The 230,686-nt window shown below is 59.7% G+C and carries 206 protein-coding genes, 1 other RNA gene, 2 CRISPR repeat arrays and 1 riboswitch (2 of these 210 only partly in view); of the genes, 93 read left to right on the top strand and 114 right to left on the bottom strand.

The window, feature by feature from the left end:
- From ACYVRZ_RS01285 to ACYVRZ_RS01245, 9 genes are all read left to right on the top strand, one after another.
- A protein-coding gene (locus ACYVRZ_RS01285; RefSeq protein WP_461224114.1) for an acyltransferase family protein crosses the window boundary here: on the top strand, positions 1-501 show its 3' portion. 1,497 nt of this gene lie to the left of the window's left edge; the window shows 501 of its 1,998 coding nt (coding positions 1,498-1,998); its start codon lies off the left edge, out of view; it ends in the stop codon at positions 499-501.
- 119 nt (positions 502-620) lie between these two features.
- Positions 621-1,556 carry a ribonuclease Z gene (gene rnz, locus ACYVRZ_RS01280; protein ID WP_461224112.1) on the top strand — a complete coding sequence of 312 codons (936 nt, stop codon included), beginning with the start codon at positions 621-623 and terminating at the stop codon, positions 1,554-1,556.
- 1 nt (position 1,557) lies between these two features.
- Positions 1,558-2,346 (top strand): SDR family NAD(P)-dependent oxidoreductase, encoded by a 789-nt coding sequence (locus ACYVRZ_RS01275; protein ID WP_461224110.1) that lies wholly within the window; start codon positions 1,558-1,560, stop codon positions 2,344-2,346.
- Positions 2,347-2,355: 9 nt separating this feature from the next.
- Positions 2,356-2,733: a LapA family protein gene (locus ACYVRZ_RS01270; protein ID WP_461224108.1), complete on the top strand. Its 378-nt coding sequence runs from the start codon at positions 2,356-2,358 to the stop codon at positions 2,731-2,733.
- 342 nt (positions 2,734-3,075) lie between these two features.
- Positions 3,076-5,673, top strand: coding sequence for an ATP-dependent chaperone ClpB (clpB, locus tag ACYVRZ_RS01265; RefSeq protein WP_461224106.1), 2,598 nt, complete (start codon positions 3,076-3,078; stop codon positions 5,671-5,673).
- A 218-nt stretch (positions 5,674-5,891) separates the two neighbouring features.
- Positions 5,892-6,080: a 50S ribosomal protein L32 gene (gene rpmF, locus ACYVRZ_RS01260; RefSeq protein WP_225047309.1), complete on the top strand. Its 189-nt coding sequence runs from the start codon at positions 5,892-5,894 to the stop codon at positions 6,078-6,080.
- A gap of 115 nt (positions 6,081-6,195) precedes the next feature.
- A complete protein-coding gene (locus ACYVRZ_RS01255) occupies positions 6,196-6,747 on the top strand; it encodes a DUF1836 domain-containing protein (RefSeq protein ID WP_262314555.1) in 552 nt (183 codons plus the stop codon).
- Position 6,748: 1 nt separating this feature from the next.
- Positions 6,749-8,296 carry a bifunctional metallophosphatase/5'-nucleotidase gene (locus ACYVRZ_RS01250; RefSeq protein WP_461224104.1) on the top strand — a complete coding sequence of 516 codons (1,548 nt, stop codon included), beginning with the start codon at positions 6,749-6,751 and terminating at the stop codon, positions 8,294-8,296.
- 84 nt (positions 8,297-8,380) lie between these two features.
- The gene (locus tag ACYVRZ_RS01245; protein ID WP_461224102.1) at positions 8,381-9,235 is read left to right on the top strand and encodes a hypothetical protein; all 855 of its coding nucleotides are present in this window, start codon (positions 8,381-8,383) and stop codon (positions 9,233-9,235) included.
- 78 nt (positions 9,236-9,313) lie between these two features.
- Here ACYVRZ_RS01245 and ACYVRZ_RS01240 read toward each other — a convergent pair whose 3' ends face one another.
- Entirely contained in the window at positions 9,314-9,511 is a 198-nt protein-coding gene (locus ACYVRZ_RS01240; RefSeq protein ID WP_262314558.1) for a YjzD family protein, read from the bottom strand.
- Between the two features lie 120 nt (positions 9,512-9,631).
- Here ACYVRZ_RS01240 and ACYVRZ_RS01235 point away from each other — a divergent pair, with 120 nt between their 5' ends.
- From ACYVRZ_RS01235 to ACYVRZ_RS01175, 13 genes are all read left to right on the top strand, one after another.
- A complete protein-coding gene (locus tag ACYVRZ_RS01235) occupies positions 9,632-12,928 on the top strand; it encodes a DNA polymerase III subunit alpha (RefSeq protein ID WP_461224100.1) in 3,297 nt (1,098 codons plus the stop codon).
- 114 nt (positions 12,929-13,042) lie between these two features.
- On the top strand, positions 13,043-14,002 hold the full coding sequence (gene pfkA / locus ACYVRZ_RS01230) for a 6-phosphofructokinase (protein WP_461224534.1): 960 nt from the start codon (positions 13,043-13,045) through the stop codon (positions 14,000-14,002).
- Between the two features lie 59 nt (positions 14,003-14,061).
- Entirely contained in the window at positions 14,062-15,828 is a 1,767-nt protein-coding gene (gene pyk, locus ACYVRZ_RS01225; protein ID WP_461224098.1) for a pyruvate kinase, read from the top strand.
- 119 nt (positions 15,829-15,947) lie between these two features.
- Positions 15,948-16,109, top strand: a complete 162-nt coding sequence (locus ACYVRZ_RS01220; protein ID WP_461224096.1) for a hypothetical protein — start codon at positions 15,948-15,950, stop codon at positions 16,107-16,109.
- Positions 16,110-16,312: 203 nt separating this feature from the next.
- The gene (locus ACYVRZ_RS01215; protein ID WP_461224094.1) at positions 16,313-18,124 is read left to right on the top strand and encodes an EAL domain-containing protein; all 1,812 of its coding nucleotides are present in this window, start codon (positions 16,313-16,315) and stop codon (positions 18,122-18,124) included.
- Positions 18,125-18,238: 114 nt separating this feature from the next.
- Positions 18,239-18,700 carry a DUF441 domain-containing protein gene (locus tag ACYVRZ_RS01210; RefSeq protein ID WP_262314564.1) on the top strand — a complete coding sequence of 154 codons (462 nt, stop codon included), beginning with the start codon at positions 18,239-18,241 and terminating at the stop codon, positions 18,698-18,700.
- A 45-nt stretch (positions 18,701-18,745) separates the two neighbouring features.
- Entirely contained in the window at positions 18,746-19,597 is an 852-nt protein-coding gene (locus tag ACYVRZ_RS01205; RefSeq protein WP_461224092.1) for a CvfB family protein, read from the top strand.
- A gap of 9 nt (positions 19,598-19,606) precedes the next feature.
- Positions 19,607-20,491, top strand: a complete 885-nt coding sequence (xerD, locus tag ACYVRZ_RS01200) for a site-specific tyrosine recombinase XerD (RefSeq protein WP_461224090.1) — start codon at positions 19,607-19,609, stop codon at positions 20,489-20,491.
- A 114-nt stretch (positions 20,492-20,605) separates the two neighbouring features.
- Positions 20,606-20,998 (top strand): N-acetyltransferase, encoded by a 393-nt coding sequence (locus tag ACYVRZ_RS01195; RefSeq protein WP_461224088.1) that lies wholly within the window; start codon positions 20,606-20,608, stop codon positions 20,996-20,998.
- Positions 20,973-21,698: a segregation and condensation protein A gene (locus ACYVRZ_RS01190; RefSeq protein WP_461224086.1), complete on the top strand. Its 726-nt coding sequence runs from the start codon at positions 20,973-20,975 to the stop codon at positions 21,696-21,698. Before ACYVRZ_RS01195 ends, ACYVRZ_RS01190 begins: the two co-directional genes overlap by 26 nt.
- Positions 21,698-22,279 (top strand): SMC-Scp complex subunit ScpB, encoded by a 582-nt coding sequence (gene scpB, locus ACYVRZ_RS01185; protein WP_461224084.1) that lies wholly within the window; start codon positions 21,698-21,700, stop codon positions 22,277-22,279. Before ACYVRZ_RS01190 ends, scpB begins: the two co-directional genes overlap by 1 nt.
- On the top strand, positions 22,272-23,099 hold the full coding sequence (locus ACYVRZ_RS01180) for a pseudouridine synthase (protein ID WP_461224082.1): 828 nt from the start codon (positions 22,272-22,274) through the stop codon (positions 23,097-23,099). Before scpB ends, ACYVRZ_RS01180 begins: the two co-directional genes overlap by 8 nt.
- A gap of 50 nt (positions 23,100-23,149) precedes the next feature.
- Positions 23,150-23,270, top strand: a riboswitch (FMN riboswitch).
- A gap of 94 nt (positions 23,271-23,364) precedes the next feature.
- Entirely contained in the window at positions 23,365-23,955 is a 591-nt protein-coding gene (locus tag ACYVRZ_RS01175) for an ECF transporter S component (protein WP_461224080.1), read from the top strand.
- Between the two features lie 65 nt (positions 23,956-24,020).
- Here the strand turns inward: ACYVRZ_RS01175 and ACYVRZ_RS01170 are convergent, their stop codons facing one another.
- A complete protein-coding gene (locus tag ACYVRZ_RS01170) occupies positions 24,021-24,257 on the bottom strand; it encodes a ferredoxin (protein ID WP_461224078.1) in 237 nt (78 codons plus the stop codon).
- A gap of 30 nt (positions 24,258-24,287) precedes the next feature.
- Between ACYVRZ_RS01170 and ACYVRZ_RS01165 the strand changes: the two genes are divergently transcribed.
- From ACYVRZ_RS01165 to ACYVRZ_RS01130, 8 genes are all read left to right on the top strand, one after another.
- Positions 24,288-25,271: a YpbB family protein gene (locus tag ACYVRZ_RS01165; protein WP_461224076.1), complete on the top strand. Its 984-nt coding sequence runs from the start codon at positions 24,288-24,290 to the stop codon at positions 25,269-25,271.
- On the top strand, positions 25,264-26,679 hold the full coding sequence (locus ACYVRZ_RS01160) for a RecQ family ATP-dependent DNA helicase (RefSeq protein WP_461224074.1): 1,416 nt from the start codon (positions 25,264-25,266) through the stop codon (positions 26,677-26,679). The genes ACYVRZ_RS01165 and ACYVRZ_RS01160 overlap by 8 nt, the downstream gene beginning before the upstream one ends.
- A gap of 52 nt (positions 26,680-26,731) precedes the next feature.
- Positions 26,732-27,346: a LysM peptidoglycan-binding domain-containing protein gene (locus ACYVRZ_RS01155; RefSeq protein ID WP_461224072.1), complete on the top strand. Its 615-nt coding sequence runs from the start codon at positions 26,732-26,734 to the stop codon at positions 27,344-27,346.
- 61 nt (positions 27,347-27,407) lie between these two features.
- Positions 27,408-28,082: a (d)CMP kinase gene (gene cmk, locus ACYVRZ_RS01150; RefSeq protein WP_461224070.1), complete on the top strand. Its 675-nt coding sequence runs from the start codon at positions 27,408-27,410 to the stop codon at positions 28,080-28,082.
- A gap of 70 nt (positions 28,083-28,152) precedes the next feature.
- A complete protein-coding gene (gene rpsA, locus ACYVRZ_RS01145) occupies positions 28,153-29,430 on the top strand; it encodes a 30S ribosomal protein S1 (RefSeq protein WP_461224068.1) in 1,278 nt (425 codons plus the stop codon).
- Positions 29,431-29,583: 153 nt separating this feature from the next.
- The gene (gene der, locus ACYVRZ_RS01140) at positions 29,584-30,894 is read left to right on the top strand and encodes a ribosome biogenesis GTPase Der (protein WP_262314577.1); all 1,311 of its coding nucleotides are present in this window, start codon (positions 29,584-29,586) and stop codon (positions 30,892-30,894) included.
- 224 nt (positions 30,895-31,118) lie between these two features.
- A complete protein-coding gene (locus tag ACYVRZ_RS01135) occupies positions 31,119-31,394 on the top strand; it encodes an HU family DNA-binding protein (protein WP_225047286.1) in 276 nt (91 codons plus the stop codon).
- 87 nt (positions 31,395-31,481) lie between these two features.
- Positions 31,482-32,747 (top strand): tetratricopeptide repeat protein, encoded by a 1,266-nt coding sequence (locus ACYVRZ_RS01130; protein WP_461224066.1) that lies wholly within the window; start codon positions 31,482-31,484, stop codon positions 32,745-32,747.
- Between the two features lie 134 nt (positions 32,748-32,881).
- Here the strand turns inward: ACYVRZ_RS01130 and ACYVRZ_RS01125 are convergent, their stop codons facing one another.
- Positions 32,882-34,060 (bottom strand): CCA tRNA nucleotidyltransferase, encoded by a 1,179-nt coding sequence (locus ACYVRZ_RS01125; RefSeq protein WP_461224064.1) that lies wholly within the window; start codon positions 34,058-34,060, stop codon positions 32,882-32,884.
- Positions 34,061-34,143: 83 nt separating this feature from the next.
- On the opposite strand from ACYVRZ_RS01125, the gene ACYVRZ_RS01120 reads away from it, so the two are divergent.
- From ACYVRZ_RS01120 to ACYVRZ_RS01100, 5 genes are all read left to right on the top strand, one after another.
- A complete protein-coding gene (locus tag ACYVRZ_RS01120) occupies positions 34,144-35,022 on the top strand; it encodes a YitT family protein (protein ID WP_461224062.1) in 879 nt (292 codons plus the stop codon).
- 91 nt (positions 35,023-35,113) lie between these two features.
- Positions 35,114-37,006 carry an ABC-F family ATP-binding cassette domain-containing protein gene (locus tag ACYVRZ_RS01115; protein WP_461224060.1) on the top strand — a complete coding sequence of 631 codons (1,893 nt, stop codon included), beginning with the start codon at positions 35,114-35,116 and terminating at the stop codon, positions 37,004-37,006.
- Between the two features lie 5 nt (positions 37,007-37,011).
- Positions 37,012-37,962 (top strand): thymidylate synthase, encoded by a 951-nt coding sequence (locus ACYVRZ_RS01110; RefSeq protein ID WP_461224058.1) that lies wholly within the window; start codon positions 37,012-37,014, stop codon positions 37,960-37,962.
- A 16-nt stretch (positions 37,963-37,978) separates the two neighbouring features.
- The gene (locus ACYVRZ_RS01105; RefSeq protein ID WP_461224056.1) at positions 37,979-38,473 is read left to right on the top strand and encodes a dihydrofolate reductase; all 495 of its coding nucleotides are present in this window, start codon (positions 37,979-37,981) and stop codon (positions 38,471-38,473) included.
- Positions 38,474-38,605: 132 nt separating this feature from the next.
- Positions 38,606-39,367 (top strand): nucleoside phosphorylase, encoded by a 762-nt coding sequence (locus ACYVRZ_RS01100; protein WP_461224054.1) that lies wholly within the window; start codon positions 38,606-38,608, stop codon positions 39,365-39,367.
- A gap of 82 nt (positions 39,368-39,449) precedes the next feature.
- On the opposite strand, the gene trhA is transcribed toward ACYVRZ_RS01100, so the two are convergent.
- Positions 39,450-40,091 (bottom strand): PAQR family membrane homeostasis protein TrhA, encoded by a 642-nt coding sequence (gene trhA, locus ACYVRZ_RS01095; RefSeq protein ID WP_461224052.1) that lies wholly within the window; start codon positions 40,089-40,091, stop codon positions 39,450-39,452.
- Positions 40,092-40,251: 160 nt separating this feature from the next.
- Between trhA and ACYVRZ_RS01090 the strand changes: the two genes are divergently transcribed.
- The 6 genes from ACYVRZ_RS01090 (at position 40,252) to ACYVRZ_RS01065 (ending at position 45,091) form a co-directional block, all read left to right on the top strand.
- Positions 40,252-41,094, top strand: coding sequence for a DegV family protein (locus ACYVRZ_RS01090; RefSeq protein ID WP_461224050.1), 843 nt, complete (start codon positions 40,252-40,254; stop codon positions 41,092-41,094).
- 94 nt (positions 41,095-41,188) lie between these two features.
- Complete coding sequence (locus ACYVRZ_RS01085; protein ID WP_461224048.1) at positions 41,189-42,031, top strand: SGNH/GDSL hydrolase family protein; 843 nt, start codon at positions 41,189-41,191, stop codon at positions 42,029-42,031.
- A complete protein-coding gene (locus ACYVRZ_RS01080) occupies positions 42,031-42,693 on the top strand; it encodes a YpmS family protein (RefSeq protein WP_461224046.1) in 663 nt (220 codons plus the stop codon). The genes ACYVRZ_RS01085 and ACYVRZ_RS01080 overlap by 1 nt, the downstream gene beginning before the upstream one ends.
- 217 nt (positions 42,694-42,910) lie before the next feature.
- Positions 42,911-43,429, top strand: coding sequence for a peptide-methionine (S)-S-oxide reductase MsrA (gene msrA, locus ACYVRZ_RS01075; protein ID WP_461224044.1), 519 nt, complete (start codon positions 42,911-42,913; stop codon positions 43,427-43,429).
- Between the two features lie 8 nt (positions 43,430-43,437).
- The gene (locus tag ACYVRZ_RS01070) at positions 43,438-43,683 is read left to right on the top strand and encodes a YozE family protein (protein WP_461224042.1); all 246 of its coding nucleotides are present in this window, start codon (positions 43,438-43,440) and stop codon (positions 43,681-43,683) included.
- Positions 43,670-45,091, top strand: a complete 1,422-nt coding sequence (locus tag ACYVRZ_RS01065) for a S41 family peptidase (protein WP_461224040.1) — start codon at positions 43,670-43,672, stop codon at positions 45,089-45,091. Before ACYVRZ_RS01070 ends, ACYVRZ_RS01065 begins: the two co-directional genes overlap by 14 nt.
- A gap of 93 nt (positions 45,092-45,184) precedes the next feature.
- Here the strand turns inward: ACYVRZ_RS01065 and ACYVRZ_RS01060 are convergent, their stop codons facing one another.
- The gene (locus ACYVRZ_RS01060; protein ID WP_461224038.1) at positions 45,185-46,831 is read right to left on the bottom strand and encodes a hypothetical protein; all 1,647 of its coding nucleotides are present in this window, start codon (positions 46,829-46,831) and stop codon (positions 45,185-45,187) included.
- A 730-nt stretch (positions 46,832-47,561) separates the two neighbouring features.
- Here ACYVRZ_RS01060 and ACYVRZ_RS01055 point away from each other — a divergent pair.
- The 12 genes from ACYVRZ_RS01055 to ACYVRZ_RS01000 all read left to right on the top strand — a co-directional run bounded on the left by ACYVRZ_RS01055 (position 47,562) and on the right by ACYVRZ_RS01000 (position 70,529).
- Positions 47,562-47,924 carry a PadR family transcriptional regulator gene (locus ACYVRZ_RS01055; protein ID WP_262314592.1) on the top strand — a complete coding sequence of 121 codons (363 nt, stop codon included), beginning with the start codon at positions 47,562-47,564 and terminating at the stop codon, positions 47,922-47,924.
- A complete protein-coding gene (locus tag ACYVRZ_RS01050) occupies positions 47,902-48,687 on the top strand; it encodes a hypothetical protein (RefSeq protein ID WP_461224036.1) in 786 nt (261 codons plus the stop codon). The genes ACYVRZ_RS01055 and ACYVRZ_RS01050 overlap by 23 nt, the downstream gene beginning before the upstream one ends.
- Before the next feature lie 84 nt (positions 48,688-48,771).
- A complete protein-coding gene (locus ACYVRZ_RS01045) occupies positions 48,772-51,948 on the top strand; it encodes a DEAD/DEAH box helicase (RefSeq protein WP_461224034.1) in 3,177 nt (1,058 codons plus the stop codon).
- Between the two features lie 173 nt (positions 51,949-52,121).
- Positions 52,122-56,482: direct repeats of the CRISPR family, unit length 28 nt; unit sequence GTGCTCCCCGCATACGCGGGGGTGATCC.
- Positions 56,483-56,967: 485 nt separating this feature from the next.
- A complete protein-coding gene (cas3, locus tag ACYVRZ_RS01040; protein WP_461224032.1) occupies positions 56,968-59,727 on the top strand; it encodes a CRISPR-associated helicase Cas3' in 2,760 nt (919 codons plus the stop codon).
- Between the two features lie 4 nt (positions 59,728-59,731).
- Positions 59,732-61,435: a type I-E CRISPR-associated protein Cse1/CasA gene (locus ACYVRZ_RS01035; RefSeq protein WP_461224030.1), complete on the top strand. Its 1,704-nt coding sequence runs from the start codon at positions 59,732-59,734 to the stop codon at positions 61,433-61,435.
- A complete protein-coding gene (gene casB / locus ACYVRZ_RS01030; RefSeq protein WP_461224028.1) occupies positions 61,428-62,039 on the top strand; it encodes a type I-E CRISPR-associated protein Cse2/CasB in 612 nt (203 codons plus the stop codon). Before ACYVRZ_RS01035 ends, casB begins: the two co-directional genes overlap by 8 nt.
- A gap of 2 nt (positions 62,040-62,041) precedes the next feature.
- Positions 62,042-63,118, top strand: coding sequence for a type I-E CRISPR-associated protein Cas7/Cse4/CasC (gene cas7e / locus ACYVRZ_RS01025; protein WP_461224026.1), 1,077 nt, complete (start codon positions 62,042-62,044; stop codon positions 63,116-63,118).
- Positions 63,099-63,806 carry a type I-E CRISPR-associated protein Cas5/CasD gene (gene cas5e, locus ACYVRZ_RS01020; RefSeq protein ID WP_461224024.1) on the top strand — a complete coding sequence of 236 codons (708 nt, stop codon included), beginning with the start codon at positions 63,099-63,101 and terminating at the stop codon, positions 63,804-63,806. Before cas7e ends, cas5e begins: the two co-directional genes overlap by 20 nt.
- Position 63,807: 1 nt before the next feature.
- Positions 63,808-64,467 (top strand): type I-E CRISPR-associated protein Cas6/Cse3/CasE, encoded by a 660-nt coding sequence (gene cas6e, locus ACYVRZ_RS01015; protein ID WP_461224022.1) that lies wholly within the window; start codon positions 63,808-63,810, stop codon positions 64,465-64,467.
- A complete protein-coding gene (gene cas1e / locus ACYVRZ_RS01010) occupies positions 64,464-65,426 on the top strand; it encodes a type I-E CRISPR-associated endonuclease Cas1e (RefSeq protein ID WP_461224020.1) in 963 nt (320 codons plus the stop codon). Before cas6e ends, cas1e begins: the two co-directional genes overlap by 4 nt.
- The gene (gene cas2e, locus ACYVRZ_RS01005; protein ID WP_461224018.1) at positions 65,423-66,319 is read left to right on the top strand and encodes a type I-E CRISPR-associated endoribonuclease Cas2e; all 897 of its coding nucleotides are present in this window, start codon (positions 65,423-65,425) and stop codon (positions 66,317-66,319) included. Before cas1e ends, cas2e begins: the two co-directional genes overlap by 4 nt.
- A gap of 468 nt (positions 66,320-66,787) precedes the next feature.
- A CRISPR array of direct repeats spans positions 66,788-67,731; the repeat unit is 28 nt; unit sequence GTGGTCCCCGCGCATGCGGGGGTGATTC.
- A 734-nt stretch (positions 67,732-68,465) separates the two neighbouring features.
- Positions 68,466-70,529 carry a hypothetical protein gene (locus tag ACYVRZ_RS01000; RefSeq protein ID WP_461224016.1) on the top strand — a complete coding sequence of 688 codons (2,064 nt, stop codon included), beginning with the start codon at positions 68,466-68,468 and terminating at the stop codon, positions 70,527-70,529.
- Positions 70,530-70,811: 282 nt separating this feature from the next.
- On the opposite strand, the gene ACYVRZ_RS00995 is transcribed toward ACYVRZ_RS01000, so the two are convergent.
- From ACYVRZ_RS00995 to ACYVRZ_RS00980, 4 genes are all read right to left on the bottom strand, one after another.
- Positions 70,812-71,531, bottom strand: a complete 720-nt coding sequence (locus ACYVRZ_RS00995; RefSeq protein WP_461224014.1) for a class I SAM-dependent methyltransferase — start codon at positions 71,529-71,531, stop codon at positions 70,812-70,814.
- Between the two features lie 224 nt (positions 71,532-71,755).
- Positions 71,756-72,169, bottom strand: coding sequence for a pyridoxamine 5'-phosphate oxidase family protein (locus tag ACYVRZ_RS00990; protein WP_461224012.1), 414 nt, complete (start codon positions 72,167-72,169; stop codon positions 71,756-71,758).
- A 456-nt stretch (positions 72,170-72,625) separates the two neighbouring features.
- A complete protein-coding gene (locus tag ACYVRZ_RS00985; RefSeq protein ID WP_461224010.1) occupies positions 72,626-73,300 on the bottom strand; it encodes a hypothetical protein in 675 nt (224 codons plus the stop codon).
- 29 nt (positions 73,301-73,329) lie between these two features.
- Positions 73,330-73,848 carry a hypothetical protein gene (locus ACYVRZ_RS00980; protein ID WP_461224532.1) on the bottom strand — a complete coding sequence of 173 codons (519 nt, stop codon included), beginning with the start codon at positions 73,846-73,848 and terminating at the stop codon, positions 73,330-73,332.
- Positions 73,849-73,859: 11 nt separating this feature from the next.
- On the opposite strand from ACYVRZ_RS00980, the gene ACYVRZ_RS00975 reads away from it, so the two are divergent.
- Positions 73,860-74,021, top strand: coding sequence for a hypothetical protein (locus tag ACYVRZ_RS00975; protein WP_461224008.1), 162 nt, complete (start codon positions 73,860-73,862; stop codon positions 74,019-74,021).
- A 27-nt stretch (positions 74,022-74,048) separates the two neighbouring features.
- Here ACYVRZ_RS00975 and ACYVRZ_RS00970 read toward each other — a convergent pair whose 3' ends face one another.
- Together ACYVRZ_RS00970 and ACYVRZ_RS00965 are read right to left on the bottom strand one after the other, a co-directional pair.
- Positions 74,049-75,062: a hypothetical protein gene (locus ACYVRZ_RS00970; protein ID WP_461224006.1), complete on the bottom strand. Its 1,014-nt coding sequence runs from the start codon at positions 75,060-75,062 to the stop codon at positions 74,049-74,051.
- A 126-nt stretch (positions 75,063-75,188) separates the two neighbouring features.
- Positions 75,189-75,743: a hypothetical protein gene (locus ACYVRZ_RS00965; protein ID WP_262314610.1), complete on the bottom strand. Its 555-nt coding sequence runs from the start codon at positions 75,741-75,743 to the stop codon at positions 75,189-75,191.
- A gap of 1,294 nt (positions 75,744-77,037) precedes the next feature.
- On the opposite strand from ACYVRZ_RS00965, the gene ACYVRZ_RS00960 reads away from it, so the two are divergent.
- The 4 genes from ACYVRZ_RS00960 (at position 77,038) to ACYVRZ_RS00945 (ending at position 83,343) form a co-directional block, all read left to right on the top strand.
- A complete protein-coding gene (locus ACYVRZ_RS00960) occupies positions 77,038-77,970 on the top strand; it encodes a restriction endonuclease (protein WP_075760672.1) in 933 nt (310 codons plus the stop codon).
- A gap of 2 nt (positions 77,971-77,972) precedes the next feature.
- A complete protein-coding gene (locus tag ACYVRZ_RS00955; RefSeq protein ID WP_461224004.1) occupies positions 77,973-81,233 on the top strand; it encodes a DEAD/DEAH box helicase family protein in 3,261 nt (1,086 codons plus the stop codon).
- Complete coding sequence (locus tag ACYVRZ_RS00950; protein WP_075760674.1) at positions 81,230-82,246, top strand: Eco57I restriction-modification methylase domain-containing protein; 1,017 nt, start codon at positions 81,230-81,232, stop codon at positions 82,244-82,246. The genes ACYVRZ_RS00955 and ACYVRZ_RS00950 overlap by 4 nt, the downstream gene beginning before the upstream one ends.
- A gap of 221 nt (positions 82,247-82,467) precedes the next feature.
- Positions 82,468-83,343: an abortive infection family protein gene (locus tag ACYVRZ_RS00945; protein ID WP_100908485.1), complete on the top strand. Its 876-nt coding sequence runs from the start codon at positions 82,468-82,470 to the stop codon at positions 83,341-83,343.
- An 8-nt stretch (positions 83,344-83,351) separates the two neighbouring features.
- On the opposite strand, the gene ACYVRZ_RS00940 is transcribed toward ACYVRZ_RS00945, so the two are convergent.
- The gene (locus ACYVRZ_RS00940) at positions 83,352-83,870 is read right to left on the bottom strand and encodes a helix-turn-helix domain-containing protein (RefSeq protein WP_075760676.1); all 519 of its coding nucleotides are present in this window, start codon (positions 83,868-83,870) and stop codon (positions 83,352-83,354) included.
- Between the two features lie 390 nt (positions 83,871-84,260).
- Between ACYVRZ_RS00940 and ACYVRZ_RS00935 the strand changes: the two genes are divergently transcribed.
- The 12 genes from ACYVRZ_RS00935 (at position 84,261) to ACYVRZ_RS00880 (ending at position 97,412) form a co-directional block, all read left to right on the top strand.
- Positions 84,261-85,505: a replication initiation factor domain-containing protein gene (locus ACYVRZ_RS00935; protein ID WP_100908486.1), complete on the top strand. Its 1,245-nt coding sequence runs from the start codon at positions 84,261-84,263 to the stop codon at positions 85,503-85,505.
- Positions 85,506-85,586: 81 nt separating this feature from the next.
- On the top strand, positions 85,587-85,835 hold the full coding sequence (locus ACYVRZ_RS00930; RefSeq protein WP_075760678.1) for a DNA-binding protein: 249 nt from the start codon (positions 85,587-85,589) through the stop codon (positions 85,833-85,835).
- Positions 85,836-85,911: 76 nt separating this feature from the next.
- Positions 85,912-87,150 carry a tyrosine-type recombinase/integrase gene (locus ACYVRZ_RS00925; RefSeq protein ID WP_100908487.1) on the top strand — a complete coding sequence of 413 codons (1,239 nt, stop codon included), beginning with the start codon at positions 85,912-85,914 and terminating at the stop codon, positions 87,148-87,150.
- A gap of 113 nt (positions 87,151-87,263) precedes the next feature.
- Positions 87,264-88,121, top strand: a complete 858-nt coding sequence (gene ylqF / locus ACYVRZ_RS00920) for a ribosome biogenesis GTPase YlqF (protein ID WP_461224001.1) — start codon at positions 87,264-87,266, stop codon at positions 88,119-88,121.
- Positions 88,099-88,869, top strand: a complete 771-nt coding sequence (locus ACYVRZ_RS00915) for a ribonuclease HII (protein WP_461223999.1) — start codon at positions 88,099-88,101, stop codon at positions 88,867-88,869. The genes ylqF and ACYVRZ_RS00915 overlap by 23 nt, the downstream gene beginning before the upstream one ends.
- A gap of 88 nt (positions 88,870-88,957) precedes the next feature.
- Positions 88,958-89,812 (top strand): DNA-processing protein DprA, encoded by an 855-nt coding sequence (gene dprA, locus ACYVRZ_RS00910; protein ID WP_461223997.1) that lies wholly within the window; start codon positions 88,958-88,960, stop codon positions 89,810-89,812.
- A gap of 168 nt (positions 89,813-89,980) precedes the next feature.
- Positions 89,981-92,062, top strand: coding sequence for a type I DNA topoisomerase (topA, locus tag ACYVRZ_RS00905; protein ID WP_461223995.1), 2,082 nt, complete (start codon positions 89,981-89,983; stop codon positions 92,060-92,062).
- A gap of 51 nt (positions 92,063-92,113) precedes the next feature.
- Positions 92,114-93,409, top strand: a complete 1,296-nt coding sequence (gene trmFO, locus ACYVRZ_RS00900) for a methylenetetrahydrofolate--tRNA-(uracil(54)-C(5))-methyltransferase (FADH(2)-oxidizing) TrmFO (RefSeq protein ID WP_461223994.1) — start codon at positions 92,114-92,116, stop codon at positions 93,407-93,409.
- Between the two features lie 64 nt (positions 93,410-93,473).
- Positions 93,474-94,370 carry a tyrosine recombinase XerC gene (gene xerC, locus ACYVRZ_RS00895; protein ID WP_461223992.1) on the top strand — a complete coding sequence of 299 codons (897 nt, stop codon included), beginning with the start codon at positions 93,474-93,476 and terminating at the stop codon, positions 94,368-94,370.
- A 77-nt stretch (positions 94,371-94,447) separates the two neighbouring features.
- The gene (gene hslV / locus ACYVRZ_RS00890; RefSeq protein ID WP_262314617.1) at positions 94,448-94,969 is read left to right on the top strand and encodes an ATP-dependent protease subunit HslV; all 522 of its coding nucleotides are present in this window, start codon (positions 94,448-94,450) and stop codon (positions 94,967-94,969) included.
- A 9-nt stretch (positions 94,970-94,978) separates the two neighbouring features.
- Positions 94,979-96,379, top strand: coding sequence for an ATP-dependent protease ATPase subunit HslU (hslU, locus tag ACYVRZ_RS00885; protein WP_461223990.1), 1,401 nt, complete (start codon positions 94,979-94,981; stop codon positions 96,377-96,379).
- 157 nt (positions 96,380-96,536) lie between these two features.
- On the top strand, positions 96,537-97,412 hold the full coding sequence (locus ACYVRZ_RS00880) for an aldose 1-epimerase family protein (RefSeq protein ID WP_461223988.1): 876 nt from the start codon (positions 96,537-96,539) through the stop codon (positions 97,410-97,412).
- Between the two features lie 41 nt (positions 97,413-97,453).
- Here the strand turns inward: ACYVRZ_RS00880 and plsY are convergent, their stop codons facing one another.
- Positions 97,454-98,077, bottom strand: a complete 624-nt coding sequence (gene plsY, locus ACYVRZ_RS00875; RefSeq protein ID WP_461223986.1) for a glycerol-3-phosphate 1-O-acyltransferase PlsY — start codon at positions 98,075-98,077, stop codon at positions 97,454-97,456.
- Positions 98,078-98,091: 14 nt separating this feature from the next.
- The gene (locus ACYVRZ_RS00870; RefSeq protein WP_461223984.1) at positions 98,092-98,664 is read right to left on the bottom strand and encodes a GNAT family N-acetyltransferase; all 573 of its coding nucleotides are present in this window, start codon (positions 98,662-98,664) and stop codon (positions 98,092-98,094) included.
- Between the two features lie 188 nt (positions 98,665-98,852).
- On the opposite strand from ACYVRZ_RS00870, the gene parE reads away from it, so the two are divergent.
- The 7 genes from parE (at position 98,853) to ACYVRZ_RS00835 (ending at position 110,024) form a co-directional block, all read left to right on the top strand.
- Complete coding sequence (gene parE, locus ACYVRZ_RS00865) at positions 98,853-100,865, top strand: DNA topoisomerase IV subunit B (RefSeq protein ID WP_461223982.1); 2,013 nt, start codon at positions 98,853-98,855, stop codon at positions 100,863-100,865.
- Positions 100,866-100,867: 2 nt separating this feature from the next.
- Positions 100,868-103,315: a DNA topoisomerase IV subunit A gene (gene parC / locus ACYVRZ_RS00860; RefSeq protein WP_461223980.1), complete on the top strand. Its 2,448-nt coding sequence runs from the start codon at positions 100,868-100,870 to the stop codon at positions 103,313-103,315.
- A gap of 285 nt (positions 103,316-103,600) precedes the next feature.
- Positions 103,601-105,862 (top strand): formate C-acetyltransferase, encoded by a 2,262-nt coding sequence (gene pflB, locus ACYVRZ_RS00855; protein WP_262314624.1) that lies wholly within the window; start codon positions 103,601-103,603, stop codon positions 105,860-105,862.
- 129 nt (positions 105,863-105,991) lie between these two features.
- Entirely contained in the window at positions 105,992-106,822 is an 831-nt protein-coding gene (gene pflA / locus ACYVRZ_RS00850; RefSeq protein ID WP_461223978.1) for a pyruvate formate-lyase-activating protein, read from the top strand.
- A gap of 130 nt (positions 106,823-106,952) precedes the next feature.
- Positions 106,953-107,921, top strand: coding sequence for a LysR family transcriptional regulator (locus ACYVRZ_RS00845; RefSeq protein WP_461224530.1), 969 nt, complete (start codon positions 106,953-106,955; stop codon positions 107,919-107,921).
- A 29-nt stretch (positions 107,922-107,950) separates the two neighbouring features.
- Positions 107,951-108,883: a manganese-dependent inorganic pyrophosphatase gene (locus tag ACYVRZ_RS00840; protein ID WP_461223976.1), complete on the top strand. Its 933-nt coding sequence runs from the start codon at positions 107,951-107,953 to the stop codon at positions 108,881-108,883.
- Positions 108,884-108,938: 55 nt separating this feature from the next.
- Positions 108,939-110,024, top strand: coding sequence for a M42 family metallopeptidase (locus ACYVRZ_RS00835; protein WP_461223974.1), 1,086 nt, complete (start codon positions 108,939-108,941; stop codon positions 110,022-110,024).
- Positions 110,025-110,752: 728 nt separating this feature from the next.
- Here ACYVRZ_RS00835 and ACYVRZ_RS00830 read toward each other — a convergent pair.
- Both ACYVRZ_RS00830 and ACYVRZ_RS00825 read right to left on the bottom strand, forming a co-directional pair.
- Positions 110,753-111,238, bottom strand: a complete 486-nt coding sequence (locus tag ACYVRZ_RS00830; RefSeq protein ID WP_461223972.1) for a GNAT family N-acetyltransferase — start codon at positions 111,236-111,238, stop codon at positions 110,753-110,755.
- Complete coding sequence (locus tag ACYVRZ_RS00825; protein WP_461223970.1) at positions 111,235-111,813, bottom strand: DUF2785 domain-containing protein; 579 nt, start codon at positions 111,811-111,813, stop codon at positions 111,235-111,237. Before ACYVRZ_RS00825 ends, ACYVRZ_RS00830 begins: the two co-directional genes overlap by 4 nt.
- 417 nt (positions 111,814-112,230) lie before the next feature.
- Here ACYVRZ_RS00825 and ACYVRZ_RS00820 point away from each other — a divergent pair, with 417 nt between their 5' ends.
- Positions 112,231-112,761: a GNAT family N-acetyltransferase gene (locus ACYVRZ_RS00820; protein ID WP_461223968.1), complete on the top strand. Its 531-nt coding sequence runs from the start codon at positions 112,231-112,233 to the stop codon at positions 112,759-112,761.
- Here ACYVRZ_RS00820 and ACYVRZ_RS00815 read toward each other — a convergent pair.
- The 5 genes from ACYVRZ_RS00815 to ACYVRZ_RS00795 all read right to left on the bottom strand — a co-directional run bounded on the left by ACYVRZ_RS00815 (position 112,753) and on the right by ACYVRZ_RS00795 (position 116,571).
- Entirely contained in the window at positions 112,753-113,601 is an 849-nt protein-coding gene (locus ACYVRZ_RS00815; RefSeq protein ID WP_461223966.1) for a hypothetical protein, read from the bottom strand. The two genes, ACYVRZ_RS00820 and ACYVRZ_RS00815, sit on opposite strands and share 9 nt — an antisense overlap.
- Positions 113,602-113,610: 9 nt before the next feature.
- Positions 113,611-114,132, bottom strand: coding sequence for a YcxB family protein (locus ACYVRZ_RS00810; protein ID WP_461223964.1), 522 nt, complete (start codon positions 114,130-114,132; stop codon positions 113,611-113,613).
- Between the two features lie 9 nt (positions 114,133-114,141).
- On the bottom strand, positions 114,142-114,945 hold the full coding sequence (locus ACYVRZ_RS00805; protein WP_461223962.1) for a Cof-type HAD-IIB family hydrolase: 804 nt from the start codon (positions 114,943-114,945) through the stop codon (positions 114,142-114,144).
- 13 nt (positions 114,946-114,958) lie between these two features.
- Positions 114,959-115,519 (bottom strand): NUDIX hydrolase, encoded by a 561-nt coding sequence (locus tag ACYVRZ_RS00800; RefSeq protein WP_461223960.1) that lies wholly within the window; start codon positions 115,517-115,519, stop codon positions 114,959-114,961.
- 182 nt (positions 115,520-115,701) lie between these two features.
- The gene (locus ACYVRZ_RS00795) at positions 115,702-116,571 is read right to left on the bottom strand and encodes a DegV family protein (RefSeq protein ID WP_461223958.1); all 870 of its coding nucleotides are present in this window, start codon (positions 116,569-116,571) and stop codon (positions 115,702-115,704) included.
- A 179-nt stretch (positions 116,572-116,750) separates the two neighbouring features.
- Between ACYVRZ_RS00795 and ACYVRZ_RS00790 the strand changes: the two genes are divergently transcribed.
- Positions 116,751-118,460 carry an NFACT RNA binding domain-containing protein gene (locus ACYVRZ_RS00790; protein WP_461223956.1) on the top strand — a complete coding sequence of 570 codons (1,710 nt, stop codon included), beginning with the start codon at positions 116,751-116,753 and terminating at the stop codon, positions 118,458-118,460.
- Positions 118,461-118,518: 58 nt separating this feature from the next.
- On the opposite strand, the gene pyrE is transcribed toward ACYVRZ_RS00790, so the two are convergent.
- The 13 genes from pyrE to ACYVRZ_RS00725 all read right to left on the bottom strand — a co-directional run bounded on the left by pyrE (position 118,519) and on the right by ACYVRZ_RS00725 (position 132,405).
- Positions 118,519-119,154, bottom strand: coding sequence for an orotate phosphoribosyltransferase (pyrE, locus tag ACYVRZ_RS00785; protein ID WP_461224528.1), 636 nt, complete (start codon positions 119,152-119,154; stop codon positions 118,519-118,521).
- Entirely contained in the window at positions 119,151-119,864 is a 714-nt protein-coding gene (gene pyrF, locus ACYVRZ_RS00780; protein ID WP_461223954.1) for an orotidine-5'-phosphate decarboxylase, read from the bottom strand. The genes pyrE and pyrF overlap by 4 nt, the downstream gene beginning before the upstream one ends.
- A gap of 29 nt (positions 119,865-119,893) precedes the next feature.
- Positions 119,894-123,073: a carbamoyl-phosphate synthase large subunit gene (carB, locus tag ACYVRZ_RS00775; RefSeq protein ID WP_461223952.1), complete on the bottom strand. Its 3,180-nt coding sequence runs from the start codon at positions 123,071-123,073 to the stop codon at positions 119,894-119,896.
- Positions 123,066-124,151, bottom strand: coding sequence for a carbamoyl phosphate synthase small subunit (locus ACYVRZ_RS00770; RefSeq protein ID WP_461223950.1), 1,086 nt, complete (start codon positions 124,149-124,151; stop codon positions 123,066-123,068). Before ACYVRZ_RS00770 ends, carB begins: the two co-directional genes overlap by 8 nt.
- Positions 124,148-125,428: a dihydroorotase gene (locus tag ACYVRZ_RS00765; RefSeq protein ID WP_461223948.1), complete on the bottom strand. Its 1,281-nt coding sequence runs from the start codon at positions 125,426-125,428 to the stop codon at positions 124,148-124,150. The genes ACYVRZ_RS00770 and ACYVRZ_RS00765 overlap by 4 nt, the downstream gene beginning before the upstream one ends.
- A gap of 25 nt (positions 125,429-125,453) precedes the next feature.
- Positions 125,454-126,359, bottom strand: a complete 906-nt coding sequence (locus ACYVRZ_RS00760; RefSeq protein WP_461223946.1) for an aspartate carbamoyltransferase catalytic subunit — start codon at positions 126,357-126,359, stop codon at positions 125,454-125,456.
- A gap of 1 nt (position 126,360) precedes the next feature.
- Positions 126,361-127,647, bottom strand: coding sequence for a uracil-xanthine permease family protein (locus ACYVRZ_RS00755; RefSeq protein WP_461223944.1), 1,287 nt, complete (start codon positions 127,645-127,647; stop codon positions 126,361-126,363).
- Positions 127,648-127,649: 2 nt separating this feature from the next.
- Positions 127,650-128,192 carry a bifunctional pyr operon transcriptional regulator/uracil phosphoribosyltransferase PyrR gene (gene pyrR, locus ACYVRZ_RS00750; protein ID WP_461223942.1) on the bottom strand — a complete coding sequence of 181 codons (543 nt, stop codon included), beginning with the start codon at positions 128,190-128,192 and terminating at the stop codon, positions 127,650-127,652.
- A 169-nt stretch (positions 128,193-128,361) separates the two neighbouring features.
- A complete protein-coding gene (locus ACYVRZ_RS00745; RefSeq protein ID WP_461223940.1) occupies positions 128,362-129,279 on the bottom strand; it encodes an RluA family pseudouridine synthase in 918 nt (305 codons plus the stop codon).
- Entirely contained in the window at positions 129,276-129,728 is a 453-nt protein-coding gene (gene lspA, locus ACYVRZ_RS00740; RefSeq protein ID WP_461224526.1) for a signal peptidase II, read from the bottom strand. The genes ACYVRZ_RS00745 and lspA overlap by 4 nt, the downstream gene beginning before the upstream one ends.
- Positions 129,728-130,339 carry a uracil-DNA glycosylase gene (locus ACYVRZ_RS00735; protein WP_461223938.1) on the bottom strand — a complete coding sequence of 204 codons (612 nt, stop codon included), beginning with the start codon at positions 130,337-130,339 and terminating at the stop codon, positions 129,728-129,730. Before ACYVRZ_RS00735 ends, lspA begins: the two co-directional genes overlap by 1 nt.
- Positions 130,311-131,984 carry a formate--tetrahydrofolate ligase gene (locus ACYVRZ_RS00730; protein WP_461223936.1) on the bottom strand — a complete coding sequence of 558 codons (1,674 nt, stop codon included), beginning with the start codon at positions 131,982-131,984 and terminating at the stop codon, positions 130,311-130,313. Before ACYVRZ_RS00730 ends, ACYVRZ_RS00735 begins: the two co-directional genes overlap by 29 nt.
- Positions 131,977-132,405, bottom strand: coding sequence for an EbsA family protein (locus ACYVRZ_RS00725; RefSeq protein ID WP_461223934.1), 429 nt, complete (start codon positions 132,403-132,405; stop codon positions 131,977-131,979). Before ACYVRZ_RS00725 ends, ACYVRZ_RS00730 begins: the two co-directional genes overlap by 8 nt.
- 150 nt (positions 132,406-132,555) lie before the next feature.
- Here ACYVRZ_RS00725 and ACYVRZ_RS00720 point away from each other — a divergent pair, with 150 nt between their 5' ends.
- Positions 132,556-132,948: a ribonuclease HI family protein gene (locus ACYVRZ_RS00720; protein ID WP_461223932.1), complete on the top strand. Its 393-nt coding sequence runs from the start codon at positions 132,556-132,558 to the stop codon at positions 132,946-132,948.
- 40 nt (positions 132,949-132,988) lie between these two features.
- Here the strand turns inward: ACYVRZ_RS00720 and ACYVRZ_RS00715 are convergent, their stop codons facing one another.
- Complete coding sequence (locus ACYVRZ_RS00715; protein WP_461223930.1) at positions 132,989-133,591, bottom strand: nitroreductase family protein; 603 nt, start codon at positions 133,589-133,591, stop codon at positions 132,989-132,991.
- Positions 133,592-133,679: 88 nt separating this feature from the next.
- Here ACYVRZ_RS00715 and cls point away from each other — a divergent pair, with 88 nt between their 5' ends.
- The gene (gene cls / locus ACYVRZ_RS00710; protein WP_461223928.1) at positions 133,680-135,137 is read left to right on the top strand and encodes a cardiolipin synthase; all 1,458 of its coding nucleotides are present in this window, start codon (positions 133,680-133,682) and stop codon (positions 135,135-135,137) included.
- Here the strand turns inward: cls and ACYVRZ_RS00705 are convergent.
- Complete coding sequence (locus ACYVRZ_RS00705; protein ID WP_461223926.1) at positions 135,134-135,460, bottom strand: hypothetical protein; 327 nt, start codon at positions 135,458-135,460, stop codon at positions 135,134-135,136. The two genes, cls and ACYVRZ_RS00705, sit on opposite strands and share 4 nt — an antisense overlap.
- Before the next feature lie 179 nt (positions 135,461-135,639).
- On the opposite strand from ACYVRZ_RS00705, the gene nrdH reads away from it, so the two are divergent.
- The gene (gene nrdH, locus ACYVRZ_RS00700) at positions 135,640-135,870 is read left to right on the top strand and encodes a glutaredoxin-like protein NrdH (protein ID WP_262314652.1); all 231 of its coding nucleotides are present in this window, start codon (positions 135,640-135,642) and stop codon (positions 135,868-135,870) included.
- Between the two features lie 90 nt (positions 135,871-135,960).
- Here the strand turns inward: nrdH and ACYVRZ_RS00695 are convergent, their stop codons facing one another.
- The 6 genes from ACYVRZ_RS00695 to ACYVRZ_RS00670 form a co-directional block, all read right to left on the bottom strand.
- On the bottom strand, positions 135,961-137,862 hold the full coding sequence (locus ACYVRZ_RS00695) for a M13 family metallopeptidase (RefSeq protein WP_461223924.1): 1,902 nt from the start codon (positions 137,860-137,862) through the stop codon (positions 135,961-135,963).
- 123 nt (positions 137,863-137,985) lie between these two features.
- The gene (locus tag ACYVRZ_RS00690; RefSeq protein WP_262314654.1) at positions 137,986-138,213 is read right to left on the bottom strand and encodes a hypothetical protein; all 228 of its coding nucleotides are present in this window, start codon (positions 138,211-138,213) and stop codon (positions 137,986-137,988) included.
- Positions 138,214-138,810: 597 nt separating this feature from the next.
- Complete coding sequence (locus tag ACYVRZ_RS00685; protein ID WP_461223922.1) at positions 138,811-139,944, bottom strand: THUMP domain-containing class I SAM-dependent RNA methyltransferase; 1,134 nt, start codon at positions 139,942-139,944, stop codon at positions 138,811-138,813.
- Between the two features lie 109 nt (positions 139,945-140,053).
- An RNA gene (gene rnpB / locus ACYVRZ_RS00680) (RNase P RNA component class B) lies at positions 140,054-140,414 on the bottom strand.
- A 19-nt stretch (positions 140,415-140,433) separates the two neighbouring features.
- The gene (gene gpsB, locus ACYVRZ_RS00675; RefSeq protein WP_262314656.1) at positions 140,434-140,823 is read right to left on the bottom strand and encodes a cell division regulator GpsB; all 390 of its coding nucleotides are present in this window, start codon (positions 140,821-140,823) and stop codon (positions 140,434-140,436) included.
- 106 nt (positions 140,824-140,929) lie between these two features.
- Positions 140,930-141,508 (bottom strand): SLOG family protein, encoded by a 579-nt coding sequence (locus ACYVRZ_RS00670; RefSeq protein WP_461223920.1) that lies wholly within the window; start codon positions 141,506-141,508, stop codon positions 140,930-140,932.
- Positions 141,509-141,574: 66 nt separating this feature from the next.
- On the opposite strand from ACYVRZ_RS00670, the gene recU reads away from it, so the two are divergent.
- On the top strand, positions 141,575-142,192 hold the full coding sequence (gene recU / locus ACYVRZ_RS00665; RefSeq protein ID WP_461223918.1) for a Holliday junction resolvase RecU: 618 nt from the start codon (positions 141,575-141,577) through the stop codon (positions 142,190-142,192).
- Entirely contained in the window at positions 142,185-144,467 is a 2,283-nt protein-coding gene (locus ACYVRZ_RS00660) for a transglycosylase domain-containing protein (protein WP_461223916.1), read from the top strand. The genes recU and ACYVRZ_RS00660 overlap by 8 nt, the downstream gene beginning before the upstream one ends.
- A 67-nt stretch (positions 144,468-144,534) precedes the next feature.
- Here the strand turns inward: ACYVRZ_RS00660 and ACYVRZ_RS00655 are convergent, their stop codons facing one another.
- Genes ACYVRZ_RS00655 through ACYVRZ_RS00615 form a run of 9 tightly spaced genes read right to left on the bottom strand, consistent with a single transcriptional unit; the run spans position 144,535 to position 159,345 of the window.
- Positions 144,535-145,002 (bottom strand): deoxycytidylate deaminase, encoded by a 468-nt coding sequence (locus ACYVRZ_RS00655; RefSeq protein ID WP_262314660.1) that lies wholly within the window; start codon positions 145,000-145,002, stop codon positions 144,535-144,537.
- Positions 144,983-145,663: an endonuclease III domain-containing protein gene (locus ACYVRZ_RS00650; RefSeq protein WP_461223914.1), complete on the bottom strand. Its 681-nt coding sequence runs from the start codon at positions 145,661-145,663 to the stop codon at positions 144,983-144,985. Before ACYVRZ_RS00650 ends, ACYVRZ_RS00655 begins: the two co-directional genes overlap by 20 nt.
- Before the next feature lie 10 nt (positions 145,664-145,673).
- Complete coding sequence (locus tag ACYVRZ_RS00645) at positions 145,674-146,285, bottom strand: DnaD domain-containing protein (RefSeq protein ID WP_461223912.1); 612 nt, start codon at positions 146,283-146,285, stop codon at positions 145,674-145,676.
- Positions 146,286-146,338: 53 nt separating this feature from the next.
- Complete coding sequence (gene asnS / locus ACYVRZ_RS00640) at positions 146,339-147,637, bottom strand: asparagine--tRNA ligase (protein WP_461223910.1); 1,299 nt, start codon at positions 147,635-147,637, stop codon at positions 146,339-146,341.
- A 37-nt stretch (positions 147,638-147,674) separates the two neighbouring features.
- Complete coding sequence (locus tag ACYVRZ_RS00635) at positions 147,675-148,853, bottom strand: pyridoxal phosphate-dependent aminotransferase (RefSeq protein ID WP_461223908.1); 1,179 nt, start codon at positions 148,851-148,853, stop codon at positions 147,675-147,677.
- 26 nt (positions 148,854-148,879) lie between these two features.
- Positions 148,880-149,371, bottom strand: a complete 492-nt coding sequence (locus tag ACYVRZ_RS00630; RefSeq protein ID WP_461223906.1) for a cell wall elongation regulator TseB-like domain-containing protein — start codon at positions 149,369-149,371, stop codon at positions 148,880-148,882.
- Entirely contained in the window at positions 149,358-152,165 is a 2,808-nt protein-coding gene (locus tag ACYVRZ_RS00625) for a helicase C-terminal domain-containing protein (protein ID WP_461223904.1), read from the bottom strand. Before ACYVRZ_RS00625 ends, ACYVRZ_RS00630 begins: the two co-directional genes overlap by 14 nt.
- Positions 152,166-152,198: 33 nt before the next feature.
- Entirely contained in the window at positions 152,199-155,855 is a 3,657-nt protein-coding gene (gene addA / locus ACYVRZ_RS00620; RefSeq protein WP_461223902.1) for a helicase-exonuclease AddAB subunit AddA, read from the bottom strand.
- On the bottom strand, positions 155,839-159,345 hold the full coding sequence (locus tag ACYVRZ_RS00615) for a PD-(D/E)XK nuclease family protein (protein ID WP_461223900.1): 3,507 nt from the start codon (positions 159,343-159,345) through the stop codon (positions 155,839-155,841). The genes addA and ACYVRZ_RS00615 overlap by 17 nt, the downstream gene beginning before the upstream one ends.
- Positions 159,346-159,479: 134 nt before the next feature.
- Between ACYVRZ_RS00615 and mvk the strand changes: the two genes are divergently transcribed.
- The 3 genes from mvk to fni are packed head-to-tail and all read left to right on the top strand — an operon-like array spanning position 159,480 to position 162,416.
- Positions 159,480-160,430, top strand: coding sequence for a mevalonate kinase (gene mvk / locus ACYVRZ_RS00610; protein ID WP_461223898.1), 951 nt, complete (start codon positions 159,480-159,482; stop codon positions 160,428-160,430).
- Positions 160,427-161,383 carry a diphosphomevalonate decarboxylase gene (mvaD, locus tag ACYVRZ_RS00605; RefSeq protein WP_461223896.1) on the top strand — a complete coding sequence of 319 codons (957 nt, stop codon included), beginning with the start codon at positions 160,427-160,429 and terminating at the stop codon, positions 161,381-161,383. The genes mvk and mvaD overlap by 4 nt, the downstream gene beginning before the upstream one ends.
- Position 161,384: 1 nt before the next feature.
- Entirely contained in the window at positions 161,385-162,416 is a 1,032-nt protein-coding gene (gene fni, locus ACYVRZ_RS00600) for a type 2 isopentenyl-diphosphate Delta-isomerase (RefSeq protein ID WP_461223894.1), read from the top strand.
- Positions 162,417-162,465: 49 nt separating this feature from the next.
- Here the strand turns inward: fni and ACYVRZ_RS00595 are convergent, their stop codons facing one another.
- The 6 genes from ACYVRZ_RS00595 to ACYVRZ_RS00570 all read right to left on the bottom strand — a co-directional run bounded on the left by ACYVRZ_RS00595 (position 162,466) and on the right by ACYVRZ_RS00570 (position 167,597).
- Positions 162,466-163,803 carry an RsmF rRNA methyltransferase first C-terminal domain-containing protein gene (locus ACYVRZ_RS00595; RefSeq protein ID WP_461223892.1) on the bottom strand — a complete coding sequence of 446 codons (1,338 nt, stop codon included), beginning with the start codon at positions 163,801-163,803 and terminating at the stop codon, positions 162,466-162,468.
- Positions 163,790-164,752 carry an ABC transporter permease gene (locus ACYVRZ_RS00590; protein ID WP_461223890.1) on the bottom strand — a complete coding sequence of 321 codons (963 nt, stop codon included), beginning with the start codon at positions 164,750-164,752 and terminating at the stop codon, positions 163,790-163,792. The genes ACYVRZ_RS00595 and ACYVRZ_RS00590 overlap by 14 nt, the downstream gene beginning before the upstream one ends.
- A 15-nt stretch (positions 164,753-164,767) precedes the next feature.
- Positions 164,768-165,499 (bottom strand): SAM-dependent methyltransferase, encoded by a 732-nt coding sequence (locus ACYVRZ_RS00585; protein WP_461223888.1) that lies wholly within the window; start codon positions 165,497-165,499, stop codon positions 164,768-164,770.
- Between the two features lie 49 nt (positions 165,500-165,548).
- On the bottom strand, positions 165,549-165,893 hold the full coding sequence (locus tag ACYVRZ_RS00580) for a metal-sulfur cluster assembly factor (RefSeq protein ID WP_461223886.1): 345 nt from the start codon (positions 165,891-165,893) through the stop codon (positions 165,549-165,551).
- 9 nt (positions 165,894-165,902) lie between these two features.
- Positions 165,903-166,112 (bottom strand): 2-hydroxymuconate tautomerase, encoded by a 210-nt coding sequence (locus tag ACYVRZ_RS00575; RefSeq protein ID WP_262314676.1) that lies wholly within the window; start codon positions 166,110-166,112, stop codon positions 165,903-165,905.
- A 582-nt stretch (positions 166,113-166,694) separates the two neighbouring features.
- Positions 166,695-167,597 carry a YitT family protein gene (locus tag ACYVRZ_RS00570; RefSeq protein ID WP_461223884.1) on the bottom strand — a complete coding sequence of 301 codons (903 nt, stop codon included), beginning with the start codon at positions 167,595-167,597 and terminating at the stop codon, positions 166,695-166,697.
- 212 nt (positions 167,598-167,809) lie between these two features.
- Here ACYVRZ_RS00570 and ACYVRZ_RS00565 point away from each other — a divergent pair, with 212 nt between their 5' ends.
- Positions 167,810-169,219, top strand: a complete 1,410-nt coding sequence (locus ACYVRZ_RS00565; RefSeq protein ID WP_461223882.1) for a C69 family dipeptidase — start codon at positions 167,810-167,812, stop codon at positions 169,217-169,219.
- A 45-nt stretch (positions 169,220-169,264) separates the two neighbouring features.
- On the opposite strand, the gene ACYVRZ_RS00560 is transcribed toward ACYVRZ_RS00565, so the two are convergent.
- The 8 genes from ACYVRZ_RS00560 to ACYVRZ_RS00525 all read right to left on the bottom strand — a co-directional run bounded on the left by ACYVRZ_RS00560 (position 169,265) and on the right by ACYVRZ_RS00525 (position 178,896).
- Positions 169,265-170,059, bottom strand: a complete 795-nt coding sequence (locus ACYVRZ_RS00560; protein WP_461223880.1) for a Nif3-like dinuclear metal center hexameric protein — start codon at positions 170,057-170,059, stop codon at positions 169,265-169,267.
- A gap of 9 nt (positions 170,060-170,068) precedes the next feature.
- Positions 170,069-170,761, bottom strand: coding sequence for a tRNA (adenine(22)-N(1))-methyltransferase (locus ACYVRZ_RS00555; RefSeq protein WP_461223878.1), 693 nt, complete (start codon positions 170,759-170,761; stop codon positions 170,069-170,071).
- Between the two features lie 92 nt (positions 170,762-170,853).
- On the bottom strand, positions 170,854-171,960 hold the full coding sequence (gene rpoD, locus ACYVRZ_RS00550; RefSeq protein ID WP_262314681.1) for an RNA polymerase sigma factor RpoD: 1,107 nt from the start codon (positions 171,958-171,960) through the stop codon (positions 170,854-170,856).
- Between the two features lie 51 nt (positions 171,961-172,011).
- Positions 172,012-173,814 (bottom strand): DNA primase, encoded by a 1,803-nt coding sequence (dnaG, locus tag ACYVRZ_RS00545; RefSeq protein WP_461224524.1) that lies wholly within the window; start codon positions 173,812-173,814, stop codon positions 172,012-172,014.
- 154 nt (positions 173,815-173,968) lie between these two features.
- Positions 173,969-176,038: a glycine--tRNA ligase subunit beta gene (gene glyS, locus ACYVRZ_RS00540; protein WP_461223876.1), complete on the bottom strand. Its 2,070-nt coding sequence runs from the start codon at positions 176,036-176,038 to the stop codon at positions 173,969-173,971.
- Positions 176,038-176,934 (bottom strand): glycine--tRNA ligase subunit alpha, encoded by an 897-nt coding sequence (glyQ, locus tag ACYVRZ_RS00535; protein ID WP_461223874.1) that lies wholly within the window; start codon positions 176,932-176,934, stop codon positions 176,038-176,040. The genes glyS and glyQ overlap by 1 nt, the downstream gene beginning before the upstream one ends.
- 369 nt (positions 176,935-177,303) lie before the next feature.
- Complete coding sequence (locus ACYVRZ_RS00530) at positions 177,304-178,527, bottom strand: tyrosine-type recombinase/integrase (RefSeq protein WP_461223872.1); 1,224 nt, start codon at positions 178,525-178,527, stop codon at positions 177,304-177,306.
- Positions 178,528-178,575: 48 nt separating this feature from the next.
- Positions 178,576-178,896, bottom strand: a complete 321-nt coding sequence (locus ACYVRZ_RS00525; RefSeq protein ID WP_461223870.1) for a helix-turn-helix domain-containing protein — start codon at positions 178,894-178,896, stop codon at positions 178,576-178,578.
- 130 nt (positions 178,897-179,026) lie between these two features.
- Here ACYVRZ_RS00525 and ACYVRZ_RS00520 point away from each other — a divergent pair, with 130 nt between their 5' ends.
- Together ACYVRZ_RS00520 and ACYVRZ_RS00515 are read left to right on the top strand one after the other, a co-directional pair.
- The gene (locus ACYVRZ_RS00520; RefSeq protein WP_461223868.1) at positions 179,027-179,317 is read left to right on the top strand and encodes a hypothetical protein; all 291 of its coding nucleotides are present in this window, start codon (positions 179,027-179,029) and stop codon (positions 179,315-179,317) included.
- Positions 179,310-179,456: a hypothetical protein gene (locus tag ACYVRZ_RS00515; protein WP_461223866.1), complete on the top strand. Its 147-nt coding sequence runs from the start codon at positions 179,310-179,312 to the stop codon at positions 179,454-179,456. The genes ACYVRZ_RS00520 and ACYVRZ_RS00515 overlap by 8 nt, the downstream gene beginning before the upstream one ends.
- 777 nt (positions 179,457-180,233) lie before the next feature.
- Here the strand turns inward: ACYVRZ_RS00515 and ACYVRZ_RS00510 are convergent.
- The 36 genes from ACYVRZ_RS00510 to ACYVRZ_RS00335 all read right to left on the bottom strand — a co-directional run bounded on the left by ACYVRZ_RS00510 (position 180,234) and on the right by ACYVRZ_RS00335 (position 215,446).
- Complete coding sequence (locus ACYVRZ_RS00510) at positions 180,234-180,317, bottom strand: putative holin-like toxin (RefSeq protein WP_461224522.1); 84 nt, start codon at positions 180,315-180,317, stop codon at positions 180,234-180,236.
- A gap of 198 nt (positions 180,318-180,515) precedes the next feature.
- On the bottom strand, positions 180,516-181,442 hold the full coding sequence (locus ACYVRZ_RS00505; RefSeq protein WP_461223864.1) for an N-acetylmuramoyl-L-alanine amidase: 927 nt from the start codon (positions 181,440-181,442) through the stop codon (positions 180,516-180,518).
- Positions 181,417-181,770 (bottom strand): phage holin, encoded by a 354-nt coding sequence (locus tag ACYVRZ_RS00500; protein ID WP_461223862.1) that lies wholly within the window; start codon positions 181,768-181,770, stop codon positions 181,417-181,419. The genes ACYVRZ_RS00505 and ACYVRZ_RS00500 overlap by 26 nt, the downstream gene beginning before the upstream one ends.
- Positions 181,763-182,038: a hypothetical protein gene (locus ACYVRZ_RS00495; protein WP_461223860.1), complete on the bottom strand. Its 276-nt coding sequence runs from the start codon at positions 182,036-182,038 to the stop codon at positions 181,763-181,765. The genes ACYVRZ_RS00500 and ACYVRZ_RS00495 overlap by 8 nt, the downstream gene beginning before the upstream one ends.
- On the bottom strand, positions 182,038-182,724 hold the full coding sequence (locus ACYVRZ_RS00490) for a hypothetical protein (RefSeq protein WP_461223858.1): 687 nt from the start codon (positions 182,722-182,724) through the stop codon (positions 182,038-182,040). The genes ACYVRZ_RS00495 and ACYVRZ_RS00490 overlap by 1 nt, the downstream gene beginning before the upstream one ends.
- Positions 182,725-182,738: 14 nt before the next feature.
- Positions 182,739-185,720, bottom strand: coding sequence for a pyocin knob domain-containing protein (locus ACYVRZ_RS00485; RefSeq protein WP_461223856.1), 2,982 nt, complete (start codon positions 185,718-185,720; stop codon positions 182,739-182,741).
- A 16-nt stretch (positions 185,721-185,736) separates the two neighbouring features.
- The gene (locus tag ACYVRZ_RS00480) at positions 185,737-187,605 is read right to left on the bottom strand and encodes a DUF859 family phage minor structural protein (protein WP_461223854.1); all 1,869 of its coding nucleotides are present in this window, start codon (positions 187,603-187,605) and stop codon (positions 185,737-185,739) included.
- Positions 187,606-187,619: 14 nt separating this feature from the next.
- Positions 187,620-190,724 carry a phage tail spike protein gene (locus tag ACYVRZ_RS00475; RefSeq protein WP_461223852.1) on the bottom strand — a complete coding sequence of 1,035 codons (3,105 nt, stop codon included), beginning with the start codon at positions 190,722-190,724 and terminating at the stop codon, positions 187,620-187,622.
- A gap of 15 nt (positions 190,725-190,739) precedes the next feature.
- Positions 190,740-192,257 (bottom strand): distal tail protein Dit, encoded by a 1,518-nt coding sequence (locus ACYVRZ_RS00470; RefSeq protein WP_461223850.1) that lies wholly within the window; start codon positions 192,255-192,257, stop codon positions 190,740-190,742.
- Positions 192,254-194,344, bottom strand: coding sequence for a phage tail protein (locus ACYVRZ_RS00465; RefSeq protein WP_461223848.1), 2,091 nt, complete (start codon positions 194,342-194,344; stop codon positions 192,254-192,256). Before ACYVRZ_RS00465 ends, ACYVRZ_RS00470 begins: the two co-directional genes overlap by 4 nt.
- A complete protein-coding gene (locus ACYVRZ_RS00460) occupies positions 194,334-194,717 on the bottom strand; it encodes a DUF5361 domain-containing protein (RefSeq protein WP_461223846.1) in 384 nt (127 codons plus the stop codon). Before ACYVRZ_RS00460 ends, ACYVRZ_RS00465 begins: the two co-directional genes overlap by 11 nt.
- 14 nt (positions 194,718-194,731) lie before the next feature.
- Positions 194,732-194,995 carry a hypothetical protein gene (locus tag ACYVRZ_RS00455; RefSeq protein ID WP_461223844.1) on the bottom strand — a complete coding sequence of 88 codons (264 nt, stop codon included), beginning with the start codon at positions 194,993-194,995 and terminating at the stop codon, positions 194,732-194,734.
- On the bottom strand, positions 194,995-195,579 hold the full coding sequence (locus tag ACYVRZ_RS00450) for a phage tail tube protein (protein ID WP_461223842.1): 585 nt from the start codon (positions 195,577-195,579) through the stop codon (positions 194,995-194,997). The genes ACYVRZ_RS00455 and ACYVRZ_RS00450 overlap by 1 nt, the downstream gene beginning before the upstream one ends.
- Before the next feature lie 14 nt (positions 195,580-195,593).
- A complete protein-coding gene (locus ACYVRZ_RS00445; protein ID WP_461223840.1) occupies positions 195,594-195,929 on the bottom strand; it encodes a hypothetical protein in 336 nt (111 codons plus the stop codon).
- Positions 195,930-196,163, bottom strand: a complete 234-nt coding sequence (locus ACYVRZ_RS00440; RefSeq protein ID WP_461223838.1) for a hypothetical protein — start codon at positions 196,161-196,163, stop codon at positions 195,930-195,932.
- Complete coding sequence (locus ACYVRZ_RS00435) at positions 196,156-196,494, bottom strand: hypothetical protein (protein ID WP_461223836.1); 339 nt, start codon at positions 196,492-196,494, stop codon at positions 196,156-196,158. The genes ACYVRZ_RS00440 and ACYVRZ_RS00435 overlap by 8 nt, the downstream gene beginning before the upstream one ends.
- Positions 196,481-196,879, bottom strand: coding sequence for a phage Gp19/Gp15/Gp42 family protein (locus tag ACYVRZ_RS00430; RefSeq protein WP_461223834.1), 399 nt, complete (start codon positions 196,877-196,879; stop codon positions 196,481-196,483). Before ACYVRZ_RS00430 ends, ACYVRZ_RS00435 begins: the two co-directional genes overlap by 14 nt.
- A gap of 4 nt (positions 196,880-196,883) precedes the next feature.
- A complete protein-coding gene (locus ACYVRZ_RS00425; protein ID WP_461223832.1) occupies positions 196,884-197,159 on the bottom strand; it encodes a hypothetical protein in 276 nt (91 codons plus the stop codon).
- Positions 197,159-198,088 carry a phage major capsid family protein gene (locus ACYVRZ_RS00420; protein ID WP_461223830.1) on the bottom strand — a complete coding sequence of 310 codons (930 nt, stop codon included), beginning with the start codon at positions 198,086-198,088 and terminating at the stop codon, positions 197,159-197,161. The genes ACYVRZ_RS00425 and ACYVRZ_RS00420 overlap by 1 nt, the downstream gene beginning before the upstream one ends.
- A gap of 8 nt (positions 198,089-198,096) precedes the next feature.
- The gene (locus ACYVRZ_RS00415; protein ID WP_461223828.1) at positions 198,097-198,573 is read right to left on the bottom strand and encodes a capsid assembly scaffolding protein Gp46 family protein; all 477 of its coding nucleotides are present in this window, start codon (positions 198,571-198,573) and stop codon (positions 198,097-198,099) included.
- A 70-nt stretch (positions 198,574-198,643) separates the two neighbouring features.
- Positions 198,644-200,041 (bottom strand): terminase, encoded by a 1,398-nt coding sequence (locus tag ACYVRZ_RS00410; protein WP_461223826.1) that lies wholly within the window; start codon positions 200,039-200,041, stop codon positions 198,644-198,646.
- 84 nt (positions 200,042-200,125) lie between these two features.
- Positions 200,126-200,368 carry a hypothetical protein gene (locus ACYVRZ_RS00405; protein WP_461223824.1) on the bottom strand — a complete coding sequence of 81 codons (243 nt, stop codon included), beginning with the start codon at positions 200,366-200,368 and terminating at the stop codon, positions 200,126-200,128.
- Positions 200,365-201,429: a hypothetical protein gene (locus tag ACYVRZ_RS00400; protein ID WP_461223822.1), complete on the bottom strand. Its 1,065-nt coding sequence runs from the start codon at positions 201,427-201,429 to the stop codon at positions 200,365-200,367. Before ACYVRZ_RS00400 ends, ACYVRZ_RS00405 begins: the two co-directional genes overlap by 4 nt.
- Positions 201,377-202,660 (bottom strand): hypothetical protein, encoded by a 1,284-nt coding sequence (locus tag ACYVRZ_RS00395; RefSeq protein WP_461223820.1) that lies wholly within the window; start codon positions 202,658-202,660, stop codon positions 201,377-201,379. Before ACYVRZ_RS00395 ends, ACYVRZ_RS00400 begins: the two co-directional genes overlap by 53 nt.
- Before the next feature lie 159 nt (positions 202,661-202,819).
- A complete protein-coding gene (locus tag ACYVRZ_RS00390; RefSeq protein ID WP_461223818.1) occupies positions 202,820-203,155 on the bottom strand; it encodes an HNH endonuclease signature motif containing protein in 336 nt (111 codons plus the stop codon).
- 187 nt (positions 203,156-203,342) lie between these two features.
- On the bottom strand, positions 203,343-204,176 hold the full coding sequence (locus ACYVRZ_RS00385) for a hypothetical protein (RefSeq protein ID WP_461223816.1): 834 nt from the start codon (positions 204,174-204,176) through the stop codon (positions 203,343-203,345).
- 167 nt (positions 204,177-204,343) lie between these two features.
- Positions 204,344-204,919 (bottom strand): hypothetical protein, encoded by a 576-nt coding sequence (locus tag ACYVRZ_RS00380; protein WP_461223814.1) that lies wholly within the window; start codon positions 204,917-204,919, stop codon positions 204,344-204,346.
- A gap of 27 nt (positions 204,920-204,946) precedes the next feature.
- Complete coding sequence (locus ACYVRZ_RS00375) at positions 204,947-205,288, bottom strand: zinc-ribbon domain-containing protein (RefSeq protein WP_262316794.1); 342 nt, start codon at positions 205,286-205,288, stop codon at positions 204,947-204,949.
- A 34-nt stretch (positions 205,289-205,322) separates the two neighbouring features.
- Positions 205,323-206,108 (bottom strand): hypothetical protein, encoded by a 786-nt coding sequence (locus ACYVRZ_RS00370; protein WP_461223812.1) that lies wholly within the window; start codon positions 206,106-206,108, stop codon positions 205,323-205,325.
- Positions 206,101-206,319 (bottom strand): hypothetical protein, encoded by a 219-nt coding sequence (locus tag ACYVRZ_RS00365; protein WP_461223810.1) that lies wholly within the window; start codon positions 206,317-206,319, stop codon positions 206,101-206,103. The genes ACYVRZ_RS00370 and ACYVRZ_RS00365 overlap by 8 nt, the downstream gene beginning before the upstream one ends.
- A 29-nt stretch (positions 206,320-206,348) precedes the next feature.
- Positions 206,349-207,014, bottom strand: a complete 666-nt coding sequence (locus tag ACYVRZ_RS00360) for an HNH endonuclease signature motif containing protein (RefSeq protein ID WP_461223808.1) — start codon at positions 207,012-207,014, stop codon at positions 206,349-206,351.
- A 109-nt stretch (positions 207,015-207,123) separates the two neighbouring features.
- Positions 207,124-208,368, bottom strand: coding sequence for a hypothetical protein (locus ACYVRZ_RS00355; protein WP_461223806.1), 1,245 nt, complete (start codon positions 208,366-208,368; stop codon positions 207,124-207,126).
- A 1,948-nt stretch (positions 208,369-210,316) separates the two neighbouring features.
- Entirely contained in the window at positions 210,317-210,529 is a 213-nt protein-coding gene (locus ACYVRZ_RS00350; protein ID WP_461223804.1) for a hypothetical protein, read from the bottom strand.
- Between the two features lie 8 nt (positions 210,530-210,537).
- On the bottom strand, positions 210,538-210,771 hold the full coding sequence (locus tag ACYVRZ_RS00345) for a hypothetical protein (RefSeq protein ID WP_461223802.1): 234 nt from the start codon (positions 210,769-210,771) through the stop codon (positions 210,538-210,540).
- Between the two features lie 520 nt (positions 210,772-211,291).
- Entirely contained in the window at positions 211,292-211,858 is a 567-nt protein-coding gene (locus ACYVRZ_RS00340; protein ID WP_461223800.1) for an LOG family protein, read from the bottom strand.
- Positions 211,859-211,924: 66 nt separating this feature from the next.
- A complete protein-coding gene (locus ACYVRZ_RS00335; RefSeq protein WP_461223798.1) occupies positions 211,925-215,446 on the bottom strand; it encodes an MMPL family transporter in 3,522 nt (1,173 codons plus the stop codon).
- Positions 215,447-215,610: 164 nt separating this feature from the next.
- On the opposite strand from ACYVRZ_RS00335, the gene ACYVRZ_RS00330 reads away from it, so the two are divergent.
- Positions 215,611-216,204, top strand: coding sequence for a TetR/AcrR family transcriptional regulator (locus tag ACYVRZ_RS00330; protein WP_461223796.1), 594 nt, complete (start codon positions 215,611-215,613; stop codon positions 216,202-216,204).
- A gap of 56 nt (positions 216,205-216,260) precedes the next feature.
- Here the strand turns inward: ACYVRZ_RS00330 and ACYVRZ_RS00325 are convergent, their stop codons facing one another.
- Together ACYVRZ_RS00325 and ACYVRZ_RS00320 are read right to left on the bottom strand one after the other, a co-directional pair.
- On the bottom strand, positions 216,261-217,076 hold the full coding sequence (locus tag ACYVRZ_RS00325; RefSeq protein WP_461223794.1) for an HAD family hydrolase: 816 nt from the start codon (positions 217,074-217,076) through the stop codon (positions 216,261-216,263).
- 2 nt (positions 217,077-217,078) lie between these two features.
- Entirely contained in the window at positions 217,079-217,636 is a 558-nt protein-coding gene (locus ACYVRZ_RS00320) for a TetR/AcrR family transcriptional regulator (protein WP_461223792.1), read from the bottom strand.
- Positions 217,637-217,912: 276 nt separating this feature from the next.
- On the opposite strand from ACYVRZ_RS00320, the gene ACYVRZ_RS00315 reads away from it, so the two are divergent.
- On the top strand, positions 217,913-219,658 hold the full coding sequence (locus tag ACYVRZ_RS00315; RefSeq protein ID WP_461223790.1) for a glycoside hydrolase family 2 protein: 1,746 nt from the start codon (positions 217,913-217,915) through the stop codon (positions 219,656-219,658).
- 47 nt (positions 219,659-219,705) lie between these two features.
- Here ACYVRZ_RS00315 and ACYVRZ_RS00310 read toward each other — a convergent pair whose 3' ends face one another.
- Together ACYVRZ_RS00310 and ACYVRZ_RS00305 are read right to left on the bottom strand one after the other, a co-directional pair.
- On the bottom strand, positions 219,706-220,740 hold the full coding sequence (locus ACYVRZ_RS00310; protein WP_461223788.1) for a hypothetical protein: 1,035 nt from the start codon (positions 220,738-220,740) through the stop codon (positions 219,706-219,708).
- Positions 220,741-221,025: 285 nt separating this feature from the next.
- Positions 221,026-221,769 carry an amino acid ABC transporter ATP-binding protein gene (locus ACYVRZ_RS00305; protein ID WP_262314692.1) on the bottom strand — a complete coding sequence of 248 codons (744 nt, stop codon included), beginning with the start codon at positions 221,767-221,769 and terminating at the stop codon, positions 221,026-221,028.
- A 213-nt stretch (positions 221,770-221,982) separates the two neighbouring features.
- Here ACYVRZ_RS00305 and ACYVRZ_RS00300 point away from each other — a divergent pair, with 213 nt between their 5' ends.
- Positions 221,983-222,120, top strand: coding sequence for an SPJ_0845 family protein (locus ACYVRZ_RS00300; protein ID WP_262314693.1), 138 nt, complete (start codon positions 221,983-221,985; stop codon positions 222,118-222,120).
- A 47-nt stretch (positions 222,121-222,167) separates the two neighbouring features.
- Here ACYVRZ_RS00300 and ACYVRZ_RS00295 read toward each other — a convergent pair whose 3' ends face one another.
- From ACYVRZ_RS00295 to trpD, 9 genes are all read right to left on the bottom strand, one after another.
- Positions 222,168-222,458: a nucleoside triphosphate pyrophosphohydrolase family protein gene (locus ACYVRZ_RS00295; RefSeq protein WP_262314694.1), complete on the bottom strand. Its 291-nt coding sequence runs from the start codon at positions 222,456-222,458 to the stop codon at positions 222,168-222,170.
- Positions 222,459-222,470: 12 nt separating this feature from the next.
- On the bottom strand, positions 222,471-223,070 hold the full coding sequence (yihA, locus tag ACYVRZ_RS00290; RefSeq protein ID WP_461223785.1) for a ribosome biogenesis GTP-binding protein YihA/YsxC: 600 nt from the start codon (positions 223,068-223,070) through the stop codon (positions 222,471-222,473).
- A gap of 117 nt (positions 223,071-223,187) precedes the next feature.
- Positions 223,188-224,444 carry an ATP-dependent Clp protease ATP-binding subunit ClpX gene (gene clpX / locus ACYVRZ_RS00285; RefSeq protein WP_461223783.1) on the bottom strand — a complete coding sequence of 419 codons (1,257 nt, stop codon included), beginning with the start codon at positions 224,442-224,444 and terminating at the stop codon, positions 223,188-223,190.
- Between the two features lie 958 nt (positions 224,445-225,402).
- A complete protein-coding gene (gene tig, locus ACYVRZ_RS00280) occupies positions 225,403-226,722 on the bottom strand; it encodes a trigger factor (protein ID WP_461223781.1) in 1,320 nt (439 codons plus the stop codon).
- Positions 226,723-226,851: 129 nt separating this feature from the next.
- A complete protein-coding gene (gene trpA, locus ACYVRZ_RS00275; protein WP_461223779.1) occupies positions 226,852-227,640 on the bottom strand; it encodes a tryptophan synthase subunit alpha in 789 nt (262 codons plus the stop codon).
- Positions 227,633-228,826, bottom strand: a complete 1,194-nt coding sequence (gene trpB / locus ACYVRZ_RS00270; protein ID WP_461223777.1) for a tryptophan synthase subunit beta — start codon at positions 228,824-228,826, stop codon at positions 227,633-227,635. Before trpB ends, trpA begins: the two co-directional genes overlap by 8 nt.
- Before the next feature lie 13 nt (positions 228,827-228,839).
- Complete coding sequence (locus ACYVRZ_RS00265) at positions 228,840-229,412, bottom strand: phosphoribosylanthranilate isomerase (RefSeq protein ID WP_461223775.1); 573 nt, start codon at positions 229,410-229,412, stop codon at positions 228,840-228,842.
- The gene (gene trpC / locus ACYVRZ_RS00260; RefSeq protein ID WP_461223773.1) at positions 229,412-230,194 is read right to left on the bottom strand and encodes an indole-3-glycerol phosphate synthase TrpC; all 783 of its coding nucleotides are present in this window, start codon (positions 230,192-230,194) and stop codon (positions 229,412-229,414) included. Before trpC ends, ACYVRZ_RS00265 begins: the two co-directional genes overlap by 1 nt.
- Positions 230,191-230,686, bottom strand: the end of a protein-coding gene (gene trpD, locus ACYVRZ_RS00255) for an anthranilate phosphoribosyltransferase (protein ID WP_461223771.1). 527 nt of this gene lie beyond the right edge of the window; 496 of the gene's 1,023 nt are visible here — the last part of the coding sequence; its start codon lies off the right edge, out of view; it ends in the stop codon at positions 230,191-230,193. The genes trpC and trpD overlap by 4 nt, the downstream gene beginning before the upstream one ends.

Below are 230,686 nucleotides of genomic sequence, written 5' to 3'. Positions count from 1 at the left end.
TTGACCAAGGCGCAGAGCGTCACGCTGACGGCGGTCGGGGACTCGGTGATGCTTGACGCCAAGCCGACGCTGCAAAAGCTGATGCCTAAGTCCTTCATCGACGCCAGCGTGTCCCGCCAGCTGTACAAGAGCGTGGACATCGTCAAGCAATACGCCCAAAGCGGTGCGTTGGCCAACACGGTGGTGATCGGGCTTGGCACCAACGGCCCGTTCACCACCGCCCAGATGGGGGAGATGATGGCGGCCATCGGCAGCCAGCGCCAGGTGTTTTGGATCAACGTTCACGTGCCGACCAGGCCGTGGCAAAACACGGTCAACGCGACCCTGCAGGCCGCGACCAAGCGCTACGCGAACCTGACCGTCATCGACTGGCAGCGCTACTGCAAAGACCACCGCAGCTGGTTTTACAACGACCTGGTTCACCCGAACCCCGAAGGCGCCAAGTACTACGTCGCCTTTGTGACCAAGGAAATCATGGCGCATCTGAAAACAACCGACTGAGGCTCGGAAGCGAGGCGCGACAGCGCCTCGCTTCTTTGCGCAGGGCTGCGCAATCCCGCGGTTGTTTGTGGTAAACTAATGAGTAGTTCGCACCGCGGTGCATAGATAGGAAGAAGTCAATGGAACTATTATTCTTAGGAACCGGGGCAGGTTCGCCCTCCAAGACCCGCAACGTGTCGAGTCTGGCCCTCAAGCTTTTGGACGAGCGCAACGAGGTCTGGCTGTTTGACTGCGGGGAGGGAACCCAGCACCAGATTCTGAAAACCAACATTCGGCCGCGCAAGGTGACCAAGATCTTCATCACCCACCTGCACGGCGACCACATTTTCGGCCTGCCAGGCTTTTTGGCCAGCCGGGCCAACCAAGGCGGTGAGGAACCGCTGACCATTTACGGCCCCGCCGGCATCGAGCGGTTCGTTCGCACCAGCCTCCAGGTCACCCAGACCAGGCTGCCGTACAAGTTGAACTTCGTGCTGCTGGAAACGCCGGGACCGATTCTCGAGGACGCGACCTTCCGGGTCAGCTTCGCCGCCCTCAGCCACCGGGTGGCGAGCTTCGGCTTTCGGGTCGAGGAGTTGCCGCATCCCGGCGAGCTGCTGATCGACAAGGTGCGAGCGGCCGGCATTCCCAACGGCCCGCTTTACGGCAAGCTCAAGGCGGGACAAACCGTCACGTTGCCGGACGGCCGCACCTTTGCCGGCACCGACTTCATCGGCCCCGCCCAGCCTGGCCGCACCGTCGCGATTTTCGGTGACACGCGCATGACCCAGGCGACGGTGGCACTGGCCAAGGGTGCCACCGTGATGGTCCACGAGGCGACCTTTGGCCCGGATGAGAGCCAGCTGGCGCGGCAGTACTACCACACCACCAACCTGCAGGCCGCCAAAATGGCCAAGGCCGCCGGCGTCGGGCGCCTGCTTTTGAACCACATTTCCGCTAGGTACGTCGGCCAGGCCGCCCAGCAGCTTCAAAAAACCGCGCAGCGCGTCTTTTTGCAGACCCATGTCGTTCGCGACCTGGAGACCATTGACATCCCCTTTGAAAAGGAGTCTTGACATGTTCAGCTTGTTGAATCAGATCGTCGTCGTCACCGGCGGCTCCAGCGGCCTGGGTCGCGCCATCGGGCTCGCCGCCGCTAAGCGCGGCGCCACCGTGGTGTTCCTCGCCCGGCGGCGCGACCGGCTGGTGGCGGCCCAGGCCCAGGCCACCGCGCTGTCCGGCCAGCCGGCCTACGCCTACGTCTGCGACGTGGCCGACCCGGTCAGCATCGAGGCCGTGGTCAACCGCATCGCCCGGGAGGTGGGGCCGGTTGACGTGCTGGTGAACGCCGCGGGGTTCGGGCACTTCGAGGACGCCTTGGCGACGGACATGGGGTTGGTCGAGCACATGATGCGCGTCAACGTGCTGGGCACGATGTACATGACGCAGCTGATCGGGCGGGGGATGATCGAACGCCGCCGCGGCCACATCGTCAACATCGCCAGCATGGCCGGCAAAATGGCGACGCCGAAGTCCGCGGTGTACTCCGCCACGAAGTTTGCGGTGGTCGGCTACTCCAACGGGCTGCGCCTGGAGCTGCGGCCGTTCGGCGTTCGGGTGACCACCGTCTGCCCGGGGCCGATCGACACCGCGTTCTTCGACGTCGCCCAGGCCAACGCCTACCTAGCGAAGGTCAACTGGATCGTGCTGGATCCCGACCGGCTGGCCGCGCGAATCGTTCGGGCCTTCAACCATCCGGTTCGCGAGATTAACGCGCCGGCGGTGATGAGCCTGGCCGCCAACTTCTACACGCTTGCCCCGCACGTCGGCGATTGGCTGGCCGGCGGTTTATTCAACCGAAAGTAGGCGAATTGAATGAAAAATCAACAACGCTTAATCGTCGGACTGGTGATTGCCCTGATCGTGATCATCTTTGCCCTGCTGAACGGCCAGCCGGTGGCCGTCAACTTTTTCGGTGCCGCTTTCAAGTGGCCGCTGATCGTCGTGATCGTCGTGTCGCTTCTGCTCGGCGCCTTGGTCACGCTTCTGGTGTCGACCGCAAGCCTTGCCAAGACCAAAAAGGAAATGGCGGCGCTGACCAAAACCAACCAGGCGCTTGAGGCCGACGTGAAGGCCCAGGTGGCCGCAGCCACTAAGGACAAGGACGCGGAGATCGAGGACCTGCGGCGCCAGCTGGCCGCAGGCGTGGTTGCGTCAGACAGTGCCAATCGGCCGGCCCCAGGCACCAAGTAACGAAGGCCTGGATTGCTGTGAGAAAGCCCCGCATCGGCGGGGCTTTTTTGGCAGCGCGACCGCGGTGGTGGATCCAAAGCGGCGCGGTCCCACACGGACGGATGGAGCAGGCGGGGCTGACGCGTTGGCGGCCGCTTCGCGCCGGTGCCGCGCGTCAAGGCGACTGGCGGCTCCGCCCTGCGACCGATTTTTGCCGTCGAACTTGTTTTGACCTTTACTGACCAATGCCTTCTTGGTAAGATGTCCCTGTAGCGGCGACGCCCTTCAACCGCGTATCATGAAGGGGTAGCCCAGACAATCGGCGGCCACTGGCCGCGGTTGCGATGCCAAAGGAGGATGAACATGAATCCAGATAACTTAACCCAGGCCGTCAGTGAGGCGCTGGCCTCAGCCCAGCAGATTGCGGCGGTGCGGCACCACCAGGAAATCGATGTGGCCCACCTGATGAAGGCGCTGGTGCAGCCCAACGCGTTTGCCAGCACCTTGTTCAAAGACGCCGGGGTCAACCTCGACGGGCTGAACGCAGCGATCGACAAGGCCCTAGACGACCTGCCAGTGGTGGAAGGGGCGACCAGCTACGGTCAATCGCTCAGCTCGACCTTGTACCAGCTGCTGCAAGACGCCGGTAAGGTCCAAGAGAAGCTAGGCGACACCTACATCGCCACCGAGGCCGTGTTACTCGCGCTTTTTGACCAGCAGTACCTGCCGATCACCCAGTACCTGACGGAATCCGGGCTGACCGCCAAGAAGCTGACCGCCGCGGTGAACAAGGTTCGCGGCGGCGCGAAGGTCACCAGCAAAACCGCGGAGAACAATTACCAAAGCCTCAAAAAGTACGGCTCCGACCTGGTCAAAGAGGCGCGAACCGGCAAGATGGATCCGATCATCGGCCGCGACGAGGAGATTCGCAACGTCATTCGCATCCTGTCGCGCAAGACCAAGAACAACCCGGTGTTGATCGGTGAGCCCGGTGTCGGCAAAACGGCGATCGTCGAGGGGCTGGCCCAGCGCATCGTGCGTCAGGACGTGCCGGACAACCTGAAGAATAAGACCATCATCAGCCTGGACATGGGCAGCCTCTTGGCCGGTGCCAAGTACCGCGGTGAGTTCGAGGAGCGGCTCAAGGCCGTGCTCAAGGAGGTCAAAGCGTCTGAGGGGCAGATCATCTTGTTCATCGACGAGATTCACACCATCGTCGGCGCCGGCAAGGCCGAAGGCGCGATGGACGCCGGCAACCTGCTCAAGCCGATGCTGGCGCGAGGCGAGCTGCACTTGATCGGCGCGACCACGCTGGACGAGTACCGCGAAAACATCGAGAAAGACAAGGCGCTGGAGCGGCGCTTCCAGCGGGTACTGGTCCAGGAGCCGACGGTGGAAGACACCATTTCGATCCTGCGCGGTTTGAAGGAACGCTTCGAGATTTTCCACGGCGTCCGGATTCACGACTCGGCCTTGGTCGCCGCGGCAACCTTGTCCAACCGCTACATCACCGACCGGTTCCTGCCGGACAAGGCGATCGACCTGGTCGATGAGGCCAGTGCCAACATCAACGTGGAGATGAACTCCCGCCCGACGGAACTGGACGTGGCCGAAAGGCGCCAGATGCAGCTTGAAATCGAGGCTCAGGCCCTGAGCAAGGAAAGCGACGCGGCGTCTCAAAAGCGCCTGACCCAGCTGCAGGCGGAGCTGGCCGATCTCAAGGAGGAGACCAACAGGCTCAAGGCGCAATGGGCGGCGGAAAAGGCCGACATCACCGCCGTCAATGACAAGAAGGCGGAGATTGACAAGGCCAAGCACGAGCTGGAAGACGCCCAGGCCAAATACGACCTGGAGGCGGCCGCTCGGCTTCAGCATGGCACCATTCCGGCGCTTGAAAAGGAGCTCAAGGACATGGAGCAGGCCGACCGCCCCGACGAGTGGTTGGTTCAAGAATCCGTGACCGAGAACGAAATCGCCGCGGTGATCTCGCGGCAAACCGGTATTCCGGTGGCCAAGTTGGTCGAAGGCGACCGCGAGAAGCTGCTGCACCTGGCCGAGCACCTGCACCAGCGCGTGATCGGCCAAGACACCGCGGTCGCTGCGGTCGCCGACGCGGTGCTGCGCTCTCGGGCCGGGCTGCAGGACCCCAGCCGACCGCTGGGTAGCTTCATGTTCCTCGGCCCAACCGGGGTGGGGAAGACCGAGCTGGCCAAGGCACTGGCCGACGCCTTGTTCGACTCGGAAAAGCACATGGTTCGCATCGACATGTCCGAGTACATGGACAAGATCTCGGTGTCGCGCCTGGTCGGTGCGGCGCCGGGCTACGTCGGCTACGAGGAAGGCGGTCAGCTGACCGAGGCGGTGCGGCGTAACCCCTACACCATCGTGCTGCTGGATGAAATCGAAAAGGCCCACCCGGATGTCTTCAACATCCTGTTGCAGGTGCTGGACGACGGCCGGCTGACCGACAGCCAGGGCCGCACGGTGGACTTCAAAAACACCATCATCATCATGACCTCCAACCTCGGCTCCGAGCTGATGCTCGACGGTGCGGCCGATGCTGGCCACATCGAATCCGGGGTTCGCGACCAGGTGATGCAGCTGATTCGCGGCCACTTCAAGCCGGAATTCCTCAACCGCGTCGACGACATCGTGATGTTCGACCCGCTGACTTTGGCCGACGTCGAAAAAATTGCGGTCAAGGACCTCGCCCAGCTGGGCAGCCGCCTGGCGGCTCAAGACATCACGCTGGCTGTCACGCCGGCGGCCCAGGAGTGGCTGGCACATAAGGGCTACCAGCCAGCTTACGGGGCCCGGCCGCTGCAGCGGCTGATCACCACGGCCGTGGAAACGCCGCTGGCCCGGGAGCTGATTGCCGGCAAGGTGCTGCCGCAAAGCACGGTGACCGTCGGCGTCAAAGACGGGGCCCTGACCTTCACAAGTGACAAGGCTAGCGAGTAGGTGCCGGATTGGCCGGTGGTGATACCGGCAAAATCCCGTCAAACCGCGCCACGGCGAAAATTTGCTGTTAAGGTCTTGCCTTGACGGCCACTTTCTAGTAAGATAGGTGGTGCTGTGGTAGTCCGCTACCCAAGGCATCGGACAGGGATTTTGCCTTGCAATTTCTCAGATGTCCGGTATAGTAGAAAAGAAATCTAATACAAAGGGGTTTTCCGCTCATGGCAGTTCCAGCACGCAGAACTTCAAAAACCAAGAAGCGTATGCGCCGCGGTCACATCAAGTTGAATGTGCCTAACCTGCAATTCGACGCAACGACCGGCGAATACCGCGTTTCTCACCATGTTTCTCCAAAGGGCTTCTACAAAGGCGCCCAAGTGGTCAACAAGAAGTCAGACGCTAACGCGTAACCCAGATGGCTCTGTGCATGCACAGGGCTATTTGTTTGCGCCGAACACGTGGCACATCGTTTTCACAACCAGCTCTCGTGGTATACTGAGAGTATCAGGGCTCAAGGAGGTCACTATGCCAGAAGAGAAAAATTTTGCCGCGTACCTGAACCGGCTGCGCCAAGCCAGCCTGCCGCGCTGGGCCGACCTGCCGCAGTTCGACCTGTACATGGACCAAGTGGTGCAGTACGTCAACGACATCGTCACGCCGCTGGGGCTGGACGAGCTGACCGCGACGATGGTGAACAACTACGTCAAAAAAGGGGTGATCACCAGCCCCTTGAAGAAGAAGTACCACCGCGGCCAGCTGGCCAACATCCTGGTGATTGCGATGCTCAAGCCGGTGTTTGCGCTGGACACCATCGCCGCCGGCATCGACTACCAGCTGCAGGGGCGCGAGAAACAGCAGGCCTTTGACGCCTTCATCCTCGCGTTCATCGGCGCCGTGCAGCAGGTGAACTCCGATTTCACCGGCGAGGTCTTGATCAACAAGGTCAACCGCCAAGACACCACCAACGTCCAAAGCGCGATGGTCTACCTGGCCATCAACGCCGTGCTGCAAAAAATGCTGGTCGAGGCGATGACCGCGATGGTGACCCCGGCCCAACCCACAAAAAAGAAGGACTAACATGCAACTGACCATACTTTCAACCAGCGACACCCACGGCTTCATCACCCCGAGCAACTACGTGCAGCGCAACCTCGACCTGCCGTTCTCACTGAGCAAGGCCAAAACCGTGATCGACCGGCTCAAGGCCCAGGCCCAAGGCCACGTGTTGACCATCGAAAACGGCGACTTCGTGCAGGGATCACCCTTGGCCTACTACGCCGCGCGGGTGAAGGCCCAACCGGCGCTTGAAACGGCGGCTTACAACACGGTCGGCTACGACGCCGGGGTACTGGGCAACCACGAGTTCAACTACGGCCGCGACTACCTGGCCCAAGCGGTGGCGACACTTGACTACCCGATTCTTTGCGCCAACATTTTGGATCACGGCGAGCCGGCGTTCGGGCAGCCTTACCGGCTGTTCGAAAAGGCCGGTGTCAAGATCGCGGTGCTGGGGCTAACCACCAGCTACATTCCGCACTGGGAAGGGGCCGCCAACATTCACGACCTGACCTTCCACGACGCGGTGAGCGTGGCCAAGGCCTGGGTACCAAAACTGCGGGCGCTGGCGGACGTCGTGGTGATTGCCTACCACGGCGGGTTCGAGCGCGATCTTGAAACCGGCGAGCCGACCGAGCCCTTGACCGGCGAGAACGTCGGTTACGCGCTGACCCAGGTGCCCGGCGTCGACGCCTTGGTCACCGGTCACCAGCACCGCGAGCTGGCCGGAGTGGTCAACGGGGTGGCGACGACACAGCCCGGCTACCGCGGGGCGGATGTCGGCGTGATTACGCTGACGCTGGTTGCCAAGCCCGACGGCGGCTGGACGGTCACCGGTGGCCAAGCGAGTCTGGCGGCGACGGCTTCGGCCGCGGCCGACCCGGCGGTGTTGCACAGCGTCGCTTCCACCAGCGCGGCGGTTGAGGACTGGCTGGACGCGCCGCTTGGGCAAGTCCGCGGCGATATGACCATCACCGATCCCTTCGCGGCGCGGGTCCACGAGCATCCTTACATTGAGCTGATCAACCGGGTGCAGATGGCCGCCACCGGCACCGACATCGCCGGGACCGCCTTGTTCAACAACGAGGGCCGCGGTTTTGGCAGCCAAATCACCATGCGCGACGTGGTCACCAACTACATCTACCCGAACACCTTGGCGGTCGTCGCGCTGAGCGGCGCCGACCTCAAGGCGGCGCTTGAGCAAGACGCCGAGTACTTCAGCCTGGTCGATGGCAAGCTGGCGGTCACCGAGCGCTTCGCCTCGCCCAAGCCTCAGCACTACAACTACGACATGTACCACGGCGTCGACTACACGCTAGACATCACCAAGCCCGTCGGCAGTCGGGTCACCGAGCTGGCCTACCACGGCCAGCCGGTCACGCCAAGCCAGGTGCTTGAGGTGACGGTCAACCAGTACCGCGCGGCCGGCGGCGGGGACTTTGCGATGTTTGACGCCAGCAAGGTCGTGCGGGAGAACCAAAAGGACATGACTGAGCTAATCGCCGACTACCTGCGCGACCACCCGGTGATTGACGCGGTGGCCGATGGGAATTTCCGCGTGATCGGCTGATGTGACAGCCAGTCACTTTGCGGTTGTGTTTTGGGCCGCGACTTGTTACGGTAAGGACAACTCAATACCAAAGGATGGATCTCGATGACACATTTTTCCAAACTCGCAGTGCTCGGGGCCGCGGCGATGGCAACACTTGTGCTGGCCGGCTGCGGCAAAACGCTGACCACCACCAAAACCAGCTACAAGCAAAGCGGCATGGTGGCGGTGATCAAAGGGGAGGCCAAGGGGGCCAACACCGTGCGTTACAGCGGTTCGGTCAAGCCCGGCTCGGCCAAGGTTAACAGCGACGCCTTCGTGATTACCGTGCCGATGACGGCAAGTGAGCAAACCGTGACGCTGAAGGCCGGCGACCTGACCCACAAGGTGACGATTCACGCCGCCAAGGTGCTGGGTGACTACCAGAAGATTCAAAAGGCCTACAACCAGGCGGTGATCGCCACCGCCCTGCCCAAAGACATTCAAAAGCAGCTGAAGGCCGCCACCGACGCCAAGAAGACCGATGTGACCAAGCTCACGCCGACCCAGCAGGCGGCGGTGGAGACCCAGCGCCAAAACGTCGCGGCCGCGATGGCGCGAGCCAAGGTCGCGACCAAAGACGAGCAGCTACCGGCAAGCGTTGAGGGCCTCAAGCAGGTCCTCAAGGGCAACGGCGGTACGGTTCGCATGAACGTTCAAGACGGCCAGGTGCTGGGTATCACCGACATCGTGCCGCTCAAGGCGCTGAAGGACAAGGCGGCCCAAACCGCGTTTGGCACCCAGTTTGCGCTTTTGGCCAGCGCGACCGGGGCCGAGGCCAAGACGGTGTTGAGCAAGTTCAACCAGGCGACCAAGGACGCCGATGGCAGCGCGACGACCATCGCGACGATCACTTCCAACGGCGTCAAGTTCAACGTCGGTTTTTCGACCAGTGACCTGTACGTCTACATCACCAAGTAACGCAAAGACGGCGGTTGCCCGATGGGGGTAGCCGCCGTCTTTAGTCTGTCGACGCATGAAAAAGGCGCAACCGCTGGATTACGCCTTTTTGCTTTTGCTGGTTTCCGGATCGAAGTACGCCATGGTCGGTGGTAGCAGGAACAACAGGACTGCAAAAACCAAACCGACGATCAGGCTTGTCTTGGGATCAAAGGTGTTGCCGGCCAGCGCACTGACCAGGAAGCCGACGACCTCGCCGAGCAGGGCACCCCAGACGATGGTAACAAAATAGCGCATAGTCATCCCTCTTTTCTAAGTTATCTTAACACGTCGCCGCCAAAAAGCAACCGTCGCCCGGCACAAACCCCTGTTCGCGTTGCGCGGGTCGTTCGGGTATAATGGGCTTGAGGTGGCGAAATGATGTTCACGCACATACAAGTCCAAAGCAGCTTCACGCTGCTCAACGGGCCGCTCACGGTCAAGGAAATCGTGGCGACGGCCCAAGAACGCGGCTTCTCCGCCGTTGCGCTGACCGATGTCAACGTGATGTACGGGGTGGTCGATTTTTACCGTCAGGCCCAGGCGGCCAAGCTCAAGCCGCTGTTGGGGATGCGGCTTGAGCTGCCCGATGCTCAGGCGGTGCTGATTGCCGAGACGACGGCGGGGTACCACCAGCTGCTGCGGCTGTCCAGCGCTATCAAGCTGGCGCAGACGCCGCCGAACCTGGCCGCACTGCCTGACCTGACCGGCATCGCCGCCATCGTGTCCGGTGTCTACCTGCAAAGTGAGGCCTTCCAGGCGCTGAATCAGCCGGCCGCCGCGCTGTTTGCCGCGCTGGCGGCCAAGCGACCGGCCAGCCTGTACCTGGGGCTTGAGGCCGCCCAGCTTGACTCCGAACTGCCGGCCTTTGCCAAGGCCCATGACCTGCCGCTGCTGGCGCTGAGCCACGTCTGCTACAAGGACCCGGCCGACGCCTTCACGCAAAAGGTGATGCAGGCGATCGCCGCCGGCACCCAGCTGAACTTTCGTGACCCGACGCTGCAAGACGCCGGTGGCGACTGGCTGATGCCGCCGGCCATGGCGGCGGCGCCGTTCGAGGCGGCCGGGCAACAGCAGGCGCTGGCCAACCTGGCGGCCTTGGTGACCAGGGCCGAGGCGACCATTGCCTTTCGCGAGCCGCAGCTGCCGCACTACCCGGTGCCCAACGGCGAACCCGCGTCGACCTACCTCAGGCGGCTGGCCACCGCGGGGCTGGTCCGGCGCTTCCCCCAAGCCGCGGTCCCTGCCGCCTACCGCAAGCGGCTGGACTACGAGCTGGGCGTCATCTCCGAGATGGGCTTTGACGACTACTTCCTAGTGGTCTGGGACGTGATGAACCACGCGCATGAGGTTGGCATCATGACCGGCCCCGGGCGAGGGTCCGCGGCCGGGGCCCTGGTGGCTTACGCCTTGGCAATCACCGAGGTTGATCCCATCGAGTACAACCTGCTGTTCGAGCGCTTCTTGAACCCGGCTCGGGCCAACATGCCAGACATCGACCTGGACATTCCGGACAACCGGCGCGGCGAGCTGATTCGCTACGTACATGATCGCTACGGACAAGACCACATGGCGCAGATCATCACCTTCGGTACGTTTGGGGCCAAGCAGGCGCTGCGCGACGTCGCCCGGGTCTTTGGGCTCAGCCAGTTTGACGCCAACAAGTGGAGTGCGGCGATTCCCAACCAGTTTCACATCGACCTGAAGGCGGCCTACCAGCAGTCGCTGCCGCTGCGCAACCTGGTGGCCGATGCCGAACAAAACCGGCTGCTTTTCACCACCGCGCTGGCGCTTGAGGGGCTGCCGCGCCACGACTCGACCCACGCCGCCGGCATCGTGCTGGCCGAGGAGCCTTTGACCGACACCGTTGCCCTGCAAGACGGCGGCGACGGCATCGCCCAGACCCAGGTGCCGATGGGGGACGTCGAGGCCCTGGGGCTGCTCAAAATGGATTTTTTGGGGCTGCGCAACCTGACGCTTTTGGCCAACGCGGCGCGAACCATTCAAAAGCTCACCGGCAAGCCCTTCGACCCCAAGGCAATTCCGTTGGACGACCAAGAGACGCTGCACCTCTTCGCGCGTGGGGACACCTCCGGGGTGTTTCAGTTCGAGTCCAACGGCATTCGCGCGGTGCTGCGGCGGATGCGGCCCAGCCGCTTTGAGGACGTGATTGCGACCAACGCCTTGTACCGGCCGGGGCCGATGGAGCAGATCGACACCTACATCGCCAGGAAAAACGGGCAGCAGCCGATTACCTACCCGGCGGCCGCCTTGGCACCGATCCTAGAACCCACTTACGGCGTCTTGGTCTACCAGGAGCAGGTGATGCAGGTGGCCAGCGTCATGGGCGGCCTGTCGCTTGGCGAAGCCGACCTGCTGCGCCGGGCGATGTCCAAGAAGAAACAGGCGGTGATTGAGGCCGAACGGGTGAAGTTCATGGCCGGCGCCAAGGTAAAGGGCTACGAGGAAGACGTCGCCCGAACGGTTTACGCCTACATCGAGCGGTTCGCCCAGTACGGGTTCAATCGCTCGCACTCGGTCGCCTATTCCAAAATCGCCTTTTGGCTGGCCTACATCAAGGTGCATTACCCGACGGCCTTTTACGCCGCCTTGATGAACGCCAACCTCGCCAACACCGGCAAGCTGCGCCAGTACGTGCAGGAACTCAAGTCGCGCAAGGTCCCCGTCCTGGGCCCGGACATCAACCGCTCGGGCCGGGTGTTTCGGCTGGAAGGCGCCGGCTTGCGCTTTGGGCTGCTGTCGCTTCAAGGGGTGCGGCGCGACTTGGTCGATGCGATTCTTGACGCCCGTGGCGCCAAGCCCTTTGCCGACCTGCGCGACCTGATGCAGCGGCTGGACCCCAAGTGGCTGCGGCCGGAGACCTTCACGCCGTTCGTTGAGGCCGGGGCCTTCGATCGCTTCGATGACAACCGCGCCCAGGTTCAGGCCAATCTGGGGGAGCTGATCGACTCGGTTCGCCTGGCCGGCAACGACGTCGGCCTGTTCGCGGCGCTTGCGCCCAAGCTCGTGCAAGTACCGGAAATGCCGGCCACTGAGCGGCTGGACCAAGAGGCCGCCGTGCTCGGCGTTTACCTGTCCGGCCACCCGGTGGATCGCTACGTCAAGGCGCTTGCGCCCTTCGTGACGCTGAGCCAGGCGGCGACGCTTGAGGCAAACCAAAACGTTGCGGTGGTGCTGGTGGTGCGACGCATCAAGCGCATTCGCACCAAGAAGGGACAGGAAATGGCCTTCATCGATGGGCAAGACGGCAGTGGGACGCTGTCCGTGACCGTTTTTCCCAAGCTGTATCCGACCATCGCGACGCTTGAGGCCAATGCGGTGGTGTTGGTGAAGGGGCGAACCGAGTCGCGCGACGGCATCGCGCTTTTGGCCAGCGCCATTGAACCGGCCGCGGCCGCGGTGGCGGCCACGCCGAGCCAGCGGCTGTTTTTGAGACTCGCGCCGACGCTTGACCAAGCGGCGAAACGCGCTTTGCTGAAAATGCTTTCATCCAGTCGCAGCCAGGTGCCGGTGATCACGGTGGCGGCGGCGACGCGCGACAGCGTGATGCTCGATCGGCGCTACTGGGTCACGCCGGATGCCGACCTGCTGGCCGGGCTTGAGCGGCTCATCGGTTCCGGCAACGCGGTGCTGCAAGACGTTAAACGTCACTAGGAAAAAACGGAAATTCTAGGGGCGAAGGCGGGACTTTCTTTCTGAAAAGTGATATGCTTAACGAGTATTTGGGGGCCGTTATGGTCCTTAAAAGAAAACGCATGAGGTGAAATGATGAAACGCATTGGGATTATGACCAGTGGCGGCGACGCACCAGGCATGAACGCCGCAGTTCGTGCCGTTGCACGCAAGGCAATTACTGAAGGCCTCGAAGTCTACGGGATCAATTACGGTTTCGCAGGGCTGGTTGCCGGCGACATCTTCAAGATGGAAGCCGCAACGGTCAGCGACATGATTTCCCGTGGTGGCACGATGCTTTTCTCCGCGCGTTACCCTGAATTCGCGCAGGAAGAGACCCAGCTCAAAGGCATCGAACAGCTGAACAAGTTCGGCATCGATGCGCTGGTTGTCATCGGTGGCGACGGCTCCTACCATGGGGCACTGCGCCTGACCGAGCATGGTTACAATGCGATCGGCCTGCCTGGCACGATCGACAACGACATTCCTTACACCGACTTCACGATTGGCTTCGACACCGCGGTCAACACTGCGCTTGACGCCATCGACAAGCTGTCCGACACCGCCGCCTCCCACGAGCGCACCTTCGTGGTTGAGGTCATGGGTCGCGGCGCTGGTGACATTGCGCTGTGGGCCGGCGTTGCCGGTGGTGCCGCCGATGTCATCATTCCGGAACACGACTTCGACATCGAGGCCGTGGCCGCCAAGCTGAAGTCCAGCCGCGAACGCGGCCAAAAGCACGCGATCATCGTGCTGGCCGAAGGCGTGATGCACGCCGACGAATTCGCCGCCAAGCTCAACCAATACGGCGATTTTCAAACCCGGGCCACGGTGCTGGGCCACGTCCAGCGCGGCGGTAGCCCGACGGCCAAGGACCGCGTCTTGGCTTCCAAGATGGGGGCCTACGCCGTTGAACTGCTGATGCAGGGCAAGGGTGGTCTGGCCATCGGCATCCAAAACAACCAGTTGGTCAACCACGCGATGACCGACCTGTTCAACTCGAAGCACGAGACAGAGGTTTCCCTCTACAAGTTAGCGGAAGACCTGTCCTACTAATCTGTTAATTCTGACGTTAAAGTCGGTTTTAAAAAATTGTCAAAGGAGCGATTTCATACATGAAAAAGACCAAGATCGTTAGCACGCTTGGACCTGCAAGTAACACCACGGACATTATCGTAAAGCTGATCGAAGCGGGGGCTAACGTTTTCCGGTTCAACTTCTCCCACGGTGACCACGCCGAGCACCTTGAGCGCATGGGCATGGTTCACGAGGCCGAAAAGATCACCGGCAAGACAGTTGGTATCATGCTTGACACCAAGGGTGCGGAAATCCGCACCACGGTTCAGGCAACGCCTAACGGCAAGTTCGAAATGCACACCGGTGACGTGGTTCGTATCTCCATGGACGCCAGCCTTGAAGGCACGCCCGAGAAGATTGCGGTGACCTACCCGGGTCTGTACGACGACACGCATGTCGGCGGTCACGTTCTGTTTGACGACGGTCTGATCGATGTTTTGATCACCGAAAAGGATGAAGCACACCGCGAACTGGTCACCACCGTTCAAAACGATGGCGTTCTGGGCTCCCGCAAAGGGGTCAACGCACCAGGCGTTGCCATCAACCTGCCAGGGATCACCGAAAAGGATGCCGATGACATTCGCTTCGGCCTGGACAACGGCATCAACTTCATCGCCGCTTCCTTCGTTCGTAAGCCGCAAGACGTCTTGGATATTCGTGAACTGCTCGAAGAAAAGGATGCCCTGAACGTCCAAATCTTCCCGAAGATCGAATCCCAGGAAGGTATCGATAACTTCGACGACATCATCAAGGTCTCCGATGGCCTGATGGTGGCCCGTGGCGACATGGGTGTCGAGATTCCGTTCGAACACGTGCCGCTGGTGCAAAAAGCGCTGATCAAGAAGTGCAACGCGCTGGGCAAGCCGGTTATCACGGCCACTCAGATGCTGGACTCCATGCAGGAGAACCCACGCCCGACCCGTGCCGAAGTGAACGACGTGGCCAACGCCGTCTTCGATGGCACCGACGCGACGATGCTGTCCGGCGAATCCGCTAACGGCGAGTACCCAGTTGAATCCGTCGCTGCAATGGCGCGGATCGACGAGTACACCGAAAAGGCGATGCAGGATCAGGATGCCTTCGCGCTGAAGGCATACTCCAACGCCAACATCACCGAATCCGTCGGTCAGGCTGTTGCGCATACGGCCCGCAACCTGGGCGTCAAGACCATCGTGGCTGCGACCAAGTCCGGCTTCACGGCTCGCATGATTTCCAAGTACCGGCCAAAGGCTGACATCTTGGCGATCACCTTCGACGAAAAGACCCAGCGCGGTCTGATGATTAACTGGGGCGTTTACCCAATCATCGCCGAAGCACCGCAATCTACCGATGACATGTTCGACCTTGCGACCAAGAAGGCGCAGGAGTTGGGCTTCGCCGAAGAAGGCGACCTGATTCTGATCACCGCCGGCGTCCCGGTCGGTGAAACCGGCACGACCAACGTCATGAAGGTGCAATTGATCGGCTCCAAGCTGGTCGAAGGCTCCGGTGTCGGTGACGACTCCACCGTCGGTAAGGCGGTTATCGCCACCAACGCGCAGGAAGCCATCGCCAAGACCCAAAAGGGTGACATCCTGGTTGTGAAGACCACCGACAAGGACTACCTGCCGGCCATTGAAAAGGCCGCAGCGCTGGTCGTTGAAAACGGTGGCTTGACCAGCCACGCCGCGGTTGTCGGCATCGCCATGGGGATTCCTGTGGTGGTCGGTGCCAAGGGTGCCCTGGATGCCATCACCGATGGCCAGGTTATCACCGTGGACTCCCGTCGTGGGATCATCTACAAGGGTGCGACCAACGCGCTTTAAGCTTGATTGCATCACCCGCTTTGCTTCGGCAGAGCGGGTGTTTTTTTTTGCTTTGCCGGCGTCGTTGACCCCGCGGCCTTGGAGCTGATATGATTGAGCTAATGAGTGGGAGGTCGAACATGAAAAACTTACTGGCAGGGGGATTTCTTTTTGTCGGCGGTGCCATCATCATGACCACGACCCAGTTCGGACGGGTGGTGCCGATGATTGGGGCAGGCTGCGCTGTGCTCGGCGTGGGCATGCTGATCTATTTTCTCTTCAGCGATGACGGCAAGTACTGATGCCCTGAGAATCCGCGGTTGCTAAGGCGTGACCTTGGCAACCGCGTTTTTGGCATCGCTGGTTGAGGGGTCAATGCGAATTGGTCAGGCCAATCGAGGAAAATCCCGTTGCGCAGCGGTGCGGCTCTGCTATAATAATTGGGTTAAGGTGGCGAAGCAATGAGCCATTTCTCACTTTAATCCAATTCGCGGAGGTCGGATTCGTGTCAGGCACCATGATCGCATTGTCTTTTGGCATCACTTTCTTGTTAAGCGTTTTTCTCGCCGTCGGCATCACGTCTTTGATATACTGGGTCAACGACCGTGCGATTTCACCGTTCATCGTGTCGCACCGGCGCGGGTTGGTTCGCGCGATCAGCCTGAGCTTCCTGGCCGTGCTTTACGTGATTCAGGGGCTGCAGTTTCAGATCGATCCGGCGATGTCGGTGTTCGGCTACCACTGGGCCTTTTTGAACCTGATGTTGGTTTGCCTGTATGTGATCGTGGTGCAGGTTGGCGACCTTGTGACGTTTGGGGTGCAGGTCGTCGCCGCGGGTATGTATGTCTGGCGCTTTGCCACACCGCTGTCCGGCTGGGTGATCGGGGCTTATTTGGTTTGGCTGGCACTTTTGGTCGGGTGCTACTGGCAGCGCCAGCGGCTCCACGACTCGCGGCTTTTGGATCACCTGGCAATTCTCGCGGTTGGTGTCTGGGGCATCGGCACGATTTACCTGACCCAACCGCGCAGCTGGGACGGCTGGTGGTGGGGGCGCGAGCTGCTGGCCTATGCGCTGTTGTCTTTGGTCATCTGTGAGGCCAACCGGCTGATGCTGGCCACCGACGCCCGCACCGCCGACCTGCAGCGGGTCGCGGCCTACGAGCGGCTGACCGGCGACGCCGCGTTCTCCCGCGATCAAGCCAGCCTGGCGCGGCTGTTGGTTCGCGCCCAGGCGCAGGCGGTGAGCCTGACCGTGGTGGCGCTTGACGTTGACCGGTTCGGGGATTACAGCCGCAGTGTCGGCTTTTTGAGCGGCAACGTCGCCTTGGTTAAGTTCGCCGATGTGCTGAACGGGCTGATGGCCACCACCCCCAAGGGGTACTTCTTCCGCTCCGGCGGCGATGAGTTCACGCTGGCCCTTTTGGACGCCACCCCGCAAGAGACCGTGGCGTTAGTCGGACGCTGTCTGACCGCTGTGCGGGAGCTGCCGCTTGCGCTGGTTGCCTCGCCGGCCCCGCTGACGTTGTCGGCCGGGGTGGCGGTGGCAGACAGCCACGACGACAGCATCAATGCAGTCCTCAAGCGAGCGGATGACTTCCTGCGGCTGAGCAAAAATCACGGCCGCGACCGGATGTTCGGCGACGGGGTGGCGACGCCCGGCCAGGCGCCGCGGCTCGCCTTTTTCGCCCAGGGCATTCAGGCCGCGGCGACCGCGGAGGCCACGGCATGGGGGGCGGAGCTCCTGCTGCGGGAGTACGACCAGACGGCGGCGCGGTGGCAGCTGCCCAAGCGTTTCGACATCAGCGTCGAACAGCAGATTGCCTTGATTGCGACAGCCTTGAGGCACACCGCTGTGCCGCGGGTCACCCTCAACCTGACGTTGGGTCAGTTCTCGGACCCCGCGACGGCCGACGCCTTGGCTGGGTTCGCCACTGCGCCGTACGGCCCGGGTGAGCTGATTGTTGAGATCACCACGGTGCCGGATCTCAACACCATCCGGCGCGTGACGGCGCGTTACCGCAACGCTGGCATCCGGGTGTTCATCGACGATGTCGGTTCCGATAACAGCTATGAGCTGGTGCAGCGCATTCTGCCGTACATCGACGGGGTGAAGTTCGCGATGCAAAACCTCAGGCGGCAGGAGTCGCTGCCGCGCATCCGCGAACGGGTTGCGTTTTGGGCCGCGGTGGCGCAAAAGGCCGCAATCACCTTCGTGCTGGAAGGGGTCGAAACCGCCGCGGATGTTCAGTACGGCCAGCAGCTCGGCGTCGCGTACTTTCAGGGATACTTCTTTGGCAAGCCGGCGTTGCCGGTGTGAGCTAGGCGCAGCGGTCACCAGAAGGTGGCCGCTTTTGTGGTGTCGTGCGACCGGCGGTTGCTTTTTTATGTTAACTCCGCTACACTGTTACAAGACTAAACACGGAGGTCGAACATGGAGAGTTGGTTGTTTCTACTGGCGGTGCTCGCCATCGCGGCGCTGGCGAAGAATCAGGCCCTTTTGATCGGGGTTGGCTTTGTACTGGTGCTGAAGCTGGTCCCGGCCTTTCATCCGTTCTTGAAGCTGCTGCAGGCTCAAGGCATCAACTGGGGGGTCACGGTGATTTCCGCGGCCATCATGGTGCCGATCGCCACCGGTGACATCGGGGTCAAGGAGCTGATGCGGGTAATGAAAAGCCCGGCCGGCTGGATCGCCATCGCGATGGGGGTGCTGGTCGCGGTGCTGTCGGCCAAGGGGGTCGGCCTGCTGGCGCAAAGCCCGGAGATGACCGTCGCCCTGGTGTTCGGCACGATTCTGGGCGTGGTGCTGTTGCGCGGCATCGCGGCGGGGCCGGTGATTGCCAGCGGCATGACCTACGTGATTTTGACGGTGTTCAACCTGATTCCGGGCAAGTGACACATCATATATAGAAGCAATGTGCATGGCACAAAAGGAGCAAACATGAACTTTAACGGGCAAATCGTCACCGCCACGGTGACGGACAGCAATGACACACAGGTCTTCGCCCAGTACGACGGGGTGACCATGGCAATCGATCGCACCGAGTTCGAGGAACTGCCGGCAGTCGGTACCACGGTGTCCGGTTTTGCCTACGAGAACACGCACGGCGCCGCCCGACTGACCACCAAGCTGCCCAAGGTCGGGCACGACCACTACGCCTTCGGCACGGTGGTTGAGGTGCGGCGCGACCTCGGCGTCTTCGTCAACATCGGGCTGCCGGACAAGGACATTGTCGTGTCCCTGGACCAGCTGCCGGAGTTGACTCGGCTGTGGCCCAACCGTGGTGACCGCCTGATGGTGCAGCTGATGATCGACAAGAAGCACCGGTTGTGGGGGAGCCTGGCGGATGAGTCGATCATCCGCGCGGTGGCCAACCGCGCCAAGCCGGAGCTGATGAACCAAGATGTCACCGCCACGGTGTACCGCCTCAAGATGGCCGGTACCCATGTGCTGACCGATGATTTTTACTTGGGCTTCATTCACCCGGCGGAACGCGACGTGGAGCCGCGGCTGGGCGAGGTCGTGCATGCCCGGGTGATCGGCGTGAAGGACGGCGAGCTGAACCTGTCGCTCAAGCCTCGCGCCTTTGAGGCGATCGACGACGATGCCGGCATGGTGCTGGCGGTCTTAGAGCACAGCCAGGACCACCGGATGCCGTTCACGGACAAAAGCGATCCCGAGGCGATCAAGCAGGAGTTCGGCATCAGCAAGGCCGCGTTCAAACGCGCGTTGGGCCACCTGATGAAGGCCAAGAAAATTCGCCAGCACGACGGTGTCACCGAACTGTTGTAGGAGGTTACCTTGGACGAGCTGATTGCGGATTTCATTCATTACCTCGACGTCGAGCGCGGCCTGGCCAAGACGACGCAGGTCAGCTACCGCCAGGACCTGCGGGAGTTTCAGGCGTGGCTTGAGCAAAGCGCCCAGCTGGACGCGTTTCCCAGCGAGCTGACGGTGATTCAGGCCTTCTTAGGGGACCAAAACGCGCAAAAGGCGCCGAGCTCGTTGAGTCGCATGATTTCGGCCATGCGGCGCTTTTACCGCTATCTGCTCAAGGAAGCGGTGGTGGCGGCCGACCCGATGGTTTTGATCGACTCGCCCAAGCCGGCCCAGCACCTGCCGGCGACGCTGTCGAACACCGAAATCGACCGGCTGATGGCCGCCCCCGACCTGGGCAAGCCTTTGGGGCTGCGTGACCGCGCGATTTTTGAGCTGATGTACGCCACCGGGCTGCGGGTGTCCGAGGTGGTCAACCTGCGGCTGGACCAGCTGCACCTGAGCATGAATCTGATTCAGGTGACCGGGAAGGGCGACAAGGAGCGCATTGTGCCGATCAGCACCCAGGCCGCCGGCTGGGTACAGCGTTACCTGCAAGACGCCAGGCCGAACCTGACGGCCAAGACCCGGCCGGCAACGGTGTTCGTGAACTTCCACGGCCGGCCGCTGACGCGCCAAGGTATCTGGAAGAACCTCAAGGCCTACATCGCGGCGCTTGGCATCAAGAAGAACGTGACGCCACACACGCTGCGCCACAGCTTTGCCACGCACCTGCTGGAGAACGGCGCGGATCTGCGCGTGGTCCAGGAGCTTTTGGGCCACAGTGACATCAGCACCACGCAGATTTACACCCACCTCAGCAACCACAAAATCGTCGCGGTGTACCACGAGACTCACCCGCGGGGTTGATGTGGCGTGGTTTAATCGGGACAGCGAATTTGCCCGGGGCCGGCGCCTGTGGTATCTTATCCAAGAAAGACGCTTGGTTCAATGGGCGACGGTAGACATCGTGTGGAGGGTACAATGCTGACGAAATACAAGAATGATTATTCCAAAATTGCGATGGGCTTCCTGTCCTTTGAGCCGGATCTGAAGGACATGGGTCACCTCAAGACGGAGCTTAAGCTTTACACCGAGGACAACGCGCATGTACTGTACCTCTACCGCGAGGCGGCCGGAGCGGACTTTGAAGGCGTGGTCGGGGTCGAGCTCGGTGACGACTTCGCCTTGGTCCGCCACCTGTCGCTGTCACCGGCCGTGCGGGATACGGCGACGCAGTACGCGGTGCTGGGCGACCTGGCCGCCTTGTACCCGGAGCGCCGGCTGATGGGGACGCTTGAAAACGCGCCTTTGGTCGCCGGGTTCAATCAGCAGAGAAAAGAGGCCGGCCATGCCGCTGACACTGGTCTTAGATGATTTTTCCGGGCCACTGGATCTTTTGTGGCACCTGATTCGCACCAACGAGGTCGACATTTACGATATTCCAATCGCCGCCATCACCAGCCAGTACCTGGACTACCTGCGCCACATGCAGGAGCTCAGGCTTGATGTGGCCGGCGATTATTTCGTGATGGCCGCAAGCCTGATGGCGCTCAAAAGCCAGATGCTGCTGCCGCAACCGGAGGCGCAAGACGAGCTGGCCGATGATTACGTCGACCCCCGCGCGGATCTGGTGTCGCAGCTGTTGACCTACCAGGTTTACCAAGAGGCCGCCGCCGGCTTCAAGGCGCTGGAACGCGCCCGGGCGAAGTCTTACGCCAAGGCCGAAACGCTGCCTGACGCCGATTTTCAGGTGCCGATGGCCCCCGGGGCGGTCAAGCTGCGCGATCTCACCCAGGCGATGGCCGCGGTGGTGGCCCGGCAGCTGGCGACGGCTCAGACCATCGCCCACATCGAGGCCGAACCGGTGTCCGTCACCGCGCGGCTCGGCGAGGTGATGCAAGACCTCGCCAAGTGGCACACCTGCCGCTTTGAGCGGCTGCTGCAAAAGCGGACGGTCGAAGGGGTGGTGACGACCTTCATGGCCATTTTGGAACTGATGAAAAACGCGCAGATTGTCTGCGAGCAGGCCGAGCCGTTCGCTCCAATCATTGTCACCCTGAAGGAGGCCGCCTGATGCAACCGGCGCTTGAAGCCATTTTGTACACCGCCGGTTCGGCCGGCGTCGCCTTGGACCAGTTCGCCCAGCTGTTGAACATCAGCCCGGCCGCGGCCCGGCAGCAGCTTGCCAACCTGTCCCAAAGCCTAGAGGACGACCCTAACCGCGGCTTGATGCTGCAGCAGGCCGACGACCGCTTCTTCCTGCTGACTAAGCCGGCGTTCGGCGACCTGCTGCACGCCTACTTCGCCGGACCGCCGGCGCAGGGGCTGTCGCAGGCGGCGCTTGAGGTGCTGGCGATTATCGCCTACCAGCAGCCGATTACCCGCATCGACATCGATGAGGTCCGCGGGGTCCAAAGCAGCGGGGCGCTGACCACGCTGGCGGCGCGGCGGCTGATTCAGGAGGCGGGGCGCAAGGAGGCGCCGGGGCGGCCGATTCTTTACGCCACCACGCCTTTTTTCCTCGATTACTTCGGGCTGACCACGCTTGACGACCTGCCGGCGCTTGAGGCGGCCCAGGCGCCGCAGGAGGTGGACCTGTTCGCCGATTTTGACGCGGTGCTGCCGGCAACTGACAAAGGAGAAACGGATGACTGAACTGAATGCTGAACGACTGCAAAAAGTGATTGCCAACGCCGGGGTGGCATCCCGGCGCCACGCCGAGGAACTGATCGCCACGGGTCACGTGATGGTCAACGGTGAGGTGGTCACCACCATGGGCGTGAAGGTCACGGCCAAAGACGAGATTCAAGTCGACGGGGTGCCGCTGAACAAGGAGAAGAAGCGCTACTTCCTGTTCTACAAGCCCCGCGGCGTGATCACCGCCGTGACTGACGACAAAAAACGCGCGGTGGTCACCGACTACTTCGCCGATGTGCGTGAGCACGTCTACCCGGTGGGGCGGTTGGACTACGATACCTCGGGCCTGCTCATCATGACCAACGACGGCGAGTTCGCCAACATGCTGATGCACCCGAGCTTCAAGGTCGACAAGAAGTACGTCGCCAAGGTCCAAGGCATTCCCACCCGGGCCCAGCTGATGCCGCTGCGCGACGGGCTGGTGGTCGAACACAAGAAGCTGGCCCCGGCTCGCTTCAACATCATGTCAAGCGACAAGGACAAGCAGACCGCGATTGTGTCCCTGACCATCCACCAAGGCATCAACCACCAGGTCAAGAAGATGTTTCAGACGCTGGGCTTTCCGGTGATGAAGCTGTCCCGCACCGAGTACGGCCCCTTGAACCTCGAAGGGCTGGTCTCCGGTGAGCACCGGCCGCTGCGCCAGGCGGAGCTGACGGCGTTGCGCGACATGGCCGCTGCCGCAAGTCCCGAGGCGCCGGCCCGGCGCAAGAAACCGGTGAGCCGCGAGGGCTGGGCCCAGGCGAAGCGCAAGCGTGAAACCGCTCGCAGAAAGTAGTTGACACGGCCGAACGGTTTGGTTACAATTAGTACGTAATTAAATAACTGGTTCGTCTTCAGGGGCAGGGTGCAATTCCCGACCGGTGGTGAAAGTCCACGACCCGCGGCAACGCGGCCGATCCGGTGTGATTCCGGAACCGATAGTATAGTCTAGATAAAGAAGATGGGGCTTATTTTGAATGCTGAAATTCAAGAGAAGACTCATTATCCCCGGGGGTAGTGGGTCTTTTTGCTCCTCTGAAGCAACCATTGGAGGAATTCTCATGTCCAGTTCCAAGTTGCACCGGTTAGTTGGCGTTGCGTTGTTGGCCGCGGTTGGGTTTGTGCTTCAGATGTTTCTGGAGTTCCCGATTCTGCCGGCCTTTCCATTCCTCAAGCTCGACTTGTCGGATCTGACCGTGCTGCTGGGTGGCCTGCTCTACGGGCCGGTCGGCGGCGTGATGACCGCCTTTGTTCGCAGCCTGCTGCACTATGTTCTGACCGGTGGCGGGGTGATCAACTTGGTCGGCGATGGCGCTTCCTTCATTGCCAGCGTCGGCTTCATGTGGCCGGTGGTCGCGATGATGAAAAACAAGAACTCGCTCGGCCGTCAGATCGGGGGCCTGGTTGCCGGCACCTTGAGCCTGACTCTGATCATGAGCGTCCTGAACTGGCTGGTGATTATGCCGATGTACCTGGCGGTGATGAACTTCAGCCTGGGGATGTCGACGCTCAAGTACGTGCTGATCGGCGTGGTGCCGTTCAACCTGATCAAGGGCGTGGTGGTCTCGGCCGTCTTCTTCGCCTTGGCCAAGGCGCTGATGCCATGGCTTGAAAAGCAACGCCGCGCCAGTCAGACGCCGCACCTGTCCTAAACCGCAGACATGAATAACGCCGCGCAAGACTTGCGCGGCGTTTTTGCGTCATTTGGGCGAAATGTTCAGTCGTGCGGCCAAGGCGTGTTGGCTCGCTTGATGGCGCCGGTCGGGCAGCCGCGGTAGGCTAGCTTGAAGGCGATTTGCTCACTGGCGTTCAGCGCGTGGGTGCCGGCGTTGTGGTCCGGAATCAGGCTGGCGATGCCTTCCGCGTCGTAGCTAAACAGGCGTGGGGCCAGCAGCTGGCAGCGGCCGCAGGCGATGCATGCGCTTTGATCCACTTTTCCGTAGTATAATGTCATCTTGAAGTCTCACTTTCTCGGGAGGTCGCCATGCTAGACGCGCTCATCATTCAGTTCTTTTCGGCCACGCCGCGGCGGCCGACCGCGGTTTACCTGCTGCTAATTGGGAAGAAAACCATCTCGGTGCTGTTTGCGGCGCTGCAGCACGACCAGCTGCAGTGGCTTCAGCTCTACCCTACGCTGGCCCGGACCGATTTTCAAGCCGCGGTCGCGCGGCTGGTGGCCCAAGGCGCCTTGCAAAAGACCGATTCGGGGCTGGTGCTGGCGCAACCGGCAGTGCAGCAGGCGGCCCAGCGTGAGTTGCCGCTGCCGGCGCATTACCGCGCCGACTGGGACCTTGAAGGCTTCGGACGGCGGCTGGTGCTGGCGGTGCAGGCGGTGTCTGAGGCCCGTTTTGGCAATCGGCGCTACCGCCCGGCGGCCGATGACTGGGCAACACAGCAGGCGGTGCGGCGCTGGTTTCAGGACAGACACGGCGACTGGTCCGGCGTGATTGGCGAGCTGACCGCGGCCTTCGCCGCGCTGCCTCAGGCGACCGCCGACCGGCTGGCCAGCCACCTGATCGGCCACGGATTCGTCGGCGGTGCCACCGCGGTCGGGCTTCAGGCGAGCCTCGAGTGGTGCGAGGCCCTCGGCCAGCTGGCGGCTGCGATTGCGGCTCACGCCGAGTGGCCGGCGCTTCAGGCGCTTTGGGGCGGGTCGCACAGCCTGCTGAGCGCCAGCAACCAGGCGGCCTGCGACCTGGCCGCCGCCGGGGTGGCACGGCCCGAGATCCAGGCGCGGCTGCGGCTGCGCGAAAGCACGGTCAACGAGCACCTGCTGGGCGCGACCATTCTGGGCTGGCGGCCGCCGTCAAGCCTCTTTGAACCGGCGCTTGCCGCGGCCTTTGACGCCTTGGCCCAGCCGCACGAGCAAGATTACCGCCGGCTTTTGGCGGCGGTGGCCGGGGCCGACTTCTTCCACGTTCGCATGTTTCAGATTCTGCAACTCCAAGGGAGGTGGCCGCATGCCTGAGTTGCGAGACGTCCTTCAACAGAACTTCGGCTATTCGGACTTTCGCCCCGGCCAACAGGCGGTGGTTGAGGCGGCCCTGGCGCATCGCGACGTGCTGGGGGTGCTCCCGACCGGCAGCGGTAAGACGCTGTGCTACCAGCTACCCAGCCGGCTGAACCCGGGGCTGGTCGTGGTGGTGTCGCCGCTGTTGGCCCTGATGGCCGATCAGGTGGCGCGGCTGCAGGCCGCCGGTGACAAGCGCGTGGTCGCGCTGTCCAGTCGGTTGAGCCCTCAAGACCACGCCTGGGTGTTGGCTCACTTGGAGGCGTACCACGTGGTGTTCATGGCGCCGGAGACGCTGTTGAAGCCGGCGGTGCTGACGAAGGTGGCGGCGCTTGGCGTTGCGCTGTTCGTGGTCGATGAGGCCCACTGCATCTCGGCGTGGGGGCCGGATTTTCGCCCGGCCTATCTTAAGCTCGGTGGGGCAATCGCGCGGATTCGCCCGGCCAGCACCATGGCGCTGACCGCAACGGCGCCGCGGCGCGTTCAGCAAGACATCGTGCAGGGGCTTGGGCTGCGCGACCCAGTCTTGGCTGTCGCGTCAGTCGATCGGCCTAACGTTTTTTTGGGTGTCGAGCAGGTGGCCAACTCCGATGCCAAGCGCCGGCGGCTGCTGGCGCTGGTGGCGGCCGTTGCCGGGCCGACCATTGTGTATTTTGACAGCAAGGCCCAGGCTGAGGCGACAAGCGCCGCCTTGGTGGCGGCCGGGGTGAAGGCTGCTTACTACCACGCGGGGCTTAACCCGGAGCAGCGGGACTTGATTCAACACCAATTCATGGGCGATCGCCTGCGCGTAATCTGCGCCACCAGCGCCTTTGGCATGGGTATCGATAAGAATGACGTGCGGCTGGTGGTGTACACGCATGTGCCGGAGTCGCTTGAGGCATACTCGCAAGGCATCGGTCGCGCCGGCCGCGACGGGGGCCTGGCGGTCAGCGTCGTGCTGGTGGCGCCGGGGGATCTGGCCCGGGCCGCCCAGTTCGCCGGCAGTCTGCCGGAAGCTGGGGTGATTCACACTGTCTTCAAGCACCCGGACGCCTATCAGGACTTCGACGATCCGCAGGTCAGCCTGATTCTGGCCTACATCAAGGCCGGCTTCAGCGAGGCGGCGGTGACGCAGCGCTTGGCGGCGCGGCTGACCGAGCGGGGTGAGGCGAGTGCGGCGATGGCCGCGTTTTTGACCACCACCGACTGTCACCGTGCGGCGCTGGTCGCGCATTTTGACGCCCCGGCCGTGGCCCATCACGCCCTGTGCTGCGGCCCCGTGACGCCAGCGGTGTTGCAGCAGGTGGCGCCGAGCGCTTCGCCGCGACCCCAACCGAGTGCTTGGCGGGAAATATTTGCCAATATCTTTAGAATCAAGCCTTAGTCACCGGGGCCTTCTATGTTACAATGGTGAAAGCTGAGTAAGGAGGATCGTTATGCCCAAAAAACAAGAAGACCCACAATCTAACGACCCAACCAAACCGTGGGCTAAGAAGTTCGAAGACGACCGCGACGACGACGGCAACCTGTCGCGTGTCGCCACGCGCCAAAAGCACCACGGCACCACGGTATTGACCTACGTGGTTTGGATCTTGATCGCCGCCTTCGTGATCGTGCCGATCACGATTTCCGCGATTTCACAGAATTCATCGGGCTCGGGCAACGACTCGATGCACATCACCGTGGAAAGCACGTCAAAGGCGACCACGTCAAGCAAGCAGAAGACCAAGAAAAAGGCCAGCTCGAGCAAAAGCGAAAGCAGCAAGCCGGCAAGTTCCAGCAGCAGCGAGCCGGCCAGTTCGAGCAGCAGCGTTGCCGCAAGCTCAAGCCAAAGCGCCAGCAGCGTCGCCACAAGCTCCAGCTCGGCGGCCAGCACCAGTTCTAGCAGTGCGGCCAGCTCGAGTTCAACCACCGCTTCCGGGAGCTACACGGTGCAGGCGGGGGACAACCCTTACCGGATTGCCAAGAACCACGGCATGACGCTGGCCGAGTTCTACGCCCTCAACGGCCAGGGAACGCTGGTCCCAGGTCAATCGGTCAAAGTTAAGTGAGCAAACGTTGAGCCGGGAACGGCTCAATTTTTGTGCCAAGCACGAAAGGGAGAATTGTGAGATGCAAATTGCAATCGACGGGCCTGCGGGTTCCGGGAAAAGCACCATCGCCAAGCTGGTCGCCTCAAAGCTGGGCTTCATCTACTGCGACACCGGCGCGATGTACCGCACGGCCACGGTGATGGCCACGCGCCTGGGGCTTGATTACGGCGACGAGGCCGCGATCATGGCCCACCTCAAGGATCTGACCATCACCTTCAAGCCGACGCCGGACGGTCAGCTGGTTTTCATGGACGGTGAGGACGTGACGCTGGCGATTCGCGAGCCGATCACGACCAACAATGTCAGCCAGGTGTCGGCGCTGCCGCAGGTTCGCACCGAAATGGTGGCGCGGCAGCGTGCCATTGCCGAGTCCGAAGACATCGTGATGGATGGCCGCGACATCGGGACCACGGTGCTACCACGCGCCGAGCTCAAGATTTTCATGGTAGCCAGCGTGGCGGAACGCGCCAAGCGCCGCCACAAGGAAAACGTTGAAAAAGGCATCGACACGCCGCTTGACGTGCTGGAACACGAGATTCAAGAGCGCGACCGCAAGGACTCCACTCGGGCCATCAGTCCGTTGCGCGAGGCCGAAGACGCGGTGCGAATCGACTCCAGCGCGATGACCATCGACGAAGAGGTGGCGGAGATTCTGAAACTCGCCGCAGAAAAACGTCGCGAGCAACGCAAATAAAGTTGGTAATTTCCGGCTGTGTTAGGTACAATAGACTTTGTATGACAGTCGTATAGGAGGATTTTTTGGCATGAGTGAAAACACTGCAGCAAACGAGAACGCCCAAACGATGGCGGACGCCTTGAAAGAGGTCGAAACCGTCCACATTGGGGACACCGTAAAAGGTGAAGTATTAGCCGTTGAGGACAAGCAACTGATCGTTGGGATCGAGGGCACCGGGGTTGAAGGTGTCGTTCCTCTGAAAGAATTATCTGCTCAGCCAGTCGATGACATTCGGGCAGTTGCTAAAGTCGGCGACGAGATTGACCTGGTCGTGATTTCCACGATCGGCAAGGACAAGGAGAACGGGCAGTACCTGCTTTCCAAGAAGCGCCTTGAAGCACAGAAGATCTGGAAGGACATCCAGGCCAAGCAGGAAGCCGGCGAGACCATCACCGCGCCAGTTTCCTCCGTCGTTAAGGGCGGCCTTGTTGTCAGCGCCGGGGTGCGTGGCTTCGTGCCAGCCTCCATGGTGGCCGACCACTTCGTCGAAGACCTGTCCCAGTACAAGGGCCAGACGCTGGAATTCAAGATTGTTGAAGTTGAGCCTAACGACAACCGTCTGATTCTTTCCCACCGTGCCATTGTTGAAGCCAACAAGAAGGAAGCTCGTCAGGAAATCTTCGCGAAGATTCAGCCTGGTGATGTGGTCGAGGGCAAGGTTGCCCGTCTGACCAACTTCGGTGCCTTCGTTGACCTTGGCGGCGTTGACGGTCTGGTTCACGTGTCCGAAATCGCCTTTGACCACGTTGACAAGCCAAGCGACGTGCTCAAGGTCGGCCAAGACGTCAAGGTCAAAGTCCTTGCCGTTGACCCGGATCGCGATCGCATCTCCCTGTCCATCAAGGCAACCCTGCCACAGCCTTGGGATGACATCGAAGACCGTGCCCCAGAAGGCGCCGTTCTCACCGGGACCGTGCGTCGTCTGACGTCCTTCGGTGCGTTCGTTGAAGTGTTCCCTGGCGTTGAAGGCCTGGTTCACATCTCCCAGATTTCCCACGAACACATCGGTACGCCGAACGAAGTGCTCAAGGAAGGCCAATCTGTTGACGTCAAGGTCCTGTCCGTCGACCCAGAGCAGCACCGTCTGGCTCTGTCGATCAAGGCCCTGCAGGAGCGTCCGGAAGGCATGAGCGAAGAGCGTCCTAGCCGTGGTAACAACAACCGCGGCAATGGCGATCGTCCTCGTCGCAACAACCGTCGTGAAGAACACACCGCAATCCCGGCTGAATACCAGCAGGATGATTCCGGCTTCTCCATGAGCGACTTGCTTGGTGACGCCCTCAAGGACTTCAACAACAAAGACTAAGCTTTGACCTCTGGCGGGGGCGTGACGGCGGTCACGCCCTCGTTGTTGTGTCTTGGCGTTTTTTCAAAACGCGTTCCCGATCGCTGCGTGCAGTGGGAGACGCAAGCCTTGGCTCGCTCAACGGGCCCTGCACGCATGAAAGGAAGTGACGCAATGGTACTGCCAACATTAGCCATCGTCGGCCGGCCGAACGTCGGCAAGTCGACCATCTTCAACCGGATTCTCGGCGAACGGGTGTCGATTGTCGAAGACACCCCCGGGGTCACCCGTGACCGCATCTACGGTAAGGCGGAGTGGCTGGGCAAGGAGTTCGCCCTGATCGATACCGGTGGGATCGACATGGGCGATCAGCCGTTTTTGACCCAGATTACCCAGCAGGCCGAGGTCGCCATCGATGAGGCCGACGTGATCCTGTTTTTGACCAGCGTCGAGGCCGGGGTCACCGAGGCCGACGAGAAGGTCGCCCAGATCCTGTACCGCGCGGATAAGCCGGTGGTGCTGGCCGTCAACAAGGTCGACAACCCGGAACGCCGCAACGACATCTACGACTTCTACTCGCTGGGGTTCGGCGAGCCGTACCCGCTGTCTGGGACCCATGGCATCGGCCTGGGTGATGCGCTGGACGCGGTGTTCGCCGCGTTCCCAGACGAAGGGACGGACGTCGAGGACGACAGCATCAAGTTCTCGTTCATCGGCCGGCCCAACGTCGGCAAGTCTAGCTTGGTCAACGCGATCCTCGGCACCGAGCGGGTGATCGTGTCCGACATCGAAGGCACCACGCGCGATGCGATCGACACCAAGTTCGAACACGGCGGCCAGGAGTTCACGATGATCGACACCGCCGGCATCCGCAAGCGCGGCAAGGTCTACGAAAGCACGGAGAAGTACGCCGTGATGCGGGCCCTTCGCGCGATCGACCGCTCGGATGTCGTCTTGGTCGTGCTGAACGCCGAGGAAGGCATTCGCGAGCAGGACAAAAAGGTCGCAGGCTACGCCCATGAGGCCGGCCGCGGCGTGATCATCGTGGTCAACAAGTGGGACACGCTCAAGGAGAAGGATAACCACACCCTGCAGGAGTTCGAGGCCCACATTCGCGCCGAATTCCAGTACCTGGACTACGCGCCGATCGTGTTCGTCTCGGCCAAGACCAAGCAGCGCCTCCGCAACCTGCCGGCGATGATCGAGACGGTTTCTGAAAACCAGAACCGGCGCATCCAAAGCGCGGTGCTCAACGACGTGCTGATGGACGCCTTGGCGGTCACGCCGACGCCGACGATAAATGGCAAGCGCTTGAGAATCTACTACATGACTCAAGTGGCGGTAAAACCGCCTACCTTCGTGGTTTTCGTGAACGATCCGGACCTGTTGCACTTCTCTTATGAGCGTTTTCTCATCAATCAGCTACGCAAGACCTTCGACTTCGAGGGGACGCCGATTCACCTGCTGGCCCGCAGTCGCAAATAGGCGTCGCGCCGGGGTTTGGCCGCGGTCGCAACTTTTCAATCGAATTTTTCAATGGGTTGCGATTCAACGCTAAATTTTAGCCAAAAAGGTTGATACGGCGGGGTTTGTGTGATAAATTTAGGATTGAAATAGTGATACGGGTTTATCATTGTTTCCTCATTCTTGGGGAATCCCCGAATGGGTCGTTTGGGCTTCGGCCTAAATAAATACGGAGGTGAAAGATCATGGCAAACAAAGCAGAATTGATCGAAAGCGTTTCTGGTACGACTGGCTTGACCAAGAAGGATGCAACTGCCGCTGTTGATGCAGTGTTCAGTTCCATTCAAGACGCTCTGGCAAAGGGCGACAAGGTTCAACTGATCGGCTTTGGTAACTTCGAAGTTCGCGAACGCGCTGCTCGCAAGGGCCGCAACCCGCAAACCGGTGCAGAAATCGAGATCCCAGCATCGAAAGTTCCTGCATTCAAGCCAGGTAAGGCACTCAAGGACGCTGTCAAGTAGTCTCTTGAACCTACTGGGGCATAAGGGGCCGAGTTTTTACTCGGCCTTTTTTTGTTGCCGGGCTCACACGCTCTCATGGAGGATTCGATGACATATTCGCAACAAATGCTAGACGCGCTGGAGGCCGGCGACATCGCAAAGAGTCGCGAGCTGTTCCAGCAGGTGCTCAAACACGACGACGACGAGCAAAAATACAACCTGGCCGGCGAGCTTTACGCCCTGGGCTTCACGGGCCAGGCCCAGCGGCTGTACGAGGAGCTGATGGGCAAGTACCCGGACCTCGGCGACGTTAAAACGGCTTTGGCCGACATCGCTGTAGCCAACGGCGAACCGGACCGCGCGATTAGCTTGCTCAGCCAGATCGACCCGGCCAGCGACGACTACCCGCAGGCGCTTTTGGCCTTGGCCGATGTGTACCAGACCCAGGGCCTGTACGAGGTCAGCGAGCAAAAGCTTTTGGCCGCCACCCGGTTGGTGCCGGATGAACCGGTGGTGACCTTCGCCTTGGGGGAGCTGTACTTCGCCTGGGGCAAGGACGCGATGGCCAGCGCCGCTTACGCGCAGCTGTTGAGCCAAGGCGTGGATGAGTTGGCCGGTGTCAGCATCCAGACCCGCTACGCCGCCACCTTGGCCAACCTCGGTCAGTACGAGGAGGCGGTCGCGGCCTTTGAGGAGGTCGAGGCCAGCGCCTTGGACCCCAACAGCGCCTTTCAGCTCGGGACCTTGTACCTGGAGCTCAAGGAGCCTCAACGTGCCATCGACACACTGTCGCGGGTGATCGACGCCGATGCCAGCTTCGCCAACGCCTACTTACCGCTGGCCCAGGCCCAGACGCAGGCCAACCAGCTGGATGCGGCGCTGGATACGGTCCAACGCGGCCTGTTGGTCGATGACACCAACCCCGAGCTGTACCTGGCCGGGGCCCGGCTCGCGCTGCGTGAGTCGGCGCTGGATCTGGCCGAGCAGTACCTGACCCGGGCCCGAGCGCTTGATCCGGAGAACCAGACGGTGATGCTCGAGTGGAGCAACCTGCTGCTGGCCAAAGGGGACGATCAGGCCAACATCGACTTTTTGGAGGCCATCGACGCCACCGACGAGGTCGACCCGCAGATCTACTGGAACCTGGCGAAGAGCTACGACCGGCTCGACAACGTCGCCAAGGCCCGGGAGAACTTCCTGTTGGCCTTCCGCAACTTCCAGGACTCGCCCGACTTTTTGCGCGAGCTGATCGACTTCTTCCAGTCGACCGGCGCCTTGCAGGAGCTCAAGGCTGCCTTGACGCGCTACCTGGCCCTAGTGCCGGACGACGACGCGATGCAGGCGCGACTCGACGAGCTGGCCGACCGCGACTAAGCACTCCAAGCGCCGCGGCGGCCGGCAGGCGCCGGCGACTCAAACAGCCCTTCACGCAACCGACAGGGTCGCGTGAAGGGCTGTTTGTATGCATCCGTGCATTGTAATACTTTTGTTCATAAAAATCCAAACGGCTACTTTTGTGCGGCCGTCATCAACGCCTCTGCGGTGTTGGCGAGCTCGCCGGCCACCACGGCCTGCTCCAGCGCGTGAAGTACCTGGCCCAGGCGGGGTCCCGGGGTAAAGCCGGCGGCCATCAGGTCGGCGCCGGTGACGGCCAGCTCGTCCTTAGCGTGAATCGGCAAGGCGGCGTAGGCCTGCGTCAGCGCGTCGGCCGCCTCGTCGGGGTCGAGCAGGGCCGCGGCGGCAGCGGCCACCGGTACGGCGTCGGCCCCGGCGGCGTACAGCTGCCAAGGCGTCGGGTTCGGCAGCACTGCCAGCAGGGCGGCCGCCCGGGCTACCTGGTCGGTCAGCGCGTTGGCCTGCTTCCAGGCTTTCAACAGGCGCCGCACTGGCAGCTGCAGCAGGTGGGCGATCAGCGTCCAGGCCACCGCCGGGTCGGTCAGCGGCGTGGCGGGCAAGGCGGCGAGTTGTTCGAGGCCGGCGCGATGGTCGGCCAAAAGCGGCGTGTGGGCGAAGAGGCCGGTGTTGATGAAGTTGATCAGGCCGGCCCGGCGATCCAGGCCCAGCATCAGACGGGTGAACTCGCTTGCGATGCGCTCGACGGAGACATGGGCCAAGAGCGGTGCGTTCTCGGTGATCGCGGTCAGCGTCGCCGGTTCAATGGCAAACCCCAGCTGGCTTTGAAACCGCACGGCCCGCATCATGCGCAACGCGTCTTCGTGGAAGCGTTCGTGGGGATCACCGACGGCTCGCAGCACGTGGTCGTTCAGATCGGCCAGCCCAGCGAACAGGTCGACCACCGTGCCGTCGTGGCGAACCGCCAGCGCGTTGACCGTGAAATCGCGCCGGCGCAGGTCCTCTTCAAGCGACCGCACGAAGGTGACGTGATCCGGCCGGCGGAAGTCCTGGTAGCCAGACTCGGTGCGAAAGGTTGTGACCTCGTAGCCCTTGCCGTGCGACAGCACCATCACCGTACCGTGCTGAATGCCGGTATCCACCGTTTTGGGGAAAATATGCTTGATCTCCGCGGGGTAGGCGGAGCTTGCGATGTCCACGTCGTGTGGGGGCAGCCCGAGCATCGCGTCGCGAACCGCGCCGCCGACGAAGTAGGCCTCAAATCCCGCGGCCTCGATGCGCTGCATCAAGGGAATCGCGGCCTGAAACTCGGGGTGGGTCAAATCGATCTGCATGCAATCACCTTTTCCATTAGTCTGACATTATTCTACCACAGTCTGAAAATCTGGTAAGATAGGGGGAGACTCGGAGGTGCGAGATGACTAAAACAACGCGACGGATACTGTTGGATCTGGTTTTGATCGGCCTGGGCTGCGCCTTGTACGCGTTCGGCCTGGTGACGGTGAACATCGAAAATCACCTGGCGGAGGGCGGCATCACCGGCATCACGCTGTTGATTCGCTACTGGTGGCACCTGGATCCGGCGTATTCCACCATCATCTTGAACATTCCACTGATTTTCATCGGCTACAAGTACCTGGGCAAACGCGCCTTGGCCTACACGATTTACGGCACCGGGATGCTGTCGGGGTGGCTGTGGCTTTGGCAGCGGCTGCCGGTCGGCCTGAACATTCACCACGACCTGTTCATCGCCGGGGTCTTGGCCGGGCTGTTCGGCGGCATCGGCTCCGGGTTGATCTACCGCGTCGGTGGCACCACCGGCGGCTCGGATGTGATCGCCCGGATTCTGGAGAAGCAAACCGGCATTCCGATGGGCAAAACACTGTTGGCCTTCGACGTGCTGGTGCTCAGCCTCTCGTTGACCTACTTGAACCTGGAGCTGATGATGTACACGCTGCTCGCCAGCTACGTCTTCTCGCGCATCGTCGACTTCACGCTAGAAGGCGCGTATGCGGCCAAGGGGGTCTTGGTCGTGTCGGACCAGGCCGAGCCGATCGCCGCGGCGATCATGGACCAGCTGGAACGCGGCGTCACCTACCTGAACGCGGAGGGCGGCTTTGCCAGAGACCCCAAGCGCGTGGTCTACGCGGTGGTGGCCCCGACGGAAATTGCCGCGGTCAAGCGCATCATCGAGGGGCTTGACGCCAAGGCCTTCGTCACGATTTTGGACGTTCACGAGGCGCTGGGTGAGGGTTTCACCTACAAAAAGAAGCCGCGGCGGCTGTTTTTGAGCTGAGCGAGCAGGCGGTGAGGCGACTCGCCGCCTGTTTTTCGCCGCGGCGGGGATTCCATGTTATGATGGAAGCAATAAGAAGATTGGGGATACTATGCAAACTCTGACTGCAGACGCCATCAGCAAGGCGTACGGCGACAAGCAATTGTTTCGCAACTTGGATTTTTTGATTAATGAAGGCGACCGCATCGGCCTAATCGGGGTCAACGGCACCGGCAAGACCACGCTGCTCAACGGCCTGGCCGGCGTCGACCCGTTCGACGCGGGTGACGTGGTGACGCCTAAGACCTACCACATCAGCTACCTGGCCCAAGTGCCGGCGCTGGACCGCACCAAAAAAATCATGGACGCGGTCTACGGCGGCAGCTCGCCGGTTTTTGACGCCTTGCGTCAGTACAACCGGGCCTTGGCCGCGTACACCGCCGACCCCATGGACGAGGCGACCCAGGCGGCCTACACGAAGGCCGATGCCCGGATGACCCAGCTGGACGCCTGGAACGCCGACACCGACATCAAGACCATTTTGACCCAGCTGCACGTCACGGACCTCGACCAGGTGATCGGCAGCCTCTCCGGCGGCCAGCAAAAGCGCGTCGGCCTGGCCCAGGTACTGATCGAATCGCCGGACCTCTTGATTCTCGACGAGCCGACCAACCACCTGGACTTTGACTCCATCGACTGGCTGGAGTCTTACCTCAGCCGCTACAAGGGCGCCTTGCTGGTGGTGACCCACGATCGCTACTTCCTAGACCGCGTCGCCAACAGCATCTGGGAGCTCGACTCAGGCCAGCTTTACAAGTACACCGGCAACTACGAGGCTTACGTCCAGCAAAAGGCCGAGCAAACCGTCAAGGACACCGCCGCGGCCCACAAGCAACAGCAGCTGTACCGCCAAGAGCTGGCCTGGATGCACGCCGGCGCCCAGGCGCGGTCGACCAAGCAGCAGGCACGAATCAACCGCTTCAACGACCTCAAAGACGACATGCAGGGCCGCCCGGCGAGTGTGGGCACCGTCGCGATGAAGGTCGCAAGCACCAGGCTCGGTAAAAAGGTGATCGAGATGCACGACGCCAGCCTGACTTTGGGCGATCACCGGATTCTCTCACACTTCGACTGGCTGGTGCAGCCGGGCCAGCGCATCGGCATCACCGGGCTCAACGGCGCCGGCAAGTCTAGCCTGCTGAACGTGATCGCCGGCAAACTCCCGCTGGATTCGGGCGTCTGCGAGCTGGGCGAAACCGTCCGACTGGGCTACTACACCCAGCTGAGTGTCGAACTCGACGGCACCAAGCGGGTGCTCGAGTACCTGCAGGAGGCCGGTGAGGAGCTGGTGACCGACAGCGGCGAGCGCATCGCCGTCGCCCAGCTGCTCGAGCAGTTCCTGTTTCCCCGCAGCATGCACGGCAACCTGATCTCGCGCCTGTCCGGCGGGGAGAAGCGGCGCCTGTACCTGCTCAAAATCCTGATGCAACAGCCCAACGTGCTGCTCTTGGACGAGCCGACCAACGACTTGGACGTCGCGACCTTGACGGTGCTTGAGGACTACCTCGACCAGTTCCCCGGCACCGTCATCACGGTATCGCACGACCGCTACTTCCTGGACAAGGTGGCCGATCACCTCTTGATTTTCCAGGGGCAGGGCCAGATCGACCGCCACGTCGGGCTGTTCACCGACTACCTGAAGACCGCCGGCAAGCCGGCGGCCGCGCCAACCGCCAAGAAGGCCGCGTCGACCCCCGTTGAACCCGCGGCGCCGAAGGTCAAGACCAAGCTGACTTACGCCGAGCAGATCGAACACAAGCAGCTGCAGGCCAAGATGGACGCGACCGACGACCAGATCTCCGCCTTGAAGGCCGAGATGGCCCAGGTCTCCGGGGATGACTACCTGAAGCTGGGCGACTTGCAGCAGCAAATCGACGACCTGAACGCACAACTGGACACCATGTTTGACCGCTTCGCGGAACTTGACGACTACGTGGAGGATTGATCGCCATGCTCGAAACGCCGTACCTCAACTTGCTTGACCATGTTTTGACCCACGGCCACTACAAGGAAGACCGCACCGGCACCGGGACCTACAGCGTCTTTGGCGCCCAGCTGCGGTTCGACCTCAGTGCGGGCTTTCCGCTGGTGACCACCAAGCGCGTCCCGTTCGGCCTAATCAAAAGCGAGCTGCTGTGGTTCTTGCACGGCGACACCAACATCGCCTACCTGCTGGCCCACCACAACCACATCTGGGACGAGTGGGCCTTCGCCCGCTTCGTGCGAAGCCCCGACTACCACGGCCCGGACATGACCGACTTCGGCCGGCGGCGGCTGGTGGATGCCGACTTTGCCGCGCAGTACCAGGCGCAGATAGCGGCCTTCACCGCGCGGATTTTGGCGGATGCCGATTTTGGCGTCAAGTACGGCGAGCTCGGCCCGGTGTATGGGCGGCAGTGGCGAGCCTGGCAGACCAGCACCGGCGAGACCTTGGATCAGCTGGCCCAGGTGGTGCAGGCGATTCGCACCACGCCGGACTCAAGGCGGCTGATTGTCTCGGCCTGGAACCCGGAGGACGTGCCGCACATGGCCCTGCCGCCGTGCCACACGCTGTACCAGTTCTACGTCAACGACGGGCGGCTATCGCTTCAGCTGTACCAGCGGTCCGGTGACCTGTTTCTCGGGGTGCCGTTCAACATCGCCAGCTACGCGCTGCTTTTGGCGATGGTCGCTGAGGTGACGGGCCTGGTTCCCGGCGAGTTCGTCCACACGTTCGGCGACGCGCATATCTACGCGAATCACGTCGAACAGGTTCGCACCCAGCTGGCCCGGACCCCGCACCCGGCGCCGACGCTGACTTTGACCGGTCACCGCACGGCACTTGAGGACTTCGAGCTCAGCGACATTCACCTTGACGGCTACGATCCGCACCCGGCGATCAAGGCGCCGGTGGCGGTGTGAAAAAGGAGGAAACCACATGATTGCCTTTCTTTGGGCCCAGGCGGCCAACGGCGTGATTGGCCGAGACGGGCGGCTGCCGTGGCACCTGCCGGACGACCTAGCCTTTTTCAAGGCCCAGACGCTGGGGCAGCTGACCGTGATGGGGCGCAGCACCTGGGAGGCGCTGCCCAAGCGGCCGCTGCCCGGCCGCACCAACGTGGTGATGACCCGCCAAAAGGACTTCCAGGCAGCTGGCGCCGTGGTCTGCCAAGACGTTGCCGCCGTACTGGCGCTGGCCAAGGCCAACCCAGGGCAAAACCTGGTGGTGACCGGTGGTGCCCAGGTGTTCGCCGCCTTCGCTGGGGTGGTCGACACGCTCTGGGTGACGCGGCTTGCCGGCGACTTCCTGGGCGACGTGGTGATGCCGCCGCTGGACTTGGACGCCTTCACCCGCGTCGCCGCCCGGACGGTGGTGGACTCAGACCCCGCGATGACCCACACCTTTGAAACCTGGGTGCGACAGGCAAGGTGAACGCGCTCACTCAAAGAGGGCACGCCGCGTGACTGATGCGGGTGTCCTTTTTGGCCTTGTCCGGTGCAACCGCGCGTGCTATCATAGCTGAAACTCGCCGCCGCTTACCGGCGCCACCCAGGAGGAGCTGCCATGCTGTTAGACGAATTCGACTCAGACCGCACCGCCATCATCGGACCCGAACACGTCGGCCAGCGCATCCCAGAAGCGTGGACCTGCGATACCGCCATTCTGTTCTTCTCGCGGCGGCTGTTGGCCGCGCTGCTTGCCCAAGGTCGGTTGCGTATTGTGGGGGAGCTGAGTCACGAGCCGGTGTACCGTTTTGACTTGGCTGATGGGCGCGCGGTGCTACTGCGGCTGGCCCACGTCGGTGCACCAGCCTGCGTGAGCGACATTGAAGAGCTCGGGGCCCAGGGGGTGCGCCACTTCGTTGTGATGGGCTCCTGTGGCGTCTTGGCGCCGACGCAGGCCGCGGACGAAATCGTGCTGCCGGTGCGAGCGCTGCGCGACGAGGGCACCAGCTACCACTATTCGCCAAGCGGCGATGCGATGATCGCCAACCCGGAAGACGTTGCGGTGATGACCGCTGCGCTTGAGGCGGCGGGGTTCAGCTACACCGCGACGACGACCTGGACCACCGACGCGTTTTTTCGCGAGACCCGCGCGAAGCTTGCGCGCCGCACCTCCCAGGGTGCGACGGTGGTGGACATGGAGTCATCGGCGCTGATGGCGGTGTGCCAATGGCGAGGCTATCACCTGTACCAGTTCTTTTACACGGCCGACGCGTTGCACCCCGACGGCTGGGCCGCGCGCAAGGACCAGCGGCTGCGTGGGCTAGACGACTTCTTCGCGCTTGCAACCCAGATTGCCCAGCGCGTGACCGGGCTTGGCTGATGAACAGGCAGATTCGCGGCGAGCACAAACAAAGGGCCGTCCTCGTGGTTGACGAGGACGGCCCATTTTGATTGGCTAGGCTTCAGACGAACAGGTAAATCGAGGCATACATCAAGGCGCTGCCGAGGATCACGAACAGGTGCCAGATGACGTGGATGTAGGGAATCTGCTTTTGCGAGTAGAGCACCGCGCCGAACGTGTAGGCGACGCCGCCGGCCACTAGCAGCCAAAAGCCGATCGGGCCGAGGTGCCGCCATAGCGGCGCCATGCCGATCAGGCACAGCCAGCCGAGCACCACATAGATGGCGGTTTCGGCCCAGCGCAGCTTGCCTAGCCAAAATACCTTGTACAGGATGCCGCCGAGACACAGCGCCCAGATGGCAATCAACAGGCCGACGCCCAGGCCACCGCCGATCGCCACCAGGCAATAGGGCAGGTACGACCCGGCAATCAGGATGAAGACGCCGGAGTGGTCGATCACCTGCAAGACCTTGCGTGCCTTGGTGAAGTACAGGCCGTGAAACATCGTCGAGGCCGTGTACAGCACGATCAATGCGAGGCCGAAGCCCAAAAACGTGGCGAGGCGCAGCGGCGTTGTGGCGCGAAAGGCCAGGGCGACGGTGCCGACCACCGACAGGCCCAGCGCGAAGGCGTGGGTGACGGCACTCATCATCTCATTGTTGAATGTATAGTAGTGCGAGCGGGGCTTGGCGTTGAGTTGCATCTGACAGACTTCCTTCCTTAACAAGTTCATGATACCACGCGGAACAATTATGCACAACGACATCTAGTCTTTAAAACCACGTTAACTGTTACTGACAAGCAAGCCTGGTTTTGTTATACTGGTGGAGTCAAGAACCCTATTAAGAAAGCGTGGCAAAGACATGTCCAAAATCAAACTGGTTACCGATTCCTCGATTCAACTGACGCCCGAAGAAGTCAAGCAGTACGACATCACCGTCATCCCCTTGACCATCATGATTGACTCGACCGTCTACATCGATGGCGAGACCATCACCCGGGCTGAATTCATGGATAAGATGGCGGCGGCACAGGCGTTGCCCAAGACCTCGCAGCCGGCGATTGGCACGTTTTTGGACGTCTTCGACAAGCTGACCGCGGATGGTTCCGAGGTGTTGGCGGTTCACATGCTCGAGGCGATTTCCGGCACGGTCAACTCCGCGCGGCAGGCCGCCGAGCTCTGCCACGGCAAGGTGACGGTGGTGGATTGTGACTTCACCGACCGTGCGATGGCCTTCCAGGTGATTGCCGCGGCCAAGCTGATTGAGGCCGGCAAGTCGGTTGCTGACATCGTGACGCGCATGGCCGAGGTTCGCGACCACACCAAGCTGATGATGGGCGTGTCCAACCTCGACAACCTGGTCAAGGGCGGCCGGCTCAGCCGGGTGTCGGGGATGCTGTCGACGCTGTTGAACATCAAGGTGATCCTTGAGGTGACCGGCGGCGAGCTGGTCGCGCGGCAAAAAGGCCGGGGAATGAAGACCATCCACCGCTTCGTCGACGACTTCGTGGCCAAGCTTGCGCTGATCCCGAACGTCAAGGAGGTCGGCATCTCCTACGCCGGCGGCCTGGAGCTGGCCCAAGACATCGCGGCCAAGATCGAGGCCGCACTGCCCAATGTGCCGCTGCTTTTGCGGCCGACCGACCCGGTGATCGCCACCCACACCGGGGCCGGCGCCTTTGCCATCATGTACTACGTCGACTGAGCGGCTGGGCAAAACCGGTTTCGTGGATTAGAATAGAAGCATTGGGGCAGGGGTGACCCTGCCTTTTACTATTGACACAGAAAGGACGATCGCCGTGAATTGGAAGAACCTCGGCAAAAATCTGCTGTTCGTCGCCGCCGTCGCGGTGCTGGCCTTCGGCGGCTGGCAGCTGTTCGGGCCGCGGCCGCACAAGGTGATGCTGGCCGGCCAAACCACCGCCGTCAGGAAGCTTGCGCTGACGGCGGTCGGCGACTCGCTGACCCACGGGGTCGGCGACGAAACCGACGCGGGGGGCTACGTCGCGCTGATCAAAACCGACCTGCAGGCGACCGGCGATTACGCCGTCACCACCCAAAACTACGGCGTGACCGGCGACACATCCAGCCAGATTCAGACGCGCATCGACAAGCAGCCCAAGCTGCAGCAGGCGATCAAGGCCGCCGATGTGCTGACGGTCACCGTCGGCGGCAACGACCTGATGCACGTGCTGCAGGCGCATTTTCTGGACATGAGCGCCAAAGACGTCGCCAAGGGCAACGCGGCCTTTCAAAAGCGCCTGAAGAAGCTGGTCACCACGATGCGCGGCCTGAACGACACGGCGCCGATTTACGTCTTTGGCATCTACAACCCGTTTTACGTCTACTTCCCCAAGCTAACGGCGATGACCGATTCCGTCACGACCTGGAACAAGGCGACCCAAAAGACGTTGGCGGCGCTTGACGGCGCGTATTACGTCGACATCGACAGCGTCTTGAGCAAGGGCGGCACCACGGCGACTAAGGCGGCCAAGAGCAGCCTGAAGCAGGCCCTGAGCGGCAGCGCCAACCCGCTGATTTTCACCCAGGACCACTTCCACCCCAACAACGCGGGTTACGCGAAGATGACGTCGCAGCTGTGGGCGAAGATGCAGGCAACCAAGAAATGGTGGGCAAAGTAATGGAAACAAAAACACGCAGTCAACGCAGCCAAAAGCCGTCGCAGCCGAAGATCAAGGCGCCACGGCCACCCAAGGCTCCGCGCGGCAAGTTCAACTGGTGGCAGCTGGTCGCCTTGACCTTGATCGGCCTGATCGTCGGCTCCGGCATCTGGTTTGCCGTCAAGGTCGCGACGCCTTACGAGACGCCGGCCAGCAAGGTGACCCCGCTCAAGGCGACGGACCCGGCGCTGACGGTCAGCCTGACCAAGCGTCAGGTCAACAAGATTGTCAGCTACTACCTGAATGATTTTCAAAAAGACAGCCCGGTCAAGTACAGCCTGACCGTCGCCGACCAGGCGGTGCTGTCCGGCACGTTCAAGTTCTTCGGCGAAAAAATCAAGTTCTCACTGCTGTTCGACCCGCTGGTGCAGGCCAACGGCAACGTCGAGCTCAAGGCCAGAAGCCTGAACGTCGGCAGTCTGCCGGTGCCGATTAGCTACGTGATGGGCTACGCCGGCCGCGCGTTCAAGCTCCCCAAGTGGGTCAGCCTGAATAGCAAGAAGGAGACCATTGTGTTAGAATTGAACAAATTCATCATGGAAAACGGAATGCAGATTCGCGCGACCAAGCTGGATCTGCCCAACGACGAGCTGGACCTGGCGGTGTACCTGCCGACCAAGTGAGGCCGGGGGCGGCCGCGCAACGGGTGACATGCGGCTAGGCTAGGTGTCCCGCTACGTTCGCGCGATTCCACCCTTTAAACGGGTTACGCGCGGCAACGCGGGAGCAGCTAGCTATGCCGCGTCGCTCGGGGCCAAGTGCAGGCCCCAAGCGCCACGGCTAGGCTACCCGTCCCGCTAAACCCGCCGCGTTCCACCCTCTCAGAAAGGACCTGATTTTATGTCTCTTGAAACTGCAATTTTTGCCGGTGGCTGTTTTTGGTGCATGGTGCAACCCTTCGAGGCGCAGCCGGGCATCGCAAACGTGGTCTCCGGCTACACCGGCGGCACTGTCGCTAACCCGACCTACGAGCAGGTGAAAAGCCACCAAACCGGCCACACCGAGGCGGTCCAAATCACATTCGATCCAAGCGTGATTAGCTACGCCCAGCTGGTCGATATCTACTGGCAGCAAACCGACCCGACCGACGCGATGGGGCAGTTCCAAGACCGCGGCGACAACTACCGGCCGGTGATTTACGTCGCCAACGCCGAGCAACGCGCCATCGCCACGGCGTCCAAGGCGGCGCTTGAGGCCAGCGGCCGATTCAGCGACCCCATCGTCACGACGATTGAAGACGCCGGGCCGTTTTACGCCGCGGAGCCGGAACACCAGCAGTTCTACGCGCGAAACCCGCGGCGCTACGCTGCCGAACACGCCCAACGCGCGGCCTTCACCAAGGCCCACTGGCAGGAATAGGAGAGCGCATGCGACAATCTTTTTACCAGTACCTGATGACGCTGAGAAATCCCAACGACCACGGCGAAATCGCCAACTTCGCGCAAAGTGCGTTTCTCGACCAGGCCTTTCCCAAACAGGAGGACGACTTCGAGGCGTTGTCCAACTACCTGGAGCTCAACGGCAACTACCTGCCGGCGATGAGCGTCTTCGACGACGCTTACGCGATGTACCAGACGCACGAACACGTGGGAGGCAAGCATGGCAAAAATTAAAGTGCCGGTATGGCTGATGGCGGTGGGGATGAGCGTGACCCTGGTCGGCGGCGCCACCGTGGGTTACGCGACCCGCGGCACCGTCGACTCGGCCAACCCGACTCAGGCGACGCTGCCGGCCGGCTTCAACAAGGTGCTCGCGACCTACGCGACGGTTCAAAACAACTACTACCAAGACGTCAGCGCGACCAAGCTGGCCAACGGGGCGATCAACGGGATGCTTTCAAGCCTCGACGACCCGTACTCGGTTTACCTGCAAAACAGCGACAAAACCGACCTCGACAGCACGATTTCCGCCAGCTTCGGCGGCATCGGCGCGACCGTCCAGCAAGGCGACAACAAGCTGACCATCGAAAGCATTTTGCCCGACACCCCGGCCAAAAAGGCGGGGCTGAAGGTCGGCGACCAGCTGATCTCGGTCAACGGCAAGTCGGTCGAAAAGCTCGACGTCACCCAGGCCGTCGCCAAGATTCGCGGCAAGATCGGCACTAAGGTCGAGGTCGTAATCCGGCGCGACGGCAAGGAGCTGAGCTTCACGATGACCCGCGCGAAGATCACCACCGACACGGTGACATACGCTTTGGCCAAGACCGACAAGACCGTCGGCGTGATCACGATGGCGACCTTCTCGGAGCCGACCGCCGCCCAGTTCAAAAAGGCGGTGAAGGCGCTGCGCAAGGAAGGCGCGACCCGCTTTGTCTTGGACCTGCGCGAGAATCCGGGGGGCATGCTGGACGCGGCGCTTCAGATCGCCTCCATGTGCCTGAAGGACGGCCAGACCATCGTTCAGGTCAAGCCTCGCACCGGCAAAACCGAAGTCTACAAGGCCAACAAGGCTTACGACAAGGGCTTTAAGGTGACCGAGCCGCTGGCCGTCGTGATCGACGGTAACTCCGCCTCCGCCAGTGAAATTCTGGCCGCGGCCCTGAACCAAAACAACCGCGGTCCCTTGGTCGGCGTCAAGAGCTTCGGCAAGGGGACGGTCCAAAACGTCGCGCAGATGAGCAGCAGTTCCGAGCTCAAGCTGACCATCGCCAAGTGGCTGACCCCCAACGGCAGCTGGATTCACCACAAGGGCCTGAAGCCGACGATCAAGGTCGACTACCCTGACTACGCCAAGATCAGCATGATTTCGGCCACCAAGCTGCAGGTCGGCGACCAAAAGGGTGACGTCAAGTCCTTGCAGCAGATCTTGAAGACCCTGGGTTTTGACCCCAAGAGCCAAAACGGCTACTACGGCCCGACCACGGCGACCGCCGTCAAGGCCTTCCAGACGGCCAACAAGCTGACCGCCACCGGCACCGCCGACACTAAGACGATTTCGGCCATGATGACCAAGCTCGCCACCAAGTACCAAGGCGAAGACCCGATGATGGACACGGCGATCAAGGCTGCCGGCAAGGAGTAACACGCAAAGAAGGTTCGCGGCCAGCGCTGCGAACCTTTTTGGTGTCCGGCGAGTCGCCTTGGGCCGGGGCCGCGCCACGGTGGGGCACCGGTCTTAGGCGTGGGGCCGTCGCCGTGGGCTCAGCCGTCGCGCCTCCGCCTGCCACTGCCGGAATAAGTCGGCGCGGTACTTGGAATCCGCGAGGCGGGTGTGGTCGACGGGGCGGCTGGGGACCATGAACACGCTGTCGCTGACCGCGGCTTCGGTCAGGTCACGCAAGACGAATACCCGGCTGGTCGCCGCCAGCCGCGCGGCCTGCCAGTCGTGCCAAAGTCGCCGCTCGGTCGCCTCACTGGCGGCAAACCCGGCGGCCTCGCGCGGCGCAATCAGCCGGGCCTGCTGGCGAAAGAAGGCGGCGGCGGTGAGCCGCCCGGCTTGCAACCGGGTGATCAAGGCGGCAAAATGCGCCCAATCCCCACGGCGGGTCGTATCGTGCCAGGCCTTCAGCGTGGCGAGCAGCGCCGCATAGAGGCGCTTGCGCCGCCGTTCAAGCGCCGAGGCCGCGGCGGCATCCAGGGTTTTTGCCTGCTCAAGTGAGCCGGTGACGGTCACGGTGTCTCGGTAGTGGGCGGTCAGGCCGGCGAAAGCGGCATCAAACCGCAGGGCAACCGTCGCACCGCGGCTGAGAAAGGTGACGGTGGCGCCGCCGTCAGCTTCTGCGGCGTCTTCGATCACCGAAGCGACTTGCGCCATCACCACCGGGGTGAGCCGCACCGCCCCGTCGGCCGCCAAAAGCGGCAGCTGCCGCGGCGACCCCAGCGTCAGCACCAGCGTGGGGTGCAGCACCGCCGCTTCGGGGTTGGTGGGCGCGAGGGGGACCGCCTGGGCGGGAAGCGGCGCCTGGGTGGCGGTCGCCGGGTTGCCACTGGTCGCCGTGGGGTCAAGCCCAAGGCGCCGGCCAAGCGGTTCGCGGTGGCCGGCACCGTCAGCCGGCAGCGGCGAGCACCTGGTCACTGGCAGCTGCGGCTTCGGCAGCCGCTTGGCATCTTGAAGCGCCGTGGCCGCGGTCAAAAATTCGGCAAACAGCCGGTGCCGCACCGCCGGGTCGGTCGAGGTCTTTGGGTCAAGCACCCGACCGAAGGCGACCGGCCTGTCGTGCAGGATGTCCACGCGGGTCGCGCGGGTTAGCTGCGGCATCACGAGGCATGGTGTCAAAAGGCGGTCGGCGGCGCTGGCCGCGTCGCGCAGGATTTTGGTTGTTTGAGCCACCAGCCGACTCAAGGCCAGGTCGTGCCCCCGCGTTGCGGCGGCGAGCTTGACCGGCAGCTGCGCCAGGGGCAGCGTGTCGTTTTGCAGGCCGGCCCGCAACTTGCTCAGGGCCGGCCTGAGCGGCGAGCGCGGCGCGAGGTGGCGGATGGTCGAGTCGATTCGTTGGGCCACCAGGCGAGCGGCCTTGTCGTTGAGCCGGACCACCTGGGGCAAGGCGGCCGGCGTCGGCAGCGACCACCGGGCGATGCGCCCGGTGATGGTCACGCGATCACCCGCCCCCCACATCAGCCGGGCCGGCGCCTTTTCCAGGCTGAACGCGACGTATAGCGGTTCCGGGGGAAAGGTCACGCGGGTCTGGTCGCTAAGCGTCAGCGTGTCGATGTTCAGCAGCAGCCAGTCGCCCAGACGCGGCGTCAGGTCCGGCTGCATGAGTGGTCCTTGGTAGCCGTGGATCAGCTGTCCTTCAAGTGTTAGCAAGGGTGTTTCGGTCATGTTGGTTACCTCCTGAGTCTCAGTTTACAAGCTGTTGGCGCATCTGTAACGAAATCTGCTCGCGGCCGAGCTTCAAAATTGACGCCTAGATTGGCAGCTGTTACGATAGCTTCAGATGGACATCTAGGTCTACGGTTCGGCAAACGCGTTGTCGATGCAATCCGCGGACTTCGGCAGACGATCCGGTGGCAAGCGCCACGTCGCCTCACCCAGACCAGGCTTCACCAGCGCTTCCATTGATGGAATTAGCGGAACCCGCTGAATCGCCGACGGGAATCATTAAGGGTAGCGGATTCTCCACCCGGTCGCCGCACGCCTTGCGTCCTACTCCTCGGAGCCAGCTGCGGACGCAAGAGACGGCCGGCACGCGCACCGGCCAGCACGCTCACACCGCAAGTCGCCCGGCGGTTCCGGGTGGTGTGTGCTGGCAACAGGCCGCGTCCTTGTACCACCGGCAGTATTCGGTCAGTTGTGGTTGGCCGACCGTCACGCGCCACTGGCCTGGCATCCCGCCCACCGTGGGCCCGCCGTCAAGCCTGCGAGGGACGTCGCGGTCCGGCCACCGATTGGCTGGCGGCACCACCCAACGCACCAGGTCCGGCTCGGGGAACCCCCGCGCCGGATTTGGTGCGTTTTTTTGGGGCGCAATCGCCCATTTGGTCGCATACTTTGCTTTACAAAGTACCAGGCCGCGGGTATACTTTGCCTTGCAAGGTAAAGGGGGATCGCCATGGTTAAGATTTCAAGCCAGCTGCTCAAGGGGACGCTGGAAAACGCGATCCTGATGATCATCGCGCAGGGCGAGACATACGGCTACGCGCTGCTCGAGCAGCTGACGGACGCGGGGTTCGGCAAAATTCCGGAGGGCACCGTTTACCCGCTGCTCCTGAAGCTGCAGCGCAACGGTCTGATTCACGCGGTGCGGCACGCCTCGACGACGGGGCCGGACCGCAAGTACTATCAGCTGACGCCGCACGGGGCAGCCCAGCTGCGCGCCTTTTTGCCGCAGTGGCGCCAGCTGAAAACGGCGATGGGCAAGTTGGTGGCGACGCATGACAAGGAGGGGCATGATGACACAATTTCGGGCCAATGATCAGCGGTTGCAGCAGCTGCACGGACTCAACCGCATGTACGCGCAGACGCTGTTGAACTACCTGCGCAATCGCTGGACCAAAGACGGCGCGGCAATCGAGGACACCGCGGCCGACCTGCTGGCAGACATGCAGGAGGCGGAGGCGGCCGGCATCAGCGCCAAGGACCACTTCGGTGCCGATCCGCAGGCCGCAGCCGACGCGATTTTGGCCGAGTTGCCGGCGGCGCCGCCGGTGCAATGGCTGCTGCGGCTGTGGCCGCTGGTCAACGCGTTGGGTCTTTTGGTGATGGCCTCGGCGCTGCTGGGTCGCGCGTTGGGGTCGCGCCTTGACCTGCGGGGTACGGTTCAGCTGCTGGTCCTGCCGGTGGTGTTCATCACGGTGGCCGGGCTGTTTCGCGGCCTGGGCTTCAACCACCTGTGCCGCGCGACCCAGTGGCGCGTGTGCGGCGGGGTGCTGCTGTACCTAGGCGCCGTCGCAGCCTTGGCGCTGGTGCCGCTGCCAAGCGTCGGCTTTGCCAGCGTGCGGTGGGCGGTGCTCGGTTACACGCTGGTGATGCTCTTGGCCAACGTCGTGATCGCCAGGTTTTGGCCAGGGCTTGGCGGCTCGTGGCTTGGCCTCTGGCTGGTCGCCGGCCCTGCGACCTGGTGGCTTTTGGGCCAGGCGCTGCCTTGGTGGGGGGCGATGGTCGCGCTGGTGGTTCTGGGCGGCTTGGGCGTAGCGATGATTATCGCCCAGCAGGGGCAGGTTTTCACGCGGCGGTGAGCGGCGCGACGCCTTGGCGTCGCGCTTTTTTCGTGGCGGGCAAAATGTGCTACACTGAGGCCAGACTGAACTGAGGAGTAAACTATGGAGAATCGCTATATGCCAAGCGGGATGTGGGCGGCCGGGCGCAAGCTGGCGGCCGACCACCGCGTCGCGCTGAACGGGGTGGTCGGTGAAGGCGCCCAAGACGAAGGACTGGTCATGGCTACCGTGGACGATGGCCAAGTTCACGAGGTCAGCGTCGGCGTCGACCCTTACTTCGACGACTGCGACTGCGCCGATTTTGAGGCGCATGGCCACTGCGCCCATATCGCCGCGGTCGTGCAGGTGCTCAAAAACGCTGGCCTGAGCGTCGTGGCGGCCGTGGCCGATGGCCTCGCCGACCTGATGCCGCGACCGGTCGGGGAAACGCCGACGCCGGGCTGGCGCAGCAAGCGCTCAAGCGGCGGCGCCTTCTTGGCCGCGCTGGGCGTGACGCCGCACCGCTACTTCAAGGGGTTGCGTGACCCGGACGCGGCCGGCGTCGACCAGCTGGCACTTGAGGTCACGGTGGCGCTGATGAACCGCCGGACTCGTGATTGGACCCGTGAACCGCGCATTTTCGTGCGGCTGCGGATTCAAGACGTCGCGGTCGGCCGCTTCAACCTGGTGCCCAACCTGCAGGACTTCTTGGCCACCTATAACCGCCAAGGCACTTACTACATCAACACCAACGCCTTTGCACTGAGCCCGGCGGCGTTCAGCGCCGACGAACAGGCGCTGTTGGCGGAGCTGGCCGCCGCCACGCCGGTCGACCGCGACATGCTGGAGTACAACGACAACTACCACCGCTACGTGATGCTGGCGCCCGGCGCCTTTGCGCGGCTGCAGCCGTTGTTGAGCCGCATCGGCTATGACTACCGGCCCAACACCGGCGACGCGGCCAGTTACCCCGGCGCCGATTTGCAACCGCTGACGCCTGCGGCCGGGGTGCTTTTGGCGACGGTGACGAAGACCAAGGCCGGCTTTGAGCTGCTGCTGACGCTGGATTACCAGGCGATGCTGGCCGCCGATCACCTGCTGGTGCGAGGACAGCACCTGTACCAGATGACCGCGGCGCAGCTGGCGCCTTTCAACCGCCTGGTGACCCAGGTGTTGCAAAACGATCCGCAGGCCGACAGCTGCACCCTGGAGTTTGGCCGCAGCGAGGTGGCCGAACTGCGCGATTTTTTGGCGATGCTCGCGCCGCTTGCGACCATTTCTGCGCCAAGTGAGCTGATGGCCGCGGCCCCGACGCCGGCCTTCGCGCTGGATTACGCCAAGGGGACCGTGCTGTTGACCCTGACGCTGCCCGATGCGGCGGCCGAGGTCGAGCGTCAGGCCCATGACTACCTGCGCGAGCTCGGCTTCAGCTTCCGCCAGGGCCTGTGGCGCAAGCGCTTCGCCGACGCTGAGGCGACCTACCGCTTCTTTGTGGCGGAGCTGCCTAACCTCAGGGACAACGGCACGGTGACCACCACGCCGGCGGTCGACGCGCTGCTGCAAGACGGCGCCGCGCTGGCACCGAGCGTGGCGGTCGAATCGCGCGACGGACTCTTGTCGATCAACTTCTCGCTGAAGGGCGTCAGCCCCCAGGCGGTGGATGCGATGTTGGCCCAGCTTGACGTCTCCCGGCCGTACCTGACGCGGCCGGACGGGGGGCTGGTGCTGGTCGACGGGCCGCTCAAGGCGACCGTCGCCGCCTTGGCCAAGGTTCGCCAGGCCGCCAAGTGGCAGGACGGCAAGCTCGCGGTGCCGGCGTCTCAGGCGCTGGCCGTGCAGGCGGCCTTGGGGGACAAGGCCGCCTTTGACGCCAAGTTTGCCACGCTGGTTCAAGACCTCACCCACCCGGAGGCTTTCGCGCCAGCCGCGCCGACCCGACCGGTCCAAGCGACGCTGCGGCCGTATCAGGTGACCGGGGTCAAGTGGCTTGAGATGCTTTATCACCACGGCTTCGGCGGCATTTTGGCCGACGAGATGGGCCTGGGCAAAACGCTTCAGATGATCAGCCTGGTCAACGCGCATGGCGCGGCCGGCCGGCCGTCTTTGGTGGTTGCCCCGGCGTCGCTTTTGTACAACTGGGAGGCGGAGTTCGCCAAGTTCGCCCCGTGGCTGAAGGTCGCCGTGGTCGACGGCACCAAGGCTCAGCGCAAGGCGACCGTGACCGCCGGCACCGCCGACGTCTTGATCGCCAGCTATAACAGCGTGCGGCTGGACATCGCCGAGTACCAGAGCCTGCGACTGCAGCTTTTGGTGCTCGACGAGGCGCAGTTCGTCAAGAACGCCAGCGCCAAAACCAGCCAGGCCCTGCGCCGGCTCCACCCGCAAAACACGTTCGGTCTGTCCGGCACCCCGATTGAAAACCGCCCCGAGGAGCTGTGGGCGCTGTTCACGCTGATCTTGCCCGGCCTGTTGCCGAGCCTGCAGGCGTTCAAGAAGCTGACGCCAGAGGAGGTCGCCATCCGCGTCAAGCCATTCATCCTGCGCCGCGAGAAGGCGACGGTGCTCAAGGACCTGCCACCGCTGAGCGAAACCAACCTGACCAACGAAATGACCGGACCGCAAAAGACGGTGTACCTGGCCCAGCTGCAGCAGATGCAGGTCCAGGTGAAAGGCCTGGGCAACCAGGCGCTGGTTCACAACAAGCTGGCGATTCTGGCGGGGCTGACCCGGCTGCGGCAGCTGTGCAACACCCCGGCCTTGTTCGTGCCGGGCTACACCGGTGGCTCCGGCAAGCTCGAGCAGCTGGCGGAGCTGGTCAAGGAGGCGGCCGACAGCGGCCGGCACGTGCTGATTTTCTCCCAGTTCACCCAGATGCTGGCGCAGGTTCAGGGCATCCTGGACGCCGCGCATCTGCCGACCTTTGTGCTGACCGGCGACACGCCGGCCGCCAAGCGGCTGATGATGGTCGACGACTTCAACGCCGGCAAGCGCAACTTCTTCCTGGTGTCGCTGAAGGCCGGCGGCACCGGCCTCAACCTGACCGGCGCCGACATGGTCATCTTAATCGACCTCTGGTGGAACCCGGCGGTCGAGGACCAGGCGATTGCCCGGGCCCATCGCATCGGCCAGACCCGCTCCGTCGACGTCTACCGCCTGATCACCAAGGGCACCATCGAGGAGCAGATCGTCAAGCTCCAGGCCAAAAAGCGCGACCTGGTCGACCAGATTCTCAGCGGCACGGAGAACAAGGCCAGCCTGACGCCGGAGGAGATCCGGCTGATTCTTGGGGTGGCGCCGTAACTCAGATTTCAGTTGCCCAAGCATGATATGTTTTGTTACTGGTCCGGTTGCCGAAAAGGGTGGCCGGACCTTTGCTGTTCGAAGGTCACCGTAATCGAAATACTAATTGACAAGTTGATGTAAAATGATACGCTACGAATATGGGATTGCCGGTCTGATGGGATTTGTTTAGTGTGCTCCCCGCATACGCGGGGGTGATCCTACATGCCGGAGCAAACTGCAACTGCACAACGCGTGCTCCCCGCATACGCGGGGGTGATCCTATTAATTTCAGCGACAAGGTTCGTATCATTAAGTGCTCCCCGCATACGCGGGGGTGATCCTAGAAACAGTGTTCTTGTGTCGCTCATTTTCAGGTGCTCCCCGCATACGCGGGGGTGATCCCCGATGTAACCGGATTGGCACTATACGGCGTTGGTGCTCCCCGCATACGCGGGGGTGATCCCGAAGACCGGCAGTGTACCGGCCTGAATTGCCGGTGCTCCCCGCATACGCGGGGGTGATCCCATGCGAGCCGCTCATCGTGGCAGACAGCTTTAGTGCTCCCCGCATACGCGGGGGTGATCCTAAGACCGGGGAACTAGCTGATTGGGACTTCGAGTGCTCCCCGCATACGCGGGGGTGATCCCCGTGCCAGACCAGTACCGGCGCTGTGTTCCGGGTGCTCCCCGCATACGCGGGGGTGATCCCGCAGTAACACTTCTATACCTATATTTTTTAAGGTGCTCCCCGCATACGCGGGGGTGATCCTCGTATATAACAACCTTCTCAAGACAGAGGGCAGTGCTCCCCGCATACGCGGGGGTGATCCCGTGCAATAAAAAAGCCCCGACATGATCGTCGAGTGCTCCCCGCATACGCGGGGGTGATCCCGCCGTAGATCGCCGGTGTGTGTTCTGGCGTGTGTGCTCCCCGCATACGCGGGGGTGATCCCGCCGACAGGGTGAACCAGTTGAGCGTGGCGAAGTGCTCCCCGCATACGCGGGGGTGATCCCCGATATTGTCCCGTTCGGTAGCGCGTAGGCCGGTGCTCCCCGCATACGCGGGGGTGATCCTGTTCTTGTGTCGCTCATGTTTAGCCCTCCGTGGTGCTCCCCGCATACGCGGGGGTGATCCCAGTCTTACTTGCAATCGAATCGTTTACCATTCGTGCTCCCCGCATACGCGGGGGTGATCCCGTGTCGACCAGGGCGTCGAGTTCAGCCATCGAGTGCTCCCCGCATACGCGGGGGTGATCCCCGCTTGACGGCGTACTCACCATCGCAATCGAAGTGCTCCCCGCATACGCGGGGGTGATCCTGTCTCGGCTACCACTTCCAGCCGTTCCTGGGCGTGCTCCCCGCATACGCGGGGGTGATCCTCACCACGTACCCGTCGATGTAGGCGTACGCATGTGCTCCCCGCATACGCGGGGGTGATCCCGCTGGCATTAATATCGTCGGCAAACGGGTCAAGTGCTCCCCGCATACGCGGGGGTGATCCTTGGCAGGTGGCACCGTAGAGGGAATCACCGTGGTGCTCCCCGCATACGCGGGGGTGATCCTGCCTGTCATGGTCTCACCTCCCTTCGATGACCGTGCTCCCCGCATACGCGGGGGTGATCCCTTGACGGGCTTCTTACCAGTCTCGGCGGGATAGTGCTCCCCGCATACGCGGGGGTGATCCCAGACGCATCCGCGGCGTATGTCCCAAGGTTTTGTGCTCCCCGCATACGCGGGGGTGATCCTCGCCAGGTTCAGGCGGTCACTATCGAGTTGGAGTGCTCCCCGCATACGCGGGGGTGATCCTGTCAGCAATGTCATCCTCATCTTCAGTTCTAAGTGCTCCCCGCATACGCGGGGGTGATCCTAATAGTACATGTAGATGAGGGACATCTACAAAGTGCTCCCCGCATACGCGGGGGTGATCCTGACCAACTTTGTCGGCGGCATCGCATCATGGAGTGCTCCCCGCATACGCGGGGGTGATCCCGGCTGAATTCGATACCGATCGACCATCTCCTCGTGCTCCCCGCATACGCGGGGGTGATCCTTTTCTTAAATAATTTGAATATTGATGAGAATTGTGCTCCCCGCATACGCGGGGGTGATCCTCGGCACCCTATTTCACGAGGCGGGCTTGACCCGTGCTCCCCGCATACGCGGGGGTGATCCTTTACTTGTCCTCCTTCTTGATACTATCCACATGTGCTCCCCGCATACGCGGGGGTGATCCCTCTCCTTCTGTCAATCCTCTTAATTGCGATTTGTGCTCCCCGCATACGCGGGGGTGATCCTTTGAATCTCCGTGCTAGTGAATTTTCGATATTGTGCTCCCCGCATACGCGGGGGTGATCCCCCCGGCCTTGTGCTCCACCATCCAGTCCAGAAGTGCTCCCCGCATACGCGGGGGTGATCCTGACTGTGAGTCCGCCGGTGCCAAGCACGAGTGGTGCTCCCCGCATACGCGGGGGTGATCCCTCCACGTTGGTCATGACTGTGATGTCGCCATTGTGCTCCCCGCATACGCGGGGGTGATCCCCCCCCACCCACGAGAGGTAGGACAGCTGAGCGGTGCTCCCCGCATACGCGGGGGTGATCCTGTATTCCTTCTGGTGCTTGACGGAAGCAGAGAGTGCTCCCCGCATACGCGGGGGTGATCCCCGATTATCCCCATCTCAGAACTTTTGAGTGCCGGTGCTCCCCGCATACGCGGGGGTGATCCTGGCGCCAAGGGGACCGCTGGCCCGCCTGGCGTGTGCTCCCCGCATACGCGGGGGTGATCCCCTCGAGGCCGGCGCCTCCGTTACGGTCACAGAGTGCTCCCCGCATACGCGGGGGTGATCCCCGTAGCGCGATTTTGCGTAGTGGATGCCGGCGGTGCTCCCCGCATACGCGGGGGTGATCCCCCTAACCGTGCGCGAGTGGCCGTTTTTGGCGAGTGCTCCCCGCATACGCGGGGGTGATCCTATGACGGCACGGGTTGGAACAGCTGGCGGAAGGTGCTCCCCGCATACGCGGGGGTGATCCCCATCTAGCATAAAATCAAATGAACCAGTAGTAGTGCTCCCCGCATACGCGGGGGTGATCCCGTGCGGGTGTAGGTCTTTGGGTTAATTTCGTCTGTGCTCCCCGCATACGCGGGGGTGATCCTTGGGTGCGCGAGCCAGTCAGTCACGGCTTCGAGTGCTCCCCGCATACGCGGGGGTGATCCCACGGTCGAGTTCACCAAGGCACCAACCGTGGCGTGCTCCCCGCATACGCGGGGGTGATCCCAAGCTCAACGTCTCAGTTGAGCTGCTCAACCAGTGCTCCCCGCATACGCGGGGGTGATCCTGCCGTCGGCGGCTGGGTTAATGCACAGCAATCGTGCTCCCCGCATACGCGGGGGTGATCCCACTGGGCTGGTGGTGTCGGTCTCAAAGGTATCGTGCTCCCCGCATACGCGGGGGTGATCCCGTCGCCGGGTATCGCCAGCCACAAATCAGCTGGTGCTCCCCGCATACGCGGGGGTGATCCCTAGGCGCTTGTCCAAGTATGCGTTGAAGTGCGGTGCTCCCCGCATACGCGGGGGTGATCCTCGTTCGAGCAATACTGCGAATAGCGGTATGGAGTGCTCCCCGCATACGCGGGGGTGATCCTGACACTACCGGCAATTAATAAGAGTCTCGCAAGTGCTCCCCGCATACGCGGGGGTGATCCCGACAAAAGCGCGCAGCTCTGCGCCGGCTTCATGTGCTCCCCGCATACGCGGGGGTGATCCCGAGGCCGACCTCACCGCTCTGGACACGAGGCTGTGCTCCCCGCATACGCGGGGGTGATCCCACCGTCGGCGTGTTGCTCATGGTCAGCCAGCCGTGCTCCCCGCATACGCGGGGGTGATCCCGAAGGACTGATTTTCTAGCTCCGCCACACGGCGTGCTCCCCGCATACGCGGGGGTGATCCCCGACACGATCACACGCGACGACCTTGAAAACTGTGCTCCCCGCATACGCGGGGGTGATCCCGGTCGTCATAGCAACCCCATCCTTTTCAATTTGTGCTCCCCGCATACGCGGGGGTGATCCTTGTCAAGAACTGGGGCACAATCGTCGAATGGCGTGCTCCCCGCATACGCGGGGGTGATCCCGCCTCGCTGCTCGCCAGTCGCATCAGCAGCGAGTGCTCCCCGCATACGCGGGGGTGATCCTCCAGCTGGCGTCCGCAAACCACCTGGCAAACGTTGCTCCCCGCATACGCGGGGGTGATCCCATTATCGGCGAACAGCTGTGCCAAATCGTGCAGTGCTCCCCGCATACGCGGGGGTGATCCTCAAGCCACGGGTCGGTGATGGCTACAAACAGGGTGCTCCCCGCATACGCGGGGGTGATCCTTGTGTAGGTGACACTGCGCCCGTAAAGCTGCGGTGCTCCCCGCATACGCGGGGGTGATCCCGCCAGCTATCAGCGCAAGTACAACCAGGTCCAGTGCTCCCCACATACGCGGGGGTGATCCTCCAAGGTGCCTAGAGGACTGTGTCCGTGAGCAGTGCTCCCCGCATACGCGGGGGTGATCCTGATGGAGATTAGCTTCGGGATGTCAAAAGAAAGTGCTCCCCGCACAAGACTGGAGCAAAATGAATAAGGACAGTGCTCCCCGCATACGCGGGGGTGATCCTCACACACGGCGCGATAGCTGACTTGGTCCTTTGTGCTCCCCGCATACGCGGGGGTGATCCTTGCGTAGCCGTCAAGCATGGTGGAGGCAATCAGTGCTCCCCGCATACGCGGGGGTGATCCCTGGAGGCAGAGTGACGGCTGGGGGGCCTAGAGGTGCTCCCCGTATACGCGGGGGTGATCCCAAGACCAAGTACAGAAGGCTTGTCGCATTACGGTGCTCCCTGCATACGCGGAGGACATCGAGATTGATTTGTCATCGCCGTATGTGTTCACCTAATTCTTAAAAATAATTGTCACCGCTTGCATTAAAAACTTGTCTCCTCTGATTTATCGAAGTATGATAAGAACATATGATAATCGTACAAGCAAGGGGGCACTTGTCATGATTTCACATCCGCTGTCATACACACCACAGGAAAAAGCGCTTTGGGCCAAGAAGCGAACCGAAGATGGGCGACAGACTTGGCTCCCGCTTCTGGCCCACCTTGAAGACACCGAGCGCGTGATCAACTGGCTTTATCAGCACTGGTTATCGGACGCTCAGCGGGCGTTCGTCGAAGCGGATCTCGGCGAGGACGGCGGCCCCCAGCTTGCCAAATTTTTGGGCTTCACCCATGACCTCGGCAAGGCGACCCCGGTGTTTCAGACTAAGCGTTCTTACGATTTCAATCAGGCGCTGGACGGCGAGCTCATCGAGCGCCTGCTGCGGGTTGGGTTCCACGACCTGGAGGGGCTCGAGCACGAGTTGACCGCCGCGAGTGCCTCACCGCATGCCTTGGCCGGTGAGGCGCTGCTTGAACGCGCCGGCGTTCCCGATGCCATCGCAGCGATTGTCGGCGGCCACCATGGTCGCCCGGCCAACCGGGCGCCTTGGGACCAGATTCGCCAGTATACCAAGAATTACTGGCAAGCCGATCGAGACGTTGCCACCCAGCGGACCTGGCAGAGCATCCAAGAACATCTCATCGCCTGTGCCTTGCAGCGAGCCGGATACGCCAGCGTGACGGCCTTGCCGCAGGTGGCGCAGCCCCAGGCCGTCCTGCTGGAGGGCCTTTTAATCATGGCTGACTGGCTGGCGTCCAGTGAAACGCTGGGGGATGCCGACCAGACGCCGCTGTTTCCGCTAATCGACCTTGACCAAGGCTTCGATGATTTGGACATGCAAGGGCGCTTCGAGGCGGCGATGACGCACTGGTACCTGGGTGAGGACTTCACACCGGAGCCCGTGACGCTGGCCGAAGACCCGTACCGGAAGCGGTGGGGCTTCACCCCGCGGCCGGTTCAACGTGCTGTGACCCAGGCGATTGCCGCGGCTACGGCGCCTGGCCTGGTGATTCTCGAGGCGCCGATGGGCGTTGGTAAAACTGAAACGGCCCTGCTGGCGGCCGAACAGCTGGCGTATCAGTGCGGTCAAACCGGACTGTTTTTTGGCTTGCCCACGCAGGCGACGGCCAACGCGATGTTCGACCGCGTGGCCGACTGGCTGGGACAGCTGCCCGGCGGCGCCGAAGCGGTGCGATCACTGGAGCTGATGCACGGCAAGGCCGCGTTCAACCCGCATTTTCGCGCTTTACCCGCCGCGGCCAACGTGGAAGGCACCGGTGCGGTGAGCGTCAACGAGTGGTTTTCCGGCAAGAAGCGCATCCTTGATGCCTACACCGTCGGCACCATCGATAACCTGTTGGTGATGGCGCTGAAGCAAAAGCACCTGGCCCTCAAGCACCTCGGGCTGAGCAAGAAGGTTGTAATCCTCGATGAGGTACACGCCTACGACGCTTACATGGGCCAGTACCTCTACCGGGCGGTCGAATGGCTGGGGACTTACCGGGTGCCGGTGGTGATTCTCTCTGCCACGCTGCCCAAGGCACGGCGCAACGCGCTTTTGGCCGCCTACTACCGCGGCCGCTTCGGCAAGCGGCTGGCGCGTCACGCCGACCTCAGTGAGCTCCCGGCGGATTGGCAAAACACCGCCGCCTATCCGCTGCTGACGCTGCTCGACGGGCGCAAGGTGCGACAGGTCACTGACTTTGGCGGGACCTCGGATCAGACTGCGTTGACCGTGTCCGTGCGGCGGCTGGCCGAGCCGGCCGATGAGCCGGCGGTGATGCAAGACGTCGCGGCGGCTATCGCAGGCGGCGGGGTGGCCGGCGTCATCGTCAACACCGTGCGTCGCGCTCAGGCGCTGGCCGCGGCCGCGCCGAGCGACGTGCCGGTGGTGGTGTTGCACTCGGCCTTCTTGGCCCCCGACCGGGCACGGCTTGAGGCCAAGCTGCAGCAACTGATCGGCAAAAACGCCGTGCGGCCGCCCCGGCTGATTGTGATCGGGACCCAGGTGCTGGAGCAGTCGCTGGACATCGACTTTGATATTTTGTACACCGACATCGCGCCGATGGACCTGCTGCTGCAGCGCATCGGCCGGTTGCACCGCCACGCCATCGCGCGACCACAGCAGCTTGCCCAACCGCGGGTGGTGGTGATGGGCATCCGGGAGATGGGCGACTACGGTGACGCCAACGCGGCCATTTACAGCCAGTACCTGCTGATGCGAACCGACGCAGCGCTCGACGCGACGATTCAGCTGCCGAGCCAGATTTCGCCGCTGGTTCAGGTGGTGTACGATCCGCTGCGCGATCCGGCCATTGACGGGTTGGCGGCGGCTCGAGCCGAGTTTGAGACCAAGCGCGAGCGGGCAGAAGCCAAGGCGCAGGTCTTTCGGCTCGAGCCGGCTGACCCAACCGCGACGCTGCACGGCTGGCTGGCCGATTCGCAGCAAAACATCGACCGTGATGTGCGTCAGGCGGAGGCCGCGGTTCGCGACATTCAAGAGACGCTCGAGGTGATTTTGCTGCGCCGCGGCGACGCCGGGCTTCAGCTGTTGGACGGGCGGCCGCTTGCTGACTGCCCGTCGGCGACCATCGCGACGCAGGTGATTCGCTTGCCGCACGCCGTGACCCCGGACATTGGCACGGCCATCACCGCGCTGGAGCAGACCACGCGCGAAGCCTTGCCCGACTGGCAAGCCGACAAGTGGCTGCGCGGCGCGTTGGCGCTGGTGCTCGACGCGCAAGGAACCGCGACGCTTGGCAACTGGCGACTGCAGTACGATGCGGCACTGGGCTTGAGTTATCAGAAAAAGGAGTGAGTCAATGGCACATCTTGCCTTTAATTTGCGGCGTGATCCTTGGATTCAGGTGCTGACGAAGGCGACCGGCACGGTGCAGACGGTCAGCCTGGCGACGCTGTTGGACCGACCGCAGGATTACGCCCGGCTGGCCGGCGACACGGCGGCGCAAGACCTCGCCGTCTTGCGGCTGCTTTTGGCGGTTCTGCACACGGTTTACACACGGGTGGATGCCACCGGGCAGCCGTACGACTGGCTGGACCTAGGCCCGACAACCGGCGCGGTTGTCGACGTTGATCCAGACGACTCCGGTTGGGCGGCCGACTTACTGGCGACCTGGCAGACCCTGCGTCAAACCGGCCACTTCGGCGCGGCGCTGGATTACCTGACGCAGCACGAGGCCCAGTTCGACTTCTTCGGTGACACCCCGTTTTACCAGGTGACCGCCGCCCAGTACGACGCCTTGGTCCCGGCCAAAAAGCAGATTCGCACCGGCACCGGGACGGTGGCCCTGAAGCAGATCAATCGGCTGGTGTCCGAAAGCGCGAACTCACCGGCCCTTTTTGCGCCCAAAAGTGGGGCGGGGAAGGATTCACTGACCTTGCCCGAGCTGGTTCGCTGGGTGATCACCTACCAGAACTTCACCGGCGTGACCGACAAATCCAAGATCGAGACACCGGAGAAGTTCTCCGCCCCGGCCGGCTGGCTGTACCGGCTGAACCCGGTGTTTGCCAAGGGGCAGGACTTGGTCGAAACGCTGCTGTTGAACCTGGTGTTGACCGATGGGAAGGCCTATCACATCGAGCACCCGGTGTGGGAACAGCCCGTTAACGCTTACGTGGCACAACGCATTAAGCAAATCTTGCCGGATAACATCGCGGCGCTTTACACCGCCTGGAGCCGGCTTTTGCACCTCGAGTGGGACGCGCAAGGGCGGCCGACGATTTTTTCGGCCGGGCTGCCGATGTACGCCAGCGACAACGCGTTCATCGAGCCAATGACCACCTGGCGTCGCGACGACAAGGCGGCAGTCGAGACTTACCGCCCGGCCATGCGCGGTCAGCGCAACATGGCGTATGCGATGTGGCGCAACTTCGGTCAGTACGTGCGGACCAGCTCGGCGGTGGCGATGCACGAACCAGGCGTGGTGCAGTGGCTGGGGCGGCTTCAAGACAAGCAGCTTTTGGCACGGGAGCGCCACCTGACGTTGGCCTCGGTGGCCTTGATCAGCGACGGCAACGCGACCTCGCAGGCGCCGGTGGCCGAGATTGCAGACGACATGACGCTTGATGCGGCCGTGTTGTTCGATCGCACGGATGGCGATTTTTGGCCGGGCCGAATCGAGGACACCATCGCCGCCACTCAGCAGATTGGCCGTGATTACTGGGCCTTTCTCAGCAACGTCGCGACGATCCGCAACCTGGACCGCACGGCCTTTGGCACCAAGTACTCGGCGGCGTTTTACGCCAGGCTCAACGGACCGTTCAAGGACTGGCTGGCCAGCCTGACCAATCAAGACGACCGGGATGCACGGATCCGGGAGTGGTACCAGACCCTGCAGCGGTTAGTGCTGGCCACCGCCGATGGATTCGTGCAACAGGCGACCCCGCGTGATCTGAGCGGTGTCGAAACCGAGCGCGGCGTGATGAACATATTCGTTGCCCGCAACATTTTGGCCGCGACCGTGCGGCGCGACCTGAACATAGAAAAGAGGAACGCGAATGGGTGATTCGACACAAAAAGCGGCCACGGCCATCTTGTTGCAGTTGGCGGCCGGCGGTTCCAGCAGCAGGGCCATCTTGGCTAGCCTACGCGGGGCGAGTTCGCTGGCCAGCCCCCGGGCCCAGGCGGTGTGGCCGCTGATGCTGAGTGCGATGCCGGCGGCGCTGTTGAGCCGGACCGGCGAGCCGACCAGAAGCGAAACCGCAATTTTCACCGCGCTGCGCCTGTTTGCCTTGGTGCAGCAGGGCCGCGTGACCGGCGGCTTCGCGCCGGTTGGCCGCGGCGCCACAACCGCGGCGGCTGACGAGCCGACCGGCGTGTCGCTGTTTGCGGCGCTTGGCGCCGCTCGAATCACGGTCGGCTCCCCGGAAGCGCTGGACCGGCGCGTTCGGGCGGTGCTTGGGGCCAGCAACTTCGCCAGCGTGGTGGATGGCTTGACCCACCTGGTGGCGATTCTCAAGGGCACCAAGGTCATTCCAGCCATCGACTACGCTCAGCTGGCCGGCGACCTCGCAAGCTACCAGATCAGCTTCGAGCAGGCCAGCCGGGTCAAGCTGCGCTGGGGTCAGGCCTACTATCACACGGCAGAACAAGTCAAAGGAGCGAATTAATCATGACGCAAGCGAACCTGTACCTCGATATTCACGTAATCCAAACCGTGCCGTCTTCGAACCTGAACCGCGACGACACCGGTACACCCAAAAATGCGCAGTACGGCGGCGTCACTCGGGCTCGCGTGTCCTCGCAGGCGTGGAAGCACGCGATGCGCGAGGATTTCAAGGCGCTGCCGGCCGCCCTTCAGGGGACGCGCACCAAGGAGGCAGCGCGGCTTTTGGCCGAAGCCATCCAGGCGCAGGCAGAGACGTTCGGTGAAGACGAGGCCAAGGACCTGGCGGCGGCCGTGTTCACGGCCGCTGGGGTGAAGCTGGACAAGAATTTTCAAACTGGGGCGCTGCTTTTGATCAGCCGCGGCCAGCTCGCCAAGCTTGCGACCTACGCCTTGACCCACGACACGCTGGACAAAAAGGAACTCAAGGCGGTGCTCACGGGCGACCAGTCGCTGGACCTCGCGCTGTTCGGCCGCATGGTGGCGGATAATCCCGAGCTCAACGTCGAAGGCTCGGCCCAGGTCGCGCATGCCCTGTCGACGCACGAAATCATCCCCGAGTTCGACTACTTCACCGCCATGGACGACGAGCAGCCCGAAGACAACGCCGGCGCTGCGATGCTTGGAACGATTGAGTTCAATTCGGCCACGCTGTACCGCTACGCCAACCTGAACTACCGCGAGCTGGTCGCTAACCTCGGTGCGGCGACCGCTACGAAGGGTGCTTTGGCCTTCATCAAGGCCTTCCTGCTGTCCATGCCAAGCGGCAAGCAAAACACCTTCGCCAACAAAACCCTCCCGAGCTATGTGATGGTGACGCTGCGCCAAGACACGCCGGTCAACCTGGTGGCGGCCTTCGAGCAGCCGATCACCACCCGTGACGGGTACGTCGAAAAATCCGTGGTGGCGCTTGAAAAGGACTACCAAGACGCACAGCAGTTCGTTGAAGCCCCGCTTGCGACCTTCGTGCTCGCCACCACTGACACGACCGTCGGCACCCGCGTGGCCAACCTCGACGCACTGCTGACCCAAGTGTCGGAAGAATTGTCACAGGTGACTGCCGATGAAGACCCTAACGCTTGAGCTGACCGCGCCGCTGCAGTCGTACGGCAATGAAGCCGCGTTCTCGCGCCGCACGACCTTCGATCACCCGACCAAAAGCGCGGTGGTCGGGCTACTGGCCGCGGCGCTGGGCTACAACCGCAGCGACCCACGCTTGATTGACCTGAACCAGCTGCTGTTGGCGGTGCGCGTCGATCAGCCCGGCGTTCTCACCACTGATTACCAAACCGTGGAATGGAAAGCGGACACGCGTAAGGTGACCTACCGCGATTACCTGCAAGACGCCGTGTTTGTGGTGGCGGTGGGGAGTGAGGACGACGCATTGATTGACGCACTTCAACTGGCGCTGTTGCGGCCCCGGTTTCAGCTTTACCTCGGGCGCCGTGCGGATCCGCCGGCGGGGCCGCTGCGGGTCGCAACCCATGCTGACGCGGATCCGGTGGCGGTTTTGCAACGGCTGCCTTGGCAGGCGGCGCCGTGGTTTCGGCGGCGGCACCGCCAGGGCATCGAGGCCGAGCTGTTCGCGGATGCCACGCTGGTACCGGCCGGCCGGGCGCGGCTGGTGAAGGACGTCTTGACCTCTGCCGCTCAGGCCGATCGGCGCTTCACCTTCCGCGAAGAGGTGACGTTGCGGGTGCCATTGCGCGATCCGCTTGCGCCCGGGAACGAGACGGCGCATGACGCCTTTTCCGCACTGAAGGAGGAGTGACATGTTCTTATCACGCGTAGAAGTTGACTGGCAAGACCGCCAGCGATTACAGACGCTGACGCACCTCGGCGCTTTTCACGATTGGGTTGAACAAAGCTTCCCGGCGGCGGTGGCGGCGGGACAGCGCCCGCGCCACTTGTGGCGCTTGGACGAGCTGGCGGGGCGCGAGTACCTCCTTGTGTTGAGCGCCGAGCGGCCCGACCCGGTCGGCCTGGCCCGCTACGGCGTTGCCGGCAGCGTTCAGGTGAAAAACTACGCCCCGTTCTTGGCGCGACTGCACCAGGGGCAGCAGCTGCGCTTTCGCCTGACCGCCAATCCATCGCATGCAGTCAAAGACGACACCGCTCCCCAGGCACGTGGCAAAGTGTACCCGCACGTCACCGTCGCGCAGCAGCGGCAGTGGCTGATGGACCGGGCCGCAGCGGCCGGCTTTGCCCTTTTGGCGGGGACTACTGGGCCCCAATTTGACATCGTCGGTCGTGACCACCCCGTCATGCGCCACAAGCGCAGTCACGCGGTGCGAATCAGCCGGGTGACATTCGAAGGCCGGCTTGAGGTCACCGATCTCGAGCAGTTCAAAACGACTCTGACAACCGGCCTGGGCCGCGAGAAAGCCTACGGAATGGGCCTGATGACGGTGATCCCGGAGGTCACCGAATGAGCCACCAAATCGCTGGTGCAAAGAATGCGGACTTGACTGAGCTCGGGCGGGTACGCGATCGCATCAGCTTTTTGTACCTCGAACACGCTGCGCTCAACCGCCAAGACAGCGCCATCACCGTGACGGACAGGCGCGGTGTGGTGGCTGTTCCCGCCGCGATGCTGGCTGTCTTGCTCCTCGGTCCCGGCGTTGACGTCACGCACCGCGCGATGGAACTACTCGGGGACTCCGGCGCCAGTGTTGTCTGGGTCGGCGAACGCGGAGTCAGACAATACGCACATGGTCGGGCGTTGAACCACAGCGCCACTTTGTTGGCGGCACAGGCGCGACTGGTTTCCAATCAGCGCTCGCGCTTGGCCGTGGCGCGGCGGATGTACCAGATGCGCTTTCCCGACACCGATGTCAGCAAGCTCAGCATGGTGGCGTTGCGTGGCAAGGAAGGGGCCCGTGTCCGGCAGGTGTATCGCGACGCGTCGGCCAAGACCGGCGTGGCGTGGTCTGGTCGCGCCTACGATCCGGATGATTTTGAGGCGGGGACGCCGATCAATCAGGCCCTGACTGCTGCCCATGCCGCGCTTTATGGCCTGGCCTACAGCGTCATCGTGGCCCTGGGCGCCTCACCCGGGCTCGGCTTCGTTCACACCGGGCACGACCTTTCTTTTGTGTACGACTTTGCCGACCTCTACAAGGCCGAAGTGACCATTCCCATTGCCTTCTCGGTGGTGGCGACGCTTGTACCGGGGGATGATATCGGCCGTAAAACGCGCCTGGCCGTCCGGGACGCCTTTGTCGACGGTAAGTTGATGCTGCGCATGGTGGCCGACCTCAAGACCTTGCTGGGCCAAAAAGACGCGGTTGACGAAGGCGACATTGTCAACTTGTGGGATGACAAGCTGGGCTTGCAGAAGTTTGGGGTCTCGTACCGCGAGTTCGAAGACGCAAGGGGGAATCGCCAATGATTGTGGTGACCCTTTCCAAGGTGCCGCCTTCACTGCGTGGTGTGTTGACCCGCTGGTATCAGGAGATTCAAACCGGTGTGTACGTCGGCAGCGTCAGCGCTCGCGTTCGCGATCAGCTGTGGACCCGGATCACGCGCGATATCGGCAGCGGCGAAGCAACGATGGTGTACAGCACCCGCAACGAGCTGGGCTATCAGTTCGTGACCACCCGCCACGACCATCAGGTGGTTGATTACGACGGCGTCCCCTTGATGATGCGGTTGGTGGCTCCGGAACCAGCCGTCGTCAAGCCCGGCTTTAGCGACGCGGCGCATTTTCATCAGGGCAAAATGCGTGTGGCACGAAACCGGCGCGGCCCTGCCAGCGCAGCGAAGGCGGGAGCCTTCGTGACGCTGGACCTTGAAACCTCCGGCCTGGTGCCGGGGGAAGACCAAATCATTGCAATTGGTGCGGTTCGCCTGGGTGCTGATGGCACAACGACCGCTTTTTCTCGGTTGATTGCAACGGATATTCCGCTGTCGCCACCGATCCGCCAGCTCACCGGGCTGACGGAGCCTAGGCTGAAAGCAGAGGGGGTCGCGCTCGGCGCTGCCTTAGCAGACCTGCGTGATTTCGTTGGCGACGGCCCCATTGTGGGGTACAACCTGCCATTCGACGACAAGTTCCTCGCGGCCGCATGCAGAATGCTTGATATGCCGCCGTTTGACGGCCGGCGCGTTGATTTGACCCCGGTGATTAAACGCCACGATAAATTTCTTGATAACTACAAGCTGGGTACGGTGCTTGCCAAGTATGGCATTGAGAACGCACATCCCCACGATGCCCTAGCGGATGCTGAGGCCACCATGTCATTAGCCAAAAAATTAATTGAGACAGGGCGTTTAAAATTGTAAAAACGGAGAAAGTTTGAGATAGTTAATCCTAAAGTTAGCTGCCTGCTCCCCGCGCATGCGGGGGTGATCCGGTTTTTATTTTCGCGTGTTTTTATTCCCCGCATACGCGGGGGTGACGCCAGGGCGCAGTCAGGTCGCAATACCCGGTTGAAAAATGCACCGGGGATGGGGCGGGCCGATTGCTATTTGGTGGCAGGACCACGATCTTTCGTTTGGGCCAGCGCGTGTGATACTTGCTTGTTCATCTTCACATGGAGTCGTTCGATCACCAACGAACGGCTTTTTTTCGGTGGCATGATACAATTAGTCTAGTGGGGTTGATTGATTTCACTCAGGCGAAGCGGGTGTTGAGGGGGGCCACGAATAGTATGGGCGAACGAATTCTTCGGAAGTTGGCTTGTCGCTGAAGTTGACGAAATTATTCAAGTGAAAGAGTTGGCAAAACCGATTTGGGGGGATTTGTTTAGTGTGGTCCCCGCGCATGCGGGGGTGATTCTATAGCGGCTCATAGGCTTTCGGCACGATGCTGGTGGTCCCCGCGCATGCGGGGGTGATTCCGAAGACCGGCAGTGTACCGGCCTGAATTGCCGGTGGTCCCCGCGCATGCGGGGGTGATTCTTGACTAATCAGCGGCCCGAAGTCCATTTTGCCGTGGTCCCCGCGCATGCGGGGGTGATTCCGGCGACTCTCTTGTGTGCTATGGCCTTGGTCGGTGGTCCCCGCGCATGCGGGGGTGATTCTGCTAGTTGTGTGTTAACGTTGACCTGGTCGCCGTGGTCCCCGCGCATGCGGGGGTGATTCCCGTCCCGGTGCTGTTTGTGGCCCATGCAAAGTGGTGGTCCCCGCGCATGCGGGGGTGATTCTATTCTAATACTTCGAGCGCAAATATAGAATAAGTGGTCCCCGCGCATGCGGGGGTGATTCCCAGCAACTGGCAGAGATGAAGGGTCATGGCGAGTGGTCCCCGCGCATGCGGGGGTGATTCCAGCGTCCCGAACACGGTCAGGCCGTACAAGACGTGGTCCCCGCGCATGCGGGGGTGATTCCGTCGGAGAGGTCGCCCACCTGCGCCACAGTGAGTGGTCCCCGCGCATGCGGGGGTGATTCCAGGAAGAGGCAGCCAAGGTTGCTGACGACACCGTGGTCCCCGCGCATGCGGGGGTGATCCTCTGCTCGTCCGTCAGTCCTAGTGCTTTCAGCTGTGGCCCCCGCGCGTGCGGGGGTGATCCCTGGGCGCGATATAGCAGGATGGTGACCCCGCTGTGGTCCCCGCGCGTGCGGGGGTGATCCTGAGTGTAGCGATGATGAAGCCAATCATTGACCGTGGTCCCCGCGCATGCGGGGGTGATCCTGACGGCAAAGGGCTAGCAGGTCGCCAAGGGGCGTGGTCCCCGCGCATGCGGGGGTGATCCTCAGCACGCACCTGCGCGACGAAATCACGGCGCGTGGTCCCCGCGCATCGGGGGGTTCCGCATTACTTTTGCCTTTGGGGGATTGCACGGGTAGCCTCGGTGCATGCAGTGGTAATCATTTCACCTGAGTAATGGCAGAATAGAAGACCTCGCATAGTTCCTGTACCGGCTTTATTTACCCCGTACACAATCAACTGTGGTTTCTGGGCAGGAAGCGTTGATTCTTCACGACATGGTATTGTCACTCAAAATATTGCGTTGAAGTATCCGTTATGTCGGTATCTGATGAATAGCCGGCCTAATCCGACTAGGCGAAATTTAACAAGGGACTGCACCGTCTTGATAAGGCATTAGTATTTTCTTTTTCGAATATAAAATTTTTTTTGACGTTTCTGAGCGTTAGCCATATAATCCTTGTTAGACGTGATGGTTTGCTTCGCTGACCATCTTAACGCAACGCGACTCAGGAGGATTCATTTATCAGCATAACTCGTGCGTCGAAGCGTCGATGACCAGTGATACAGGCAACCTTTTGGGGGGGATTGACTGCATCCGGTTGTCGCAGGCATATGCCAAGTGGCGCGTTCGACCACCCAGATCGATACTCTGACCATACCCTCAGCAACGCCTTTTTCACACAGCGTTCTTGAGACCGATTTTTCCAGACAGCTGCCTGACCAAATCTGATCGATTTGCTTGGGCTTTTTATTTTCCTCACGAAAGGGAGTATTTGAATGAAAATGCACAATGGCGCCAAAAAGTTATACAAGGCTCACAAAATGTGGTTGGCAGCCGGCTTGGCTGCGGCCACGCTGTTCGGGGTTCAGGCGCTGGGTCAAGGCACCGCGGTACAGGCGGCTGCTGTGACCACGACTGCTGCGGTTGATCCGACGGCAGATCTTCAGGCGGGTTTGGACGCCGGGAAAGCAGATGCTGAAGCTGGCTTACCTGAGAAAGACTTGTCCAACGATAAGACCGTGAGTGCATCGTATGTACGTGGCTATATGCTTGGATACGAGACAACTGCCGGAAGCTCATCGGCAGATCAACCTGCAGAAACGGATCCGACGTCTGCGGATACCACGCCTACAGATACGACGCCTGCCGAGACGACCACGCCTAGCGCCACAGATACCACATCGCTGGAAGCCGGAGCAGCGGCAGGTGAGGCAGATGCCAAGGCAGGGAAGCCGGCTTTGACCTTCACCACCAGCGACGCGTATGGACAGGACTTTGAAAATGGCTACAAGACCGCTTACGAAATGATTAGTAGCAACGTAAACGGCAGTGCCGAAACCACCGACCCGGCGACGACAACCACGCCGACTGAGACAACCGACCCCGCCGAGACCGCAACGCCAACCACCACAACCGATCCGGCCGAGACCACGTCGCCGGTGGACACCACCACGCCGACTGACACGCCGACCCCAACCACGACCGATAAGACATCCGCTGAGGCTGGGCAAGCTGATGGAATTGCAGATAAGAACGCGGGTAAGGCCGAGAAGACCTTCACCGATGGTGACGGCTACAGCGTCGCCTACAAGCAGGCTTACATGTTCGGCTACGAGTTCACCAAGGGCCCCGAGTCGACCGAGACCGAGACCGGCACGGATACTGACACCGATACCACAACCGACACTACGCCGACGGACGCCGACACGACTTCCGAAGAGGCCGGTATCGCGGCCGGCCAGGCGGATGCCGCGGCAGGTAAGGATGCAAAAACCTTTACTACCTCCGACGAATACAGCGCGGTTTACGAGGCCGGCTACAAGTTTGGCTTCACGTTTGCAGGCGGTCATGAGGCGGCCGATGCCGACGCCGGGAACACGGACGATGGATCTGCCACCGGCGCAATGACTGGTAGCGACACGACTGAGCCGACGACGGTTGCTAGCGATGAGCCCGCTGTTCCGGCCTACACCGGCGATCCTGCCACCAAGATTAAGGGCCACACCTTTGCAGAATGGGCAGCGCAACTGCTGAGTTTCGAAAAAGATATCGCGACGATGCACAACACGATGTCTATCGACTTGACACAGTCACAAATTGATTCGATTGCCGCAATTTTGAACCAGTTTGTCAGCGGCGCCACCACTTCGACTGGTACGACCACCACGACGAAGCCGACCACTGATACCAGCAAACCGACGACCGGAAACACGACGACCAAGCCTGCTGCAGTGGCAGATGCCACTATTCAGGCGTTGGTTGATACCTACAACCGCTACAAGGACGACACGTTCGGACCTCAGGCGGCGCAATCTCGTGAGGCTGCTGCAAAGCTGAAGGAGCTGGGCTACAACGTCGATGGCACCAAACTTGACGGGACCACGTCAGCGGCCACAGGGACGACAACCACAACAACGAAGCCAAGTGACAATGCGACGAAGCCTACAACTACCACCACGACCAAGCCGACCGCGGTCTCCGACGCGACGATTCAAGGGTTGGTTGATACCTACAACCGTTACAAGAACGACACGTTCGGGCCACAAGCCGCCCAGTCTCGCGCGGCGGCCGCCAAGCTGAAAGAACTGGGTTACAACGTCGATGGGAGCAAGATTGATGGCACCACGACGACCACAACGACCACAACGACCAAGCCAGCGACTGACACCAGCGCGACCAAGCCTGCAACCACGACTGCTGCGGATCCGGCCTACGTCCAGAAGTTGGTTGCCAGCTACAAGCAGTTCAAAGGCACGATGTTCGGCGATGCTATGGCGGCCGAATACGCTGCCAAGCTGGCAGCGCTCGGTCTTGATGTCGATGGGACCCCGCTCGACTAGTTAATTTTTCCAACATCAATGAGCCCCTCGATTTACTTCGGGGGGCTTTTTGATACAGGCGCCTGTTTTTAATTGGTCTAGTCTAAAAGGATGGTACGTTCTTGTTGACGTAATCGCGGCCAACGTCGCCGCGGAATTGAAGGCAACGGGTTACGTGCTTGCCTTGATTCTAGCTCACTGAATCATGAGATCGCTACTGCGAGGTCAGAGCACGCAATAGTCTAGAACATCACGGCATACAAAAGCGCCGAGAGCAACACGCTCCCGGCGCTTTCACGTAGTTCAGTGCTTATCGCCTCGGACAATCAGCATCATCGGGGCCCGGGTCCAAGGTGCGTGTTCGCGCCGATCGGCCGCGCTGCCCTGCGGTTCCACTAAGCCACTCAGCGTCAGACCTGCGGCCAGGACGCTGCCGATGATGGTCTGAAGCGTGTGGTGGTACTTGGGCACCGGCTGTCCCAGGAACGTGGTGGTGCGAAGCCCCTCGTCGAAGTAGTGGTCGACTGGCCAAACCGCGTCGCCGGCCGTGGTCTGAACCCATTGCTCGTGGCCCTCGGCGGTGAACAGGGGATGTTCGATGGTGAACAACACGGTGCCGCCAGGGGCAAGCATCGTCGCAATCCGCGCCATCAGCCCGGTCAGGTCAGCGACGTAATGCAGCGCAAGCGAGCTGATCACAAGATCGAAGCTGGCCGCCGGGTGAACAAAGGATGCGAGGTCGGCCTGCAGATAGGTGATGTGTGCGTTGTCAGTTTGGCTTCGGGCCTTGGCCAGCATGCGTTCGGAACTGTCGACGCCAATCACGCTTGCGGCGCCGTGTTCCGCGGCGTAGCGGCAGTGCCAGCCGTAGCCGCAGCCCAGGTCCAAGACGCGCTTGCCGGCGAGTGGTGGTAGCAGGCGCTTGAAATCGGGCCACTCACCGGCGCCCTTCAGGCCGTCCTGGCTGCGGCTCATTTTGGCGTATTCGTCAAAAAACGTTGGGTCGTCATAGGAATTGCTCATGGTTACCTCCTTGTGTGATGTTGACACACTTAGACAGCATAGCATCCGCTCCGCTGAATTGGAAGCGCTTGTGACTGGGACGGATTCCGTTCACAGGCAGGGCGTTTTGAATGGGCTTCCGCCTGGTTAGATCAGTGGTCGCATGTCTTACGCGTCGCGGCGGCGCAGTCGAGCCTAAGCAAAAAGCCGATGCAGCTTGTTTTGCATCGGCTTTTGTCAGTGTATCAGAACGTCAGGGTTGTGTTGCCGCGGAAGAACACGTCGGCCTCGGGGTAAGTCAGGGCGTATGCAAACATGTTGTCGCGAGCGGCCTGATCGAACATCTTGAAGCTGGCGTACTTCTTGTCCATCGCGGCCAAAAGCGCCGGCTTGCGGTCGTTGACCAGGGTCGCCGTTGCAGTTTTGACCCGCACCGTGCCGGCCGCAGTCGGGGTGGTGGTGAAGGCGACGGTCGGATGCGTTGCGAGCTCCTGTACCTTCTGCGCGTGACGATCGGTGCAGACATACACGGTATTGCTTGACTGGTCGAAGAGGAAGTTGACCATGCGGACGGAAGGATTGCCGTCTGCGGTTTGGGTCGCCAGCGCCAACTGTTCGGCCTGCTGGAGAATCTGGTGGTACGTGTCTTGAGTGGTCATGTGAAGGCTCCTTTCTTAGTCGCCTTCATTGTACGCCTTTTGCCGGGACAATTGCACCGATGCGGTTTGGCCGGCAGTCATCGTCGCGACGCTCACGCTAAACCCGTCCGAGGCCGCGCGATGGCTACCGCGGTTTGGGTGATTTGACGAAATGGCCGTGAGCGAGAACCTGTTGCAGGGCCACGCGCGTCTTGGCGGTGGCCCGCCGCTGTTCTTGCTTCTTGCGGTTCGCGTTGGATTGATGCTTGCTTTTCTTGACCAGGCCGGCCACCTCCCTTCGCGACCAATCATACCATACGCAGGGCGCAAGCGGCGAGACGTCGACCGGGATGCTGAGCAACAGCAAAGACCTCACCACCGATTTGATGAGGTCCTTGCAAATTAGGATTCAATATTGAGCGGTCGGGTCAAGCTGATCGTTGCACGATTCGGCCGGACGCTGCAGGCAACTGGAGACTAATCGCGAATGAAGCCTTGATCTTGCAGCGTGATGCCTTCGTCGGTTTTGAACGTGAAGCGCTCAAGATAGTGCCGGTTCTCGATTGCCTCGTAGAAGTGGAAGGCGAGTGGCTTGGAAAGGTCCTGGATGACGTGGCCGAGCCCCTTGCCAGCCACATACACTAGCACCTGCGCTTGGGGCATCACAACGACGCTGTTGCAAAATTCGGTCTGGAAGCTGCCGATGGGGTACTTGCCTTTAGGCTCCGGCGCTTGGTCAGACCCATCGGCCTCAAAGTCGGTGCGATAATTGATGACCACGCCATCTGCAGGGGCCTGACTGCCCCGCGGCAAGTCGAGGATATGAAGCGTGCTCAACCGCTTGCTGAGTCCTGCCGATGCCTTCGATGTGAAGGGGAGGCTCAAAACGGCCGGGGCTTTGCCGTGGTTGACGGCGACGATGCGGTAACCGTCCTTTTTCCCGTTATCACCGAGGTTGGCAGTGACGATGAATTTAAGTAGCGGTTTATTCTCGGCCTCGGCCAAAGACTTGGTGATCTCGCCCTGATCGGCGGCGATGTTGGTCTGACGTTCCGCTGACTTGTTGGCCTGGGCCGCGAAAATGAAGGCGCCGATGGCCGCACCGGTAGTGGCCGCAACGTTCAGCCAGTCGGCGATAGAACCCATTTCCATGATGCAAAACTCCTTTTAATGTTGACGAGTTACGAAATAATCTGATTTTTGATGCACGCGTTGATGGCCGTCAGCCGTTGGTCTTGCATCACGCCTTCGGGCAGGTGGGCATAAAACGCAGCGAATGCGTCAACGCTGGTGAAACCCTCTGGTTCCACGGTATTCTGGTTGTCGCCGTCCAGGCGGTGGTTTAAGTCGATGATGGCGTTGGTTGCGCCACGTGGATAAGCGTAAACAACGAATCCATGTACGAATGGCGGCACTTTGAGATGCTGACCGAGCACGTCTTGCAGCTGCGTTTTGGCCGTGCGAACCTGCTCTGCCGGGTTGCCGAATCCGTAACAGGCGGCGAGCGGCCGGTTCGGCTGGGCGACTATTGTGTACGGGGTGGTGCCTGACAGAACGCGAATTTCCGGTGGCAGCCCATCTTTGATTAGCGGCCAAAACTTCTCGCATTCAACCTGGAGCTGCTGATTGCAGACTTGATGATAGATCGTGCCTGCCCAGTACTTGGTTTCGAGGATGAACACCCCATGGTGACTGGTGATGAGGTGATGAGGTGATCGACCTGGCGGACAGTTGCTTGGCCGACTGGATTGAAGAAAAGATTGGCAAAAATGGTGAGCTTGTCTTCGGGATGAGCGAGCGAAAGATGCTTGAAGCGCTGATAGGTGAGGTATTCACCGCGGTTCGTGTAGGGACGTTCCGCCATCAAACTTGACCTCCTTTCGCGGTAGCACCGCTGGCCCTATTCAGCCTTCAGCTTGGCAGGCCCCTGACCATCGCCGTACCAGGTGACGCTGGCCGTGTCTGGTGTCAGATCAGCCAACTTTTGGGCAAGCGAGTCGAAGTCGACAGTGACCGTATCGCCTGCGCGGAAATCCAGCTTCTCGCGCTTGACGTCCCACAGCGCGTCTACGTCACCCGGCCTGACGGTTGTGCCAATCAGGTCGGAAATCTTTGCCGAGGTTTCTTGATCGATGTAGACGCCCTTAATCGTGTCTTGCGTGTTCTCCCAGCCGGTCATGTGTACGTAGAGATGGTCCTTGAGCAGCGACTTGACGTTAATTTCTTGTGCCTTGGGCATGCTGTCGAAGCTCTTTTCAAGTTTGACGCCGAAACCGGTTTCGTCGGTAACCGTTAAGTCGACTTGGTACCCGTCCTCGCTATACCCGAGGTCTTGTTTGCTAGCCGCCAATGAGTCTACGGTTAGATTATCCAGGTCGTTGGCGACCTGGTCTAAGGCACCTTTTTGTTCGCCGCTCAGAGAGACGCCTGAGTCATAGTACTTAGCAAACATATCCGGAAAGTGCAGCGCTCTGAAAGAGGGCTCCATCTCCGTCATTTTTTCGTTAGGAATTTCCTGTGCCGTCGCTTTCACATTAATGATCTTAAGAACCGTCGCAGGGTCAGCGCCGTACTGAGTTGAAAGGTAGTTCGCGATGTTAGTGAGAAGCTGCTGTTTGTCCCAGTCTGCCATGGGGCGGCTCTCTGTTCCTGTGATCGAAAGGGTAATGCCTTTGAAGATGGCATCTGTTTTCTTCTTTTTTGCCTCTTCCTCAGCGGTTAGCCTTTTGGGTTTTTCACTCGCCATTTTGGCTTTCTTTGAATGTGATTTTGCCTTGACGCTACTTGCCTTAGTGCTACTGCTTGATTTTGACGCAGTGCTGGTCTTGTCCTTGCTTGCACAACTGCTCATTAGCAAGGCGACGCCGAGGCACGCCATCGCGCCGATGATTCGGCGCCAATTGTTGCGTTTCATAGAGTTTCTCGCTTTCTCAGACGTGATGGGATCAGGTGATTGATGCGGGGACTTGGCCAGTCCAACGAACAACACGTGCCGCCGAGCCAATCTGAACATCGGTACGCTGCCGTCTGGCCTGACCGCCTACTGCACGTCGCTCATGTCCTCGTCGTTGAGCCGCTTCATGTACAGGCTGTTGTCGGTCTTGTCCGCATTGGCCTCAAGCGCCTGCTCGATGACCTGTTGAACCGCGATGATATCGGCCTTGTTGAAGAACGGAACGCTCAAGGCGTAGGCTGTGCCGCTTTTTTCGATGAACAGCTTGGTCAAAATGCCATTGGCAAACATGACCGCACCGACAACGGCGAGAATGATGCCGAGCAGTGGCGAGGACGGGAGCGTGAACAGGCCGACCAGCGCGATGATGAAGCCCCAAAAGAAGCGGCTTGCCTTGTAGGCGGTGGAGATTGAGGCGCCTGAGATATTGTTCAGCGGAATGGTCTGCTTGTTTTGCCCGGCGGGGATGACCCCGAGCATGGTATTTTGCTCCGTGATGTGAACGCCGCGGTAGTCCACGGAAATGTGGCCCTTGATGAAGAACAGGAACACGCTGGCGGCAAAATCTTTATCGATCCATGAGCCTTTGCGACTCTTCTTGACGTTAACGACGGTTTCGCCGTTCTGGTTGATTTCTGGCATAATTGCTTCCTCCAAGTAGGTGTGAGTGATGAAAATTAGGCAACAAAAAACCGGCCGATTAACAAGATTCCTAGAGGTCGAACAGGCGTCCGTTACGAATATGCAACTCCTGTTTGAATCTATTTGTCTTAGTAGCCGGCCGGCTATCATTTTAAAAAAGGCATATAAACCTATTGATATATCGTGCTAATCTTACTACATAACGGCGGCTAGCGGAAGCCCTTGGTAGAAGACTTTTTTCAATAATTTGAGGCCGGGGTTGTTGGCGCCGGATTCCGACTGTGGTGGGGGTAGGACGTGGTAAGACGGCGGTGCGAGGCCGCCGAGTCGCGAATACCCGCCCCGACCCGGCGTGGCGGCCTGTCGAAACATCAGGCCCCAGTCGTTGCGTGGCCATGATTTTGGTCGCGTGTCAGGCGGAACAATGTCTACGCCCCAAGCGAGTCAAACCGCCGCGTTGACCGGTTACGCGGCAATCATCGCCAACTGCCAAGACTGCAGCCGAAGTTCGCGCCTAGCTCGCCTCAGGCCACACTATTGCGTCACCGCATCGCGACCCGACAGATCGTTGCGGCAATCGATGCAGAATCCGGATAGTCGAGTTGGGAATGAAGAGACGAGACGGCAGCGGTTCAGGCCGAAGCGGGGCGAGCGTTCGAGGACGGGCGATGGGCAAGCCTTGAGTCCTCGGCAGCATTGGCATCTAGGCAGCGTCTACGTTATAATGGGATTATGCACAGCGCCGCGAGTCGGCGCTGTTTTCATGAGCGTTGCCAGGCGCAATCGGTGCCGTGGCAAGTAACTGGCCGCATTAGGAACACGTTGCGGCCGCTTTATCTGAACGACTCAGCGAAAGGAACACATTATGTCAACTATTAACTGGTTGAACCAAGGCTGATTGGCAATGCGACTCATGGTGGGTATGGAAGTTCTGACAAAGCTGAATAGCAATTAGCCGAAAAGCCCGTTAATCCGGGCTTTTTGAGTACAATCAAGGCGGCTTGTCAGATTCCCAACGCACTAAGACTCCAGGGCAAAATCTGTTGGTTTTGAGCAATACTTGGCAAAGAAACGCGATTTTTGCCCACGAATTTGCCCACGTTTTCTCCGAAAATTGATTGGATAGGGAGTCGGTACATTCAGATAGTCACCCGGGGCATATGCACACTGTCTTGCTGAACAATATCTTTAGCAGGTCCAGCCGTTACGCCGCTAGTACGAGAGAGTTGACGAGTTCAGAGTGCTATAATTGTAAAGAAAATATCGCGTCGGTTAGCTAAAGGAGACTCCCCATATGATGGCACCAAAGTTGAATCCGGCCGGCTCCAAGGAAGACTATGAGCCGACTGACGTTTCGGAGAACATGATCCGCGAACAGATGCCAGATATTCTAGATATCTTGTTGATTGATCGCACGATGTCAACACCCAAGCACCCGAAGAATATTATCTGGGCCAACGATAGCTACTTACAATATGGTGTGCGACCCTATGCGGCTAGAGCTCAGATTTTGCCTGGTCTAGTGACTGGGACAATGAGCCAAATCATCAAGCCTCGTGCCCTCAAGTCGCAAGAACTGAAAAAGGAACGGACGAAATCGAAAGCAGAAGTCTTCACCCCCACATGGGTAGTCAAGAAACAAAACGATGCCGTTGACCAAAATTTTACCAACGACAATCTGGAAACATACACGCAGCGAACGTGGCTTGAAATCACTTGTGGTGAAGCACCCTACATGGCAACGCGTTACGACATGGAAACTGGTAGCAGTGTCGCGATTGCAGACCGCGTGGGCTTTGTTGATCGAAAACTGCGGCGAATCAGTGCTGAGGTAGACGATGCAGCCGAATGGCAGCGACTTGTCGAACTAGCTTATCAAACTAGCTATGGTTTCGAATGGAGCGGGGACTCGTTGTTGCTCGCTCGGGAGAACCTCCTGTACACGTATCGTGATTATTTTGTCGCCAAGTGGCATAAGGAACCCAGCCAAGGGTTGTTCAAGCAGATTGCCGAGATCATCAGTTACAACATCTTCCAGATGGATGGCTTGAAATACATCATTCCACTAAGCGAAACAAAAGAAAAAGTCGTTCATGAGGAAATCTCTTTGTTCGACGAAGACGACGATGCAGAGGCCATCACCTGGATCACCAAACCCGGTAAACGGGTCAAGGTGATGAACTGGTCCAAGAATAAGATGGAATTTTTTGATAAGGAGCTTGCGTAGGTATGGTAGAAACGGCGAAAATCAAAACCACTAAAGTGATCTATCCTCAGATTTATGCGTACACATTGCCAAAGGTCGAAGATGACCAGGGCTGGATCAAGATTGGCTATACCGAGCGTCAGGATGTCGACGTCCGTATCAAAGAGCAAACCAAGACGGCCGCCATTAACCTGGAATTTGATAAGCTGTGGTCCGCACCAGCGAAGTTTAGCCGAGGCGCCGAGTGGTTTACTGATACCCAGCTTCATGCCTACTTGCGTAAGTATAAGAATAAGGAGCAACGCAAGGGGACTGAATGGTTCTACTTTGATGGCCATCCAGAGGAAGCCTACGCTGACTATGAGGCCTTCCGTGATGGCGACCGTAAGCAGTCTAACGAAGCACTTTCGTATACACTCCGCCCGGAGCAAGAGGCTGCGGTCAGTCAGACGTTGGATTATGCCAAGGGTCATCCACATGGCGAGTTTCTTTGGAATGCCAAGCCTCGTTTTGGTAAAACGCTGGCGACGTACGATCTTGCCCGGCGGCTCGATGCAGAGAAAGTGCTTGTTGTTACCAACCGACCAGCCATTGCCAACTCTTGGTTCGAAGATTACCAGAAGTTCATCGCTTGGCAAACGGATTTTGCTTTCGTTTCAACCACCGACTCGCTCAGTGATAAGCCCTCCATGTCGCGGGATGAGTTTCAGGCTCAACTCGACGGCGGCAAAGACCGCATGATTGCTTTCATCTCGCTCCAGGATCTAAAAGGGGCAATTCCTTTCGGTGGCGCAATCAACAAATTAAAATGGGTCAAAGACCTGGATTGGGATTTGCTGGTCATAGACGAGGCCCATGAAGGCGCAGATACATTTAAGGCTGATGTGGCATTTGACAAAATTAAACGGGCATTCACTTTGAACCTGTCTGGTACCCCGTTTAAGGCGATGGCATCCGGCAAGTTCTCTGATGACCAGATTTATAACTGGACCTACGGTGATGAACAAGAGGCGAAAGCAAACTGGCCCGTTAGCAGTGAAGAAAACAACCCTTATGAGAAGTTGCCCAAGCTGAACCTGTTCTCGTATCAGATGAGCTCAATGATTACTGATGAGGTCAAGACGGGGGCGAAGATTGATGAGGACTCGGTCGACTACGCGTTTGACCTGAACGAGTTCTTCCTCACAAATGATTCGGGTAAATTCGTTCATGAAGCGGATGTTCTGAAATGGCTATCAACCCTCACTCATAACGAGAAGTATCCATTCTCAACCCCAGAATTACGGGCTGAACTAAAGCACACTTTCTGGTTACTGAATCGCGTCGATAGCGCGAAAGCCCTCAAACGCCTGTTGGATCATGATCCGGTGTTTGAAAACTATCACGTTGAACTTGCTGCGGGTGATGGTAAGACGGACGACGATCAGATTATCAATGAAAAGGCACTTGACCGGGTGCGAAAGGCCATTAAGGATTACGACAAGACAATCACTTTATCTGTCGGCCAGTTGACGACCGGGGTGACTATTCCCGAATGGACGGGTGTGTTGATGCTGTCCAACATGAAGTCACCAAGTCTCTACATGCAGGCCGCGTTCCGATCTCAGAACCCGTGGACGTATTCGGAAAATGGTGAACCCAAGCAAAAAGAGAACGCGTACGTGTTCGATTTCGCACCGGAACGGACGTTGACGCTCTATGACGACTTTGCCAATAATTTATCCAGTCAGACGACTAACGGGGGTGGGACGGCTGAAAATCGCAAGGACCATATCAAGCGGCTCCTGAACTTTTTCCCAGTGATTGCTGAGGATAGCGAAGGCAAGATGGTCGAACTGGATGCCAGGCAAGTGCTGACGATTCCAAAGACCATCAAGGCACAGGAGGTCGTGAAGCGCGGATTCATGTCCAATTTGTTGTTCCAAAATATTGGCGGCATCTTTGCGTCAACTGAAGCCCGCGAAATTCTCAATCAGCTGAACCCAGTCGACGAAGGCAAGTCTACCCCGCGGCAGACAAGTGATCCAATTGATACGAACGACGTTAAAGTCGATCAGAATGGTTCAGCCGTTGTCCCCGAGGAGACGGTTTCCATTGTCACTAACGCGCACTTCGGCGAAAAGATTTATGAAGACATTCAAAATACTGCCGATGACGCCGTGCAAAGTTCAGATTCATCCCTTTCTGAGACGATTGCTAAGAGTTTTACTGACAACACGCTCGATGCGGTCAAGGACATCGCGAAGGAGAATGGTGTTACTGCCAAGACCGCTGAAAAGGTTGTAAAGCAAAGCGCAGACGTGATTGCGCGTACAGTCGAAGTGCTGACGACTAACTCCGGTATCGAGGTCAACGAAGCAAAGGCGGACTACGACAAAGGCATCGCAGAAGCCGAGCATGATTCAGCCAAAGAGGCCGAGATTAAGGCTGCATTTGATGCGCGACAGAAGGAAATCCAGGATAATCTGCAACAGCAGATTTCCGAACAAGTCACAGCAGCTGTCCATGAGCAGACTCAGAAAGCTGCGGAAAACGTATTGCAGCAGGCGGAAGAGAAAAAGAAGAGTACTGTCGAAGATGATGTTCGGGCAAGGCTTCGCGGCTTTGCTCGGACAATTCCGTCCTTCTTGATGGCTTATGGGACCACTGAGACGACGCTCGCCGATTTTGATACAACAATCAGTGATTCAGTGTTCAGAGAAGTCACCGGCATCACCCTTGACCAGTTCCGTACATTACGGGATCAGTATCATTTCTTTGATCAAGTTGTCTTCGATGAGTCTTGCCAGGAGTTCTTGAGGAAGCGAGCCGACTTGGCTGATTACTTTGATGAAAGTCATGACGAAGACATATTCGACTATATTCCGCCACAGAAGACGAATCAGATCTTCACGCCCAAGAAAGTCGTCAAGATGATGATTGATAAGCTGGAAGAGGAGAACCCAGAAATCTTTAGTGATCCGGATAAGACCTTTGCGGACTTGTATGTTAAGTCTGGATTGTACTTGACTGAAATCGTCAAGCGACTGTATGTCGGACTTGCTGATCAGATACCAGATGCACATGAACGGCTAAAGCATATTCTTGAACACCAGGTATACGGCTTTGCGCCCAGTGAGATTATCTACCACATTGCCCGCAACTTTGTTTTTGGCTTTGATGACGCCGTTAAGGACATTGACGACTTGCATATCGTATTTCTTGATACAACGCCATATGCGCGCGGTGAGGGCGACTTTGAAGCCAAATGTGATGAACTGTTCAGAAAGGGGGACTTGAAATGAAATTTGACGTGGTGGTGGGGAACCCGCCTTACCAAGAACCTGGCGAGGCGAGAGATGAACCAATTTTCCAGTATTTCTATGACCTGGCTGATAAAATGTCTTCTCAATATTGCTTAATTTCGCCAGGTAGATTTCTCTTCAATGCTGGACAAACACCGGAGTCCTGGAATAAGAAGATGTTGGCAGATGATCATTTAAAGGTGCTCTTTTACGAACAGAACTCTTCAAAGGTATTCGCCGGGACGGATATAAAAGGCGGCTTGGCGGTTATTTATAAAGATGCTTCGTCAACTGTCAGACCAATTGGTATTTTTAGTCAGTATTCAGAGTTGAACTCAATTTCTCACAAAGTTGCAGGTACCAACCCTCATTCGTTTGCAAATTTGGTGCAACCACAAGGAATTTATAAGTTCTCAGATTTGTTCTTCAACGATTTCCCTGACGCGGAAAAGATGCAGGGAAAGGGGACCAGGAACAAGATAGTCTCGAGGTCATTTTCTGGGATGCCATTTGCATTTAAGGATGGGCCAGCTCCGGATCAGTCCTCAATTCAAATGCTGGGTCTAGTCAGCGGTAAAAGAGAATATAAATGGATTGAGAAGAAGTATTTGGAACTACCACCTTCCTTTGACAAGTGGAAAGTTCTCGTGCCTGAGGCTAATGGATCCGGTGCAATTGGCGAAGTGCTTAGTACGCCCTTAATCGGGCAGCCCTTAATCGGGCATACTGATACTTTTTTAACAATTGGAGAGTTTAATGAGGAGTCTGAGGCCCGCAACGTTTTGGCATACATCAAAACAAAATTTGCCAGAACGATGTTAGGCGTATTAAAGATTACGCAGCATAATTCTCGCAAGACTTGGACGCAAGTCCCGTTACAGAATTTCACTTCTGAGTCTGACATTGATTGGACGGTAACCATTCCTGAAATCGACCAGCAACTGTATAATAAATACGGATTTGACAAGGGAGAGATTGATTTTATTGAGTCAAAAGTGAAACCAATGGGTTAACAACATTTGAGCAGATATTACCATCATTGTAAGTTCTTGGGCTTTACCTTCAAGTGCTTGTCTTGCTGGCCAGGATGTTTCCTGATTGCATATTCTCTTGATGGGGGCGGGATTGAGAAACTATGGGCATCTGGTGAAAATATCAAATAACGATTGCACTATTCGAGATTAATTTCTAGAAGTGAAAGACTGAGTGGTCTTAAGAATGGAGAAAAATAGGAATGAATTTTTCAGACTTAGATGATTTCAGAATTCGCGCCGATGTCTTTAGCGTCGGTGCAGTCGAAGAAAAGTTTCGCGATATGACCGTAAAGTTTAATCGCAAGGAATATGGGGAGGCTGTGGCGATGGCAAAGACTCTCATCGAGTCTACATGTGCCTATGTGTATCACGCTGTCACGTCGACAGAAATTGCTGAAGAAAAGGGGAGGCAGGACCGGAATACTGGCATCTATACAATCGGAATGTTTCAAGAGGTTCAGGAAACACTAAATCTGTTTGAGCCCCAACTTCCAAATCTGCCACAAACCGCAGAGGTTGCAAAGAATATTTGCGAGCTGGTTCAAAGTATTGCAAACTTGAGAAATTCCTCAGCTGCCGCCCATGGTGCGCGTCTTAGAAGTGTTCCACCATCAAATGCGGAAGCCCTATTGGCTATGGAAGTTGCTGAAGATTTGTCCGGTGTGCTTTTGACGCTCTTGCATACCTTTCGGTATCCTGATGATTCAAATGTCATTGGATCGTTTATCAGTGTGGAGTCAGATATGGTTCCGTTCCCAGACAAAGATGAACCTGATCGATATGTGCAAGATGACCAACAGGTTCGTGTCACATATGAAGTTATTCAGTCTGTGATTCAATCAATAGACATCGAGTTTAAAACTATTCCTCTGAATCCGGACGTCGATAATGAGTTCGTGTTCGACACGATTAAAGACTACCTACCTCGAGACGCCAAGTTTACAGAGAAAGAGGCGGCGCTTATCTTTAAATTTTATTCTAATGTTCACGATAAAAATTATCGTGCTTTGCTTTCACAACTCGGGAAAGGTTCTGAAATTATCATTAGTGCGTTGGAGCAGCAGGAACCGATCTAGGAAGAATATTACTTGTTGCGGAAATTCTCAATTGTTTGAATTTTTTCGTATAGCTGTTTTATGTCCTCCACTGGCAATTCACGGTAACGAGATTGCCGAATGACTCGACGTCCGTTTTTATCCGTCTCCGGATTTCCATCTTCATCAACAGGCGTGTACGGCTGGAAGAAGGCGAAGATTTCCTTTAACTGGTCGGCTAGTTGGTCTATCTGCCTAGGGGAGAAGTCTAGCATTTGCCTTCTTAGACGGATGAGGCGTTCGATTTTCTCTTGATATTCATCTATACGATCCAGAATTGCTGCCGTTTCATGAAGTTGTTTTTCCTCAGGTGAACCTAGTAGGTCGACCGGTGCAACATTGAAGAACCGGGCAATTCGATCCAAGGTTTCAAAACTAGTGCCACGTTTTCCATTCTCAATCTTTGAGATGGAGTCGACCGTTACTTCGATGGCGTCTGCCAAGTCAACCTGACTAAGGTGATGTTCTTTTCGCAATTGCTTCACGTTTGGCCCGATGTTTTCAATCATTCAATTCACCTCCAAGCCCATCATATGATGGACTTTTTTTGTAGGCAAGTTTTCAGTCCAGGTTCGGCGGGAAAAGTCTGACAAAATCAATGGCTATCCGCCTATAGCGGCTGCTGTTATGCTGTTTACACAGGGCAAGAGTCGATTTCACAAGTGGTGTAAGGGTGCTCGAACCTGCGCCGCCACGCGCGGCGTGCAGCGCGAAAGCCGCAAGCGTGAGCGGCGGCGGTCGGCGTAGCCGGCCGCCTAGACCCCCATGTACTAACAGGGGGGTCGTAAATGACACCTATCTACCTGATTTCCCGGTAGAAACGTTGATACAGCACAGAAATTGCCAACTGGACAATTCAAGCTGATGTCCGGTGGCAACAAGATTAGGAGGTAGACAATTTGGGTTACTGGAGTGATTCAGTACGGAGGCGCCGTAAAGAATTGAACCTGACGCAGGTACAGTTGTGTCACCGGATTGGTATCACACAACGCCACCTTAGTCGCATCGAAAATGGCGAAGCGTGTAGTAGCGGCCTACAAATGTACATTGATAAGACGCTCAATAATTGGTCAGATGAGCCAGAACTGCAACTGCTGATTGACTATGTCCGGATTCGGTTTCCAACACAGGATATAGACAAAATCGTCGATGCTCTCTTACGCTTGCAAACGGATTGCATTCTGTCAGAAGATCGTGCGGCGTTCGGTTATCAATTTACCCGCTCACTAGGCCAGATTAAAGTTTACGGCTCTGATCCGGGACACAAGGAGCTGGGGACGCTGGTAGAACTACGCGGGCAAGGTTGTCGCCAAATGGAAAGTATTCTGCTAGGGCGTGGCGAAACTTGGTATGACTTTCTTGACCAGTGTCTGGACATGAAAGGCGTGATGAAACGACTGGACTTAGCCGTCAACGATATGGTCAATATGCTGGATATTCCAAACCTGATTCAAAAGATTCAGGCCAACGAGTGCATCACCGTCATGCGTGAGTACCAAGGCACGGTATCCGGCCACATCTATCATGAAGACGATGAAGAATTTGATGATGAGACTGGCACGACATTATACATTGGTTCAACCAAAAGCGAACTTTACTTTTGCCTCTACGAGAAAGGCGCCGAGCAGCACAAGAAAGGCTTAACCACCAACATCTATAACCGCTTTGAAATTCGCTTGAAGAACACCCGGGCGGAAAAGGCTGTTGATGATTTGCTTTGTTACCGCGATGAGGAACGCACGATATTTGGCATTATCAAACGGTACCTGCGTTTTGTCGATGCTCAAAAAGGTAAGCCGCGGTTGGATTGGCCGCTCAACAAGAATTGGCAACGATTTGTTGGTCATGATCGCCAGCCACTGCGCTTGACCACCGCCCCAGAACCGCTCGATCTCAATCGAACACGGGCGTGGATTGATAAGCAAGTTGCACCGATGGAGCGAGTGCTCCACGAGATTGACGCGTACTGGGGTAACCAGAAAACGATGCAATCGATCCGCGGGGCAATCTTGACAAACAAACATCGACAAATCATTGAGCAGTACACAGTTGGCGCAGATCAACTTGAAAATGGTTTGTTTGAAGCAATGACACCTGAAAGTGAGCAATCAAAAAAGGATGACCACGCCGACCAAAGCAAGTAGTCACCCTTCACAGATAAGATATGGGTCCTATCTGTGCTGATTATCTCACACAGATGCTAGACACAACAAGTGAGGTAATGAATGAAAATCAGATACAGTCCAGTGTCGGATAGTGACGCTGAATGGGGCAACAAGGAAGCTATTTTAAGCCGATACGACGGCTTAAACAAATACACGCTCAATCGTTGGCTATGTGAGATGCGTGACAACAAGCGATGGCGTGACGGGGTCTTGAACCCAACGCACAAGCTCGTCTTCATCAATTTTGAGGTGTTCGCCGACTTTCTATACTGGAAGACACATGGCTATTCAAAATTACGCAGAAAATAAGGGGTTTGGATGTTAAAATAGAATCTGCTAATAGAGATTCAGTTTTGCCCTTTTCCTTACCCGGAAAGGATAAAACATGTATTTTGAAGAAAGAAAACGCAAGAGCGGTAAGTCAACGTATTATGCAGTGGATCGCTATGTTGATCCACTGACTGGCAAAGCCAAACGGGAAGTCGTCAAGTTCTCCACGAACACGGCGCGTGCCCGCAAGCAGGCCGAACGCGACTTAGCGGCAAAGATTGAGGAGCAGATTGCGGTGAAACAAGGTGCTTTCAACGGCGCCGCGATGGTGACATTCGGTGAGCTGAAAGCAAAATGGTTGGAAACTTGGCAGACTACGGTCAAGCCGCCAACCGTCACGCGTGAGAAAATGGTGCTGAAACGCATAGCGGAGCTAATGGCAGATGACGTCTTACTAGAAGTGATTACACCATTGCTAATTCAAAACCTGTTGAACGACTACAAGAAGAAGTATCACTCGACCCACTCGACGATGCAGCATATCAAGTGCTCGCTCAACAAAATCTTCGACTATGGCGTTCTGCACAACGCGATTCCGTTCTCACCAACGCGTGTGATCAAACTCTCCGCGAGTTCAAAAGAGAAGCGCGAGAAGCGTCTGCGCCGAGAAGCCAAGTTTCTTGACGAGCACGAGGTTCACGCCTTGTTGGCAGAGCTGCGCAAGCGGCGGCATCAGTCGTACTACGATTTGGCGCTATTCATGATTGGGACGGGCTGTCGGATCGGTGAAGCGGCCGCATTGACGGAAGCTGACATTGATTTCGAGAACCTGCTGGTGACCATCGACAAGTCCTTGCAATATCATGACCTGCGCGTTGATGAGTATTACGAGGATACCACCAAGACCGAAGCTGGTGAACGGGTGGAAGAACTGCCAGAGTTTGCCATTGATGCGTTAAAGCGCGTCATTGCCCGTAACAAGGCATTCGACGAACACATGGCTGACTTTCCGGCGGACGCCTTTCATGCTTCTAAGTCGCTGTTTAGGACGGAGTATGGCTCACCGATCACCTCGCACAGCTTCCGTGAGATTCTGACGCGAATCAATAAGTCGCTGACGAAGCATTGCCAAGAATGGTATGGTTTTGAATGGACGAAGAACGCGATTCCTCACGGCTTCCGCCACATTCACATTTCGGTGCTTCGCGATGACCCGTCGATTTCGCTCAAGGAAGTGCAGAAGCGAGTTGGGCATGTTCGGGCCGAAACTACGGATGGCTACACGCATACCCTTGATGAAAATCAAGACAAGTCGGTTGAAGCCATCACGCGGTTCATTGAAAAAATCGGGTGAAGTTGCACGGTAGCGTTTGGTAATTTCGCCACGTTGCCCACGTTTTGCCCACGTTTACGAAAAAATGACAACCCAAGGGCCTCAACCCCTTGGTACTAAAGGAGTGACACAATATGGCACAAATTCACTGGTTTCCCGGCCACATGGCAAAGGCCCGCAACCAAGTCCAGGAAAAGCTCAAGCAGGTCGACCTCGTGCTTGAAATCGTCGACGCCCGAATCCCAGAGGCCAGCCGCAACCCGATGATGAATCAGATTATCGGCCAAAAGCCGCGCATCATGGTTCTCAACAAGCAGGACCTGGCCGATCCCCAAGCGACCGCGCGGTGGCTGCGTTACTACCAAGACCTCGGCTTTGCCGCGTTGGCAATCGACGCGCAACACGCCAAGCGGCTGACTCAGATATCGGCCCTGGCGCGGCAGCTGATGGCGGCCAAACTGGCCAAGCAAAAGGCGCGGGGCATCCGCAACCCAAGCCTTCGCGCGATGTGCATCGGTATCCCCAACGTCGGCAAGTCCACGGTCCTCAACCGCCTGGTCAAAAAAAACATCGCGGTGGTCGGCAATCGCCCTGGGGTCACGAAGAATCAGCAGTGGCTCAAGGTCGACGACAGCTTGGCGCTGCTGGACACGCCCGGCATCTTGTGGCCGAAATTCGATGACCAGCTGATTGGCCAAAAGCTCGCGCTGACCGGCGCCATCGCCGACTCGGTTTTCCAAGAAGACACGGTGGGACTGTACGGCCTTGAGTTTTTCCAGTCGCATTATCCGGCCCAGCTGCGTCGCGCCTACCAGCTGACGGCAGACGACATGGCGCTGGCGGCGCCTGATCTGATGGTGCTTTTGGCCAAGAAGCTGGGCTTTGGCGATAACTACAACCGCGCGGCCGAACGCGTGATTTTCGATGCACGGCAGGGCAAGTTCGGTCCGTTCACGCTGGAGGTGCCCGATGACAACGCTGAAGGCCTATAAGGACCTGCTGGCGACAACGCCGGTTGACGACGCGGTGCTGGCGGCGCTTGCCGAGGATCCGCGAGCCGGCGCCCAGCAGCTGTTGGCCCAATACCACAGGCGTCAGGCCAAGGCGACGCAACAGGCGCAGGCCTTGTACAATCGCAGTCGCTTTGAGCGCGAACTTTGGCCGCGCTACCCGCACATCGCCGGTATCGACGAGGTCGGCCGAGGCCCCTTGGCCGGGCCGGTGGTCACCGCCGCGGTGATTCTGCCGCACGACTTTGCGCTGCCGGTCAACGACTCCAAGCAACTGACCGCGCATGAACGCGCCGCGCTTTTTCCGCAAATCGTCTCGCAGGCGGTGGCCGTGAGCCTCGGCGTGGCGGATGCCCCGCGCATTGACCGTGAAAACATTTATCACGCCACTGAGCTCATCATGGGCGAGGCGGCGGCCAGCCTGCGGGTGCGACCGGATTACCTGTTGGTCGACGCGATGACCGTGCCGGGCGGCTGGCGTCAGCGCAAGCTGATTAAGGGGGATGCCAATTCCATCAGCATTGCCGCCGCCAGTATCGTCGCCAAGGTGGTGCGAGACCGCCTGATGCACATGTACGACGCCATCTATCCCGGTTACGACCTGATTCACAACGACGGCTACGGCACCGCCAAGCACCTCGCCGCGCTGGCGACGCTTGGCGTGACGCCGATTCACCGGCGCAGCTTCGCCCCGGTTCGCGACCAAGCCCAACGCCTTGGACTGCTGTAGCCGAATAGCCGCCAGCCTCACTTGAACCGCCGCTTGCCGGCGGTTTTTTTGAGTTCCGGCGTAATCTCCCAGTAAAGGGGGAAGGACGATGAACATTCGAGAACTGCTGGTTCATTGGCACCTGGCGATGCACACCAAGGCATGGGCCAGCGAGCAGGTGCTGTGGGAGGCCATTGCGGCCAGGGGCCTGACCGCGCTTGACGACGCGCGACAGCTGGCGGATGTGGCGGCGCTGGCGCCGCTGCAGCAGGCCTGGGCGGATCACGCGTGGCGTAATCAGGTCGCCACGCTCTACCGAACCCAACCGCTGGTCACGCGCCTGGACGCGGCCTACCCGCCGCGACTGGCCGAAAGCAATCAGCCGCCTGCGGTTTTGTTTTACCAAGGCGACTGGGCGGTGCTGGCGCGGCTGAGCCTGGCGGTGGTCGGCTCCCGCCAGGCCGGCCGCTACACCCGCCAGGCCCTGGTTGAGCTGGGCCGGGAGCTGCCGGCGGTGACCGTTATCTCAGGTCTGGCCGCCGGTGCCGACAGCTTCGCTCACGAGTATGCCTTGAGCCGGGGCTGGCCGACGGTGGCGGTGGTGGCCAACGGGCTGGATCAGGTTTACCCAGCGGCCAATCGCAGCCTGCAGGCCGCGATTGCCCAGGCGGGGCTTTTGGTCTCCGAGTACCCGCTTGGCGTGTTACCGGCGCCGTTTCGCTTCGTCGCACGGAATCGCATCATCGCCGGGCTGGCTCACGGGGTGCTGGTCACCGAGGCAGCCGTCCATTCCGGTAGCCTGATTACCGCCAATTACGCGCTGCAGAACAATCGCGAGGTCTTTGCGTTGCCCAACCGCGTCGGCGAGGCGCAGGGCGTGGGTACCAATGCCTTGATTCAGGCCGGGGCGAAGCTGGTTCAAACCGGCGCCGATTTGCTCGAGGAGTTGCAATTTTACCCTTAACATAGGTAGAAAAGCGGCCAATTGATTTGACAAAGTCCGAACGGATAGAATATGATAGCCTGTGTTTTTGAGCGGTCGAAAGCCGCGGGTGTTCAAACACGCCGGGTGCGAAAGCGCCGAAGCCTTGAGCAGTTTGCGAGCAGCTCGCTCACTGAAAGGAGGGCACACATGGCCACCAAGAATTTGGTCATTGTGGAATCGCCAGCAAAAGCTAAGACGATCGAGAAGTACCTCGGTCGCAATTACAAGGTCGTCGCCTCACTTGGGCACATTCGGGACCTGCCGAAGAGCCAGATGGGCATCGATTTTGATCATGACTACGAACCCAAATACATCTCCATTCGCGGCAAGGGCGATGTGATTAAGAACCTCAAGAAAGCCGCTAAGGGCGCCGACCACGTCTACCTCGCGGCCGATCCGGACCGCGAAGGTGAGGCCATCGCCTGGCACGTCAGCCACATTCTGGGGCTGGATCCGGCCGGCAACAACCGCGTGGTGTTCAACGAGATCACTAAGGACGCGGTCAAAAACGCGTTCAAAACGCCGCGGGCCATCGACATGAACCTGGTCGACGCCCAGCAGGCGCGGCGCGTCTTGGACCGGTTGGTCGGTTACTCGATCAGCCCGCTTCTGTGGAAGAAGGTCAAGAAGGGCCTGAGTGCCGGGCGGGTGCAATCCGTCGCGCTGAAGCTGATCATCGATCGCGAAAACGAAATTCGCGCTTTCACCCCGGAGGAGTACTGGAGCCTTGACGCCGAGTTCAAGAAGGGGGCCAGCAAGAAATTCGCCGCCAGCTTTTACGGCCTGAACGGCAAGAAGACGGCGCTGCCGAACAATGCCGCGGTGCAAGACGTGCTGCGGCAGATCGACAAGGCCAAGCCTTTTGCGATCACCAACGTGGTTAAGAAGGAACGCAAGCGCTTCCCGGCGCCGCCGTTCACCACCAGCTCGCTGCAGCAAGAGGCCAACCGCAAGCTGGGCTTCCCAGCGCGTAAGACCATGATGCTGGCTCAGCAGCTGTACGAAGGGATTAACCTCGGCGGCAAGCTCGGCACGGTCGGACTCATCACCTACATGCGTACCGACTCGACGCGGGTCTCAAGCGTCGCCAAGACCGAGACGTCGCACTTCATCCATGAGCAGTACGGTGAGGCTTACGCGGCGGTCAAAATCCGCCAGGGTAAGCTGCAAGAAGGGGCCCAAGACGCCCATGAGGCGATTCGCCCGACCAGCACCAACCGGACGCCCAAGAGCCTCGAGGCGGTGCTCGACAAGGACCAGATGCGGCTTTACAGCCTGATTTGGAGCCGTTTTGTCGCAAGCGAAATGACCCCGGCGGTGATTGACACCGTTCAGGTCACGCTGCAGCAAGGCGTCGCCACCTTCCGCGCCAACGGCAGCCAGACCAAGTTCGAGGGCTTCACCAAGCTGTACGTCTCAAGCCGCGACGCCGACACCAAGGACAACCTGCTGCCGGAGCTTGAGGTGGGAGATGCGGCGACGCTGGTCAAAACCGACCCGGCGCAGCACTTCACCCAGCCGCCGGCGCGGTTCTCCGAGGCCAACCTGGTCAAGGCGCTTGAAGAAAACGGCGTTGGGCGGCCGAGCACCTACGCCCCAACCATCGAAACCATCAAGAAGCGCTATTACGTCAAGATCACGGCCAAGCGCTTCGAGCCGACCGAGCTTGGCGAAATCGTCAACGACTTGATCACTAAGTTCTTCCCGGACATCGTCGACATCAAGTTCACCGCCAAGGTCGAAGGCGAGCTCGACAGCATCGAAACCGGCAAGGTCGCCTGGGTGCCGGTCATCGACCAGTTCTACAAGCCGTTCGCCAAGGAAGTCGCCCATGCCGAGGAAGGCATCAAGAAGATTCAGATCAAGGACGAACCCGCCGGTTTTGACTGCGACATCTGCGGGGCCCCGATGGTGATCAAGCTCGGACGTTTCGGTAAGTTCTACGCCTGCTCCCGCTTCCCGGATTGCCGCAACACCAAGGCCATCGTCAAGGAAATCGGCGTCGTCTGCCCGAAGTGCGGCAAGGGCCAGATCGTTGAGCGCAAGTCCAAGCGCAACCGCGTCTTTTACGGCTGCGACCGCTACCCGGACTGCGACTTCGTGTCATGGGACAAGCCGGCTGGGCGCGACTGCCCGGTTTGCGGCCACTACCTGGTCGAAAAGAAGTTGCGCGGCGGCCGGCAGATCGTCTGCCCGAACAACGACTACAAAGAGGCCGTTCAAAAGTAGGCCGCACTGGCCATCACAGCGACTCGCCTGACGAGTCGATCGGAGGAAATCATGCCAAAAGTCAACGTCATCGGCGCCGGGCTTGCCGGCAGTGAGGCCGCGTGGCAAATTGCCAACGCCGGCGTCGACGTCATGCTTTACGAGATGCGCCCGGTCAAGTCAACGCCAGCGCATCACACCGCGAACTTCGCGGAGCTGGTTTGCACCAACTCGCTACGCGCTAACGGCCTTGAAAACGCCGTCGGGCTGCTTAAAGAGGAGATGCGGCGCCTGAATTCCGTCATTATGCAGGCCGCCGACGCGACCGCGGTGCCGGCCGGCGGCGCCCTGGCCGTCGATCGCGAGCCGTTTTCCGAGCTGGTGACGGCCAGGCTGCGGCAGCATCCGCGCATCACCGTCGTACCCGAAGAGCTCACCGATTTTCCGGCCGGCATCACGGTGGTGGCGACCGGGCCGCTGACGGCCGACGCCTTAGCCGAGCGCATTCAGGCGCTGAACGGGGCGGAAGGTCTGCACTTCTTCGACGCCGCGGCGCCGATTCTTGACGCCAACTCGATTGACATGACCAAGGTCTATAAGAAGTCGCGCTACGACCGCGGCGAGGCGGCCTACCTGAATTGCCCGATGACGCGCGACGAATTCTACGCCTTCCAGGAAGCCCTAGTCACCGCCGAGGCCGCCACCGGCCACGGCTTCGAGGACCTCACCGTGTTTGAGGGGTGCATGCCCATCGAGGTGATGGCCCAGCGCGGTCCTCGGACCATGCTTTTCGGGCCGCTCAAGCCGGTGGGGCTTGCCGATCCCAAGACCGGGCGCGATCCCTATGCGGTGGTGCAGCTGCGCCAGGACAACGCGGCGGCCAGTCTGTTCAATATCGTGGGCTTTCAGACGCACCTCAAGTGGGGCGAGCAAAAGCGCGTGTTTCGCATGATCCCGGGCCTTGAAAACGCCGAAATCGTGCGGTACGGCGTCATGCACCGTAACACGTACATGAACTCGCCTGAGGTGCTACGCGCGACTTACGAAAGCACCAGGCAGGCCGGATTGTTCTTTGCCGGTCAGATGACCGGGGTCGAAGGCTACGTCGAATCCGCCGCAAGCGGGCTTTTGGCCGGCCAAAACGCGGCAAGGCTGGCGCTTGGCCTGACTCCGCGGGTGTTCCCGGAAACCACGGCGATCGGTTCGATGGCCCATTACATCACCCACACAAGCGCTGCCCACTTCCAGCCGATGAACGCGAACTTCGGCATCATGCCGCCGCTTGACACGCGCATCAAAGACAAGCGCGAGCGCAACCGGACGCTGGCCAACCGCGCGTTAGCCGACTTGGTCGCGTTCACGGAATAACGGACTGACGGGGCCAAGCGGTTGCTTGGCCCCGTCGTTGCGTTGACCTGAAAGGAGGGGTTAGATGGATCAGATCAAGCAATTCATGCAGTACCTGTTGGTTGAGCGGCAGTACTCCGCGGAGACCAAGAAGGCCTACGCGGAAGACATCACTGATTTTCAAGCCTTTCTGCAAGCCAACGGCGGCTTCACCAACTTCAACGCCGTCGACGAACTGGACGTGCAGACTTACCTCGGCAGCCTCGCCGAGCGCGACTTGGCCCGGGCCAGTGTGGCCCGGAAGCTGTCATCCCTACGCAGTTTTTACCGTTACTTGATTCGGGTGGGTGAGGCCAAGGTCGACCCCTTCGAGGCGGTGGAGACGCGCAAGAGCCACCACCACCTGCCCGATTTTTTCTACGAGGCGGAGATTCAAGAATTGTTCGCCGCGGTGGCCGGCCCGACCCCGCTGGACCAACGCAATCAGGCGCTGCTCGAGGTGCTGTACGGCACCGGAATCCGGGTCAGCGAATGCGCCAACCTCACGCTGGATCAGCTGGACTTTGACCTTGAGCTGATGCTGGTTCACGGCAAGGGGAACAAGGACCGCTACGTACCCTTCGGCAGCTACTGCAAAAAGGCCTTGCTACGCTACCTGGACGACGGGCGGCCGACGCTCATGGCCAAGCTCGACCGGGTTCACGACCGCGTGTTCGTCAGCCAGCACGGCCGCCCGATCACGTCTCGGGGCATCGAGTACGTGCTAGATCAGGTAGTCCAAAAAACCAGCCTGACCGGCGGCATTCACCCGCACATGCTGCGGCACAGTTTTGCCACCCATATGCTCGATCACGGGGCCGACCTGCGAACCGTCCAGGAGCTTTTGGGCCACGCCAGCCTCTCGACCACGCAGATTTACACGCACATGACCACCGCTCACCTCAAGGCGGATTACCTGAAGCACTTTACCGAACATAATTAGGGCCAGGGGCTGAGGTACAACCCGTGCCGGCCTGCTAAACTAGGCATTAGTCAAATTTGGTCAAAAGGAGTCTAAACATGACAACAATCGCAGCAGTACGTAAGAACGGTCACACCGCCATCGCCGGTGATGGTCAGGTCACCCTCGGTGAGAAGGTGATCATGAAGGGCAACGCGCAGAAGGTTCGGCGCATTTACGATGGCAAAGTTGTGATTGGGTTTGCCGGCGGCGTCGCCGACGCCTTCACCCTGCAGGAGTGGTTCGAAAAAAAGCTAGAGAATCATGCCGGCAACCTGCGTCGCGCGGCAGTCGCCTTGGCCCAGGACTGGCGCAAGGACCCAACGCTTCAAAAACTTGAGGCGATGATGATCGTCATGGACGAGTCCGACCTGCTTTTGGTCTCCGGCTCCGGCGAGGTAATCGATCCCGATGATGACGTCGTCGCCATCGGCTCCGGCGGCAACTACGCCCAGGCCGCGGCAATGGCCATGATTCAGCACACCGACATGGCCGCCGCCGACATCGCCAAGGCCGCCATCGACATCGCGGGGTCGATTGACATTTTCACCAACCACAACATCCGCGTCGAATCCTTCTAGGAGGCCCTTATGACTAAAACACCCAAGCAGATTGTCGAAGCCCTCGATCAGTACGTCATCGGGCAAAGCGAGGCCAAGCGGGCCGTTGCCGTGGCGCTGTACAACCGTTACCGGCGCATGCAGTTGCCGGCCCAGATGCAACAAGACATCACCCCTAAGAACCTGCTGATGATCGGCCCCACTGGTGTCGGTAAAACCGAAATTGCCCGGCGGTTGGCCAAAATCGTCAACGCGCCGTTCGTGAAGGTCGAGGCCACCAAGTTCACCGAGGTCGGCTACGTCGGCCGCGACGTGGAGTCAATGGTGCGCGACCTCGCCGACGTTGCGGTGGCGATGCAGGAGCAGGCTGCCTTCAGCAAGGTTCGCGGCCGCGCCGAGCGCGAGGCCAACAAGCGGCTGGTGCGGCTGTTGGTGCCGGCCATCAAGAAGGAAAAGAAGTCGACCAACCCGATGGCCGACATGATGAGCATGCTCCAAAACCTTCAAAGTGGGGCGGATCCGCAGCCTCAGGCGCCGCAAGAGGAGCTGACTGACGAGATTCGCAACCAGCGCCTGACCGTCGCTGAGCAGCTCGACCGGGGGCTGCTTGAAGACCGCGAGCTGACCGTCGCCGTCGCCGATGAGAAAAAGCCCAACGGCGGCAACGACATGTACGGTCAAATGGGCATCGACCTCAGCGAGACGCTGGGCGCGATGATGCCCAAAAAGCGCGTCGAACGCACGATGACCGTCAAGGAAGCGCGTGAGGTCTTCATCCGCGAGGAAAGCGATAAGCTGGTTAACCACGCGGACATTTACCACGACGCGATTGAGGCGGCGGAGAACAACGGCATCATCTTTATCGACGAGATTGATAAGATTGCCGCCGGAGACAAGCACAACGCCGGTGAGGTCTCGCGCGAAGGCGTTCAGCGCGACATTTTGCCGATTGTCGAAGGCTCTCAGGTGTCGACCAAGTACGGCCCGCTGAACACGGATCACGTGCTATTCATCGGCTCTGGGGCCTTTGCCACCGCCAAGCCTTCCGACCTGATTGCCGAGTTGCAGGGCCGCTTCCCAATTCGCGTCGAGCTCAAGGACCTGACGCAAGACGACTTTGTTCGCATTCTCACCGAGCCGGACAACGCCTTGGTCAAGCAGTACATCGCCTTGATTCGCACCGATGGGGTGAAGCTGACCTTCACCAAGGAGGCGATTGAGCGCATCGCCGCCATCGCGATTCGTGTGAACCATGACACAGACAACATCGGGGCACGGCGGCTGGCCACCATCCTTGAGAAGCTGTTGGAGGATGTGCTGTACGAGGGCCCGGACATGCAGATGGGGGACATCACCGTGACGGAGAAGTACGTCAATGACAAGGTCGGCAACATCGCGGCCGACAAGGACATGACCCGCTTCATCCTGTAAGCCATCACCGTCGCCTTCGGGTGGCGGTTTTTTGGTACCCGGGCGGGTCCTATCAGGCCGCCCAGTTGAATGAAAAGCGCTGTCATGGTATAAAAGAGAAGCACAGCCGCCCGGTTCGCCTGGAGGCTTAGACCTACACACAAAGGAAGATATCATCATGGTAACCTTAACGAACGATTTTTTGACCGCCACGCTTGATCCGCACGGGGCGGAGTTGGTGAGCCTGGTCGATAACCACGCCAAGCACGAATACATCTGGCAGGCCGACCCGGCCGTCTGGCAGCGCCACGCCCCGGTGCTGTTTCCCATTGTTGGGGCTTTGAAGGACAAGACCTACCGCTACGCCGGCCAAGAATACCACATGGGGCAGCACGGTTTTGCGCGTGATCTGACCTTCGCCGTCGTGGCCCAGACCGCCACCCGGGTCACCTTTGAGCTGACCGACACGGCAGCGACGCGTGCCATCTACCCGTTTGCCTTCAAGTTCCAGATCACCTTCACGCTTGAAAACAATACGCTGAGCGTGGCCTATCACGTCCAAAACCCGGCCCAAGACGCCCCGCTGTACTTCTCCGTCGGCGGTCACCCGGGGTTTGTGGTGCCGATGACCGAAGACACGGCCTTCACCGACTACTACTTGTCCTTTGCCCCACGCAAGTCGCGGGTGCAGATTCCGCTGGCCGGCGGCGCCATCGATTACGCACACCGGACGCTGGCCGCCACGGACACCAACCTGCAGCTGGACCGCGAGTTCTTCAAGAACGACGCGGCAATCTACCAGCTGACCGGCAAGAACACCTTCTCGATTCGCTCGGAGAAAACCACGCGCGGCGTCGACCTGACCGTCACCGATGCCCAGTTCATGGGGGTGTGGAGTCCATACACCGACGCGGCAACCTTTGTGTGTCTTGAGCCTTGGTGGGGTATTGCCGACACCACCGACACGAACCAGGAGCTGACCGACAAGCTGGGCATCAACCGCCTGGCACCGGGCGAGACCTTCGATCACGGCTACGACATCACGATTCACTGAACTAAAAAATCACCCCGCGGGGTGATTTTTTGGTGGCCGGGTTATCTGGCCTGGCGCCGGCGTCGCAGAAACTGACCGAGGCCGAAGGGTACCATGTTCTCCTTACCGGCCTTGATTCGCGCGAAGTTGTCCTTGTGACGAATCATGAACAGCACCCAGATGCCAAAGCAAACCACCGTCAGCGGCCAATCGTGCATGAACAAGGAGCCGATGGTGACGATTGCCATGCCGAGCGTCGAGGCGATGCTGACCATCGAGGTGAGCAGCACCAGCGAGATGAACACGACGCAGGCAAAGGCGAAAAACAGCGGGGAGTAGGCCAGACAGATGCCGGCCGAGGTGGCCACGGCCTTGCCGCCCTTGAAGCCGATGAAAATCGAAAATGCGTGGCCGAACACCGCGGCCAGCCCGACGAGCAGCACCCACCAGTGCGGCGTGATGCCAAACATCTCCGGCAGGCTGGCCCCAAGCGTCCCCTTCAGGATGTCCATCGCCAGGACCACCGTGCCCCCGATTGGGCCAAGCACTCGGTAGGCGTTGGTCGTGCCGATGTTGTGCGACCCGCTGGCGCGAATATCCTTGTGGAAGAAGCCGCGCCCAATCCACACGCCGCTTGGAATCGAGCCAATCAGGTAGGCGAGGGCAAAACAGATTGCAAGTTTCATGATTCAGGTCCTTTCTAGTGGAACGCTGCCGCGTCAAGCCGCATTGTGATGCTGGCTCGGGGTTGGCCATCGAGCATCAGGTCGCCTTCGATGCGCCCAGTGTCGACAAAGCCTAGCTTGTGGTAGACGTGCTGGGCTCGGAGGTTGAAGTCAAAGGCGTCGAGTGTCAGGGCGGCTAACCCAAGCGGTCCCAAGGCGTAAGCACAGGCCAGGTGAAGCGCCTCAAAGCCGCTGCCGTGCCCGGTGGCGTCATCGGCAATCAGCACACGCAGGTTGCAGGTGTTGGCCGCCGCGTCGTACTGGTTAAGGACCACCTCACCGATGACTTGCGCGTCAAGGACAATTGCCCAGTCGAGGCGACCGTCGGCCTGGCCGCGGGTGGCGTACCAGTCGGTGATGCGCTGGCGTTCCTCGGCACTCGCTGCGAAGCGTTCGGCAGCTTTGGGCCAGTGGCTCAAGGCACCGGTGTAAAGGTTGACCATGGGCTGGCTTAGAATCTCAAGCATTCGCGGCACATCCGCCGCGGTGAAGGCCCGAAGCGAGAGCCGCGGTCCCACAAGTGTCGGTTTGATGAGGAAATTAGCCATCGGGGTACTCCTTTCGTCTCAGTTCCTCCAGTTTACCATTTTTTGACGGATGGCGAAATGACGCGTAGAATAGATGCCTTGAACAGGCGTTCGGGTTGCGACCACCGGCCACCGGCGGCAAAAAAGCTTTCATTCCGGCGGTTGGCTGGTGTATTGTAGTGAGAGTTAGATTCAAAAAGGAGCACATCATGGCGAAAGCAAGTGACACTTACACAGATTCATCGATCCAGGTGCTGCACGGCCTGGAAGCCGTGCGTAAGCGACCGGGGATGTACATCGGGTCGACCGACGCACGCGGCCTTCACCACCTGGTTTACGAAATCGTTGACAACGCCGTCGACGAGGCACTGGCAGGCTTTGGAGACATCATCAAAGTCACCATCCACCAGGACAACTCGATCACCGTCGTCGACCACGGGCGGGGGATGCCGACGGGGATGCACGCGTCCGGCAAGCCGACCATTGAGGTCATCTTGACGGTGCTGCACGCCGGCGGGAAGTTCGATCAAAACTCCTACAAGACCTCCGGTGGCCTGCACGGGGTCGGCTCAAGCGTGGTCAACGCGCTGAGTGAGCGGCTGACCGTGCGGGTGGTCCGAGACAAGCAGGCTTTTGTCGAGCACTTCATCAACGGCGGTCATCCGGACGGTGGGTTGGAGAAGCTGGGGAATGTCAACGAGCCCAACGGCACGACCGTCACCTTCAAGCCCGACCCGACCATTTTCACCACCACGACCTACTCGTTCGACACGCTGGCAGAGCGGCTGCGCGAGTCGGCCTTTTTGCTCAAAAACATCGCGATCACGCTGGCCGATGAACGCACCGGTCGCGTCGAGACCTATCACTATCCAGACGGGCTAGTCAGCTTCGTCAAGTACCTCAACGAGGACCGCGACACCGTTTCGCCGGTGTTCAACTTTGAGGGCGAAAAAGACGGTGTGGTGGTCGACTTTGCCGGTCAGTACAACGACGGCTACTCGGAAAACACCATCAGCTTCGTCAACAACGTGCGAACCGGCGACGGCGGCACCCACGAGGCGGGGATGCGCAGCGCCTTGACCAAAGCATTCAATGACTTCGCCCGGAAGGTGAACCTCCTCAAGGACAAGGACAAAAACCTTGAAGGCTCCGACGTGCGAGAGGGGTTGGCCGCGGTGCTGGCGGTTCGGATTCCGGAAGAGATTCTGCAGTTCGAGGGTCAAACCAAGGGCAAGCTCGGGACCCCGCAGGCTCGCGCGGTGGTCGACGCCGTGATCTACGAAAAAATGAGCTTCTGGCTGATGGAAGGCGGCGAGGCCGCCCAGGAGCTGGTGCGCAAGGCAATCAAGGCCAGAGAAGCCAGGGAGGCGGCGCGTAAGGCCCGAGACGATTCCCGTACCGGCAAGCGCAAGAAGAAGGACCAGGGGCTTTTGTCCGGCAAGTTGACCCCGGCGCAAAGCAAGAACGCCAAGAAAAACGAGCTGTACCTGGTCGAAGGGGACTCCGCCGGCGGTTCCGCCAAGCAGGGCCGCGATCGCAAGTTCCAGGCGATTTTGCCGCTTCGCGGGAAGGTGCTGAACACCCAAAAGGCCAAGCTGGCCGACATCGTGAAGAACGAAGAAATCAACACGATGATCTACACCATCGGCGCCGGTGTCGGCGCGGAGTTCGACCTGGCCGCCGCCAATTACGACAAGGTCATCATCATGACCGATGCCGATACCGACGGGGCCCACATCCAGATTCTGCTGTTGACCTTCTTTTACCGCTACATGCGCCCCTTGATGGACGCCGGCAAGGTCTACATCGCCTTGCCACCCTTGTACCGGCTGCAAAAGGGCAAGGGCGCAGGCGTCAAAATTGCCTACGCCTGGACCGACGAAGAGCTGGAAAAAGAAACGAAGAAGATGGGCAAGGGTTACACCCTGACCCGCTTCAAGGGGCTGGGTGAGATGAACGCCGATCAGCTGTGGGAAACCACGATGAACCCGGAGACGCGAACCCTGATTCGGGTCCGGGTCGAAGACGGTGCCTTGGCCGAGCGGCGCGTCACCACCCTGATGGGTGATCGCGTCGAGCCGCGGCGCGACTGGATTGAGGCCAACGTCGATTTTGACATGGACGACGACGGGTCAATCATGGAGACTAAGACCGCCGATCACACCGACATGCAGTTCGGCGTCAAGCAGATTAAATCGCAGCTGTCGAAGAAAGGAAAGTGAGCATGGCTAACCAGATTCAAGACATGACGCTTGAAGACGTCATGGGCGAACGCTTTGGCCGCTATTCGAAATACATCATCCAAGAACGTGCCTTGCCCGATGTGCGAGACGGGCTCAAACCCGTGCAGCGGCGCATTCTTTACGCGATGAACCAGGATGGCAATACCTTTGACAAGGGGTTTCGCAAGTCGGCCAAGTCCGTCGGCAACGTCATGGGTAACTTTCACCCGCACGGCGACTCGTCGATTTACGAGGCGATGGTGCGGCTGTCTCAGGACTGGAAGCTGCGCGAGCCTTTGATTGAGATGCACGGCAACAACGGCTCGATGGATGGTGATCCGCCGGCCGCCATGCGTTACACCGAAGCCCGGCTGTCCAAAATCGCCGGTGAGCTGCTCAAAGATATCGACAAGGCTACCGTCGACATGGTGCTGAACTTCGATGACACAACCGAGGAGCCGACGGTGCTACCGGCGGCCTTTCCCAACCTGTTGGTCAACGGCGCGACCGGAATTTCGGCCGGCTACGCGACGGAAATCCCGCCGCACAACCTGCGCGAGGTGATCAACGCCTTGCTGTACCTGATGAAGCACCCAGACGCTGACTTGGCAGCCCTGATGAAATTCGTTCAGGGCCCGGATTTTCCGACCGGTGGCATCATTCAGGGCGTGGCCGGCATTCGCCAGGCCTACGAAACCGGCCGCGGCAAGATTGTGGTTCGGGCCAGGTCGCACATCGAGGACCTGCGCGGCGGCAAGCAGCAGATTGTCATCACGGAGCTGCCTTACGAGGTCAACAAGGCGCTGTTGGTCAAGAAAATCGACGAGCTGCGCCTCAACAAGAAGGTCGACGGCATCGCCGAGGTCCGAGACGAATCCGACCGCTTCGGGCTTTCCGTTGTGATTGAGCTGAAGAAGGAGGCCAATGCCGACGGGATTTTGACCTACCTGTTCAAAAACACCGATTTGCAGATCAACTACTCCTTCAACATGGTCGCCATCGCCGACATGAAGCCCCGCCAGCTGGGGCTGGCCCCGATGCTTGAGGCCTACCTCAAGCACCGCCGCGAAGTGATCACCCGGCGCACCCAGTTCGACCTCCAAAAGGCCCAGGCCAGGCAGCACATCGTGGCGGGCCTGATCAAGATGCTCTCGATTCTGGATCAGGTCATCCACACCATTCGCCACAGTGCCGACAAGGCTGACGCCAAAAAGAACCTGGTCGCCCAGTATGACTTCTCGGTGGCCCAGGCTGAGGCCATCGTGTCCTTGCAGCTCTACCGCTTGACCAACACAGATATCACGGCGCTTGAGGCTGAGGCTGCGGCCCTGGCGAAGTCAATCGCCGAGTACCAGGAAATCCTGGCCAACCCGGTCGCCCGAGACGCCGTTATTGAACAGGAACTCGCCGCCATCGCCAAGACCTACGGCAACGACCGCAGCTCGAGTATCGAATCGGAAATCGAAACCCTTGAGGTCGACACCACCGTGGTGGTCGCCGACGAGCGCGTGATGGTGCTGGTGTCGCGCGACGGCTACTTGAAGCGCAGCTCGCTGCGCAGCTTCCAGGCGGTGGCCGCGGCTGACAACGGGCTCAAGGCCAACGACTTTTCGCTGTTCGAACAGGAAATGAGCACGTTGGATCACCTGTACATTTTCACCAGCGCCGGCAACGTCGTCTACCGACCGGTTCACGAAATCGCCGACCAGCGCTGGAAGGACGCCGGCGAGCACCTGAGTCAAACCGTCGGCATTGACCCCAGTGAGCACGTGGTGGCTGCCTTTGGCCTTCAGAGCCTGGAGACCCCGGGCAACTTCGTCCTCGGCTCAACCGACGGCTACATCAAGCAAGTGGCCTTGGCTGACCTGCAGCCGCAGCGCAACTACAAGAGCCGGCCGATGGTGGCGATGAAGCTCAAGGCTGCGACTGCGACGGTGACGGATGTTTACTTCGTAACGCCGGACAGCCAACAGACCGTCTTTGTGGCGACTAATCGCGCCTACGGTCAGCAGTTCCCGCTGGCCGAGGTCAGCCTGATTGGGGCCCGGGCGACTGGCGTCAAGAGCATGGACCTCAAGGACGGCGACCAAGTGGTCAACTACATTTTGGCCGCCGACTCCGAGCAAACCGAAGTCGGCATCGTCACCCAGCGCGGTGCCTTCAAGAAAATGAAGCTCAAGGAGATGGGGTTGGGGACCCGGGCAAGGCGCGGCCTGATGATTTTGCGCGAGCTCAAGCGCGATCCACACCGCATCGTCGCCATGCGTGAGGTGAAGCCAGACACGCTGCTACAGGTCCTGACCGCAACCGACCAAGTCTGTGAAATTCGGCCAGCCGATTATCCGGCAGGGGACCGTTACTCCAACGGCTCCTTTGTCATCGACACGGACGTTGATGGCAAGCCGGTCTATGTCCATCAAACCCAGGTACCGACACCGTCAACAGACTGAGCGACGCCGCCGGTCTTTGTGAAAAACGCTTTCTGTTATATAACGAAATCGTCAAATCTGTACTATTACACGATGTGTCCTCAACCGCTTACACAAGCGGCGGAGGGCACATCTTTTTTCGCGAAATTTGTGAACTATTTAGCGAACTATCGGGTCAACGCCTTGTGGCGAAAGCGATTCACGCCCCAAAATGGCGGCAAAGAAAGTGCTTGCATAAGACCTGTGACGTGTTATACTAAGAATGTAAAATCTGTGATATGAAATCAACATTAGGAGGCTACACAGATGAAGCAGTTAGACAAGACTGACATCAAGACCTACTGGGAAGGCTTTAACGGTGGGGACTGGCAGGACGAGATCAACGTTCGCGATTTCATCCAGCACAACCTGACCCAATACAACGGCGACGAATCATTCCTCGCCGGCCCAACCGAGGCAACGACCACCCTCAACAACCAGGTGCTGAACCTGAAGAAGAAGGAACGCGAAGTTGGCGGCGTGCTTGATGCCGACACCAACGTGGTTGCCACGATTACCAGCCACGGCCCTGGCTACCTGAACAAGGACCTCGAAACCATCGTGGGTCTGCAAACCGACAAGCCGCTCAAGCGTGCTTTCATGCCATTCGGTGGGATCCGCATGGCCGAGGACGCCCTTGAAGCTTACGGCTACAAGCCAGATCCTGAGATGCACAAGATCTTCACCGCCTACCACAAGACGCACAACCAAGGGGTCTTTGATGTTTACACCCCTGATATGCGTAAGGCGCGTCACTACAAGATCGTCACCGGTCTGCCGGATGCTTACGCGCGTGGCCGCATCGTTGCTGACTTCCCACGGATTGCCATCTACGGGATTGACAAGCTGATGGCCGAGAAGTTCAAGGACTTCAACAACACCGGCGACGGTGAAATGACCGATGATATCATCCGCCTGCGCGAACAGATCAACGATCAGTACAAGGCGCTGAACGACATCAAGAAGATGGCTGCAAGCTACGGGTACGATATCTCCAAGCCTGCGACCAACGCGCAGGAAGCCATCCAGTGGATCTACTTTGGCTACCTGGCCGCCGTTAAGACCCAAAACGGTGCTGCGATGTCCGTCGGCCGCATCGATACCACCATCGATGCCTTCATCGAACGCGACATGAAGCGCGGTCTGCTGACCGAAGAGAAGGCGCAAGAATTCATCGACCACTTGGTCATGAAGCTGCGCATGGTTCGCTTCATCCGCACCGAAGAGTACAACTCCCTGTTCTCCGGTGACCCAATCTGGGCAACGTTGTCCTTGGGCGGTGTTGGCTTTGACGGTCGCCACCACATCACCAAGACCGCGTTCCGCTTCCTGAAGACGCTTGACAACATGGGCGCCGCTCCGGAACCGAACATCACGCTGCTCTGGTCTGATCTGCTGCCGGCCGGCTTCAAGCGCTACGCGACCGAAGTTTCGATCACGAGCTCCACGATTCAGTACGAAAACGATGACCTGATGCGCAACGAATGGGGGACGGACTACTACGGCATCGCTTGCTGTGTCTCCGCTCAGCCTATCGCCGGCGGCGTTCAGTTCTTCGGTGCCCGTGCTAACCTGGCGAAGGCCATCCTTTACGCCATTAACGGTGGGATGGACGAAATCGGCGAGACCCAAGTTGGTCCTGAAACCGAGCCAATCAGTTCCGACGTAATTGATTACGACGAATTCATGAAGAAGTTCGACATTCAGGCTGGCTGGCTGGCTGATGTTTATGTCAACGCCCTGAACGCGATTCAGTACATGCACGACAAGTACTACTACGAATCCGCTCAGCTCGCCTTGAAGAACACGCGCCTCGACTACACGTTCGCCACCGGGATCTCCGGCTTCTCCCACGCCGTTGACTCCATCTCCGCGATCAAGTACGGTAAGGTTCACCCAATCCGTGACGAAAAGGGCGTTGCCGTCGACTTCGAAGTTGAAAACGACGACTACCCACGCTACGGTAACAACGATGACCGTGCCGACAACATCGCCAAGTGGCTGATCAAGTACTTCTACAACAAGATGAACACGCACCACCTGTACCATGGTGCCAAGCTGTCCACCTCTGTTTTGACCATTACTTCCAACGTGGTTTACGGCAAGAACACCGGGACGACCCCTAACGGCCGCAAGCGCGGCCTGCCGTTCTCGCCTGGTGCCAACCCGGCTTACGGTGCTGAAAAGAACGGTGCCCTGGCTTCCCTGATGTCCACCGCGAAGATTCCGTACCACTACGCAACCGATGGGATTTCCAACACGTTCGGTGTGACCCCGAACACGCTGGGCCACGACGACGAGACGCGTAAGACCAACCTGGTCAACATGATCGACGGCTACATGGCCAACAACGGCATGCACCTGAACATCAACGTCTTCAACAAAGAAACCCTCATTGACGCCCAGAAGCACCCAGAAGAATACCCAACCTTGACCGTTCGGGTGTCCGGCTACTGCGTCTACTTCGCAGACCTGACCAAGGAACAGCAAGACGACGTTATCTCCCGGACCTTCTTCGAAGAGATGTAGTCAGCAATTACAGTCATGCACTAGCGAAACGGGAGCCCATGGCTCCCGTTTTGTCCAGAGGCGGCAAAACCTTGCCGCTTGTGGTCAAAACCGGCCGCCGCCGCGGCAACCAGAAATGGAGGACAAACGATGAAATTAGTCGATAACAGCAATCCGCTGAACATTTTGGATCAGGTCGGGCTTGAACCGGAGGGGCCGGTCAAGGGGTACGTCCACTCCGTCGAAAGCTTCGGTTCCGTCGATGGCCCTGGCATTCGCTTCGTCATCTTCTTGCAGGGGTGCCGGATGCGCTGCCAGTACTGTCACAATCCCGACACTTGGAACATCGGCGTCGGCGACGAAATGACCGCCGACGAGCTCTTGGACGACTGCCAGCGTTACCGCGCGTTTTGGGGTGAGGACGGCGGGTTGACCTGTTCTGGTGGCGAGTCTCTGGTTCAGATTGATTTTCTTCTCGATCTGTTCACCAAGGCCAAGGCGCGTGGCATCAGCACATGTCTCGACACTTCGGGCAACCCGTTCACGCGCAGTGAGCCGTGGTTCTCGAAGTTTAAGCAGCTGATGGCCGTCACCGATATCTCGCTGGTCGACATCAAACACATCAACTCGGCCGAGCACAAGAAGCTGACCGGCTTTGGCAACGAGAACATTCTGGACATGATTCAGTGGATGTCGGCCAACCACTGCGACATGTGGATCCGCCACGTCCTGGTGCCGGAACGCACCGACGACGATCACTACCTCGCCGAGCTTGGGGACTACATCAAGACGCTAAATAATATTCAAAAAGTTGAGGTGCTCCCGTACCACACGCTCGGGGTCAAGAAGTACCACGAGTTGGGTATCACGTACCCGCTTGAGGGCATCGAGCCACCGACTGCGGCGCGGATTAAGAACGCCGAGGCGCTGCTGCACACCGCCGACTACACCGGCTGGAAGAGCTGGCGCCCTGCAAAGTAAGCCCATCCAACTTTTAGAAATGATAAGGAGACGCAGATTTAGGTTGCGTCTCCTTTTTAGTTATCTTATTATTAAGTGAGAAGTTTCATTTAATAAAAGCGCGAGAACCGCGCAAGAAGAGGGCCCAATGATGAAGACTAAGCAGGACAGCATTTTTTCTTCCAAGACATTGTCGTATTTCCTCCAGCTTGCCGAAACCATGAATTACACGCAGGCGGCGCAGCTCCTTGGCATCACCCAGCCGGCCTTGACACAGCAGATCAAGAAGCTGGAGCGAACCGTTGGGGCACCGCTTTTCTACTCTGTCGGCAAGAAGCTGCACCTCAGCGACGCTGGCCGCACAATGCTTGCGGCCACGCATGACATATACGATGTGCTCAACCGCGCGACCGACGAAATTCAGCAGGCCAGCAACGCCAACACGGGGGTGATTCGGGTCGGGCTTTTGGCTTTCGTCGAAGACTCCGCGTTCACCGGCTTCATCTCCGATTACTACCTGGAAAACCCCGAGGTGCAGGTGGTACTGCTCAACATGACCCGCCACGAGATCTGGGAGCACCTTGAGAATAACCAGATCGACCTGGCCATCATGTACCTGCCGGATGACACCATCAAGAACTGGAAGCCTTACGAGTCGCGCCGGATCGTCGAGGAGCAGCTGCTGTTTTTGCACCACAGCGAGAAGCTGGCCAAGCGCAAGCGGGTCCACTTCAACGACACCATCGAGAACCCGTGGGTGACGTACCCGGAATCCTACTTCCTCAGCCACATTCTCAAGGAAGCCTACAAGAATCAGATGGTCGACTACCCGCAGTGCGTGGCCCAGTTCACCACGCCATACCAGATCACGCAGTTTCTCAACCGCACCGGGGTCAACACGGCACTGCCGAACTCCTTTTACCAGGCGCATCAGGAGCAGATTCACGCTTACGCGGTGGCCTTTGACCCGGCGATTAGCTTCGAGCTAGCTTTCGTCTACCGCAAGGGCAAGGACGAAATCCCGCGGGTCGCCCAGTTTTTGGAGGGCTTTGACCGCTACTTGGAGACCAAAGATTACCTGTCGCGGGTGGCCGAGAACCGTGTTAAACTGAATGAGTAAGAACTGACAATCACAAGGGAGATCGAAACATGACGACATTGATTTTTGGCCACCAAAACCCCGACACCGACGCGTTGACGAGTGCCATCAGCTTTGCGGAATTCCAGCGTCAGCTCGGTAACACCGACGTCGAGGCGGTGGCACTGGGCGAACCGAACGACGAGACGAAATTCGTCCTGGACTACTTCAAGCAAACGGCACCGCGCGTGATCAAGACCGCGGCGAACGAAACCGACACCGTGATGCTGGTGGATCACAACGAACCTCAGCAAAGCGTTGCTGACATCAAGGATGTAACCGTTTTGGCCGTGGTTGACCACCACCGCATCGCCGGTTTCGAAACCGCGGCACCGCTGTACTACCGGGCGGAGCCCGTCGGCAGCACCAACTCGATCATTTACGAGTTGTTCCAGGAGAAGCACTTCACCATTTCGCCGCAGCTGGCAGGGCTGATGGCCAGCGGTATCATCTCGGACACCTTGCTGCTGAAGAGCCCGACCACCACGAAGCTTGAACGGCAGATTCTGCCGGAGTTGGCCAAGATTGCCGGCATCGACCTGCAGACATACGGATTGGCGATGCTCAAGGCTGGCACCAACCTAGCCGCCAAGTCCGACCTGGACATCGTCGAAGGCGACGCCAAGAGCTTCACGATGGCGGGCCAAACGGTTCGCATTGGCCAGGTCAACGTGGTTGATCTCACCGAAATCGAGGCGCGTCAGGCAGCGATTGAGGCCACGATGAAGGCTGAGGCCGAAAAGAACGGCTACGACACCTTTGTTCTGATCGCCACGGACATTTTGAACTCCAACTCCCTTGGACTGGCGTTTGGGGCGGATCTCGACAAGCTGGAGGCGGCCTTTGACGTCAAATTTGACGCCGCTCACCGCCTGGCGCTGCCTGGCGTTGTATCCCGCAAGAAGCAAGTAGTGCCACCACTGCAGAAGGCCTATGAAGCGTAGACGCACCGAAAGCCCGGAAACGGGCTTTTTTGGCCAATAAAAGGAGAAATTGACGATGGAAACCACCAAGCAGATTCAATTGATTCAGGACCTGTCCAATGCGTTCGGCCCCTCCGGCTTCGAACAGCCGGTCATTCGTCTGTACCGCGACGCCGTGGCCGACTATGGGGACACGACAATCGATGGCATGTTCAACGCAATCACGCGCCGGCACGGCAACACCGGTAAGCGGCCGGTGATTCAGCTGGATGCCCATGCCGATGAGGTCGGCCTGCTGGTTCAGGCGGTGCGGCCGAGCGGTCTGTTGAAGTTCGTCACGCTCGGGGGCTTCGTGCCGACCAACGTGCCGGCGATGAGCGTCTTGGTTCGCAACAAGCGTGGCGAGTATATTCCCGGGGTGGTCGCGACCAAGCCACCGCACTTCATGACCGCCGCAGAGCGCAACGCGGTGCCGCAGATTGCCGAGATGTCCGTCGACATCGGCAGCACCAGCCGTGAGGAAACCATCAACGATTTCGACGTCGATACCGGCTGCCCAATCGTCCCGGCGGTGGATTGCCAGTTTGACGCCGCTCACGGGATGTTTTTCGGCAAGGCATTCGATGATCGCATCGGGACGGCGGCCATGATCGACACCTTGGCGACGCTAGACGGTGAGTCCCTGAACGTTGATGTCGTCGCGGGACTTTCGACGCAAGAGGAAGTCGGGCTGCGCGGCGCTTACGTGACGGCCCGTAAAGTTGAGGCCGACCTCGCCATTGTCTATGAAGGCGTTCCGGCGGATGACACGTTCGAGCCCGACTGGCTGAGCCAGACGCGGATGAAGGGCGGTCCGATGCTGCGCGACCTGGACACCACTTACATCGCCAACCCGCAGTTCCAGCAGTTCACTGCTGACCTAGCCGACGAGCTGCACCTGCCATACACCCGGGCGGTTCGCACCGGTGGGGGACAGGATGGGGCGGCCATCGGTTACTGGAAAGGGATTCCGACCATCGTCGTCGGCATCCCGGTTCGTTACGAGCACACGGCCTTCAATTACACGGCCTTAAATGACTTCCAGGCTGCCACCCAGCTGGTCAACGCGCTGCTCCGGCGCCTGGATGCAGACACGATTGCCAGCTTCTCATCTGTCGACTAGGAAACCCGTCGTTTGGTTGAGACCGGGCTGCGAACACTTGTTCAAAATTGAGTATCTGAGATGACGTGCCGACGCGTCGGCAGATTCACCGATTCTGCATCAGCAAAACACGGCCCGAATGCGATGAGCGTTCGGGCCGTGTTTTGCTGATGTGAGTTTGCTGATGTGAGTTTGCTGATGTGAGTTTGCTGATGTGAGTTTGCTGATGTGAGTTTGCTGATGTGAGTTTGCTGATGTGAGTTTGCTGATGTGAGTTTGCTGATGTGAGTTTGCTGATGTGAGTTTGCTGATGTGAGTTTGCTGATGTGAGTTTGCTGATGTGAGTTTGCTGATGTGAGCGGATAATTTAAGACCTGAGAATAATCGACTTCAACAAAGTTCAACACATAAGGTGAAGCCGCCATTTAAAAAACGATCATCGGTCAGCTGCTTGAAGATTACTTGGGTGTGGATCACGCTAAATATGCGTTAAGTGAGGTCACACTTAGGCTGTAAAACGCTGGGTTGTGCAGTCGTCAGATTTGGAATTCGGCGGAGAAGCCCCGTTTAATTCGTCCAGTTACGTTACTTCGCATAATATGTATTATGTTAACTAGAAAGAGAGCAAAAAAGCGTCACCGACTGCCAGCCCTCTCCCGTCTTTCTCGTGTCAGCTTAATACCAAGATGATCTAGTGCCGCGCTTGCTTCCTGGCACATTGTTGAATCGTGACGCCCAGTTGCTGATTGTCACACTTGAGGCGGCCTTGCCGGGCCACGCATTTCGATGAACTTGTAGTGGCCACCGTTGGTCAGCTGGTCATGTGTCCTCACGGCGACGAAGCCGGCCTTTCGGTACACTTTTTGGGCACGACTATTAAAGGCCGCCACATCCAACAGCACAGTTTGCGCGTTAGTCAGCTCTTGGACCGCTGTCAAAACCTGCCTCAAGAAGTCCAGACCGCGACCACGGCCGGTCTGGTTCGGTGCCATGCCTAGGCCAAGTTCAGTGACCGCCGGGTCGTCTGTTGACGCCAGTGCGAAAAAGCCAATCAGTCGCGTGTCCGCTTCGGTGACCTGAAAATACTGATCACCACGTGCCACGGGATCGATTAGCTCGGCGTAATCCTCGGCGTCGGCCGTGGCGTCGTAAAAATCGTAAGGTGCTGGGTAATGCCATTCATTGGCGATGCGCAGTGCGTTGGTCTGCGTCAGCGGTGCGATGGTGAGGGTCACGGTTTGTCCTCCTGTGCGGCCACGGGATACCCGCTGGCCTTAAAGTAATGGCGAATCAGCGGGGTGACCTGCGCCTGCAAGGTACCGCTGGTGAAGTGCAGTGTTTGCAAGATGCGTTTCCACGCAGACAGCTGGTAATAGGCCGTTGGCGTGTCGGTGTTGGCCGACATGGCCTCCCACCGTCCGGCATCGGTTTTGGCCAAGTACTGCGCCACTGCCTCGGGATAGCGGTCGTTGACCTGCACCACAATCATCGCCAGACGTTCCTCCTCGTCGGCGGCAAATGGCACGGTCAGGCGGTCCAGCACGTCGCTGATGGCCAACAGCGCGGCCTTAGCGTAGGCCTCACCGCTGCTGGGAACCGCCACGGCGGCCGTCAGCAGGTCGCTGCCATGCGCGATGCCATGGGCCCAGCCGTGGCCAGGTACGAAGGCCCGCCAATCGTGCTCGGCCCTGAGGTAGCGCAGCGCCCAGGTCAACCAGACTTCGCGCTGTGCCGTGGTCAAAAAAGGCGCGGTGTGGTCCGCACTCAGCATCAGCTGACCCAGCAGCGCGGTGAAGGTGCGGGTGAACACGGAGGGGCCCTTCTACCACTTCAATACCTTCAAACAGCCATGAGGAGGCAGTGGCCGTGGTCGCGATGGTTCTTTTTTGTTCCGGCGTGAAGCCGCCGGCACTGAAGCCTCGCACCAGCAGCTGATACACTAAGTCGTCACGAATCGCACCGTCAAGGTCCCCGATGTGTGCTAGAAGCCAGGTGATCTGCTTGTCTGTGAAATGCAAGGGATCCGGGCGACCGCTCAGCCGCCGCAGATTCTTTTCAAGAATGTCCATCGTCTACCGTCTCCTAAGGGTCATCAGCTGAGCGTCGGGGCTAGACCAGGCACCTGCTTCTCGGAAGCACACTGCGGGGTCATGACAAATCCGATTTACGGACTTATCATGACCCTAATTGTATTATAATGTTAGCAAAATGGAAAGAAGGGACTCCTGTGAACGCTTTTCGAATTACCCCTGCCTGCCCGAGCGATGACTTCACGGCCGTCGCGGCCGTGTACTGGCAGACTTGGCGAACGAGCTACCGGAATTTGGTGCCAGCGGCCTACCTGGCCAGCCTGACGCCGGCCACCTGGCACCCCGAAACCCGGATTGAGACAACTCTGCTGGCCAAAACCGCGGCCGGACGAATCGTTGGTGTCTGCGCATACGGCCCTGCCCGGCGGCCAGCGCGAGCCGGCCAGGGTGAGGTGTATTCCCTCTACGTGCTGCCTGAGTTTCAGGGCCAAGGGCTTGGTCGCCGGCTGCTGCAAGGCGCCTTAGCGCGGCTGACTCAGCCGATCTGTTACCTCGTGGTGTTGGCGGCCAACCATGGGGCCCAGCACCTATACGCCGATTGCGGTTTCGTGCCAAGCGGCGAGCGGGTGACGTCCCCCACCCCGTTCGGCTCGCTGGTTGAGATTATCATGGAGCGACACGACGAAAAAACCGGCGCGGCGGCCGGATTTCCAAGCGAGTCAGAATAGTAAGACGTACTTTGCCACTTCGGGACCCAGTGGCTGACGCAGCAGCCGAGCCACCTGCACGGCCGCGGGATCAAGATCCGACACCGCACCGGTCAACCAGGAGAAGCGGCTGGCCAGGGTACTCAGCGTTTGCTCAGCCAACGCGGTCAGCTCCTGGGGCGTCTGGGCCCATACCAGGCCGAGCTTGGCGGTGGTGTCATTGACGGGATGGACCAAGCAAAACGCGCGTAGGTCGCCGTTGACATCCAGTGCAACCGGCACGTCGGCAACTAGGTCTGCAAGCTTTGGTGCTAAGGCAGCTACTGCAGCCGGATTGACCGGATCCAGCGGGTGCTGGGCTGCATAGGTGAGCTGTGCCTGACTGCGTAGCGCGGCCTGCAGGGCCTGGGACTGCGCTAACCCGGCGGCGCTAAGTAGCTCGGCCCCTGCCGGCAGTGCGGTCTGTGGCACGGCAACGTTGGCCAAGCTCAGGCGCGGCTGGTAGATTGTGGCGATGCGCCGCAACCCGCGCGAGACCATGGCAGCTATCAATGGCGTCGTGGCCGCGGTGGTCAGGAGCAGGCCCTTGGCCCGAACGGCCTTGGCCGCCTGAATCGCGGCCGTAACGACCGCATCCGCAATGCGCGTCGGTGCCCATTGTTCGCCGGCCGCGGTGCAGGCACAGGTGAAGCGCAATAGTGTTGGATGACGGCGCGAACGCCAGGTCACGACGACGGCTAGCGGCTGTGCGTCGGCGACGACGGCCGCGGCCGCCCCTTTTTTGCGCAGGGCCAACGTCACCTCCTGCCCTGCAACCAAGGGTGGCAGTTGCTGTGTTGCGAATACGGTTAAGTCCCGCATGGTGACCTCCTACTTCATCAGCGTGGTGTCCGCGACGTTGGCGGCGATCAGATTCCGTAGCTGCGCAATCTGATCCGGCGTCAGCCCGGCCTTGGGCAGAATCTGGGCCAGCCGGTGGGCCACCAGAAACACAAATACGCGCTGGGTTTCGCCGACCTTCAGGTAGCCGGCCCAATCGGTGTGGCTTTGCCCGTGCGGCGTTGTCAGCGTGATACCGGTGGCATCGAGCACCATGTCTCGCGGTGCGAACATTTCAGCGTTTTTAGGCCGCTTGAACTCGTGTTGGGCCGTCCACTTCAGCACGAGGTGCAACCCAACCAGCAGCGAGGCGATGCCCAGCCCGGCGTAAAGTGCCGCCTCTTGGTAGCGCCGATTCCAAAGAAACAGCCCGGCAAACAGCAGCAACAAAACGCCGAGGTAGGGGCTGACGCGTTCCGACAGGCGAACGAGCCAGTTAGTGTTGTGCCGCAGGAGGTACTTGTTGTAGTCAAGATAATCGGCAAACGCGATGGTCACGTGAGCGAGTTCCATGGTAGCCTCCTAGGACTGGGCGGCGATGACTTGATCCAAGACCTTCAAAACCCCGTAGTCATTGTTGCTGGCCGTGCGATACTTGGCAAAGCGTGCCATGTCCGGATGGGCGTTCGCCACCAAGTATCCGTAACCCACCGTCGACAACATCTCCGCATCATTAAAGGTGTCCCCGAACGCCATCATCTGGCTCGGCGCAATCCCGAGCTTGGTCCCGATGGCCTGAATCGCCGTTCCCTTGTTGACGCCCTTCATCATGATGTCAATCCAGACCGGACCCGAAACCGCGGCCGAGAACCGAGTACCGTAGCGCGGTGCAATTTGCTGGTCGAAGGTCGCCCTGGCGTCGCCGTTGGGTAGGTAAATGGTGACCTTATCGGCCTCGCCTGTCCAGGCCGCCGCGTCCGGCACGAAGGTGAGGTTGTGGTAGAATTCCCGGTAGACGGCGTCGTATTGGCGGTCCTTCTCGTCTGCAATCGCCGCGTTGATCCCGCACACTAACGGGCGACCATCCGTGTGGGCCTTAACGAAGCTGGCCATGTCTTGATAGGCGGCCTGGGGCATCAACACCTTGTCCAGGATGCGGCCGCGGTGGCTGACCACCGCACCGTTGTCGCAGATCAGCGTCAGCCGGTCTTTGTGGTCCGGAAACAGGTTTTGAAGCGTGTAAAGCGGTCGACCGGAGGCGATGGCAAACTGAATGCCCAGAGCCTCCAGGCGGTCCAGGTAGTCGCCAAAGTGCGGCGGCAAAGTCCCGGCTTCGGTCAATAGCGTGTGATCCATGTCGGTGGCGATGAACTTGATGTCTTTCAAGACGGTCTCCAATCTAGTCGTGGCGAATGAAAGCGAGGTAGTAGCTTAAGGCGCTGACGCTTTGGGCGCTGGTGATCTGACCGGCTTGAACCGCAGCCTTGACTTCCTCAAGTGGCACCAAGGCACTTTGCACGAACTCGTCTTGGTCGAAGTGCTTGGCCGTGGTTTGCTCTGGGTCGATGGTTGCAAGCACCAGGTGAACGAGTTCGTCGGTCATGCCCTCGCTGGAATGCACGGCTACAAGCTCCGACAAGTCGAGCGCCTGATAACCGGTTTCCTCTTGCAGCTCGCGGCGAGCGGCTGCCAGCACCGTTTCTCCGGTATTGATCAGCCCCGCCGGCAGCGCGAAAGACTCGCGGTTGACGCCAACGCGGTACTCGCGGTTGACCAAGACCCGGTCATCCGGGGTGATCGCCAGCATGGCGACGGCCTGGGCGTGGCGAATCAGGTCACGCGTCACACGCAGCCCATCCGGGGTGTCAATTGTCTGCTGCAGGACCGAAAAAATCGGTCCTGCGTATACCTCGCGGCTGGACAGAATCCGACCACTTGGCTGCGGTGTCTCAATAAACATGGCAAAGCCTCCAACTCAAGCGTGGCGGCAGCACGCGCCGTCCGTCACTACTATAACAAAAAGCTGACAATATAAGAACCGCTTTCTGATGGAGTTGGCCAATCTTGCTCGGCGGCCGTGCGAAAAACGACCAGCAGCTTCAGCCGTCGCCGACCGAGCTGCCGGCCGCCGGGCAGTCGCAATTAATTGTGTGGTGCCGCGTCGAGAATCCAGGCCAGCGCGATGGCCTTCTCCCCCAGGTGGGTGCCGATGACCGGGCCGAAGTACGAGCGGCTCCAGTTCACGTCCGGGAACCGCGTCTGCATCTCGGCCAGCCAAGCCGCGCCGGCCTCCGGGTCGTTGGCGTCGATGATCCAGGCCTTGACCGGGTAATTCACCGTTTCAAGCGCAGCCGCGAACAGATCCTCGACGCGGCCGTAAGCCTTCTTGAGCGAGCGAATCTTCTCGAAGGCCACGATCTTGTGCGAATCGTCGTCGAAGGTCAAAAGTGGCTTGATCTTCAGCATCCCGCCGATGAAGCCGGCCGCGTTACTCAGCCGGCCGCCTCGGACCAGGTTCTGCAAGTCGTTGACGATGAAGTACTCGCCGATGGTGGCGCGAAGGTCGTCCAAGGCGGCCACGATAGTCGTGATGTCCGCCCCGGCTTTGGCCATGCGAGCGGCCGTCATCACCAGTTCCCCCATCAAAATGACGGTAATCTGCGAGTCGTAAACCACCACGTTGGCGTTTTGAATCTCGCTGGCCGCCCCCTTGAGCGTGTTCACGAAGCCCGAGATGGTGCTGGCCAAGTGGATGCTTAAAATGGTGTCATAGCCCTCGTTGGCGAGGTTTTGGTAGAGCTTGAGCATCTCACCCAGCGGCGGCTGCGAGGTGTTGGGGAAGGTTTTGGCGCTGCGCAGCTTTTCGTAGAATGCTGCGGTGGTGATGTCCTTGCCCTCATCGTATACATTGCCATCCAAGATGACCGGTATCGGGACGACGGTCACGCCCGACTCCTGGACCTGTGCCGGTGTCAGGTAGGCTGTGCTGTCCGTAACGACCGCGATTTTCATATCGTCTCACCCTTTTTTCGAAAATTACTGCTTTTACCATACCATGAAACGGCCTATTTTTGAATATTTTTCACCGCGAAGGCCAACTGTAACCGGCGACTTTTGCGTGGCTGCGGCAAAAACGTTACAATGATAGGCATGATGACGCCCCACTTCGGGGCGATCCGAAGGAGGCAATTATGTCATTCGATGGGATGTTCACCCACGCGATGGCGCGTGAGCTCGCGGCCAAGCTGGTCGGCGGCCGCGTCAACAAAATCACCCAACCTTACGCCAACGAGGTGATCCTGGGCATTCGGGCGGAACGCAAGACCTGGCCGCTTTTGCTGTCGGCCCACCCCGAATACGCTAGGGTCCAGATTACTCAAATTCCCTACACCAATCCGGCGGTGCCGACAACCTTCACCATGACGCTGCGCAAGTACTTGGCCTCTGCCACCCTGAAGCGCCTGGCTCAAGTGGATAACGACCGGGTGTTGCAGCTGGACTTTGCCGCCCGAGACGAGCTGGGCGATGACCTGAGCCTGCGCCTGGTGATTGATCTGATGGGGCGCCACTCCAATATCACGCTGGTGGATCTGAACGCCAACCGGATTTTGGACCTGATTCGCCACGTCAGCCCGGATCAAAACCGCTACCGCCTGCTGATGCCCGGGGCCCAGTACGTGGCACCACCGCGCCAGGACAGGGTCGATCCGTTCCAAGACGTCAGTCGCGGCTACCGCGAGCTGATGAAGACCGCTGACCTGCCACTGGCCAAGCTGCTTCAGCGCCATTACCAAGGGCTGGCCGGCGATTCTGCGGCGGAGCTGGCCGAGCGCCTCACTCACCCCGCGACCGGGGATGTCGATGCGGCCTGGCATGATTTTTTCGCCGGCTTCGATAATCCGACGCCGACCATCACCACCGGGGAGCGGGTCAACTTCACGGCCATCGCCTACCGGACGCTGGCCGGCACGGCGCGGTCGTACCCGACCCTGTCTGCGATGCTAGATCAATTCTACGTCCAAAAGGCGGAGCACGACCGGGTCCACAACCAGGGCAGCAACATGATTCACGTGCTCAACAACGTGATTGACAAGGACCTGCGCAAGCAAAAAAAGCTGGCGAAGACGCTGGCGGAGAGCGCCAAGCAAGACGAGTACCGCGTCCGCGGCGAGGTGCTGACCACTTACCTGGCGCAGGTCACCCGTGGCATGACCACAGTCACCCTGCCGAATTTTTATGACGACATGCAGCCTTTGACCATCAAGTTGTCCAACCAGCTGTCGCCGTCTCAAAACGCGCAGAAGTACTTCTCCAAGTATCAGAAGCTGCGCAACGCCGTGGCCTTCGTCAACCAGCAGATGAAGGAGAACCAGGCCGAGCTGGATTACCTGCAAGGCATCGCGGCGCAAATCGAGCTGGCCAGCCCCAAGGACCTTGACGACATTCGCCAGGAACTGCAGGACGGTGGCTACCTCAAGGTCCAAAAAAAAGGCAAGAAGCCGCTCAAGCACAAGGTTGCGGCACCTGAGGAGTTCTACGCGCCGGATGGCACCAAGCTGTGGGTCGGCAAGAACAACCTGCAAAACGACCAGCTGACGCTGCGCAAGGCCAAGAAAACCGATATCTGGCTCCACGCCAAGGACGTGCCGGGCTCGCACGTGATTATCGACTCGAGCGAGCCAAGTGATGAGACACTGATGGCCGCCGCCAACCTCGCCGCCTACTTCTCCAAGAGCCGCGCCAGCGCGAACGTGCCGGTTGACTGGATCGAAGTTAAAAAAATTCGCAAACCCAATGGGTCCAAGCCCGGCTTCGTGGTCTATGAAGGCCAACGCACTGTGGCGGTCACGCCGGACGCAGCGCTGGTCGAAGGGCTGCGGCAGCGACCAGGGCAGCACTGACGACTCACTCATCAAAAAACCCGCCTCACTTTTTGTGAGACGGGTTTTTGTGCTGGCACTAGCAGCTGCCCCAGGCGGCCGGGTCCTCACGCCAGGCCTTCAGCAGTGCGAGCTCCACGTCGCTGATGTCACCGGCGGCCTTGGCCGCGTGAATCAGGCTGGTGTAGTTCGTCAAGGTGGTGAAGGGAATGTTGGCCGCGGCGAAGTTCGTCGTGGCGGCTGGCAGCTGGTAGCTAAAAATCGCCGCCACGCCAATCACCGTCGCCCCTTCCTTGGTCGCCGCCGCGGCGGCCTTGAGCACGGAACCACCGGTGCTCAGCAGGTCATCGATCAACACCAGCTTCTGGCCCGGGGTGAATGCCCCCTCAATCTGTTTGCCTTGGCCGTGGTCCTTGGGCTTACTGCGCAGGTAAACCATCGGCAGGTTGAGGCGCTCCGCGACCAGCGCCGCATGGGGAATGCCGGCGGTGGCCACCCCGCCGATCGCGGCCGCTTTGGGAAAGGCCGCCTGAATCGTCGCGGCGAGTCCGTCGGCGATGCGTGTTCGCACCGCCGGGTAGGAAATGGTGATGCGGTTGTCCGTGTAGATCGGGCTTTTGAGTCCGCTGGCCCAGGTGAACGGGGCGTTCGGCGACAGTGTGACCGCTCCGATTTCAAGCAGATCCTTGGCAATTTGCGTTTCGTAATCCATCAGGCTTGACTCCATTCTTGATTGATCTGATTGTAGGCGGCCAGCGGGTCGGCCGCCTGAGTAATCGGGCGGCCGACAACAATTGCGCTGGCGCCGAGCGTTGCGGCCTGCCCAGGGGTGACCACCCGCACCTGATCGCCTTTGGCGGCGTTGGCCGGTCGAATCCCCGGGGTGACGATGAGAAAGTCCGGACCGGTGACCGCCCGGATCAGCGGCACCTCTTGGGCACTGGCCACCACCCCATCGGCGCCGGCGGCCTGGGCAACCGCCGCCAGGTGCTGAACCGCATCGGGCAGCGGCACCGCAACCGACAGCTCGCTTGTGAGCATTGACTGGCTGCTCGACGTCAGGTGGGTGATGGCCAACAGGTACGGCGGCTTGACGCCGGCCGCTTCGGCACCGGCCCTAAGCCCCGCCTTGGCCGCCGCAATCATCCGACTGCCACCGGCGGCGTGAACCGTGGTCATGGCCACGCCCAGGCGGCCAATTTGGGCCGCCGCCTTTTCCACGGTGTTGGGGATGTCGTGGAGCTTGAGGTCCAAGAAAATCTGCAGTGGTCGCTGGGCTTGCAGCTGGCGGATGATGGCCGGGCCGGCCGCGTAATAGACCTCCATGCCGACCTTCACAAACAGTGGCGAAGCAGCCGGAAACTGCGCCACGAAGGCGACAGCTTGGTCGGCGGTGGCAAAATCAAGCGCGATAATCGGTGGCATGAGAACTCCTTTCACAGTGTCGACAGCGGCTACAGCGCTTTAGTGGTGAAGGCGCGAGACTCCAGGACTCGCACGATGGCGCTGGCCGTGTCGAGGCTGGTCATCAGGGGTACCCCATGCGCGATGGCCGCCTGGCGAATGCGGTAGCCGTCGCTGGTGGTGGCGCGATCCGCGCTGGTGGTGTTGATGACCAACTGCAGCTTGTGGTCAGCAATCGCGTCGAGAATCGCGTCCTTGCCGCTTTCGCCGAGCTTGGCGATGGTGGTGACCAGCACGTCGGCCTTTTCAAGGGCGGCAGCGGTGCCGCTGGTCGCCGTAATCTGGTAGCCGACCTCGCGGAAGCGCTTGGCCAGGGCCACCGCCTCGGGCTTGTCGGCATCGGCCACCGTGAACAGCGCGGTGCCGTAGCTCGGCAGGTGGGTGTTGCTGGCCTCGAAGGCCTTGTACAGCGCCTTTTCAAGGGTGGCATCCGAGCCCATCACCTCGCCGGTCGACTTCATCTCGGGGCCCAGCATCGAATCCACCGCGTTGAGCTTGGAGAAGCTGAAGACCGGCGCCTTGACGTGGACTCCGGGCCGCAGCGGCTGAATGCCAGACTTGAAGCCCAACGCCGCCAGCGACTGACCCAAAATGGCTTGGGTTGCCAGCTGTGCCATCGAGATGCCGGTGACCTTGCTCAAGAACGGCACGGTGCGACTGGCACGTGGGTTGACCTCGATAACGTAGACCCTGCCCTGGTTGACGATGAACTGAATGTTCATGATGCCGATGCAGTGCAGCGCCTTGGCGAGGGCCAGCGTGGCCTTTTCGATTTGATCCAGGATGTCTTGACCGAAGTCTTGCGGTGGGTAGACCGCCATCGAGTCGCCGGAGTGAACCCCGGCCCGTTCGATGTGCTCCATCACGCCGGGAATCACCACCGTGGTGCCATCGGTGATTGCATCAACCTCGCATTCGGTGCCGACCAAGTACTGATCGACCAGCACCGGGTGGTCATTGGACACGGAGACAGCGCGGTCGATGTACCCGGCCAGCTCTGCTTCGCTATGCACGATTTCCATCGCTCGGCCGCCCAGCACGTAGCTCGGCCGCACCAAAACGGGGTAACCGATGCGATTGCCGATGGCGATGGCCTCCGCCTTCGTGGTGGCCGTCGCACCCACCGGCTGGGGAATCGCCAGGTCGCGGATGATGGCATCGAAGCGGTCGCGGTCCTCGGCAGCATCCAGGTCGTCTAGGCTGGTGCCCAGAATTTTGACCCCGTGAGCGGCCAGCGGCGCCGCCAGGTTAATGGCGGTTTGGCCGCCGAACTGTACGATCACGCCTTGGGGTTGCTCGAGGTCGATCACGTTCAGCACGTCCTCAAGGGTCAGCGGCTCGAAGTAGAGCTTGTCCGAAATCGAGAAGTCCGTCGACACGGTTTCCGGGTTGGAGTTCATGATGATGGCCTCGAACCCGGCCTTTTGAATCGCCTTGACCGAATGCACCGTCGCGTAGTCGAACTCGACGCCTTGGCCGATGCGGATCGGTCCTGAGCCCAGGACCAACACGCTCGGGCGGCCGTCCTTGTGGGATTCAGTCTCGGATTCGTAGGTCGAATAGAAGTACGGCGTCGCGCTTTCGAATTCTCCGGCGCAGGTGTCGACCATCTTGTAAACCGGCACCAGCCCGGCCTGCTTGCGGGTGTCACGAACGGCATCCGCCGTGGTGTGCCACAGCGCCGCGATAGTCTGATCGGCAAAGCCGTTGGTCTTGGCCACCCGCAGCAAGGTCAAGTCGTCAGGAGTCTCGCCCAGTTGACGTTCGAGCTCGGTGATGTGCAGCAGCTTGTCCAGGAAGAACGGGTTGATGCCGGACAGCTCGCTGAGCTCTTCAATCGTGTAGCCGCGGCGGAAGGCCTCGGCCAGGTAGAAGAGCCGCTCGTCGTTGGGAGTGATGATTTTGGCGGTCAGGGCATCGTCCGTTAGCTCAGCATCCCCGGCTCGCCACAGGTGGACGGCCCCGACTTCCAGGCCTCGCACCGCCTTGAGCAGCGCCTCTTCGATGGTGCGGCCAATTGCCATCACCTCACCGGTGGCCTTCATCTGGGTGCCCAGGGTGCGGTCACCGGATTCAAACTTGTCGAAGGGAAACCGCGGAATCTTGGCGACGACGTAATCGAGCATCGGTTCAAAGGCGGCAAAGGTGGCATTGGTGATCGGGTTTTTGATCTCGTCAAGGGTCAGCCCTACCGCAATCTTGGCCGCCATCTTGGCAATCGGGTAACCGGTCGCCTTGCTGGCCAGCGCGGAGGAGCGCGACACCCGTGGGTTGACCTCGATCACGTAGTACTTGAAGGAATTGGGATCAAGCGCCAGCTGCACGTTGCATCCGCCCTCGATTTTCAGGGCACGGATGATGCGGAGGCTGGCGTCGCGCAGCATCTGCACCTCCTTATCGGTCAGCGTCTGCACCGGGGCGAACACCACGGAGTCCCCGGTGTGAACGCCGACTGGGTCGAAGTTCTCCATGTTGCAGACCACGATCGCGTTATCGGCCGCGTCGCGCATCACCTCGAACTCGATTTCCTTATAGCCGGCGATTGAGCGCTCGATCAGCACCTGGTGAACCGGACTCAGGGTCAGGCCATTGTCGCAGATGACCGCAAGCTCTGCCGCAGTCTTGGCGATGCCGCCGCCGGTGCCGCCCATCGTGAAGGCCGGCCGCACGATGACCGGGTAGCCGATCGACTCAGCGAAGGCCGCCGCCTCGTCATAGGAGTGGGCGATGGTGGATTCCGGAATCGGCTCGTGGAGCGATTGCATCAGGTTCTTGAACAGCTCGCGGTCCTCGGCCTGGTCGATGGCGGTCAGCTTCGTGCCCAAAAGCTCGATGTGCAGTTCGTCGAGAATGCCGTCGTTGGCCAGGCTCATCGCCAGGTTGAGCCCGATCTGGCCACCGATGGTCGGTAAAATCGCATCCGGCAGCTCCTTGCGCAGAATCTGGCTGACAAATTCCACTGTCAGTGGCTCGATGTAGACCTTATCGGCGATTTCGGTATCGGTCATGATGGTCGCAGGGTTGGAGTTGACCAGGACGACTTCGTACCCCTCCTCCTTCAGCGCCAGGCAAGCCTGGGTGCCGGAGTAGTCAAACTCGGCGGCCTGACCGATGATGATTGGCCCGGAACCCAAAACGAGGATTTTCTTGATGTCTTGGCGTTTAGGCATGAGTGGCTCCCTTCCGTGCGTTTTCTTCCATCATTTCCATGAACTCGTCGAACAGGTGGTCGGCGTCGTGAGGACCAGGCGCCGCATCCGGGTGGAACTGCACCGAAAAGGCCGGGTAAAGCCGGTGGCGCAGCCCCTCAACCGTGTGGTCGTTGATCTCTTCGTGGGTGACCAACAGCACATCCGGGTCGATGCTTGCGGGATCCACCGCGTAGCCGTGGTTTTGACTGGTGAAGTCGATGCGGCCGGTGGCGATTTCCCGCACCGGGTGATTGAACCCGCGGTGACCGTACTTCATCTTGAAGGTGTCGGCGCCGTTGGCCAGCGCGAACAGCTGGTGGCCCAGGCAGATGCCAAACAGCGGAATCTTGCCCTGAATGCCGCGAATCATGTCCAACGCCCCTGGCACGTCCTTCGGGTCGCCGGGGCCGTTAGTCAGCATCACCCCGTCTGGGTTCAGGTCCAAAATCTCTGCTGCCGTGATGGTCGGCGGCAGAATGGTCAGGTTGCACTCGCGACGCGACAGCTCGCGCAGGATGCTGTGCTTGAGGCCAAAGTCGATCACCGCCACGTTCTTGCCAGTGCCAGGCGCCGGAAAGGCCTTGGTCGTTGCGACTTGGGCCACCTGGTTCTTAGGCAGCACCAAGGCGCGTAACTGATCGAAGGCGTGGTCGTCGGCCGCGTCGACGATGCTGGCCTTCATGGTCCCGGCTTCGCGCAGGATGCGGGTCAACGCCCGCGTATCGATGCCCGAGATGCCCGGAATCTTCTTGCGGCGCAGGAAGTCGTCGAGGCTCATCTGGGAGCGCCAGTTGCCGGTCACCCGAGTGACCTCTCGCACCACCACACCCTTGGTGGTCGGATTGATGCTTTCGTAGTCGTCGCGGTTGATGCCAGCGTTGCCGATCAGGGGGTAAGTGAAGGCGATGATCTGGCCGTTATAGCTTTGGTCGGTGATTGTTTCTTGGTAGCCGCTCATGCCGGTGTTGAACACGATTTCGCCGGTGGTCACGGTCGGGGCACCGAAGCCCTCACCCGCAAAGACGCTGCCGTCTTCAAGAATTAAGTAGCGTTTCACGCCTTGTCCTCCTTTTGGTAGGCCACGTCACCGTCAACCAGAGTCCACAGCACCGAGCCGTAAACCGTGCGGCCGGCAAACGGTGTGTTGTGGCCCAGCGACAAGAACGCCGTCGGGTCAATCTGGTAGGCGGAATCCAGGTCCATGATAGTCAGATCGGCCGGGGCCCCGATGCTGATGCGCCCGGCGCTGAGCCCGAAGGCATCGGCAGGCTTGGTGCTCATCCAGCCGATCAGGTCCTTCAGGCTGCACCAGCCCGAGCGAACGAAGCTGGTGTAAAGCAGCGCGAAGGCGGTTTCCAGCCCCACGATGCCAAAGGCCGCGGTCAAAAACGAGCCGGTCTTCTCCGCTTCGGTGTGTGGCGCGTGATCCGTGGCGATCATGTCGATGGTGCCGTCGCGCAGCCCATCCATCAGCGCCAGCCGGTCGGCCTCGGACCGCAGCGGCGGGTTCATTTTGAACATCGGGTCGTCGCCAGGAATGTGGCCGTCGTCCAGCAGTAAGTGGTGCGGGGTGGCCTCCGCGGTGACGTGAACGCCTCGCGCCTTGGCGTCGCGAATCAGCTCGACGCTTTGCTTGGTGGAGACGTGGCAGGCGTGGTAGTGGACACCCGTAGCCTCAGCCAGCGTCAGGTCACGGGCCAGCTGGGCGGATTCGCTCACGTGATTGATGCCGGGCAGCCCCAGCGCCTTGGCCTTGGGTCCTTGGTTGATCACCCCGTGGTTGGCCAGCCCGGCGTCTTCAATGTGGGCAACGATCGGGGCGCCAACCGCGGCGGCGCCTTTCATCGCCTGGTACATCGTCGCGGCGTCTTGGACCCCCACCCCATCGTTGGAAAAGCCCAAGGCACCGGCCTGGTGCATCGCGGCGTAATCCAGCAGGTCGGTGGACTTCAAGCCCTTGGTGATTGCGGCGAATTGTTGGACGTGAATGGCCGCATCGCTCCGGTTTTTGGCGACCAGTTGGCTCAAGGTCGCGACGTTGTCCGGGACCGGGTTCAGGTTGGGCATGGCGCAGACGGTGGTGAAGCCGCCGTGAGCGGCCGCGGCCGCCCCGGTGCGGATGGTCTCCTTGGCGGTGAAACCGGGTTCGCGGAAGTGTACATGCACATCCACCAGGCCGGGCATCACGGTGGCCCCGGCGGCGTCAATCACCTTGGCTCCGATCGGAATCGGTAGGTGTTCGCCCAAGGCGGTGATGCGCCCATCCTGAATCAGAATGTCGCCCTTGAAAATGTGGCGGTCGGCCACAATCGCATTTTTGATTAACGTGTTCATGTGTTCTTCCTTTCTGCGTGACAAGTCAGTCGCCGGCGCAAACCAGCTCGAGCATGGCCATGCGCATGAAGACCCCGTTGTGCATCTGAGTGAAAATCCGGCTCTTGGGCGCCGTCACCAGGCTTGAGGCTAGCTCGACGCCGCGATTGACCGGCGCCGGGTGCATGATGATCGCCTGGTCGCCAAGTGTCTGGTACAGCGCCTCGGTGAGCCCGTACTGGGCGTGGTAGGTCGCGGGGGCAAAGCCGCTGCTCTCGGTCCCGCTCAGGCGTTCCAGCTGAACGCGCAGCAGCATCAAGACGTCGACTTGCGGCACCAGCTCGGCCATACTGAGATGTGGCCCCACCGCCGCGAACTCCGGGGTGTACCACTCGGCCGGGCCGCCGAACACGACGGTCGCCCCGAGCTTGGTCAGCATGGTCATGTCGGAATGCGCGACGCGGGAGTGGCTCAGATCCCCCACGATGCCCACCTTCAGGCCGGCGAAGTGGCCGAACTCGGCCTGAATGGTCATCAGATCCAGCATCATCTGCGACGGGTGCTGACCGGCGCCGTCGCCGGCGTTGATCAGGTGCAGCGGTAGGTGTTCGGCCAAAAGCGGGGCGTAGAAGGCGTCTTCCGGGTGCCGCACCACCGCCACCTGAACGCCGATGGCGGCCAGGGTGCGAAGCGTGTCGCTCAGGGTCTCGCCTTTGGTGACCGAGCTTTGTTTGGGGTCGAAGGGCAAGGTGGTCATGCCGAGCCTGCGTTCGGCCATCTCAAAGCTCGTGTGGGTGCGGGTGCTGTTTTCAAAAAACAGGTTGGCCGCGTAGTACGGCGTCGTCAGGTGCGGCGTTGCGCCGGCCTCAAGCTCTCTGGCCCGGCTGATTAGCGCTGCCGCCAGTGTCGGGGTGACCTGATCGGCCGACACAAAATCGTGAAGTGTTGTCACGTTACGCCTCCTCGTTGGCCGCGTGTTCCGGCAGGACAAAGTTCAAGATGATGCCGATGACGGTGGCCAAGGCCAAGCCGCTGAAGGTGAACTTGCCGAGCTGAAGCGTCGCGTTGCCGATGCCGATGACCAAGATGGTGGCGCCAATCATCAGGTTGCGCTTTTTGCCGAAGTCGGTTTTGTTGTCGATCAGGACCTTCAGGCCGTTAGAGGCGATGACCCCGAACAGCAGGAAGGAGATGCCGCCAATCACCGGGCTGGGAATGGTGTGAATCAGGGCCGACAGCTTGCCGATGAAGGCGAACAGGATGGCGAAAAAGGCCGCCCCGCCCAGCACATACACGCTGTGAACGCGGGTCATCGCCATCACGCCGATGTTTTCACCGTACGAAGTGACCGGGGGGCCACCAACGAAGCCGGCGATGATCGATGCGGTCCCGTCCCCGGCCAGCGTGTGGTTGAGGCCGGGATCCTTGAAGAAGTTGCGGTGAGTCATCTCATCGAGGACCATGATGTGGCCCATGTGCTCGGTCATGGTGACAAAGGCGATTGGCGCCATGGAAATGATTGCGCCCCAGTAGAATTGCGGGTGGTAGCTGATGAACGGAATCTGGAAGGCCGGCAGTGAGAACCAGGCGGCGTTGGCCACCGGCGTGAAGTCCACCAGGCCAAAGGCGATAGCGACCAGGTAGCCAGTCACCAGCCCCAGAAGAATCGGCAGCAGGCTGATGAACTTCTTGAGGTACATGTTGTAGATGATGGTGGCGGCCAGCGTGATGATCGCGACGGCGAAGTAGCGCAGGTCGTAGACGCTCTTAGTGGCGCTGACGGCACGCATGGTCGCGTCGGTCGCCGCGGTGCCGGCCAAAGACAGGCCGATCACCATGACGATTGGCCCGACCACGATGGGTGGCAGGGCCTTGTCAATCCAGCCGGAGCCGGCGAAGTTGACAATCAGGGCGACCAGCAGGTAGACGCAGCCGACCGCGATGGTGCCTTGGGCGATGGCCGGGTAGCCGAAGCCCTTCATCAGCGACTGCATCACGATGATGAACGAGAAGCTCGAGCCCATGTAGGCCGGAATCTTGCCGCGGGTGATCAGGATGTAGATGAGCGTCCCCACCCCGCTTGAAAACAGCGCGATGCTTGGGTCTAGACCGACCAGAATCGGTACCAGCACCGTCGAGCCGAACATCGCAAACAGGTGCTGGATCGACAAGCCGACCCAGTGGCCGAAACTCGGCCGGTCGTGAATGTCTAAAAATGCGTCTTCATTGCGGTATGCCATGCTTAGTCCTCCAATTGACCGATGCTGATGCCGTCGTGGCCGTCGATTTCCTTGACCGCGACGTTGATTTCCTCGTGGCGCGACGTCGGGATGTTCTTCCCCACGAAGTCCGGGCGAATCGGAAGCTCGCGGTGACCGCGGTCGACCAGCACCGCCAGGCTAATTTTCTGCGGCCGTCCTTGGTCCATTAAGGCGTCAAGAGCGGCGCGAATCGTGCGGCCGGTGAAAATCACGTCGTCGACCAAGATTACGTGCTTATCGGTGATTGAGACCGGCAGCTTGCTTCCGGTCACATCCGGCAGCTCGCGGTAATCCGCCTTGTGAACGTCGTCGCGGTACAAGCGAATGTCAAGCTCCCCCACCGGCACCTGCAGGCTCTCCAGCTGGTTGAGCCTTGCTGCGATGCGGTTGGCCAGGTAAATCCCGCGGGTCTTGATGCCGACCAGCACCAAGGCGTCCAGCTGCTTGTTTTGTTCGATAATCTCGTAGGTGATGCGCGTCAAGGCGCGTTGCATGGTGACATCATCTACCACTTGTTTTGCCATGTTGTCCATCCTTTCAAAAGCCCTCGCGGCGCAAAAAAATCGCCTCCTGCATCCAGTATGGGTGTAGAAGGCGACCGTGAGTCGAAACCTAGTCTCCCGCCGCGGCGGGACCGTTACCTTCTAAGCCTCTCTGGACTTATTTAAAGGTGCTTGTTAAGTTGGATTAACTTTAGCGTATCTTGGTAGTTTTGTCAATGCCTGCTCGCAGATCGGCCAGTGTTTGGGCAAAAAGCGGCGGCACTTCCTGGCTGAAGGTCATCAGCTTGCCGGTGGTCGGATGCACAAACCCCAGGGTCCGGGCGTGAAGGAACTGCCCGGCTCCGGGCAGCGTCACCCGCGGCGCGTACAGCGGGTCGCCGGCCACCGGGTGGTTGATGTAGGCCATGTGAACGCGAATTTGGTGGGTGCGGCCGGTTTCAAGCACACATTTGATCAGCGCGTAACGCGCGAACTGCTCGAGAACCGTGAAGTGCGTGACCGCGTGACGGCCGTTGGCCACCACGGCCTGGCGCTTGCGGTCCTTGGGATCGCGGCCAAGCGGTGCGTCGATGGTGCCGCTGGCTTCGGCGAAGCGACCGTGAACAATGGCCCAGTACTCGCGAATCGTGGCCTTGGCCTTGAGCTGACTGCTCAGGGCCAGCTGAGCCTGCGGAGTTTTGGCGACCATCAACAGCCCCGAGGTGTCCTTGTCGATGCGGTGAACGATGCCCGGGCGAATCACGTCGTTGATGGCGGAGAAATCCGCATGGGCCAGCAGGCCGTTGACCAGCGTGTGATCCGGATGGCCCGGCGCCGGGTGAACCACCAGCCCCTGTGGCTTGTTGACCACCAGCACCGTGTCGTCTTCGTAGACAATGTCCAAGGCCATCGGCTGGGCCACCGCCTCAAGCGGCACCGGCGTCGGTGGCGTAACGACCACCACGTCGCCTGGATGGACCTTGTACTTGGCGGGAACCACCTGACCGTTGACCGTCACGTGACCTTGATTCAGCCACTTGGCGGCCTGCGAACGCGTCAGATCCGTCAGCTGCGTCGCCAGGACCTTATCCAGGCGGCCGCTTTGATCGGTCACGGTGAAGGTCGTCATCGGCGCTGCCGCCCTTCAATGAACAGCAGGTAGATCATCACCATGATCACACCGACGGTCAGGCAGGCGTCGGCGACGTTGAAAATCGCAAAGTTCATGAAGTCCAGCTGGAACATGTCGGTCACCTCCTGGAAGCGCAGGCGGTCGATCACGTTGCCGATGGTCCCGGCAAGAATTAGCGCCAGCCCAATCTGGTAAAACTTGCTTCGGCCGGCATCCTGCCACAGGTACCAGACGATGCCCAAAGACACCACCGTGATCAGGTAGAAGAACCACTGCTGGCCCTCCAGAATCGAAAAAGCGGCCCCGGTGTTTTTGATATGGGTCAACGACACCACCCCGGGGATGAAGCGAACTGTCTGGTCAATGGCGATATGTGCGATCACCCAGGCCTTGACCCACTGGTCCAGGCCGACCATGACGGCGGCGAAAATAAGGTAAATAACGATCACAACGTTGCCTCCAGTAAGGGTTGGCGAAGCGCGGCCAGGTCGGCCAGCGTTTTGGTTTGCATCTGCGTGCGGTACAACAAGGCGGCCGGATGGGCGACGACGCCAAAGCGGCGGACCGGGCCTGCGACCAGTTGGCCGTCAGCAATGCGGCTGAGCGCAGCGGTCAGCACGTGCCCGTGCCAGTCGCTGACGCGGCCGTGGTACAGCCGCCACAGCGCCGTGTTCCCCATCAAAAGCACCGGCGGCTTGGGCAGCGCCGCCAGGTCCCAGTCCAAAAGCGGCTCGGCCAGCATTTCGGCCTTGGTCGGCGGCCGGTTGACCAGCTTGGTCCCCTTGAGTCGCACCGGCCGGCGGTGAAAGGCCATGGTGATGAAGACGTCTGCCCGGGTCAGGCCCAGCGCGGCCAACATCAGGTCCAGCTTGACGCCAGCCCGGCCGGTGAAGGGTCGCCCGGATACGACCTCGGTTTCTCCCGGGGCCTCACCGACTAGAATCAAGCGCGGTTGTTGGGGACCGCGGCCCGGCACAAAGCCCTGCGTGGCCGGGAACACTTGAGCAGCCGCCTGGGCCAGCGAGGCCTCAGAACAGGCCGGAAATAACGCCGTCATCGGACAGATCCATGCGCATGGCCGCCGGGACCTTGGGTAGTCCGGGCATCGTCAAGACGCTACCGGTCATCACCACCAGAAATCCTGCGCCAAGGCGCGGCGTGATGTCTCGCACGTGAATGGTGAAGCTGCTCGGGGCCCCCAGGGCTTTGGGGTCGTCGGACAGCGAGTATTGGGTCTTGGCCATGCAGATCGGCAGGTTCGCCCAGCCATTTTTGACGATGGTCTTGATGGCTAGCTCCGCCTTGTGATCGTAGCTGACCGCCGCCCCACCGTAAATTTGGGTGACAATCGTCTCAATCTTGTCCTTCACCGCCGCGGCGGGATCGTAAAGCGGCGTGAAGGTCGCAGGCTCTTGCAGCGCTTCAGTCAGCGCGTCGGCCAAGGCCAGGGCGCCTTTGCCGCCTTGGCCCCAGACATCGGCCGGGACCGCCCGGACCCCGAGCTTTTCGCACATGGCAACCAGATCGGCCAGCTCCGCCTCGGTGTCGGTGACAAAGCGGTTGATGGCGACCAACACGGGCACCTTGTAGCGCCGCATGTTGGCAACGTGCTTGGCCAAATTGGCAAAGCCTGCCGCAAGTGCTGGGCGATTCTCTTCGGTCAGCGTCTTGAGCGGCTGGCCACCGTTGTACTTGAGGGCGCGAACGGTGGCGACGATCACGACGGCATCCGGGGTTTTGCCCAGCACCGGCACCTTGATATCCAGGAACTTCTCGGCCCCAAGATCGGCGCCAAACCCAGCTTCGGTCAGCGCGATGTCGCCGAGCTCAAGCGCGGTGCGGGTGGCCAAAACGGAGTTGCAGCCATGCGCGATGTTCGCAAAAGGGCCGCCGTGGATCAAAGTCGGCGTGTGAGCCAGCGTCTGCACGAGGTTCGGCTTGATTGCGTCCTTGAGCAGCATTGCAATCGCACCGGTGACATTGAGGTCGGCGACGGTCACCGGGGTGCGATCGTAGGTATACCCGATCACGATGCGGCCGATCCGCGTCTTGAGGTCCTTGATGTCTTCGGCCAAGCAGAGCACGGCCATCAGCTCGCTAGCGACGGTGATGTCAAACTCGGTTTCGCGCGGCACGCCGTTGGTTGGGCCCCCCAGGCCGATGGTGACGTGGCGCAAGGCGCGGTCGTTGATGTCAAGCACCCGCCGCCAGGTGACGCGGCGCGGGTCGAGGTTCAAGGCGTTGCCCTGCTGCAGGTGGTTATCGATCAAGGCGGCGAGCGTGTCGACCGCAGTGGTCAGGGCATGCATGTCGCCGGTGAAGTGCAGGTTGATGTCCTCCATCGGCACTACCTGCGAGTACCCGCCACCGGTCGCGCCACCCTTCATGCCCATAACCGGGCCCAGCGACGGTTCGCGCAGCGCGATCACTGTCTTTTGGCCCCGCAGATTCAAGGCGTCACCCAGCCCGATCGTGACGGTGGACTTGCCTTCCCCGGCCGGCGTCGGGTTGATTGAGGTCAAAAGGACCAGCTTGCCCAGCGGTTGACTGCGCAGCCGCCGCAGGGCCGCCAGACTGAGCTTGGCCTTGGCCCGGCCGTATGGTTCAAGCTCGTCGGGCTGCAGGCCGACTGCCGCGCCGATTTCTTGAATCGGCCGCATGGTGGTGCGTTCGTTCTCCTGTGCAATCTCAATGTCAGACATGTGAGGCTCCTTTCCGCGGGCTTACCCCGCCCAGCGCTGAGTCAAGTGCCGCCTCAATGGGCGCCACCCGTCCCAGCCGCACCAGCTTGATGCAGCCGTACTGCCGCGTGGTCAGGCTGATCGTGTTGCGCGTGGTCGTGACCGACTGCAGATCCGCCGGGGCAAAGTGCAGCGTGTTGGCCGGCGACAGCCGCCGCACGGTGATGCGGTCGCGCCCGACAATCAGCCGGGCCCGTTGGAGTTGCGCAACGGCCAGTACCAGCACCAGCACCAGCATGACGGTCGGCACCGGGTGTGGAATACCGTAGCCGACGATCTCCATTTGGACAATCACCGCTAACGCGACGCCGCTGACAATCAGCGCCCAAAAAATGCTGAAGTCCAGCCAATCCGGCTGGACACAAAAACGTTTTTCGCTCACACGAACACTTCCTTGGCCACTTGTTTGATTATATAGTAACACGCGCCATCGCCCTTCGCCACCGCCGTCAGCGTTCGGGATTGGCGCAGTCAGGCCGATTGGCCGACGCCGTCCACACTGGCGTATAATGGAAGGCAAGGAAGGTGTCTTATGCTCAAACTCTACACAGATGCGGCGACCAAGGGCAATCCCGGTCCCAGTGGCATCGGCATTCTCGCCGTCGCCAACGGCCAGGCAACCCAGTACCACGCGGCCATCGGCGTGATGTCCAACCACGAGGCGGAATTTTGCGCCGCCATCACCGGGCTGACCCAGTTGATTGAAACCGGTCAAACCGGGGCGGTGACGCTCTACAGCGACGCCAAAATCGTAATCGATGCGCTAGACAAGCGTTACGCCAAGCACTACGGGGCGGCCGTGGCCCAACTTGAGGCACTGGTGCCGCGCTTTGACCTACTGTTGTGGCAGTGGGTCCCCGACCGGCAAAACCACGCGCATGCCCTGGCCCAGCAAGGGCTGCACCAAGCAGAGCGCGACTTGTAGCCGAGCAGCAAAAAAGCCGCGCTGCCGCGCGGCACATGCATTACTTCAAAACCTTGAACTGATCTGCCTTGGCCATCGTGTCCTTGTCACCGGCTGGGGCCTCGATTGAGCCGAACGGCATTTCGGCCCGCAGCTGCCAGGTGGCCGGAATGTCGAAGGCCTCCTGAACCAGCGTGTCGATCAGCGGGTTGTAGTGCTGAAGCGAGGCGCCGATGCCGTGGTTGGCCAGCCCCGTCCAGACGTTGAGTTGGCTGGACCCTTGCGCCTGCTCCGCCCAGGTGGCAAAGTTGTCGGCGTAAAGGGTGAAGTCCTGCTCCAACTGGTGGACCTTGGCGGTGTCGGTGAAGTACAAGATTGTCCCATGTCCGGCCTTGAAGCTGTTGATCTTTTTCTTGGTGTTCTCGTAGGCGGCCTCGGTCGGCACTTCCGACTTCAGGCGCTTGATCACGATGTCCCACAGCTGGTCGTGCTTGGCGCCGAACAGGAAGACGGCACGAACCGTCTGCGAGTTGAAGGCGGACGGCGTCGCCTGAATCAGGTCGGTGGCCAACGTCACGATTTCGTCGTCGGTGAGGGTGACGTCCTTGCCCAGGGCGTAGATGGTGCGGCGTTGGTTCAGTAAGGTCAACAGGTCGTTAGTCATAATGAGAGCTCCTTTTTTTCGAATGACCTTAGTGTATCAGCTAACAAATAGTAAGTAAAGACCTTTTTCACGAAAGTGGGCGAAACTCATGTCGATTATTTCAACGCTTGTCGTCGCCGTCTTGGTGCTGAACACGGCCGGCGCAATTTTCACAGTGTTGCGCGAGGTGCGAGACATTTCGACCACCTGGGCCTGGTTGTTGGTGCTCATCTTTTTGCCAGTGCTTGGGTTTGGCATCTACCTCTTCGCCGGTCGCGGCCTATCCGCCCGCAAGATGCAGGCGATCCAGGCCGAGTACCGCAAAGGGATCGACGCCTTCGTCCAGCTGCAAAAGCGCGAGAACGACAAAAATCAGCTCCTGCCACCCGCTGCGTTGTCGCAGGCGTCCAAAGAGCTGACCACGCTGTTTCTGAACACGGACGGCGCGCCTTTGCTCAGTGACAACGCCGTTACGATTTACACCGATGGGGCGGCCAAGTTCGCCGCCCTGTTCCAAGACATTGAGGCTGCCACCGATCACGTCTTTGTCGAGTACTACACCATTTACAACGATGAACTGGGCAACGCGCTGCAGCGCTTGCTGGTCCAAAAGGCGCAGCAAGGCGTCAAGGTGCTGGTGCTGTACGACGCCTGGGGCAGCCAAGGCGCCAGCGCCAAGTGGTGGCGACCACTCACCGAGGCCGGCGGTCAGGTGGAGACCTATTTCTCCTCCCGCCACCTGTTCCTGGACTTTCGCCTGAACTACCGGCTGCACCGCAAAATCGTGGTGGTGGATGATCGCATCGGCTACATCGGCGGCTTCAACGTCGGCGACCAGTACGTTTCGCGCAAGCCGAAGTTCGGTTTTTGGCGCGACACGCACCTGCGCGTCCGCGGCAACACCGTCCTGGCGCTGAAGGTGCAGTTTCTGATGGACTGGAACGCCACGGTTGACCACGCCCGTGAGGAGCCCTACAACCTGGTGACGCCGGCCAGCGATGCAGCCGCCGCCCCCGGCAAGGTGGCGATGCAGATTGTCTCCAGCGGCCCGGAGAGCAAGGGGCAGCAGATCAAGTACGGCTACGTCAAAATGATTACAAGCGCCGCCAAGTCGGTGTGGATCCAGACCCCCTACCTGATTCCCGACGACACGGTGATCGACGCCTTGATCACCGCCGCGTTGGCCGGCATCGACGTGCGGCTGATGATTCCGGACATGCCCGATCACCCCTTCATTTTTCGGGCGACGCAGTACTACGCCAACTACCTCAGCCGCTTCGGGGTTCGCATCTACCACTACCAAAAAGGCTTTCTTCACGCCAAAACCGTGGTGGTCGACGGCAAAATCGCCAGTGTCGGCAGCGCGAACTTCGACATTCGCAGCTTCAAGCTCAACTTCGAGGCCAACGCCTTCATCTACGACCGCGGCGTGGCCGGTCAGCTTACCCGCATCTTTGAGGCCGACTTGGCCAACTCGGTTTGCCTGACCCCGGCCATGATTGCCGCGCAAGGTCACTGGCTGCGCTTCAAGCAGTATGGCTCGCGGCTACTGTCGCCGATTCTTTAACGCTGCCAGTTGTCCAGCTGCGCGGTGTGTTGACCTAGGTAGCCAACCGCCGCCTCGATCAGCTTTTTGTGGGCCGCCTCAAGCTCGCCGCCGGCCAGGTGGTAGCGGTCAACCAAGTAGCCTTGGGCGACGTCTTCGTATATTTTGCGGCCGACCCCACCGTCTTTGAGCAAGCCGTCAAGCCCCGTCAGCGCCGGTGTGGCCGCTTGGGCAAGGGCCTGGGCCAGATCCGGCACCGCCAACCCGTGCTTGCCTGCATAATCTACCAGCTGCTCGTTCATATCGATGATTGCTTCTTGATCCATGTGCTTGTCTGCTTTCATGAACGCTTCCTCCTTTTTGTGTGGCGATTGAGCCACCTCTAGTATAGCGGTTTGGCCAGGCGCCGCGTGTTTTTTTGCCTCTGTCGACGCCACCCCAAGATATTGGGGCGTAGGATTGACAGCTGGTACCAGACGTTGTATGCTTGGGCTACTAGAAAAAAGCGAAAAGAGTGAGCCTCATGTCCAACATTACCGTATTCACCAAGAACGGCTGCCCTCAGTGCCGCATGACCAAGAACTACCTGAAGACACACAACATTCCGTTCACGGAGCACAACATCAACGACGAGCCGGAGTACATCAGCTACCTGAAGGGCCAGGGTTTCCAGGCCGTGCCGGTGCTTGAGGCCCCAGGCATTGAACCGATCGCAGGGTTTCGGCCAGAGGCCCTGAAGCAGCTGGCCGTCTGACCTGCGGCGCCGCCCTTGTGGCGGCTTTTTGTTTTGTAGCCCTAAAAACGGCCGTCTTCCGAAGAAGACGGCCGTTGGCGTCGTTGGGGTTTACCAAATGGTGATGCGCTTGTCCGGCGCCAGGTACATGCCGTCCCCTGGCTTCACATCGAAGGCCTGGTACCAGGCCTCGAGGTTTTGCGGCTGCACGTTGGCCCGCAGCTTCGCTGGGGCGTGAACGTCGACGGCCAAGAACATCTTTTGCAGCTCCAGGCGAGCCTTTTGCCGCCAGATGCGCGACCAGTTGATGAAGAAAGCCTGCAGATCGCAGTCATCCAGCCCCTGTGCCGTTTCCAAAGCCGCGGCCAGGCCGCCGGCATCCGCGATGTTCTCGGACACGATCAGCTTGCCGTTCGCCTTGCCGGCCTCGGTTTCCAGGCCGTCGAACTCGTCGATCATCGCCTGGGTCAGGTCCTTGAAGTGAGCGTAGTCGGCCGGCTGCCACCAGTCCTTGAGATTGCCGAACTCGTCGAACTGGGCCCCGTTGTTGTCGAAGCCGTGCGAGATTTCATGCGCGATCACCGCACCGATGCCGCCGAGGTTCTGGCTGGCGGTTTGGTCAAGTGAGTAGAACGGCGCCTGCAAAATCGCGGCCGGGAACGTGATGTCGTTGCGCGACGGGTCGTAGCAGGCGTTGACCAGGTGCCCCGGCATCACCCAAATCGTGCGGTCGACCGGTTGGGTCAGCTGATCGAGGTTGTACTGGTTGCGGGTCGTCGAAAGCCCGATGGCAGTGCTCAGCAGGTCACCGTCGCCGACCTTCAGCAGGTCGTAAACCGCCTGCACCTTGTCGGGGTAACCCATTTTCAGCACCATGGTGTCGAGTTTCACCACTGCCTTGGCCTTGGTAGAGGCAGACAGCCAGCTGGAGTTGGTCAAGCGGCGCTTGTAGGTCGCAATCATCTTCTCGACCAGCGCAATCACGTCTGCCTTGGCGGTTTCGCCGAAGTATGTCTGACCGTAGTAAATCCCGATTGGCTCGGAGAAGAAGCGGTTGGCCAGGCGGTAGGCGTGCTTAATCTGGCTTGGTTCCTCCGGGCTGCCGGAGAGTGCCCGGCCAAAGGTGCCGCCGAGCTGGCGCAGGTCCTCGCTAAGGTAGCCGGTCAGGCTGACCAGCTCGGTGACATAAGCCCAGTGCTTGTACTGGGCAAAGGTTGCAGCGGAGAAAAGCTGCGTGAATTCCTTCAGGAAGCGCGGGTCTTGAACGATGATGGTCTCGGGCTTTGCCGGTAGCACCTCTTGGACAAACGCAGGGAAGTCAAAGGCGCCGAACTGTGCGGCCACCTCCGAGAAGGACTGCGGATTGTAGGCCTTTGGGTAATCCGCCCATTCCTCGGAGCTCTTGACGTGCTTGGCGATCTCGCGGTCGAAGGTCAGCGCATCGGCCAGGTAGGTCGCCTGAGCGGCCACACTGAGGTCGGTTTGGGCCAGCACCTGTTGACTCATGTCCGTCCAAGTCTTCAGCAGGGCTTGGCCCTGCTCGTTGCCTTCGGCGTAGTAGGTCGTGTCCGGCAAAATGGTGCTGGGGCCGGAAATCTGATACAGGTTGCGACTGGTGTCCTTCATGTCGGGCTCAACGCCGCCGGAAAACGGCAGCGGGAACAAGCTAAGCTCCAGGTCACCGGCCTTGGCGTTGAACGCGGCCAGGTCGCTGGTGGCGTTCAACACCGCGAGGCGATCCAGCGCCGGCTTGATGCCAGCGGCGTCTCGGGCCTTGAAGTCCAGGGCCTTTTGGTACAGCTTGACTGCCTGAGCAAAGTACGGATCAGGCGCCGGTTTGCTGCCAGCAGCCACGGCCTTGAAGTCGGCCATCAGCTGGTCTTCGACCCCATCGGCCAGGTCGCTGAAGCCCCCGGTGCGGGACTTGTCTGGGGCGATGACCGCCGTTTTCTCCCACTCGCCGTTGACGGCTTCGTACAGATCATCTTGGTAACGCGGTGTGTCTTGTGCCATAATGAACCCCTTTCGCTGATTCTCACCAGCATTTAATATACTCATCATTGTAGCGCAACGCCTGGGCTTTTGCACCACAAAAACGGCGGGTCACCCCGCCGCGGTGTGCTTATTCAAATGTGGTCATGCCCACGCAATCTTGGTGATTGCGTATTCCTGAACGCGCTTGGCGCCCTTTTGCGTGTCGATCAAAACGGTGCTGCGCTCGGCGTACGGCTTGACCGTGCCCGGGGTGATCGCCTGAATCACCCCGTGAAGCGTCCGCTTGTCCATCGTGTGGATTTTGACCGGCCGCTTGGTCAGTAACGCATCCTCCAGTAAGCCGAAAATCTCAGTGGTGTGTTGCCCCATGAGCATGAACCTCCTTTTGTTTGCTGAAACCGATTACACCTCCAGTATAACGAAGCCGCGGCGAAAAATCAGCCCTTCTTGTCACTGCGGGATGATTCTTAACATTTGCCGGGGCACCACGTCTGGCCGACACAAAAACCGCCGCAACGCGCTGGTTGCGGCGGCCGCGCCGGAGCCAGCGGAGACGCGTCCCCGCCGGCCTTGGCCCTTTTGTTGGGTGTGATGCAATCGCTCAGTCACCCGCCGCGGCGATGGTCACCGGCGCGAGGCGACTTGGCACAAGCCACCGGTCAATGCGCCGCCGCAGCTACCTCGCAAAGCGAGTAGGCAGTGCAATCAGCGAGAGGTCCAATCCTGGTATTCGGGCCCGCAGATGGGCGCCGTTACGCGAAAACACGTGTGTTGAAAGTCGGGTTCGGCTTGTGAGAATGCTTATGTCCCGGACCGTTCCCCATGGGCAGTGGGCGTGCAACGACCAAGGCCTTTGGTCGCCCCCCTGTCCTAGAATAATCATCCAGAGTCAGTGTAAGCCCTGCCACCTCAGCCGCCAATTTATAAGCTCACACGTAGTCCGAGGGTCGGTTTCGGCACGCTAGTCTAAGGTCGCGCCGGCCGCTTCCCCCAATACTGGAAGTAATCGGTTCGCAGGCTACCGTTGTACAGTTTGCGGCGCTTCGTCGCTTTGTTACCGTACGCCTTTTCAAAGCCCAGGTCGGCGGTCAAGATGTACTTGCTCCAGCCGTCGAGGCGACGGTAGGCATCGCCCATCTCGCCGTACAGCCGCCGGGCGGCCTCAAGCTCGCCCATTCGCTTGCCGTAAGGCGGGTTGGCGACAATCACGCCGCGGGGCTTGTCGGTCTTGAAATCCTTGACTGCCAGCTGCTTGAACACCACGCGGTGGCCGAGGCCGGCCTCGTGGGCGTTCAGCCGAGCAATCTCAATCATCTCCTGGTTGATGTCGTAGCCGGTGATGTCCAGCTCGCGGTCCATGTCGGCGGCAGCCAACGCGGCGGTTTTGACGCTGGCCAGCGCGTCTGAATCAAAGAAGGCGAAATCCTCAAAGGCAAACCGGCGGTGGAGGCCCGGGGCGAGATTCAGCCCGATCAAGGCGGCTTCGATCGGAATGGTGCCGGAACCAGTGGTCGGGTCGACGAACGGCATGTCTGGACGCCAGTTAGTCAGCATCACCAGCGCCGCCGCGAAGTTTTCCTTCAAAGGCGCCTCGCCCTTGGCCACGCGGTAACCGCGCTTGAACAGGGATGGCCCGGTGGTGTCGATGGTCAAAGTCGCGACATCCTTGAGGATTGAGACCTCCAGCGGGTATAGGTTGCCGGTTTCCGGCAGGCGGCCGCGGCGGTGGTAGACTTCGGCGAGCTTATTGACAATCGCCTTTTTAGTGATGGCCTGCACGTCTGGCTCGGAGTGCAGTGTCGACCGGACACTGCGCCCGGCCACCGGAAACTCGGCGTCCAGTGGCAGGTAGCGGTCCCAAGGCAGGGCCCGGACGCCTTCGAACAGGTCGTCGAACGTCGTGGCCTTGAACTGGCCGACGATGATCTTGATGCGGTCGGCCGTGCGAAGCCAGACGTTGGCAGTGGCGATGGCGCGGTCGTCACCCTCGAAAAAAACCTTGCCGTTATCGGTTGTGGTTGCAAAACCTAGGTCTTGCAGCTCACGGGCGGTCAGGCTCTCAAGCCCGGCCGCCATTGTTGCCATCAGTTTGTGTTGCATAGTCGGCTCCTTTTATTTTGCTGAGTTCATTGTACCAACACTCCGTCACGGGAACCACCCCGGCGTAAAAAAACAGCCCGGGAAACCCGGACTGTGCCTGCTTGCAGACCCCTATAAGCCATGTTTTGTTCCAGCACCTTGTCAGGCCAAAGTGCCTTCAGTAATCATCTATCTCAGCTTTCGCTGGAAGGCCGTCGGTTCAATTCCCATGGCCTACCGCCCCTACCAAAGTTTGGGTTACTCGCTCGCGGGGTTTACCCGTTCCAGTCCGTCTGTTTCCAGGCGGCATCGTCTCTGTGGCACTTTCAGGTGCAGGTGCATGGCCGAAGCTTTAGCACTGAACACCGCCGTTACCGGTTTGACCCGGTACCCAGGCTTATTGGGCCTGGCACGAACACTACAAGCATCGCAGCTTGTGCGGGCATGGACTTTCCTCACCGGGCATGCACCCGGCGCGATTACTCGTGATCTGCAAAGGGTTGACGTGACTTAGTAGCGATCGATGCCGCTGGCGTCGGTCGGCTTGGTGCCACCGTCGGCCAGCTTGCTCCCGAAGACGTGGCGCTCCAAGTTGGAAAGCCGCTTCAGGATGTCGTAGTTGGTCACGGTGGCGTTCGGCTGCTGCGGCGTGGCCGCCGCAACTTTGGACGACACGTTCAGCTGCTTGGTCAGCTCGTCGACGCGGCTGCGCAACCGCGCGTTGTCTGCCTCCAAGCGGTCGACGTCGCCTTGGTAGGCCTCGTAGTCCTTGATTACTTGATCCAGGAACTCATCGACCTCAGCCGCGTCGTAGCCGCGCATCTTGGTTTTGAAGCTCTTCTCCAGAATGGCTTGCGGGTCGAGCTGGACGTCGCGCGTTGCCTCGTTGTTGTTATCCATAACCGAACACCTCGTTGATTCCTTAACACAGGATGAGTTCATCATACCATACCGAGGGGACTTTGAAAATGCCAAAATGCGTCAGATGGGCATTGCCGTGCTTTCTTCACGAATCGAAGGGGTCGTGTTCGGCCGCTTGTTGCTCACCGTATGCCCTGGCGGCCTCCTCCAAATCGGGCATGTTGATCAGCTGCACCGGGTAGTTACGCCGCCGGCCTTCACCTTGAGCGGCCCGGTAAGCAAACGCCGGCTTGCCGTCAAAGTCCGGATCGAACACCAACAGCGCGGCGTCGGTGTGCTGAGCCATGAAGCGCGTGTAGCCGGACAGCTGCTTGGGGGATTGGTACGGTAGGCTGGAAACACTGGCGGAGAAATCGACCTGCTGAACCAGCGCGGCCAGCGCCGCTTGATTCTCTTCCTTCCACTGGTGACCAAAATCCGCAAACGGCAGCATCACCGCGACCTTCAGCTCCGGGTAGTCTTGTTTGAGGCCGACGGCAACTTGAGCCCCCCACTGCTCGACGCCTTGCTCGCCGCCGGTGATCACCCACTCCAGGCCGTCGTCCAAGGCCGCCTTGAGCTGGTTTCTTAAAGCAAGTTTAATCACGGTAATTTTGGGGTCGGAATCGCCGTAAGCGTTCAGCTCCCAGGACCGGTAACCGGTCAACCACAGGCGTGTTCCCATCGCGTCCTCCCATTCGATTAGGCCAAATCTCCCTGGCTTGTTATAATAAGGCCAGGAGTTGATCGCATGCCCATTCACTACCCTAATGGTAAGCCATACCAAGACGTCGCGCAACCGGCGGCCCCGCGGCCTGTTTCTTACGGCGGCCGCGGCATGACGCTTGAAGACGAGCTGAACCAAAGCAACCAGTACTACCGCGCCGCCAACAAAGCGGTGGTGTACAAAAAACCCACCCCGCTTCAGATTGTGAAGGTCGACTACCCCAGCCGCGCCCAGGCGGTGGTCAAGGAGGCCTACTTTAAGACCCCGTCGACCACCGACTACAACGGGGTTTACCAGGGCTACTACCTGGATTTTGACGCCAAGGAAACCAAAAACAAGCAGAGCTTTCCGCTCAAGAACTTCCACCCGCACCAGGTCGCCCACTTCAACGCCTGCCTGGCCCAGGCCGGCATCTGCTTTGTGGTGATTCGCTTCGTCACGCTGCGCCGCCTGTTCGTGTACCCGGCCAGCGCCTTGAACCGCTACTGGCAGGCCAGCCTGGCCGATGGGCGCAAGTCGATTCCACTCAAGGAAATCGAGGCTCACGGCTTCGAGCTTCACCCCCAGCTGCAGCCACCGGTGCCGTACTTAGACGGCGTCGACTGGCTGATTGCAACCAAGAAAGGACAGACACATGGCTAATCAAGCCCCATCGAGAATGGCCAAGCGGCGCCAAAAACCCGCTAAGAAAGCAAAGAAGCGCGGCGGCCGCTGGCTGCGCTTCTTCAAGTTCGCGGCGCTGGCCGTGGTGGTGGCCTTGGCCGCCGGCATTGGCCTGTTCGCCTACTACGCCAAAGACGCGCCGGCCATCACCAAAACCGAGCTGATGAGCGGCGGCGGTTCCACGCTTTACGCCAGCAACAACAAGGCGCTGACGCACCTGGGCGTGGAGAACCGCGTGTACGCCACCGCCGACAAGATTCCCCAGCGGCTCAAGGACGCCGTGGTGTCGATTGAGGACCGGCGCTTTTATAAGGAGAAGTTCGGGGTCGACCCGATTCGCATCGCCGGGGCGGCCTTTGCCAACCTCAAGGCCAAGGTGACCGGCAACACCGCCGGGCTGCAAGGTGGCTCCACCTTGACCCAGCAGCTGGTCAAGCTGTCGGTGTTCTCCACCAAGGTCTCGGACCAGACCCTGCGGCGCAAGGCCCAGGAGGCCTGGCTGGCCGTCAAAGTCGAGCGCAGCTACTCCAAGGAGCAGATTCTGGAGTTTTACATCAACAAGGTCTACATGAACTACGGCCAGCGGGGCATGGCCACCGGGGCCCAGTTCTACTACGGCAAAAGCCTAAGCCAGCTCGACTTGGCCCAAACCGCGTTCATCGCCGGGCTGGCGCAGTCCCCTTCTGGCTACGACCCCTATGTCTCGCCGGCCCGGGCCACGACCCGTCGCAACGCGGTGCTCGACGCGATGCTGCGCGACAATAAAATCACCCAGGCTCAGGCGGCCACGGCCAAGGCCGAGGCCATCAGCACCGGCTTGAAGAAGAAAAGTGAAATCACCAACACCGCCTTAGTCGACAAGGTGATCGACGCCTACCTGACCCAGGTGATCAAGCAGGTCAAGGCCAAGCTTCACGTCGATCCTTACGCCGAGAACCTGAAGATTTACACCAACCTCGACTACAACGTCCAAAAAAAGTTATACGAAATCGTGAACGACGGCCAAGACGTCGTTTTCCCGGACGATAAGATTCAGACGGCGGTGACGATGACCAATCCGCAGACCGGTGCCGTCATCGCCCAGATTGGCGGCCGCAAAACCGGCAACGTCCGGCTGGCCTACAACCGCGCAACCCAAAACGACCGCAGCAACGGCTCGACCATGAAGCCTCTGATGGACTACGCGCCGGCCATTGAGTACCTGAACTACTCGACGGCCACCACGCAGGCCGACACGCCGTACTACTATCCCGGCACGACCACCCCGCTGTACGATATCGACCACAAGTACATGGGTACCATGACCATTCGCCGCGGCCTGGAGCTGTCCCGCAACATCGTGGCGATCAAGACGCTCGAGGCCGTGGGGCTGACCAAGTCCCTGAACTTCATCAAGGGGCTGGGCATCACCCTACCGGCCAACCAGCAGGTCTACCCTAGCGGCATCGGGGCCTCGGTGACCACCGAGCAAGAGGCCGCGGCATACGGGGCCCTGGCCAACGGCGGCACGTACTACAAGCCCAGCTACGTCAAAAAAGTTGTGACCCCGGACGGCGATTCGGTCACTTTCGCTAACGCCGGCACCCGGGCGATGAAGTCCAGCACCGCCTACATGGTCACCGACATGCTCAAGGGTGTGATCGCCAAGGGGACCGGGATGGCCGCCCAAATCAGTGGGCTGTATCAGGCAGGCAAAACCGGGACCACGGATTACGCGGCCAATGAGCTGGCCGCCAACGCCGCCTTGAAAGGCACGGCCAAAGACTCCTGGATGGTCGGCTACACCCGCTACCGCGTCGCCTCGGTGTGGCTGGGTTACGACAAGGCCAATACGGCCGGCGTCACGACGGCCATGCAGCTGATTCCCAAGGAAATTTACAAGGTGCTGATGACCTACGCGTCCTCGAGTCTGCCCAACAAAGATTGGGTCAAGCCGGAGTCCGTCATTGCCAAAACCGTCAATGGCAGCCGCGAGCTTTATGTTCGCGGGTTTGCCCCGACCACCCCGGCCGTCAGCTCATCCAGTTCGAGTTCGGTCAGCTCAAGCGTTTCGACCACCAGCAGCGCCACCAGCTCAAGCGTCTTGAGCTCGAGTTCAAGCAGCGCCAGCACCAGCAGCGCCGACAGCGCCAGTGGCGCCGAATCAAGCGGATCCGGTGACGCCGAGTCGACGCCTGCGACCGAGTCACCGAGCAACTCCGTCAGCCTGCCCGAAACGCCAAGCAAGACGGAATCAAGCCACACCACCCAGTAGAACGTATCCGAAAAGACCGCCCTCTTTGTGTGAGGACGGTCTTTTTGGATTGGGCCAAGCCGGCGGGTCAGGCCGATTCCTGCGTCAGCTGCACCACGGCCACGTGATGCGCGGCCAGCAGTTCCAAGGCGTAGGGATCGTTGTGGTAGGCCGACTGGTAGTAGACGGCGGTGATGCCGGCTTGAATCAGCGCCTTCGTGCAGTTCAGGCACGGGAAGAAGGTCACGTACACCGTCGCGCCCTTGGTCGAGACGCCGTTTAAGGCGCATTGCAAAATGGCGTTCATCTCGGCGTGCAGGGTGCGGATGCAGTGGCCGTCGCGCATCAGGTGCCCGGCGGTGTCGCAGTGGGGATCCCCGGCGATGCTGCCGTTGTAGCCCGTGGCAATGATGCGGTGGTCGACCACCAAAACCGCACCGACCGTCGCCCGTTCGCAGGTCGATCGCTCGGCGACGTTGCCGGCCAGCTTCATGAAGTAGTGATCCCACGACTCGCGGTGGCCGTGGCGCTTGGAGTCAACGATTTGATCTGGCATGGGTATGTCCCTCCTTGGACTTGCGGGCAACCGGCTTGTAATCGGCCGCAAAGGCGGCCCAGGCCGGGCCCGGCGGTAGCTTGGGATTGAGGGCGGTCAGCCACTCCCGCCCCAGGCGAATCAAGGCGCGGTGCAGGTTGATCCAGGTCGCAGGCGGCATCAAGGCCTCCAGACGCCGCTGGATGGCCTGCGGTGTCGCGTTGGCCGGCGCGATGCCAAACCCGCGAATGATGCGCGAAACATGGGTGTCCACGGCAACGCCGGGAATACTGAAGGCATCGGTTCGCACCACCGTGGCGGTTTTGGGACCGACCCCGGGCAAGGCCACCAGCGCCTTGGCCGACTCGGGGACCTGGCCGCCGTACCTGGTCACTAGCGCCTGACTCAAGGCAACCAGGTACTTGGCCTTGTTGTGGTAAAGCCCCAGGCGGTCGATGTAAGGCTCGATGACCGCCGGGGTGGCCATCGCCATCGCCGCGGCGTCCGGGTAGTCCGCAAAGAGCCGCGGGGTCACCGCGTTGACGGCCACGTCGGTGGTTTGTGCCGACAGCAGCACGGCGACCAGAATCTGAAACGGTGTCTTGGCGTTGAGCGTCGGTGGAACGCCGGGGTACAGCGCAAGCACGAGGTTCAACAACTTCACGGCGCGTTGATCGTCCATGTCCCGCCTCCTACAAGCCCAGGTGCCGGTTCCTATCCGCCTGCACCTCCGCCGGCGTGGTGAAGTGTCGCCGCTCCCAGCCAATCAGGATTTTGTCCATGTAGCGCAGCGAATACACCCGGTTGAGCACCGCCTCGCGCAGCGCCAGTTGGATCATCTCTGGTTTGTAGTGATCAACGGTCAACCAATCGCCGATGGTCTGCTGCTCGATGGGTGACAGCGGCCGGCCGAACTCCACCTCGATTTGGCTGAACACCGTTTTGCTCGCCTGGTCCTGTGCCGTGATGGCCTGACGGTCCAGCGGCGCCAGTACCTGATCTAACAGTGGGGTCACGTCGTACTGGTCGAACTGGCGGCCGTCGCGAGCGGTGGCCTTGAGCCGCCGGATCGCCTTTTTATCCGTCAAACTTTGAATCACCCCGAACACCTCCTGCGGCCGCAGCTTGGCCGCCTGCCCAAGCGCCGCCAGGTCCGGTGTTTCGGTGTGGTGCTGGGCCCATTGCAGCAAAAACAGGTAGGTGACAAACTCGCGGTGGGTCAGCTCGGTCTGCGCGAACCGCGCGAACAAGGCGTTGGACACGCTGGTGCTGCCGGCCTGCAGGTAATCGGTCAAATTAGGCATGGTGGCTCCCTTCTTAGTGCAAAAAGAGACTGATTGCCCAGTCTCTTGTGTGCTTACGGCTTGATACGGTTGATCATGCGGGGGAACGGAATGGTTTCGCGCAGGTGGTCGAGGTGGCAGATCCAGGTGATCGCGCGTTCTAGCCCCAGACCGAAGCCGGCGTGAGGCACACTGCCGTACTTGCGCAAGTCAAGGTACCATTCGTACTCGGCCAAATCGAGCCCCTTGGCCTCGATGGCGGCCTTCAGCTTGTCGTAGTCGACCTCACGCTCGGAGCCGCCGATGATTTCGCCGTACCCTTCCGGCGCCAGCAGGTCGGCGCAGACGTACGTGTCATCGCGGCCTTCCTCCGGCAGCATGTAAAATGGCTTGATGGCCTTCGGGTAGTTCAGGACAAAAACCGGCTGCTCGAACTGATCGGACAGGAAGGTCTCCTCCGGTGAGCCGAAGTCGTCGCCCCACTTGACGTCAAAGTCCGCCTTTTGCAGCATCTCAATCGCCTCATCGTAGCGAATGCGCGGGTAAGGCAGCTTGGTGTACTTCTTGAGCGTCTCAACGTCGCGGTCCAGCAGCTTCAGGTCGTAGTCGCAGTGGTCGATCACACTTTGCACCAAAAAGGCGATGTAGCGTTCCTGCACCTGCAGGCTCTCCTCCTGGTGCGTGAAGGCCATTTCGGGCTCAATCATCCAAAACTCGGTCAGGTGTCGCCGGGTCTTGCTCTTTTCGGCGCGGAACACCGGGCCGAAGGTGAACACCTTGCCGTATGCCATCGCGCCGGCCTCGGCGTAAAGCTGGCCGGACTGGCTGAGGAAGGCCGGGCGATCGAAGTACTCGGTTTCGAACAGCTCGGTGGTCCCTTCCGGCGCGGAGCCGGTGAGAATCGGCGCGTCCATCTTGATGAAGCCTTCCTGGTTGAAGAACTCATAGGTCGCGCGAATCATTTCGTTGCGAATCTGCTGAATCGCAAACTGGCGCTTGGACCGCAGCCACAGGTGACGGTGGTCAAGCAGGAACTCGATGCCGTGCTCCTTGGGCGTGATTGGGTAGTCATCGGCACCCCCAAGGACCTCGATGTCGTGAACCTCGATTTCGTAGCCGAAGTGGCTGCGGGCGTCTTCGTGAATCTCGCCGGTCAGCCACATGGACGTTTCCTGGCGCATGTCCTTGGCGGCCTGGAAGACGGCCTCGCTGACCTTATTTTTGAGCACCACGCCCTGGAAAAAGGCGGAGCCGTCGCGCAGTTGCAGGAAGGCAATCTTGCCGCTTGAGCGCTTGTCGGTCAGCCACGCCCCGATTTTGACTTCCTCGTTGACGTGGTCTTTGGCATCGATGATGCGAATCTGTTCTGTCATGTTATCCCCCTGTATCGTTAGAAAAGTGATGCAAATGCTAGTTCTGGCCGACGAAGGCCTGGATGCGGCTCATGGCCTCGACCAAGTCGGCCTTGGCCGCCGCGTAACTCAGCCTGGCGTGGTCCGGCAGGCCGAACGCCCGGCCCGGCACCAGCGCCACGCCGGTTTCGGCCAAAAGCGCCGCCACGAAATCGTCGACCGACGTGTGGTGGGTCAGCGTGGCCGCCCGGCGAACGTTCGGAAAGAGGTAAAAGGCCCCTTGTGGCTTGTCCGGCAGCTCAAAGCCCGGCACCTGCAGCAGCAGCGGGTAAACCGCGTTCAGCCGGTCCTCAAAGGCGTCGCGCATCGCGGCCACGCTTTGGCCATCGCTTGAAAAGGCGGCAATGGCCGCGTACTGCGCGGCGGCTGTTGGGTTGCCGGTGGCGTGGCCCAGCAGCTTGGTCATGGCGGCGATCAGTTTTTCCGGCCCGGCCGCAAAGCCGATGCGCCAGCCAGTCATCGCGTAGGACTTGGAGGCCCCGGAGATCAGCACCGTGTTGGCGGTGATGGCCGGATCGATTTGGATGATGGAGGTGTAAGTCGCCCCGTTATACAGCAGGTCGCGGTAAATGTCATCGGCCACCACCAGAATGTCGTGGCGCAGCGCCCAGTTGCCGATCAAGGTCAGCTCGGCCTTGGTGTACACGGCACCGGTCGGATTGCTCGGCGAGTTGATGATGACGGCGCGGGTGTGCTTGGTGCGTTGACCCTCGAGGTCATCGACGGTGACCTTGAAGTGGCTGCTGCTCATCACAGAGCGCGGCACCCCGCCGGCGAGGCGAACCTGTTCGACGTAAGAGACCCACCCGGGAATCGGAATCAAGACCTCGTCGCCGGGGTCCAACAGCACCTGAAACAGGCCGTACAGCGCCAGCTTCGCGCCGGTGGTCACCACCAGCTGCTGGGGACTGTAACGCACGCCGGTTTGGTCCAGCACATGCGCCGCAATCGCGTCTTTGAGCGCCGGCAGCCCGGCGGCCGGCGTGTAGAAGCTGGCCGCCCCGCTTTGAATCGCGGTGACCGCCGCCTGGTCGATGAAGTCAGGCGTGGTGAAGTCCGGCTGGCCGATCGACAGGTCGAACACGGTTTCCCCTCGCGCCTTCATCTCCTTGGCCAGGTTGCTGACCGCAAGCGTCGCGCTGGGGGCGACGTTCAGAATTCGTTTGGCTAAATGCAAAAGCGTCACTCCAATCGGGTCTCCCCTTATAGGTTACGAATCGCCGCCAGCTCCTCACCGGTGGCAAAGTCGTAAGTCACATACCCAAGTTTACCAGACTTTGTGCGATAGCCAATATCCCAGACAAATTTCTTTGCCCGGCGGCTCAAGCCGATGCTTGAGATGCGCTTGGGCGCGTAGCTGGCCGCGACCTTCGCCAGCGCCTGCTGGCGGGTGATGCCGGCGGATTGGCGTAGCACGCGGACCTTGCCGGTTTTTTGGCGGATGACCACGTACACGGCGCGGTGGTCGCTGGTGGTGCCGGCCACGGTCAAGTAGCTGTCGCGCTGCGTGTCCCAGTAAAACTGCGACACCGTGGTCACCTTGGCCTGGCGCTTGGCGATGGCCGTGGCCTGCTCGCGAACCGACCGCAGCGGCGAGACGCTTTTGGTCCACACGAACACGACGGCGGCCAACAGCGCGATGCCGGCGATCAGGCGCAACAGGCGAAACATTCTACGACGATTAGCTGGACGCATGGGCGTCCTCCTTTCTTGAGTCCGTGGCCGCCTGGCGCGTCAGCCAGTCACGGCTATGCAAAACGGCCTCAGCCAGCGGCAAAACGGTCGGCTTCAGGTTGGGCAAGCTCTTGGCGAGCTTGCGCCCGTAAGCGTTGGTGGTCAGGCGCGGGTCCAGCACCACGAACACCCCGCGGTCGGCTTCGGTGCGAATCAGGCGGCCGAAGCTTTGGCGAAAGCGCAGCGTGGCCCTGGGCAAGGCGTCGGCCTTGAACGCGTCTTGGCCAGCCTGACGCAACGCTACATAACGCGCCTTGGTCACCGGCGCATCCGGTGCATCAAACGGCAGCCGGGTCAAAATGACCATCTCCAGCTGCTTGGCCGGGTAATCGATGCCCTCAAAGAAGCTGGCCGCCCCCAAGAGCAGGCTGTTGTGCCCCAAAGCAAAGCGCTTGGCAATTTTCTCCGCCGATCCGGTCACGCCCTGGGCCAAAACCTCCTTGTCGCGACCGATCGGCATCGCCGCCAGCCGGCGGTAAACCGCGGCGATCACCGCAAGCGACGTGAACAAGGCGATGGTTTGGTGCTCGCCGGCCGCAAGCGCGGCAATGGCCGAAGACAGGTAGTCGGCGTAGGCGTCAGGCGTGAGGTCCTGCACATTCGGGGCGTCGGCCACGGCCACCACCGCGGCCTGGCGCTTGTAGCGAAACGGGCTGCGCAGCCGCAGACACTGGGCATCGGGCAGCGCGGGGTAACCCAGCTGGCGGGTCAAAAAGCCAAAGTCGCGCTCGACGGTGAGCGTCGCCCCGACAAAGGTGGGGGCACAAAAATGTGCAAGCGCTGCCTGCAGCGGCTCGGCGACGCGGAAGCGGTCCCAGGTCATGCCCAGGCCCATCGCCCCCGCCCCGGTTTCAAGCGTCACGCAGGTCACCCCGTCGGCGCTGGCGTCCAAGACCGCCGGCGTCAGCGCGACCACCTCGGCCTGAATCGCACTCAGCGCTGCCGTCAGGCCGGTCAGTGCCTGAAACACCGCCGCATCCGAGGTCAAAAAGTGCTCGGGTCGCGCCGTATAGACCCCGCTCAGCTGGCTGCACGCCGCAATCAGCCCGGCGAGATCTCGCCCCAGCCGCTCCCGCGGTTGAATGAGCGCTTCCTTGAGCCAGCTGACCTGCTCGGGCATCAGCATTTTGGTGACCGCCCCCAGTGGCGGCTGGCGGAAGAAGTGGTGAAATAGCGTGGTCTGCAAGTCGGCCACCTGCCCCTGCAGGCTGTCAATCTGCTGGCGCATCGTGATCAGCTGGTAGCCCCGGGCGATGTCTTCTGCAAACAGGTGCTGCAAGTCGCGGTGGTTGCGGCGCTCGAGCAGACTGCGCAGGTGGTTGAGGTGAATGCGCAAGGCCGGCAGAGCCAGTCGGTGCGAGAACGCCGCCGCGGTGTTGTCGGCAAAGTGCTGGGCTTCATCCACCACCAAAAACGGCGGGTTGGCAAAGCGCAACGCGTCAAAGTGGCGCGACAGGTAGGCGTGATTGGTCACCACCACGAAGGCGCCGGCCACCGCCTGCTGCTGCAGGCGGTAAAAGTCGACCGCCGCATACGGGTCCCCCGCCGCCGCATCGGCGGTGCCGGTGTGGCGAATTCGGGCGAACAGCGGCGCCTTGTAGGTGGTCAGGTGCAGCTCGTCGAGGTCCCCGGTTTGCGTCTGCGTCAGCCAGACAATCAGGCGCAGCTGCAACAGCCGCGAAAGCCGGTCGTCGACGGCCGGCAAGCTGACATCCAGCTTCTGCAAGTCGAGGTAGTGCCGGGGGCTTTTGAGCATCACCGCCGGCAGCTCCCGCCCAGTCATCGCGGCCACCTGCGGAATGGTCGCCATCAGCTGCGCCTGCAACACCGTGGTCGAGGTGGCCACCACCAGCTTGTGCTCGGCGTCTGCCACATACGCGTAAGGCAGCAGGTACCCAAGGCTCTTACCAAGGCCGGTCCCGGCCTCAATCATCAGGGGCTTTTGGGCGGTCGTCGCATTGGCGTAGATCGCATCCATCATCTTGGCCTGGCTCTTGCGAAACCGCAACTGCGGCCGTAGCAGCTTGCGCTTGGCCGCGTCGCCTGCCGGATAAGCTGGCGCCGCTCCCAGGGGCGAAAGCAACGGCTGCGGCCGGCGCAGTACGAAGCGGCCGCACCGCACCTGAGAGGCGGCCAGCGCAACGCCTGGGACCGTCTGCGCGGCCAGCCAGTCGCCGGTTTGACGAATCAGGCTGCCGGCCAGCTGCGCCAGCTGCTTTTGCGTTACGCTCGGCAGCGCCTGCAGGCGGTCGCGCAGCTGCCACAAGAGCTTGGCGGTCGACACCGCGTCGGAGTCGGCGCGGTGCGGATTGTCGTGGCGAATTCCCAGCGCGTGGGTCAAGTCGGCCAGCCGAAAACTCGGCGCAGTCGGAATCAGAATCTGGGCCAGCTGCACGGTGTCGATGGCGGGGCCAATCAGCGGCCGGGAGCCGACCCGGGCGAGCTCGGCGCTTAAAAACGGGTAGTCGAAGTTGACGTTATGCGCGACGATCACCTTGTCTTCCAGCAGGTTTTCAATCATGTAGGCGACGTCTTCAAAGTACGGCGCCGCCACCAGGTCGGCCGGGTGAATGCCGGTCAGCGCCTGAATGGCCGCCGGCACCGGCCGGTCGGGATTGATCAGCTGCGAGACGGTTTGAATAATCTGCCCGTCGGCCATGATGGCACAGCCGAACTGAATGATCCGATCGCCTTCGTCGACGCTGGTGCCGGTGGTTTCCAGGTCAATGACGGCGTATGTGGAGGGAAAAGTCATGCACTCACCAATTTTCTCAAGTCTGCTTCCATTCTACTCTGGTTGCGCGGCCAGGTCGACCACCGCCCCGGTGGCCAGGGCCACCAGGTACTGATGGACCACCGCCTGCCCCGTGGCCGCGGTCAACGCCGCGGCGTACATGGCCAGCTGGCTGCGGTACCGCGCAATCAGCGGCGTGAGGTCTTCAGTCACGTGGTCCGTTTTGTAATCGAACAGGGTCAGGCCGTGATCGGTTGCGTAGTAGCCGTCGATGATCCCGTGGACCAGGATGTCGGCGGTTTCGTCTGGCATGTCGGCAAACAGCGTGTTGGCCGGCCGCAGCAGCGAGAATGCCGCCTCGCGGTGCAAGGTCTGACGGTGTTCGATGATGGCCTGGCCTAAGCCGCCCGCAAAAAACGCCACCAGCCGCGCCACGGCAATTTTTTCGGCCACCGCCGCCTCCAGGCTGCCTTCCCGCATCAGCCGGTCAATCAAGGCGGTCAGGTGAGCGGCGTCTTGCGGCTGGCTCAGATCCGTCAGCTGCAGCACCAGGTGGGTGGCGGTACCGATGGCCGTGGCGCTGGCCGCCTGGGTGGTGGTCAGAAACTTGGGGGTGGCAAAATCGCCGACAAAGCGATTGCCGTCGGTTTGCGCCGCGGCCTGCAACAGCTCCTGCTGGGTGGGATCGGCGTAGGCCTGCTTGATTTCAGACACCGTCTGAAAGCTCGTGGTCTGCGTCGCCAGCTCGTGCGGGTAGGTAAAGGCCAGCCAGTCGGTCAAGTCCCCAGGCGTTGCGACCGCGGCGGCCGGGGCCGGCGCGGCGGTCGGGGCTTGAAGCGGCGGCTCAACCTGACTGACGAACCGCACGTCAATCGGTGTCTCGAACGGCGCCAGGGCCGGCAGCGGGTGGTCCGAGACCGATTGCGTGCGGGCAATCGCCATCCCCAGCCAGTCCAAGTAGGAATGCGCCCCCGCGCGTTGCCCCGCCGGCAGCAGCAGCGCCGAATCGCTTTCGTACTTGGCCCAGCGGTCCTTGAGCTTGGCCTGATCCGGCGTGGAGCCGATAATCACCAACCGCTGCTCGGCACGGGTTAAGGCGACGTAAAGCAGTCGCATCTCCTCGGCGCGAAGGTCGGCGGCCTTGGCCGCCTTGGCCGCCGCAAACTGCGGCAGCACATAGGTTTCGCGGGTGGCGGGATCCAGCCACTTGACGCCTAGCCCGTCCTTGGTGGCAATCACCGCCTGCTGAAGGTCCTGCTGGTTCATTCGCTTGCCGGTGTTGAGCAAAAACACCACCGGAAACTGCAGCCCCTTGCTGGCGTGAATGGTCATCAACCGCACCGCGTCGACATCAGGCTCCAGCGTGACCGGCGTCGCCAGGTCCTTGGCCTTTTTTTGCATCAGCTCGATGAAGTGAATGAAGGCAAACAGGCCCTTGAAGCCGCCTTGCTCATAGCTGGCAGCGCGAGAGGCCAACGCCTGCAGGTTGGCCTGGCGCTGGGTGCCACCGGGCAGGCCGCCGACGAAGTCCAGGTAACCGGTGCGGTCGTACAAGTGCCAAATCAGCTCGACCAAGGCGTGTTCCCGGGCAAAGTCGCGGTACTCGTCAAGGTCGGCCAAAAAGGCCTGGCACTTGCGCCGGGTCGCCGCGGCAAAGGCCGTGCCGCCTGCTTGCTTGGTGAAGGCCAACAGGGCCGCGTCAAAGGTTGCGTGAGGCAAAGCCAGGCGAATCAGCGCCAAGGCATCGGCGGAAAGTCCCACCAAAGGCGACCGCAGCACGGCCACCAGCGGAATCTCCTGCAGCGGGTTATCGATCACCCGCAAAAGTGACAGCATCACCATCAGCTCGGTGGTCTTAAAGTAATTCTTGGCGTTGCCGATGACAATCGGCACGTTGGCCGCGGCGAACACGCTTTGCAGCGTGATGTTTTGCTTGCTGGCCCGGGTCAAAAGCGTGATGTCCTGGTAGCGGATGCGGCGCCTTTGGTGGGTCTCAGAGTCGTACAGCAGGTAGCTTGGGTCTTGGACCATCTGCTGAATGTGAGCGACCACCATCTGAGCCTCGGCCTGATCGCGGTCCAATGCGGCCGCGTCTTCGGTGTTGTCATCGTCATCGGCGGTTTCCACCTGCGTCTCGTGAATCAAAAACTCGGTGGTTGGGGCAAAGTCACGGTACTTGTCCGGATCGCCCAAAACCAGTTGCGCCGGCTTGTCGTAGTCCAGCGCCCCCACCTGACGGTCCATGATCTGGCTGAACACCAGGTTGGTGAAGGCCAGCACGTTTTGGCTGGAGCGAAAGTTCTTGGTCAAGTCGATGCGCCGCCCCACGCCCTGCGTGGCCGGGGCTGAGGCGCTTTCAAAGTCGCGGTACTTGGTCAAAAACAGCGTGGGGTCGGCCAGCCGGAAGCCGTAGATGCTCTGCTTCACATCCCCGACCATGAACCGGTTGCCCGGGTTGTGACGGCTGACCGCCGCCAAAAGCGCCTCTTGCAGCTGGTTGATGTCTTGGTACTCGTCGACCAGCACCGCATCAAAATCGGCCTGGTAGCTGGCCGCCACGGTTTGACCGGTCTGCGGATCCTTGGCGGTCAGAATCTGCAAGGCGGCCTGTGCGACATCGGCGAAGCCCATCACCTGCCGCCGCGCCTTTTCCGCGGCCAAGGCGCCCATGTACCGGCTGGCCACGGTACTCAAAAGCTGCACCATGGCTCGGGCCTTGGGCAGCGCCTGGGCCAAGTCGGCCGGGGTGATGAGATAGGCTGCACTCAGGCCCTCCACCGCCTTTTTGATCCGATCGCGGTCGCGTTTGACCTGGTCTTTAAGGGCCTTCATGTCCGGGGTCAACTTGCGAACGGTCGGCCACTTGGGCCAGCTGATGCCGGCCAGCACCGCCTGGGCCGCCGCATAACTGCTGGGTGCTTCGGCGATCGCATTAGTCAGCACATCGAGCGTGTCGGCCAGGTTGCCGGCATACGCGGCCAGCTCGCCGCTGGGGAGATCGACTTGCTTGCGCAGCCCCTCGAGCTCGCCGGCCGCCGCAACCAGCCGGGCCGCGGTATCAGGCCACAGCCACTGGCTCACGGCGCGGTCCGTACCGGCTTCGTCGTAGGCAGCCGGCAGCTTGGCCAGCCAGGCCGCGGGGTCGGGCGTGGTCATGGCGAAGGTCACCAGGTTGGACACGATGTCTTGCAGCTCAGTGCCGGTTGGCGAATTGGTGAAGTTGTCCACGAGGTCGGCGTAGGCCGCCTGGTCCGGGCCGGTGTAAAGCGTCTCCTGCAGATCGGCCCACACCGCGCTTTGAATCATCAAGTCCTCGGTGTCATCCGTCAGCTGGCGGAAGCCCGGCGCCAGGTCGATTACGTAGTAGTACTGCCGCACCACCTGCAGCGAAAAGGCGTCGAGGGTCATGATCGATGCGGCGTTCATCTTGGCGACTTGGTTGGCCACGTGCTGGCGTTGAGCCGCCGTCAGCGGGTCGCTTGGCGCCGTCAGCTCCGCCTTCAGGGCCTGCTGAATCTTCAGTTTCATCTCCGCGGTCGCCGCGTTGGTGAAGGTCACAATCAGCATCCGGGTCACATCGGCGCCGGCCACCACCATTTCGACGATGCGCCGCACCAGCACGGCGGTTTTACCCGAGCCGGCGCTGGCCGACACCAGCAGGTCGCTGCCTTGCAGGCGAATGGCCGCCAGTTGATCAGTCGTGAATCCCATCGTTGTCCTCCTTTGCTAGAAGCGCCAAGACCTCGCCCATGCTCAGCCGCGCGACGTGATGGTACGAATCCACGCCGGTGGCCGGGTCGAACAGCATGATTGCCTGGTAATCACTGTTGGTGATCACCGTGCTTTCCTGGTCGAACTGAATCGGTGCCAGGTCGATGGTCCCGGTCAGAATCTTGGCCGCCGCCGCCTGAATCATGCGGCGGTTGTGGGCCAAAAACGCGGCCAGCCCCGCCGGCGTCAGCCACTTCTTGTAGCTGCCGTCGATCGCCTGCTTGCCGGTTACGCCGATCGGCACCACGGCCGATTTGCCGCCATGCGCGAGGTCTTGATCCAGCGCCACCGCGAGCTTGACGGCCTCAGCCTGATCCTCCGGCAAGACCAAAAGCCCGGCCATGCGATGCTTTTTGAACCGCGCGGCACTGGCGTCTTGCCCCGGCAGGTAATCGAGCTTGGGCCGCTTGAACATCATGTATACCCCACCGGCCGGCGCCGCCTGCGTCTTGCTGCCGCTTTGGTAGGCGTCGATGTAGGTCAAAAGCTGCAGCGACACGCCGTAAAAGGCCTTTTGCGGGTCAAAGTCGTGATCGGAGGACTTGTAATCGACCACCAGGAAGTAATCCTGACCATCAACTGCGACCTCATCCAGCCGGTCGATTTTGCCGCGAACGCTGATCGTGCCACCGGTGGTCACCGGCAGCACCAAGGGCGGCAGACTGGCCGCTCGCGCGTCGAGGGCCCCGAAGCTCAGCTCCGTGGCCCGGGGGCGAAACGCCGAGCGGTTCAGTTGACCGGCGACTGCGCCAATCATCCCGGCCAGCATCCGGGCGATGCGGCCCTGAACCGCCTGCATCGCCGTTGAGCTCAGCAGAATTTGGTACTGCGGCATTGTCGTGACATCCTCACGCAACCGCGCCGCCACCGCCTTTTCAATCTCGGCGAAGCTAAGGTTCTCTGGCACGGCCCCTGCCCAATCGGCCACCAGGGTCGCCATCACATCGTGATACAGCGTTCCCAGATCCGCCGGTGTGAGCTCGAACTCAGGGCGCTTGGTCAGCTTCAGCCCGTAAGCCAGGAAGTATTCGTACGGGTTGCGGTAGAAGGACTCGAGCCGCGACACCGACAACTTCAGATGCTCGCCGTAGAGTTTTTGGGCCAGCTGTGGGTCAAGTGCCCCCACCGCGTTGCGGTAGTCGATGCTGGCTGCCAGCCGGGCGGTCAAGGCGCCGAGCTTGGGGTCTTGACGCAACGCAGCGTACACCGCCTGCCAGCCTGGGGCCACGGCAACCTTTTGGTCACGCGCCAGCCGGGCGACCGTGATGAAGTCGGTCAGCAAACTCCGCGGGGTGCCGGCCACTGCGGCCACTGCGGTCTGCGGCGTCACCGTGGTCCAAAAGTCAAGCGATAGGCCCAGCCTTGCGCGCATCGCCGTGAGGTACGGCGACGCCTGGTTTTGGTCCTCCGCGTAAGTGGGATAGCTGACCGTCAGCGTCTTAGCGCCGGCCATCATACCCAAGTAGTTGACGAACGGATCGCCTAGGGTGGTATCCGCCCCGGTTTGCGGCAAAAAGGCGCCGTCCGGCAACCGCTCTTGAAGCACCGCGCGGTCGCCGGCCGTCAGCACCCCGGCATCCGTCGGTGTGTCCGGCATCACGCCACTGGTGGCGCCGATGACGAACACGTGCGAGAAGGTCGCCTGCCGGGCCAAGGCGGTTTCGGAAACCACGACCTGATCGAGCGTCGAGGGAATCTGAGTGAACGTCGCCCCGGTGATACCGGCGGTCAAGAGCGCGATGAACTGGTCGCGGTCAAAGGCCGCATCCCCAAGCAGCGCGACGTAATCGTCCAGCAACCCGACAAAGGTGGCCCAGGCCTGCTCGCCGGCCGTCGAGGCGCTGATGTCGCCGGCGTCAATTGCCGCCTGGCGCCAGTCCTCAAGCCGGCGCTGCACCCCGCTTTGGATCAGCCAGTCATACAAAGTGGCGGCCGCCGCTCGCCCGTCGCTGCAGGCGGCAAGCGCCGTGAACAGCGGTGCGACCTGCTTGGCCACCAGCTCCTTGATCAAGTTGATCTGTGCGGTTTTGACCGGGTCGTTATCGGTGCGGTCCTGGTCGGCGTAGCGCTGAAAGTAACGCCACGGGGTGTCTGAAAGCCACAGCTTGCCGGCGATGCCGGTTCGCAGCAAGTGGTTGTCGCAGACGTCAAGCGCCGCCCGGAAGTCGGCCACGGTCACCCCGGTTGGCAACAGCAGCTCCGTTCTAAGCAGCCGCATGATGTCTTGGTACTGAAAGTGGTGCTGCCACACGGCAAACAGGCTGTCGAGCAGGGTCATCAGCGGGTGGTCTTGCATCGGGTGTTCGACATCCACGAACACCGGCACGTCAAGGCTTTCAAACACCGGTGCGATCAGGTCCTTGTACGGGTCCAGGTGCCGGGCAATCACCAGCATGTCCTGGTAGCGGCTGCCCTGGTGAACCAGCTGGTTGATGCGCGTGGCCACGGCTCGCAGCTCGACGAACGGTGAGCTGGCCACGGCCAAGGTCACCCCAGGCACCGGCTCGGGTTGCGCTGCGGGACTGGGCAATGGCACCAGGTTGGTGTCGTCTTCCCAAAACTGGGCCACTGCGGTCATGGCCGGCGAAAGCTCACGCGGCGGCGCCTGGCGGTCCAGCCGCACCGGCTGGTCGGCAGCTTGCGCGGCCGTGATCAAGGCGCGGTAAAGCCGCGCCGCCGGCAAGAAAAGGTAAGGCGGTGCCGGCACCTCCCGCACCCCATGGTCGAGAACCAGCGCCACGGTCACCTCCCGGGCGCAACGCACCAGCGTTTGGACCAGATCACGCTCGGTGGCCGACAGGTCGTTGAAGTGCTCGAGGAAAAAGTACGTGTGGGACAAGTCGCGCTGCGCAAGCGCCTGCGTCAGGGCCGTCACCAGGCTCGGCGTGGTGACGTACGGGCCGATGGCCGCCTCGTAAGCGGCCAGCAGCACCACCAGGTCGGCGAACTTGCGCCCCTGGCGGCTGGTCGGACTGAGGGTCTGGACCGCGTCGGCCAAGGCGGCCGCTGTGACGCGGCCGAGGGTCAGCTCGCTGAGTTGCTTGGCCAGCTGGGCGATGAAGCCAGGCTTCTTGGCCTCACCGGGATACACGCGCAGCTCGCTTTGGTGCTCGCTTAACAGCCGGGCGACCAGCATGGTGTTGGCCGCCGCATCGAGGCGGGGCTGCTGGTAAACCGGGTCGTTTTTGAGAAAGTACCACGCCAGGCGCGAAATGGAGAACGTCTGCACGGCAAACTGCGCGTAGGTGGTCACCGCTTCGTCACCGCGCAGGCCCTGCAAAAGCCCCACCTCCGCGTCGAACTTCACGTGGTTGGGCACCAAATAAAAAATGCTAGCCGCCGGGTCCTTGGCCCGGGTGGCCTTGATGGCCGCGATGATCGCGCGGTGGTGATCCTGCGCCGCCGTGCCGAGAATGAACTGAAGCCCCATCGTCACTCACTCCTTGCTGGGTCGAATTTGACAATGCCTTAAGTTTACCATACGTGCCTAGTTGAACCCGGGCCTTTGCGGTATCATTATAAGAAGTTAATCTGCCGGTCCCGCCGGCGCAAGGAGCGATTCGCTTGAATTCTGCAACAGGAACCAGTTTTGCCAAAATCATTCTGATCGGCGAACACGCCGTCGTCTACGGCCAGCCGGCCATCGCCTTGCCGGTGCCGACCATCCACCTGACCGCCGCGCTGACGCCGCGCGGTGACGCCGCTCAGCTGATTCACACCAGCTACTTCACCGGGGCCTTGAGCGACTCGATCGCCACCGACTTTGCCGGCATCGCGAGCCTGGTCACGGCGCTTTTGGCCCATTTTGATGCGGCCAACCAGGGGTTTGAGCTGACCATCCAAAGCCAGCTGCCGGCCGAACGCGGCATGGGGTCCAGCGCCGCCACTGCCACCGCCATCATCCGGGCGTTTTATGCGGCCTTTGCGACGCCTTTGGACCGCCCAACGCTGCTGAAGTGGGCCGCCGTGTCCGAAAAGGCGATCCATGGCAACCCCAGCGGCCTGGATGCGGCGACCACTAGCGCCAGCGTGCCGCAGTGGTTCGTGCGGGGCCAGGCGCCGACGCCGATCGCCTTTCCGGCCGCCGGCAGCTTGGTGATTGCCGACACCGGGTTGCTCGGCCAGACCAAACGCGCCGTGGCCGCCGTCGCGGCGCTGCGTGAGGCCCAGCCGGCCCAGTGTTCGGCGCATCTCACCGCCATCGGCGCCGCGGTTCGCCAGGTCGCCTTGGGGCTGGCCCAGTCGGACCTACCAAGCCTCGGCGCGGCGCTTGACACCGCCCAAGCAGAGCTTGCCGCGCTGGGCGTCAGCGCCCCCGCCTTAGACCGCCTGATTCAAGCGGCCAAGGGCGCCGGGGCCTTGGGGGCCAAGCTGACCGGCTCGGGCCAAGGCGGCTGCATGATTGCCCTGGCCGCTACCCCGGCCGCCGCCGCGCGGATTGAGGCCGCCCTGCAAGCCGCCGGGGCCACCCAGACCTGGCGCCACGATTTTGCCGAAAGCGAGGATCCCGCATGACACTGGCTCGCGCCCACACCAACATCGCCTTGATCAAGTACTGGGGCAAAAAAGACGCCCGGCTAATCCTGCCTTACACCAGCAGCATCTCGCTGACGCTGGCCGACTTTTACACCGACACCCGCGTGACCTTCGACCCGACGCTTGGCGAGGACCGCTTCACGCTAGACGGGACGGCCCAGCCGACCACCAAGGTCACCCCCTTTCTCGACTTAGTGCGTGACCTGGCCGGTCGCCACCAGTTCGCCAGCGTCAGCTCGGTCAACCACGTACCGACGGCCGCCGGGCTGGCCAGCTCGGCCTCGGCCTACGCGGCCTTGGCCCTGGCCGCCAGCCGCGCGGCCGGGCTGCGTCTGACGCCGCGGGAGCTGTCGCGGCTGGCGCGGCGCGGTTCGGGGTCGGCCAGCCGCTCCCTGTTCGGCGGCCTGGCGATTTGGCACCGCGGCTTCGACGACGCCTCAAGTTTCGCCGAAGCCCTGCCTGCCCCCCAACTGGACCTGGCCATGGTGGTAGTTCTCATCTCCGCTAAGGCCAAGGCCAAGGCCTCGCGCAGCCTGATGGCCAACACCATGGCGACCAGCCCCTACTACCCCGCCTGGGTTGAACACAATCAGCAGGCCTGCGAGCGGATGCTTCGGGCACTGGCCGCAAGCGACTTTGAACGCATCGGCGAGCTGACGGAGCAAAGCGCGATGCAGATGCATGCCGCCATCATGGCCGGCGACCCGGCGTTCACCTACTTTCAGCCCGAGACCCTGGCGGCCTGGCAGACCGTGCAACAGCTGCGAGCGGCCGGCGTTTTGGCCTACGCCACCATGGATGCCGGCCCGAACGTCAAGGTGCTGACGCTGGCCGCCCACGTCCCGGCCGTTGTCGCCGCCTTAACCCCGCAGTTTGCCGGGCGGCTTTTGACCACCCACCCGGGGCCGGCCGCCACCGTTTTGGAGGATTAACATGACCCAGTCGGTTCAATCACACCGCAAGGACGAACACGTCTTCTTGGCGGAAAAATACTTCGCACCGGCGGCCGCTGCCGGCTTCGATCAGGTGCGACTATTGCACAACCCGCTGCCCGAAACCGCGGTCGAACAAGTCTCGTGTCGTCCCGCCCTGTTCAACTGGCGCTGGCCGTTTTTCATCAACGCGATGACCGGCGGCTCCGCTCAGACCAAGGCGCTGAACGCCCAGCTGGCCGCCGTGGCGCAGGCCTGCGACCTGGCGATTGCCAGCGGCTCCCAGTCCGTGGCGCTGCGCGAACCAGGCCTCGTCGACACCTTCGCCGTGCTGCGGGAGCAGGCCCCCACCGCCTTCATCATGGCGAACCTGGGGGCCACGGCGGATTTGGCCGCGGTGCAGGCGGCCGTCGCCGCCATCGGTGCCGATGCGATTGAGATTCACCTGAACACCGTCCAGGAAGTGGTCATGCCGGAAGGCGATCGCGACTTTCACTGGCTGGCGAACCTACACCGCCTCGTCAAAGGCGCCGCGGTGCCGGTGGTGGTCAAGGAGGTCGGCTTTGGCATGACCCGCGAGTCGCTGGCTGCGCTGGCCGGAATCGGCGTTCAAGTCGTCGACCTCGGCGGCCGTGGCGGCACCAACTTCGTCACCATCGAAAACGCCAGGCGCCCTGACCGCGATTACGCCTACCTCACAGACTTTGGCCAGACAACCGTGGAGTCGCTGCTGGAGGCCCAAGGCTGTGGCATGGCGGTGATTGCGACCGGCGGGATTCGCACCCCGTTGGACGTCGTCAAGGCCCTGCGCCTCGGCGCCAGCGCCGTGGGCATCAGCGGCCTGATTCTCCACTGGCTGATTCAAGACGGCCAGGCCGCGACCATCGCCCGGCTGCGCAACTGGCAGGCCCAGCTGCCGGCACTACTGGCGATGCTTGGGGCAAGCGACCTTCAAGCCCTGAACCGGGTGCCGGTGGTCCTCAGCCCCACGCTTGAAAGCTACGCCAGACAGCGCCAGCTGCCGCTGCCGTAACGCCAAAATGGCCCTCCCCGGACGATTGCGGGGAGGGCCATTTTGGCGGTTAAAAGCGCAGCCCCTTGGGGAATGCGTTCTTGATGGTGCCGTTGACCAGCTTGCCGATGGCAAAGGCCTTGTCGTCCAGGGTCAAAAGCACCGTCAGCTTGCCGCTCAGACCCGGCCGCGCCAGTGTCTCACCGTGGCAGTAGCTGGCGTATTCGGCGGCACTGACCGGCACCACGGACCGAAAGGCCTGCGGCGCAAGCGCCGTGGCCAGGCTGTGGCTGGCCTCGAAGCGATTCTTCTTGAACGTGCCGAGCTGAAGCCCGGGGCGAATCACGCGCAGCCGCGACAGGTCCGGCGCGTCAAGCGGCAGCGCGTAGAGCTGGTCGCGCCAGGGCCAAAGTAGCCGATCGGCCAAAGGCGTCGTCAGGCTCGCCTTTTCGAACGCCTGCCAGCTCGCCTTGTCAGCTGGGCTCAGCCGACTTGGCTGGGCCGGGCCAACCGGGCGGCGCGACTGGCCTTCGGGCTTGCGAAATTTCGCCACAAAGTGCCCCTCGCCGGCCAACAGCTGCGGCCACAGCCGAGCGGTTTTTTCCAGGTCGGGATTGCCGTTGGCCCATTCTGGCCGGCCATCGGCGATGCCGGCGGGTTTGGCAATCGGCTCAAGCACCCAGCCCAGCGTGGCGACGGCCCAGGCCGCAATCTGCTCGTCTTCTTCGGGGGCGAAGGTACATGTCGAGTAAACCAGGGTGCCACCCGGCCGCAGCATGGTGTCGGCCTGGGTCAGGATCTCCTTTTGCCGCGACGCGCAGGTCGCCGGGTAATCGGGCTGCCAGTACTGCATCGCGTCGGGGTCCTTGCGAAACATCCCCTCGCCGGAGCATGGGGCATCGACCAGAATGCGGTCGAAGTAACCCGGCAGCGCCTGGGCCAAGCTCGCGGGGTCGTTGTTGGTGACCACGGCGTTTTGCAGGCCGAAGCGCTCGACGTTGGAGGCCAGGATCCTGGCACGGCCCGAGTTGATCTCGTTGGCGATCAGGACGCCTTGGTTTTGCATGAAGCTGGCCAGGTGCGTGGTTTTGCCACCTGGGGCCGCACACAAGTCGAGCACCCGCTCGCCCGGGTTCGGCGCGACCGTGGTGCCGACGAACTGGGCGCTTGGCTCCTGGCTATAGACGTACCCGGCCACGTGGTCGATGCCGTGGCCCGCCACCTTGCCGTAATGCCCCCAGGCAGACCAAGGAATCGCGGGCCCGGTGACCTCAAGCGCCGCCTTGGGCCGCAACGGGTTTGCGCGGAAGCCGTGTTGCACCGGCTGCGTGAATGTTGCCAAAAAGGCCGGGGCACTGGCCCCCAAAAGTGTCGTGTACTTGGCTGCAAAGCCTTCAGGCAATGTCATCTGCGTCGTCCTTTCCTGCGTTGTGCCGGGTCCAAAACCACAGCGCAAGGGCCCCAACGGCCCAAAGCGCAACGGCAAAACCCAGCATCCGGGTCTTGTCTGTCAGGTAAAACCACCACCACGACCCCGCGACCCCAACGGCGGCGGCAATCGCGCTGTGGCCAAGCGCCCGGGTGAAGAGGCTGCGAGCGTAGCGCTGGCGCATGGTGGCGTCAAGGCCTTGCGGCAGCCCCACGTGCATCAGCCGGGCGGCCAAGGCGGCCAGCACTACCGCGCCGGCCACCAGGCCAACGCTGCGCAGAATCGTCAGGCCGACCTCGGCCCACCAGGAGCGGTTGCCGGTGGTGTCGTAGCTGTAGGCGTGCCAGCTCACCCCGAGCAGCTTGCCCAGCTTGGTGCGTTGGGCGGCCAGGTGCTTGCCGTCGACGTAAATGGTGGTTTGACTGAGCCGCACCGCCGGCGTCGCCTTGCCGCTGACGTTTTGAAAAATCACGCGGTTAAGCGGGCTGGTTCCGCGGGTCGCGACCACCCCAAGGACCGGGACGAAGCCGGCCTGACCCTTGAGGTACTGCTGGCTGCTGCCGGTGTACAGCGGCTTGACGGCCTGGCCGACCACCACCACCGGCAGTGCCGAGCGCAAGTCGGCGTCTGAGAACCACTGGCCCGAGCTAAGCGGCAGGCTGCCGTAATCGCCGTTGGCGTAGAGCAGCCGGCGGTTGGCGCTGACGCGAAACTGCACCTGCAGGTCGGCCAAGTTGGCGGCCGCAAGCTGCTTGGCGGCCGCGGTCACGGTCGTGGTTTTGGCCGAATGCCCCACCAAGGCGTTCTCCGACAGGCCGTAGTGGTCCAGCCGGTCGGCGTATTCGGATTGGTCGTGCAAAGACCAGATCCAGCCGGCCAGCACAATCAGGCCGATCCACAGCAGGTCAATGATCACGAATCGCTTCATAGTTTCTCCTTTGGGCTAGCGCATCAGGTACAACCGCTCGTTGATCGCGTCAAACCGCGGCAGCGCCCGGTTGACCGTCAGCAGCCGGCGGTCCGGCACGAACTGGGCGAGCTGCCAAAACAGCGTGCTGTTGGTCGCACCGCGCCGCTCGCCAATCACAAACAGGCGCAGCTGGGGAAACGCCCGGCGCAGCGTCAACAGGAAGCTGGCGTCGCTCCACTCGTTGTCCGGCGACCACGCCATCACCACCGCGTCGACCTGATCGCCGTAGCGCCACAGGGCCGCGCTGGCCCCGGCTTGCTGCAGCGGCACCAGCGGCGTTTGGCCCGTCACGTTGTGGCTCACCCAAGCCAGCGGGTCCGTGGTGATCACCTGGTTGCCAACCTCTTGCAACCCGCGCGAGACGTAGCCGTTGCCGGCCGCAACCTCCAGGTAGCGCAGCGGGCCAAAGGCCGCCTGCCAGCTGGCAAAAAAGTCGCGCTGCACAAACGCCCACATGCCGAAGTGATAGGCGATGTACTGGCGAAAGTGGCGGGCCAAGTGGTCGAATGCCTGAAGCCGCCGGGCGACGCCCTCAGGCTCCCCCAGCCAGGTCAGCGGATCAAGGCCAAGCGGCGGCAGCGCGGTCTGCGGCAGCCGCTGGGCCTGAACCGCCCGGCGCCAGTCGCGCATTGCAGCGACTTGCGCCTGCAGCGCCGGCTGCTCACAGGTCGCCGCCAATTGTGTCACGTGTTGCCAGTAATCCATAGGGCCTCCCATTCGGTCTCAGCAAAAAGGCCGCCAGCGGCGGTCTTGATCAGTGAATGCCCAGCGCCATTTTGGCGTAGCGCGTCATCCGTTCCGGACTCCACGCCGGGTACCACACCAGGTGAATGTCAACTGACTCGATGCCGTCGATGGCCAAAAGCGCGTGGTGGATGCTGTCGTCCAGGATGTCCGTCAACGGACACCCCATCGTGGTCAGCGTCATCTCGATGTCGCAGTGGCCGTTCTCGTCCAGGTCGACGCCGTAAATCAGCCCGAGGTTGATGATGTCGATGCCAAGCTCGGGGTCGATGACCAACTCAAGCGCCGCCACGATTTTTTGCTTCATGTCGGCGAAGTAGGCCGCTTCCTCCGGGGTCTGTGTGTCTTCTGCCATGGGCCCCTCCTACTCGTCTGACTTCAACACGCCGCCGACTGCGTAATGTTCCTTCGCCATTTCGTTGAGCACAATGTGGATGTGTTCCTTGGGGGCCCCGGTGTTCTTGGCAATCGCCGTGGTCACGTCGGCCACCATCTGGCGCAGCTGCTCGGGGCTGCGGCCGGCAATCAGATCAATGTGTACTAAAGGCATAGTCGTCTTCCTTTCGTTCGCCACGCAGGCTAATAACGATTCTATTATCACACATTCGACCGGGGATGACTACCGCAAACTTGCCGAGCAGTGACCACAACCGGCTCCGCCGGCACCGGCCAGACAAAACCGCCGCAACGTGATTGTTGCGGCGGCCGCGCCGAAGCCACCGGCGATACATATCCCGGTGGCCTTGGCGTATTTGGTTAGGTTGCTGGCTTCATCTTGCCAAAGTGGCTCACCACCGCTCTCGTCGGGACCGCAGCTACCTCGCGTTGCGAGTAGGTCCCAGCTTGGTGCGAGCGATGGGGCGGAAAAGTCCTTTACCCTGGTATCTCCTCCTAAGGCGGCGGAGTTGCACTAAAACGCGTACGTTTGAAAGCCGTGTGGCTCAACACTGCGGCTTGGCATGGGCTGGGTACTAGAGGCGCTTGCGCTCCGGATCGTTCCCCTATGCGGCAGAGGTGCCAGCGCTGCGGCCGCAGCGCCATCCCCGCACGTGACTGATCATTCGAGTGTAGCTTAACACCCGACCAATTGGTCGTCAAGCAAGATGCCTCGCCGGTTTTCAGGCAAGCAAAAGGCCGCGGTTTCCCGCGGCCCGGGCTACTTTAGCGCGGCCTTGCGCTTGGCGTCTTGCTGCTCGGAGGTCAAAAACTCCCCGACCACGTCGACGGTGTTCAAAATGTCGATGAAGGCGGCGTGATCGGCCTCAAGCGTCGCCTGCGTCAGGTCGTACAGCTCGTAGCGCGTGATCACAATCATCAGCGTAGTGTTCGGCCGCCCCAAAAACCCGCCGCGGCTGGGCATCACCGTGATGCCGCGAATCAGCCGGGCCCGAACGGCGGCGACCACCGCGTCTTGCTTCTCCGTCACAATCATGGCCGTGATTTTCTGGTTGGATGTGTGAATCGCGTCGACCACCCGCGTCATGCAGTATATCGAGATGATTGTGTACAAGGCGCTTTCCCACTGGACGCCAAAGCCTGCGACCAGCACAATCGCGAAGTTGATGGTGAACAGCAAGGCCCCCACCGTGCGGCGCGTGGTCTTAGCTAGGTACATCGACAAGATGTCCAGACCGCCGGTGGAAAAGCCAAACCGCAGCGCGATGCCGACACCTGCGCCGGTCAGCACCCCGCCGAAAATCGCGTTCATCAAGGGGTTGGTCGACAAGGCATGCACCGGCAGGAGAATCGCCAGCACCGAGATCATCACGGTGTTCAAGAAGCTGAAGGCGGTGAAGCCCCGCCCGAGCTTGCGCCAGCCGAGGTAGGCCAAGGGCAGATTCAAAAGCAGGTTGAACCAGCCGGCGACGTCGTGGTGGGTCACCCCGATGGCCTGCAAGAAAATCGAAATCAGCTGGGCGACCCCGGTGGCGCCGGCCTGAAAGACCCGCGCCGGAGTGAGAAAGAAGTTCAGGGCGACGGCCGTCAGCAGTGCGGAAACCACCGCGACCCCCAACCGGCGCAGCGTGTCGTGATCATCGTAACGGGTAAGTGTCGCCATTGCGAATTACTCCTTTTATGTCTATGATTCATAGACAAATATTTATGATTTATAGTCTGGCCGCAAGCGGAAAATGCGCAAACTCCCCTAGAATACACGCTGGGTTGTGGAATTAACAGCCTTCTGCGCAACTTTTTGCTACAATAAGGGCAGACCCCGGTCGTCTGTTCACGAAACGCGAACAGACGGCCAACACTGAAGGAGGAATCTGCATGACCCGCAGTTCATGTACCAGCATTCTGATCGGCAAAGGCGCCAGCGCCGATGGCAGCGTGATGATCGGCCGCAACGAGGACAGCAAGGCGGCTTGGCCCAAGCACGTGGTGGTTCATCCGGCGCGAACCGACGACGCCCCACGCACGTTCACATCCAAGGACAACGGCTTTACGATGCCGCTGCCGACTCGCGCCTTGAAGTACACCGCGACGCCGGAATGGACCGACCAGTACGGTGTGTTTGAGGAGGCCGGCATCAACGCGGCCGGCGTGGCGATGAGCGCCACGGAAAGCGCCTACGCCAACCCCCGCGTTCTGGCCCACGACCCCTTTGTGGCCGACGGCATCATCGAAGAGGCGATGGTGACCGTGGTGCTGCCTTACATCCACGCCGCCAAAGAAGGCGTGTTGCGCCTTGGCAAAATCGTCAGCCAGCACGGTACCGGTGAAGCCAACGGCGTCTTGTTCGCCGACCACGATGAGGCCTGGTACATGGAAATCGGCAGCGGCCACCACTGGGTCGCCCAGCGCATTCCCGACGACTGCTACGCCGTGGTCGCCAACCAGCTGGCGATTCAGCGCGTGTTGCCGGATTCACCGGACTTCCTGTACGACGCCGGCCTGTTCGACTTTGCCGCCGAACACCACCTGTGGGAACGCGGCACCAGCTTCAACTTCCGCCACATTTTCGGCACCACCGGACCGTTCGATCACACCTACAACACCGCTCGGGTTTGGGATGGCCAGCGCCGGCTCAGCCCGTCGCGCGAGGCGACGCCGCTGGACGACAACCTGCCGTTTTGCCTGCAGCCGGACAACCCGCTGTTCGTCGACGACGCCTTTGCCGTTTTGAGCGCCCACTTCGAGGAAACCGAGTACGACCCGGCCGACAGAAGTGCCGCTCACAACCGGCGCTTCCGCCCGATCAGCCTCGCCCGGACCCAAGAGGCCCATGTGCTGCAGCTGCGGCCCGACCTGCCTTACGAAATCGCCGACCTTCACTGGACGGCGATGGGCGTCGCCGCGCAAAGCCAGTTCGTGCCGTTTTTTGCCGGCACCACGACCACCCCGGCCGACTACCAGCGCGGGGCCCTGCCGGCCAGCCTCGATTCGGCCTACTGGCAGTACAAGCTCGCCGGCGTGTTGATGGATGCCCACTTCAAGTACTTCGCCAATGACTTGAACAACGTCCAGCAGGCCACCCACGCCAAGCTGTTGGCCAACATCGCCGCCACCGATGCAGCCAGTGTCGGCTGCGACAAGGACGCCTTGGCGACGCTTGCGACGCAGGCCACCGCGGCCAGCGCGGCCATCAGCAAAACGGCCTGGCAGGCCTTCACCATGCGGTTGTTGGAGCGGTCCACGGACCTCAGCCCGTTGAACTTCACCACCGATCCCAACCTGTAGCCACTCAAAAGGCCGATGCGTTGTCGCACCGGCCTTTTTGGTCGCCTAGCAAAACGTGAAGGGATCGGTGTTGCGCTGGGACGCCAGCACCTGCACCGGCCAATTGGCGGCCTGGGCCCATTGAATCAACAGCTCTCGCACCGCATCCTTCATGATCGATTCGACGTGGTGGCCGGGGTCGATCACCGGCAGCCCCGCGGCCAGCATGTCGTGACCGGTGTGGTAGTACACGTCGCCGGTCACGAACACATCGGCCCCGGCGGCCAGCGCATCCAAGTAGCACTTGCCTCCGTCACCGCCCAAAACCGCCACGCGGGAAACCGGCACGGTCAGGTTAACGGCCACGACCCGCAGGCCGCGCAGGCCGAACACGTGCTTGAGCTCACGGGCAAAGTCGCCCAGGGGCTGCGGGTGCAACAGGTCGCCGATGCGGCCCATGTTCGCCAGGTCGCCACTGGCCACGAAGGGCTGCACGTGCTGCAGCCCCATCGCCGCGGCCAGCCAGTCGTTCATCCCGCCGGTCGCCCGATCGAGGTTGGTGTGAGCCGCGTAGACCAGAATGTGGTGTTCGATCAGCCGCGCGTACATGCGCTTTTGCGGATCGGCGAAGTCGAGGTTTTGAATCGGGCGAAACACCGCCGGGTGGTGGGCGATAATCATGTCCACGTTGTTGGCAATCGCCTCTTCCACCACCTCCGGCCGCACGTCAAGCGTCACCATCACCGTGTGAACCGGGGCGGTCGCGTCCCCAATCTGAATGCCCACCGGGTCCCCTGGCACCGCCAGGGTCTTGGGGGCGAACTGCTCGAGGCGGTCAATAATCGTCTGGCCTGTCAGCATGTCTCTCTCCTAACGCTCGGCCTCGAACAAGGCGAGCCGGTCGGTCTCTTCTTCCTTCTTGGCCGAAAGCGCCTGGCTGGACTGAGCCAGGCTGGCCAGCACCGCCTGCGTCTTTGCGATGCGATGGTCCAATTCCTTCAAAAACAGCGGGCTGCGCCGCTTGCGCAGGACCGGCCCCAAAATCAAGTCGGCCTTGGTGTACGGCACCTCCGGCTTGGTCTGGCCAGCCACGATGATCGGGTAGACGTGGCCGCCGTCTTCCAGCAGGTCCTCGTCCAGGATACCGAACTCATGGGCCGCAAGCCATGTCCGCACCGTTTCGTCGTCGCGGTTGGGCGCGAGCACCAGGGTTTCCGTGCCGTCGAGTCGGTCCAACCCCGCGGTCAAAATGTCCTGAATCAGCAGGCCGCCCATGCCGGCGATGAAAATGGTGTCGATGCCATCGGCGGCGGTGAGCCCCGCCAGGCCGTCCGCCTGCCGCACCGCAATCGTCTTTTCCAACCCGTTGGCCGCCACGTTGGCCGTGGCGATGGCCACCGGCCCGGCGCCGATGTCCGAGGCGACGGCGAAATCGATCAGCACGGCCTGAGCCAGCTGAATCGGCAGGTAGGCGTGGTCGGTGCCGATGTCGGCGATGCGGCGGCCGTCGCCCAAGAAGTTGGCGATGTGCTGAAGCCGCGGTGACAGGTGAATTTTTTCCATGACAGTTTTGCTCCTCATCTTTAACTGCTTCCAGTATACATGACCCGTGCGGCCACGACACGCAAAAAGACGCCGACCGGCGCCTTTTGTGGTTATTCTAGGAAATCCTTGAGCTGCTTGGAGCGGCTCGGGTGGCGCAGCTTGCGCAGTGCCTTGGCCTCGATCTGACGAATTCGCTCGCGGGTGACACCGAAGACCTTGCCGACCTCCTCGAGGGTGCGGGTGCGGCCGTCGTCCAGCCCAAAGCGCAGGCGCAAGACATTCTCCTCCCGGTCCGTCAGGGTGTCCAAAACGGACTCCAGCTGCTCTTTGAGCAGCTCGTAGCTCGCGTGGTCCTCGGGGCTAGTGGCGTCTTGGTCCTCGATGAAGTCGCCCAAGTGGCTGTCGTCCTCTTCCCCAATTGGGGTCTCAAGCGACACCGGTTCTTGAGCAATCTTCAAGATCTCACGCACCTTGTCCGTCGGCATGTCCATCTCCGCGCCGATTTCCTCGGGGGTTGGTTCGCGGCCGAGGTCTTGGAGCAGCTGGCGCTGAATGCGAATCAACTTGTTGATGGTTTCAACCATGTGAACCGGAATGCGAATGGTCCGGGCCTGGTCGGCAATCGCACGGGTGATTGCCTGGCGAATCCACCAGGTCGCGTAGGTGGAGAACTTGAAGCCCTTGCGGTAGTCGAACTTCTCGACGGCCTTCATCAGCCCCATGTTGCCTTCCTGGATCAGATCCAAAAACTGCATGCCCCGCCCGACGTAGCGCTTGGCGATCGACACCACCAGGCGCAGGTTGGCTTCGGCCAGCCGCTGCTTGGCCTCCTGGTCGCCCTGCTCGATTTTAAGCGCCAAGGCCACCTCTTCGTCGGCGGTCAACAGCGAAACGCGCCCGATTTCCTTGAGGTACATGCGAACCGGGTCGTTGATCTTGACGCCACTTGGGGCGGACATGTCGGACAACTCTTTTTTGGAGACGTTCTTTTCCTTTTTCAAGGAACGCTCGGATGGGTCGCCGTTGGCGTCGACTACGGAGATGCCGTTGTCCTCCATGTTCTGCATCAGTTCATCGACGGCTTCACTCTTCAGGGCGAATGGCTTGACGATCTGGGTCACCAACTCCTCATTGGTGATCTGTTTTTTGGCTTTGTAATCCTTGATGATTTGTTTTACTGCGGTTTGGTACTTTTTGTTGGTCGTCTCTTCAGCCATTAAAGTTCCTCCTTAGCCGGCGCAGGTTCGGCGCCTTGGGTAACAACTGGATCACACGGTTTTCTTGAGATTAATGTACTGCACGGTCAGCTCACGCACTAGGGCCGTGTCGCCTAGCGTTTGGGCCTGACTCAGGCGCTGCTTGACCTGAGCCAGTGTGGCCACCTTGCGGCTGGTGCCGACCAGGTCGATCAGTTCATCGACCACCGAGTCCGGCCCGTCCGGCAGCGGCTCAATGTCGATGCCGGACACCACCGCCGCAAGCGCTGGTTCCAGCGTGTCGATGAAGCCGGCGACGTTTGGCGCCGCGGTGCCATGGGCGTAGGCCAGCCAGGCGTCAAACAGGTCCTGGTAAGGCGCCGTCGGGAACTGGAAGGCCTGATTGTGCAAGCGCCGCGCCAGGTCGGCATCGCGCCAGGCCATCTGCAACAGCCGGCGCTGCGCCAACTCGTAGCGGTCGTAGTGCGAGGCAGCGGGCGCCGCGATTGGGCCAGCGAAGGCGTCCGCTTCCGGCGGCGGCGGTCCGAAGTCGAACGGGGCCGCCGCGGTGCTGACCGGTGGGGCCTGTGCCTGCAGCGACTGCTGCAAGGCACTGGTCGGCACCCCGGTCAGCTCGCTGAGCTGGGTCAGATACACCGCTTGGGCCACCGGATCGGCCTCACCGGCCACCTCGTGCAAAGCCTCATCGATGTAGGCCAGCTTGTCTTGATCGGAGGTGAGGTCGCGCCCCGCGGCCAGGTAGGTCAGCTTGAAGCCGATCGGCGTGACGGTGTGTTCGACCTGCTTTTGAAAGGCCGCCGCGCCTTTTTGCTGGATGTAGTCGTCCGGGTCCAGCCCCTCGGGCAGCACCGCGACGCCGACCTCCAACCGCGGGTGCTGGCGAACCAGGCTCAAGGCGCGATCCGCCGCCTTTTGGCCCGGCGCGTCGCCGTCGTAGCAGATGGTCAGCCGCTTGGTGTGGCGGGCGATGATCTCGACTTGCTCGGCGGTCAGGCTGGTCCCCATCGAGGCGATGCCGGTGGTCACCCCGGCTTGGTAGGCGGAGATGACATCCATGAAGCCCTCAAACAAAATGGCCCCGCCTTCTTGCTTGAAGGCGTCCTTGGCCGCGTCCAGGTTGAACAAGACGTCACGCTTGTTGAACAGCTCGGTTTCCGGGCTGTTCAGGTACTTGGCGACGCCCTCGGCCTGGCTCAGCAGGCGACCGGAAAAGCCGATCACGTCACCGTAAACATCGCGCAGCGGAAACATCAAGCGGTCGACGAAGCGGTCGTACAGCTTGCCTTCCTGATCCTCGACGAACAGACCCGACGCTCGCTGCTCGGCGTAATCGACGTCGTGACTGTCCAGGAAGCTCTTGAGCAGGGTGCGGTCCTTGGGCAGGTACCCCACCGCGAAGTGCTCAAGCGTCGCCGTGCTCAACCCGCGCTTGGTGGCGTAGGCCAAGGCGGCCTCGCCGCTTTTGGTCCCCATCAGCATGTGCTGGCACAGCTCGGTGACGAGCTTCAGGATTTCCTTTTGGCGCGTGACGGCTTGACTTTCCTGGCGCTTGGGCCCGTCGATGGTGACGCCAAGCGGCACATGGGCGAACTCGGCGACCTTGGCCACCGCCTCCGGGAAGGTCAGGTGATCGTGTTCCATCGCAAACTTGAACACGTTGCCACCGCGGCCGCACGAAAAGCACTGAAAGATCTGCTTGCTTTCCGACACCGAGAAACTCGGCGTCTTCTCCTGCTGGAACGGGCACAGGCCAAACAGGTTTTGGCCCTGCTTGTGCAGGCTGACGTATTGGCCGATGTAATCGGCGATGTTGACCGTGTTGCGGACCTGATCGATCGTTTCGTTCGGGATCATCACCATGCGCTCACCCCCAGTCTGTGGTCGATTACCGGATTAGCGGTAAAAAGTCGCACCTCTGTGAAGAAATGCGACTTTCGTTTTTTGATTTACCGCACACTAATACAAGCTATAGTATACGCGTTTTTCCCGGGGTGTCAAATCCGGCCGGCTACTTCACAATCACCGCGGTGACGTCGCCGAACTGGTGAATCATCGCGGCCAGGCCGGTCAGCTCGGACAGACGGTTCGCCCGAACGGCCGGGTCATCGGCCATGATCATGGTTTCGGTGAAGTAATCCGTGATGGCCGGGGTCAGGCCGCGCAGGGCCTGGTAGTTGGCCTCGCTCGGCTGATCGCCGTAGCCGCTCTTGGCCGCGCTAATCGCGTCGTGCAGGGCCTTTTCGGTGCTGTTTTCGAACAAGGCGGAGTCGACGGCGACGTTGACCGGCTGCTTGTCGGCAATCCGCACAACGCGGCCCAGTGCCTCCATCACGGCCTTGTTATCCGGGTCATCCTGGTGCTTGGTCAACACGGCGGCGGCGTCAATCATCCCCGCCACATCGACGGTGGTGCTGTTGACCACGGCGTCCAAGATATCGTGGCGGCCGGTGGTTGCAGACAGGTACTGGGCGACGCGGTCGCGCATGAAGTCGGTCAGTGCCGCCTGGTTGTGGGTGTAATCCAGGCCACTGGTTAGGTCGGCGTCAGACAGCGCCGTCACCACCGCCTGCTGCACCGCGGCGACCGGGAATGACCAGTGGTGTTCGGCAATCATCCGCACAATGCCAAAGGCCTGGCGGCGCAAGGCGTACGGGTCGTTGGAGCCGCTTGGAATCAGGTCGACGGCAAAGAAGCTCATCAAGGAATCCAGCTTGTCGGCGATCGCAAGCAGCGTCCCCACCGTGCTGGTCGGCAGCTCACCGTCGGCCGAAATCGGCTGGTAGTGCTCCTTGATTGCCAAGGCCACGGCCGGATCTTCGCCGGCCAAGGTCGCGTAGACCTGACCCATCACGCCTTGCAGCTCGGCGAACTCGCCGACCATCGCCGTGACGAGGTCGAACTTGTAAATCTCGGCCGCACGAAGCAGATGCGCCTTGTCGGCCTCGGCCAAACCAACCCGATCGGCCAAAAGCCCGGCGATGGTCTTGACCCGGGCCATCTTGGCGGCCATCGGGCCAATCTTGTCGTGAAAGCTGACCGTCTGAAGCCGCGCGACGTAATCGGCGATCGTCTTCTTTTGGTCCTCGGCGTAAAAGAACGCGGCGTCCTCAAGCCGGGCGGTCAGCACCTTGACGTTGCCGGCAATCACGTTGTCCAAATACGCGGTGTTGCCGTTGCGAACGCCGATGAACGCATTGACCATGCGGCCGGCAGCGTCACGGGCGTAAAAGTAGCGCTGGTTGTCCTTCATCGACGTAATCAGCACCGCCTCGGGAATTGCGAGGTACTTCTCATCGAAGCGACCGGCAAAGGCGGTCGGCCACTCCACCAGGTTGTTGACCTCTTCTAAGAGATCCGCATCCAAGTCGATGGTCCAGTCGTTGGCCGCCGCGATGGCGGCGATTTGCGCCGCGATTTTGGCCTTGCGGTCGGCCGGGGTGACAATCACCTTCTGCGCCAAAAGCGCCGGCACGTAATCTTGGGCCGTGGCCAGCTCAACCGGCTCGCCCAAGAAGCGGTGACCTTCGGTGCGGCGGCCGGCCTGAATGTCCAGCAGCTGCATCGGGATCACTTGGTCGTCCAGAAGCGACACCAGCCAGTGAATCGGGCGAATGTACTCGAAGTCGTTGGCCCCCCACTTCATGCGCGTCGGGAAGGTCAAGGACTTGACCACGTCGATCAGCCCGGGCAGTAGTGCGGCGGCCGGCTTGCCGGCGATCGCCTTGTGCAGGTAGACGTAATCCACCCCCTTGATCGCGCGGAACGTGATGTCATCCACGGTCATCCCCTGGCCGCGGGTGAAGCCAATGGCCGCCTTGCTCCAGTTACCTTCGGCGTCCTGGGCGATTTTTTTGGCCGGACCCTTCACGTCTTCTTCAATGTCGGCCTGCTTATCGGCCAGCCCGGCCACCAGAATAGCGAGGCGCCGTGGCGTGGCGAACTGTTCGATGTGGTCAAAGGCCAGGTGGTTGTCGCTCAAAAACGCCGCCGCCTTATCGGCCAGCTGCTGGAGGCTTGGGGTGACCACATGGGCCGGCATGTCTTCCAAACCGATTTCTAACAGATAGTTGTGAGCCATTATTTTACCTCCTGTTGGTGCTTCAGCAGCGGGAAGCCGAGCTTTTCACGCTCGGCGACGAATGCCCGGGCCACCTTGTGGGCCATTTTGCGAATGCGGTTCATGTAGCCGGCGCGTTCCGTCACCGACACGACCCCCCGCGCATCCAGCAGGTTGAAGGTGTGGCTGCACTTGAGAATGTAATCGTAGGCCGGGTGAACCAGCCCGAGGTCCATCAGGCGCCAGGCCTCCTTCTCGTAGGCGTCAAAGAAGCCCAGCAGCATGTCTTGGTCGCTTTCTTCAAAGCTGTACTTGCTGTGTTCGTACTCGGGCTCCCTGAAAATGTCACCGTAAAGCACCCCGTCGCCCCACTCCAGATCAAAGACGTTGTTGACGTCTTGGATGTAGGAGGCCAGCCGCTCCACCCCGTAGGTGATTTCGGAGGTCACCGGCGACACAGTCAGGCCGCCCACCACCTGAAAGTAGGTGAACTGAGTGACTTCCATGCCGTCAAGCCAGACCTCCCAACCAACACCGGCGCAGCCCATCGACGGGTTCTCCCAGTTGTCCTCGACGAAGCGAATGTCGTGTTCCAAAGGCTCGATGCCCAAGGCGCGAAGGGAATCCAAGTAGTAGTTTTGGATGTCCTTAGGGCTTGGCTTCATCACCACCTGAAACTGGTGGTGTTGGTACAGGCGGTTGGGGTTTTCCCCGTAGCGACCATCCGCTGGCCGGCGGGAAGGCTCGACGTAGGCCGCCGCCCAAGGCTCAGGGCCGATGGCGCGAAGGAAGGTGTACGGGCTCATGGTCCCGGCCCCTTTCTCCGTATCGTAGGACTGCATCAGCATGCAGCCCTTGTCGGCCCAGAAGTTCTGCAGCGTCTGAATCATCTTTTGGACGCTCATTTTCTCTGTCATGGTGTTCTCCTTTGATTACCGATGCCGGCCGGTGGCACAAAAAAACGCCACTATGCCAAAGTTGACATAGGGACGCTTCCACGCGGTTCCACCCTACTTCAGGGCCGAAGCCCTGCTCTTGCTTGCTGGCTCGAAAACGCCGGTGACCTGCGCGGCGGCAAGGCTTTCACTCCCCCTTGCTCGCTGAACGCCGCTTGTCAGGCACCCTTTTTCTCAGCACCGATTTAATTAAGTCCAGTATAGCACACGCCGTCTGGTTGGCAAGCGCGGGACTAGAAACACCGTCATACCGGCGTTTCTGCCGGTACCAGCTGTCCGTTTAAGTTTTCTGAAAAATGCCCCTAAAATTCATGAAAGCCATGATGTCTCTCATGATGTCCCTGAGGCTGTAACCCTTGCGGCAGTATGTCCAGAGCCGTTGCCTTTTTTGTTATTTTTAGATGGTTTCGAATAATCTGCCAGTTTTTGGGCCGCTTCCTTCTCTTGGTCTTGGTGAACATGGGCGTAAATCTCCAACGTAATCTTGGACGATGTGTGCCCCACCAGCTTCATCACAGTGGATACTGGCACGCCCACAATCAGCAGATTACTGATGTAGCTGTGCCGGAACTTGTGCAGTGAGATAGGCGCGAGGTTGTTCTTCTTGATGTAGGTTGCCAACCAACGGGCCGGATGTTGCATCTCGATAGGCTTATTGGCCCTAGTCGCGAACAACAGCTGGTGTTGAACTGTGGTTGGGTGGTCTGGCCACATGTAGTCGGATTGCAGTTGCCGCCAGACCTTCAGCCACTCAACTGTCTCGCTGTCCAAGGGAACTACCCGCCTGCTACCTTTTGTCTTCGGTGGGTTGACCAGCTTTCGGCCATGAACCCCGGTTGCGCGAGTCTTGTTGACACTAAGGGTCTGCTTAACAAAGTCGATGTCTTCCCATTCCAACGCCATTGCCTCGCCGATTCTGAGCCCTGAGTAAGCTAGGATTCGGAACAGAATGAACTTGTCGAGGTCCCGCGTGGTGTCGATGCACTCAAAGAACTTTTCAAGCTGCTTCCTGTCCCAGAAGTCATTCAGATTGCCAACCTTCTCAGGCTTCCTAGGCACGATGACATTGATAGCCGGGTTGCGGTTGATGTAGCCGCGCTTTGTGGCGTATTCCAACACCCGATTGACGTGGACAAAGAACCGCCTGAAGTTAGTCGGTGCGTCCTGATACCACTGCTTAACAGCGGCCTGCACATCATCTGTCGTGATTTGGTCGATGTAGTAGTCGCCAAAAGTGGGCAAGATGTGTAGCTCAAAGCAATCCTTGGTCTTGGCCCATGTTGATTCTCTGACTGTCAGGATGTAGGCGTCCACCCATTCATTGTAGATGTCACGGAACGTCTTTGGCTTCTCTGCCTCAGCGTTATCGGTGGTAAGCTCACCAGATGCCACCCCTAAGTCCAATTCATTCCCAGCCACTAGAGCCTCACGTCTGGTATGGTAGCCGCCATCTGTCTTGTAGCGTTTGTGCCCAGTCTTCGGGTCAAGCCCGATATATACACTCGCTTTCCAACGGACACCCTGTTGAGTCTTGTACTTTGTGATTGATGCCATGATTGTCTCCCTCTACGGCCAGCAAGGCTATGTATTGGGAGCGCTGTACTAGGTTCGGCTCTCAACTAATAACTTCGTCAAGGTCCGAACAATGTTGCTTTCCGTTTTTAGCAGGGGTTTTCCATCCCAGGCCAAAGAAACGTCTGGATTGTGCAAGTCAGCAACCTTCAGGTCAGACTCAGCGCCAAAGGCTGGCATCGTGTCGAAAACTGACTGTATCTTGTCTGATGTCTGCTGAGTGACCTTCCTTGCCCCATTCTCTACAGACGCAATGAGTGACTCACTCAACCCTGCCATCGTTGCAAGCTCACTTCGCTGCATTCTACGCAGTTCTCGGCCATCACGAATCTCATTCGCTGTCAGTGTCATATTTTCGCCTCTTTGTATTTATTTTCAAATACACGTATTGACTTGCGGATACGTTCGCCATATACTGTATTTGTATCAAGTATACCACACATGTATTTAGGACATTCTCACAAAAAAAGGGGGTTCACACATGAATGAAACCGCAGTAGCCGACTACATCACCGGCCTAGCCATCCTCGCTCACAGCTTGCCTGCTGACCTGAGGGACGCCAATGGTGACAACCTTCAGGCAGACATGGTCCAGAGCCTCAGGGACCTAGCCGCAGAGCTGGACGTGAGCTCAGAGGTTCGCTGGGACGTGCAGGGTGAGCCTGATGATGTGGCAGTGGTTGACCGCTCGCTACTCCAACATCTCAAGCAAGCTGGCGACACCCTGACCATGCTGCTCGAATCCATCCCAGGAGGTCCAGCCGATGCTTGACGCCATCTTCGCCACATTGCTCTGGATTGGAGCACACCGTCTCACAGTTGCCGCCCTCATCATCACCTTCATCCTTGGTGCCACATGGGGATACATCGAAAACGACACAGAAAAAGCCGCCAAGCGCGCCAACGCTTAACGGCCCAACTAACTGAATAGTTGAAGCAACCAACCTGCGCCAACAGGTCAGAGCTTGTGTATCAGCCAAGATACAAGCTCATTGTAACACGGTTGCTCTGTTCGCGCTCATGCCCTGCGCGCGGTCGAATCGAAGTCAGGTGGTCAGCTAGAGCCGTCGCAATAAGTCCAGCCGGTGGTGAGTCCAAGTCAGCTTCCCCATCGTCATTCATGGGCGTCTACGGCCCGGCGGACTTAAAAGGCCAAACGGTAGGGTGTGGACGTTCTGTCGGCTGGTGACAGTCGAGGGGTACATCCAGCCAATCAACCTAATCGCGGTGTCTACATGAGTCAGACCGCACGCCTCAACGGCGAATAAACCTCAGACTCGGGTTGATGGTGCTCTGGGCAGAACTGGGGCTGAGAATGGATGTCTGGTCAGCGTGACGTGGTGACATGCGCGCGAGCTAGGGCTGTGTATGGAATCGGGGCTTAACGGCCCCACACAGTCGGCCTTCTGGTCGAGGGGGTAGCTATCAGGAATTCCACAGCCCTGAAGCGTATAACAATTCTACTTTATGAATATCCCTTGCTGAAGCAGTTCTAACTGGGGTCGAACTGCAAAGTTTCATTGCGTTTTTCATACATATGTATGGCGCCGAAGTTTCATTGCGTGTTACAATGAACACGTAAAAAGGCCACATGCTGCCACATGTAGCCCCGAGCTTAACTCAAGTAGCTAAGCCCTATCAGCTGAACGCGTGTACGTAACCGTCAGGGCCTGGCTAGAGACCGACGGTTATTTTTGTCCCGAATTCTTCATGATAGCCACAATCAGACCGCCGAACGCAATCATCAGTGACAGCACCTGAAAGGTACTCATCAATCGTTACCCTATTCAAAAATTTTCCATAGGCATCACCTCCAGATGCACCAGCATCAAGGGGCTTAGCCACCGTCGTTTAGCTCGTTATCTAGTGTAGCACGTTGTTCAAGGGATTGCGCCCGTTTTGCCGGTGACTTGTTTTTTTCTATCCTAGACACAACAAAAGCCCCGGCCATTAAGGTCGAGGCTATTTGTTTAGAACGGTTTCTTACCAGTATTCAACTGTTGCTGAATGTAGATTACCAACCGGCTGTTAGGCGAGATAACCCCGTCCACTGGCGTCCCTGCACGCTTCTGCATGGCCTTGATAGTAGCTGGTCTGAGCAGGCCATCTGCCTTGAGTCCCAGAGACCGCTGAATCGCTGCAATGACTTGAGAGCCAGCAGGGTTCGTCGTGTCATACTGGAATCCGGTGACCGCCCCCTTGTAGTTCTTCCACGGGTACTGTCCCGAGATGATGCCGTCCACTGGCGTCTTGTAGACCTGCTGTAGCCGCTTGGTAGTCGCAGCTCCCCAGTCGCCATCCACAACCAACTTGCCAGCAGAGCTAGTGGCCCCTGCCTTGGTCACTGTAGCGGATGCAGAGCTGATGGTCCCAGTCGCGTGTCCAGCCTTGAGGTCCTTGGCGAGCTGCGCCTTCGTGATGCCAATTGATGCCAGATAACCATAAGGGTCCGAGTGGTCCGAGCCACCATAGGTACGTGAGCACCAGTTGTGAGTCTTGATGCCATAGGTCCGATTGCTGTCGTCTAGAGTCAGTGGCACACCATACCGCTTGGCCATGGTGACTGCGAGCTCAACCCACAGCTTGTACGCCTTGAGTGCCTTGGCCCGGTCACCGAACTCACACAACTCAATCTGAACCGGTGCGTAGCTGTTCACATTCCCAGCACCCCATGCACGATAGCCGGGTGTCCCAATCTGATAGATGGACTTGTCATCCACGGCGAAGTGAACGAACGTCTCGGCAGACCGCCACACACGGTGCTCATAGCTTGCGATGTTGTAGGCCGGTGCATTAGGCGTGGCCGTGCTGTGAAGCACTAGGATGTGCCCCTGAGTTCGCGAGGTCTGAATCCCAATCGCCAAGCTCTTGTTAATAGCCGGTAGTGTCATGCTCATCTCTCCCTTCATGCAGTTGCGCCTTGAGGTCGAGGAACGCCTTCTCAACAGCCGCGCTCACCATCGCCTTATCAGCCTTTGTGAACCCCATCTGAGTCAGCGACTTTGACACCCCTTGGACAGCCACCGACTTCTTAGCCGCTCCGGTCAGTTGCTCCGTGACGCCCAGTTGTTCCGCTGCGGTAACAGCCGCCTTTGCCAGCGGTTCAATTGTCTGAATCAGCGCCACCGCCTGTTTAGATGCAGTCAGTTTACGGCCGAAAAAAGTGGCTATGATGGGAATCACGGCCACGGCAATACTGACAACCAAGTCAGTCAGATTATTCATTTGTCTCCCTCATCTCTATGCCAAGCGCCCTAACGCTCTTGCTCAACGCCTCAATCTGCTTGGTCTGCTCATCAACCTTGGCCTGTAACTCAATCACCTGAGCCTTGAGGTCATCGCGCTCCTGGGTGATTTTATCCAGCCTCTCGAACAGCTCATTGGTGTGGTCGGCGTAGACGTCTTCGTGGTCACTGTGCTTCATCTTCTCGACAATCACGGTGCCAGCAACACCTATAGCGGCACTAATCGCCGCAATCCATTCCACCGCCATTATTCACCCGCTTCCTGAATCGGTGAGCCGTCCTTGTTCACCTCAACCCAATAGCGGTCATCGTGTAAGGCCGGGTCTTGGTCGTTGCCGTCATACTGCGACTGGTAGTACTTGCCATCAGAATAAAGGACGACGTCCCCCTTCTTATACGCGTTGTCGTAGCCCGTCGGCTTGACCCACACAGTGTCCCCATCAACCGTCTTGACCGTGCCGGACCACATATAGGTCGCGACACCAGGCTCAAGCTGCTCCGTGGCAACCTGCGCCTCAGATTGAATGTAGTTGTAAATCTCGCCATTGTGCTGAACCACATCGCCGGGTCCATAGGTCGCCCCCACGGTCCACTCAGGATAGAGAGCGGTGAGCTGTGACTTGAGCGTCTCATCAATGGTCCCAGACTGAAGTGCCTGTGCAACCGTCATCAGCGTGTCGGCAAGGTTCTGCTTCGCCGCCTCAGCCGTGGCAGTAGCTTCCTGAGCCGTCTTTTCAGCCTCCGCCTGCTTCTGCTCAGCAACCTCGGCGCTGGCATCCGTCCAAGCATGGATGTTCCAGTCGTACTTTGGCAGTGCGATTGTGTCATCCGGTGCATCCGTTACGAATGGGAATCCGAGTGCTCTATCTGCCTGAACTGCATAGTAGAACGTCTTATCAGCCGTCATTGCGTTTGTTGTGTAGTATAAATCCATTTTTGTTCTCCTTTTTAGGCCGTAAGCGCGGCAATCTTTGCTTCGAGTTCTGCGAGTTTAGATTCTAAATCTGCCGATTTAACGTAATCGCCGATGGGCTGGTAGGCAGCGTCTGCCATCTTTCCTGTCAAAAACCTCTGCCATGCGCCCCAGCCGCCGGTGTATTGAATCGAGCGGTAATAGAGCTTCGAGTCCTCTTTTTCGTTGCCAAACCAGAGCTGAGTTGACGCATCCCGGGTGGGGTCATGGATGACAAGAAGCACGCCGTCGCCGTTTTCAGGCGAGTTGATAGAGTTACTGGTGGCGTAGATACCAGCGGTCTTGTACGAGTCTAGGTCCTTAGTGCTATTGAGGAAGCCCCCAGTCGGTAGATTGCCCGTCATCATCGCTACCGGGACGTACTTGTTCCCGTCCCAAGAGGCCAACTCCTGCTTGGTGAATCTCCACCAATCCCCGGTCGCCCCGCCTGCGTTGTATCCAGTCCCCACGTAATGGAACTGACTGTCCGAAACGGTGACGGTTGATTCGTCGCCTGCGTTAGCAATGCTCTTAATCGCTGGGGGAAGCGTTTTGTTGGCAATAGCGGTGTATAGTGAGTCAGCCGCTTCCCCACCGCCGACAACCGTGAGCCCACCAGCAGAAATTGCGAGCCCATCGCCACCAGTGTCGGTCCCGGCGAACTGTTTGACTGGTGCTTTGGTCCCGTTGCCCGTGCTGGCACTGATAACAGCTCCGCCTGAGTTGACGTACTTGAAAATGTCGCCCTTGAAGTATGTGCGTTGGTCAAATGTGTTCTCCCCGGTAAACTCATTAGCAGCGCCCTTGCTTGCGTACTGGCTCAAGTCCGTGCTCTTGACTGGCGCGTCACTGTACGGGGTGGCGTAGGAACCAAGGTTGAGCTTTTCTTCGGCCCACTGGAAAGGCGATTTGGTCGTATCGTCTGAGCCAATCACCCGGTCAGTTCTAGCTGGATAGAGGTTGACCGACGTAGCATTCTCCGGAACCGTGAAGGTCAGAGTCGAGTATCCTGTTGTACCACGTTTTACAAAACTGCCAAAAATCTCAGTTCTGACACTTTCAGGATTCGTCTGAACCTCGACCCGCCTGTCAAAGTCAGGAGAGCCCTGCAATTTTACTCGGTAGGTATACGTTTGCCCTGGGGTAAGCGGCAGATTCATGCCGTTAGATGCAGTATGGTCAAGTCCCCAGTAAGTCGAGTTTCCTGTTTGCCACTCTCTACTTGTCCCCGTGAGCAAGTTCTCGTCACTAGCAAGGTTAGACTTCAATACCGTCTCAGACTTACCGGCGAATATGTCGTGCGGGTTCGGGGCCCAGTCATGAGCGGTGCCTTTCCAGAGGGCAAAGTTGGTAATAGAAAGGTTCAGCGGATAGTTGACCTTGTCATAGACGTTCTGCCCTACTCGAAGTGGCCGAAAAGCGAGATACTGACCGAGGCTTGATGTGATGCCAACGAAGTTAAACTCAACATGGCCGGCGGCGGATAAATAAGGCGAAACGCCGGACCCTGACACATACGCGTCGCTGGCGTAGGCTCCTGTCTCACTTCGCATACCGACTGCGAATCCAACGCCGTAAGGAGTGGCTGCATAGTACTTGTAAGAGTCCTCAGTCATCGAGTAATCGAAAGAAAGCGTGTATCTGGCACCGGGCACAAGTTTGGCACCTGGGTCATGGATTGCAGGGTAAATGGCTGCCCTTACGTCGTCTGAGTTAACGAGCGTTGACGATGATACAAAACTTTCGAAGTCATCAAAAACGGCCGCCGTCCCGTCGGCATTGCTGGTGTGCGTCAGCAAGTTGATACCGTCGCCAAGGCCGCTAATGAGGTAGGTCACATCAGTCATGCGTGCCTGTGCTGACCATGCTCCCCAAGCACCACTGGCAAACGAGCGGACATAGACTTGCCCTTTTGTCGTAGTCAGGCGTTGCAACACACTTGTGCTGTCCGCATTGCCCTGCACTTCGAGGTGGGCGATGTTTGTGACCCCATCTGGGCCATTGATTAGGACCGCCGACGAATTGAAGTCATAGACGTGGGTGAACTTGAGCGTGTCAAGGTCAAAGGTCCCACCGCGAGTCTCAGCCACCACTTCGTACTCGGTTGCCATCGGATGAGCGGTAGAGCCAACCATGACAGACGGAACCTTGGTGAAGGTATTCGCCCCGGTGAATGAGTTCGCCGCACCTAGCTTGGCATAAGGTGACATATCGATGTTGCCAGCACTGTCGGGGAGCTGACCACCAACTGAGGTGACCACTTCATCCGCATCCGCCTTCTTGGCGATTGCCGCATCAGTTGCAGATTGTGCTGTGGTGGCGGCGGCAATCGTTTGGTAGGGGGTGAGGTCTGGTGCAGGTGGCAGCTTGTCAGCGTCGAGCTTGGTGGCGAGCACACCGTCAACCCGCTCCGCCTCAGTCTCAGCGGCATCCTTGGTCTGATAGGTCGCAGCATCGGTCTCAGCTTGAGTCGCAATTTCAGCCGTCACATCATCATGGGTCGCGACCTTAGCCCCAAGCGTGATGACGCCCAGGTCATCAATCTCCAAGCCTTCTCCAATTTGAACACCGCCGAGTGAGCCTTTGGTTGCGATTGGCATGGAGTTTGGTGTGACCGGAACCGGGGTGTCGGGGTCTCGGCCATCAATCATCGACTTCACAACATTGAACTGAAAACGCCCAACGTTGTTAGAACCATCGACAAAATGAAGCGTGACCTCGGCGAAAATCTCACCGTCAAGTTGGAGAACCTGGTCAGGGACTACCCATGTGAGGTCAGCCGGTAAGTCATAGGCCAAGAGCACATCATGGCACCGTGATTCGATGGTTAGGACACCGCGTGACAACTCCATGTTCTCCGGCGGGGTGAAGACGAATCGAAACGCGTTGTGGTCATCGCTGAACACTCTGACCCGCGTGAACTCGTAGTTTGCCGGGCGGTTAGTCGCCAGGCTTAAATCAATTGTTTGTTGTTTCAATTTTTCACATCCTTAGTTATTCAAGCATCAGAGTCACGGCAATTGGCACCCAAGTGCTCGTACTGGTATCGACCCACGTGCCACCCTTGGCATAGCGGCTGAAGTAGATGGTGTGTCCCGACGTGTCAGTCGATAGCATCCAGTCCGCGCCGCCTGAACCAACCATTAGTTGCACCTGCTCAAATACCAGCTGGAAAGGCAGGCCAGTGAACAGCTCAACCTTTGTCGTGCTGCCCTTAATCACGCTCAATGGTGTTAGCTCAGCCTGAATGTCAACGTGAGTGCCATTAATCCGGTAACGTGGCGCCGGGTGTGCAACGGCATTGGGGTATATCTTGAAGCTGTCTGTGTTCAGATATGGCTGAAGGTCATGCCACTTCATCTGATTGGGGTCATTGTGGAATTGGGTGCCATCATCTGCTACCTGCACCAAGTCGCCCTTGATGTAGGTGTCTCCAAGGACATCGAGGGTTCCGTTCTCAGCTACCTTGCCGATACCCACTTGGGTCTTTCCCCAGGACATGAGGACATGGGCAACATCGAGTCCAATCATGACTGTGGTTGACATGCCAGCCGCATCCGTGGCGACTAACTTGATGTTGTAGTCCTTGGTACCGTCGTAGCCATCACCTAGGACCGCTGTGCCTTCACCTTTGACGTCTGGGACTAGAATTGTCCTGACTTGCGTGAAGCTGGCAGCCCCTGCCTCTTGCTTGCTGAAGTTCAAAGTCAGCGTGTTCTTGCCATTGATGAGTGGCAGGTCTGAGCTGGCGACTGAGTACACCACAGAGCAGTACTGGCCGTCCGTAACGAACCCACCGCTTGAGTTGGACCGTGTTGCTACGGCCGTCATGACTTGAGGCGGTTGATAGGCAGTCACCAGCACTGTGATTGACTTGGATGCCGACTGACCACGTGAGTCCGTGACAGTTGCCGTGACCTTGAGATTGCCACTGCCTGAGATGACGTCCGAGGTGGCACCGCTTGAATAGGTCTTCCCCTCGAAGCTGATGACAGTGGACTTGATAGTCGCGCCGTGAGTTGCTGATGAGCCTGTGACGCTCAGACGCAATTGTGAGACGTTCTGCACATAACTACCCGCCGTGAAGCGCGAAGTCGCATCAGAATTCGCCTCTGACGCACTGATTGTGCCGACTGTTGGCGCCAATTCACTTGATGGGAGTGACACGGTGCTTTTAGCAGTCGCCATCGAGCCGATTTGAGTTGTGCCCGAGTGAGTGCTCATGACCCAATCAATCTGCACAGACGTCCCGGTGCCCATCCTCGCCGTGATAGCTGATGTAGCCGAGGAATTGAATGTGAGCGACTGCTTGCCTGCCTTTAGGTCCTTCCACGTCTGAATGATGGTTGAACCGAAGCGCGCATCAATGACATGGGTGTAGCTTGAACTGTGAGCCGTGATGGTCATGGTGACCGGTGAGCCAAGTGTGGTGCTGGCAACACTGGACATGGTAGACTGGCGTGGAATCGTGGTCAGAGCGAAGTATTTTGTCGGCACGTTGCAGGTTGGAACTGTGACACCTGACCATGCAATGCCCATTGAGATGCTAAAGGTGATTGCGAGCTTCCCGACACCAGTTGAGGTGTGGTTGATGGTGTCCGTGCTAGTTGTGATGGTGGACGTGGTGTTATTACTACCATTGATTGATGCCGAGCCTGTGTGTTTGTTCCCGTTGACGTTTAAGGTGTAGGACTTGGTCGATGCCCCAGTGATGAGACCGTATGTCTTGTGGACCAGCTGGACCGTGGTTTTGACAGTTGACGTATTGGCTGTGACTGACTGCGTGGCCGTCCAGCTTATCTTGATTGCAACCTGTGACTGAGTGCCCGGAACAATCGTTGTGTAATTACCAGATAATGCCATCTAACTCCCCTTTCCTACTCGCCAACAAAGGTGACCGCAGTGGTCTCGCCATCGGCTGAGTATTTTGATATTTTGTGGTAGCCAAGCGTGATGCTGTTCAGGACTTGCAGGTCTGAGATGTACATTTTCTGTCCGTTGACATAGGCAACCTGTTTGCCGTTGTCTTTGAAGCTCAACTGCTTGTTGTCGATGGTGACGGTCAGGGCTGAATCAGACTTCCCCAAGGTCAGGCCATCCTGGTCAAACTGCATGGAGTTCTGCACGTCCGAAATCGTCTTCCCTTGGTCGCCCACCGTCTGAACCATGGTGTCAACTGTCGTTCTGACTGCACCTGCCGTCTGCTCTACTTGTGACAGGCGCTGAACCGTAGCTGAGGCGTCGTCACCCAATCCACTGATTGCATCTTGGATAGCTTGCTTGTCTTGGTCATTGGCATCCTGTATGTTCTGAAACTCATCCGAGGACAACACAGTCTGAGTGATTGCCTCAGGGTCAAGTGATTGCAAGGCTTCGTCAAGCTGAGAGCTAAGCCCATCAGCCGACTCCGTGAGTTGTTTGACCGCTGAGTCAATTGCCTGCGCGTTCACATCAATCGAGGCTTTGTTGGTCTGTGTCGCGGCATAGGCAGCTGAGGCTTGACCCTTCGCAGAATCCGCTGTGTTTTGAGCCGCCGACGCTGCACTGTTCGCCGCTGAAGCTGATGAGTTAGCCGCAGTGGCCGCAGACTTGGCCGCATCCGCAGTTGACTGCGCCGTCGTGACCGTCTTGGAGACCGCCGTGATGTTGGCGTTCGTGTCGCCTAGCTTAGTTGTGAGAGCTTGCTGGCCTTCCTTGAGTGACTCAGCAGTTGCCCTCATGTCGGACAGGTCTGCCTCAATCGTGTCGGACAGGTCGAGTGACCATGTGTAGGACGCCGGTGTGGTGGGTGCCGCCTCGTTGAAGTCTGCACATTGGCCCCGGTATTTGTACGTTTTTACCGTCGAGGTATGAGGCAGAGCCTTTGTGCCTAAGTCAATCTGAATCCATGTGGTCTTGGATGTGGTCAGCGTGTCAGATGGTGCCCCATCACGAATTCCCAGTACGATGATGCCGTCTGAACCCGTGGTGATGGTCCGTGACTTAGAGGCCGAAATTGGGTTGACACCTGAGCTCAATGCCACTGACTTCTTGTCGGCCCAAACGTCGTAGTAATAGGAACCCGTGGCTGGGTCGGCGTAGTTGGTCGAGATGGTGTAGGTCGTGTTCGAGGCCAGGACAATGTTGCCGACAATCATGCTGTTCGTGGCCGTGGCACCAGCCATCCATGTTGCTAGGTTGAACAGGTTTGGTTGGGGCTTGGACGTGGTGAAGTCTGTGGTGCCATCTAGGGAGTTGGCCCAAGCAAAGTGAACATAGGTGGTCTTGCCGTCCTTGCCCGCTGCACCTGTACTACCTGGGTCACCCTTCTGACCTGGGCTCCCTGGACTCCCTGCGTCACCTTTATCGCCCTTTTGTCCTGGGCTCCCATCAGCGCCCATCTTGGCTACTGAGTAGGACGTTGTGGACTTGCCGTCCGTGTACATCAGCACAGTTTTGGTCCACAGGTAGCCGCCAGCATCAACAGCCGGAATCGTCGAGGACCAGCCTGAAGTTGGCATCACGGTCCCTGATTCACCGGCGGCGTAGGTGATGACCGTTGAGGTGATGCCATTACCGTCGCTACCTTTGTCGCCCTTGCTACCCGGCAATCCATCAGTACCCGCCTTTGACACGGCATACATCGTCTTGGACGTCCCATCCGTGTAGGCGAATACAGTCATCGTCCAGAGGTATTGCCCTGCTGGCACTGCCGGAACTTCGGCCGTGTAGCCACCTGTTGGTGCATCGGTGCCGCTAGTCCCCACGGCATAGCTGATAGTGGTTGATTCAATACCAACGCCATCGGCACCCTTAGCAGCGGCTTTCACTGTCTTGAGCTGGTCAGCGAGTTCCAAGACCATCGGGTCAATCTGGCTGGTCTCAATGAGTGCGTCACCAAACGTGGCCTCATGGGTCTCATCGGCGTAACTGTCCTTCAGTTCAAGTAGTCTGGTCACCAGATTCAGGCCGGAATCCTCATCGACCAGATGCACCGTATCACCTGGCTCAACGCCATCTGGTAGCACCGCTATCTGGACCAAGTAGTTCACTGCCGCGTGGTTGTTAGCCTTCAGGTCGGTCAGCATGGAGCTCAGAAGGCTTGCTTGTGTTGTGGCCGTGTACGTCTTGACCCGCTGGATGTGGTGGACCGTCGGATTAGGGTTGGAGTTGCTCAAGGTCCGAGACCAGAGCTGGACCGCCACTGTGTCTCTCAGAATGCCATCATCTGGGTTCAGGGTGTAGCGGCCATCAGGGTCTGTCCACTTGTAGCCCTTAAGCGAGATTGGAGTGTCCTTGCCTTCGGGTGTGCCGCCTGTCGCCTTGATGCTGGTGAACAGGTCATAGATGGAGCCTGTCGTCTTGATGGAGTCGAGGTGAGTGTTTACCTCCATCCGTTGGCCCTTGTCGGCTCCGATGTGCTTCAGGACGTCCATGTAGCGCTTGACCACTGCGGTGCCATCTACCTCGAACCTGAAGTCTAGCTCCGCATCAAACTGTGTCGCAACACTCTCCATCCGAGTTAAGACCGTCTCATCGCCGCTGTCCCACTTTAATGTGCGAGTCAGGTTGGAAATCTCATTGATTCCAAGCTCAAAGCCGGAATCATAGGTGAACGCCTTGAAGTAGTCGGCGAACTTCAGGGCCTTCGTTGCAGTGTAAGGTCCGACAGTGTCATTGATGAGGTCAACGCCGCCAGACTCGGCTACAAACTCAAGTGTGCCGGATTGTGGGTCGAAACCGGGGTCAGGCCACTCCATGATGGTTGCGAAGACGTACTTGCCTCTTGGGTCTTGATAGAGCAGGAAGTTGCCCAGAGCGGCCATGGTCTCAAGCTGGTCTGAGTTCTCAGGTTCTGTGACCAGTGTGCCCGTGTAAGTACGCCCAACCGCAGTCGGGACCAGCTGGTCATCCGTATCATTGATAATCTGGATAGGGCCATCACCACCAGCACTCGCAGTGCCGAGGTAGTTAAATTTTCTATCCGTGAAATAAAAGTCCATGTGCTCCCCCTTTCTCTAGTAGTAAGCCTCGCGCCATTGGACACTAGCATCCGCAGCAGTCGCCCAGTCGCTGACAACAGGTTGTAGGACGTTGGCCCCAGGTTGGAGCTTGAAGCTGTCCCACATGTTACCGACACGCTGAAGCGTTGGGTCCGGAACGCCGTTGACATACACCGTCTTAGTTGCGATGTCGGCCATGATGACATCACCGATGCCAAAGCGGTTAGGCTGGTCATTCCAAGTCTCAACGTTAATCCAGTCGATACTCAGGTCGGTCCAGCACATGTAGCAGGCTGTGGTTGTGCTGTACTTTTCCAACCATAGCGTCACACCATCAATCGCGGTGGTCCCGAGTCCTGGCAACGTGATTGGCAGTGACCATGAGGCCCCAGTCTTCACCTTGCCCTTGCTATCAACCTCAGTGACTTCTGAAATCTTGAAGACCACGTCATCACCCTTGCGGCTCATCTGGACCTCGCAGAACTCGCCAGAGAACTTCTTGGCGTTCAGAGCAACCGACTTGAGCATCTTGTCGCCCTGCCAGCACTCGAAGGTCTTGGTGAGACTGGTCTTACTGGAATCGCGAAGTACGCAACTGATTGCTACCTTTCCGGCAGATTCAAGCGTTATCTCCATGCGGCCCATTGACTTCACAGCGCTCTTGAATCTCAAGCGAGCCTTCAACAGCAGGCCCCCTGTTTGATTGCCAGCTCCGTTAACCTTGATTGCGCCATGTAGGCTTGGGCCATGCCAAACCTTGTCACTGACAGACGCAAAAACGGGGAATGCGAGTTCCCCGTTCGTTACTGGCTTACCTTTGATGTCTGCACCATACACAATTGAACCTGACTGTTGATTCGGGTACTTGGTGTCATTCAGTCGGTTAGGGTAGCTGGTGACAGCACTGGCATTAGTCTGTGAGCCACTGGGCGCGCTTCGGAATGTCCATCGAATCGGGCGCTCATTGTTGACACTCGTATTGCCATCAACTTCATCCGTCGAGCCGAATTGCAGGACACCGCCTTGGTCATTGGCCCATGCAACTAATCCATTGTCCGAGTTGCACGTCACACTCAGGATTGGTGCCACTGGCGCGCTCCCTTCTGTGGTGAGTGCCAGTTCAGTAACTGTCGTGCCCGACACCTCAGTCGGTGTGGTTGAGTGGGCCAGGCCATCAGGCACCTTGAACGTGATGGTGAATTGGCCGTAGTTGTTGGTCTCGGACATATCAATCTGACCGTCCGTGATAGCCATGTAGTAGAGCCCGGCCTCATCTCCGAACGTGAGCACTGCCGGTGCAGATGTAGTCAGAACCCTTGCTATCTCACGCCGCTTCTCCGGCATGTCATCAATGATGGTGCAGGCAACCTTAATCGTCGCCACGTCTGCTGTGGAACGCATGAATCGCCGCCCATCTGACACACCGACTTGCTGAAAAGTGCCTGTCCTGTTCGGGCCGATGTCACGGGTGACTTCGTTGGTAATCAGGTACTGGTCCATGTCGGTCCCGTTGAAATTCCACGTGTATCTCATCGAATCCCTCCCATTCTGTTTTTAATTCGCTTCAATCGGTCTAGGTCAACCCGCATTACTGGCGCAATCTCGCGACTGACCTTCTTGCCGTCAATGTTGGCGTCCACATGAAGCTCAAGGATGTCACCAGTCGAACCACTTGTACTACCCGCCATCGCAACAGCAGGATAGGAAGCGCTCGCGGCGCGGAACGACAGTTGTTGAACAGCGGCGGTTGCCAGACTGCCAGTGGTGCCATAGTCCATCGTGAGCGACGGTACACGGTCTTCAATCCCTGACCCCAACGTGGTCATGGCTTGATAGGCGTTGGACGCGTACTTCTCGATACCAACGCCAATACCTTCGACCAAGTAGCGGCCAATCTCATCACGCATGACACGCGACGGTGAGTGAATCTTGAAGAACGACTTGAGGCTGTTCAGGACGCCCTTGCCGAATCCAGCAATCTTGTCCTTAATCCACCCTGCCATGTTGCCAATACCATTCCATAAGCCTTTTACAATGTTGACACCCACCTGAAGCAGGTTAATCTTCTTGAACCCGTTGATGATGGACTTACCAATCTTGCCGACTTGGCCTACCAGCTTAGGAAGGCTCCGGATGAGCCCGGCAATCAGGCTGAGAATCATCTTGCCCCCAGCCACGATAATCTGAGGCAGGTGTGAGATGAGCATGGCCAAGAATTCCTTGACCAGCGTTGCCACCGTGCTAATGAGCTTAGGTAGGCGTTGCAGGATACCGGAAACCAATGAGCCCAGAATCTGCGTCCCAGATTTTACGTACTTGGGGTAGTTCTGTGTGATGGTACTGATGAACTTGCTGACAGCCTGAATCGCACTGCGCCCAATCGCTGGCAGGTTCGAGATGATACCATCGATGAGCTTGAGCAACATGTTCTTACCGGAATTCAGGATGACAGGTAGGTTGACCATCAGGAACTTCACGAATGAGTTGATGAGCTGGCCAGCTGTCGTGACCAATCCTGGCAGAGCTTGGAGAATCCCGTTCGCTATGTCGGTTAGAATCTTGGTCCCCGTTGCCATCAAGGTCGGCAGGTTGGCTGTAATCCATGTTGTGATACCTGTGATGATTCCTTGGAGCTTAGCTGAGAACTGTGGCATACCCGTCGTGAACCCACCGGCCAATTGTGACAGCATCTTCGCCCCAGCCGACATGAACTGAGGGGCCGCCGTTTGTACGAACGTCACAATGGCCGCTGGTAGAGCAGTCAACACGTTCGTCACCATCGGAATGAAGTTCTGAAACAGGAACGTCGATACTGTCGTAGCCAAGGCTTGCAAGTCAGGACCAATGTTCATGCCCAGTGACAGCTTGCCTAGGACGTTAGATGCCGCGGCCTTCATCGAGTCGAATGAACCTGAGAACGTTGATGCCGCTTCACGGGCTGTGGTACCTGTGATGTTGAGCTTGCCTTGAATCGCGTGGATAGCTGAGTACACGTCGGACAGGTTGCTCATGTTGTACTTGACGCCGGTAATCTTTGTCGCATCGGACAGCAGTCGCTTCATTTCATCTTGGGTACCACCATAGCCCAGCTTCAGGTTGTCCAGCATGGTGTAGTTCTGCTTGGCGAATCCTTGGTAGGCGTTTTGGATGTCGCCGATGTTGGAGCCCATCTTGTTCGCGTTGTCCGACATGTCAACCATCGCCATGTTGGCCTTGTCAGCCGCCTTGGCTGTGTTGCCACCCATTGATTGCAACAGTGAGGCACTGAAGCTTGTGACGTTTTCCATGTAATCGTTAGCACTCAAGCCCGCTGTTCGGTAGGCTTGATTGGCGTAGTCCTTGACCTTGCTGGCCGAAGACTTGAACAGCGTCTCGACACCGCCCAGTGATTGCTGAAGTTTGGCACCCTCTTGCAGTGAGGATGAGATGGTCTTGACCATCACCGCCCCGGCCGCCGCAGCACCAGCCGCCACCGCAATCTTCATGCCAGCGCCAATCTTGCCACCAGCACTAGAACCTGCCGACTCGGCCTCGGGGTCCAGTTGCTTCTTGAGCATGCCTGAGATGCCCTTAGCACTTGGCATAATCTGGACGTATGCTTGGCCTAATTCAGTTGCCAATCGCAGCGCCCCCTTCCATTAGTTTCTGCCTTGCTTTGATGAAGTCTTCACCTGATGAGAATGTGACTTGGTCCACCTTCTTGGGTGTGGTGGTACCCAAGAGCGCACTCACGATTGAGTTAGGCCGGTTATTCCCAGCCTGCCCATCCTCAGTCTTAGACCAGAGCAGAAGGCTCACCGCATCCGTTATCTGCGCCATCAGCAGAGTGTCAGTGGTGACAGACTGCTCAGACATGCGCATCATGATTCGTGAGTCCTCTCTGAGCCCAGACGCAAAAACGGCCACCGTTGTTAACGGCAGCCGCTTGTAATCGAGGATATGGTACGTTTCCGCCAGGTCACAAACGAGTGCATCCTCATCAGTGTTAATCATCTTGGCAAGGCGTATTAGTTTTTTACTGGGCCGTCCGCTTCAAAAATCTCTTTGAGCTCTTCACCAATTCGGTCAGCCGGGACAATGCCATCAGCCGTGCGGACATGGTCCTTCAGAGCCTTGGCCTGCTTCTCGCCCAGCAACATCTTCACGGCTCTCACCAGAGCGGCAGGGCTCTCATCAAGCTCTTCAAGGACTTCGAGCAACTCATAGTTGTTGGCCCGCTCTTCGGTAATCTCGTACTCAAAGCCCGTGCTAGTCTTGCCTTTCAGCTCCATTATTCAGCCCCCGTTTCGGTAGGTGCGGCCGCGCCAGGCTTGTTGATGTACTCATAGTGCGAGTTACCACTTGCATCAGGAAGCGCCGTGAGCGTGGTTTCATAGCCCACAGCATCCTCATCGCCATACTTGACTTCCCCAAGCTCGGACACCTGACCTGCTGGAATGACAATCCGCTTCAGGTTGCCCTGCTTGAGAATCATGTCCACCACCAGCACGTGAGCAGGCAGTTCGGTTGCGTTGGCCTTAATCTTGATGCCGGTGTCGAGCGTGCCCGTGACGTTGCCTTCACCATAGACTTCCTTGAGCACATCGATGTTCAGCGCTTCAATCAAGGTGTAGGTGAATTCGTCGGTCTTTTCCTTCTGGACCACAGCAACGGTGTCCCCACCCCATGCCGCAATCTTGTCAGAGGAAGGCGTGTTCTTGTTGGTGAGCCCATCATCCGAGACATAGCCCAGAGACTTGAACTCGGAACTGAGCGCCGCAATCGCATCAGTCGGCAGTGTAGTACCAGCTGGTGCAGAGTAAATGGCCCCGCCTACTTTAGGCTTAGCCGTTGAAACATTGTTTGTGTCTGCCATTACATATCTCCTAACTAGTAGTAACCAATATCGAATACGGCTTGATAGCGGTATCGCTTGGTTGTCGTGTCTGTAAAGTTGTAGTCAGAGTTGAGACTGACTGACCTGATGTCATCCAGTTCAATCATGTCCTCAACCGCTTGCTTCACCTGTTCGTTGAGCTGAGCCGCGTCGTATAGAGAACCCGCATAGCTCTGGAATGCAAACGTCCCGCGGGACAGGTGATTCCGGTTTGCCCCGCCTGTTCGCTCAATCAAAATGAACTGGTCAGGGGCCTCACTCGGAACCTCAAAAAAAGACGGTGCCGCCAAGCGACCGTCCAGAAACTGCTTCATCGTCTGTTCAATCAATCAGCGCACCGCCTTCAATAGAGTGTTGTTCTTCATGTTGTCGCGCCTAGCCTCAAATGAGTCTGCTGAGACCATAGCGTTTGCACGATTCTTGCCGACATAGACGTCCTGTTTGTAGCCATCACCAACTCGACTCTTGATAGCATCGGCGTGTTCCTTGAGGATTGCCTGCATCTCTGGTGACCGCATCAGCTCTCTGACACCGGCCTGATTCAGCTTGAATCCCTTAGGCATAGCGCTCCACCGTCACTTTCCTGTTCCAATCAAGCGGGGTGTTCGCCTCAATACCTTCGAGTGGAATGCCGAAGACTCGCCATCTCTGGTCAAAGAACCTAACCTCTTTGTCTTCCCAATCATGGGTGTCTCCCTTGGGAATCGCGAGGGTGTAGATTGCTTTGCGCCCAGTCAAGTCCAGCACGCTTACTGCATCAGCAGCCGTTGTCGGTGCGACTAGGACGTTGTCTACTTGGACTTCTGAATCCTTGTAGGTTGGGTGGCCGAACGGGTCAGTGCCAGTCTGAATCTTGTCAATGAGGGTGACTGTGATGCCCTTAATGTGTGTCATAGAGCTCAATCACCCCGTATCTCTGCCGTCTCAGCCCGAGTCGTGACAGCTCAGAGTTCTTGATGAACAGGCCGCCACCCGGGACCAAGTAGCTTCCAGACCATGTGTAGCCGTTAGCCCCCTCAGACGCCTGTGTCATGGGCTCTTGGTTCGTCGAGGTCATTAAGGTTCGGGCCACGATGTCCACGGTTACCGACTTCACAACACTCATCAAGGTTGGGTGGACATAGACCATCTCATCGAGGTCCTTGCCGACTTTCCGCGCCTCTTCCCTCAGCGAATCGCTAACGACCCCTAGCAGGGCCGGTGCGCGTTGCTGTTCATCTGCTTTCAATGGGCGCCAGAGAATCTCAAGGTCGTCCACTGTAGCAAAGTCCTCGTGCATCGAATCATCCTTTCATCATGAGGTCGTAGAGCTCTTGCTTTCTCGCCTTTGCGTCGTAGGTGATGCCAAGTGAGTTGAGCTCTTGTTTAATCTGCTTCACGGTTACGCCGTCAATACCATCACCAGCTGGGGCGGGTGTCGGTGCGATAGGTTGAGCTGTTTGTTCGGTCTCAACTTTCACAGCCGGCTTTACTTCGGCACCAAATGGCACCCAATCACCGCCACCAATCGGCGAGCTAGTCGTGATGACAGCGCCCGTCCTAGCGTTCTGGTATTTCATTATTCAGCAGCCGTAGTGGTCGTTGTTGAAGTGGTTTCAGCCGCCTTGGTGACACGTGCAAAGCTGGACGCGTCAAGGATGCCCCAGCCAAGGTAGGTCTCAGAACGCAGGTAGACTTGGTTGTAGCCCTTCAGGTCCTGACCAGAGTTGTCTGGGTCACCATACTGAATGACTTCCAGCGGAATCTCTTTGGCATAGCCCCACTTGAACATGTTGGCAAAGTCGCCGAGGATAGCAACGTCATCAGTGCCAGCGCCGACAGTCGTGTTGATGTCAGACGGCAGGCCGTTGATTGCACCAGGGTTAGCGCCCCATGCGAGTTCTGGGAACAGGCGAACGTTGTTGGTGTCACTGGTGCGCATTGCGGCCAGAGCGGCAGAGAACTGCGGGTCCAGAGCAAGACCAGAGACAGAGCCTTCAGCACCTTGAATCATGGCAACCGCAGACTCAATGTTCTGGTCCGGGTTAGCATCGGTGAAGGTCACAGCCTGAGTCACCGCCTTGTCGAAGTGGTTGTCCCCAATGACCGTAGACGCGGCCTTAGTGCGTGGGTTCAGACCGTGGAAAGCCATGATGTCCAGACCACGGGCGAGCTTCTTGGCATAGCCTTCGTTGAACGCCTTCAGAGCATCGAGCTTGTACTCTTCGGAACCATAGAGGAATTCGTCGGACACGCGAGCACCATACTCGACCTTGATTGGCACGATGGTGATAGGCGCAATGGACACGCCACCATGGGTCTTCTTGCCGTTTTCAGCCACGACGTCGATGTCGCTATCCATGGTGAAGGTGAATTCCTTCTGGCCGTTGAACGCGATTGGGGTCTGCTTGGACAAGACGGCGATGGAACTCTTGCCCTTGACCTTGTTAATCAGGTCAGATACCAGGGTTGGGTCAAACAGGTTAGATTTGCTTAATACGTTAGACATATGTTTACTTATTCTCCTTCGAGGTTAAGCCCACTGAGTAGGCTTTGATATGCACCAGCGCCCTCAACGTTCGAGCCCTGCTCTACGTTCTTGAGAGGTGGTGTTTGGTTGTTATTGCCGATATATGAAGCAAGACGTTCAGCATCAGCTTGAATGCCCGCTTCATCATCACCCACAAGGCGGTCTGCAAGGTCATAAGGAAGGCCATTCTTGAGCGCAATCTTGGTGCGCAGACTCGACCGCTCATAGCCGCTAATCTTCGTGTTCAATTCGGCGAGGCTCTTCTCTTGCTCGGCCGCTGACTTCTGCGATTCAGCCACGGTGGTCTTCAGTGCGCCATTTTCAGACTCAAGTTCAGTTGCACGCGTCTTGATTTTGTCATAGTCGGCATACTTGGCCTCAATGGTTTCCTTTTGGCGTGCGAGGCGTGCTTCAATGACCTTGTTCAGGTCCTCTTGTGTGGTGATAGGTGTAAATTCTGACATGTGAATCCTTTCTCCCGCTTACCCGGCGGTATCGGTGACGTCTAAAAGAGACCCGGAATAATCCGCGTCTCTAGTAGTAAACTCGTTGCTTCTTTTTCGGCTTGGTTGTGACGCAAGCCCAATGCGCTAGTAAAGCGCTGTCCATAATGCTGATGTCAATATCATCGAATTGAGATTTGTAGCCGAAGCCGCCGTTCGAGCCGATGTTCCGCTTGATACAGTTCGTAACCGCAGCTGTCATTGAAGGCTGGTCATTATGTCTCAACTCTTGCTGGTAGACCCCTTGCTCCCAGAGGCTGTTGGCGTTGATTATCTCTTTCACCGTCGGCAACACAGGCGCCTTGAGTCCAAAGTCCTTCATCTCAGCCGCCAAGTTGTTCTGACCACCCGCGCCATCCACAACCACCGCTGCTACATCTGCACTCTTCAACCATGCGATTATCCATTGGTTCCCGTCACGTATAGGACGGCAGTCAATCGTTTCTACAAAGACTTTCTTTGAGAGTGTGCGAACAGCGATGCTCATGGAGACGTTGGCTCCATCGTTTCCGTACTTGATGCCCACGAATGGCTTACCCTGGAACACCGGCATAGCGTGAACCTTGAGCTGAGCCCATTCGTTGGCTGAGATAGCGGACTTCTGATTGTACTTAATCCAAAGACCTAGGCGCTGGATGTTGAAGTCGATGAGGTCATCACCAATCTCATCCTGGATGGAACGCTCTGTCATGATGGTTCCTAGAGATGGGTTGCACATGTACCACAGCTCACGGTCATGCACATCAGATTGATTCTCAACACCCCACTCAGCCCAGCCGACGTTCTCTAGCTTGCCAGCTAAGGCCGCGTTGCGTAGCCCGACAAACACTGTGCCGCTAGACAATGGTGTTGGCGGCGTCCCACAGAGTATCGTCTGCGGATTCTTGGAGTCTGAGACAACGTACTTCAGCGCTGACTCTTGGTCTGTGGTGTACTCTTGGGCCTCATCGATGACCAACAAGTCGAATCCTTCACCTAAGCCACCAGTGGATGTCCGTGTCCGGAATTCTACTCGGCCGCCCGTCTCTTTGATGTCAATTCGTTCCCGGCCTGAGGCTCTCAGGGAGTTGTACTCAATCTTGGCCTTGTCGAGAATCTTCATCAAGCGTTCCCACGATGAATGTGATGTAGTGGTGCGGTGCGCTGTGTGAAGCACCTGTTGTCCGTGCATGAGACCCCAGAGCTCACGAATCACAATGACTTCGTTTTTCCCGTTTCGTCTAGGGAGCGAATAGCCGAACTTCGTGTGTGTCCAGAGCCCCTCATCGTTGGTGGCAAAGATGTCTTTGCACAGGTCTGATTGCCATTCTTGAGCAGTACGGCCGGACTTTTCATAGAGGTCAACAGCTTCTCGATATTGTGTATCAGCATATGGTAGAATCACCGATTGAGTCGGATGTTGATTGCCAAGTCGTACCTGGTCAGTCATTCTAATCCTCTCCAATCCCGCAGTTTAGCGACGTGCTTGGGTCAAAATGTGCAGTAAAATAGCACCCAGAATTTTGTCTGCGTGCTAAATCGCGTCTATGTCGATGCCGGACTCACCCAACTCAGTGAGAGAGTGACCTCCGAAAAACTCATCGGCCATCAGGTCATCAATGTTGTCGTATGCCTTGGTCGCATTGCCGTACCATGCTTGGTAAGTCGGCACACTGTCGTGGACTTCACTCGCCACGCCACTCTGCTTGCCATTCACAACGAATCCGACGTCGGCGTAGTCATACGCAATCATCTTTTTAATCTCACTTGCGCTCATAGAATTTTTCGATTCTCCCTTCTCTCTTTTGGAGTCAGCTCTCGGCTTGTCTTATTTTTCAGACTGCCATCTTCATCCCACTCGTAGTCAACCGCGTGTTCACCATGGAATCCTAGTGGGTGATGCTTGGGGTTCCCGTGGGTGTCCGTGTGGATGTCACGAATCTTTAGGCCATTTTCATCGTAGAAGCTACGAATTTTGACGATGTCTGATAGATTAACCTTGTCGATGACATCAAACGGATTCGCGCTCTTAGGTGGATTATCGTGACCGTTAATTCTTTGGGTCGCTTTTGGCTCAACTATCTTTTTAGAGTCGATGAATTCCTTTTCATCATCTATTTTATCACTATTATTTGGATTACGCCACTTCTTTGTCCAGACGTTTTGCCGTTTTCCACTACCCGGGTTGTAATCCACCGTACATCTGCACCGTTCATGGCGTCTATAGATGTCATCAGGTAGGTCGAAGTAGTCATAGACACCCGCTAGGTCTGAGCACCACTTGCACGCCTTGCCCATGAGTCGCCGCGTGATGATTGGATGCAGACCAGCCGCACTCTGGAACTTACAGTTGGCGTCGATGCTGTCATCCACAATGGATTGGGTGAAGTTGACAACGGGGTCATCCAGAATCCACTTGATTTTGTCGAAGTCGGGTTCGCTTGAAACCCGGTTGACAATGCCATCAATTTTGTCCTGATTCAGCACAGCCTTCTGGACCTCAAGGCCAATCCCAGCCTGTTCGTTGAGCAACTTCTGGACATCAGCTGTGTATCCGGACACTAGGTCGAAATTCTTGGCTAGCGTCTCATTGAGAATCCGCTGAGCGATGTTGAAATACAACTTCTGGTCTGGCAGTGATGCACCTTTCAGGTTGTAGCCAAGAACCTTAGCTAGAATCTCGCCTGTCTCGATTGCGAATGTGTTGGCTGTTTGGTAGGTGGCCCTGCCCGACTTCAGAGCTCTAGCAGCCGCCTGTAGCTTTTTGCTTGCCATAGCCTCTGCGTCAAACTGACTGTTGATTGTCTTCAGCAGGCTCGGCACTATGTCCTCGGCCATCGGCGTCAGCTCCCTTCACACCAGTGAGATTGCGAATGGTCTCTGCGTCGATGAACCCTGGCACCGCTTGGTTCAGCTTGATTGCGCCATCACCTACCAGGGCAAGCGCGGCGGCATCAGCCTCGAACAGTGGCTCCCACATCGGAACTGTCAGAGCAAATTGCTTGCGATTGTATGCGAAGCCATCTCGCAGGCAAGCCGCGATGTAAGCCACGTTCAGTAGGCCAGAGCCAAGAGACCGTTGTGCCTTGCGCCCAGCCAGTCTCAGGTTCTCATGTGCGGCCTTGATTGCTTCAACAGATGATGGGTTGTCTGACACGAAACCCAAGTCATCCAGTGTTAAGCCGGTCTCCCCAGCGAATCCAGCGGCGGCCGTTCTGAGTTGCTCAGTGAACGGGGACATAGATGCTGTAGTGAACTGACCAAGCGTCGGCGACTTACCTTCCTCATCTGAGTTGAACTGAAGCATGGATGAGATGGTGGCCTTCCAAGCATCAAGTGGCTCGGCATCATTACTCAGCCCGACTACATACTTTTGTGGGAAGCTGTAGAACTCAGCCGTGATGTCAGAGCGTTCGAGTGTGCGTTTGGCGTAAGATTGGTAGTACATGCCAGCCCGTGTGATTCTGGACCGGCCGAATGGTCTCACAGCATCAGGCCGGTGAATGATTGGCACCAGCAACGGGTGGCCTACCGGATTTGGCAAGCTGAAGTCTGGGCGGCCGTCGGTGTAGTGGTAATCGGTGCGGTCAGGCAGGAAGTAAGCCTCTAGCGTGGCGTGTTCATACTTGTCCCGCTCCAAAACTGCGTAGCCCTCTGTCAGCAGGCCGGTGATTGGGTCGATGACTCCGGTTGCGTTGCTGGCCTCGATAACCTGGAGCTTGACGTCGCCATTCGCGCCCTTCGAGATGTAGATGAAGCTGCAAGACGCGATTAAAGCCGACAGAATCGCTGAGTCGAAGAACACGTCCGGGTTGTTAGCCTGAAAAATCTCATTGACGGCGAAGTTGTCGTTGTCGAACTCGCGAAACACCAGCCGGTCAGCCAGACTGTCAACACCTTTAGCACACCAGCCTAAGACTGAACGGTACTGGTAACGGGCCGCAGCCGGAATCGTGATGCCAGGTTGCTGGTCAACGTGTTTCATCGCATATTGCTTGTAGCGCAGGTTCACTCGGCCCTGATGAACCGCTAATTTGTTCCTTAAATAGGGTAATCCTACTTTTTCCATTTCTAGCCTCCATTTTGCTCAAGAGAATATTCGTACAGTGACGGCGTGAACGACAGCGCTGGCCCCGGGGAGGGGCATAGGCCCCCTTCTCAGCCGTTGAAAGCGGTTACGGTACGGGGTATGTCAAATCTCGCAGAACGTCTCACAGGGCCTCTCACGTCATCCTCTGTACATGGCCCAATTCATCATCTGTGGCAGGTTGCGGTTGCCTAGCGTCTGTGGCTCAGCTTGTGGCGTCTTGAATAGCTTGTCTGACTTCTGCCGGTTGCAAGTCCAGTGAGCCAGCTGTAGATTGCTGATGTCTGATGGATGCCCGCCCTTGTTGATTGGTATGATGTGGTCGATGACGGGACTCATCGGGTCAGGCGCCTTCAGCCTCTTGTCGACTGGCCGACCACAGATGCCACAGGTGTTCTGCGTTGCCAGTATGATTCGCTTGTTCTTCTCGAATGCCACCCGGTGGGCACCCTGTCTATCTGCCCTGAGTTCTGCCACGCTGTCACCACCTTTATGTACTGTTATCAATTAGTCCTTATACTATATATACGTAGGGGTGTTCCTATTTTTATCTCTATGGTACAAAAAAGCACCGACATATAGCCGATGCTCTTCTTAATGTTTATTTTTCCGAGACCTGTGCTTCCTGCTGGTAGATAGTTTCACAGTTTGAAGTGTTCTTAGTCTACTCGGCCTGCATACTGCTCAGTACCGAATGAGCTAAAGCCCCATTTTGCACGAACACTTCATGGAGTGCCTCGTTCAAGATAATGTCACCAGACCATGCGTCCGAGCCCTGACCGGCAGGGTGCATAATCATCAAAGTGTCACCAGAAACTCTGTATTCCTCATAGGAAAGTGGTGTTCCTACTGAGCTACTACCTGTAGTGTTGGTATCTGCTGAGTAGGTGATTGTTGAATCTCGAAGGCTACTGAGCGTAGCCGTGACATCAACATCGCTCCTATTCTGCTGTCCGAAAACCTGTGCCAACAAAGCTAATTGTTGACTTGTATACTTTTCGCTGGTATTGCTGTCCTTTTGGCTTTCAGACTCGTCATCTACCTCACCACCAGATACTACAGCATCAGCAGCTCTGTTTTGGGCGATTGCTTCTTTATCCTTCAAGCTATCAGAAGTACTACCATTTCCTTTAAATGCCATATAGGTATAAGCAAGCGGGAATTCATTGCTTAAATATATGAAGGTACCACCACCAACGAAGTACTGTGGGTTCATATTGTCAAAGATGCGTTCAATCATTTTCGACTTTCCAGGTGCGATGATTAGTGTTTTTGATACTTCGGGCTTTTCAGGGTCTTCTTGGGACTCATAGAGGAGAATTTTACTGGTATCCAGAGTAACCTTCTTTTCTGTTTTATTGGTGACCTCCATATCCACAAAGCAAGGAGAATCACCTTGGCCATTCGTGCCTGATGTCGCCTCAGACGAATCTTGTGTGGCCTTAAAACGGAAAAACACCTTATCCCTATCTACCTTAGGCAGCTGGTGATAAGACACTGCTTTGGTTTCCTTTTTCGCAGAGCTCTTCTTATGTACTAGTTTAGACTCAGAGCTCCGTGACGCCTGCTGTAGCTTCTCTGCGTTACTAGTACGGTGCGCACTACATCCTGCGAGTAAGATGAGCGACAACGCAAGTACAACCACTCTTTTCAAACGGGTACCCCCTAATTCTTAATCTTGGAATATTTGACTAAAACTGCATTGACTGTTTCTGGTTGGAAATCGAAAGTAGTGTCATGGAAGACACCAGTTAGCTTCTTAGTGAAAATACCAGAGATTTTGGATACTTCCATCGATGTATCTTGGAATGTTGCGTCATCGGGGTTAGAGTCTTCAGACAATCCGTTAGTCCATTTGAGATTTTCAGCATTACTCTCAATGTCCCAAAATCTGTTATAGTTACTCGATTGGTAAGAAAGCATGTCCGCCAATTGACCTGAAGAGTTTAAGTCATCGACGTATGACTTCGAGTTCTTACTTATGAGTAGCGCACCATATCCGTTTTCTTTACCACCAAACGCGAGATACCCGGTATCTGTCCATTCACCATTCTGTTCTGTCTTAAGCACAAAGATGTTGCCCTCGACTACGTTTGCCGTGCTGGTGGAGACGCTTCTATACCAAAGCGAGACCGCTGTTACTAGCAATGAGAGAATTAGAATTGCTATATATTTTGTATTTACTTGTTTGGCACTTCTGCTAGGCTCATTTGTGCTAACTTTATCATTTGATTCAGCCATATTCTCATTTCTCCTTCAACATGTGTACTATTTTTTTGGCTTAAAAAATACAAAGCCAAGGACAAACGAAATGACGTAGGAGAGTCGTCCGATAAAAATTGCTAAAAAGGATGCAATTGCGAGCGTCACAAAAAATTTTAGCCAATTGGGCCAGTTGTAGAAACTGTCTACAGCGGAACGTGCATCCCGTTCCACTTCTGTTGTTTCGGTCACCGCGACCTGCTCCTGTTTGTTTGGAGTACTATGAATACTTTGAGTGCTTGTCTTTTGAGATTCAAGTTTGTGACCGCATTTGACGCAGAACTTTGCGTTTTCAGGTACTTTTGCCCCGCATTCGGGGCAATAGGCGATGCCCGATTCTTCAGTCATTTGAGTTCCCCCACAGTTTTTACGTATTCAGCGCTTATTGTACCATATGAATTCGTTTATATACATTATTTACCATACGATATTTGTCTGTGTTGCCCGCATTGGCAAAGCTCTCAATCAGCTTTCTTTGGTGCTTGATTGCCGGGTCATCAACTAGGTCGTTGGCGAGCATCGGGTGGATGTTAATCCATTCTTGCACCGTGTCATCTGTGTAGTCCTCGGACTCAACGATTGATACCAGCTGTGTCAGCGCGGTTTGCTCGGCTATCAGTGGGAGCCGCTTATATCCAGCTCTTACCCTGTCGATGGTGGATTGGTGTGACTTCAGGCGAGCGCAGACGTCTGCCATCTTCTTGCTAAACTGGCGTGGCGACATGTTGTAGCGGCTCATGGTCTCTGCCTTGCCGCTTGTGAGCACTGACTCTATCCACTGGCGAGTAGCTGTGTTGGCGAAGACTGCCTCTACAATCGTCTGGGCCTCATCCAGCACACGTGGGGAATCTACCTGCTGGGCACCCTCTGCCAAGCCGCTATCTTTCAGCTTCTCTGCCACCGCGTTCTGCCGGGCATCAGCTGACCATGAGCGTCTCGCAGCATCCTGGCGTCCGTGGTGAATCATTACTGGCAAGCTATAGTCCTCGGACTCTATGGCGTCTAACACCTCTGCATCCGTCCAGTTGGTTAAGCGATGGATGAGTAACTCTGTGATGAGGTCCTGCTTTGCGTCTTTGCGACCGATTGATAGCTGACCCATGAGCTTGCTGGTGGCCTGGATGAAGGCTGGTGTGGCCATGACTGATTTAATTGTCTGCTCATTCACGGTGGTTGCCCCCTATCAGCGCGATGACAGCCACGATGGTAAAGATGAACGCTGTGGCAAAGGCCAAAAACATGAAGTAACTCACTACTGACCCCCAGTCAACAGTGATGATGCCGGCCGCCCGAAGCAAAACCATCACAAGCCCAATGCTGTATGCAAGATTGAAGGGCCCGAAGCCCCCGGTAATTCTAATGTTTTCATTGTTTTCCATTGTTTCATCTCCCGTTTTCATTGGCTTTTTCATTTTGTGGCGCTCAAAAACTCTGATGTGCTGTTCTTGGCATAGCTGAAGGTTAATCCCCTTGCAGACTCACCAGGATAGGTTCCGTTGCACAATCCAGCGATGGTCTGTGCTGATAGGCCAGTCTCATGATGTGCCTTGTTGATGCTTGGATATGTGCCCACCAGACGGCCCTCTGTGTCCCGGCAGGTGACCTCATGGCCCTTGAATGAACCTCGGCGTCCTCTAAGGTTGTCTGCATGAGATAGCCAGTGCAGGTTGGACAGCACGTTGTTCAGGCGATTGCCGTCGATGTGGTCCACGTCTGAAAGATTGTCAGGGTTGCTGAGCCATGCAAGGGCGATTAGGCGGTGTAAGGGCACCATTGTCTGGCGGCCGTTATCCTTTGTTGCAGTGAGAACCTCATATCCGCTGTTGTTGATGGCGGTTGTCAGCACAGCCCCATTGAGGCCCATGACCTGACCTTGGGCGCTGGTGTAGTATCCGGACCACGGTGTAGGACAGCGCTTCCATCCCATTGTCTTGCTAGGCTCAAATGCTCCCCCACGCTGGTCAGACGGGATAGAGGCCATATCGTCGATGTCGAAGAACCAACTGGCCCCTGCCTGCATCATCATCCGCTTGTTTCTCTTATCCAGTTTGGTCATTTCTTTTCTTTCAATCATATGTATTTCTCCTTTTAATTTGCTGTACCGAGATAATATAGTTAACAGAACTCGTTTTTAGCCCATTTCCGCCCTAAATATGTATTTGTAACATAAATGTAACATTTAGTTAGTCATCCAGCAGTTGCGAAATCTTGTCCTTATTGCCAGCTTTCACTGCTAGTGTTTTCAAGCACTGAAGCAAAACATCACTATTAGTTGAAACAACGAGTTTCTCGGCTGGTGAACCCACCTGCCACTCGCCCAAGTCATATCCAAGCGCTCGTGCTTCCCTGGCGGACAACTTCATTGCTTGTACTGCTCTTAGAGCTAAACACTGGTCAACATACTTAGTAGCAGTCGCTTTAGATACGTTTGCGATAGCCTCTGTTGTATCCTGAGCCGCCGCAAGCGTCATAATGGGTGTGTTGTCTACTGCGTTGCTCGCTTGAGCAAGCATGAACCCGATGACCGGTGCTGTGACTCCGCTGTGCAGGTCGGGAAAGTAATCACGCGCTGCATCCTCGCCCAACAGCTGGCTAATAACCGTCTTGCCAATTCGCGTGTTGAGATTCAGCTTGAAGTTCCGCTGGACTAGTGACCAGTCGGCGTCGTTGAAGTCAGATACAACGTAGATATGATGAGTTTCCACTGGCTTTCCAGTGGCGGAGTCATGGCTCACAGACAGGACGCGTCCCTTCTCGGTCAGCTCATCGTCCTGAGCCAATCTGAGAAACCCAGCAACTCTGAGCTGTATCAAAGCATTCGCGAGCACTTCGTCACTTGCCTCGGCGGGACGCTGCATGCAGGCTCTCACTGTGTCTCTAGTGAGATACAGGCCACATCCTGGCTCTACCGTGAGCTGGGAACCTGACACTTGATTGAATAGTGCAAGGCTCACTGCACGGGCTACATCCGCCAGAATGCGCTTGTCTTGACGGTAGATGTCATCCTGACTGAAGACCTGGAACAACTTGCGCTGCGAGGCTGGAGTCTTCTTGTGATGGCGGTCAGTCAGAAAGTCAATAGTAGCCATGTTCGTTAATCCTAGCTTGAGTGCCGAGCGGTAATCCTCGCGTTGTTGCACATTAGGATAGTATGCAGCAAGCATCTCAGGCAGGCTCACCACGTTATCTCCCATCGCTTCTGCTAATGCGGCTGTAAGGCTGATTGCTTGCCGCGGTGGGGTTGCCAGCTTCTGCTTACCAACCCTTTGGACCTTGCACCTCAGCAGGCGTGAGGCGTTAGTGCTACTCAGGATGGCCGTGATGGTGGTCTTCTTGGCCGTCTTGGATGGGGCGTGCTGTGTGAGCTGGGCCATGGCATCTGCATTGTGTTGCCAGTCGCTCAGGATGGGTTGTGTTGCATATTTCATATAGAATCTCCCTTTTTGTATTCTATCGTTCCGTTTTTACACATAGTAATCTAGCTTACATTTCCGAGTTTTGTAAATTTTATGTAAATATTTGGTTACAGTTGTGTTACAATTTACGTTTTTAAGCAAAGAAAAAAGGCTATCATCTAATCAAGTTGACAGCCTACCCTTATGTCTCTATTATACCATGCGAATACTGCATTCATGGTCGAACCCCTTTTTCTGGTCATCTGGTGAGTTGGGCCAGTTTCGAGGCGCGCAAAAGTGGGGGGAACCTCGCTCGAAGATTCCCCCACCCTTTAGCCATACTCTCCCAAGGGATACAGCGATTTTACCCCCTGTTTTCTACCGCCTATGAGGGGGTGTTCTAGAGTCCCTTTCTGCTACCCTTATAATGACTTATAGCGGTAGCACTCTATCCATACTCTCCCAAGGGATACAGCGTTTTTACCTTCCGTTTTATACGCACTATGTACTTAGTATATACGTGTATACTCCTCAGGCTAGTCTCAAAGGTGACATCTGAGGCTCATGGCTCGCTAACGCTCACCCATCGCGACTCAGGGAGATTGCTTTGTCTAGAACTCAAATGTTCTACCAGTAACCTGAGGTGGTCTTCCTCAGGTGCCCTCAAGGCGGACAGCCTTGTGGACAGCCGGTCTTTGGCTGGACATAGCACTTGACCTTGCACTTTGAGGTTGTTCAACACAGGTTGTTCAACACAGGTTGTACAGGATGGTAAGCCTTTACTATCTGGCGAAGCCAGCACCACCTAGGCAGTTAGTCTGTACAATGCAAAGCTAGTTGTATGAACAAAGATGGGACTACCTCAAAGACCCTAAGACCAAGTTCAAGACCACCTATGTCCAGAGCAAAGTACGCTCTGTCCACAAGGCTAGGCGCCTTGAGGCCCTCGGATTAAAGACCAATCCGAGTCAGAGACAAATAGCCTTTCAGGCTTGAAAACCCATCTACCTTTCTACAGCGTGTAGGACCTACTAGCCTATTAGTACCGGCGAAGCCGGATGTGTAAGGCTTACTCGCTACACAACCCAACAACCTCAGGACAACCTCAGGCTAGAGCGCCTATAAGGCTCATTCCATTCGCCTTAGCTGGCTAACACTTGGCTATGCTCATAGCATCTTTTTTTCGGCTGTAAGCCGCATCATCATGCTTACCTCTAGCCATCCTAACCATCTCTCTTTAGACAACACTAGGGCACTCTCAGGGCCTCATACAGCGTGTTTAGCACTGGCATTGCCAGATACCCTCACGCTTTCCAATGGCCCTGAAACACCCCTCTAAAGCTCTCTATCAGCCTGTCTCAATCAACCTCTGCCAAGCCACTCCCTACGCTTTGTGAATTGTTTCACGTACGTCTTCTCCCTAGTCACTCGGAATCTGCTCTCACGTCTCTTTCTAGGCACTTTTCTGCTTCTAGGCATAACTAGGCACGATTGGGCTTAAAACGCCACCAGGGCTACGTATGGGCCTCTAATGGCATTCTGTGAGGTCTAGGTAAGTTGGTCCGAGGTAACATCATGCAGAACACCTGTGGATTCAACACAATGCTACACAGCTCTCACGTCGCCTTCACAGCGTTTAGGATGATAGGGGTATAACTAGACCTCAGTGCGCCTAAAACCTTGCTACGGGCCTCTCAGGGCCTCTCATGGGCATTGTAGCATAAAAAAAGCACCCACCTGCTGGCGAATGCTTACATACTCTCATGACCGTTTTTGACCGGTTTTACCATTGGCTAGGTAGCTCTCTAGGGCCTGCTGAATCAGGTCTGAGCGGCTGAATGAGCCCTCTGTGCGCTTCCCGGTTAGCCGTGCGATTGCGTCCCGCTTACCATCCACAGCTGCGTCCAGGGCCTGTATGAGGCTGTCAGGGAGCGTTGCGTTGATGCGGGTCTTGCCCTTCGCGATTGTCATGCTGTTCCCCCTAGAAGCTTCTCGCTTCAACCGAATCCGACAGGACAACCTCACCGGTCTTGAGGCTGATGACATGGTAGGTGTAGACCGGGTACTTGTGAGCTGGCCACATCTCACCAATGGCAATCTCGATGCGGTGGTCATCCTGTGATAGGCCAAGCCCGTTCATAGCCTTCACAGCCTCTTGGCGAACCTCGTAGTTGTCTTCCACAATCTTCATCATGCTACCCCCTAGTCCAGTGCCTCTTGCAATGCCTCAAGGTCGAGGCTTGTCATGGTGTCCTTACGTGCGATGTTGCGAGCCACGATGACCGCGTGGGCGATTCTGTCGGATGGCTCTACATCCTGCATCCTGAGGTCCTTGTAGAGGCTGTCTGCCTCGCCCAGTGCCTGTACCCCTGATTCAACGTGCCCTGCTCGAATCTCCCTGATGCCTCGTGCCAGCAAGCTCTCTACCTTGTCCATGTCGTGACCCCCTATGTCTGCTCGTATCTCTCAACAAAGATAGTGTACCATGGTGCATCACCTTTGTACACCCTGAAGTCGGAAAAGTTTTCTGGCGCAAAGAAATAGCCACCCCAAGATGAGGTGACTAACATGCCTTGCTGGCCGATTCAGATTAATTACGATGTTATTTTATGTGTTCAAATTCCGCAAATCTCATGATGTCTCTCATGTTACATTTGGGACCATTTTTCCTCTGAAAATAGTAGGTTCCACCCTATTTTTTGCTCATGTAAGCGCTTTATATACGGTTTTAAGGCATATGAAAGCGCTAACACTCCGGCTAGCCACGCGGTTCCACCCTACTTCAAGGCCGAAGCCTTGCGCTTGCTTGCTGGCTCGAAAACGCCGGTGACCTGCGCGGCGGCAAGGCTTGCACTCCCCCTTGCTCGCTGAACGCCGCTTGTCAGGCACCCTTTTTCTCAGCACCGATTTATTTGACTCCCATTATACCACACGCCGTCTGGTTGGCAAGCGCCGCTCAGCGGTAGCGGCGAACCGCCGGCGGCTGGTAGGCGCCCATGAAGGCGGCGATGGCGGTCAGGTCGGCCGAAAAAAAGAGCTTGCTACGGTCGGTGGCGGTCAAAAAACCGGCGGCGACCATGTCATCGAGCATCGCGGCCAGGTGCCGCCAGTACCCGCCAACGTCGTAAAAGGCGCAGGGCCCGGCAAAATCCCCAATCCGTGTCCACGAGAAGGCCTGACTCATTTCCTCCAGGGTCCCCGGACCGCCAGGCAACGCGATACAGCCATCCGCAAGCGTCAGCATCCGCTGCTTGCGAACCGACATGTCGGCCACCACGTCGAGGTGCTTGAGCCCTTCAAGCGCCGCCCCGCGGTCGTAAAGGTTCTGCGGCATGATGCCGATCACGTCACCCCCCGCGCCAAGTGCGGCCGTTGCGACGGCCCCCATCAGGCCATTGCCACTGCCGCCGTACACCATGGTCCAGCGCTGGGCCGCCACGAAGCGGCCCAGCCGCGTGGCCGCCGCCGAGTACTGCGGGTCATTGCCCATCGCCGCCCCGCAAAACACTGCCACTGTTGTCATCAGCTTCCCCCCTTATCAGGCTCATGATACCAAAAAAGCCGCCGGTAAGGGCGACTTTTCACTGAATCAGTGGGTCGCGTGTTCCCGCCGCTCGTGCCAGTCGGTCAGGCTGATCAAGGCCGACATGGTCAGCGGTAAGATGATGACCAGAATGACCAGGCCAAAAATCACGCCCAGGGCCACCTGAATCAGGGTGGTGACGCCGCTTGGCATCAGCGCCGCGAACGTGCCGCCCAAAATGATGGCGGCGGATACGACGACGGCGCCGATGGCCGTCGCCGCCTTTAGCATGCGCGACTTCAGGTCCGGTTCGGCCGCGTCATCCTTGTAGCGAATCATCAAGAAGATGCTGTAGTCGACCCCCAGGGCCATCAGCATGATGAAGGTGAAAAATGGTGTGTTCCAGGTCAGCATGGCGCGACCCAGCACGTGAGCGGAAACCAGCCGGGTCAGCCCCATCGCGCTGACATAGGCCGCAAGCAGGGTGCCGATGATGGTCAGTGGCTGCAACAGCGACTGGGTGACCACAATCAGGGCCAGGCCGATGCCGATCACCATGATGGCCGCGGTGCGGGTGAAGTCGCCGTTGGCCAGCTGGCGCAGGTCGTGATCCTGGGCGGTTTGACCGCCGACGGCAACCGTGGCCCCGGCCAGCTTACCGTGCTTGAGTTCGGCACTCAGATCACGCTTCAGCGTGGTGAACTGGCGGTCGGTGGCACTCGAATTCGGGTCGCCTTTGAACACCACGGTCAGCGTGGTGATTTTGCGTCCCGCGGCCATGTAGGCGGCCAGGGCCGGCGCGAAGGCCTTGGCGTCGATGCTGGACTGCGGCAGGTAAAAGGCCGACCCGAGGTAGGAGCTTTGCAGGCCGCCAAGGTACTGGCGCATCGCCTTGTTCCCACTTTGAAGGGTCCCCAGGCCTTTGGTCGCGGTTTTCAGGCCCGTTTGAAGCTGACCGACCTGGGCGACCAACCCGGACATCTGGGTCTTCATCTGCTGAACCCCCGCGTTGACCTTGGTGTTGCCGGCGGCCAGCGTCTGCGCTCCCGTGGTCAGGGCCTGGTTGTTGCCGGCGAGCTTTTGGGTGCCGGCGTGTAGCTGGTCGGTCCCTTGCGCCAGCTGGGTGTCGGCCGTTGCGACCTGGGACGCACCGGCATCAAGCGTTTGCGCCCCGGTCGCCACTTGGGCGGCCCCGGTGCTGACCCGATTGAGGCCGCTGGCCAAAACGGTGTTGGCAGTCGCCAGCCGCGTGCCGGCAGACGCCAGCTGTGCGTTGGCAGACGCCAGCTGCGTGGCACCTGAGGCCAACTGATCGGTACCGTCGGCCAGGTTCTTCGTTCCCGTGGCCAGCGCCTGGGTCCCGGTGGTCAGCTGAGTGACCTTGCCGGACAAAGCGGGCAGTGTCGCCGTGAAGGCCGTCACTTGGTCGTTCATCGTCTTGGCCCCGGCGGTCAGCTGAGTGACCGCGGTTTGCAGTTCGGTGATGGCTTCGGCGGAAAGCTGGCCCTTGGTCGCCGCCGTGATCAGCGGCATCATGGCAGACATTGAATCGGCCAGCTTGGCCAGCTGATCCACCTTGGACTCAAGGGTCTGCATCCCCGCACTCATGGTGCCGGTGCCGGTTTGCAGCTGGGTCAACTTGCTGGTGAGGGCCGGCAGCTGCTGGGTCAGGGTGGTCACGCCCGCGGCCAGCGTCGCACTGCCGCTCGCCGCGGTTTGGGCGCCGGTGGCCAGCCTGGCGCTGTTGGTCGCGATGCTGGCCGCACCGGCTGCCGCCGCCTTGGCCCCGGTTGCGGCCTGGGTGCTGCCAGTCGCGGTTTGACCAGCGCCAGCGGCCGCCGTCTTGGCGCCGCTGGCAACTTGGGTGGCACCGCTTGCCACGGCCTGGCTGCCGCTTGCGACCGCCTTGGCACCGCTGGCGGTTTTGGTCGCCCCACTGGCCAGCTGACCGGCCGCGACGTTGGCGCTTTGAACGCCGGTCGCGTAAGTTCCCAGGCCGCTGTCCAGCGTCTTGGCGCCGCTTGCCAGCTGCTGGGTGCCGCTTGCCAGCTGCTGAACCTGCTTGACGCTTGCGCCAAGGTTGGCGGCGTCAAGCTGCGTGGTCGCCCCACTCAGGCCGGCCTTGATCTGGGCCAGGCCTTTTTGCGAGGCGGCCAGCCCCTGGGTGATGGTGGCCAGCTGCGATTTTAGGTACATCGCCGTGATCTTGGTGCCACCGGGCTCGGTGACGCTCGCGACGGTTTTCACCCCTGGCTCCTTTTGCAGGTACTGCGTCAGCGCGTCGATGGCCGCAAGCTTGGCCGGCGTGTCCAAGCGCGACTGACTTTGAATGTAGACGGTTGCCGGGGCGGTCATCCCCTTGGAGAAGTGCTTTTGAATGACCACGTAGCCAGCCTTGCTCGGGTAGCTGCTCGGCAGCTCGTCGGCGTTGTTGAAGTTCTCCTCGGCGCCAAAGGTGGCGGCAAAAGGCACCGCCAGGGCGAAGACCGCGGCCAAAATCACCGCCGGCCTGGCCAAGGCGGCCTTGGAAAGGCCGTGCCACAGCCGTGAGCTGGTGCTGCCGCCGGCCACCTTGCTCGGCCAAAACAGCCGCTCACCAAGCGTGGCCATGAAGAACATGTTCAGCGTGAGCAAGACAGGCAACAGCACCAAGACACCGATGGCCACGGCCGAAGCGCTTTGATAGAAGGAAAACTTGGCCAGCCACAGCACGGAAAAGCCGATCAGCACCGACACCCCGGAGTACAGGACCGTGCGACCGCCGTGGCGCCTGGTCGCACGCATCGCGGCTTGGGCCGACTGCCCCTTGGCCAGCTCACCCTTGAAGTAGTCGTACAACAAGATGTTGTAGTCGGTCCCAATACCAAACAGGACCACGACCAAGAAGACCTGCGTGAAGTTGGAAATCGGAAAACCGGCGTGCTGCGCGAGGTTCATCACAATACTCAGGCTGGTGATGAAGGCCACGCCGACGTTCAAAAGCGAGATCACCGGCACAATCGGCGAGCGGAACACCAGAATTAAGACCACGAAGATGAAGACAATCGCGATCACTTCCGTTTTTTGGATTCCCCGTTCGGTGACGGTGGAGAAGTCGTCGTTCAAGGCGTCGACCCCGTTCACGTAAGTCTTGACCCCGGCCACCTTCAACTGGTGGGTCAGCGCTTCGACCTGCGGCTTAACGGTGCCGGCCTTTTTGACCGTGATCTGCGCCAGTTGGGTGGTGCGATCGGCCGCAATCAGCTGCTTTTTGGTCTGGGCGTTGGCATTGGGGGCGAGCACCGCCTGCACGGCGAGGTGCTTTTGGCTGTGCAGCGCGGTTAAGGCGGCGTCGATTCGCTCGCTTTGCGCCGCGGTCAGCTTGCGGTTACCGTTGCTGAAAACGGCGGTGTAGGTGCGAACGTTCTTGTTCCCGTTGGCCTTCTTGGCAATCCGGTCGGCGACGCTGCTTTGCACGCTGGCCGGCAGGCGAACCGCCCCGTTTTGGCGGACCAGTGCCGACACGTTGGGCAAGGTCACCACGGCGACCACGACGACGAGGAGCCAGGCGATCAGGGCCGGCCACTGTTGTTCACGAAACTTCTTCACTGAAATCACATTCCTTTGGGTGCGTTAATTATCTAATCTTGGACAGTTGTCAAAACACAACTTCGATGATAAAGTGGACGCGGTGAGGAAGCAAGTGACAACACCCGGATGTTCGACCAAGTTTTGACAAACGACCAGGCATTGTCCAAAAGGAAGGCGATTTCATGAAATACGATCCGACCCAGAAGCAACCGCGCGGCATCATTCGCACCCAACGCGCGTTCAGTGACGCGATGTTTGGGCTGCTGGCGCAAAAGCCGTTCGAAAAAATCACGGTCAACGAGCTGTGCCAACTGGCCGACTACCCCCGGGCAACGTTTTACAACTACTTCGACGACAAGTACGACCTAATCGGCTACTGCTGGTACTGCCTGAGCAAGGAAATTCACCTCACGGATGTCCAGGAACACCCGCAAGACGGCGCCTTGCTCGAGCTGTTCGGCCAAACCTACCGCGTGTTTGCCGCCCATCAACCGCTGCTGTTGGCCATCGTGGCGCAAAACCCGCTGGACAGCCAGCTGGTGGCCAATTTTTTGCACCACTTCGCTGGCGTGGTCGAGGACCTGATTGTCACGCGGTTGCGGCTGCAAGACACCGTCACGCCGGTGGCCCTGGTCGCCAAGCACTACAGCAACACCGTGCTGCTGATCCTCGAGTGGATTTTCCTGGACCGGCACCTCGTTCCCCTCGAGGAGGCCCAGGACTACCTCAAGGACCTGCTGACGCCACCGACCACCCATGCCGCCGCCAGCAACTGACACGAATAGGCGCCTGCTTCCCCAATCGGAAGCAGGCGCCTATTTTCATGTCTCAATCACCCACGTTGCGGCAGGCGGCCGGCCAGCACCAGGTCGATGCCTTGAAGCACCCCGGCCTCATCGTTGCTGGCGGTGCGAAAGTCGGTGTAGGCCGCCATGTTCGGGGTCGCATTGGCCATCCGCACCCCGTAACCCACGGTTTGCATCATTTCGATGTCGTTATCGGTGTCGCCGAAGGCCATCATCGCGGCCGTGGGGATGCCAAGCGCCGCCCCCAACTGCTTCAGGGCTCGCCCCTTGTTGACCTGGGGTGCCATCAGGTCGATAAAGGTCGGACCGCCGACCGTCACGGCCAGGCGCGGCTGAAACTGCGGCCGGTAAAAGGCCGCGGCCTGCGCGTAGGCGTCGCCTGCGGCCAAGTACACCGTGGTTTTGGGCACAGGCACGTCAAGCGCCATCAGGTCCGGCACGAACGCCATGGTGGCGATGAAATGCGCCATGTCGTGTTCGACGCCGCGGTCCGCCTCGGCAAACAACGTCGCGTCGAGGCTGCAGACGAAGGGGATGCCGATGCCCCTGGCACGGGTTTGGGCCACCACCTCGCGGTAGGCTTCGGGCTGCATCAGGTTGGTTGCCAGCAGTTCACCGTGCCGCTTGACCACCGCCCCGTTCTCCGCAACCAAGCTGATGCAATCTAGCACCGGGGCGAACATCGCCTCCAGCGTGTAGACCGCACGGCCACTGGCCGCGACGAACTCGATGCCGGCCGCCGCCAGCCGCCGAATGCGGCTGAAAGTCCCGGCCGGCAGGGTTTTGTCGCTTAATAAAAGCGTTTGGTCCAAGTCACTGGCGATTAGGCGAATCGGGGTCATCATCAAGCTCCTTTGACGGTCGCGGCAAGGGCTACCAGGTGCTGATCCAAGACGGCGACCACGCTGGCCTGATCAGCACTCAGGCTGCCTTGCAGCCAATCACCCACCAACCCAATCATCCCGGAGACGGCATAGCTCAGCGCAAGCGTCGTGTCGGCATCCAGTGGGTTGAGGTCCCACGCCGAATTAAGGCTTGCCACCAAGGTCTGCTTGATGCGCCGGGTCACGGCGCTTTCGTTGGCGCTGTCTTTGACCAAATCGAGAATCGGCCGCTGGGACTGCAGGTAGCTGATGCAAGTGGTCAACCAGTTCTGGTAGCTGCCACCGATGGGCTGAATGCTGGCGGGTTCGAACTGCTTGACCAAGGCGTCGACCACCTGATCGACGATGCTGGCCTCAAGCGCCGACAAGTCCTTGTAATGCAGGTAAAACGTACCGCGGCCGATGTCGGCCAAGTCGGCAACCGCGGCGACCGTGATGGTCTCCGGGGCCGCGGCGCGGCGCAACGCCACGTAGGCGTTTTCGATCGCACGGCGCGTCTTGATTACGCGTCTGTCCATAAGCTCGCCACCTTGTCGTGTTAATTGATAAACATCCGTTTGGTAATGAACACATTTTACCACGTCGCCGTGAGTTATGCCAACCATCGTCAGCCGTAATGAACTAGTGTTTATTAATTACCGTCAGTTGATTAAAATACGGATTTGACCTGTGGTCAGCGGCGGTGATCGCGGATTGCCAAAATTCCCTGCTCGTAATTGTCTATTTTCTAGCGGTGGACTACGATAGAGGTAACTCATCTGCCGCTGTGTGGCGGCGTCTCGGAGGCGACCTGAATGACCCAATCATTACCGCACGACGCAGCGGCGCAATCACCAGCCGCGCTGCTACTCGACTACCCCAGACCCCAGCTGCGCCGCGCCAACTGGCAGTGCCTGAACGGTGCTTGGGATTACGCCATCACCCCAACGGCCGCGGAGCCTGTGGCCTACGACGGCCAGATTAACGTCCCCTTCTCGCCGGAAAGTCGGTTGTCCGGCGTTTCGCGTCAGCTTCAGCCGGGTGAAACCCTGTGGTACCGTCGCACGGTTGACCTGCCTTGGCACACCGCGGGTCAGCACGTGCTACTGCACTTCGGGGCCGTCGACCAATTCTGCCGCGTGTTCGTCAACCGCCAACCGGTCGGCGAACACCTCGGCGGTTACTGGCCCTTCACCATTGAGCTGCCGACGGACGCGCCGACCATTGAGCTAATTGTCGCGGTTCAGGACCGCTCCGACCGTGGCCTTGAGGCATACGGCAAGCAAAAGCTCGACCGCGGCCACATCTGGTACACCGCCCAAAGCGGCATCTGGCAAACGGTGTGGCTGGAGGTCACCCCGGCCGTGTACATCGCCGATCTGACCATCACGCCCCAGGTCGCAAGCCAAAGTGTCAAAGTTAATGTGCGGCTGAACCAGCCGGGCCACGCCGCGATCACGGCGACAGTGCGTCAGGCCGGCGCAATTGTCGCCCAAGCCACCACCGACCGAGCCAGCCTGACGTTAACCCTGCCGCGGCCCAGGTTGTGGTCACCGAGCGATCCGTTTTTGTACGACCTCGAGCTCTTAGCCGGCGAAGACCTGGTGCAAAGCTACTTTGGAATGCGCGATTTTGCCCGGGGCAAGGACCGGCACGGCCACGCCGCCTTTCTCCTCAACGGCCAGCCGCTTTTTCAATCCGGGCTGCTGGATCAAGGCTACTGGCAAGACGGGCTTTACACCGCCCCAAGCGACGCGGCGATGGTGGCGGAGCTGACCGCCATCAAGGACATGGGCTTTAACATGCTGCGCAAGCACATCAAAATCGAGCCGCTGCGCTGGTACTACCACTGCGATCGGCTGGGCATCCTCGTCTGGCAGGACCTGGTGTCCGGTGGCGGCCCTTACCAAGACCTCATCATTCGCCAGCTGCCTTTCCTCGGCGTGACGCTTGACGACCACGACTACGCACGGCTCGGGCGCGGCGATGCCCGGGGCCGGGCGCGGTACTTGACAGACCTCGACGCCACGGTGGCCCTGCTCAAAAACACGGTCAGCGTCTGCACCTGGGTCCCTTTCAACGAGGGCTGGGGCCAGTTCGACGCGCTTCGCACGGCCGGGCGGCTGCGCAAGCTCGACCACACCCGGCTTTTGGATCACGCCTCTGGCTGGTACGACCAAGGCGGTGGGGATTTCAAGAGCGCCCACCGCTACTACAAGCCTTACCGGGTGACCCCAGACGCCAAGGGGCGCATCCAGGCGCTGACTGAATTCGGCGGCTACACCCTGGCGGTGCCGGGGCACACCGCAACGGCGCGACCATACGGCTACAAGCAGTTCAAAACCGCCGAAGCGCTGACGGCGGCCATTCAAAAACTTTACCGAACCAAGGTCTTCGGGAATCTCGAGGCGGGGCTAGCCGTAGCCATTTACACCCAGGTCTCAGACGTCGAAGACGAGTGCAACGGCCTGTGGACCTACGACCGCGCCGAACTCAAGGTCAAACCAGGCGTCTGGCAGGCCATCAACCGCCGGCTTCAAGAGCAATACAATGCGGATTGACCGCACCAAAAAAGACGATGCAGCGCGTGCATCGTCTTTTTGGCGTGTCAAAGCGGCGGCTCGGCCGCGGCAAACGCGGTCGCAAACAGCTGGTAAAGCGGCGTCGCCAGCAGCTGCTGCGACATCAAAAGCGTCACCTCCGCGTGTTGCAGCTCCCGCAAGGACAGCCGCCCCGCCGCCCCGGCCACCACGTCGGCGGCCTGCAGTTGAAGCCAATCCAGCGAATTATCGGCGTTCACCACCACCGCCACGGCCCGGCCGGTGTAGCGCAGCAAAAAATCGTGAACTAGTGTCTGCAGTGCGTCCAGCCGCGCCGTGGTCATCAGGTCCGACCGGGCATCGAAAACCACCGCCAGCCGCGAACCGCTTGGCAGCGCCTGGGCGTGCCACAGCATCACGGCGGCGTAGGGAAACAGGCTGGCCCAAGGGGTTGGCGACGTCACCGCCGCTTGCGCCAGCCACAGCGCCGTCGGGTACCCCCCGGCCTTGGCCAGCTTCAGGCACTGCCGCGCCAGCGTGGCCGGCGTCATGCGGCCACTTTTGACCTCCATGCCGCGCCGCCAGGTTCCCCCGGGCCACTGCGCCGCCATCGCCGCCACGACCTGGGGCCCGTCGGTGACGCTTGAGACGATCATCTGGTCGTCGCCGGTGAAGCTTTCGTCGATGAACACGGTGCGGTGTGTGGCCGTCACCACCGGCGCGGTTTCGGCCTCGGTTCGCCTGAGCCTGGCCTTGAGCCGCTTTTGATCGTTGCGCCGGGCGAGCTTTCTGGCCTCCGCTCGGGCCGACTGGGACTGCAGGCCGGACGCGCTCTGGCGCTTGGGCTTGGTCCGCTTGACCGGTCGCTTGGACTTGGCCGCGTCCTTGGCCGCAGCGGCCACCGCGTGTTTGGCCTCGCGCAGCTGCCTGCGCTGGGCCTTAGGCGCAAGCGCCAAAAACGCCGCGATCAACGCGGCGGTGCGAGGCGCCACCGCCTGGCCCGCGACGGCCCGGCGCAGGGTCGTCGGGGCGATGCCGATGGCTGAGGCCACCACCTGCTGGGTGGCCTTGGTCCGGCGAAGAAAGACGTTCAGGTTATCCACGCGCTCACTTCCTTTGGCGTAAGCTTACCACGTTTGAAGGCGCCACGCGCGTTTGGCGCTCACGTCGCGTTTTGCAAGCCAGATTTACAAAGATTGACGTGGATTCGCGGCCAAACCTGTTATGCTTAAAACCGTAAACAAACTAATTTGCTTACACCCCAAAAATTTCGTCGTCGCACGCGGTGCCCCCACACCGTGTGCCGAAAAAAGCCGCAGCCGCGGCTTTTTTTGCGTCTTCAGGCGCAAAGCGCCCCTGCGGCCATGGCCGCAGGGGCGCCTACTCGTTTACTGGGCCAACACCTTGCTCAGGAAGTCTTGAGTCCGTGCCTCCTTGGGTGCGGTGAAAATCTGCTCCGGGGTACCCTTTTCGGCGATCACGCCCTGGTCCATGAACCAGACCTGATCGGCCACCTCACGGGCAAAGCCCATTTCGTGGGTGACCACCACCATCGTCATGCCGGACTTGGCCAGGTCCTGCATGACCTTGAGCACCTCGCCGACCATTTCGGGGTCAAGCGCCGAGGTCGGCTCGTCGAACAGCATCACGTCGGGTGCCATCGCCAGGGCCCGGGCGATGGCCACCCGCTGCATCTGACCACCGGACAGGCTGGCCGGGTAAGCGTCCGCCTTATCGGCGAGGCCGACCTGATCTAACAGCGCGTTCGCCTTGGCGGTGGCCGCCGCCTCGGTTTCGGCCTTGACCTTCATCGGTGCCAGCTTGATGTTCTCAAGCACCGTCATGTTCGGGAACAGGTTGAACTGCTGGAACACCATGCCCATCTTCTCCCGCACAGAATCCAGCTGCTTTTCGCCCAGCCCCACCAGGTTCGTGCCTTCGAAGGTGATGCTGCCGCTGGTCGGCTGGTTCAGCAGGTTCAGGCTGCGCAGGAAGGTCGACTTACCGCCGCCGGACGCGCCGATCACGACAATCACGTCCCCTTGGTTGATGGTCTCGGAAATATCGTTCAACACCACGTTGTCACCGAACTTCTTGACGAGGTGGTCGATCTGAATTAATGGCTTGCTCATGCTTAACTTCCTTTCGCGGGACCGCTGCCGGTCCGGGTCACGCGCCGCTGCCAAGGCTTTTGGGTGCAACGCCTGCGTGTTATCTTGATTAGATAATACGCCGTAATTTATTTTTATGCAAGTAATATGCAAATCTTTTTTGCAATCACGCGGCTAGCCAGGCGCCGGGCGGCATGCTATAATGCGGTCAGAACCTGCAAAGGAGTGGCGCTCATGGCATTAAAGGTGAATACAAAGACCGACTGGGGCGAGATGTTCGACAAGTTCGCCACCGTCCCGGCTGAGGAGAAAAAGGCCGGCCCCGATCCCAAAAAGGCGGAGAAGACCGCCAAGGAAAAACCAAAGAAGTGACCGCAAAAAATGGCTGCCGTCCCGTGTGGGATGACAGCCATTTTTTGCTACAACTTCGCGTTCGGGTACTTGGCCTTGAGTGTCTCCAGGTTGGCGCTGGCCACCTCGTCGAAGGGAATGTCTGCCCACAGCGCAATCTGCGACAGGTACCACAAAACGTCGCCGAGGTTGGCCTTCAGCTCGTCTTTGTCCAGATCGTAACCCTGGAAGGTGTACTTCTTGACCAAATCGACGACCTTGCCGCCGTCCGAGGCCAACCCCAGCGTCAGGTTGGTCAACACGTGCTCGTTGCCGGCCAACGTCTTGTTGGCCTTGGTTTGATAATCATTCAGCTCCACAATCGTCCTCCATCAATCCCCAGCGGGTAGTCCCGCGGTTTGTTCCAGCCACGCCCAAACAGCATCCTTGCCTTCACCGGTTTCGGCGGAAAACAGTACCAGCTGGTCGGTTTGATTCAGGTCAAGCGTTGTTTCAATCTGGCGAACCGTCTGGGCTCGCCGGGCCCGGCTGGTTTTGTCCACCTTGGTGCCAACCACCAGCACCGGCTGGTTGAAGTACTTGAGGTACTGGTACATGCTGACATCGTCTTCGCTTGGCACGTGCCGCGCATCGACCAGAAGCACCGCGCCGCGCAGCGGCTTGCGCGTGGTCAGGTACTCCTCAATCATCGCCGCAAATTTCGCCCGAGCGGCCTTGGAGACCTTGGCGTAACCGTAGCCCGGCACATCGACGAAGTACAGCTTTGACTCGATGTCGTAGAAGTTCAAAGTCTGGGTCTTGCCCGGCACACTGGACGTTCGCGCCATCGCCTTGCGGTCGATCAGGCGGTTGATCAGGCTGGACTTGCCGACATTGCTGCGGCCGACGAAGGTGATCTCCGGGTAGCCGGTGGCCGGGTATTGGGCCTTGCTGGCGGCGCTGATGGTTAATTCCACATGATTCACTTTCACGGGGGTTCCCTCCTTAACTGCATTAGTGTAGCACACAACCGCGACCGGCGGGACGATGAAAACCGCCGGCCGGCGCGGCATTAAAAAAGCCGCGCCAAACGCGCGGCTTCGCTGCAACTAAGACGCCTTGCGCCCGTTTTCGAGCTTCATCTCCGGGGCGCCGGTGCCGTCGACGGCGGCCTTGGTGACCACCGCCTTCTTGACTTCCGGCCGGCTCGGCAGGTCGAACATCAGATCCTGCATCACGGCTTCGATAATCGAGCGCAGGCCACGCGCCCCGGTGTCGCGCTCGATCGCCTTGTGGGCAATCGCGTGCAACGCGGCCGGCGTGAACTCAAGCGCCGTGTCATCTAGGCTCAAGAGCTTTTGGTACTGCTTGACCAAGGCGTTCTTCGGCTCGGTCAAAATCCGCACCAGGTCATCTTCGGTCAGCTTCTCCAGCGCGGCGATGATCGGAATGCGGCCGATGAATTCGGGGATGATCCCGAATTTCATCAGGTCTTCCGGCACAATCTGCTGCATCACGGACTTGCTTTCGTCGTAGCCCTTGGCCTCGTCGGAGTTGGCGCCAAAGCCGATGGTTTTTTCGCCCATGCGGTTCTTGACGATCTGCTCGATGCCGTCGAACGCGCCGCCGACGATGAACAGGATGTTCGTCGTGTCGATTTGGATGAACTCCTGTTGTGGGTGCTTGCGGCCGCCCTGCGGTGGCACGTTGGCGATGGTGCCTTCAAGAATTTTCAAAAGCGCCTGCTGCACGCCTTCGCCCGACACATCGCGGGTGATCGAGACGTTCTCGGACTTCTTGGCAATCTTATCGATTTCGTCGATGTAGATGATGCCCTTTTCGGCCCGCTCCACGTCGTAATCTGCGTTTTGCAGCAGCTTCAGCAGGATGTTTTCGACGTCTTCACCGACGTAACCGGCCTCGGTCAAGGTCGTCGCATCGGCGATGGCGAACGGCACGTTCAAAATCCGCGCCAGGCTTTGCGCCAAGAAGGTCTTCCCGGAACCGGTCGGGCCGATCAGCGCGATGTTGGACTTTTGCAGCTCCGTATCGCCTTCCTCGGCGACTTCCATCTGGTTGACGCGCTTGTAGTGGTTGTACACCGCCACGGCCAAGGCCCGCTTCGCGGCGTCTTGACCGATGACGTAATCGTTCAAAATCTTCAGAATTTCGGCCGGCTTTGGCACTTCCAGCTGGCCCTGAACGGCATCTTCTTTGAATTCCTCATCGATAATCTCTTTGCACAGGTCGATACATTCATTACAAATATATACACCAGGGCCAGCAACGATCTTTTTCACCTGGTCTTGTGACTTGCCGCAAAACGAGCAGGTCACCGGGCCGGTGGTCTCAACGTTGTCAAACATGTTTCAGCACCCCTTTGTTTAGGCACGCGCCGGTTGCGACGCGTTAATTGACTTCATCCAGACTAGCATACAGCAACGGCATCTGCAAGCCCCGGGCTCGCGTCGCACCCTGATTGCCGGCGCTTGTCCAGCCGGCCGGCCGCGGCCGGTTGGCCCCGGCTTAACCAAAGCTTACCGAATTCCCCGCAAAAACGCTAACTTTCACCGGCATACTGACCTTGTACCGGAAAGGATGAGTCCACATGACAATGCTCTTGATCGGCGCCGTGAGCGTCCTTGGCCTGCTGGCCGCCATGACCGTTATCGCAGGTGGTGCCACCAGGCTCCGCCAACCCGTTTTGATTCCAATCGAGCGTCGTCCCCCTCGCCGCTGATGCAACGCTTTGGCCGCCCCGGCCCACCACCGGGGCGGTTTTTGTGCGTAACATCAAAACCGCCACAACAGCGTGTGTTGTGGCGGCCGCGCCGAAGCCAGCGGCGAGGATTTCGCCGCCGGCCTTGGCCCTTCGTGCTGATTCGTTGCGCTGAGCAAAGACGCTTGCGGTTCGCGGCCCGTCTGTCGACCGCTTGAAACAAGCCACGCGCCGAGCCCCTCCGCAGCTACCTCGCAAGCGAGTAGGAGAGCCAGTCGAACTGCGCGTGGGTGGTGGCGTTCACCCTTGTATTCGGTCCCATCGAGGGGAGCCGTAACGCGAAAACACGTGTGTTGAAAGCCAGGTTCGGCTTGGTATGGGCGGGGGTACTGGGAATGCTTATCTCCCGGCCATTCCCCCTGGGGCAGTGGTATTGCGACGGCCCTGTCCGGGGGCCGCCTCCCTGTCCTAGAATAATCATCCAAAGTCAGTGTAAGCCCTGCCAAGGTGAGCGTCAATTTTTAAGCTCGCCCTGGCAGGGCTTTCGACCGCTCCGATCGCAACGCCACGAAAAAACCCCTGCCGCAGCAGGGGTTGACGCACAATTAGTCTTCTTTAGCAGCCTTGTCTTCCTTGGCGGCTTCGACTTCCTTGGCGCTGTCGGTAATGATCTTGATGGCCTTCTTGACCCCGATGTCGTGCTTCAGCATGTCATCGGACAAGGCGCGGCGAACGGCCTTTTCGTCCATGTTGTACTCTTCGGCCAGGTCCTTGATTTCGGCGTTGACTTCGTCTTCGCTTGCGTCAAGCTTCTCCGCTGCGACGATGGCCTCAAGCACCAGGTTGGTCTTGACGCGCGTCTCGGCGTTAGCGGCGAACTGCTTTTTCAGGTCGTCTTCGGAGGTGCCGGTCAGCTGGAAGTACATCTTCGGGTCGATGCCCTGCTGCTGCATGTTGCCCATGTACTGATCGTACTGGTTCTGGGTTTCGGTGTCGAGCATCGCTTGTGGCACTTCTTCGATGGTCGCGTTGTCGACGGCCTTGGCGATGGCCTGCTCCTGAATCGCGTCCTCGGCGGCTTCGACCTTCTTTTGCTGCAGGTCGGACTTGATCTTCAGCTTGAGTTCGGCCAGCGTGTCGACGTCTTCGTCCAGATCCTTGGCAAAATCATCGTCAAGCGCAGGCAGTTCCTTGCTCTTGACTTCGTGGATCGTGGTCTTGAATTCGGCTTCCTTGCCGGCAAGGTCCTTGGCCTGGTAGTCTTCAGGGAAGGTGACCTTGACAACCACGTCTTCACCGGCCTTGTGACCGATCAGCTGGTCTTCAAAGCCTGGGATGAAGGAGTTGGAGCCCAGCTCAAGCGCGTAGTTCTTGGCGGAGCCGCCATCGAACTCGGTGCCGTCGACGGTGCCGACATAATCGATGGTCACGGTGTCGCCCTTTTCAGCGGCCGCGTCTTCCTTAAGCACAAGCTCCGCTTGGCCTTCGCGCTTGGCCTCGAGGTCCTTGTCAACGTCGGCATCGGCCACGTCGCGGTCCTGCTTGTCGACGGTCACGCCCTTGTAGTCGCCCAGCTTAACATCAGGCTTGACGGTGACTTCGGCGGTGATCACCCAAGGCTTGCCTTCGTCCATGGATTCGATGTCGATCTTTGGCTGGTCGACTGGGTCGATCCCGGCTTCTTCAATGGCAGCTTCGTAGCTGTCCGGCAGCAGGATGTTCAGCGCGTCTTCGTAAAGCGCGGATTCACCGTACATGCGGTCGAACACGGTACGAGACACGTGACCCTTGCGGAAGCCCGGTACGTTCAGGTTCTTCTTGACGCGGGTGAACGCCTTGTCCAATCCTTCTTTAATTTGGTCTTGTTCGATTTCAAAGGTCAAAACACCGGTAACGGTGCCTTTCTTTTCCCATTTTGCAGCCATGCTGTACCTCCGACATAAGTTTTCGCAATTCGTATTGCATACTTTTCACAGTGTACACGAAAACCGCGGGATTGTAAATGTAACCGCGGTTTTTTTGACAAGTAAAAAGCCTTGGCAATGCGCCGGTTCCTATGCGTCGACCTCGGCCTGACGCACCGCCGCGACCATGTCGCGGGTGTAGGCCGCGATGGCGGCCGGCGCGTCGTCACCGGCCGCGGCGGCCTGAGCGACGATGGCCGAGCCGACAATCACCCCGTCGGCCAGGCCGGCCAAGCTGCGGGCCTGCTCCGGCGTGTGGACCCCAAAGCCGACGCAAAGCGGGGCATCGGTCACCTTCCGCAGGGCGGCGATCAAGTCAGGCAGGTTCTGCGCGAAGCCGGCGCGTTGGCCGGTCACCCCCAGCGCCGAGACGATGTAGATGAAGCCGGTTGCGGTCGTCACCAGCTTCGCCAGGCGCGAACCCGAGGTCGGGCTGACCAGCGGGATCAGGTCCAGTCCGTGCTTTTGGGTGAATGGCAAAATCTCGCCTGCCTCCTCGGCCGGCAGGTCCGGAATCACCAGCCCCGCCACGCCGAGTGTCGCGCAGCGCCTGCAAAAGGCGTCGTAGCCGTACTTGAACGGCAGGTTGGCGTAGGTCAAAAAGACCAGCGGGACCTGCGTCTGCTTGCGAATCTCGGCCACGATGTCAAACACCCCGTTGACCGTGATGCCCCCGGCGAAGGCCCGCAGCCCCGCCGCCTGAATCACCGGCCCGTCGGCGATGGGATCGGAGAACGGCACCCCCAGCTCGACGATGTCTGCGCCGGCTTCGGCCAAGGCGACGACTTCCGCCACCGTCTGCGCGGCGCTTGGGTCGCCGGCCGTGACGAACGGAATGAAGGCCTTGTGGTTCTTGAATACCTCGCGTAACTTACTCATGGATTTCTTCCCCCCGGTACTTGGCAATCGATGCGACGTCCTTATCGCCGCGACCAGACAACGTGCAGATGATGCTTTGATCCGGTCGCATGGTCGGCGCCAGCTTTTGGACGTAGGCGACGGCATGGCAACTCTCGATCGCCGCAATGATGCCTTCCTGCTTGGCGATGAACTCAAAGGCGGCGACCGCCTCCTCATCGGTGATGCCGACGTACTCGGCGCGGCCGGCGGCCTGAAGCGCCGCGTGTTCCGGCCCGATGCCCGGGTAATCCAGCCCGGCGGAGATGGAGTAGACCTTGGCAATCTGCCCCTCCTGGTTTTGGAGGAAAATGGACTTCATGCCGTGGAAGATGCCCGGAGTGCCAAGCTCCAGCGTCGCGGCGGTTTTGCCGCTTGCCACCCCTTGCCCCGCGGCCTCGACGCCGTACAGGCGAACGCTCGGGTCATCAAGGTAAGCCGCGAAGCTCCCAATCGCGTTGGAACCGCCGCCGACACAGGCGACGATGGCGTCTGGCAGCTTGCCGGCCACGGTTTGATACTGCGCCTTGGACTCCTTAGAAATCACCGACTGGAACTCGTGAACCATCGCCGGATACGGGGCCGGCCCCATCGCCGAACCGATGACGTAAAACGTGTCGTCCGGATGGGCGGCCCAGTCCTGCAGCGCCGCGTTGACCGCGTCCTTGAGCAGACCTTGGCCTGAGGTGACGGCGTTGACCTTGGCCCCGAGCAGCCGCATGCGGTACACATTGAGCTGCTGCCGCTCGGTGTCTTCCTTGCCCATGAAGACCTCGCACTCCATGCCGAACAAGGCGGCGATGGTCGCAGTCGCCACCCCGTGCTGCCCGGCCCCGGTTTCGGCAATCAGGCGCGTTTTGCCCAGCCGCCGAGCCAAAAGCACTTGGCCGATCACGTTGTTGATTTTGTGGGCGCCGGTGTGGTTGAGGTCTTCGCGCTTCAAGTAGATCTTCGCGCCGCCAAGTGCCTCGGTCATCCGCTTGGCGTAGTACAAAAGCGACGGCCGGTTGGCGTATTCATTCAAAAGCCGGTGGAACTCGGCTTGAAACTCGGGATCTTGCTTGGCCGTCTCAAAGGCCGCCGTCAGCTGATCAAGCGCCGTCATCAGGGTTTCCGGGACGTACTGGCCCCCGAATTCGCCGAAGCGATTATCAATAGTCTGTGTCATCTTAGTCTTCCTTTCATTTAACCTCACGCGCCGCGGCCACGAATCTGGCGACGAGCGCCGGGTCCTTGGCCCCTGCCCGCTCCAGCCGGCTGGAGGCGTCCACCACGGCCGGATTGGCCAGGCGAATCGCCGCGGCGACGTTGTCGGCCGCCAGTCCGCCGGCCAGCATCAGCGGCCGGTTCGTCGCTGGCAGGGCCTGCCAATCCAACGCCTGCCCTGACCCGTCCCCGGCATCGCACAAGGCGTAATCCGCCACCGTCTCAGGCGCCGCGGCGGTCACCCGGGCCATCACCAAGAACCCCTGGCGCTGCAGCGCCACCACCGCGGCGGCACCGCAAGGCCGATGGAGCTGCACCGCGGCCACGATGCCACGCAGGCCGGCGATTAACTGGGGATCCGGGGTCAACAGCACCGCCACCGGCACAATGCCCGGCACCAGCTGGGCCGCCAGTACCCGGCACTGGGCCACCGTGACGTGATGGCGCCCGGGCGCCAGCACGAAGCCGGCGTAATCCGGCCGCGCGGCGTTGACCGCGGCCACATCGGCGGCGGTCATCAGGCCACACACCTTCACCTGCACTGGCATCACCGCACCGCCTCCCTGAAGGCGGCGATGGTGGTGCCACGGTCTGCGGCCCTCATGAAGGTCTCGCCGATCAAGGCGCCGTTGAGGCCGGCTTGGCGCAGCCGCGCCAGCTGGGCCGGCGTCTGAATCCCGCTTTCGGCCAGCACCGCCACGCCGCTTGGCACCAGCGGCCGCAGCCGGATGCAGGTGGCCAGGTCGACGGTGAAGGTGGTCAGGTCGCGGTTGTTAATGCCGATCAGCCGCGGGTTCAGCGCCAGGGCCCGCGCGATTTCGGATTCGTTGTGGCATTCGATCAGCACTTCCAGCCCCAGGCGTTCGGCGTAGGCCGCGTACTCGGCCAGCTGGGCGTCGCTGAGAATCGCGACGATCAAGAGCACCAGCCGGGCTCCGGCCACCTTGGCCTCGTCGATCATGTAGCGGTCGATGACGAAATCCTTGCGCAGCACCGGGGTAGTGACCGTTTGCGTCACGGCCTTGAGAATCGCAAGCGAGCCGTGGAAGTAATCCGGTTCGGTCAGGCAGCTGATGGCGTCGACCCCGGCCGCCGCGTAGTCTTGGGCGATGCGTCGGTAGGGAAAATCGCCGGCAATCACCCCCTTGGACGGCGAGGCCTGCTTGATTTCGGCGATCAAGCCGAAGTGATCGGCCAAGGCGGCGGTGAAGCCGGGCGTAGCAGAGACTGGCAGCGCCTGGGCGGCCTGGGCGAGTGCGACCGGTGGCACCTGCGCCTGGTGGTTGACCAGGCGCCGCCTGGTTGCGGCCACTAAATCATCGAGAATCATGCGATCACCTGCTTTGAATTGGCGGCCAAGACGTCATTCAACCGCTGCTGGGCGGCGCCACTGGCCAGTGTGGCCTGGGCCAACGCGATGCCGGCGGCCAGGCTGGCACTGCGGTGGGCCAAAAGCAAGGCGACGCCGGCGTTCATCACCACGGCGTCACGCTGCGCCGGGGTCGCGCGGTTGGCCAAGATGGCGCGTGTGATCGTCGCGTTTTGCGCCGGGGTACCACCGGCCAACGCACTTGGCTCGGCCAAGGCGATGCCGTAATCCCGTGGATCAATCACCACCGGCGTCAGCTTGCCGTGGTCGATCATCACGGCCTGCGTCGGTCCGGTGATGGTCACCTCGTCCAGGCCATCCTGACCATGGACCACGGCGCCTGAGGTCACACCCAGCTGAATCAAAGCCTGGGCCATGGGCTCAAGCAGCGCCTCCTTGTAGACCCCAAGTAGCACGGTACCCGGCTTGGCGGGATTGCTCAGCGGCCCAATC

The sequence above is a fragment of the Lacticaseibacillus suihuaensis genome, assembly GCF_054785075.1.
The sequence above is the reverse complement of the archived record's forward strand: the minus strand, read 5'-3'. Positions and strand labels throughout refer to the sequence as shown.

Bases quoted from the DNA above. Each gene is read 5' to 3' on its own strand.
- ACYVRZ_RS01195 (WP_461224088.1), top strand. From the start codon at position 20,606: ATGCTGACGAAATACAAGAATGATTATTCCAAAATTGCGATGGGCTTC.
- parE (WP_461223982.1), top strand. From the start codon at position 98,853: ATGGCGAAAGCAAGTGACACTTACACAGATTCATCGATCCAGGTGCTG.
- ACYVRZ_RS00405 (WP_461223824.1), bottom strand. From the start codon at position 200,368: ATGAGCGCAAGTGAGATTAAAAAGATGATTGCGTATGACTACGCCGAC.
- ACYVRZ_RS00930 (WP_075760678.1), top strand. From the start codon at position 85,587: ATGAAAATCAGATACAGTCCAGTGTCGGATAGTGACGCTGAATGGGGC.
- ACYVRZ_RS01055 (WP_262314592.1), top strand. From the start codon at position 47,562: ATGGTTAAGATTTCAAGCCAGCTGCTCAAGGGGACGCTGGAAAACGCG.
- ACYVRZ_RS01125 (WP_461224064.1), bottom strand. From the start codon at position 34,060: ATGCAGATCGATTTGACCCACCCCGAGTTTCAGGCCGCGATTCCCTTG.
- cas1e (WP_461224020.1), top strand. From the start codon at position 64,464: ATGAGCCACCAAATCGCTGGTGCAAAGAATGCGGACTTGACTGAGCTC.
- ACYVRZ_RS00515 (WP_461223866.1), top strand. From the start codon at position 179,310: ATGCTTGACGCCATCTTCGCCACATTGCTCTGGATTGGAGCACACCGT.
- ACYVRZ_RS00645 (WP_461223912.1), bottom strand. From the start codon at position 146,285: ATGCCTAATTTGACCGATTACCTGCAGGCCGGCAGCACCAGCGTGTCC.
- ACYVRZ_RS01270 (WP_461224108.1), top strand. From the start codon at position 2,356: ATGAAAAATCAACAACGCTTAATCGTCGGACTGGTGATTGCCCTGATC.
- ACYVRZ_RS00755 (WP_461223944.1), bottom strand. From the start codon at position 127,647: ATGGCATACCGCAATGAAGACGCATTTTTAGACATTCACGACCGGCCG.
- ACYVRZ_RS00650 (WP_461223914.1), bottom strand. From the start codon at position 145,663: ATGGACGATCAACGCGCCGTGAAGTTGTTGAACCTCGTGCTTGCGCTG.
- ACYVRZ_RS00475 (WP_461223852.1), bottom strand. From the start codon at position 190,724: ATGGACTTTTATTTCACGGATAGAAAATTTAACTACCTCGGCACTGCG.
- pyrR (WP_461223942.1), bottom strand. From the start codon at position 128,192: ATGGCAAAACAAGTGGTAGATGATGTCACCATGCAACGCGCCTTGACG.
- ACYVRZ_RS00410 (WP_461223826.1), bottom strand. From the start codon at position 200,041: ATGACTGACCAGGTACGACTTGGCAATCAACATCCGACTCAATCGGTG.
- ACYVRZ_RS01120 (WP_461224062.1), top strand. From the start codon at position 34,144: ATGACTAAAACAACGCGACGGATACTGTTGGATCTGGTTTTGATCGGC.
- ACYVRZ_RS00325 (WP_461223794.1), bottom strand. From the start codon at position 217,076: ATGACCCCGATTCGCCTAATCGCCAGTGACTTGGACCAAACGCTTTTA.
- ACYVRZ_RS00425 (WP_461223832.1), bottom strand. From the start codon at position 197,159: ATGAAATACCAGAACGCTAGGACGGGCGCTGTCATCACGACTAGCTCG.
- ACYVRZ_RS00625 (WP_461223904.1), bottom strand. From the start codon at position 152,165: ATGACTTTTCCCTCCACATACGCCGTCATTGACCTGGAAACCACCGGC.
- ACYVRZ_RS01180 (WP_461224082.1), top strand. From the start codon at position 22,272: ATGACTGAACTGAATGCTGAACGACTGCAAAAAGTGATTGCCAACGCC.
- cas5e (WP_461224024.1), top strand. From the start codon at position 63,099: ATGAAGACCCTAACGCTTGAGCTGACCGCGCCGCTGCAGTCGTACGGC.
- ACYVRZ_RS00835 (WP_461223974.1), top strand. From the start codon at position 108,939: ATGGAAACCACCAAGCAGATTCAATTGATTCAGGACCTGTCCAATGCG.
- ACYVRZ_RS00530 (WP_461223872.1), bottom strand. From the start codon at position 178,527: ATGGCATCAATCACAAAGTACAAGACTCAACAGGGTGTCCGTTGGAAA.
- nrdH (WP_262314652.1), top strand. From the start codon at position 135,640: ATGTCCAACATTACCGTATTCACCAAGAACGGCTGCCCTCAGTGCCGC.
- pflA (WP_461223978.1), top strand. From the start codon at position 105,992: ATGAAATTAGTCGATAACAGCAATCCGCTGAACATTTTGGATCAGGTC.
- ACYVRZ_RS00915 (WP_461223999.1), top strand. From the start codon at position 88,099: ATGACAACGCTGAAGGCCTATAAGGACCTGCTGGCGACAACGCCGGTT.
- ACYVRZ_RS01135 (WP_225047286.1), top strand. From the start codon at position 31,119: ATGGCAAACAAAGCAGAATTGATCGAAAGCGTTTCTGGTACGACTGGC.
- ACYVRZ_RS00365 (WP_461223810.1), bottom strand. From the start codon at position 206,319: ATGGAAAACAATGAAAACATTAGAATTACCGGGGGCTTCGGGCCCTTC.
- ACYVRZ_RS00435 (WP_461223836.1), bottom strand. From the start codon at position 196,494: ATGACACACATTAAGGGCATCACAGTCACCCTCATTGACAAGATTCAG.
- rpmF (WP_225047309.1), top strand. From the start codon at position 5,892: ATGGCAGTTCCAGCACGCAGAACTTCAAAAACCAAGAAGCGTATGCGC.
- ACYVRZ_RS00790 (WP_461223956.1), top strand. From the start codon at position 116,751: ATGTCATTCGATGGGATGTTCACCCACGCGATGGCGCGTGAGCTCGCG.
- ACYVRZ_RS01275 (WP_461224110.1), top strand. From the start codon at position 1,558: ATGTTCAGCTTGTTGAATCAGATCGTCGTCGTCACCGGCGGCTCCAGC.
- hslU (WP_461223990.1), top strand. From the start codon at position 94,979: ATGACTAAAACACCCAAGCAGATTGTCGAAGCCCTCGATCAGTACGTC.
- ACYVRZ_RS01190 (WP_461224086.1), top strand. From the start codon at position 20,973: ATGCCGCTGACACTGGTCTTAGATGATTTTTCCGGGCCACTGGATCTT.
- ACYVRZ_RS00315 (WP_461223790.1), top strand. From the start codon at position 217,913: ATGACCCAATCATTACCGCACGACGCAGCGGCGCAATCACCAGCCGCG.
- ACYVRZ_RS01205 (WP_461224092.1), top strand. From the start codon at position 18,746: ATGAACTTTAACGGGCAAATCGTCACCGCCACGGTGACGGACAGCAAT.
- ACYVRZ_RS00560 (WP_461223880.1), bottom strand. From the start codon at position 170,059: ATGCTGACAGGCCAGACGATTATTGACCGCCTCGAGCAGTTCGCCCCC.
- pfkA (WP_461224534.1), top strand. From the start codon at position 13,043: ATGAAACGCATTGGGATTATGACCAGTGGCGGCGACGCACCAGGCATG.
- ACYVRZ_RS00360 (WP_461223808.1), bottom strand. From the start codon at position 207,014: ATGATTGAAAGAAAAGAAATGACCAAACTGGATAAGAGAAACAAGCGG.
- ACYVRZ_RS00320 (WP_461223792.1), bottom strand. From the start codon at position 217,636: ATGGACAGACGCGTAATCAAGACGCGCCGTGCGATCGAAAACGCCTAC.
- ACYVRZ_RS00330 (WP_461223796.1), top strand. From the start codon at position 215,611: ATGAAATACGATCCGACCCAGAAGCAACCGCGCGGCATCATTCGCACC.
- ACYVRZ_RS01170 (WP_461224078.1), bottom strand. From the start codon at position 24,257: ATGACATTATACTACGGAAAAGTGGATCAAAGCGCATGCATCGCCTGC.
- pyrF (WP_461223954.1), bottom strand. From the start codon at position 119,864: ATGCCACCGATTATCGCGCTTGATTTTGCCACCGCCGACCAAGCTGTC.
- trpB (WP_461223777.1), bottom strand. From the start codon at position 228,826: ATGACACAGACTATTGATAATCGCTTCGGCGAATTCGGGGGCCAGTAC.
- ACYVRZ_RS00350 (WP_461223804.1), bottom strand. From the start codon at position 210,529: ATGATGAAGATTGTGGAAGACAACTACGAGGTTCGCCAAGAGGCTGTG.
- ACYVRZ_RS00470 (WP_461223850.1), bottom strand. From the start codon at position 192,257: ATGAGATACACGTGGAATTTCAACGGGACCGACATGGACCAGTACCTG.
- trmFO (WP_461223994.1), top strand. From the start codon at position 92,114: ATGCCAAAAGTCAACGTCATCGGCGCCGGGCTTGCCGGCAGTGAGGCC.
- parC (WP_461223980.1), top strand. From the start codon at position 100,868: ATGGCTAACCAGATTCAAGACATGACGCTTGAAGACGTCATGGGCGAA.
- ACYVRZ_RS00795 (WP_461223958.1), bottom strand. From the start codon at position 116,571: ATGAAAATCGCGGTCGTTACGGACAGCACAGCCTACCTGACACCGGCA.
- der (WP_262314577.1), top strand. From the start codon at position 29,584: ATGGTACTGCCAACATTAGCCATCGTCGGCCGGCCGAACGTCGGCAAG.
- ACYVRZ_RS00685 (WP_461223922.1), bottom strand. From the start codon at position 139,944: ATGCAACACAAACTGATGGCAACAATGGCGGCCGGGCTTGAGAGCCTG.
- pyk (WP_461224098.1), top strand. From the start codon at position 14,062: ATGAAAAAGACCAAGATCGTTAGCACGCTTGGACCTGCAAGTAACACC.
- ACYVRZ_RS00670 (WP_461223920.1), bottom strand. From the start codon at position 141,508: ATGGGAACACGCCTGTGGTTGACCGGTTACCGGTCCTGGGAGCTGAAC.
- ACYVRZ_RS01165 (WP_461224076.1), top strand. From the start codon at position 24,288: ATGCTAGACGCGCTCATCATTCAGTTCTTTTCGGCCACGCCGCGGCGG.
- cls (WP_461223928.1), top strand. From the start codon at position 133,680: ATGTCGATTATTTCAACGCTTGTCGTCGCCGTCTTGGTGCTGAACACG.
- ACYVRZ_RS01110 (WP_461224058.1), top strand. From the start codon at position 37,012: ATGCTCGAAACGCCGTACCTCAACTTGCTTGACCATGTTTTGACCCAC.
- ACYVRZ_RS00460 (WP_461223846.1), bottom strand. From the start codon at position 194,717: ATGATTAACACTGATGAGGATGCACTCGTTTGTGACCTGGCGGAAACG.
- ACYVRZ_RS00950 (WP_075760674.1), top strand. From the start codon at position 81,230: ATGAAATTTGACGTGGTGGTGGGGAACCCGCCTTACCAAGAACCTGGC.
- ACYVRZ_RS01050 (WP_461224036.1), top strand. From the start codon at position 47,902: ATGACACAATTTCGGGCCAATGATCAGCGGTTGCAGCAGCTGCACGGA.
- recU (WP_461223918.1), top strand. From the start codon at position 141,575: ATGCCCATTCACTACCCTAATGGTAAGCCATACCAAGACGTCGCGCAA.
- ACYVRZ_RS01035 (WP_461224030.1), top strand. From the start codon at position 59,732: ATGGCACATCTTGCCTTTAATTTGCGGCGTGATCCTTGGATTCAGGTG.
- cas7e (WP_461224026.1), top strand. From the start codon at position 62,042: ATGACGCAAGCGAACCTGTACCTCGATATTCACGTAATCCAAACCGTG.
- ACYVRZ_RS01000 (WP_461224016.1), top strand. From the start codon at position 68,466: ATGAAAATGCACAATGGCGCCAAAAAGTTATACAAGGCTCACAAAATG.
- rnz (WP_461224112.1), top strand. From the start codon at position 621: ATGGAACTATTATTCTTAGGAACCGGGGCAGGTTCGCCCTCCAAGACC.
- ACYVRZ_RS00715 (WP_461223930.1), bottom strand. From the start codon at position 133,591: ATGACTAACGACCTGTTGACCTTACTGAACCAACGCCGCACCATCTAC.
- ACYVRZ_RS00430 (WP_461223834.1), bottom strand. From the start codon at position 196,879: ATGCACGAGGACTTTGCTACAGTGGACGACCTTGAGATTCTCTGGCGC.
- dprA (WP_461223997.1), top strand. From the start codon at position 88,958: ATGAACATTCGAGAACTGCTGGTTCATTGGCACCTGGCGATGCACACC.
- ACYVRZ_RS00555 (WP_461223878.1), bottom strand. From the start codon at position 170,761: ATGGAAAAAATTCACCTGTCACCGCGGCTTCAGCACATCGCCAACTTC.
- ACYVRZ_RS00490 (WP_461223858.1), bottom strand. From the start codon at position 182,724: ATGGATTTATACTACACAACAAACGCAATGACGGCTGATAAGACGTTC.
- ACYVRZ_RS00505 (WP_461223864.1), bottom strand. From the start codon at position 181,442: ATGAGCATGACACTACCGGCTATTAACAAGAGCTTGGCGATTGGGATT.
- ACYVRZ_RS01090 (WP_461224050.1), top strand. From the start codon at position 40,252: ATGTCCAAAATCAAACTGGTTACCGATTCCTCGATTCAACTGACGCCC.
- scpB (WP_461224084.1), top strand. From the start codon at position 21,698: ATGCAACCGGCGCTTGAAGCCATTTTGTACACCGCCGGTTCGGCCGGC.
- ACYVRZ_RS01155 (WP_461224072.1), top strand. From the start codon at position 26,732: ATGCCCAAAAAACAAGAAGACCCACAATCTAACGACCCAACCAAACCG.
- gpsB (WP_262314656.1), bottom strand. From the start codon at position 140,823: ATGGATAACAACAACGAGGCAACGCGCGACGTCCAGCTCGACCCGCAA.
- casB (WP_461224028.1), top strand. From the start codon at position 61,428: ATGGGTGATTCGACACAAAAAGCGGCCACGGCCATCTTGTTGCAGTTG.
- ACYVRZ_RS00810 (WP_461223964.1), bottom strand. From the start codon at position 114,132: ATGGAACTCGCTCACGTGACCATCGCGTTTGCCGATTATCTTGACTAC.
- ACYVRZ_RS01160 (WP_461224074.1), top strand. From the start codon at position 25,264: ATGCCTGAGTTGCGAGACGTCCTTCAACAGAACTTCGGCTATTCGGAC.
- ACYVRZ_RS00565 (WP_461223882.1), top strand. From the start codon at position 167,810: ATGACCCGCAGTTCATGTACCAGCATTCTGATCGGCAAAGGCGCCAGC.
- topA (WP_461223995.1), top strand. From the start codon at position 89,981: ATGGCCACCAAGAATTTGGTCATTGTGGAATCGCCAGCAAAAGCTAAG.
- asnS (WP_461223910.1), bottom strand. From the start codon at position 147,637: ATGACAGAACAGATTCGCATCATCGATGCCAAAGACCACGTCAACGAG.
- ACYVRZ_RS00440 (WP_461223838.1), bottom strand. From the start codon at position 196,163: ATGCCTAAGGGATTCAAGCTGAATCAGGCCGGTGTCAGAGAGCTGATG.
- ACYVRZ_RS00395 (WP_461223820.1), bottom strand. From the start codon at position 202,660: ATGGAAAAAGTAGGATTACCCTATTTAAGGAACAAATTAGCGGTTCAT.
- ACYVRZ_RS00995 (WP_461224014.1), bottom strand. From the start codon at position 71,531: ATGAGCAATTCCTATGACGACCCAACGTTTTTTGACGAATACGCCAAA.
- ACYVRZ_RS01255 (WP_262314555.1), top strand. From the start codon at position 6,196: ATGCCAGAAGAGAAAAATTTTGCCGCGTACCTGAACCGGCTGCGCCAA.
- cmk (WP_461224070.1), top strand. From the start codon at position 27,408: ATGCAAATTGCAATCGACGGGCCTGCGGGTTCCGGGAAAAGCACCATC.
- msrA (WP_461224044.1), top strand. From the start codon at position 42,911: ATGTCTCTTGAAACTGCAATTTTTGCCGGTGGCTGTTTTTGGTGCATG.
- ACYVRZ_RS01240 (WP_262314558.1), bottom strand. From the start codon at position 9,511: ATGCGCTATTTTGTTACCATCGTCTGGGGTGCCCTGCTCGGCGAGGTC.
- trpC (WP_461223773.1), bottom strand. From the start codon at position 230,194: ATGATTCTCGATGATTTAGTGGCCGCAACCAGGCGGCGCCTGGTCAAC.
- ACYVRZ_RS01130 (WP_461224066.1), top strand. From the start codon at position 31,482: ATGACATATTCGCAACAAATGCTAGACGCGCTGGAGGCCGGCGACATC.
- ACYVRZ_RS00495 (WP_461223860.1), bottom strand. From the start codon at position 182,038: ATGGCGGTGGAATGGATTGCGGCGATTAGTGCCGCTATAGGTGTTGCT.
- ACYVRZ_RS00960 (WP_075760672.1), top strand. From the start codon at position 77,038: ATGATGGCACCAAAGTTGAATCCGGCCGGCTCCAAGGAAGACTATGAG.
- ACYVRZ_RS00380 (WP_461223814.1), bottom strand. From the start codon at position 204,919: ATGGCTGAATCAAATGATAAAGTTAGCACAAATGAGCCTAGCAGAAGT.
- ACYVRZ_RS00870 (WP_461223984.1), bottom strand. From the start codon at position 98,664: ATGGCTAATTTCCTCATCAAACCGACACTTGTGGGACCGCGGCTCTCG.
- ACYVRZ_RS01245 (WP_461224102.1), top strand. From the start codon at position 8,381: ATGACACATTTTTCCAAACTCGCAGTGCTCGGGGCCGCGGCGATGGCA.
- ACYVRZ_RS00355 (WP_461223806.1), bottom strand. From the start codon at position 208,368: ATGAAATATGCAACACAACCCATCCTGAGCGACTGGCAACACAATGCA.
- ACYVRZ_RS00965 (WP_262314610.1), bottom strand. From the start codon at position 75,743: ATGCCAGAAATCAACCAGAACGGCGAAACCGTCGTTAACGTCAAGAAG.
- pflB (WP_262314624.1), top strand. From the start codon at position 103,601: ATGAAGCAGTTAGACAAGACTGACATCAAGACCTACTGGGAAGGCTTT.
- ACYVRZ_RS00455 (WP_461223844.1), bottom strand. From the start codon at position 194,995: ATGGAGCTGAAAGGCAAGACTAGCACGGGCTTTGAGTACGAGATTACC.
- ACYVRZ_RS00655 (WP_262314660.1), bottom strand. From the start codon at position 145,002: ATGCCAGATCAAATCGTTGACTCCAAGCGCCACGGCCACCGCGAGTCG.
- ACYVRZ_RS00510 (WP_461224522.1), bottom strand. From the start codon at position 180,317: ATGAGTACCTTTCAGGTGCTGTCACTGATGATTGCGTTCGGCGGTCTG.
- ACYVRZ_RS00525 (WP_461223870.1), bottom strand. From the start codon at position 178,896: ATGACACTGACAGCGAATGAGATTCGTGATGGCCGAGAACTGCGTAGA.
- ACYVRZ_RS00345 (WP_461223802.1), bottom strand. From the start codon at position 210,771: ATGGACAAGGTAGAGAGCTTGCTGGCACGAGGCATCAGGGAGATTCGA.
- trpA (WP_461223779.1), bottom strand. From the start codon at position 227,640: ATGAGTAAGTTACGCGAGGTATTCAAGAACCACAAGGCCTTCATTCCG.
- ACYVRZ_RS00815 (WP_461223966.1), bottom strand. From the start codon at position 113,601: ATGCGGGACTTAACCGTATTCGCAACACAGCAACTGCCACCCTTGGTT.
- ACYVRZ_RS00695 (WP_461223924.1), bottom strand. From the start codon at position 137,862: ATGGCACAAGACACACCGCGTTACCAAGATGATCTGTACGAAGCCGTC.
- cas3 (WP_461224032.1), top strand. From the start codon at position 56,968: ATGATTTCACATCCGCTGTCATACACACCACAGGAAAAAGCGCTTTGG.
- xerC (WP_461223992.1), top strand. From the start codon at position 93,474: ATGGATCAGATCAAGCAATTCATGCAGTACCTGTTGGTTGAGCGGCAG.
- clpB (WP_461224106.1), top strand. From the start codon at position 3,076: ATGAATCCAGATAACTTAACCCAGGCCGTCAGTGAGGCGCTGGCCTCA.
- clpX (WP_461223783.1), bottom strand. From the start codon at position 224,444: ATGTTTGACAACGTTGAGACCACCGGCCCGGTGACCTGCTCGTTTTGC.
- ACYVRZ_RS00845 (WP_461224530.1), top strand. From the start codon at position 106,953: ATGAAGACTAAGCAGGACAGCATTTTTTCTTCCAAGACATTGTCGTAT.
- ACYVRZ_RS00615 (WP_461223900.1), bottom strand. From the start codon at position 159,345: ATGGGGCTTCAGTTCATTCTCGGCACGGCGGCGCAGGATCACCACCGC.
- ACYVRZ_RS00585 (WP_461223888.1), bottom strand. From the start codon at position 165,499: ATGGATTACTGGCAACACGTGACACAATTGGCGGCGACCTGTGAGCAG.
- addA (WP_461223902.1), bottom strand. From the start codon at position 155,855: ATGGGATTCACGACTGATCAACTGGCGGCCATTCGCCTGCAAGGCAGC.
- trhA (WP_461224052.1), bottom strand. From the start codon at position 40,091: ATGCAACTCAACGCCAAGCCCCGCTCGCACTACTATACATTCAACAAT.
- ACYVRZ_RS00880 (WP_461223988.1), top strand. From the start codon at position 96,537: ATGGTAACCTTAACGAACGATTTTTTGACCGCCACGCTTGATCCGCAC.
- ACYVRZ_RS00595 (WP_461223892.1), bottom strand. From the start codon at position 163,803: ATGACATTGCCTGAAGGCTTTGCAGCCAAGTACACGACACTTTTGGGG.
- ACYVRZ_RS00400 (WP_461223822.1), bottom strand. From the start codon at position 201,429: ATGGCCGAGGACATAGTGCCGAGCCTGCTGAAGACAATCAACAGTCAG.
- ylqF (WP_461224001.1), top strand. From the start codon at position 87,264: ATGGCACAAATTCACTGGTTTCCCGGCCACATGGCAAAGGCCCGCAAC.
- ACYVRZ_RS01210 (WP_262314564.1), top strand. From the start codon at position 18,239: ATGGAGAGTTGGTTGTTTCTACTGGCGGTGCTCGCCATCGCGGCGCTG.
- ACYVRZ_RS00580 (WP_461223886.1), bottom strand. From the start codon at position 165,893: ATGGCAGAAGACACACAGACCCCGGAGGAAGCGGCCTACTTCGCCGAC.
- ACYVRZ_RS01235 (WP_461224100.1), top strand. From the start codon at position 9,632: ATGATGTTCACGCACATACAAGTCCAAAGCAGCTTCACGCTGCTCAAC.
- ACYVRZ_RS00265 (WP_461223775.1), bottom strand. From the start codon at position 229,412: ATGCCAGTGCAGGTGAAGGTGTGTGGCCTGATGACCGCCGCCGATGTG.
- cas6e (WP_461224022.1), top strand. From the start codon at position 63,808: ATGTTCTTATCACGCGTAGAAGTTGACTGGCAAGACCGCCAGCGATTA.
- ACYVRZ_RS01070 (WP_461224042.1), top strand. From the start codon at position 43,438: ATGCGACAATCTTTTTACCAGTACCTGATGACGCTGAGAAATCCCAAC.
- glyQ (WP_461223874.1), bottom strand. From the start codon at position 176,934: ATGACAGAGAAAATGAGCGTCCAAAAGATGATTCAGACGCTGCAGAAC.
- rpoD (WP_262314681.1), bottom strand. From the start codon at position 171,960: ATGGCTGAAGAGACGACCAACAAAAAGTACCAAACCGCAGTAAAACAA.
- ACYVRZ_RS00415 (WP_461223828.1), bottom strand. From the start codon at position 198,573: ATGTCAGAATTTACACCTATCACCACACAAGAGGACCTGAACAAGGTC.
- ACYVRZ_RS00720 (WP_461223932.1), top strand. From the start codon at position 132,556: ATGCTCAAACTCTACACAGATGCGGCGACCAAGGGCAATCCCGGTCCC.
- ACYVRZ_RS00840 (WP_461223976.1), top strand. From the start codon at position 107,951: ATGACGACATTGATTTTTGGCCACCAAAACCCCGACACCGACGCGTTG.
- ACYVRZ_RS00705 (WP_461223926.1), bottom strand. From the start codon at position 135,460: ATGAAAGCAGACAAGCACATGGATCAAGAAGCAATCATCGATATGAAC.
- ACYVRZ_RS00420 (WP_461223830.1), bottom strand. From the start codon at position 198,088: ATGTCTAACGTATTAAGCAAATCTAACCTGTTTGACCCAACCCTGGTA.
- plsY (WP_461223986.1), bottom strand. From the start codon at position 98,077: ATGAAACTTGCAATCTGTTTTGCCCTCGCCTACCTGATTGGCTCGATT.
- ACYVRZ_RS01045 (WP_461224034.1), top strand. From the start codon at position 48,772: ATGGAGAATCGCTATATGCCAAGCGGGATGTGGGCGGCCGGGCGCAAG.
- fni (WP_461223894.1), top strand. From the start codon at position 161,385: ATGACCCAGTCGGTTCAATCACACCGCAAGGACGAACACGTCTTCTTG.
- mvaD (WP_461223896.1), top strand. From the start codon at position 160,427: ATGACACTGGCTCGCGCCCACACCAACATCGCCTTGATCAAGTACTGG.
- hslV (WP_262314617.1), top strand. From the start codon at position 94,448: ATGACAACAATCGCAGCAGTACGTAAGAACGGTCACACCGCCATCGCC.
- ACYVRZ_RS01065 (WP_461224040.1), top strand. From the start codon at position 43,670: ATGGCAAAAATTAAAGTGCCGGTATGGCTGATGGCGGTGGGGATGAGC.
- ACYVRZ_RS00300 (WP_262314693.1), top strand. From the start codon at position 221,983: ATGGCATTAAAGGTGAATACAAAGACCGACTGGGGCGAGATGTTCGAC.
- ACYVRZ_RS00630 (WP_461223906.1), bottom strand. From the start codon at position 149,371: ATGCGTCCAGCTAATCGTCGTAGAATGTTTCGCCTGTTGCGCCTGATC.
- ACYVRZ_RS00730 (WP_461223936.1), bottom strand. From the start codon at position 131,984: ATGTCTGACATTGAGATTGCACAGGAGAACGAACGCACCACCATGCGG.
- ACYVRZ_RS00925 (WP_100908487.1), top strand. From the start codon at position 85,912: ATGTATTTTGAAGAAAGAAAACGCAAGAGCGGTAAGTCAACGTATTAT.
- ACYVRZ_RS00450 (WP_461223842.1), bottom strand. From the start codon at position 195,579: ATGGCAGACACAAACAATGTTTCAACGGCTAAGCCTAAAGTAGGCGGG.
- ACYVRZ_RS01080 (WP_461224046.1), top strand. From the start codon at position 42,031: ATGGAAACAAAAACACGCAGTCAACGCAGCCAAAAGCCGTCGCAGCCG.
- ACYVRZ_RS01060 (WP_461224038.1), bottom strand. From the start codon at position 46,831: ATGACCGAAACACCCTTGCTAACACTTGAAGGACAGCTGATCCACGGC.
- ACYVRZ_RS00660 (WP_461223916.1), top strand. From the start codon at position 142,185: ATGGCTAATCAAGCCCCATCGAGAATGGCCAAGCGGCGCCAAAAACCC.
- ACYVRZ_RS00970 (WP_461224006.1), bottom strand. From the start codon at position 75,062: ATGAAACGCAACAATTGGCGCCGAATCATCGGCGCGATGGCGTGCCTC.
- ACYVRZ_RS01220 (WP_461224096.1), top strand. From the start codon at position 15,948: ATGAAAAACTTACTGGCAGGGGGATTTCTTTTTGTCGGCGGTGCCATC.
- dnaG (WP_461224524.1), bottom strand. From the start codon at position 173,814: ATGATCCCGAACGAAACGATCGATCAGGTCCGCAACACGGTCAACATC.
- carB (WP_461223952.1), bottom strand. From the start codon at position 123,073: ATGCCTAAACGCCAAGACATCAAGAAAATCCTCGTTTTGGGTTCCGGG.
- ACYVRZ_RS00940 (WP_075760676.1), bottom strand. From the start codon at position 83,870: ATGATTGAAAACATCGGGCCAAACGTGAAGCAATTGCGAAAAGAACAT.
- ACYVRZ_RS00800 (WP_461223960.1), bottom strand. From the start codon at position 115,519: ATGTTTATTGAGACACCGCAGCCAAGTGGTCGGATTCTGTCCAGCCGC.
- ACYVRZ_RS00945 (WP_100908485.1), top strand. From the start codon at position 82,468: ATGAATTTTTCAGACTTAGATGATTTCAGAATTCGCGCCGATGTCTTT.
- ACYVRZ_RS00955 (WP_461224004.1), top strand. From the start codon at position 77,973: ATGGTAGAAACGGCGAAAATCAAAACCACTAAAGTGATCTATCCTCAG.
- ACYVRZ_RS00735 (WP_461223938.1), bottom strand. From the start codon at position 130,339: ATGACGGCGTTATTTCCGGCCTGTTCTGAGGCCTCGCTGGCCCAGGCG.
- ACYVRZ_RS00375 (WP_262316794.1), bottom strand. From the start codon at position 205,288: ATGACTGAAGAATCGGGCATCGCCTATTGCCCCGAATGCGGGGCAAAA.
- ACYVRZ_RS00340 (WP_461223800.1), bottom strand. From the start codon at position 211,858: ATGACAACAGTGGCAGTGTTTTGCGGGGCGGCGATGGGCAATGACCCG.
- ACYVRZ_RS00690 (WP_262314654.1), bottom strand. From the start codon at position 138,213: ATGGGGCAACACACCACTGAGATTTTCGGCTTACTGGAGGATGCGTTA.
- ACYVRZ_RS00590 (WP_461223890.1), bottom strand. From the start codon at position 164,752: ATGAAGCGATTCGTGATCATTGACCTGCTGTGGATCGGCCTGATTGTG.
- ACYVRZ_RS00305 (WP_262314692.1), bottom strand. From the start codon at position 221,769: ATGAGCAAGCCATTAATTCAGATCGACCACCTCGTCAAGAAGTTCGGT.
- ACYVRZ_RS01250 (WP_461224104.1), top strand. From the start codon at position 6,749: ATGCAACTGACCATACTTTCAACCAGCGACACCCACGGCTTCATCACC.
- ACYVRZ_RS00570 (WP_461223884.1), bottom strand. From the start codon at position 167,597: ATGGCGACACTTACCCGTTACGATGATCACGACACGCTGCGCCGGTTG.
- tig (WP_461223781.1), bottom strand. From the start codon at position 226,722: ATGGCTGCAAAATGGGAAAAGAAAGGCACCGTTACCGGTGTTTTGACC.
- rpsA (WP_461224068.1), top strand. From the start codon at position 28,153: ATGAGTGAAAACACTGCAGCAAACGAGAACGCCCAAACGATGGCGGAC.
- ACYVRZ_RS01100 (WP_461224054.1), top strand. From the start codon at position 38,606: ATGCTGTTAGACGAATTCGACTCAGACCGCACCGCCATCATCGGACCC.
- ACYVRZ_RS00765 (WP_461223948.1), bottom strand. From the start codon at position 125,428: ATGAACACGTTAATCAAAAATGCGATTGTGGCCGACCGCCACATTTTC.
- ACYVRZ_RS01115 (WP_461224060.1), top strand. From the start codon at position 35,114: ATGCAAACTCTGACTGCAGACGCCATCAGCAAGGCGTACGGCGACAAG.
- ACYVRZ_RS00745 (WP_461223940.1), bottom strand. From the start codon at position 129,279: ATGACGACCTTCACCGTGACCGATCAAAGCGGCCGCCTGGATAAGGTC.
- ACYVRZ_RS00520 (WP_461223868.1), top strand. From the start codon at position 179,027: ATGAATGAAACCGCAGTAGCCGACTACATCACCGGCCTAGCCATCCTC.
- cas2e (WP_461224018.1), top strand. From the start codon at position 65,423: ATGATTGTGGTGACCCTTTCCAAGGTGCCGCCTTCACTGCGTGGTGTG.
- ACYVRZ_RS00480 (WP_461223854.1), bottom strand. From the start codon at position 187,605: ATGGCATTATCTGGTAATTACACAACGATTGTTCCGGGCACTCAGTCA.
- ACYVRZ_RS00500 (WP_461223862.1), bottom strand. From the start codon at position 181,770: ATGAATAATCTGACTGACTTGGTTGTCAGTATTGCCGTGGCCGTGATT.
- ACYVRZ_RS00990 (WP_461224012.1), bottom strand. From the start codon at position 72,169: ATGACCACTCAAGACACGTACCACCAGATTCTCCAGCAGGCCGAACAG.
- ACYVRZ_RS01175 (WP_461224080.1), top strand. From the start codon at position 23,365: ATGTCCAGTTCCAAGTTGCACCGGTTAGTTGGCGTTGCGTTGTTGGCC.
- ACYVRZ_RS00985 (WP_461224010.1), bottom strand. From the start codon at position 73,300: ATGGAAATGGGTTCTATCGCCGACTGGCTGAACGTTGCGGCCACTACC.
- ACYVRZ_RS01105 (WP_461224056.1), top strand. From the start codon at position 37,979: ATGATTGCCTTTCTTTGGGCCCAGGCGGCCAACGGCGTGATTGGCCGA.
- glyS (WP_461223876.1), bottom strand. From the start codon at position 176,038: ATGGCTCACAACTATCTGTTAGAAATCGGTTTGGAAGACATGCCGGCC.